The organism is Curtobacterium sp. Arg-1, from assembly GCF_025643395.1.
Classification (GTDB): domain Bacteria; phylum Actinomycetota; class Actinomycetes; order Actinomycetales; family Microbacteriaceae; genus Curtobacterium; species Curtobacterium poinsettiae.
Map to the genome: position 1 here is coordinate 680367 of NZ_CP095731.1, position 229676 is coordinate 910042.

At 71.1% G+C, this 229676-nt stretch carries 219 protein-coding genes, 2 tRNA genes, 2 pseudogenes and 2 riboswitches (2 of these 225 cut by a window edge); of the genes and pseudogenes, 133 read left to right on the plus strand and 90 right to left on the minus strand.

Features of this window, described 5'->3' with window-relative positions; all coding sequences use genetic code 11:
• The 3 genes from MXD64_RS03330 to MXD64_RS03340 all read left to right on the plus strand — a co-directional run.
• A protein-coding gene (locus MXD64_RS03330; RefSeq protein WP_259551789.1) for a S24/S26 family peptidase crosses the window boundary here: on the plus strand, positions 1–991 show its 3' portion. 206 nt of this gene lie to the left of the window's left edge; the window shows 991 of its 1197 coding nt (coding positions 207–1197); its start codon lies beyond the left edge, outside the window; its stop codon occupies positions 989–991.
• 61 nt (positions 992–1052) lie between these two features.
• A complete protein-coding gene (locus tag MXD64_RS03335; RefSeq protein WP_017886210.1) occupies positions 1053–2216 on the plus strand; it encodes a metallophosphoesterase family protein in 1164 nt (387 codons plus the stop codon).
• Positions 2216–5218, plus strand: a complete 3003-nt coding sequence (locus MXD64_RS03340; RefSeq protein ID WP_263137129.1) for an AAA family ATPase — start codon at positions 2216–2218, stop codon at positions 5216–5218. Before MXD64_RS03335 ends, MXD64_RS03340 begins: the two co-directional genes overlap by 1 nt.
• A gap of 43 nt (positions 5219–5261) precedes the next feature.
• On the opposite strand, the gene MXD64_RS03345 is transcribed toward MXD64_RS03340, so the two are convergent.
• On the minus strand, positions 5262–5444 hold the full coding sequence (locus tag MXD64_RS03345; protein ID WP_017886209.1) for a hypothetical protein: 183 nt from the start codon (positions 5442–5444) through the stop codon (positions 5262–5264).
• On the minus strand, positions 5441–6157 hold the full coding sequence (locus MXD64_RS03350) for a class E sortase (protein WP_017886208.1): 717 nt from the start codon (positions 6155–6157) through the stop codon (positions 5441–5443). Before MXD64_RS03350 ends, MXD64_RS03345 begins: the two co-directional genes overlap by 4 nt.
• A 188-nt stretch (positions 6158–6345) precedes the next feature.
• On the opposite strand from MXD64_RS03350, the gene MXD64_RS03355 reads away from it, so the two are divergent.
• Positions 6346–6801: a GNAT family acetyltransferase gene (locus MXD64_RS03355; RefSeq protein ID WP_263137130.1), complete on the plus strand. Its 456-nt coding sequence runs from the start codon at positions 6346–6348 to the stop codon at positions 6799–6801.
• 136 nt (positions 6802–6937) lie between these two features.
• Here MXD64_RS03355 and MXD64_RS03360 read toward each other — a convergent pair whose 3' ends face one another.
• Positions 6938–7879 (minus strand): EamA family transporter, encoded by a 942-nt coding sequence (locus MXD64_RS03360; RefSeq protein WP_214519072.1) that lies wholly within the window; start codon positions 7877–7879, stop codon positions 6938–6940.
• A 36-nt stretch (positions 7880–7915) separates the two neighbouring features.
• Between MXD64_RS03360 and MXD64_RS03365 the strand changes: the two genes are divergently transcribed.
• From MXD64_RS03365 to MXD64_RS03390, 6 genes are all read left to right on the plus strand, one after another.
• On the plus strand, positions 7916–9064 hold the full coding sequence (locus tag MXD64_RS03365; protein WP_156155292.1) for a CPBP family intramembrane glutamic endopeptidase: 1149 nt from the start codon (positions 7916–7918) through the stop codon (positions 9062–9064).
• A 9-nt stretch (positions 9065–9073) separates the two neighbouring features.
• Positions 9074–10942 (plus strand): DNA helicase RecQ, encoded by a 1869-nt coding sequence (recQ, locus tag MXD64_RS03370; protein WP_071251531.1) that lies wholly within the window; start codon positions 9074–9076, stop codon positions 10940–10942.
• Positions 10943–11029: 87 nt separating this feature from the next.
• Complete coding sequence (locus MXD64_RS03375; RefSeq protein ID WP_259551799.1) at positions 11030–11776, plus strand: lysophospholipid acyltransferase family protein; 747 nt, start codon at positions 11030–11032, stop codon at positions 11774–11776.
• Between the two features lie 133 nt (positions 11777–11909).
• Positions 11910–12254, plus strand: coding sequence for a hypothetical protein (locus tag MXD64_RS03380; RefSeq protein WP_259551801.1), 345 nt, complete (start codon positions 11910–11912; stop codon positions 12252–12254).
• Between the two features lie 268 nt (positions 12255–12522).
• Entirely contained in the window at positions 12523–13182 is a 660-nt protein-coding gene (locus tag MXD64_RS03385) for a M23 family metallopeptidase (RefSeq protein ID WP_259551804.1), read from the plus strand.
• Positions 13183–13255: 73 nt separating this feature from the next.
• Positions 13256–14092, plus strand: coding sequence for an NAD(P)-dependent oxidoreductase (locus MXD64_RS03390; protein WP_042537922.1), 837 nt, complete (start codon positions 13256–13258; stop codon positions 14090–14092).
• 76 nt (positions 14093–14168) lie between these two features.
• Here MXD64_RS03390 and MXD64_RS03395 read toward each other — a convergent pair whose 3' ends face one another.
• Positions 14169–14372, minus strand: a complete 204-nt coding sequence (locus MXD64_RS03395; protein ID WP_017886198.1) for a hypothetical protein — start codon at positions 14370–14372, stop codon at positions 14169–14171.
• Positions 14373–14382: 10 nt separating this feature from the next.
• A complete protein-coding gene (locus MXD64_RS03400) occupies positions 14383–14901 on the minus strand; it encodes a MarR family winged helix-turn-helix transcriptional regulator (protein ID WP_031259287.1) in 519 nt (172 codons plus the stop codon).
• A gap of 131 nt (positions 14902–15032) precedes the next feature.
• Between MXD64_RS03400 and MXD64_RS03405 the strand changes: the two genes are divergently transcribed.
• Positions 15033–15926 carry an alpha-E domain-containing protein gene (locus MXD64_RS03405; protein ID WP_052481681.1) on the plus strand — a complete coding sequence of 298 codons (894 nt, stop codon included), beginning with the start codon at positions 15033–15035 and terminating at the stop codon, positions 15924–15926.
• A gap of 176 nt (positions 15927–16102) precedes the next feature.
• On the opposite strand, the gene MXD64_RS03410 is transcribed toward MXD64_RS03405, so the two are convergent.
• From MXD64_RS03410 to MXD64_RS03430, 5 genes are all read right to left on the minus strand, one after another.
• Positions 16103–17440 (minus strand): MFS transporter, encoded by a 1338-nt coding sequence (locus MXD64_RS03410; RefSeq protein ID WP_263137131.1) that lies wholly within the window; start codon positions 17438–17440, stop codon positions 16103–16105.
• Positions 17437–17847, minus strand: coding sequence for a MarR family winged helix-turn-helix transcriptional regulator (locus tag MXD64_RS03415; protein WP_017886194.1), 411 nt, complete (start codon positions 17845–17847; stop codon positions 17437–17439). Before MXD64_RS03415 ends, MXD64_RS03410 begins: the two co-directional genes overlap by 4 nt.
• Before the next feature lie 200 nt (positions 17848–18047).
• The gene (locus tag MXD64_RS03420) at positions 18048–18989 is read right to left on the minus strand and encodes an acetamidase/formamidase family protein (protein ID WP_071251538.1); all 942 of its coding nucleotides are present in this window, start codon (positions 18987–18989) and stop codon (positions 18048–18050) included.
• Positions 18990–19145: 156 nt separating this feature from the next.
• Positions 19146–19415: a hypothetical protein gene (locus MXD64_RS03425; RefSeq protein WP_017886192.1), complete on the minus strand. Its 270-nt coding sequence runs from the start codon at positions 19413–19415 to the stop codon at positions 19146–19148.
• Between the two features lie 11 nt (positions 19416–19426).
• Positions 19427–20587, minus strand: coding sequence for an inorganic phosphate transporter (locus MXD64_RS03430; RefSeq protein WP_056069266.1), 1161 nt, complete (start codon positions 20585–20587; stop codon positions 19427–19429).
• 106 nt (positions 20588–20693) lie between these two features.
• Here MXD64_RS03430 and MXD64_RS03435 point away from each other — a divergent pair, with 106 nt between their 5' ends.
• The 3 genes from MXD64_RS03435 to MXD64_RS03445 all read left to right on the plus strand — a co-directional run bounded on the left by MXD64_RS03435 (position 20694) and on the right by MXD64_RS03445 (position 23267).
• A complete protein-coding gene (locus MXD64_RS03435) occupies positions 20694–21563 on the plus strand; it encodes an alpha/beta hydrolase (protein ID WP_263137132.1) in 870 nt (289 codons plus the stop codon).
• A 64-nt stretch (positions 21564–21627) separates the two neighbouring features.
• Positions 21628–22086, plus strand: coding sequence for a GNAT family N-acetyltransferase (locus tag MXD64_RS03440; RefSeq protein ID WP_056069263.1), 459 nt, complete (start codon positions 21628–21630; stop codon positions 22084–22086).
• Positions 22087–22217: 131 nt separating this feature from the next.
• Positions 22218–23267 carry a lipoate--protein ligase family protein gene (locus MXD64_RS03445; RefSeq protein ID WP_111024937.1) on the plus strand — a complete coding sequence of 350 codons (1050 nt, stop codon included), beginning with the start codon at positions 22218–22220 and terminating at the stop codon, positions 23265–23267.
• A 3-nt stretch (positions 23268–23270) separates the two neighbouring features.
• On the opposite strand, the gene MXD64_RS03450 is transcribed toward MXD64_RS03445, so the two are convergent.
• Entirely contained in the window at positions 23271–24860 is a 1590-nt protein-coding gene (locus tag MXD64_RS03450; protein WP_140448357.1) for an AAA family ATPase, read from the minus strand.
• A gap of 176 nt (positions 24861–25036) precedes the next feature.
• On the opposite strand from MXD64_RS03450, the gene MXD64_RS03455 reads away from it, so the two are divergent.
• Positions 25037–25366, plus strand: coding sequence for a hypothetical protein (locus MXD64_RS03455; RefSeq protein ID WP_017886186.1), 330 nt, complete (start codon positions 25037–25039; stop codon positions 25364–25366).
• 24 nt (positions 25367–25390) lie between these two features.
• Here MXD64_RS03455 and MXD64_RS03460 read toward each other — a convergent pair whose 3' ends face one another.
• On the minus strand, positions 25391–25681 hold the full coding sequence (locus tag MXD64_RS03460) for a GNAT family N-acetyltransferase (protein WP_017886185.1): 291 nt from the start codon (positions 25679–25681) through the stop codon (positions 25391–25393).
• Between the two features lie 93 nt (positions 25682–25774).
• On the opposite strand from MXD64_RS03460, the gene MXD64_RS03465 reads away from it, so the two are divergent.
• On the plus strand, positions 25775–26665 hold the full coding sequence (locus tag MXD64_RS03465) for a DNA-methyltransferase (protein ID WP_411512251.1): 891 nt from the start codon (positions 25775–25777) through the stop codon (positions 26663–26665).
• Between the two features lie 115 nt (positions 26666–26780).
• Here MXD64_RS03465 and MXD64_RS03470 read toward each other — a convergent pair whose 3' ends face one another.
• The 11 genes from MXD64_RS03470 to MXD64_RS03520 all read right to left on the minus strand — a co-directional run bounded on the left by MXD64_RS03470 (position 26781) and on the right by MXD64_RS03520 (position 38889).
• Positions 26781–29192, minus strand: a complete 2412-nt coding sequence (locus tag MXD64_RS03470) for an MDR family MFS transporter (RefSeq protein ID WP_263137133.1) — start codon at positions 29190–29192, stop codon at positions 26781–26783.
• 222 nt (positions 29193–29414) lie between these two features.
• Positions 29415–31034, minus strand: coding sequence for a phosphoglucomutase (alpha-D-glucose-1,6-bisphosphate-dependent) (pgm, locus tag MXD64_RS03475; protein ID WP_071251543.1), 1620 nt, complete (start codon positions 31032–31034; stop codon positions 29415–29417).
• A 146-nt stretch (positions 31035–31180) separates the two neighbouring features.
• Positions 31181–31426, minus strand: a complete 246-nt coding sequence (locus tag MXD64_RS03480) for a hypothetical protein (protein WP_214519087.1) — start codon at positions 31424–31426, stop codon at positions 31181–31183.
• Between the two features lie 122 nt (positions 31427–31548).
• Positions 31549–32145 (minus strand): response regulator transcription factor, encoded by a 597-nt coding sequence (locus MXD64_RS03485; protein ID WP_042537815.1) that lies wholly within the window; start codon positions 32143–32145, stop codon positions 31549–31551.
• Positions 32142–33323: a sensor histidine kinase gene (locus MXD64_RS03490; RefSeq protein ID WP_263137134.1), complete on the minus strand. Its 1182-nt coding sequence runs from the start codon at positions 33321–33323 to the stop codon at positions 32142–32144. Before MXD64_RS03490 ends, MXD64_RS03485 begins: the two co-directional genes overlap by 4 nt.
• The gene (locus tag MXD64_RS03495; protein WP_214519091.1) at positions 33320–34306 is read right to left on the minus strand and encodes an alpha/beta hydrolase; all 987 of its coding nucleotides are present in this window, start codon (positions 34304–34306) and stop codon (positions 33320–33322) included. Before MXD64_RS03495 ends, MXD64_RS03490 begins: the two co-directional genes overlap by 4 nt.
• Positions 34307–34407: 101 nt before the next feature.
• Positions 34408–35070 (minus strand): class I SAM-dependent methyltransferase, encoded by a 663-nt coding sequence (locus MXD64_RS03500; protein WP_159557408.1) that lies wholly within the window; start codon positions 35068–35070, stop codon positions 34408–34410.
• Positions 35067–35732 carry a TIGR04282 family arsenosugar biosynthesis glycosyltransferase gene (locus tag MXD64_RS03505; RefSeq protein WP_214519093.1) on the minus strand — a complete coding sequence of 222 codons (666 nt, stop codon included), beginning with the start codon at positions 35730–35732 and terminating at the stop codon, positions 35067–35069. The genes MXD64_RS03500 and MXD64_RS03505 overlap by 4 nt, the downstream gene beginning before the upstream one ends.
• The gene (locus MXD64_RS03510; RefSeq protein ID WP_017886175.1) at positions 35729–36478 is read right to left on the minus strand and encodes a glycosyltransferase family 2 protein; all 750 of its coding nucleotides are present in this window, start codon (positions 36476–36478) and stop codon (positions 35729–35731) included. The genes MXD64_RS03505 and MXD64_RS03510 overlap by 4 nt, the downstream gene beginning before the upstream one ends.
• 384 nt (positions 36479–36862) lie before the next feature.
• Positions 36863–37933 carry an NAD-dependent epimerase/dehydratase family protein gene (locus tag MXD64_RS03515; protein ID WP_214519095.1) on the minus strand — a complete coding sequence of 357 codons (1071 nt, stop codon included), beginning with the start codon at positions 37931–37933 and terminating at the stop codon, positions 36863–36865.
• A complete protein-coding gene (locus MXD64_RS03520) occupies positions 37930–38889 on the minus strand; it encodes an MTAP family purine nucleoside phosphorylase (protein WP_056069237.1) in 960 nt (319 codons plus the stop codon). The genes MXD64_RS03515 and MXD64_RS03520 overlap by 4 nt, the downstream gene beginning before the upstream one ends.
• Before the next feature lie 106 nt (positions 38890–38995).
• On the opposite strand from MXD64_RS03520, the gene MXD64_RS03525 reads away from it, so the two are divergent.
• From MXD64_RS03525 to MXD64_RS03555, 8 genes and pseudogenes are all read left to right on the plus strand, one after another.
• On the plus strand, positions 38996–40264 hold the full coding sequence (locus MXD64_RS03525; RefSeq protein WP_263137135.1) for a molybdopterin molybdotransferase MoeA: 1269 nt from the start codon (positions 38996–38998) through the stop codon (positions 40262–40264).
• Positions 40261–40788, plus strand: coding sequence for a cyclic pyranopterin monophosphate synthase MoaC (gene moaC, locus MXD64_RS03530; RefSeq protein ID WP_214562478.1), 528 nt, complete (start codon positions 40261–40263; stop codon positions 40786–40788). Before MXD64_RS03525 ends, moaC begins: the two co-directional genes overlap by 4 nt.
• Positions 40785–41297, plus strand: a complete 513-nt coding sequence (locus MXD64_RS03535) for a MogA/MoaB family molybdenum cofactor biosynthesis protein (RefSeq protein ID WP_017886170.1) — start codon at positions 40785–40787, stop codon at positions 41295–41297. The genes moaC and MXD64_RS03535 overlap by 4 nt, the downstream gene beginning before the upstream one ends.
• Positions 41294–41734, plus strand: a complete 441-nt coding sequence (locus tag MXD64_RS03540) for a molybdenum cofactor biosynthesis protein MoaE (protein ID WP_082509455.1) — start codon at positions 41294–41296, stop codon at positions 41732–41734. Before MXD64_RS03535 ends, MXD64_RS03540 begins: the two co-directional genes overlap by 4 nt.
• On the plus strand, positions 41731–42408 hold the full coding sequence (locus MXD64_RS03545) for a hypothetical protein (protein WP_263137136.1): 678 nt from the start codon (positions 41731–41733) through the stop codon (positions 42406–42408). Before MXD64_RS03540 ends, MXD64_RS03545 begins: the two co-directional genes overlap by 4 nt.
• Positions 42405–42803 (plus strand): PLD nuclease N-terminal domain-containing protein, encoded by a 399-nt coding sequence (locus MXD64_RS03550; RefSeq protein ID WP_263137137.1) that lies wholly within the window; start codon positions 42405–42407, stop codon positions 42801–42803. Before MXD64_RS03545 ends, MXD64_RS03550 begins: the two co-directional genes overlap by 4 nt.
• A 204-nt stretch (positions 42804–43007) precedes the next feature.
• Positions 43008–43476 (plus strand): annotated as a pseudogene (locus MXD64_RS17815) (ATP-binding cassette domain-containing protein); the annotation flags it as partial.
• 23 nt (positions 43477–43499) lie between these two features.
• Positions 43500–44855, plus strand: a complete 1356-nt coding sequence (locus tag MXD64_RS03555; protein WP_411512263.1) for an ABC-F family ATP-binding cassette domain-containing protein — start codon at positions 43500–43502, stop codon at positions 44853–44855.
• Between the two features lie 6 nt (positions 44856–44861).
• Here MXD64_RS03555 and MXD64_RS03560 read toward each other — a convergent pair whose 3' ends face one another.
• Together MXD64_RS03560 and MXD64_RS03565 are read right to left on the minus strand one after the other, a co-directional pair.
• Entirely contained in the window at positions 44862–45338 is a 477-nt protein-coding gene (locus MXD64_RS03560; RefSeq protein WP_156463782.1) for a VOC family protein, read from the minus strand.
• A gap of 47 nt (positions 45339–45385) precedes the next feature.
• Positions 45386–45880: a MarR family winged helix-turn-helix transcriptional regulator gene (locus MXD64_RS03565; RefSeq protein WP_017886164.1), complete on the minus strand. Its 495-nt coding sequence runs from the start codon at positions 45878–45880 to the stop codon at positions 45386–45388.
• 79 nt (positions 45881–45959) lie between these two features.
• Here MXD64_RS03565 and MXD64_RS03570 point away from each other — a divergent pair.
• The 6 genes from MXD64_RS03570 to MXD64_RS03595 all read left to right on the plus strand — a co-directional run bounded on the left by MXD64_RS03570 (position 45960) and on the right by MXD64_RS03595 (position 49585).
• Positions 45960–46031: transfer RNA gene (locus tag MXD64_RS03570), tRNA-Gln, on the plus strand.
• A gap of 206 nt (positions 46032–46237) precedes the next feature.
• Positions 46238–46549 (plus strand): hypothetical protein, encoded by a 312-nt coding sequence (locus MXD64_RS03575; protein ID WP_140448371.1) that lies wholly within the window; start codon positions 46238–46240, stop codon positions 46547–46549.
• 160 nt (positions 46550–46709) lie between these two features.
• The gene (locus MXD64_RS03580) at positions 46710–47321 is read left to right on the plus strand and encodes a nucleotidyltransferase family protein (protein ID WP_042537910.1); all 612 of its coding nucleotides are present in this window, start codon (positions 46710–46712) and stop codon (positions 47319–47321) included.
• 44 nt (positions 47322–47365) lie between these two features.
• Entirely contained in the window at positions 47366–47746 is a 381-nt protein-coding gene (locus MXD64_RS03585) for a hypothetical protein (protein ID WP_042537795.1), read from the plus strand.
• A 112-nt stretch (positions 47747–47858) separates the two neighbouring features.
• Complete coding sequence (locus MXD64_RS03590; protein ID WP_214562471.1) at positions 47859–49130, plus strand: FAD-dependent monooxygenase; 1272 nt, start codon at positions 47859–47861, stop codon at positions 49128–49130.
• Positions 49127–49585 (plus strand): MarR family winged helix-turn-helix transcriptional regulator, encoded by a 459-nt coding sequence (locus MXD64_RS03595; RefSeq protein WP_263137138.1) that lies wholly within the window; start codon positions 49127–49129, stop codon positions 49583–49585. The genes MXD64_RS03590 and MXD64_RS03595 overlap by 4 nt, the downstream gene beginning before the upstream one ends.
• A 25-nt stretch (positions 49586–49610) precedes the next feature.
• Here the strand turns inward: MXD64_RS03595 and MXD64_RS03600 are convergent, their stop codons facing one another.
• The 4 genes from MXD64_RS03600 to MXD64_RS03615 all read right to left on the minus strand — a co-directional run bounded on the left by MXD64_RS03600 (position 49611) and on the right by MXD64_RS03615 (position 53526).
• Positions 49611–51077: an SDR family oxidoreductase gene (locus tag MXD64_RS03600; RefSeq protein WP_071251556.1), complete on the minus strand. Its 1467-nt coding sequence runs from the start codon at positions 51075–51077 to the stop codon at positions 49611–49613.
• 30 nt (positions 51078–51107) lie between these two features.
• Entirely contained in the window at positions 51108–51563 is a 456-nt protein-coding gene (locus tag MXD64_RS03605) for a GNAT family N-acetyltransferase (protein ID WP_263137139.1), read from the minus strand.
• A gap of 62 nt (positions 51564–51625) precedes the next feature.
• Complete coding sequence (locus MXD64_RS03610) at positions 51626–52603, minus strand: SDR family NAD(P)-dependent oxidoreductase (RefSeq protein WP_263137140.1); 978 nt, start codon at positions 52601–52603, stop codon at positions 51626–51628.
• Positions 52600–53526, minus strand: a complete 927-nt coding sequence (locus tag MXD64_RS03615; RefSeq protein WP_263137141.1) for an alpha/beta hydrolase family protein — start codon at positions 53524–53526, stop codon at positions 52600–52602. Before MXD64_RS03615 ends, MXD64_RS03610 begins: the two co-directional genes overlap by 4 nt.
• Before the next feature lie 154 nt (positions 53527–53680).
• Here MXD64_RS03615 and MXD64_RS03620 point away from each other — a divergent pair, with 154 nt between their 5' ends.
• Positions 53681–54283: a TetR/AcrR family transcriptional regulator gene (locus MXD64_RS03620; RefSeq protein WP_017886153.1), complete on the plus strand. Its 603-nt coding sequence runs from the start codon at positions 53681–53683 to the stop codon at positions 54281–54283.
• 121 nt (positions 54284–54404) lie between these two features.
• Here MXD64_RS03620 and MXD64_RS03625 read toward each other — a convergent pair whose 3' ends face one another.
• The 5 genes from MXD64_RS03625 to MXD64_RS03645 all read right to left on the minus strand — a co-directional run bounded on the left by MXD64_RS03625 (position 54405) and on the right by MXD64_RS03645 (position 57181).
• Positions 54405–54596, minus strand: coding sequence for a hypothetical protein (locus tag MXD64_RS03625; protein WP_263137142.1), 192 nt, complete (start codon positions 54594–54596; stop codon positions 54405–54407).
• Positions 54593–54772: a hypothetical protein gene (locus MXD64_RS03630; protein ID WP_263137143.1), complete on the minus strand. Its 180-nt coding sequence runs from the start codon at positions 54770–54772 to the stop codon at positions 54593–54595. The genes MXD64_RS03625 and MXD64_RS03630 overlap by 4 nt, the downstream gene beginning before the upstream one ends.
• Positions 54772–55614: an arsenic resistance protein gene (locus tag MXD64_RS03635; protein WP_263137144.1), complete on the minus strand. Its 843-nt coding sequence runs from the start codon at positions 55612–55614 to the stop codon at positions 54772–54774. The genes MXD64_RS03630 and MXD64_RS03635 overlap by 1 nt, the downstream gene beginning before the upstream one ends.
• Positions 55614–56741 (minus strand): NAD(P)/FAD-dependent oxidoreductase, encoded by a 1128-nt coding sequence (locus tag MXD64_RS03640; RefSeq protein WP_263137145.1) that lies wholly within the window; start codon positions 56739–56741, stop codon positions 55614–55616. Before MXD64_RS03640 ends, MXD64_RS03635 begins: the two co-directional genes overlap by 1 nt.
• A gap of 107 nt (positions 56742–56848) precedes the next feature.
• Entirely contained in the window at positions 56849–57181 is a 333-nt protein-coding gene (locus MXD64_RS03645) for a hypothetical protein (protein WP_263137146.1), read from the minus strand.
• A gap of 92 nt (positions 57182–57273) precedes the next feature.
• Between MXD64_RS03645 and MXD64_RS03650 the strand changes: the two genes are divergently transcribed.
• The 3 genes from MXD64_RS03650 to MXD64_RS03660 all read left to right on the plus strand — a co-directional run bounded on the left by MXD64_RS03650 (position 57274) and on the right by MXD64_RS03660 (position 59356).
• The gene (locus MXD64_RS03650; protein WP_263137147.1) at positions 57274–58200 is read left to right on the plus strand and encodes a serine hydrolase domain-containing protein; all 927 of its coding nucleotides are present in this window, start codon (positions 57274–57276) and stop codon (positions 58198–58200) included.
• A gap of 57 nt (positions 58201–58257) precedes the next feature.
• Entirely contained in the window at positions 58258–58965 is a 708-nt protein-coding gene (gene mtnN, locus MXD64_RS03655; protein ID WP_082509451.1) for a 5'-methylthioadenosine/S-adenosylhomocysteine nucleosidase, read from the plus strand.
• Between the two features lie 235 nt (positions 58966–59200).
• Positions 59201–59356 (plus strand): hypothetical protein, encoded by a 156-nt coding sequence (locus tag MXD64_RS03660; protein ID WP_155896774.1) that lies wholly within the window; start codon positions 59201–59203, stop codon positions 59354–59356.
• Positions 59357–59410: 54 nt separating this feature from the next.
• Here MXD64_RS03660 and MXD64_RS03665 read toward each other — a convergent pair whose 3' ends face one another.
• The 3 genes from MXD64_RS03665 to MXD64_RS03675 all read right to left on the minus strand — a co-directional run bounded on the left by MXD64_RS03665 (position 59411) and on the right by MXD64_RS03675 (position 63809).
• Positions 59411–61834: an excinuclease ABC subunit UvrA gene (locus MXD64_RS03665; RefSeq protein ID WP_017886145.1), complete on the minus strand. Its 2424-nt coding sequence runs from the start codon at positions 61832–61834 to the stop codon at positions 59411–59413.
• A gap of 139 nt (positions 61835–61973) precedes the next feature.
• Positions 61974–62654 (minus strand): hypothetical protein, encoded by a 681-nt coding sequence (locus MXD64_RS03670; RefSeq protein WP_042537774.1) that lies wholly within the window; start codon positions 62652–62654, stop codon positions 61974–61976.
• 279 nt (positions 62655–62933) lie between these two features.
• A complete protein-coding gene (locus MXD64_RS03675; RefSeq protein ID WP_140448381.1) occupies positions 62934–63809 on the minus strand; it encodes a DUF808 domain-containing protein in 876 nt (291 codons plus the stop codon).
• 94 nt (positions 63810–63903) lie between these two features.
• Between MXD64_RS03675 and MXD64_RS03680 the strand changes: the two genes are divergently transcribed.
• Complete coding sequence (locus tag MXD64_RS03680) at positions 63904–64173, plus strand: hypothetical protein (RefSeq protein WP_042537772.1); 270 nt, start codon at positions 63904–63906, stop codon at positions 64171–64173.
• A gap of 31 nt (positions 64174–64204) precedes the next feature.
• Here the strand turns inward: MXD64_RS03680 and MXD64_RS03685 are convergent, their stop codons facing one another.
• From MXD64_RS03685 to MXD64_RS03695, 3 genes are all read right to left on the minus strand, one after another.
• Positions 64205–64615 carry a VOC family protein gene (locus MXD64_RS03685; RefSeq protein WP_263137148.1) on the minus strand — a complete coding sequence of 137 codons (411 nt, stop codon included), beginning with the start codon at positions 64613–64615 and terminating at the stop codon, positions 64205–64207.
• 349 nt (positions 64616–64964) lie between these two features.
• The gene (locus tag MXD64_RS03690; RefSeq protein WP_056072745.1) at positions 64965–65552 is read right to left on the minus strand and encodes a TetR/AcrR family transcriptional regulator; all 588 of its coding nucleotides are present in this window, start codon (positions 65550–65552) and stop codon (positions 64965–64967) included.
• Positions 65553–65628: 76 nt separating this feature from the next.
• Positions 65629–67818 (minus strand): MDR family MFS transporter, encoded by a 2190-nt coding sequence (locus tag MXD64_RS03695; protein WP_263137149.1) that lies wholly within the window; start codon positions 67816–67818, stop codon positions 65629–65631.
• A 96-nt stretch (positions 67819–67914) separates the two neighbouring features.
• Here MXD64_RS03695 and MXD64_RS03700 point away from each other — a divergent pair, with 96 nt between their 5' ends.
• The 3 genes from MXD64_RS03700 to MXD64_RS03710 all read left to right on the plus strand — a co-directional run bounded on the left by MXD64_RS03700 (position 67915) and on the right by MXD64_RS03710 (position 71934).
• The gene (locus tag MXD64_RS03700; protein ID WP_042537769.1) at positions 67915–68379 is read left to right on the plus strand and encodes a MarR family winged helix-turn-helix transcriptional regulator; all 465 of its coding nucleotides are present in this window, start codon (positions 67915–67917) and stop codon (positions 68377–68379) included.
• Positions 68380–68470: 91 nt separating this feature from the next.
• The gene (locus MXD64_RS03705) at positions 68471–70279 is read left to right on the plus strand and encodes a DEAD/DEAH box helicase (RefSeq protein WP_017886812.1); all 1809 of its coding nucleotides are present in this window, start codon (positions 68471–68473) and stop codon (positions 70277–70279) included.
• A 317-nt stretch (positions 70280–70596) separates the two neighbouring features.
• Positions 70597–71934 carry a fibronectin type III domain-containing protein gene (locus tag MXD64_RS03710; protein ID WP_263137150.1) on the plus strand — a complete coding sequence of 446 codons (1338 nt, stop codon included), beginning with the start codon at positions 70597–70599 and terminating at the stop codon, positions 71932–71934.
• 70 nt (positions 71935–72004) lie between these two features.
• Here MXD64_RS03710 and MXD64_RS03715 read toward each other — a convergent pair whose 3' ends face one another.
• Complete coding sequence (locus MXD64_RS03715) at positions 72005–72928, minus strand: NAD-dependent epimerase/dehydratase family protein (RefSeq protein WP_263137151.1); 924 nt, start codon at positions 72926–72928, stop codon at positions 72005–72007.
• Between the two features lie 125 nt (positions 72929–73053).
• Between MXD64_RS03715 and MXD64_RS03720 the strand changes: the two genes are divergently transcribed.
• The 4 genes from MXD64_RS03720 (at position 73054) to opgC (ending at position 79017) form a co-directional block, all read left to right on the plus strand.
• Complete coding sequence (locus MXD64_RS03720; protein ID WP_071251672.1) at positions 73054–73839, plus strand: TetR/AcrR family transcriptional regulator; 786 nt, start codon at positions 73054–73056, stop codon at positions 73837–73839.
• Between the two features lie 185 nt (positions 73840–74024).
• Entirely contained in the window at positions 74025–76097 is a 2073-nt protein-coding gene (locus tag MXD64_RS03725; RefSeq protein WP_017886808.1) for a glycosyltransferase, read from the plus strand.
• Positions 76094–76504 (plus strand): ATP-binding protein, encoded by a 411-nt coding sequence (locus tag MXD64_RS03730; RefSeq protein WP_017886807.1) that lies wholly within the window; start codon positions 76094–76096, stop codon positions 76502–76504. Before MXD64_RS03725 ends, MXD64_RS03730 begins: the two co-directional genes overlap by 4 nt.
• A complete protein-coding gene (gene opgC / locus MXD64_RS03735) occupies positions 76501–79017 on the plus strand; it encodes an OpgC domain-containing protein (protein WP_152427222.1) in 2517 nt (838 codons plus the stop codon). Before MXD64_RS03730 ends, opgC begins: the two co-directional genes overlap by 4 nt.
• A gap of 72 nt (positions 79018–79089) precedes the next feature.
• Here opgC and MXD64_RS03740 read toward each other — a convergent pair whose 3' ends face one another.
• The 5 genes from MXD64_RS03740 to MXD64_RS03760 form a co-directional block, all read right to left on the minus strand.
• A complete protein-coding gene (locus tag MXD64_RS03740; protein ID WP_214519838.1) occupies positions 79090–80184 on the minus strand; it encodes a Gfo/Idh/MocA family protein in 1095 nt (364 codons plus the stop codon).
• Between the two features lie 5 nt (positions 80185–80189).
• Positions 80190–81065 carry a ThuA domain-containing protein gene (locus tag MXD64_RS03745; protein ID WP_263137152.1) on the minus strand — a complete coding sequence of 292 codons (876 nt, stop codon included), beginning with the start codon at positions 81063–81065 and terminating at the stop codon, positions 80190–80192.
• A 49-nt stretch (positions 81066–81114) separates the two neighbouring features.
• Positions 81115–82002, minus strand: coding sequence for a carbohydrate ABC transporter permease (locus tag MXD64_RS03750; protein ID WP_017886803.1), 888 nt, complete (start codon positions 82000–82002; stop codon positions 81115–81117).
• Positions 81999–82859 (minus strand): carbohydrate ABC transporter permease, encoded by an 861-nt coding sequence (locus MXD64_RS03755; RefSeq protein ID WP_017886802.1) that lies wholly within the window; start codon positions 82857–82859, stop codon positions 81999–82001. Before MXD64_RS03755 ends, MXD64_RS03750 begins: the two co-directional genes overlap by 4 nt.
• Before the next feature lie 148 nt (positions 82860–83007).
• Positions 83008–84240: a sugar ABC transporter substrate-binding protein gene (locus MXD64_RS03760; RefSeq protein WP_259551859.1), complete on the minus strand. Its 1233-nt coding sequence runs from the start codon at positions 84238–84240 to the stop codon at positions 83008–83010.
• Between the two features lie 153 nt (positions 84241–84393).
• Here MXD64_RS03760 and MXD64_RS03765 point away from each other — a divergent pair, with 153 nt between their 5' ends.
• From MXD64_RS03765 to MXD64_RS03780, 4 genes are all read left to right on the plus strand, one after another.
• A complete protein-coding gene (locus MXD64_RS03765) occupies positions 84394–85410 on the plus strand; it encodes a LacI family DNA-binding transcriptional regulator (RefSeq protein ID WP_175470758.1) in 1017 nt (338 codons plus the stop codon).
• A 167-nt stretch (positions 85411–85577) separates the two neighbouring features.
• Positions 85578–86897 (plus strand): ABC transporter substrate-binding protein, encoded by a 1320-nt coding sequence (locus tag MXD64_RS03770; RefSeq protein WP_017886799.1) that lies wholly within the window; start codon positions 85578–85580, stop codon positions 86895–86897.
• Positions 86894–87862, plus strand: coding sequence for a carbohydrate ABC transporter permease (locus MXD64_RS03775; RefSeq protein ID WP_214562456.1), 969 nt, complete (start codon positions 86894–86896; stop codon positions 87860–87862). The genes MXD64_RS03770 and MXD64_RS03775 overlap by 4 nt, the downstream gene beginning before the upstream one ends.
• On the plus strand, positions 87862–88710 hold the full coding sequence (locus MXD64_RS03780) for a carbohydrate ABC transporter permease (protein ID WP_027464448.1): 849 nt from the start codon (positions 87862–87864) through the stop codon (positions 88708–88710). The genes MXD64_RS03775 and MXD64_RS03780 overlap by 1 nt, the downstream gene beginning before the upstream one ends.
• A 95-nt stretch (positions 88711–88805) precedes the next feature.
• On the opposite strand, the gene MXD64_RS03785 is transcribed toward MXD64_RS03780, so the two are convergent.
• Positions 88806–89252, minus strand: a complete 447-nt coding sequence (locus MXD64_RS03785; protein ID WP_017886796.1) for a MarR family winged helix-turn-helix transcriptional regulator — start codon at positions 89250–89252, stop codon at positions 88806–88808.
• Positions 89253–89373: 121 nt separating this feature from the next.
• Here MXD64_RS03785 and MXD64_RS03790 point away from each other — a divergent pair, with 121 nt between their 5' ends.
• Positions 89374–90357: an AraC family transcriptional regulator gene (locus MXD64_RS03790; RefSeq protein ID WP_159557455.1), complete on the plus strand. Its 984-nt coding sequence runs from the start codon at positions 89374–89376 to the stop codon at positions 90355–90357.
• 13 nt (positions 90358–90370) lie between these two features.
• On the opposite strand, the gene MXD64_RS03795 is transcribed toward MXD64_RS03790, so the two are convergent.
• A complete protein-coding gene (locus MXD64_RS03795; protein ID WP_042537884.1) occupies positions 90371–91414 on the minus strand; it encodes a LacI family DNA-binding transcriptional regulator in 1044 nt (347 codons plus the stop codon).
• Between the two features lie 147 nt (positions 91415–91561).
• Here MXD64_RS03795 and MXD64_RS03800 point away from each other — a divergent pair, with 147 nt between their 5' ends.
• The 4 genes from MXD64_RS03800 to MXD64_RS03815 all read left to right on the plus strand — a co-directional run bounded on the left by MXD64_RS03800 (position 91562) and on the right by MXD64_RS03815 (position 97276).
• Positions 91562–92857, plus strand: a complete 1296-nt coding sequence (locus MXD64_RS03800) for an ABC transporter substrate-binding protein (RefSeq protein WP_017886793.1) — start codon at positions 91562–91564, stop codon at positions 92855–92857.
• A gap of 2 nt (positions 92858–92859) precedes the next feature.
• Positions 92860–93882, plus strand: coding sequence for a carbohydrate ABC transporter permease (locus MXD64_RS03805; protein WP_017886792.1), 1023 nt, complete (start codon positions 92860–92862; stop codon positions 93880–93882).
• A complete protein-coding gene (locus tag MXD64_RS03810) occupies positions 93882–94763 on the plus strand; it encodes a carbohydrate ABC transporter permease (RefSeq protein WP_017886791.1) in 882 nt (293 codons plus the stop codon). The genes MXD64_RS03805 and MXD64_RS03810 overlap by 1 nt, the downstream gene beginning before the upstream one ends.
• Before the next feature lie 149 nt (positions 94764–94912).
• A complete protein-coding gene (locus tag MXD64_RS03815; protein WP_411512264.1) occupies positions 94913–97276 on the plus strand; it encodes a beta-glucosidase family protein in 2364 nt (787 codons plus the stop codon).
• Between the two features lie 97 nt (positions 97277–97373).
• Here MXD64_RS03815 and MXD64_RS03820 read toward each other — a convergent pair whose 3' ends face one another.
• Together MXD64_RS03820 and MXD64_RS03825 are read right to left on the minus strand one after the other, a co-directional pair.
• Positions 97374–98399 (minus strand): glycosyl hydrolase family 18 protein, encoded by a 1026-nt coding sequence (locus MXD64_RS03820; RefSeq protein WP_263137153.1) that lies wholly within the window; start codon positions 98397–98399, stop codon positions 97374–97376.
• Positions 98396–99151, minus strand: coding sequence for a helix-turn-helix domain-containing protein (locus tag MXD64_RS03825; RefSeq protein WP_017886788.1), 756 nt, complete (start codon positions 99149–99151; stop codon positions 98396–98398). The genes MXD64_RS03820 and MXD64_RS03825 overlap by 4 nt, the downstream gene beginning before the upstream one ends.
• Before the next feature lie 197 nt (positions 99152–99348).
• Between MXD64_RS03825 and MXD64_RS03830 the strand changes: the two genes are divergently transcribed.
• A complete protein-coding gene (locus MXD64_RS03830; protein WP_175470755.1) occupies positions 99349–99522 on the plus strand; it encodes a hypothetical protein in 174 nt (57 codons plus the stop codon).
• A 27-nt stretch (positions 99523–99549) separates the two neighbouring features.
• Here the strand turns inward: MXD64_RS03830 and MXD64_RS03835 are convergent, their stop codons facing one another.
• The 3 genes from MXD64_RS03835 to xylA all read right to left on the minus strand — a co-directional run bounded on the left by MXD64_RS03835 (position 99550) and on the right by xylA (position 103261).
• The gene (locus MXD64_RS03835) at positions 99550–100539 is read right to left on the minus strand and encodes an acetylxylan esterase (RefSeq protein WP_071251668.1); all 990 of its coding nucleotides are present in this window, start codon (positions 100537–100539) and stop codon (positions 99550–99552) included.
• A gap of 69 nt (positions 100540–100608) precedes the next feature.
• Positions 100609–102075, minus strand: a complete 1467-nt coding sequence (gene xylB, locus MXD64_RS03840; protein WP_259551864.1) for a xylulokinase — start codon at positions 102073–102075, stop codon at positions 100609–100611.
• Complete coding sequence (gene xylA, locus MXD64_RS03845) at positions 102068–103261, minus strand: xylose isomerase (protein ID WP_042537878.1); 1194 nt, start codon at positions 103259–103261, stop codon at positions 102068–102070. The genes xylB and xylA overlap by 8 nt, the downstream gene beginning before the upstream one ends.
• Positions 103262–103358: 97 nt before the next feature.
• On the opposite strand from xylA, the gene MXD64_RS03850 reads away from it, so the two are divergent.
• The 10 genes from MXD64_RS03850 (at position 103359) to MXD64_RS03895 (ending at position 115896) form a co-directional block, all read left to right on the plus strand.
• Positions 103359–104540, plus strand: a complete 1182-nt coding sequence (locus tag MXD64_RS03850) for a Gfo/Idh/MocA family protein (protein WP_017886784.1) — start codon at positions 103359–103361, stop codon at positions 104538–104540.
• On the plus strand, positions 104537–105244 hold the full coding sequence (locus MXD64_RS03855; protein ID WP_017886783.1) for a ThuA domain-containing protein: 708 nt from the start codon (positions 104537–104539) through the stop codon (positions 105242–105244). The genes MXD64_RS03850 and MXD64_RS03855 overlap by 4 nt, the downstream gene beginning before the upstream one ends.
• The gene (locus tag MXD64_RS03860; RefSeq protein WP_263137154.1) at positions 105229–106341 is read left to right on the plus strand and encodes a Gfo/Idh/MocA family protein; all 1113 of its coding nucleotides are present in this window, start codon (positions 105229–105231) and stop codon (positions 106339–106341) included. Before MXD64_RS03855 ends, MXD64_RS03860 begins: the two co-directional genes overlap by 16 nt.
• Positions 106342–106375: 34 nt before the next feature.
• A complete protein-coding gene (locus tag MXD64_RS03865) occupies positions 106376–107425 on the plus strand; it encodes a sugar phosphate isomerase/epimerase family protein (protein WP_159557469.1) in 1050 nt (349 codons plus the stop codon).
• A gap of 204 nt (positions 107426–107629) precedes the next feature.
• Positions 107630–108946, plus strand: coding sequence for an ROK family transcriptional regulator (locus tag MXD64_RS03870; RefSeq protein WP_259551870.1), 1317 nt, complete (start codon positions 107630–107632; stop codon positions 108944–108946).
• Positions 108943–109974, plus strand: coding sequence for an NAD(P)-dependent alcohol dehydrogenase (locus MXD64_RS03875; protein ID WP_259551872.1), 1032 nt, complete (start codon positions 108943–108945; stop codon positions 109972–109974). Before MXD64_RS03870 ends, MXD64_RS03875 begins: the two co-directional genes overlap by 4 nt.
• Before the next feature lie 1047 nt (positions 109975–111021).
• Positions 111022–112404, plus strand: a complete 1383-nt coding sequence (locus MXD64_RS03880) for an MFS transporter (RefSeq protein WP_263137155.1) — start codon at positions 111022–111024, stop codon at positions 112402–112404.
• A 171-nt stretch (positions 112405–112575) separates the two neighbouring features.
• Positions 112576–114003: a bifunctional UDP-N-acetylglucosamine diphosphorylase/glucosamine-1-phosphate N-acetyltransferase GlmU gene (gene glmU, locus MXD64_RS03885; protein ID WP_140448398.1), complete on the plus strand. Its 1428-nt coding sequence runs from the start codon at positions 112576–112578 to the stop codon at positions 114001–114003.
• A gap of 61 nt (positions 114004–114064) precedes the next feature.
• Positions 114065–115042 carry a ribose-phosphate diphosphokinase gene (locus tag MXD64_RS03890; RefSeq protein ID WP_017886775.1) on the plus strand — a complete coding sequence of 326 codons (978 nt, stop codon included), beginning with the start codon at positions 114065–114067 and terminating at the stop codon, positions 115040–115042.
• Positions 115043–115116: 74 nt separating this feature from the next.
• Positions 115117–115896, plus strand: a complete 780-nt coding sequence (locus tag MXD64_RS03895) for a putative protein N(5)-glutamine methyltransferase (protein WP_310809467.1) — start codon at positions 115117–115119, stop codon at positions 115894–115896.
• A gap of 427 nt (positions 115897–116323) precedes the next feature.
• Here the strand turns inward: MXD64_RS03895 and MXD64_RS03900 are convergent, their stop codons facing one another.
• Entirely contained in the window at positions 116324–117958 is a 1635-nt protein-coding gene (locus MXD64_RS03900) for a molybdopterin-dependent oxidoreductase (RefSeq protein ID WP_214518675.1), read from the minus strand.
• 107 nt (positions 117959–118065) lie between these two features.
• Between MXD64_RS03900 and MXD64_RS03905 the strand changes: the two genes are divergently transcribed.
• Positions 118066–118821, plus strand: a complete 756-nt coding sequence (locus MXD64_RS03905; RefSeq protein ID WP_194590277.1) for a hypothetical protein — start codon at positions 118066–118068, stop codon at positions 118819–118821.
• Between the two features lie 79 nt (positions 118822–118900).
• On the opposite strand, the gene gndA is transcribed toward MXD64_RS03905, so the two are convergent.
• The gene (gene gndA, locus MXD64_RS03910; protein WP_082046825.1) at positions 118901–120358 is read right to left on the minus strand and encodes an NADP-dependent phosphogluconate dehydrogenase; all 1458 of its coding nucleotides are present in this window, start codon (positions 120356–120358) and stop codon (positions 118901–118903) included.
• A gap of 112 nt (positions 120359–120470) precedes the next feature.
• On the opposite strand from gndA, the gene MXD64_RS03915 reads away from it, so the two are divergent.
• The 3 genes from MXD64_RS03915 (at position 120471) to MXD64_RS03925 (ending at position 121764) form a co-directional block, all read left to right on the plus strand.
• Positions 120471–121010: a gluconokinase gene (locus MXD64_RS03915; RefSeq protein ID WP_159557479.1), complete on the plus strand. Its 540-nt coding sequence runs from the start codon at positions 120471–120473 to the stop codon at positions 121008–121010.
• Between the two features lie 176 nt (positions 121011–121186).
• Positions 121187–121390 carry a ribbon-helix-helix protein, CopG family gene (locus MXD64_RS03920; RefSeq protein ID WP_017886769.1) on the plus strand — a complete coding sequence of 68 codons (204 nt, stop codon included), beginning with the start codon at positions 121187–121189 and terminating at the stop codon, positions 121388–121390.
• Positions 121387–121764 carry a type II toxin-antitoxin system death-on-curing family toxin gene (locus MXD64_RS03925; protein ID WP_159557481.1) on the plus strand — a complete coding sequence of 126 codons (378 nt, stop codon included), beginning with the start codon at positions 121387–121389 and terminating at the stop codon, positions 121762–121764. Before MXD64_RS03920 ends, MXD64_RS03925 begins: the two co-directional genes overlap by 4 nt.
• A 51-nt stretch (positions 121765–121815) precedes the next feature.
• Here the strand turns inward: MXD64_RS03925 and MXD64_RS03930 are convergent, their stop codons facing one another.
• The 3 genes from MXD64_RS03930 to MXD64_RS03940 all read right to left on the minus strand — a co-directional run bounded on the left by MXD64_RS03930 (position 121816) and on the right by MXD64_RS03940 (position 125300).
• Complete coding sequence (locus MXD64_RS03930; RefSeq protein ID WP_194590275.1) at positions 121816–122424, minus strand: class I SAM-dependent methyltransferase; 609 nt, start codon at positions 122422–122424, stop codon at positions 121816–121818.
• Positions 122425–122568: 144 nt separating this feature from the next.
• Positions 122569–124065, minus strand: a complete 1497-nt coding sequence (uxaC, locus tag MXD64_RS03935) for a glucuronate isomerase (RefSeq protein WP_194590274.1) — start codon at positions 124063–124065, stop codon at positions 122569–122571.
• 56 nt (positions 124066–124121) lie between these two features.
• Positions 124122–125300 (minus strand): LacI family DNA-binding transcriptional regulator, encoded by a 1179-nt coding sequence (locus tag MXD64_RS03940; RefSeq protein ID WP_197068621.1) that lies wholly within the window; start codon positions 125298–125300, stop codon positions 124122–124124.
• A gap of 120 nt (positions 125301–125420) precedes the next feature.
• Between MXD64_RS03940 and MXD64_RS03945 the strand changes: the two genes are divergently transcribed.
• From MXD64_RS03945 to mfd, 15 genes are all read left to right on the plus strand, one after another.
• Positions 125421–126776 carry an ABC transporter substrate-binding protein gene (locus MXD64_RS03945; protein ID WP_214532977.1) on the plus strand — a complete coding sequence of 452 codons (1356 nt, stop codon included), beginning with the start codon at positions 125421–125423 and terminating at the stop codon, positions 126774–126776.
• Positions 126776–127798: a carbohydrate ABC transporter permease gene (locus MXD64_RS03950; RefSeq protein ID WP_056072810.1), complete on the plus strand. Its 1023-nt coding sequence runs from the start codon at positions 126776–126778 to the stop codon at positions 127796–127798. Before MXD64_RS03945 ends, MXD64_RS03950 begins: the two co-directional genes overlap by 1 nt.
• Complete coding sequence (locus MXD64_RS03955; protein ID WP_175470752.1) at positions 127795–128754, plus strand: carbohydrate ABC transporter permease; 960 nt, start codon at positions 127795–127797, stop codon at positions 128752–128754. The genes MXD64_RS03950 and MXD64_RS03955 overlap by 4 nt, the downstream gene beginning before the upstream one ends.
• Positions 128755–128827: 73 nt before the next feature.
• Complete coding sequence (locus tag MXD64_RS03960; protein WP_263137156.1) at positions 128828–129667, plus strand: sugar phosphate isomerase/epimerase family protein; 840 nt, start codon at positions 128828–128830, stop codon at positions 129665–129667.
• The gene (locus MXD64_RS03965; RefSeq protein WP_263137157.1) at positions 129664–130923 is read left to right on the plus strand and encodes a Gfo/Idh/MocA family oxidoreductase; all 1260 of its coding nucleotides are present in this window, start codon (positions 129664–129666) and stop codon (positions 130921–130923) included. The genes MXD64_RS03960 and MXD64_RS03965 overlap by 4 nt, the downstream gene beginning before the upstream one ends.
• Positions 130920–131807 carry a sugar phosphate isomerase/epimerase family protein gene (locus MXD64_RS03970; protein WP_056072819.1) on the plus strand — a complete coding sequence of 296 codons (888 nt, stop codon included), beginning with the start codon at positions 130920–130922 and terminating at the stop codon, positions 131805–131807. Before MXD64_RS03965 ends, MXD64_RS03970 begins: the two co-directional genes overlap by 4 nt.
• Positions 131804–133087 (plus strand): mannitol dehydrogenase family protein, encoded by a 1284-nt coding sequence (locus MXD64_RS03975; RefSeq protein WP_082509791.1) that lies wholly within the window; start codon positions 131804–131806, stop codon positions 133085–133087. The genes MXD64_RS03970 and MXD64_RS03975 overlap by 4 nt, the downstream gene beginning before the upstream one ends.
• A complete protein-coding gene (manD, locus tag MXD64_RS03980; RefSeq protein WP_017886757.1) occupies positions 133084–134436 on the plus strand; it encodes a D-mannonate dehydratase ManD in 1353 nt (450 codons plus the stop codon). The genes MXD64_RS03975 and manD overlap by 4 nt, the downstream gene beginning before the upstream one ends.
• A 30-nt stretch (positions 134437–134466) precedes the next feature.
• Complete coding sequence (locus MXD64_RS03985; RefSeq protein WP_263137158.1) at positions 134467–135369, plus strand: hypothetical protein; 903 nt, start codon at positions 134467–134469, stop codon at positions 135367–135369.
• A gap of 146 nt (positions 135370–135515) precedes the next feature.
• The gene (locus MXD64_RS03990) at positions 135516–136715 is read left to right on the plus strand and encodes a sensor histidine kinase (RefSeq protein ID WP_263137159.1); all 1200 of its coding nucleotides are present in this window, start codon (positions 135516–135518) and stop codon (positions 136713–136715) included.
• A complete protein-coding gene (locus tag MXD64_RS03995; RefSeq protein WP_042537855.1) occupies positions 136712–137368 on the plus strand; it encodes a response regulator transcription factor in 657 nt (218 codons plus the stop codon). Before MXD64_RS03990 ends, MXD64_RS03995 begins: the two co-directional genes overlap by 4 nt.
• An 8-nt stretch (positions 137369–137376) precedes the next feature.
• The gene (locus tag MXD64_RS04000; protein WP_194590268.1) at positions 137377–138351 is read left to right on the plus strand and encodes a hypothetical protein; all 975 of its coding nucleotides are present in this window, start codon (positions 137377–137379) and stop codon (positions 138349–138351) included.
• 328 nt (positions 138352–138679) lie between these two features.
• Positions 138680–139303, plus strand: a complete 624-nt coding sequence (locus MXD64_RS04005) for a 50S ribosomal protein L25/general stress protein Ctc (protein WP_042537722.1) — start codon at positions 138680–138682, stop codon at positions 139301–139303.
• 30 nt (positions 139304–139333) lie between these two features.
• Positions 139334–139918 (plus strand): aminoacyl-tRNA hydrolase, encoded by a 585-nt coding sequence (gene pth / locus MXD64_RS04010; protein WP_017886754.1) that lies wholly within the window; start codon positions 139334–139336, stop codon positions 139916–139918.
• A gap of 69 nt (positions 139919–139987) precedes the next feature.
• Entirely contained in the window at positions 139988–143596 is a 3609-nt protein-coding gene (mfd, locus tag MXD64_RS04015) for a transcription-repair coupling factor (protein ID WP_017886753.1), read from the plus strand.
• 98 nt (positions 143597–143694) lie between these two features.
• On the opposite strand, the gene nhaA is transcribed toward mfd, so the two are convergent.
• Entirely contained in the window at positions 143695–144873 is a 1179-nt protein-coding gene (nhaA, locus tag MXD64_RS04020) for a Na+/H+ antiporter NhaA (protein WP_056072828.1), read from the minus strand.
• 90 nt (positions 144874–144963) lie between these two features.
• Here nhaA and MXD64_RS04025 point away from each other — a divergent pair, with 90 nt between their 5' ends.
• The 8 genes from MXD64_RS04025 (at position 144964) to MXD64_RS04060 (ending at position 153346) form a co-directional block, all read left to right on the plus strand.
• Positions 144964–145659, plus strand: coding sequence for a MazG family protein (locus MXD64_RS04025; RefSeq protein WP_159557497.1), 696 nt, complete (start codon positions 144964–144966; stop codon positions 145657–145659).
• A 285-nt stretch (positions 145660–145944) separates the two neighbouring features.
• Positions 145945–147189: a histidine--tRNA ligase gene (hisS, locus tag MXD64_RS04030; RefSeq protein ID WP_263137160.1), complete on the plus strand. Its 1245-nt coding sequence runs from the start codon at positions 145945–145947 to the stop codon at positions 147187–147189.
• Between the two features lie 123 nt (positions 147190–147312).
• Positions 147313–148596, plus strand: coding sequence for a phosphopyruvate hydratase (eno, locus tag MXD64_RS04035; RefSeq protein ID WP_027464494.1), 1284 nt, complete (start codon positions 147313–147315; stop codon positions 148594–148596).
• 478 nt (positions 148597–149074) lie between these two features.
• Positions 149075–149608 carry an FtsB family cell division protein gene (locus MXD64_RS04040; protein ID WP_263137161.1) on the plus strand — a complete coding sequence of 178 codons (534 nt, stop codon included), beginning with the start codon at positions 149075–149077 and terminating at the stop codon, positions 149606–149608.
• Between the two features lie 68 nt (positions 149609–149676).
• Positions 149677–150225 carry a DUF501 domain-containing protein gene (locus MXD64_RS04045; protein ID WP_056072833.1) on the plus strand — a complete coding sequence of 183 codons (549 nt, stop codon included), beginning with the start codon at positions 149677–149679 and terminating at the stop codon, positions 150223–150225.
• A 40-nt stretch (positions 150226–150265) separates the two neighbouring features.
• Positions 150266–151801 (plus strand): NAD(P)/FAD-dependent oxidoreductase, encoded by a 1536-nt coding sequence (locus tag MXD64_RS04050; protein WP_263137162.1) that lies wholly within the window; start codon positions 150266–150268, stop codon positions 151799–151801.
• A 13-nt stretch (positions 151802–151814) separates the two neighbouring features.
• A tRNA-Leu gene (locus MXD64_RS04055) sits at positions 151815–151888 on the plus strand.
• Positions 151889–152005: 117 nt separating this feature from the next.
• Positions 152006–153346, plus strand: a complete 1341-nt coding sequence (locus MXD64_RS04060) for a threonine/serine exporter family protein (protein ID WP_017886745.1) — start codon at positions 152006–152008, stop codon at positions 153344–153346.
• A 115-nt stretch (positions 153347–153461) separates the two neighbouring features.
• Here MXD64_RS04060 and MXD64_RS17820 read toward each other — a convergent pair whose 3' ends face one another.
• Positions 153462–154325 (minus strand): hypothetical protein, encoded by an 864-nt coding sequence (locus MXD64_RS17820; protein WP_411512252.1) that lies wholly within the window; start codon positions 154323–154325, stop codon positions 153462–153464.
• Complete coding sequence (locus MXD64_RS17825; protein ID WP_411512253.1) at positions 154322–156016, minus strand: Ig-like domain-containing protein; 1695 nt, start codon at positions 156014–156016, stop codon at positions 154322–154324. Before MXD64_RS17825 ends, MXD64_RS17820 begins: the two co-directional genes overlap by 4 nt.
• A gap of 83 nt (positions 156017–156099) precedes the next feature.
• Between MXD64_RS17825 and MXD64_RS04075 the strand changes: the two genes are divergently transcribed.
• Positions 156100–156681 (plus strand): LemA family protein, encoded by a 582-nt coding sequence (locus MXD64_RS04075; protein WP_017886744.1) that lies wholly within the window; start codon positions 156100–156102, stop codon positions 156679–156681.
• 19 nt (positions 156682–156700) lie between these two features.
• A complete protein-coding gene (locus MXD64_RS04080; protein WP_263137165.1) occupies positions 156701–157603 on the plus strand; it encodes a M48 family metalloprotease in 903 nt (300 codons plus the stop codon).
• A gap of 4 nt (positions 157604–157607) precedes the next feature.
• On the opposite strand, the gene MXD64_RS04085 is transcribed toward MXD64_RS04080, so the two are convergent.
• Entirely contained in the window at positions 157608–158903 is a 1296-nt protein-coding gene (locus MXD64_RS04085; RefSeq protein ID WP_263137166.1) for a winged helix-turn-helix domain-containing protein, read from the minus strand.
• A 92-nt stretch (positions 158904–158995) separates the two neighbouring features.
• On the opposite strand from MXD64_RS04085, the gene MXD64_RS04090 reads away from it, so the two are divergent.
• Positions 158996–160255: an AI-2E family transporter gene (locus MXD64_RS04090; protein WP_042537710.1), complete on the plus strand. Its 1260-nt coding sequence runs from the start codon at positions 158996–158998 to the stop codon at positions 160253–160255.
• A 48-nt stretch (positions 160256–160303) separates the two neighbouring features.
• Positions 160304–161563, plus strand: coding sequence for a threonine ammonia-lyase (gene ilvA, locus MXD64_RS04095; RefSeq protein ID WP_017886740.1), 1260 nt, complete (start codon positions 160304–160306; stop codon positions 161561–161563).
• Between the two features lie 148 nt (positions 161564–161711).
• On the opposite strand, the gene greA is transcribed toward ilvA, so the two are convergent.
• Entirely contained in the window at positions 161712–162200 is a 489-nt protein-coding gene (gene greA / locus MXD64_RS04100) for a transcription elongation factor GreA (protein WP_017886739.1), read from the minus strand.
• Positions 162201–162271: 71 nt separating this feature from the next.
• A complete protein-coding gene (locus MXD64_RS04105) occupies positions 162272–162763 on the minus strand; it encodes a DUF4307 domain-containing protein (protein WP_017886738.1) in 492 nt (163 codons plus the stop codon).
• A gap of 19 nt (positions 162764–162782) precedes the next feature.
• Here MXD64_RS04105 and mca point away from each other — a divergent pair, with 19 nt between their 5' ends.
• Positions 162783–163673, plus strand: coding sequence for a mycothiol conjugate amidase Mca (mca, locus tag MXD64_RS04110; protein WP_139179747.1), 891 nt, complete (start codon positions 162783–162785; stop codon positions 163671–163673).
• Positions 163670–163975, plus strand: coding sequence for a hypothetical protein (locus MXD64_RS04115; protein ID WP_017886736.1), 306 nt, complete (start codon positions 163670–163672; stop codon positions 163973–163975). Before mca ends, MXD64_RS04115 begins: the two co-directional genes overlap by 4 nt.
• Positions 163976–164086: 111 nt before the next feature.
• Here MXD64_RS04115 and trhA read toward each other — a convergent pair whose 3' ends face one another.
• The gene (gene trhA / locus MXD64_RS04120; protein ID WP_042537844.1) at positions 164087–164794 is read right to left on the minus strand and encodes a PAQR family membrane homeostasis protein TrhA; all 708 of its coding nucleotides are present in this window, start codon (positions 164792–164794) and stop codon (positions 164087–164089) included.
• Between the two features lie 97 nt (positions 164795–164891).
• Between trhA and MXD64_RS04125 the strand changes: the two genes are divergently transcribed.
• The 3 genes from MXD64_RS04125 to MXD64_RS04135 all read left to right on the plus strand — a co-directional run bounded on the left by MXD64_RS04125 (position 164892) and on the right by MXD64_RS04135 (position 168782).
• Positions 164892–165677, plus strand: coding sequence for an isoprenyl transferase (locus MXD64_RS04125; RefSeq protein WP_031259495.1), 786 nt, complete (start codon positions 164892–164894; stop codon positions 165675–165677).
• Between the two features lie 142 nt (positions 165678–165819).
• Positions 165820–166929, plus strand: coding sequence for an aminotransferase class V-fold PLP-dependent enzyme (locus tag MXD64_RS04130; RefSeq protein WP_214584890.1), 1110 nt, complete (start codon positions 165820–165822; stop codon positions 166927–166929).
• 491 nt (positions 166930–167420) lie between these two features.
• Entirely contained in the window at positions 167421–168782 is a 1362-nt protein-coding gene (locus tag MXD64_RS04135; RefSeq protein WP_175470777.1) for a PhoH family protein, read from the plus strand.
• 93 nt (positions 168783–168875) lie between these two features.
• Here the strand turns inward: MXD64_RS04135 and MXD64_RS04140 are convergent, their stop codons facing one another.
• The 5 genes from MXD64_RS04140 to xseA form a co-directional block, all read right to left on the minus strand.
• Entirely contained in the window at positions 168876–170279 is a 1404-nt protein-coding gene (locus tag MXD64_RS04140; protein ID WP_017886731.1) for a class II fumarate hydratase, read from the minus strand.
• A 113-nt stretch (positions 170280–170392) separates the two neighbouring features.
• On the minus strand, positions 170393–171007 hold the full coding sequence (locus MXD64_RS04145) for a carbonic anhydrase (RefSeq protein ID WP_017886730.1): 615 nt from the start codon (positions 171005–171007) through the stop codon (positions 170393–170395).
• A 74-nt stretch (positions 171008–171081) separates the two neighbouring features.
• Positions 171082–171717 carry a DUF4245 domain-containing protein gene (locus MXD64_RS04150; RefSeq protein WP_056072848.1) on the minus strand — a complete coding sequence of 212 codons (636 nt, stop codon included), beginning with the start codon at positions 171715–171717 and terminating at the stop codon, positions 171082–171084.
• On the minus strand, positions 171714–171959 hold the full coding sequence (locus MXD64_RS04155; RefSeq protein WP_017886728.1) for an exodeoxyribonuclease VII small subunit: 246 nt from the start codon (positions 171957–171959) through the stop codon (positions 171714–171716). The genes MXD64_RS04150 and MXD64_RS04155 overlap by 4 nt, the downstream gene beginning before the upstream one ends.
• A gap of 71 nt (positions 171960–172030) precedes the next feature.
• The gene (gene xseA, locus MXD64_RS04160; protein ID WP_263137167.1) at positions 172031–173266 is read right to left on the minus strand and encodes an exodeoxyribonuclease VII large subunit; all 1236 of its coding nucleotides are present in this window, start codon (positions 173264–173266) and stop codon (positions 172031–172033) included.
• Positions 173267–173392: 126 nt separating this feature from the next.
• Here xseA and MXD64_RS04165 point away from each other — a divergent pair, with 126 nt between their 5' ends.
• Positions 173393–174457 carry a 4-hydroxy-3-methylbut-2-enyl diphosphate reductase gene (locus MXD64_RS04165; protein ID WP_371830319.1) on the plus strand — a complete coding sequence of 355 codons (1065 nt, stop codon included), beginning with the start codon at positions 173393–173395 and terminating at the stop codon, positions 174455–174457.
• A complete protein-coding gene (locus tag MXD64_RS04170) occupies positions 174454–175194 on the plus strand; it encodes a DUF6264 family protein (protein WP_042539409.1) in 741 nt (246 codons plus the stop codon). The genes MXD64_RS04165 and MXD64_RS04170 overlap by 4 nt, the downstream gene beginning before the upstream one ends.
• Positions 175195–175732: 538 nt before the next feature.
• Here the strand turns inward: MXD64_RS04170 and MXD64_RS04175 are convergent.
• Both MXD64_RS04175 and fbaA read right to left on the minus strand, forming a co-directional pair.
• Entirely contained in the window at positions 175733–176992 is a 1260-nt protein-coding gene (locus MXD64_RS04175; RefSeq protein WP_263137168.1) for a M18 family aminopeptidase, read from the minus strand.
• 173 nt (positions 176993–177165) lie between these two features.
• A complete protein-coding gene (fbaA, locus tag MXD64_RS04180) occupies positions 177166–178194 on the minus strand; it encodes a class II fructose-bisphosphate aldolase (protein WP_263137169.1) in 1029 nt (342 codons plus the stop codon).
• Positions 178195–178353: 159 nt separating this feature from the next.
• Here fbaA and glpX point away from each other — a divergent pair, with 159 nt between their 5' ends.
• The 8 genes from glpX (at position 178354) to MXD64_RS04215 (ending at position 185065) form a co-directional block, all read left to right on the plus strand.
• Positions 178354–179343, plus strand: coding sequence for a class II fructose-bisphosphatase (glpX, locus tag MXD64_RS04185; RefSeq protein ID WP_017886722.1), 990 nt, complete (start codon positions 178354–178356; stop codon positions 179341–179343).
• Between the two features lie 83 nt (positions 179344–179426).
• Complete coding sequence (locus MXD64_RS04190; protein ID WP_263137170.1) at positions 179427–180323, plus strand: hypothetical protein; 897 nt, start codon at positions 179427–179429, stop codon at positions 180321–180323.
• A 68-nt stretch (positions 180324–180391) separates the two neighbouring features.
• Positions 180392–181981, plus strand: a complete 1590-nt coding sequence (locus MXD64_RS04195; protein WP_259551927.1) for a toxin glutamine deamidase domain-containing protein — start codon at positions 180392–180394, stop codon at positions 181979–181981.
• Positions 181982–181987: 6 nt separating this feature from the next.
• The gene (locus MXD64_RS17830) at positions 181988–182269 is read left to right on the plus strand and encodes a YrhB domain-containing protein (RefSeq protein ID WP_411512254.1); all 282 of its coding nucleotides are present in this window, start codon (positions 181988–181990) and stop codon (positions 182267–182269) included.
• Between the two features lie 115 nt (positions 182270–182384).
• A complete protein-coding gene (locus tag MXD64_RS04200; RefSeq protein ID WP_081612279.1) occupies positions 182385–183143 on the plus strand; it encodes a PoNe immunity protein domain-containing protein in 759 nt (252 codons plus the stop codon).
• 190 nt (positions 183144–183333) lie between these two features.
• Positions 183334–183750: a hypothetical protein gene (locus MXD64_RS04205; RefSeq protein WP_214518693.1), complete on the plus strand. Its 417-nt coding sequence runs from the start codon at positions 183334–183336 to the stop codon at positions 183748–183750.
• A gap of 3 nt (positions 183751–183753) precedes the next feature.
• On the plus strand, positions 183754–184305 hold the full coding sequence (locus MXD64_RS04210) for an RNA 2'-phosphotransferase (RefSeq protein ID WP_017887113.1): 552 nt from the start codon (positions 183754–183756) through the stop codon (positions 184303–184305).
• 409 nt (positions 184306–184714) lie between these two features.
• Complete coding sequence (locus MXD64_RS04215; protein ID WP_263137171.1) at positions 184715–185065, plus strand: PoNe immunity protein domain-containing protein; 351 nt, start codon at positions 184715–184717, stop codon at positions 185063–185065.
• Positions 185066–185370: 305 nt separating this feature from the next.
• On the opposite strand, the gene MXD64_RS04220 is transcribed toward MXD64_RS04215, so the two are convergent.
• Entirely contained in the window at positions 185371–186471 is a 1101-nt protein-coding gene (locus MXD64_RS04220) for a DUF1266 domain-containing protein (RefSeq protein ID WP_263137172.1), read from the minus strand.
• A 23-nt stretch (positions 186472–186494) separates the two neighbouring features.
• Entirely contained in the window at positions 186495–187757 is a 1263-nt protein-coding gene (locus tag MXD64_RS04225) for a DNA recombination protein RmuC (RefSeq protein WP_259551932.1), read from the minus strand.
• Positions 187758–187947: 190 nt separating this feature from the next.
• Between MXD64_RS04225 and iolC the strand changes: the two genes are divergently transcribed.
• From iolC to MXD64_RS04280, 11 genes are all read left to right on the plus strand, one after another.
• Positions 187948–188973, plus strand: coding sequence for a 5-dehydro-2-deoxygluconokinase (gene iolC / locus MXD64_RS04230; RefSeq protein ID WP_259551934.1), 1026 nt, complete (start codon positions 187948–187950; stop codon positions 188971–188973).
• Positions 188966–189955, plus strand: coding sequence for a class I fructose-bisphosphate aldolase (locus MXD64_RS04235; RefSeq protein ID WP_017887107.1), 990 nt, complete (start codon positions 188966–188968; stop codon positions 189953–189955). Before iolC ends, MXD64_RS04235 begins: the two co-directional genes overlap by 8 nt.
• Complete coding sequence (locus tag MXD64_RS04240; RefSeq protein ID WP_017887106.1) at positions 189952–191463, plus strand: CoA-acylating methylmalonate-semialdehyde dehydrogenase; 1512 nt, start codon at positions 189952–189954, stop codon at positions 191461–191463. The genes MXD64_RS04235 and MXD64_RS04240 overlap by 4 nt, the downstream gene beginning before the upstream one ends.
• An 8-nt stretch (positions 191464–191471) precedes the next feature.
• Complete coding sequence (gene iolB, locus MXD64_RS04245) at positions 191472–192395, plus strand: 5-deoxy-glucuronate isomerase (RefSeq protein ID WP_017887105.1); 924 nt, start codon at positions 191472–191474, stop codon at positions 192393–192395.
• 35 nt (positions 192396–192430) lie between these two features.
• Complete coding sequence (iolD, locus tag MXD64_RS04250; protein ID WP_071251930.1) at positions 192431–194320, plus strand: 3D-(3,5/4)-trihydroxycyclohexane-1,2-dione acylhydrolase (decyclizing); 1890 nt, start codon at positions 192431–192433, stop codon at positions 194318–194320.
• A gap of 33 nt (positions 194321–194353) precedes the next feature.
• Positions 194354–195307, plus strand: a complete 954-nt coding sequence (locus MXD64_RS04255; protein ID WP_071251907.1) for a sugar phosphate isomerase/epimerase family protein — start codon at positions 194354–194356, stop codon at positions 195305–195307.
• Positions 195308–195351: 44 nt separating this feature from the next.
• A complete protein-coding gene (locus MXD64_RS04260; RefSeq protein ID WP_194590252.1) occupies positions 195352–196422 on the plus strand; it encodes a Gfo/Idh/MocA family protein in 1071 nt (356 codons plus the stop codon).
• Positions 196423–196425: 3 nt separating this feature from the next.
• Entirely contained in the window at positions 196426–197295 is an 870-nt protein-coding gene (locus tag MXD64_RS04265) for a sugar phosphate isomerase/epimerase family protein (protein WP_259575753.1), read from the plus strand.
• Positions 197292–198404: a transaldolase family protein gene (locus tag MXD64_RS04270; protein ID WP_017887100.1), complete on the plus strand. Its 1113-nt coding sequence runs from the start codon at positions 197292–197294 to the stop codon at positions 198402–198404. Before MXD64_RS04265 ends, MXD64_RS04270 begins: the two co-directional genes overlap by 4 nt.
• Before the next feature lie 207 nt (positions 198405–198611).
• The gene (locus tag MXD64_RS04275) at positions 198612–199805 is read left to right on the plus strand and encodes a Gfo/Idh/MocA family protein (RefSeq protein ID WP_017887099.1); all 1194 of its coding nucleotides are present in this window, start codon (positions 198612–198614) and stop codon (positions 199803–199805) included.
• A gap of 61 nt (positions 199806–199866) precedes the next feature.
• A complete protein-coding gene (locus tag MXD64_RS04280; protein ID WP_017887098.1) occupies positions 199867–200274 on the plus strand; it encodes a tautomerase family protein in 408 nt (135 codons plus the stop codon).
• Between the two features lie 154 nt (positions 200275–200428).
• Here the strand turns inward: MXD64_RS04280 and MXD64_RS04285 are convergent, their stop codons facing one another.
• A complete protein-coding gene (locus tag MXD64_RS04285) occupies positions 200429–201187 on the minus strand; it encodes a GntR family transcriptional regulator (protein WP_017887097.1) in 759 nt (252 codons plus the stop codon).
• A 122-nt stretch (positions 201188–201309) separates the two neighbouring features.
• Entirely contained in the window at positions 201310–201975 is a 666-nt protein-coding gene (locus MXD64_RS04290; protein WP_017887096.1) for an exonuclease domain-containing protein, read from the minus strand.
• 44 nt (positions 201976–202019) lie between these two features.
• Here MXD64_RS04290 and MXD64_RS04295 point away from each other — a divergent pair, with 44 nt between their 5' ends.
• The 3 genes from MXD64_RS04295 to MXD64_RS04305 are packed head-to-tail and all read left to right on the plus strand — an operon-like array spanning position 202020 to position 204106.
• Positions 202020–202589: a hypothetical protein gene (locus tag MXD64_RS04295; protein ID WP_140448424.1), complete on the plus strand. Its 570-nt coding sequence runs from the start codon at positions 202020–202022 to the stop codon at positions 202587–202589.
• Positions 202590–202648: 59 nt separating this feature from the next.
• The gene (gene ychF, locus MXD64_RS04300) at positions 202649–203722 is read left to right on the plus strand and encodes a redox-regulated ATPase YchF (RefSeq protein WP_263137173.1); all 1074 of its coding nucleotides are present in this window, start codon (positions 202649–202651) and stop codon (positions 203720–203722) included.
• Between the two features lie 12 nt (positions 203723–203734).
• Positions 203735–204106 (plus strand): hypothetical protein, encoded by a 372-nt coding sequence (locus MXD64_RS04305; protein ID WP_017887093.1) that lies wholly within the window; start codon positions 203735–203737, stop codon positions 204104–204106.
• Here the strand turns inward: MXD64_RS04305 and MXD64_RS04310 are convergent.
• The 4 genes from MXD64_RS04310 to MXD64_RS04325 all read right to left on the minus strand — a co-directional run bounded on the left by MXD64_RS04310 (position 204078) and on the right by MXD64_RS04325 (position 206775).
• Positions 204078–204551, minus strand: coding sequence for a nucleotidyltransferase domain-containing protein (locus tag MXD64_RS04310; protein WP_194590250.1), 474 nt, complete (start codon positions 204549–204551; stop codon positions 204078–204080). The genes MXD64_RS04305 and MXD64_RS04310 overlap by 29 nt on opposite strands.
• 99 nt (positions 204552–204650) lie before the next feature.
• Entirely contained in the window at positions 204651–204938 is a 288-nt protein-coding gene (locus MXD64_RS04315) for a hypothetical protein (protein ID WP_017887091.1), read from the minus strand.
• A gap of 272 nt (positions 204939–205210) precedes the next feature.
• On the minus strand, positions 205211–205822 hold the full coding sequence (locus tag MXD64_RS04320; RefSeq protein WP_263137174.1) for an HD domain-containing protein: 612 nt from the start codon (positions 205820–205822) through the stop codon (positions 205211–205213).
• A gap of 176 nt (positions 205823–205998) precedes the next feature.
• Positions 205999–206775: an isocitrate lyase/PEP mutase family protein gene (locus tag MXD64_RS04325; RefSeq protein ID WP_259575757.1), complete on the minus strand. Its 777-nt coding sequence runs from the start codon at positions 206773–206775 to the stop codon at positions 205999–206001.
• A gap of 112 nt (positions 206776–206887) precedes the next feature.
• Here MXD64_RS04325 and MXD64_RS04330 point away from each other — a divergent pair, with 112 nt between their 5' ends.
• Complete coding sequence (locus MXD64_RS04330) at positions 206888–208075, plus strand: MalY/PatB family protein (protein WP_071251932.1); 1188 nt, start codon at positions 206888–206890, stop codon at positions 208073–208075.
• A 104-nt stretch (positions 208076–208179) separates the two neighbouring features.
• On the opposite strand, the gene MXD64_RS04335 is transcribed toward MXD64_RS04330, so the two are convergent.
• Positions 208180–208365 (minus strand): hypothetical protein, encoded by a 186-nt coding sequence (locus MXD64_RS04335; protein WP_042539381.1) that lies wholly within the window; start codon positions 208363–208365, stop codon positions 208180–208182.
• A gap of 46 nt (positions 208366–208411) precedes the next feature.
• The gene (locus MXD64_RS04340; RefSeq protein ID WP_159557561.1) at positions 208412–208900 is read right to left on the minus strand and encodes a GNAT family N-acetyltransferase; all 489 of its coding nucleotides are present in this window, start codon (positions 208898–208900) and stop codon (positions 208412–208414) included.
• 68 nt (positions 208901–208968) lie between these two features.
• Here MXD64_RS04340 and MXD64_RS04345 point away from each other — a divergent pair, with 68 nt between their 5' ends.
• Positions 208969–209853, plus strand: a complete 885-nt coding sequence (locus MXD64_RS04345; RefSeq protein WP_259551960.1) for a LysR substrate-binding domain-containing protein — start codon at positions 208969–208971, stop codon at positions 209851–209853.
• Positions 209854–209899: 46 nt separating this feature from the next.
• Here MXD64_RS04345 and MXD64_RS04350 read toward each other — a convergent pair whose 3' ends face one another.
• Genes MXD64_RS04350 through MXD64_RS04365 form a run of 4 tightly spaced genes read right to left on the minus strand, consistent with a single transcriptional unit; the run spans position 209900 to position 211796 of the window.
• Entirely contained in the window at positions 209900–210154 is a 255-nt protein-coding gene (locus tag MXD64_RS04350) for a hypothetical protein (RefSeq protein ID WP_017887084.1), read from the minus strand.
• Positions 210151–210633, minus strand: a complete 483-nt coding sequence (locus tag MXD64_RS04355; RefSeq protein ID WP_259551962.1) for an FBP domain-containing protein — start codon at positions 210631–210633, stop codon at positions 210151–210153. The genes MXD64_RS04350 and MXD64_RS04355 overlap by 4 nt, the downstream gene beginning before the upstream one ends.
• A gap of 37 nt (positions 210634–210670) precedes the next feature.
• Entirely contained in the window at positions 210671–211408 is a 738-nt protein-coding gene (locus tag MXD64_RS04360; protein ID WP_017887082.1) for a M48 family metalloprotease, read from the minus strand.
• A gap of 13 nt (positions 211409–211421) precedes the next feature.
• On the minus strand, positions 211422–211796 hold the full coding sequence (locus tag MXD64_RS04365) for a BlaI/MecI/CopY family transcriptional regulator (RefSeq protein WP_031259691.1): 375 nt from the start codon (positions 211794–211796) through the stop codon (positions 211422–211424).
• Between the two features lie 96 nt (positions 211797–211892).
• A riboswitch (glycine riboswitch) is annotated at positions 211893–212012 on the plus strand.
• Positions 212013–212114: riboswitch (glycine riboswitch) on the plus strand. It begins immediately after the preceding riboswitch.
• Positions 212115–212163: 49 nt separating this feature from the next.
• Between MXD64_RS04365 and gcvT the strand changes: the two genes are divergently transcribed.
• From gcvT to MXD64_RS04405, 8 genes and pseudogenes are all read left to right on the plus strand, one after another.
• Positions 212164–213309, plus strand: coding sequence for a glycine cleavage system aminomethyltransferase GcvT (gene gcvT / locus MXD64_RS04370; RefSeq protein ID WP_031259689.1), 1146 nt, complete (start codon positions 212164–212166; stop codon positions 213307–213309).
• A 4-nt stretch (positions 213310–213313) separates the two neighbouring features.
• On the plus strand, positions 213314–213691 hold the full coding sequence (gcvH, locus tag MXD64_RS04375) for a glycine cleavage system protein GcvH (RefSeq protein ID WP_017887079.1): 378 nt from the start codon (positions 213314–213316) through the stop codon (positions 213689–213691).
• A pseudogene (gene gcvP / locus MXD64_RS04380) lies at positions 213688–216610 on the plus strand (aminomethyl-transferring glycine dehydrogenase). Before gcvH ends, gcvP begins: the two are co-directional and overlap by 4 nt.
• Positions 216611–217250: 640 nt before the next feature.
• The gene (locus MXD64_RS04385) at positions 217251–218870 is read left to right on the plus strand and encodes a peptide ABC transporter substrate-binding protein (RefSeq protein ID WP_140448435.1); all 1620 of its coding nucleotides are present in this window, start codon (positions 217251–217253) and stop codon (positions 218868–218870) included.
• A gap of 224 nt (positions 218871–219094) precedes the next feature.
• Positions 219095–220024 carry an ABC transporter permease gene (locus MXD64_RS04390; protein WP_140448436.1) on the plus strand — a complete coding sequence of 310 codons (930 nt, stop codon included), beginning with the start codon at positions 219095–219097 and terminating at the stop codon, positions 220022–220024.
• Positions 220014–220964, plus strand: coding sequence for an ABC transporter permease (locus MXD64_RS04395; RefSeq protein WP_140448437.1), 951 nt, complete (start codon positions 220014–220016; stop codon positions 220962–220964). Before MXD64_RS04390 ends, MXD64_RS04395 begins: the two co-directional genes overlap by 11 nt.
• Positions 220961–222703, plus strand: coding sequence for a dipeptide ABC transporter ATP-binding protein (locus MXD64_RS04400; protein WP_263137175.1), 1743 nt, complete (start codon positions 220961–220963; stop codon positions 222701–222703). Before MXD64_RS04395 ends, MXD64_RS04400 begins: the two co-directional genes overlap by 4 nt.
• 62 nt (positions 222704–222765) lie before the next feature.
• Positions 222766–223272, plus strand: a complete 507-nt coding sequence (locus MXD64_RS04405; protein ID WP_262118459.1) for a PH domain-containing protein — start codon at positions 222766–222768, stop codon at positions 223270–223272.
• A gap of 104 nt (positions 223273–223376) precedes the next feature.
• Here the strand turns inward: MXD64_RS04405 and MXD64_RS04410 are convergent, their stop codons facing one another.
• The 3 genes from MXD64_RS04410 to MXD64_RS04420 are packed head-to-tail and all read right to left on the minus strand — an operon-like array spanning position 223377 to position 227436.
• Positions 223377–225521, minus strand: coding sequence for an ABC transporter ATP-binding protein (locus MXD64_RS04410; protein WP_017887072.1), 2145 nt, complete (start codon positions 225519–225521; stop codon positions 223377–223379).
• Positions 225514–226452: an ABC transporter permease gene (locus MXD64_RS04415; RefSeq protein ID WP_017887071.1), complete on the minus strand. Its 939-nt coding sequence runs from the start codon at positions 226450–226452 to the stop codon at positions 225514–225516. Before MXD64_RS04415 ends, MXD64_RS04410 begins: the two co-directional genes overlap by 8 nt.
• A gap of 3 nt (positions 226453–226455) precedes the next feature.
• Positions 226456–227436 carry an ABC transporter permease gene (locus MXD64_RS04420; RefSeq protein WP_017887070.1) on the minus strand — a complete coding sequence of 327 codons (981 nt, stop codon included), beginning with the start codon at positions 227434–227436 and terminating at the stop codon, positions 226456–226458.
• A 255-nt stretch (positions 227437–227691) separates the two neighbouring features.
• On the opposite strand from MXD64_RS04420, the gene MXD64_RS04425 reads away from it, so the two are divergent.
• Positions 227692–229410 carry an ABC transporter family substrate-binding protein gene (locus MXD64_RS04425; RefSeq protein WP_017887069.1) on the plus strand — a complete coding sequence of 573 codons (1719 nt, stop codon included), beginning with the start codon at positions 227692–227694 and terminating at the stop codon, positions 229408–229410.
• A gap of 85 nt (positions 229411–229495) precedes the next feature.
• On the opposite strand, the gene MXD64_RS04430 is transcribed toward MXD64_RS04425, so the two are convergent.
• Positions 229496–229676 carry the final stretch of a PH domain-containing protein gene (locus MXD64_RS04430; protein WP_042539359.1) on the minus strand. 371 nt of this gene lie beyond the right edge of the window, so 181 of the gene's 552 nt are visible here — the last part of the coding sequence; the start codon falls outside the window, past its right edge — the gene reads right to left on this strand; the stop codon is at positions 229496–229498.

Below are 229676 nucleotides of genomic sequence, written 5' to 3' on the forward strand. Positions count from 1 at the left end.
CGGTGACGTGGTCGTCTCACGGCCGGTCGGCTCGGGCGAGATCGCCATGGGCAAGGTCCTGCTCGCCGACGACCCGGACCAGGCGGACCACATGCGCATGCACCGGTACGTGCAGGACGGCTCCCGCGGCACCATGGTCACGAAGGGTGACGCCAACCCGCAGCAGGACTCGACGCCGATCGAGCGCTCCGCGGTGCACGGCATCGCCTTCCTGCGCATCCCGTTCATCGGCGCACCGATCCGGTGGATCAGCGCCGGCGAGTGGGGCCTGGTCGCGATGCTCGCACTCGGCCTGACCGCGGTGCTCGCGCTCTGCACCATCGACGGGTCGCTCCGGCGGCTCGTCGACGCAGACGACGCCGACGACGCGGCCGACGGCCCCGACGACGCGGCCGGTCCGGACGGCGCGACCGGGCCGGCAGACGGTACCGACGGCGGCGTGGAGGCGCCCGACGGCGCCGCCACGGGCCTCCCGTCCGCTGCGTCCACCGTCCTCACCCGTCGCGCCCTGCGTCGACGGGTCCGTCGCAGGCGGCGGCTGCGCCGCCTCGGCGGGGGCGCAGCGGTGCTCGTGCTCGCCGCGGCGGCCGGCGTGCTGCTGCCCGGGACGGCGGACGCGGCCCCGTGGTCGCGGACCACCGTCGCACCGACCGCGAACTTCACGGCGGGCACGGCGACCGGTGTGCCCACCCTGACCTGCGTGCCGGCCGGGTCGAACACGGTGACGATCGCCTGGACCTACGACAACGGTGCGACCGTGCCGGTGTCGTTCGACCTGATGAACGGCACGACGCAGGTGGCCAGCACGACGCTCGCCGGGGCCCGTTCGATGGTCTACGGGGGCGCCGGACTCCTGAACCTCGGCACGACGTACACGCTCAACCTCCGCACGAACCTCGGCAACAACTGGACGGCGACGAGCACGCCGACCGTCAAGGTGAAGGTCGTCGCGGTCCTGGGCATGGCATCCGCGAGCTGTGTGACCACCTGAGCCGTCCACAGGGCACCGCGGGGTGCCCCTGGATGTCCCCGGACGGCGTTACCGTGGCCGCATGCGCATCCTGCACACCGGCGACTGGCACCTCGGCCGCACACTGCTGGGTGCGGACCTGCTCGAGCACCAGGCCGCGTTCACCGACTGGCTCGTCGACCTCGCCCGCGAGCGCGCCGTCGACCTCGTCGTCATCGCCGGTGACGTCTACGACCGTGCGATCCCGCCCGTCGACGCCGTCCGCATGCTCTCGCGCGTGCTCGAGCGGCTCGCCGAGACCACCACGGTGGTGCTCACCCCGGGCAACCACGACTCCGCCGCTCGGCTCGGCTTCGGCGCCGGGGTGATGGGGCAGCGCGTGCGCATCCTCGCCGAGCCCGCACACGTGGCCGACCCCGTGCTCGTGGCCGACGACGACGGCCCGGTGGCCGTGTACGGCATCCCGTACCTGCACCCCGACCTCACCCGGTACGCCCTGGCCGCGGTCCCCGACGAACCCCTCGCCCGCTCGCACCACGCCGTCGTCCACGCCGCCACCGAACGGATCCGCACCGACCTCGCGACCCGTGCCGGTACCCGCAGCGTGGTCGTCGCCCACGCGTTCGTCGGGGGTGCCGACCCGAGCGACAGCGAGCAGGACATCCGCGTCGGCGGGGTCGACCGCGTGGCCGAGTCCGTGTTCGACGGCTTCGACTACGTCGCCCTCGGGCACCTGCACGGCCCGCAGCGCGTCGGCGACGACGGCCGGATCCGGTACGCCGGGTCGCCGCTGGCGTTCTCGTTCGGCGAGCGGCACCAGCGGAAGTCCGTGACCATCGCCGAGCTCGACGGGGCCGGTGCCGTCACCGTCGAACTCGTCCCGACACCGGTCCCGCGGCGACTGGTCGACGTCCGGGGCAGCATCGACGCCATCGAGTCCGGGGCCTTCCGGGCCGACGCCGACGCCTGGGTCCGCGTCGCGGTGACCGACACCGTGCACCCCGAGCGCATGTACGCCCGGGTGAAGGACCACTTCCCGCACGCCCTGGCGATCACCCACGAACCGGCGGACCGACCGGCCGCCACCGCCGCACGGGCCGTGACCGCGACATCCGACCCGGTCGAGGTCGCCGGCGACTTCGTGGCCTTCGCCACCGGCGGGGCACCCGACGACGACGAACGGGCCGTGCTGACCGAGGCGTACGAGGCCGCGGCGCTCGCCCTGCAGCGCGAGGGGGACCGCTGATGTACCTGCACCGACTCGAACTCCGCGCCATCGGCCCGTACCCCGACCTCGTGACCATCGACTTCGCGGCGCTCGCCGCGTCCGGGGTGTTCCTGCTCGAAGGGCCGACCGGCTCCGGCAAGTCGACGATCATCGACGCGGTCGTGTTCGCCCTGTACGGCGGCCTCGCCGGGTCCGACGCCAGCTCCGACCGGCTGCACAGCCAGCACGCCGACCCCGCGGTCGAGCCGTTCGTCGAGCTCGTGTTCGAGACCGGCGCCGGCACCTACCGGGTGCGACGCACGCCGCAGTACGACCGCCCGAAGCAGCGGGGGACCGGCACGGTGAAGCAGCAGGCGTCCGTGCAGCTGTTCCGGCTCGCAGCGCCGGACGACGTCGTCGGTGAACCGATGTCGTCCCGCATCCCCGAAGCCGCGGTCGAGATCGCCCGGATCGTCGGGCTCGACCGCGCGCAGTTCCTGCAGACCGTGGTGCTGCCGCAGGGCGAGTTCGCCCGGTTCCTCCGATCCCCGGGGGAAGACCGCCGGAAGCTCCTGCAGTCACTGTTCGGCACCCAGGTCTACGACCGCACCGCCGACGAACTCGCCGCCCGCCGCCGGGCCGTGCAGGCCGAGGTCGACGGGGCCGACGACCGTGTCCGCGACGCCCTGGCCCGGTTCGCCCAGGCGGCCGGTCTCGACGACGCCGACGAGACTGTCGTCCCCGGCACGGTTGTGTCCCTGCGTGCCACGGCCGACGCAGCCGGGGCAGCACGGACGGCTGCCGCTGCGGCCGCGACGGCGGCGACCGAGCACGAACGGTCGGTGACGGCGCGTGCGGCCGCCCTCGAGCGCCGATCGGCACTGCTGCGGCGACAGGCGCTCCTGGACGACGACGCTCCCGCGATCCAACGCGCACGGACCGCGGTGGCGACGGCGGAGCGCGCCGCCCGGGTCGCGGCGGTGGCCGACGGTCTCGACGCCGCGATCGCGCGTGCCGACGACACCGCAGCGGCAGCCTCCCGCCTGCGTGACGAGCACGAGCTCGACACCGTCGACGCTGAGCAGGTCGTCCGGCGCCGCGACACGCTGACCGACGCGCTGTCCGGCGTCCGGCACCTCGTCGCGGTCGAGGCCGAGGCGGACGCCCGGCGCACCGCGATCGCCGATGCCACCGCGACCGCAGCACGGCTCACCGACGACCTCGCCGCCCTCGACACCGCGCTCGAAGCCCGGCCGGCGGAACGCGCACGGATCGTCGAGGCCGCCCGGTCCGCCTCGACGACCGCTGCCGACGCGGACGCCGCGGCGCACGAGGTCGCTCGCGTGCAGTCGCTCCGCGCCGACCTGGCCGCCCGCGACCGCGCCGAGCACCGCGTGGCCCAGGCCGAGCGGGTCGTGGCCGGTGCCCGACGCCGCGCGACCGATGCGCTCGACGCTGAACGCACCCTGCGCGAGCGCCGGATCGCGGGGCTCGCCGGTGAGCTCGGCGCCGCACTCACCCCCGGTGACCCGTGTCCGGTCTGCGGATCGACCGCGCACCCGTCGGTGGCCGCGCCGCAGGACGACCACCCGACCATCGGCGCGGTGGAGTCCGCGGGCGACGCCACACGGCTGGCCGACCAGCAGCTCGCCGACGCCGCAGCCGAGCTGGCGGTCGAGCGTGCGGAGCACCTGCGGCTGACCGAGGTGGTCGGCGCCGTCGACACCGTCGCCCTCGACGCCATGTCGGTCGCCGCCGACGAGCGGGTCCGTGCGGCGCACGACGCAGCGGCACTCGTGCTCGAGCACGAGCGCGAGCGGACGGCGCACGACTCCGCGACCCGGGCGCTCGAGCGTGAGCGGAACGACCTCGACGCTCGGCGCACCGTGCTCGCATCGACCACGGCCTCGGACGCCGAGCGGCTCGAGGCCGACCTGCGATCGGTGCAGGAAGCGATCGAGCGGCTCGGTGCACTGCTCGACGGTGACGGTGACGGTGACAGCGCTGGCTCGTCGGGCTCGCTCCGCGTCGTCGTCGACGAGCTCGACGCTCGGCTGACGGTGCTCCGCGCCCTCGCCGATGCCGACGACCGCGCAGCGGCTGCCGCCCGTGCCCGTGACGAGCGGAACACCGAGGTCGCCCGGGTCCTGGACGAGCAGGAGTTCCCCGACGTCGCTGCAGCACGAGCGGGCCGGCTCGACCCCGACACCGTGGCACGCTTCCGCAGCAGCATCAGTGCCGCCGACGCCGAACGCGCCGTCGTCCGTGCGGGGCTCGAGGACCCCGCGGTGGTCGCGGCCGCCGACGACGACCCGGAGCACCTCGACCTGCAGGCGGCGCAGGCCGAGCGGATCCAGGTCACGGCCGACCTCGACGAGGCCACCCGGCTCGCGGTCACCGCGGCCCACCGTGCCGAGGCCGTCGAGCAGTGTGCGTCCGAGGTCGACCGGACCGTCCGGGCACGACAGGAGACCTCGGCCCGCAGCCGCGCGGTCGTCCGGCTCGCCGACGTCGCCAACGGTGTGGCATCGGTGAACCCGACCGGCATCACGCTCGGCACCTACGTGCTCATGCGTCGCTTCGAGGACGTCGTGGCCGCGGCGAACGACCGGTTGCGCGGCATGCTCGCCGGACGCTTCACGCTCGAGACCTCCGACGAGCGGGAGTCCGGGTCCCGCGCGCGACGGACGGGGCTCGCCCTCGCCGTGCACGACCACACGACCGACACCGTCCGTGACCCCCGCAGCCTGTCCGGCGGCGAGACGTTCACCGTGTCACTGTGCCTGGCGCTCGGGCTCGCCGACGTCGTGCAGGCCGAGGCCGGCGGGGTCTCGCTCGGCACCCTGTTCGTCGACGAGGGGTTCGGCACGCTCGACCCGGAGACCCTCGACGACGTCATCGGGCAGTTGTCCCGGTTGACCGCTGGCGGGCGACAGGTCGGGATCGTCAGCCACGTCGAGGAGCTCAAGCAGCGGATCCCCGAGCGGATCGCCGTGCGACGCACCCCGACCGGTGGGTCGAGGGTGACGACCACCGTCTGACAGATCGCGGCCCCGGCCCGGGTCCCGTCTGGTCCGACGCGGTCTACGGGGTCGGCGTCGGCGTCGACTCCACCGTGCCGTCCGGCGGCGGCAGGATGTCGGCCGCGATCCAGGGGAACACCCACTGGAACAGCACGAAGACGATGGCGACGAGGAGCACGAGCAGCTCGAGCACCTTCAGGGCGGTGGGGCCGGGCAGCAGCCGCCAGACCAGGGGGAAGATCACTTGACGGTCTCCGAGAGTTCCTTCGGGGTGCCCTCGGAAGCGGGCATCCAGTAGTCGAGCTTCGCGTGCGTCACGAACCGTTCGGCCGCGGACCACATCGGGTGGCAGGCGGTCAGCGTGAGCCAGCGGTCCTGGGCGGTCGGTTCCACACCCGGCTTGTTCGGCACCGGCGCGATCGTCTCGATCTTGTCGGGCGTGACGATCTGGCTGTCGGTGACCTTGTAGACGTACCAGACGTCGAACTTCTTCTTCGCGTCGGTGACCCGGACCACGACCGAGTCGCCCTTCTTGAGCTCCGCGATCTGGTTCAGGGGCTTGCCGTAGGTGACACGGTGTCCGGCGACGGCGAAGTTGCCGGGAGCGCCGGGCATCGCGGTGTCCTGGTAGTGCCCGAGTCCGATGGTGTTGAGGACCTTCTCACGATCGGTGCCCTCGCCGATCGGCCGGTTGTAGTCCTTGCCGAACCGGGGGATCTGCATCGTCCCGAACACGTCCGACAACGCCGGGGGTTCGGCGAGCACGGGAGCGGTGCCGCGGTGCTCGGTGCCCTCGACCTTGGGGGTCTTGACCTGGTCGAGGCCCTGCACGAGCTTCGTCTGCTCGTTCACGGCGACCACGTCGGTCCACCAGGCCGTCCACACGACGTACAGGCCGGTTCCGGCGCCCGCGATGATGAGCAACTCGGCGATGAGCGACACGATCGCGCCGCCCACCGTCTGCCGTCTGCGGGGGGATCGCCGGGACCGCGAACCGGCTGCGTCGTCCCGTGCGCTGCGGCGCGTCGGGAGGGTGTCGTTTGCGGTCACGGGGCTCCTGATCGGCTGGGTGGTCGGACAGGTCTATCAGATCACGGCGACAGGTCGGTGACGACCTTCTCCCCACCCCCGTTAACGTGGGGCCCATGGAGTACCGGATCCGCCCCTTCCGCACCGAGGACACCGACGCGGTCGTCGCCCTGTGGGAATCGTGCGGGCTCGTCCGACCCTGGAACGACCCACGCCGCGACATCGCCCGCAAGCTGACCGTCCAGCCCGAACTCTTCCTGGTCGCCGAGCCCGGCTCCGAGCCCGAGCCCGAGCCCCGCACCGACGCCAGCGTCGTCGCTGCGGGCATGGCGGGCTTCGACGGGCACCGCGGCTGGGTGAACTACCTCGCCGTGCGCCCGGACCTGCAGGGCTCCGGCCTCGGTCGCACCCTGATGGCCGAGTTCGAGCGGCTCCTGACCGACCTCGGCTGCCCGAAGCTGAACCTGCAGGTGCGTGCCGGCAACGAGCAGGTGCTCGGGTTCTACGCGTCCCTCGGCTACACGGACGACCGCACGGTCTCGCTCGGCAAGCGCCTGATCCCCGACGTCTGACGGCTCCCGCCCGTCGCACCGTGCGGGTTCGCGCATCCGGTGCGGTGCTGCAAGTCCGCACCGGGCGGTCAACCTCGCACGGTTCGAACGACTCGGCACCGTGCCCGGCCCGCCCGGCCCCGCCGCGACCCGCGCGCTACGCCAGCGCCAGCGCCACCGACGCGACGAACGCCAGCACGATGCCGATCCACTGCTGCGCGGTCAACCGCTCCCGCAGTACGACCCCGGCCAGCACCACCGTGCCGATCGGGTAGAGCGCGTTCAGCACGCTCACGACGGGCAGGGTCGCAGGGTCGTCGCTGCTGTGCAGCCCGGCTTGGATGAACACGTTCGCCATCGCGTCGAAGACGCCGCAGGCGGCCACGGTGACGAGCAGCCGTGGACCCCATGCGCGACCCGGCCGACGCCCGGGGGCCGCGGCAGCCCCGTCGGGGCGGGCCGACGTCGGAGCGGGCACAGGGCCTCCCGGCGGCGGCACGACGACCGTCCGGAGCACGACGACGAGCGCCGCCGCACCCAGCAGCACCGCCTGCAGCACCCGCGCGACCACGAGGGGTGCGACGCCCGAGTCGGACGGCGTCATGTCGTAGGCCAGCACGATCCCGCCGAAGCCGCACCCTGCGACGGCGGCGGCGACCACGCCCCGGGCGGTCAGCCGCGCGCCCGAGGCGTCCCGCACCACCGCGACCAGGACCACCGCGACGACCGCGACCACGAGCGCGCCGGTGGCCACGGGCGCCAGCACCGTGCCGCGCAGCACCGCGACGAGCACCGGCACGACGGCCGCGAAGACGGCGGTGACGGGGGAGAGCACGCTCATCGGCCCGATCGCGAGTGCCGCGTACAGCAGGAGCACGCCGACGCCGCCGGAGAGCCCCGCGACCGCACCCCAGGCCACGGCCGGCCACGAGAACACGCCTCCGACGACGACCAGCCCGACGAGCAGCGGGAGGATCCCGATCGCGGCGGCCACCGCCGTGACGACGACCGGGCGGACCCGGCGCGAGGCGAGTCCGCCCAGGAAGTCGGCGAAGCCGTAGACGACCGCGCCGGACAGACCGAACAGGACAGTGAGCACGGCTCCCATCCTGCCTGGCCCGGTAGCCTGCGGGACGTGAGTGTTCCCTACCAGCGCCTGCCCCGGATCGACGGACGGTGGAGGTGGTGGCGGCCACTCGTCGCCCTCGCGTTCCTGGTGGGGTGGTACGTCGTGTCGCAGATCGTCATCGCGGTCGCGTACTTCGTCCCGATCGGCGCGACGCAGGGGCCGCAGGCCCTGATCGACCTGCAGGACGACCTGGCCGGTGGTGCGCTCGACCCCACTGACCCGCTGATCCTGTCCCTGTCGCTCGTCTCGCTCGTGGTCCTGCTGCCGGGCATCCTGCTCGCGGTGAAGATCGCGCGGATCGGACCGGCCGGCATCCTGTCGTCGACCCGGTTCCGGGTCCGGTGGGCCTGGACGGCATGGTGCCTGCTGCCGACGCTCGTCATCGCCGCGGTCATGTTCGTCGTCCAGACCGGCCTGTTCTGGGACGGCGGGATGATCACGACCGACGGCGGCTTCGCCTGGAACCACGACGCGATCGGCCAGTCGACGGTCTCCCTCGGCACCCTCACCCTGACGATCGTCCTCGTCGTCCTGCTCGTCCCGTTCCAGGGCGCCGCCGAGGAGTACATCTTCCGCGGCTTCCTCATGCAGACGGTCGCGTCGTGGATCCCGCGTCGCGTCGGCACGATCATCGCCGTGGCGGTCTCGACGGTCGTCTTCGCGGTGCTGCACATCCCGAACGGCTACAACGTCTGGGGCATCCTCGACGTCGGCTCGTTCGGCCTGATCGCGGCGATCATCGTCCTCCGGACCGGCGGGCTCGAGGCCACGGTCCTGCAGCACGCGTTCAACAACATCATGATCTTCGTGCTGCAGGCGCCCGGCTGGTCCGGGATCGACCTCACCTCGTCGGACGCGAACGGCACCTGGCAGGGGACGCTCGTCACCCTCGTCACGTCGCTCGCCTTCTGGGGCATGGTCGAGTTCCTGGCGTGGTGGCGGGGGCTGGACCGCCGGTTCGCCGGGCACGAGGCGCCCCGGTTCCGCGGTGTGACCCCGGCCTGGGCGGGCGGCGTCCGCTGGACCCGGCCTGGAGGCACGGGCTGGGCGACCACGCCGGCCCGCGCCGACGACGTGGCCGGTACCGACCACCGTGGCGAGTCCGGCACGGACGGTGCTGTGGACAGTGCGGTGGCTGTCGCCGGTCGCCCGTAGGCTCGTGGCATGAGCACCACGCCCGCGCCCGCTGCCGTGCCTGCTCCCGCTGCCGGTTCCGCACCCCGTGCCGCCGCGCTCGACGTGCTGCACCGCGTGTGGGGCTACGACGACTTCCGCGGCGAGCAGGCCGCCATCATCGACCAGGTGGTGACCGGTGGTGACGCCCTCGTGCTCATGCCGACCGGTGGTGGCAAGTCCCTCTGCTACCAGGTGCCATCGCTCGTCCGCGACGGCGTCGGGGTCGTGGTGTCGCCGCTGATCGCCCTGATGCAGGACCAGGTCGACGCCCTGGCAGCCAACGGCGTCCGGGCCGCGTTCCTCAACTCCACGCAGGGCCCCGACGAACGGTCCCGGGTCGAGCGTGCCGTGGTGCAGGGCGAGGTCGACATGCTCTACCTGGCGCCCGAGCGGCTCCGGCTCGAGTCCACCCGTGCGCTCCTCGACCGGGCGCGCGTCTCGCTGTTCGCCATCGACGAAGCACACTGCGTCGCGCAGTGGGGGCACGACTTCCGCCCGGACTACCTCGAGCTGAGCGTCCTGCACGAGCGGTGGCCGACGGTGCCGCGCATCGCCCTGACCGCCACCGCGACGCCGCAGACCCACCGCGAGATCTCCGCACGGCTCGGCCTCGACGACGCCGCGCACTTCGTCGCCGACTTCGACCGGCCGAACATCCAGTACCGCATCGAACCGAAGACCGGCGCGCTGCAGCAGCTGCTCACCTTCATCCGCACGGAGCACAGCGGCGACGCCGGCATCGTGTACTGCCTGTCCCGCAACTCGGTGGAGCGCACCGCGACCGCCCTGGCCGAGCAGGGTATCAACGCCCTGCCCTACCACGCGGGCCTCGACGCCCGGGTGCGCGCCCGCAACCAGTCGACGTTCCTGCGCGAGGACGGCGTCGTCATGGTGGCGACGATCGCGTTCGGCATGGGCATCGACAAGCCCGACGTCCGGTTCGTGGCGCACCTCGACCTGCCGAAGTCGGTCGAGGGCTACTACCAGGAGACCGGCCGTGCGGGTCGTGACGGGCTGCCGGCCACCGCGTGGCTCGCGTACGGCCTGAACGACGTCGTGCAGCAGCGGCGGATGATCGACCAGTCCGAGGGCGACGCCGCACACCGCCGGCAGCTCAGCGCCCACCTCGACGCCATGCTCAGCCTGTGCGAGACGATCGAGTGCCGCCGGGTGCGGCTGCTCGCGTACTTCGGGCAGGAGAGCACGGCGTGCGGCAACTGCGACACGTGCATCGCGCCGCCGGAGTCGTGGGACGGCACCGTCCCCGCGCAGAAGCTGCTGTCCACCGTGGTGCGGCTCGAGCGTGAGCGCCGCCAGCGGTACGGCGTCTCGCACCTCGTCGACATCCTGATCGGCAAGCGGTCGCCCCGCGTGCAGGAACTCCAACACGACACGCTGGCGACCTTCGGCATCGGCGCCGACCTGTCCGAGGGCGAGTGGCGTGCCGTCGCACGGCAGGTGCTGGCCCAGGGCTACGCCGCGGTGTCGGGCGACGGCTTCGGCACGGTCGTCCTCAGCCCCACCAGCGCCGACGTCCTGACCGGCAAGGTGCAGGTGCGCATGCGTCGCGACCCGGTCAAGGCTCCGCGGGCCGGCCGCAGCAGCCGACGGACGGTCGTCACCGACATGCCGCAGGAAGCCGTCGGCCTGTTCGAGGCCCTGCGTGCCTGGCGTGCAGCCCAGGCACGCGAGCAGGGCGTCCCCGCGTACGTGGTGTTCAACGACGCGACGCTCCGGGGCATCTCCGCCGTTCGTCCGGCCGACATCGATCAGCTCGGCGAGATCTCCGGGGTCGGTGCGGCGAAGCTCGAACGGTACGGGCGCGCGGTCCTCGACGTCGTCGTCGCGGCCGACTGAGCCCCTTCCGCCACTGCATGCCGTTCCGGGCATGTGCCAGCCGTGCGCCTCATTACACTCGGTAGCTCGTCACCACGAGGAGGTCCGGTGTCCGGTTCGACGAAGTTCGCCACGGTGCTCAGCCGTGCGGTCGTGACCCCGCTCGCCCGGACGCTGTGGCGCCCGAAGATCATCGGTCGTCGGAACGTCCCGAAGCGCGGCGCGGTGATCCTGGCGAGCAACCACCGCTCCTTCATCGATTCGCCGGCGATCACGTTGATGGCGCCGCGCAAGGTGTCGTTCCTGGCGAAGCAGGAGTACTTCACGGGGACCGGCCTCAAGGGAGCGGTGTCCCGCGCGTTCTTCGGTGGCATCGGCGCGATCGGGGTGGAGCGCGGTGCGGGTGCGGCGGCCCAGCAGGCTCTCGACCTCGGCCTCGCCCGGCTGCAGGAGGGCGAGGCGTTCGCGATCTACCCCGAGGGCACGCGGTCGCTCGACGGCCGGATCTACAAGGGCCGCACGGGGGTCGCGTGGCTGGCGTTGACGAGCGGTGCCCCTGTGGTGCCGGTCGCGCTGCGTGGCACCGAGGACGTGCAGCCGGTCGGGTCACGGTTGCCGAAGCTCGCCCGGGTGACGATCGAGTTCGGCCGACCGATCGACCTGTCGTCCTTCGGCGAGGCATCGTCCGGTCGTGCCCGGCGTCATGCGACCGATGCGGTGATGGCGGCGATCCAGGAGCTCAGTGGCCAGGAACCGGCGAACGCCTACAACAACCCGCCCGCGACGATCGTCGAGCGGGTCCGACGAGCACTCCAGCCCGACGACCCGACCGCGGCCGCCGTCGATCCCGACTGAGCGCTTCGACTGTCCGGTCACTATTGCACATCTGAAATATCGATGGTTGAATGGGGACGTGCCGCTCGGCACGTCCCCATCGCCGGTCGCCCGAGAACGACCAGCCACGAGATCAGATCGGACCGTCCGCAGCATGTCCTCCACCCCGCTCTTCGACTCCATCGCCCAGCGTCGCGATCAGGCCGACGTCCCGTCCACCACTCCTGTACCGGCGCGCGCCGTCGTGACCCCGGTGCCGACCTCGCCGTTGTCCGCGCCCGTCCGTCCGGGTGACTCCACCATGGTCCCGGCGGCACTCGTCGCCGCGCTCGACGAGATCCCGGTGCGGGTGGCGTCGGCCCTGGTGACCGAGGTCACGATCCGCCCCGAGCACCTCGTCCTGGTCGAGACCGTCGCCGACGCGATCACCCGTGCGGTCGTCGACGCCGTCGTGTGCGAGCTGGACCGCATCGCCCGCGACGGCGTCGTCCGCGTCTGACCGGGTCGGCCCCCGCGCGATGACGACCCTCGACGACGGCCTGCCCGGTCGTCCCCGCGGTGCCGAGCGTCGCGCCGCAGCCCGACCGACGGTGTCCCCACGGCGCCGTGCACGACACGGTGCCCACCGGGGCACCCTCCGAGCCGCCGGGGTGGCGGTGTCCCCTCCCGTCACCCCGGCTTCCACCCGAAGAACCCAGAACACCCGAAGAACCCAGGACACCCAGCCCGCCCCGACCGCTGCTCCTGCCCGTCGTCTTCGCAGCCTCGTGTCCATCCGGGTCCGCGCCCGACGGACCCTGCCCGCCGGGGCGGTGACCGCCGTCACGTGCTTGTTCGTGGCGGTCGGCTCGCCGCAGATCGCCGTCGCCGTTCCGGCCCCGTCGGCAGCGACGTCGGCGGTGGTCGGCATGCAGCACTTCGTCGCGGACGGCACCGCTGGTCCGGCAGCCGACCGCGACGACTTCTCGGTCGGCCGTGCTGCCGCGGCGCTCCGGGTGCCGGGTGGACCGGACCCCACCGGCGGTGCCGTCCGTCCCACGATCGGTTCGGTCCCGGACGCGGGCGGCTTCGGCCCCCGCTGGGTCGCCGGTTGCGCGGCCTGCTCGTCGAACCACCAGGGTGTCGACTTCGCCGCGCCCATCGGTACCCCGGTCGTCGCCGCACTGCCCGGCCGGGTCGTCTCCGCGGGGGCCCTCGGCGGCTACGGCAACCAGGTCCTCCTGCAGCACGCCGACGGCACGGCGACCCGGTACGGGCACCTGTCGGCGATCGACGTCCGACCCGGCCAGGTCCTCGGCGCGGGGGACCGCCTCGGGGCCGTCGGCAACACGGGTGTCTCGACCGGCGCCCACCTGCACTTCGAGGTCATCGTGGCCGGCATCCCCATCGACCCCGCCGCCTGGCTGCAGGCTCGCGGGCTCCTCTGACGGCGTCGGGCGTAGCGTCGGGACGGTCGCGGCACGGTGTCGCGCCAGGACGGAGACGCGCGTGCGAGTGACGGTGTTGGGGACGGGTGCGATGGGTGCCGGCGTGGCGGGATCGCTGCTGCGCGAGGGCCACGAGGTCACGGTCTGGAACCGGAGCGCCGACAAGGCCGCACCCCTCGGTGCCCACGGCGCGACGGTGGCGACCGACCCGGGCAGTGCCGTCGAGCACGCCGAGGTCGTCCTGCTCACCCTGTTCGACACCGATGCCGTCGTCGACGTCCTCGAGCAGGCCGCCGGTGAGGCCCCGACCGACGCCGTGTGGGTGCAGGCCTCGACGATCGGGGTCGACGGCACCGCGACGGTCGTGCAGCTGGGGGAGAAGTACGGCATCACCCTGGTCGAGGCGATGATGCTCGGCACGAAGGCCCCCGCCGAGCAGGGCAAGCTGACGATGCTCGCGGCCGGCCCGGCGGACCTGCTCGACCGTGTCGACCCCGTGCTCGACGCGATCGGCGCGAAGACCGTCCGCGCTGGCGACCACGTCGGCGACGGCACCGCACTCAAGCTCGCCGCGAACGCCTGGATCGCCTCGATCACCGCGGCGACCGGGCAGTCCCTGGCCCTGGCGGCTGCCCTGGGCCTCGACCCTGCGCTCTTCCTGCAGGCCATCGAGGGCAGCGCGAGCGACTCCGCCTACGCCCACACCAAGGGCGCCGCGATGATCGCTCGGGAGTTCCCCGCGCAGTTCGCTCTCGACGGGCTGCGGAAGGACATCGGACTCATCACCGAAGCCGCCCGCACCGCAGGGGTGTCGACGACGCTGCTCGAGGCGCTCGGGCGCGTGTACGCCGACGCCAGTGCGGCCGGGCACGGGGGTGACGACATCGCCGCGGTCGGCACCGCGTTCTGAGGCACAGACGCGCGCAGGTGGAACGACCGATCGGTCAGCCGGCGAGGATCAACCCCGCCGGATCAACCCCGTCGGATCAACCCCGCCGGAACAACTGCCGCAGACGTTTCGTGAGCCGCCCCACGGCCTCGTCGTTCATGGTGTTGGCGAGGTCGAAGGCTTCGCGTGCCGGATCGGAGCCGGCCTGGATCCGCCGGAGTGCGGCGTCGGCACGGGCGCGCGAGTCGAGCTCGGCGAACGGCATGTCGTCCTCGGGGTGGTGCTCGCCACGAGGGTCCATGCGGGCCAGGCTACGCGCGACGGGAGTGGTCGGGCGTGACGTCGAGTTCGTCCACGACCCGGACCATCTCGTCCAGGAAGTCCACGACGACGGCCATCTCGTTGCTCGGCAGGTGCTCGGTGACCTCGAGCGCGCGGGCGTCGAGCTCCTCGATGACGCGCAGCGCGTGCCGCATCGAGGTGCCGGTGGCGGTGAGGATCACGCCACGGCGGTCGTTCGGGTCGGCGTGCCGTTCGACGTGACCGCTGCGGACGAGCCGGTCGACGAGCGCTGACGTCGACGCCGCGGTGATCTCGAGCCGCTCGGCGAGGTCCTTCGCGTTGACCGTGCGGCCGTCGTGCTCGGCGTCGATCAGGAACCGGATCGCCAGCAGTGCGTTCTCGCCGATCCCGAGTGCTTCACGCGCACGGCGCTGCGCTGCGCTCTCGGCCGTCCGGTACCGCCGCAGGGCGTTGAGGACGTCCACGGCGGAGACCGCGGAGTCCTCGTACCAGTACCCCGCGGTGCTGGTCATCACCTCGGACGTCATGCACCAATGCTAGACGCTCTAGTTAGATTGTCTAGCGAGCGCGGAGAGGGGACACCTGCAACACCCGTGACGCGGTTCCGTAACACCCCGGCAACGCCGGCTCGTTAGGTTCTCGACATGCAGGAGCAGCCGTGCTGAGCCGCCTCGCGGGGAACGTCTTCCACGTGGGGAGCGCGGTGGAGCGCACCGACGTCGTCGCACGGTTGCTCGACGTCTACGTCGCCCGCCGGGAACCAGGCACCCTCGACGACGACCGGCTCGTGTCCACCGAGCTCCGCAGCATCATCGGCACCACGGGCCCCGCGAACGACCCGGACCGCGCCGCCACCGTCGACGCCCTGGCACTCGACCGGCACGAACCCGCGTCCATCGCCGCCGCCGTCGCCGTCGCCCGCGACCACGCACGCCGTGCCCGCGAGGTCGTCTCGAGCGAGCTCTGGGACTGCCTCGACGTCACGCGGTCGCGGATGCCCCGGAAGATCGCCCCCGACCGCGCGCACGAGTTCCTGGGCTGGGTGCGGGAGCGCAGTGCCCTGGCCATCGGGGTCGTCGAGGGGGATGCCAGCCGGGATGAGGTGTGGGAGTTCTTCACCCTCGGTCGGTCACTGACCCGCTGCGCCTCCACGGCACGGCTCCTGGCGTCCCGGCTGCTCGAACCGGACTCGGTCACCTCGTGGACGGCGGCGCTCCGGGCGTGCGGTGCGGGCGAAGCGTTCCTGCGCGGCCGTGACCACGCGCCGGTGCCGTCCGACGCCGCAGCCTTCCTGCTCCTCGACGTGCACAGCCCGCGGTCGTTGCGCTTCACGGTGCACCGCGCGGCCGAGTGCCTGGCCGACGTCGCCCCGTCCTGCGTCGCGGACGAGGTCGCCGCGTTCGACGAGGTCCGCGCGCTGCTCGACGCGATCCCCGAGGAGTCCGCGCTCGCCGTGGCGGGGGACGTCGGGGAACGCCTGGCGGCGGCGGCCGACCGCGTCGCCGCGGCACTCGACGAGCGCGTGTTCGCGTCGTCCGCGCCCGTGCTCTGACCCGACCGGGCGCGCGCGACGGAACGGGGCCGGTCAGTGCGTCGCGACCGCGACCGCGGCCGTGGACGTGGGACGCGTCGGACGGGAGGCCCGTGGCGGCGCCGGCACGGGCCTCCCGTCCGACGGTCGGTGGCGTCGCGGACCGCTGGCCGACGCGCAGGTCGTCAGCCGGTCCGTCAGACGGCGCTGGAGCGGTCGGCGAGCGTCTCGTCGCGTTCCAGCTCGCGGCGGAGCGCGGCACGCGAGCCGACCACCGGCACGGCGTGCGTGATCGCCAGGTGCAGCCGCGAGTCGGCGTCGTAGCGCAACCGGACCCGCTGGTACCGGACGAGCCACACGAGTGCGATCGCGAGCGCCACGAAGCCCGATGCCGCGCCCACCACGATCGCCCAGCGGGGCCCGAAGGCGTCGGCGACGGCACCGACGAGCGGGGCGCCGACGGGGGTGCCGCCCGCGAAGATCGCCATGTACAGGGCCATCACGCGGCCGCGCATCGCGGGCTTCGTCGTGGTCTGCACCAGGGCGTTCGCGGTCGTCATGAAGGTCAGCGACGCGAGCCCGACGAACATCAGCACGATCGCGAAGGTCCAGTACGTCGGTGCGAGGGCGGCGGCGGTGCACGCGAGCCCGAACCCGCCGGCGGCGAGCACGAGGGTGCGCATCCGCGGCTTGTCCCGGCGGGCGGACAGCAGCGCGCCGAGCACCGAGCCGACCGCCATCACCGAGTTGAGCAGCCCGAACTCGCCGGCGCCCTGGTGGAACTCGACCCGCGCCATGGTCGAGGTGAAGATCGGGAAGTTCACGCCGAACGTGCCGACGACGAAGATCATGCAGAGCACCACGACGATGTCCGGCCGGGTGCGGACGTACCGGAAGCCGGCGACGATCTGTCCCTTCCCACGGCCGGCTCGGACCCGTTCGGCGAGCTGTGCGGGATCGACGAAGCGGAGTGCGACGAGGACGGCCAGGAACGACCCGGCGTTGATGACGAACACCCAGCCGGAGCCGATCGCCGCGATGAGCACACCGGCGACCGCGGGGCCGATCAGGCGTGCGGCGTTGAACGACGCCGAGTTCAGGGCGACGGCGTTCGAGACGTCCTCGCCCTGCACGACGTCGGAGACGAAGGCCTGCCGGATCGGGGCGTCGAACGCGGCGACGATGCCGAGCGCCAGTGCGAAGCCGTACAGCGCGAGCAGGGTGGCGGTGTGCGTGAGCACCATGACGCCGAGCCCCAGCCCGAGCAGCCCCATCAGGCCCTGGGTGAGCATGAGCATCTTCCGGCGGTCGAACCGGTCGGCGGCGAGGCCGGTGAGGGGCAGGAGCAGCAGCTGCGGGCCGAACTGCAGGGCCATCGTGATGCCCACCGCGACGGCGTTGTTGTCGGAGAGCTGGGTCAGCACGATCCAGTCCTGGGCGGTGCGTTGCATCCAGGTGCCGACGTTCGACACCAGGGCCCCGGCGAACCAGATGCGGTAGTTGCGTCCGGCGAGGGAGCGGAACATGGCGGTCACTGCTGGGCCAGCCTCCTCATGATCTCGGTGGCGTCGGCGAGGGTGGTCCGCTCGTCGGCGGTGAGTGCTGCGAGTCGCGGGGTGAGCCAGCCGTCGCGACGACGTCGGGTCTCCTCGACGAAGGCGGCTCCGGCGGGCGTCGCACCGAGCAGCACCTTGCGGCGGTCGTCGCCGTGCCCGTCCTTCGACACCAGCCCCCGGTCGACCAGCACCGCGATGGTCTTGGTCATCGACGGTGGGGTCACGCCGTCCTGCCGGCTGAGGTCGGCCAGGGTCATGGCGCCGTCGCGGTGCAGGCGGGCGAGGGCGGAGAACTGCGCGTCGGTGACGCTCGAGTCGGCCTTCTGGGCACGGAGGGTGCGGGACAGCCGGTTCACCGCGATGCGGAGGTCGGTGGCGTCGGTCATCGCTCGTTAGCCTAGCTCATTAGTTCAGCGAACGAACTGGTTCTCGGGTGTACCTGGTCGAAACGGGCGTCCATGGTCGGTTCTCCCGGCCAGGGACGCCCGTTCCCGCTTCCCAGCGCGGGTGCGATGGGAAGGAACGTCGGACGGGAGGCCCACCCAGCGTGCGCCGGTCGGCTCGCGCTGGGCGGGCCTCCCGGCCTTCAGCGCCGTGCGTCCGTCAGGATCGCGTCGTGCGGGAGCAGCGCGTGCACGCCCCAGGTGCGGTTCGCGACCTGCGTGATGCGCATGCTCACCGCGACGCTCGCCATCGCGAGCGCCTGGGCGCGGCCGATCCCGTGCAGCCCGGCGATCCAGTCGACCATGTGGTCGAGCGCCGTGGCGGTGGCGACGTTCAGGTCGGCGTCGAAGCCGAAGGTGATGCGTCCCGCGGGGGTGTCGGCGTGCACACCCTCGACCGGGGCAACATCGAGGAGCGTCAGGGTCATCGTCGTCGTCATGCCGCACTCGACCGCCGTTCCGGAGACCTCGCCGTCGCCCTGGGCCGCGTGCCCGTCGCCGACCTGGAGCAGAGCGTCCGGCACCGTGACGGGCAGGTACAGGGTCGAGCCGGCGATCAGCTCACGGCAGTCGACGTTGCCGCCGCCGACCGTGCGGGGCGGGATCGTCGAGTGCTCGCCGGTGGCCTCGGGCGGGACCCCGACGACGCCGAGGAACGGTGCCGTCCGGACCCCGAGGCCGAGCTGGTTCACGGCGACGCCAGCGGCGGCATCGATGTCCCAGAGCAGCGGGCCGCGCGACCCCGGGTCGGTCAGGCCGAGCGTGCGGTTGACGGGGGAGTCGACCCCGCCCGAGGCCGTGTACCCCCAGTCGTCGGGGACCAGCTCGTCGAAGCGCACCGCCAGGACCATCCCCGGACGCGCTCCTGCGACGGCGATCGGCCCGACCAGGCAGTGCCCCCGGCGCGGGTCGATCAGGGTCGGGGCGTCGAGGCCCGGGCCCGGCTGGCGTTCCGTGTAGCCCGCGGCGCTGAGGGTACGGACCGTCACCGTGTCGCCCGGTTCCACGGTCAGGACCGGCTGGCGTTCGGCGGTGAAGACGTCGACGGCGGAGTCGACCGTGGCGTCGAGGCGGTGGCTGGTCACCGCTCGATCATCCCAGGTGGTGCGGGCGCTGGGCGGGGCGGGGCGTTGCGGGGCGTTCCGGGCGTCCCTGGTCGGATCGGGCGTACCTGGTCGGGAGTTCTGACCAGGTACGCCCGGTTCCACCAGTCATCGCGGGTGTTCTGGGAAGGAACGTCCTCAGTGGAACTGGGGGATCGTGAGCCAGATGCCCGCCAGCACGGCGGCGATGCACAGCGCGAAGCACAGCACGGCACCGGCCAGTGCCGCCGGCGGGGTGTGCCCGGAGCGGGGGCTCTCGTCGGAGTACTGCGTGCGCTCGCCGCCGGCGTCGTCCGGCTGCCCGGTGCCGAGCAGCCGCAGGCCGAGCGTGTACACGAGCACCAGGCCCACGGCGGCCACGAAGCCGACGCCGGCGACCGTGCCGATCGCGGTGAAGTCGATGTCCATCGTCGTTCCCCTCAGTTCGCTGCGCCGGTCGGCTGCGGCTCGGGCTGCTCGGTCGGCCCGGCTGCGTCGGCGGTGATGTCCTCGTGCGAGACCGGCTTGCGCTTCGCCAACACGTAGAAGGTGAGCCCAGCAGCCAGGGCGAGGACCGCGACGAGCACCAGCCCGAACGCCGAGGTCGACGCGAGCCAGGTCGCGAGGGCTCCGACCACCGCGGCGGCGGGCAGCGTGATGACCCAGGCCGCGACGATGCGTCCGACGACCGACCAGTGCACGTCGGCGAGCTTCTTGCCGAGCCCCGACCCGACGACCGCGCCGCTCGTCACGTGGGTCGTCGAGAGCGCGAAGCCCAGGTGCGAGGAGATGAGGATCGTCGCGGCGGAACTCGTCTCGGCGGCGAAGCCCTGCGGCGACTGCACGTCGGAGATCTTCTTGCCGACGGTCTGCATGATGCGCCAGCCGCCCATGTAGGTTCCGAGGCCGATCGCGAGTCCGCAGGCCAGGATCACCCAGAGCGCCGGACCGGTGCCCGCGGCCTGGTAGTTCGCGGCGATGAGTGTCAGCGTGATGACGCCCATCGTCTTCTGCGCGTCGTTCGTGCCGTGCGCGAGCGACACCAGCGACGCCGAGATCGTCTGCCCGTGCCGGAAGCCGGTCGCCGCACCGTGGGTCGTCGCGTTCTTCGTGAGCACGTAGGCCAGGTAGGTCGCGACCAGCGCGATCACCGCGGCGATGAGCGGGGAGAGGAGCGCCGGCAGCACGACCTTCGACACCACCGTCGCCCAGCTGATCGAGTTGAGCCCGGCGCCGATGATCGAGGCACCGATGAGGCCGCCGAACAGCGCGTGCGTGGAGGACGACGGCAGCCCGACGTACCAGGTCGCCAGGTTCCAGAGCACCGCGCCGACCAGCCCCGCGAAGATCATCGTGGGGGAGATGTGGATGCCGTCCTGCCCCTCGCGGATGATCCCCTGCGAGACGGTCTTGGCGACCTCGGTGGACAGGAACGCGCCGACCACGTTGAGCACGGCGGAGATGATCACCGCCGTCCGGGGCTTGAGCGCGCCGGTAGCGACCGAGGTGGCCATGGCGTTCGCGGTGTCGTGGAAGCCGTTCGTGAAGTCGAACACGAGGGCCACGACGATCACGAGCGTGACGATGACGATGACGTCCATGCGCAGGACGCTAGGCCACACCTCGAACCCGCCGCGTGAACGCCGGGTGAACAGGTCCGGGACGCAGCGCGTCTGCGAGGATGGCAGTGTCTGAAAGGATGCGAGTGTGCCCACCTTCTCCGCCGCTCGCGGCGACGCCTCGTTCACCGACGCGCACGGCGTCGAGATCGTCTACTCGACCTGGCGTGCGGCGCGGCCGAAGGGGATCGTGCAGATCGCCCACGGCGTCGGCGAGCACGGGCTCCGCTACGAACCGCTCGCGCAGGACCTGGTGCGCGCCGGCTACACCGTGCACGCCAACGACCACCGCGGGCACGGTCGCACGGGCCTTGCCCAGTGGGACGGCGACCACGCCAAGCTCGGCAGGCTCGGCCCCGGCGGCCTGCGCGCGGCGATCGCCGCGGTCGAGCAGATGAGCGCGGTCGCGCGGGCCGACGAACCCAGGCTGCCGCTCGTGCTGCTCGGGCACTCGTGGGGGTCGCTGATGGCCCAGCGGATCGTGAACACCTCGTCGGACCGCTACGACGGCGTCGTCCTGTCCGCGAGCGCCTACCGGCTGCCCGGCTGGATGAACAGCGGCGACCTCAACGCCCGGCACGCGGGGTCCGGGCCCACCAAGTACGAGTGGCTGACCCGCGACCGGAAGATCATCGACGCGATGGCGGTCGACCCCCTGGCGGTCGAGGCCGACGTCATCGGGCTGTTCGGGCTCGCCGACACCCTCCGGCTGCTCGGCGTGCCGCGGCGGGGGATCCCGCACGACCTCCCGATGCTGCTGCAGGTCGGCTCCGACGACACCCTCGGGGGTCCGCGCTCGATCGAGCGTCTGGCGCAGGCGTACCGCCGACGCGGCCGGCTGTCCGACGTGACCGTGCAGGTGTACGAGGGCGCGCGCCACGAGGTCTACAACGAAACCAACCGCGCCGAGGTCATCGGCGACCTGGTCGCGTGGCTCGACCGGGTGACCGCGCGCTGACGCAGCCGAGGAATGCGCCTGACGTCGAGCAGGCAGGGGCATCGAGTCCAGAAGAGAAGGTCTCATGAGCGAAGTCGTTGTCAGACGCCTTGACGAGGCGTCGCTCGCTTCGATCGAAGCCCGCGAACCGCCGACCCGGAACTACGTCCGGAGCGCTTACACCGAACAGGTGCGGGGCGCGCTGTCGGTGCTCGTCGCCTGGGTCGACGGGGTTCCGGTCGGCTCTGGCGAGGTGACAGCGGGACCCCGACCCGAGCTCCGCAACCTGCGAGTCGATGCTCGGTACCGGGGTCAGGGTGTCGGGACAGCGATCATCGCGGCAAGCGAGGCCGCAGCGGAGGACCGAGGAGTACTCCGCATCGGAGTCGCCGTCGACAACCCCTCTGCCCGCCGGCTCTACGAGCGCTTGGGGTACGTCGCGACCGGAGAGGTCGAGGAGTACGAGTACACCTACGTTGATGATGACGATCGCGAGGTGTCCGAACGCGAATCGTCGGAGTACCTCGAGAAGCTGCTGCGCTGACGGCGCTCGCCGGGTCCTGCGACGCGGCCGGCGACGGACTGGAGGCCCGTGGCGGCGCCGCCACGCGCCTCCAGGCCGTCACCAGGCAGGCCCACTGCCGGGCCGTCGGCCGTCCGGAATAGGGTTGCGGCATGCACGGTGAGTACAAGGTCCCCGGAGGCAAGCTGGTCGTCGTCGACCTCGAGGTCGTCGACGGCACGATCCAGCAGTTCCGCCTGGCGGGTGACTTCTTCCTGGAACCCGACGACGCGCTGCCGCTCATCGACGCGGCCGTGAACGGGCTCCCCGTCACCACCGACGCCGCGGGCATCGCCGCAGCCGTGCGGGCCGCACTGCCGACCGACGCCGTGCTGCTCGGCTTCACGCCCGAGTCCGTCGGCGTCGCGGTGCGCCGTGCGCTGTCGCGGGCCTCGACCTGGCGCGACCACGACTGGCAGATCGTGCACGAGGGGCCGATCAGCCCGAACGAGCACCTCGCGCTCGACCAGGTGCTCACGGAAGAGGTCGGCGCCGGACGCCGTGGCCCGACCCTGCGCATCTGGGAGTGGGACCAGCCGGCCGTCGTGATCGGCTCGTTCCAGTCGCTGAAGAACGAGGTCGACCCGGCCGGCGCCGAGAAGTACGGCGTGCAGGTGGTCCGACGCATCTCCGGCGGCGGCGCGATGTTCATGGACGCCGGTGCGGTCATCTCGTACTCGCTCTACGTGCCGTCCGACCTGGTGCAGGGCATGACCTTCGCCGACTCGTACGCGTTCCTCGACGAATGGGTGATCGAGGCGCTCAAGTCGCTCGGCATCGAGGCGTACTACCAGCCCCTCAACGACATCACCTCGACCAAGGGCAAGATCGGCGGGGCCGCTCAGAAGCGTCTCGGCACCGGGTCGCTGCTGCACCACGCCACCATGAGCTACGACATGGACGGCGAGAAGATGGTGCAGGTGCTGCGGATCGGGCGCGAGAAGATGAGCGACAAGGGCACCACCAGTGCCGCCAAGCGCGTCGACCCGCTGCGGTCACAGACCGGGCTGTCCCGCGCCGAGATCATCGAACGGTTGATCGGCACCTTCACCCGGCTGTACGGGGCGACCGAGGGACACGTGACCGAGGCCGAGCGCGAGCGGGCGCAGGAACTGGTGCGGACGAAGTTCGCGACGAAGGAGTGGCTCGAGCGGGTGCCGTGAGCCTCAGCGCTCGTCGTCCTCGTCGTCGGACCGCAGTGTGAGGTCGACCCGGCCGTCGACCGGTCCCGGGCGGAAGCTGTGGCGGGCGAGCGGGGCGTAGGCCACCCACCGGCCGGTGTCGGCGGAGCCGTCGTCGTCGTCGTCCGGATCGCCAGCCTCGTCGTCATCCGCTTCGTCGTCCGCCTCGTCGTCGTCCGATTCGTGGTCCGCTTCGTGGTCGTCCGCTTCGCCTCGGACGCCGAGCAGCTTCCGGGTGAGTGCCGACCGTTCGGTCAGGAGCGAGTCGAGCGCGGCGACCAGGTCGCCGTCCTCCGGTTCGGCTCCGCGCAGGGCCGCGCCGAGGACGCTCCGACGCATGAGCTCCTTCGCGAACGAGCCGGTCGTCCCCTCGGCGCGCTCGGCGGCACCGGCCAGGGCTTCGTCCGAGAACGGCAGCGCGCCGGCGTACCGACGGAACAGCCGCCGGCGCTCCGGCAGACCCGGCAGGGGGATCTCCACGGCGAGGTCGACACGTCCGGGCCGGTCGGCCAGGGCACGTTCGAGGACGGACACGCGGTTCGTGGTCATGACGAAGGCGACGTCGGCATCCCCGTCCAGGCCGTCGAGCGCGTCGAGCACCTCGAACAAGAGCGGTTGCGGCGACGCGTGCCGTTCCATCGCGACCAGGTCGATGTCCTCGAGCACGACGATCGACGGTTGGAAGGTCCGCGCGATCTCCGCCGCCGCCCCGATCGCCGCGATGCTCGAACCGGTGAGCAGGACCGCCGTCACGCCCTCGGTCCGGGTGAGCAGGTGTCGGATCGTCAGGGTCTTGCCGGTACCGGGCGGGCCGTACAGCAGGACACCACGCTTGAGGTGCTGCCCGGCAGCGAGGAGCGCCTCGCGCTGGTCGCCGATCCCGACGACGTGGTCGACCACCTCGTCCAGGACGCCGTCGGCCAGCACGACGTCGGCGGCGGCGATGTCGGGGCGCCGCAGGAACGTCGCGCCGGCGTCGGCGCCGTACTCGGAGCGCACGAACGACAGGACCTGGCCGCGGAGGACGCTGCGCTCGATCATGAGTGCGCGGAGGCGCCGCAGGAACGCCGCGGCGGCGTCCTGGTCGGCCGCGATGACCTCGAGCGTCGCACGTGCCCGGCCGTACTCCGGGTTGGCCGCACGCTGGACGACCGCCACGGGTGATCCGTCGAAGACGAGCATGCGGAGGCCCAGGGACACCACTCGGCGCGTGGTGTCCGGGCCGGTGGCGCGGTCGGTGTAGCTGACCGGCCCCGGTGCCCACTGCATGTGCTGGTTCGCGAGGAACTCGCTGACGGAGCTGTGGAACCGGGAGTCGTCGCCCGCGATGCCGATCAGCGCATCCGGGCGCGCGCCGGTGAGGGCTTCGAGCGCGATGTCCGCGTCGACCAGGCGGTGGTCGGGGAGTTCCTCGGTGACCACCGGGATCGACTGCGGATCGACACCCAGGTGGTCGCGGACCCGTTCGCCGATCGGCGTCAGGACCGCACGTTGCTCAGTCCCCGCGAGTTCGTTCGCGTGGTCGATGTAACGGGCGAACGCCCGCATGAGGTCCCGGTCTGCGTCGTCGAGCACGGCGTCATCATGGCACGCCGATGTGTCCGGTGACGCGGCGGCCGGAGCTGAGGGGGGACGTCCCGGCCGCCGCTGCCTCGAGTGTGCGCCTCGATCTCATGAACCAGACGTGTGGATGATGGGAATCCCCCGCGCGGCTGATCCGCTCGTCGCCCGGCCCACGTAGCGTCGCTGCCGTGAACTGGTTGATCTTCATGGGGGCGGTGGCCGCTGTGGCCGTCGTGGTGTGGATCGCCGATCGCTTGGGGTGGATCGACCTGTCGAACAAATCTCAGCGGAGCGGCGGATCCGGAGGCATGGTCGGGATGCTGGACGAGGTGTTCGCACCGACCCGGCACGAGACGCAAGCCGAGTACGAACGGCAGGCGCGCCTGCCGAAACAGGCACCGTCACCGGCGGACGATGACCACGACCTGCTCAGCGGCAACGTGCTCATCCGGGTGCCGACGGTGCGGAGCGCCGGGCGACACGAGGCACGCGCGGGGACGCACGACCGGTCGTACTGAGCTTCTGCGCGTCGTGCTGCTCGCTCAGCGGGTCGTGAGCTCCTGGTAGTCCGGGTGCCGCTCGATCCACGCGTGCACGTAGCTGCACTGCGCGACGACACGTCGCGACGACCCGGAACGCACGTCGTCGAGCGCGTGCTGCACCAGGATCGACGCGTGCCCGCCGCCGCGGTGCTCGGGATCGACCTCGGTGTGCACGAAGCGGATCTCGTCCCCGTCGATCTCGTACGCGGCGAAGCCGATGACCTCGCCGTCCTCGACCAGGGAGTACTGCTGCTTGTCGGTGTCGTTGCGGACCTCGGGTGCTGCTGCCATGCAGTCGACCGTACGCCGCGGCCGGGGCGTGCGCTCTGTGCTGGAGGCCTGCGCCGCGCGCCGCGTGCCTGCTCGGTGCGCGACAATGGGTCCGTGCGCAGGGGAGACGACCGAGGCCCGGACCGCGTCGTCCTCGGCGACGCCCTCGATGTGGTCGCCGCGTACCCGGACGGCTCCTTCACGCTGGTGTACCTCGACCCGCCGTTCAACACCGGCCGGTACCAGCGCCGGCACGCGACGTCCGCCGTGCCGAAGGCCGACGGCCCCGTGATGGGGTTCCACGGCCGGACCTACGAACGGGTGCGCGGCGACCTGATGCGCTTCGACGACCGGTTCGAGGACTACTGGTCGTTCCTCGAACCCCGCCTCATCGAGGCCTGGCGCCTGCTCGCCGCCGACGGCACGCTGTACCTGCACCTCGACTACCGCGAGTCGCACTACGCCAAGGTGCTGCTCGACGCGCTCTTCGGCCGCGAATCGTTCCTGAACGAGATCGTCTGGGCCTACGACTTCGGCGCCAAGTCCAAGACCCGGTGGCCCACGAAGCACGACACGATCCTGGTCTACGTGAAGGACCCGGCACGGTACTGGTTCGACTCCGAGGCCGTCGACCGCGAGCCGTACATGGCACCGGGGCTCGTCACCCCTGAGAAGCGCGAGCGCGGCAAGCTGCCCACCGACGTGTGGTGGCACACGATCGTCTCGCCGACCGGCCGTGAGAAGACCGGCTACCCGACGCAGAAGCCCGAGGGGGTGCTGCGGCGGATCGTGCAGGCGTCCTCACGCGAGGGCGACTGGGTCCTCGACTTCTTCGCAGGCAGCGGGACCACGGGTGCGGTGGCACAGGCGCTCGGGCGGCGGTACGTGCTGGTGGACGACAACCCGTCGGCGATCGACGTGATGCGGAAGCGGTTGCCGGGGGCCTCGTTCGAGGTTGCCGGAGCACCGGCGGCAGCGGCGGGGGACGCGGCGCCGGCGGTCTGAGGCGACGGAGTCGCTCTCGCGGCCGCGACGGGTGCATCCGCGCAGATGCGACGAGGTCGCCGTCGTGCGACAGCGACCTCGTCGTTCGGCATCAGCGGGCGGGCGCCCGCGCCGACTACTCGGCCGAGTGCCGCCCGTGTGCGTGCACGTCGTCAGCGTCCGGCCGGGAGGCCCGGCTCGCCTCCGCCGCATCGGCTGCGGCCCCGGGGGCGCCCGGCTCCACGGCCGTCGCCGCGTGCGCAGCCCGGGTCCGGATGGCACCGGTCGTCGTCGGGGGCTCGTCGACCGGCGCAGCCGCCGAGTGGGCACCGTGCGTCGTGGCGTTCGGCAGCGGCGCGCGGGTGTCGTCCGCACCGTCGGGTGCTCCGGCTGCTCCGGGCGCCCGAGCGGACCGGGGCTGCGGTGTCACGTCCGGTGAGGTCGGCACGTCGCGCGAGGACGCACCCGGCACCGTCGGCTCCGGCCCGGCGCCCGGAGCAGCAGCCGCGGCGTCGGCGGTCCGTGCCGCGTCGGCCTGCTCCTGCAACGCCGAGGTCTTGCGGAGCGGCGGCACCCGGAAGAACCACGTCAGCACGAACGCGAGCAGGATCACCGCGAGTCCGACGTAGTACACGCGGACGGCCGAGTCGCTGAACCCGACCAGGAACGGACGGCTGAGACGGGGGTCGGCCCCGTTCAGGAACGACGTGTCGCTCGTCGCCGAGTCGGTGGAGGAGTTCGCGGCCGAGTCGCCGCTCTTGAGCTGCTTGACGAGCGTCGGCGCGACCTGGTCGACGACGTTCTCCCGCTGCGCCCGGTCGGAGTAGTCGATCTGCAGCTTCCCGTCGACGACCGAGGCGTTCGCCTTCGTGGCGGCGGTCTCGAGCGCCTGCTGCTCGGCGGCGGGCTTCGCGTCGTCGACCTGCTGGGCGATGATCGTGTCCGCGGCGGCTGCGGGGACGGTGCCCGCGGCGACCTGCCGCTGCACGGCTGCGGTCACCTGCTTCGTCACGGCGGCGTCGGCTGCCTGCTTCGCCTGCGCGGCGCCCTGGTCGAGGCCGTCCTGCACGTTCTGCTGCACCGGGTCGACGATCTTCGTCCAGATCTCGTCCATCACGCCCTGGTTCTTCGAGGCGTTCGCGACCGAGGGGGTCATCGCGGCGTTGAGCGCGCTCTTCAGGTCCGACTCGTTCTGCATGGCGGCGCTGATGTTGGTCGGCATCAGGGTGAACAGCACGGAGAGCAGGACGGCGGTGCCCATGGTGCCGCCGATCTGGCGGAAGAACGTCGCGGCGCTCGTGGCGACACCGATGTCCCGGGGGGAGACCGAGTTCTGCGCGGCGAGGGTCAGCGTCTGCATGAGCTGCCCGAGCCCGAGGCCGATCAGGAACATGCCGAGCATCAGGAACCAGAGCGGCCGGTCGGCGGTCAGGAACGTCAGGACGGTGAAGCCGACGGCCGTGAACGCGGTGCCGGTGACGGGGAACACCTGGTAGTTGCCGGTCTTCGAGATGATCTGGCCGGAGGCGATCGACGAGATCATCAGTCCGAGCACCATCGGCAGCATCGCGAACCCGGACTCCGTCGGGGTCACGCCCTTCACGATCTGCAGGTAGAGCGGGATCGTCAGCATCGCGCCGAACATGCCGAAGCCGACCAGCACGGACAGGATCGCGGACATCGAGAAGACCCGTGACCCGAACAGCTTCATCGGCAGGATCGCGTCGTCGCCCATGGCCCGCTCGACGATGATGAACGCGATCAGGCCGAGGGCTCCGATGGCGTAGCAGGCGAACGCGGCGGGGGAGTCCCAGCCCCACTCGCGGCCCTGCTCGGCGATGAGCAGCAGTGGCACGAGGGTGACGATGACGAGCGTCGCGCCCCACCAGTCGATGCGGGGCTTGCCGCGGTTGCCGAACTTCGGCAGGTGCAGGAACGTCAGCACCATGAACAGCGCGATGACGCCGATCGGCACGTTGATCAGGAAGACCCAGCGCCAGCCGGCGATGAACAGCAGCTGGTCGGCGCCGGCGAAGACACCACCGACGAGCGGCCCGATGACCGACGAGATGCCGAAGACCGCCAGGAAGTAGCCCTGGTACTTCGCCCGCTCGCGTGGGGCGAGCATGTCGCCCATGATCGCCAGCGGCAGGGACATCAGGCCACCGGCACCCAGGCCCTGCAGCGCGCGGAACCCGGCGAGCATGAGCATCGAGTCCGAGAACGACGCGGCGAACGAGCCGACGATGAAGATGCCGATCGCGGTGATGAAGAGCGGCCGGCGACCGAAGATGTCGGAGAGCTTGCCGTAGATCGGGGTCGTCACCGTCGAGGCGATGAGGTACCCGGTGGTGACCCAGGCCTGCTGGTCGAGGCCGTGCAGGTCGTCGCCGATGGTGCGGATCGCGGTGCCGACGATGGTCTGGTCGAGGGCGCCGAGGAACATGCCGGCCATCAGGCCGTAGATCACCAACAGGATCTGTCGGTGCGTCATCACGACGTTGGACGCCGTGGTGGGGGCCGCGGGTGCGGTCGCCGTCTGGGTCATGAGCAGGGTCTCCCGGGTACCGATGCGCTGGCAGAACGATTTTTGCGCTGCCTGCAAAGTTACAACTGCCGCAAGTGCTCGGTCACACCGAGACCGCTTCCTGAGTGGATCGGCAGTCACGGTACGCCCGGTTCACCCCTGCGGCGCACGGCCTGGAGGCCCGGTTCGGTTCCGGCGGTCGGGCTGCGGGAACCGAGTCCCGCAGCCCGACCGACGAGGGCGTCAGGCGCCCAGTGCCGCGTCGACGATCTCCTTGGCTTCGCGCTGCACCTGCTCGAGGTGCTCCTGCCCGACGAAGCTCTCGGCGTAGATCTTGTAGACGTCCTCGGTGCCCGACGGCCGCGCGGCGAACCAGGCCTTGTCGGTGACGACCTTCACGCCGCCGACGGCAGCGTCGTTGCCCGGGGCCTTCGACAGCTTCGCGGTGATCGGGTCCCCGGCCAGGGTGTCCGCGGTGATGGCGTCGCCGTCGAGCTTGCCGAGGCGGGCCTTCTGCTCCTTCGAGGCCGCGGCGTCGACGCGCTGGTAGACCGGGGCGCCGAAGCGTTCGGTCAGCTCGGCGTAGAGCTGCGACGGGGTCTTGCCGGTCACGGCGACGATCTCGGACGCCAGGAGCGCCAGGATGATGCCGTCCTTGTCCGTCGTCCACGCGGTGCCGTCGGTGCGCAGGAAGGACGCACCTGCGGACTCTTCGCCGCCGAAGGCCACGGAGCCGTCGATCAGGCCGGGGACGAACCACTTGAAGCCGACCGGGACCTCCCACAGGCGACGGCCCAGGGACTCGGCGACGCGGTCGATGATGCTCGACGACACCAGCGTCTTGCCGATCGCGGCGTCGTCGCGCCACTCGGGTCGGTGCGCGTAGAGGTACTCGATCGCGACCGCGAGGTAGTGGTTCGGGTTCATCAGCCCGCCGTCGGGCGTGACGATGCCGTGCCGGTCGGAGTCGGCATCGTTGCCGGTGAGCACGTCGAAGTCGTCCTTGCGGGCGAGCACCGAGGCCATCGCCGAGGGGCTCGACGGGTCCATCCGGATCTTGCCGTCCCAGTCGAGGGTCATGAACGCCCACGTGGGGTCGACCTCGGGGTTCACGACGGTCAGGTCGAGGCCGTAGTGGTCGCGGATGGCGTTCCAGTACGGCAGCGAGGCGCCACCGAGCGGGTCCGCGCCGATCTTCACGCCGGCCTGCTTGATCGCCGCGATGTCGATGATGTTCTCGAGGTCGGCCACGTACGTGTTGAGGAAGTCGTAGCGCTCGGGCTCGGCGTCCTCGGTGCGCTGCACCTCGGCGTTGCCGCCCTCGATGATCGCGTTCGCCCGGTTCGCGATCCAGCTCGTGGCGTCGCTGTCCGCGGGGCCACCGTGCGGCGGGTTGTACTTGAAGCCGCCGTCGCGGGGCGGGTTGTGGCTCGGCGTGATGACGATGCCGTCCGCCGTGTCCGGGTTGCCGGCGCGGTTGTAGCGGATGATCGCGTGGCTCAGCGCGGGCGTCGGCACGAAGCCGTCCGCGCTGTCGGCGAGCACGCGCACGCCGTTGGCGGCCAGGACCTGCAGAGCGGTCTGCTCGGCCGGGGCGGAGAGCGCGTGGGTGTCGCGGCCGATGAAGAGCGGGCCGTCGGTGCCCTGCTCGCGGCGGTACTCGACGATCGCCTGCGTGATGGCGGCGATGTGGGTGTCGTTGAAGGCGGTGTCGAGCGACGACCCGCGGTGTCCGGACGTGCCGAACACGACCTTCTGCTCGGGGATCGAGACGTCGGGCACTCGGTCGTGGTAGGCGGCGAGGAGCTCGTCCAGGTCGACGAGGTCGTCTGCGGTCGCTGGGGTGCCGGCGCGGTCGTTCATGCGTCCATCCTGGCATCGGCGACCCTGACGCGTTCGGGGGAAGTGCGCGAGACTCCGGCGAGGACGCGAGCGAGCGGCCGCCCCACCCGGGTTGAGGGGGGACCCCCGGGGTGGACGACCGCTCGCAGTCTGTGGAGGCAGGCGCCTCAGGCGGTGCGGAACGAACCCGTCGCCGTGCGGAACGAGCCGGTCACGGTGCGCGACGAGGACGTCGCGGTGCCGGGACGGCGGAACTGCGTGTCGACGAAGCGGCCGAGTGCGCGGCCGATGCCGGTGCCGGTGTAGCTGCCGACGGGGCTGCGGGTCGCGTCGCCCGTGAAGGCGCCGAGCTCGGCGCGGGGCTCGAGGCCGGTCACGTAGGCGCCGCCCAGGGGGTTCTGACGGTTCTGCATGGGTGCTCCTCGTCGTCGTGCCGAGGTCCGCGGGTCACCGAGCCGGCGACCGCGACGCCGTCGGCTGGATGACCACCACTCTACCCCGTTGTCTTGCATTATGCAAAAGAAGGGCGGATCGGTCAGATCCACCCTCGGTCCCAGGCCGCGGCTGCCGCTGCGACGCGGTTGTCGACGTGCAGCTTCGCGATCGCCGACGACAGGTGGTTGCGGACCGTGCCGTGCGCGAGCGAGAGCTCCCGGGCGATCTGCTTCGTCGCGAGTCCGTCGTGGGTGCAGCGCAGGACGTCGGCCTCGCGCGGGGTGAGCGGGCTCTCGTCCTCGCTGAGCGCAGCCGCCGCGAGACCGGCGTCGATGTACCGCTCGCCCGCCGCCACGTCGCGGATGATCTCGGCCAGCCGGGCGGCCGGCGTGGACTTCGGGACGAAGCCGCGGACCCCGGCGGACAGGGCACGTCGGAGGGTTCCCGGCCGCGCGTGGCGGGTGACGATCACCGTGGGCATCGTGTCCGACAGCGCACGAGCGGCCTCGATGCCGTCGAGGACGGGCATCTCGAGGTCGAGCAGGACGACGTCCGGCAGGTGTCTCCGGGCTGCGGCCACCGCTGCGGCACCGTCGGGGACGTCGGCGACGACCTCGAGGTCGGGTTCCAGGCCGAGCAGGGCGACGAGTGCGCCGCGGATGAGCTCCTCGTCATCGGCGATCACGATCCTGATCACGTGGACACCACCGCTCGTGCGGGGGCCGGGATGCGGACCACCAGGGTGAAGCGGTCCGCACGCCGGTCGACGTGGACCGTCCCACCGTGTGGCGTGACGCGCTGCCGGAGCCCGTCGATGCCCGTCCCGGTCCCGGTCCCGGTCCCAGTGCCCGGCCGTTCGGACGACCGCGGCGCGTCGTTCGCCACCGTGAGGGCCCAGGCGTCGCCGTCGCGCAGCAGCTCGATCGACGCGGTGCTGGCGTGGCTGTGCCGGATGGTGTTCGTCGCGGCCTCGCGGATCGCGACGGCGAACAGGGCGCCGACCGCGTCGGGCATGCCGGCGGTCTCGAGCCGCACGCGGCAGTCGACCCCCGCCGACCGCAGGACAGCTGCGGCGTTCCGGGCCTCGACCGCCACCGTCACGGTGCGGTAACCGCCGACGAGCGCCCGGGTGTCCTCGAGCGCTTCCCGCGCCACGGTCCGGATGTCGGACAGCTCACCCCGGGCACGCTCGGGGTCGGCGTCGAGCAGCCGTTCGGCGAGCTCGCTCTTCAGCGCGATGACCTGCAGGTGGTGGCCCTGGATGTCGTGCAGGTCGGTGGCGAAGCGGAGTCGTTCCTCGGCGACGGCGAGGTCGGAGGCGGTGCGACGTGCGGCTTCGAGCCGGAGCACGACACGGTGGATCCAGACGACGCTGAGCGGCATCAAGGCGAAGAGCGCGAGGGTCCCGACCAGGACGAGTTCGGCGGGCTCGGCGCGGGCGTCGGCTGCCCCGACCAGCAGGACGACGGTGCCGGCGAGCACGGTGACCCGGGCCCACCCCCGCAGCAGGCAGCCGACCGTGCCGCCCGCGATCGCCAGGGTGAACGACCACGCGGAGCCGGTCGCCGACGGGACGAGCGAGACCACCCACGTGGCGACCGCGAGCACCAGCAGGGCGAGCACGGCCGGGTGGCGCGCCGACGCCGCACCGGCGGGACGGAGCAGCAGCGGGATCGATGCGAGCGCCGCCACCGTCGCGGCGACGGTGAGCACGACGAGCACGGGGGTCCGCGCTGTCGGCGGACTGTCTGTGCCGATCAGGACCTGCGCGCCGCAGCCCACCAGCACCACGAGCCACAGCGACGCGACCGAGGACCAGTGGACGACCCGGACGTCGGCGTCGGCGCGGGGCGGCTCCTGCCCGGGTTGCGTCACGCGCCCAGGGTAGCGAGGGTCGCGTCGGTGTCCCTGGCGATCCGTTCCGACAACGTGTGGTGCAGGTAGTGGTCGCCGACCAGTCCGATGACCCGGCCGTGTTCCACGCTCGCGGCCTGACGTTCGTGCAGCCGGACCCAGTTCGGCACGTCGTCGTCGTTGGTCCGCACGAACAACAGCACCGGCAGGTCGGTGGGGAACCGCGAGTCCTCGACGGACCGGAAGTTCTCCGGCGCGTGCCGCATCTCGTCGATGATCGTCGGGGCGGCACCGTTCTTCGCCGAGAGCAGCTGCATCTGGCGCTTCGTCCCGTCGTCGTAGGCGTCGCCGTACGTGTCCGACGACGCTCCGCCGAGTGCGCGCAGCAGGCCGAGCCGATCGAGGGCGACGATCGTGCCGGTCGGGATCGGCTCGTCCCAGCTCGACTGCCGCGGCACACTGCTGTCGATGCCGACGAAGGCGGTCACCTCGTCGCGGTACCGCTCCGTGTAGGGCAGCGCGTAGATGCCCGCGACCGAGTGGCCCATCAGCACGTACCGGTCGACGTGCAGGTGCTGCAGGGCCTCGTGGACCTCGCGGGTGATGTTCGCCGCGGTCCGCGGGACGTCGGTCTGGTCGCTCAGCCCGGTACCGAAGGGTTCGACGGCGACGACCCGGTGCGAGCGGGCGAGCTGGTCGATGAGCGGCCCGAAGTCGAGCCCGGGGGCGGCGGTGCCGAGCCCCGGCAGGAGCACGATCGTCCCCGTGTCGGACGTGGTGCCGGCGCCGCGGACGACGACGTTCATCCGCTTGCCGTCGACGGGCACGCGCTCGCCGTAGTCGTCGATCTCGGATGCCTCGACGTGGGTCGCGACGACGTTGACGACCGTCGTCGTCGCCAGGGCGAGGACCGGGACCGCCACCAGTGCGCCGAGGGTGATCAGGGTGATGCGCAGGGACTTCCGCACGGAGCTCGTCTCGATCGGGCCGCGCGGGGTCAGCACGGCGGGTCCGATCAGTCAAACGGCGCGGGGCGCGGAGCGGATGTGCCCCGGTGTCACGATCGACCGTGACGGATGTCACGGTCGATCGTGCCACGGTCCGGTCAGGCGAGCAGCTCGCAGAAGTTCCGGCCCTCGGCCGTCCAGCTCTGCCGCGCGACCAGTCCGGCTTCGGCTGCGTGCCGGTGCAGGGCGTCGAGCCCGACCTCGGCCCACGGGAACCCGGCGCTCTCGTTGCCGTCGGCGTCGACCACCCGGGCGGTGTACACGCGGTCGGCCGCGACCTCGGGGTTCGTCTCGACGATGACCCGGCCGCCGGCGCGCACGATCGCACGGCAACGGGCGAGCAGGGCCGTGGGGTCGCCCCCGATGCCGATGTTGCCGTCGATCACGAGCGCGGTGTCCCAGTGGCCCTCGTCGGGTACGGCATCGAACACGGAGCCCTGCAGGGCGGTGCCGCCGGAGCGCTGCGCGATGGCGACGGCCTCGGCGGAGACGTCCACGCCGAGCGCTGGGATGCCCCGGGACCGTGCTGCGACGAGCATCCGGCCCGGCCCGCAGCCGATGTCGATGACCCCGCCGTCGACGTCGTCGAGCAGCGAGCGGTCGACGCGGTCGGCGGCGGCGCTCCAGCGGCCGACGTCCATCGTGGTGACGGCGTCGGGACGGTCGGCGTCGGTGAGGCGCAGGTGGCCGTCGGTGCGCAGGGCACGGGCGTACGGTTCGCCGCCGCCGGCACCGAACGAGACGGGTGCGTGCATGGTCATCGGGTGCTCCCCACGGTCTCGGCACGGAGTGCTCGGGTGAAGTCGGAGTCGGGTGCGAGGTCGGCGACCCGCTCGGCGTCCGGCATGGTGTCGACGTCGAGCAGCTCGCCGAGCACGCCCACGTCGAGGCCGGCGTCGGTCAGTCGTGCCAGCTGCACGGCTCCGGTGTCGTCGCGCGACATCGGCACGCCGCGCAGCAGGTCGCCGGTGGGCTGTCGCAGGTACAGCGACCAGAAGCCGCCGTCCTCGGCCGGGCCGAACCAGGCATCGCGGACAGCATCGTCGAACACGGGCGCGAGGTCCGCGGTGGACACCTGCGGGGTGTCCATGCCGACGAGCAGCAGCGGGCCGTCGACGGCGTCGAACAGGAACCCGAGGCGCTCGTCCAGACCGCCACCGGGCTGGTGCAGCACCTCGAAGCCGTCGGCCGACGCCGGCACGACGTCGCCGTCGAAGAACAGGACACGACGCGCCGCGGGCAGGGCCCGGACGGTCGCCAGCGTGTCGCCGAGGCTCGCGGACGCGACACGTGCGGCGCCCTCGGGGGAGAGCGCCGGGGTCAGCCGGGTCTTCACCTTGCCGGGCAGGCACTCCTTCGCCACGACGGCGATGGTCACGCCGGCGCGCGCAGCGTCGGTGCCGTGGGCGTCGGCGGCGGTCACGAGCGGGCCTCCTCGGCCACGGGGGCGGACTCGGCCGCCTGCCGGAGCGGTCCCGGTGCGACGACCCGGACACGGGCCTCCCGGCGGTACGCACGGAGCAGGCGGGACATGTCCCGCACCGCGTTGACGGTGCCGCGGAGCGTGCCGGTCACCTTGCTGTCGCCGATGCGCTGCGCGTACCCGATGTCGGACTCGTCGACGCGCCAACCGGCCGCGTGGGCGGCCAGGACCATCTCGAGCGGGTAGCCGCTGCGACGGTCGCGCAGGTCGAGGGAGACGAGGTCCTCGCGGCGCATCACGCGCATCGGGCCGAGGTCGCGCAGGCGGTAACCGGTCGCGCGGTGCATGAGGACGGCGAGGACGCGGTTCGCGAAGCGTGCGTGCGGAGCCCACGCACCGCGGCCCGTCGGGACGCGGCGGCCGAGTGCCAGGTCGACGCGGCCGCTGGCCACGCGGTCGACCAGGGGCGGGAGTTCGGCGGGGTCCATCGAGGCGTCGGCGTCGCAGAACGCGACGAAGTCGGCGGTCGCCGCGGCGACGCCGGCGGCGCAGGCCGAGCCGAAGCCCTTGACGGGTTCGGTCACGACGAGGGCGCCGTGGGCGCGGGCGACGTCGGCCGATCCGTCGGTCGATCCGTTGTCGACGACGATGGCCCGGTAGCCCGTGGGGAGCCGTGCGATGACCTTCGGCAGGGCGTCCGCCTCGTCGAGGCAGGGCAGGATCACGTCGACAGTCATGTCCGTCATTCGGTGCGGTCGGTCGGATCGACGGGTCTGTCCTGGCATGTCCTCGACACAACACGACGATGCGCCGCGGGGTACAGGAAACTGCCGGGTCCTGGTCGTTCCGCGCGTTCGGTGCCGGCCGGGTCCCCAGTACGGGGGACAGGGTGCGTTCGTGTCGCGTGTGCGGGTGCCAGAAGACGCCGTCGTGTCGTCGAGACGCCGCCGAATGCGGCGGCGTCTCGCGCGCCAGGGGGCGTGTTGCCGACACGACGGCGTCCTGCGTGGCCGTGGTGGTGGGGACTGCGGACGGGAGGCGCGGGGCGGGGCCGCCACGGGCCTCCCGTCCGACGGCTGGTCGCGCTCTCAGGCGCCGCTCGCGGCGCGCGACCCGCTCGCGTGTTCCGGCTAGCGGACGGCGCTGCGGAGCGGAGCCGTCGCGAAGTCGCGCATGCCTGCTTCGAAGTCGACCCCGGCGTGCCAGCCGAGCTCGGCGGCGATGCGTGCCGAACTCGCCGTGACGTGGCGGACGTCGCCCAGTCGGTACTCGCCGGTGACGACCGGCTGCGGGCCGTCGGGTCCGGCGATCGCCGCGGCCATGTCGCCGATGGTGTGCACGGTGCCCGAGCCGACGTTGTACGCGCGGAAGGTGTCCGACGGCAGGTCGGCGGTCGCCGCGATCGAGGCGGCGTTCGCGCCGGCGACGTCGTCGACGTGCACGAAGTCGCGTCGCTGGGCGCCGTCCTCGAAGACCCGGGGGGCCTCGCCGCGGGCCAGCGCCGAGCGGAACAGGGACGCGACACCGGCGTAGGGGGTGTTCGCTGGCATGCCCGGTCCGTAGACGTTGTGGTAGCGGAGCGCGATCGCGCGGCCGCCCGTGGCACGCGCCCAGCTCGAGGCCAGGTGCTCCTGCGCGACCTTCGTCTGCGCGTACACGTTGCGGGGGTCGAGCGCGGCGGACTCGTCGATCAGGCCGGGCAGCAGGGGCTGACCGTCGGGCCCGATCGGGTCGAAGCGGCCGGCGTCGAGGTCCTCGCGGCGGCGGGCCGGCGGACGGGTGGGTTCGCCGGACGCGGTGGTGTACGCACCCTCGCCGTAGACGACCATCGAGCTGGCGACGACGAGCCGGCCGATGTCGTGCCGGTCCATGCCGGCGAGGACGTGGGCGGTGCCGGCGTCGTTCGACGAGACGTAGTCGGGGGCGTCCTGGAAGTCCACGCCCAGGCCCACCTTGGCGGCCTGGTGGCACACGACGTCGATGCCGTCGAGGGAGGCGTCGAGGGCGACCCGGTCACGGACGTCGCCGTGCACGAACGCGATGCCCTGCTGCTGGTGGGCGCGGATGACCTCGGCGGGGTCGCCGTGCACGTCGTCGCGCAGGGAGTCGAGGACGCGGACCTCGTGGCCGTCGGCCAGGGCACGACGGACGATCGCGGAGCCGATGAAGCCCGCGCCGCCGGTGACGAGGAGGCGGCTCATGCGGTCGCGCCCGTGGTGGCGGTGGCAGCGGGCTGGGCCTGCGTGGGTGTCGCACCCGTGGGCTGGGTCTGCATGATGCTGGCGCTCGCGCTGGTGGGGACGAGTTCGCGCGGGGTGAAGTCGTCGGGGATCGCGGCGACGATCTGGCCGATGGCGCGGACGATGACCTCGTTGGCGCGAGCGAGGCGTTCCATGACGAGGGCGTGGGTGACGACGGCGCCGGCGTCGTCGACGCCGGGGCCGCTGGCTGCGGCTGCGGCGTCGGCTGCAGCTGCCGCGTCGGCTGCGGCTTCGTCCTCGGTCGGGGCCAGGCCGGCGTCGGCGTCGGTCACGAACGACAGGTTCACGGTCGCGATGCCCAGTTCCGCGGCGAGCGGCACCTCGGGCGTCATCGTCATGTTGATGGTGTGGCCGCCGGCCTGGCGGAGCCAGACGGACTCGGCGCGGGTGGAGAACCGGGGACCCTGGATGACGACGCACGTGCCGGTCGGGCGGAACGGCACGTCGAGTCCGGCGACGGCGTCGATCGCCGCACGGCGGAGCGTCGGGTCGAACGGGTCCGCGAAGGACAGGTGCTGCACGTCGTCCTCGAAGAACGTGTCGGCGCGGCCCCAGGTGCGGTCGATGAGCTGGTCGGTCACGACGAAGGTGCCCGGGGCGTAGTCGGGGTGCAGGCCGCCGACGGCGCTCGAGGACACGATCGCGCGGACGCCGAGCGAGCGGAGCGCCCAGACGTTCGCACGGTGGTTGATGCGGTGCGGGGCGACGGAGTGCTCACGGCCGTGGCGGGTCAGGAACGCGACCCGTCGTCCGGACATCGTGCCGATGCTGATCGGGCTCGAGGTCGGGCCGAACGGGGTCGGGACGTCGAGCTCGTCGGCGGTGCCCTCCTCGAACAGCTGGTAGAGGCCGGAGCCTCCGATGACACCGATCGTCACGGCTTCGTCGTTCTCCACAGGTCCTCCGGTTGGTCGTCGGCGCGGGCTGCGCGCTGGATACGCTACTGACGGCGCCACCGGGCGAACCGGGAGCGGCGCCACCTACCCCTGTTCGGAGGCACCTGTGCGAACGATCGGTCAGCACCGCGACGACCTGGCGGCGTTGCTCGCGCCGGTGGTGGCGGGCCTCGGAGCAGAAGAACTGCCGCTCGACGAACTCGCCGGCCCGGGCGAGGGCGCCGGTGCGGGTGCTGGGTTCGCACACCGCGTGCTCGCGGCGGCCGTCCAGTCGCCCGTTCCGCTGCCGCCGTTCGACAACAGTCAGATGGACGGGTTCGCCGTGCGGGTCGCCGACGCCGGGCAGCAGGTCCGGGTCGTCGCCCCGATCCCGGCCGGCGTGGTGCCCGAGCCGCTCGAACCCGGCACGGCCGCGCCGATCATGACCGGAGCGCGGATCCCGACCGGTGCCGACGCGGTGTTCCCGGTCGAGGCGATCGAGCCCGGCGCGTTCCCGGCGGCGCTCGAGCTGCCCCGGGTGACGGTGCCCGCCGACCTGACCGCCGGCACCTTCGTGCGGGGCACCGGCAGCGACCTGCTCGCCGGTGCCGAGCTCGCTCCGGCCGGTTCCGCGGTGACGCCGGCGCTGCTCGGGGCACTGGCCTCGGCCGGGGTGACGACCGTCTCGGTTCGCCGAGCGCTGCGGGTCCTCGTCGTGTCGACCGGGTCCGAGCTGCAGGGAGCCGATGCCGACGCGGCGACCATCGGCGACGCGAACGGCATCGCGCTGCGGGCCGCCCTGGCCCAGGTCGGAGCGTACTCCCGGGCCGTCCGGGTGCCCGACCACGTCGCTGCCTTCGACCAGGCACTCGATGCGGCCGTGGGGGACTGGGCCGACCTCGTGCTGACCACCGGGGGCATCAGCGCCGGGGCGTACGAGGTCGTGCGACAGGCGCTCGAACCCCGCGGGCTCGCGGTGACGCCGGTCGCGATGCAACCCGGTGGGCCGCAGGCGTTCGGCAGCGTCGTGTTCGGTGCGGGCGGGGGCGTCGACGCTCTTGCTGGTCGTGCCGTTCCGGTCGTGTCCTTCCCCGGCAACCCGGTGTCGGCGCTCGTCTCGTTCGAGGTGTTCCTGCGCCCCCTGCTCGCCGCGGCCGTCGGGCTCACGGCGGACCGGCCCACGCAGGTCCTGCCCGCAGCGTCCGCTGCCGGTTCACCCGCCGGCAAGCACCAGGTCCGTCGCGGCCGGGTGCAGGACGGTGCCGTGCACTTCGTCGGTGGGCCGAGTTCACACCTGCTCGTCCACTACGCCGCCGCCACCCACCTGGTGCACGTCCCCGTCGGCGTCGACACCGTCGAGGTCGGCGACCCCCTGACCGTCTGGAGCCTCCGATGACCGAGCAGTCCCCGTCCGACCCCGGCTCGTCCCGAGCCCAGGCCGACGCCGAGTCCGACGACCTGTCGCACGTCCGCGCTGACGGCAGTGCGCACATGGTCGACGTCTCCGCGAAGGACGTCACCGACCGGTCGGCCACCGCCACCGCCACCGTCGTCACCCGCCCCGACGTCGTCGCACGCATCCTCGACGGCTCGCTGCCCAAGGGCGAGGTCGTCGGCACCGCCCGCATCGCGGCGATCATGGCGGTGAAGAAGACCTCCGACCTCATCCCGCTGTGCCACCCGCTGCCCATCGCCGGCGTGCAGGTCGACATCACCGGCTCCGACGACCGCGTGCTGATCGAGGTGTCGGTCCGAACGACCTCCCGCACCGGCGTCGAGATGGAAGCCCTGACCGGGGCGAGCGTCGCCGCGCTGACGGTGTACGACATGGTGAAGGCCGTCGACCGAGCGGCCGTGATCACGGACGTGCGCGTGCTCGAGAAGCACGGCGGACGCTCCGGGGACTGGAGCAACCGATGACCGCCGAGCCGACCAGGGGCCGGGCCGCCGTCGTCGTGGTGTCCACGCAGGCCGCCGCCGACCCCGAACTCGACCGCACCGGACCCGTCATCGCCGACTGGCTGCGCGAGCACGGGTTCACCACGAGCGAACCGATCATCGTCCCCGACGGCGGCGCGATCACCGAGACCGTCACCGCCGAACTCCTGGCCGACGCCCGGGTCGTCATCACCACCGGCGGCACCGGGGTCACCCCCACCGACCGGACCCCCGAGGCCGTGGCGAGCCTGATCGACCTCGAACTGCCCGGCATCACCGAGGAGATCCGTCGGCGCGGCCTCGCGGGTGCCGGCCCGACCGCGCTGCTCACCCGCGGGGTCGCCGGGGTCACGAACGCCGGCTGCCTGCTCGTCACCCTGCCCGGATCGCGCGGTGGGGTGTCCGACGGGCTCGCCGTGCTCGACGGTGTGCTCGACCACGTCGTCGCCCAGGTGCACGGCGAGGGCCACGCCCCGCGGAGCGCCTCGTGAGCAGCACCGAGGCCGCCGCACGGGTCGTGCTCGCCGACGTCGTCGACCGCGACATCAGCGTCGACGAGGTCGCAGCCGTGGTGGCCACCGAGCAGGACGGCGCCGTGGTGACCTTCGCCGGCATCGTCCGAGACCACGACGGTGGCAAGGGCGTCACCGCACTCGACTACGAGCGGCACCCCAGTGCCGACGACGTCATCACCGCGGTCGCCCGGACCATCGCCGAGGACCACCCCGACGTCCGGATCGCCGTGCTGCACCGGGTCGGGGCACTCGGCATCGGGGACGTCGCGCTCGCCGCAGCGGTGTCGTCGTCGCACCGGGCGCAGGCGTTCGCGGCGTGCGGTGCCCTGGTCGACCTGGTGAAGGAGCGCGTGCCGATCTGGAAGCACCAGCGGTTCACCGACGGGACGGACGAGTGGGTCGCGGCGCTGTGACATCTGCCGAACGGCCGAACGCCGGACTGACAGCGGTGGAACGCCGGTGGGTCGAGTCCGAGGAACGCGCTCGCGCCGTCTCGGCGAAGTCCCCGGGAGCTGTCCTGCAGGTCCGTTGGTTCGTCCTGGCGACCGTGCTGGTGTTGGTGGTGCTCGGCGTCGGGGCGATCGTCCTGCCCACCGGCTCCGACGCGCGCTTCGCCCTCTCGGCGGCGGTCGCCGCACTGGGCTTCGTGGCCGGTATCAGTGAGGCCGTGCAGGTCGGCATCCGCCGGAGACGGAACGGGGTGGCAGCTCGTCCTGCGCCGGTGCTCGCGCCGTTGCAGCAACGCGAACAGCGCGCGGTGACCGCGGCTGCGACCGGGCGGCGCGCTGCCCCCGCCGATCGGTTGATGATCGTGCGGGCTCGAGCCGTCGAACTGGCCGACGGCACCGGCCTCCAGCTGACCGTGGGACTCGTCGCCGTGTGGGCGGCGTTCGCGTTCTCCGGCGTCACGTTCTGGCCCGTCTACCTGGCGGGTGGCATCCCCGCCGCGGGGCAGTTCGCATGGACGGCACGGTCCGCGGTGCTCGCACGCCGGTACCTCGACGCTGACCCTGTGCACCTTCGCAACCACGACGCTCGTTCGGGGAATGGTGAGACTCCAAGCGGATCCATAGAATCGCGAACATGAGCGTCTTGCTGCCCGGGATCACCGTCATCCTGCTGGTCTTCGCCCTGATCGACATCCTGACGAAGACGGATGACCAGATCCGCGGCCTTCCGAAGATCGCGTGGGTGATCCTCGTGATCCTGGTCCCCGTCATCGGCAGCATCGTCTGGTTCGCCATCGGCCACGACTGGGCTCCGGGCGAACGGAACCACGGTCGCTACATCGAGCCGACCCGCCACGAGGACCGCTACGCCACCCTCGGCGACGCCCGCAGTGCCCACGGCACGAAGCGCGTGACCGGCACCGAGCAGGAGCTCGCCGAGCTCGAGCGCGAGATCGAGTACTGGGAAGCGCAGGCCCGCTTGAAGCGCGCGAAGGAAGCCGCGGGCGAGGGCGACACCGCTCCCGCGAGCTGAGCCGGGCCTCCAGGCCGACGCACCGTGCGCCCTCTGTCGACTGGTGCGAGGTTGCGCGCTCCGTGTGCCGCTACAAGCTCGCACCAAGCGGGCAACCTCGCACCACTTGAACAAGCGCGCACCGTGCGACCAGAGCCGGTCGGCCAACCGCTCCAACCACCCGCCCCGCACCCACCACCCCGCCGCGCCACCTACCCTTGACGCGTGGCACATCTCCTCGGCGCCGAGAACCTGCATCTCGAGTTCCCCACCAAGGTCGTCTTCGACAACGTCACCCTCGGCATCGACGAGGGTGACCGGATCGGCGTCGTCGGCCGGAACGGCGACGGCAAGTCGACCCTCCTCGCACTGCTGTCCCAGCGACTCGAGCCGGACGGCGGCCGCGTCACGCACCGCCGCGGGCTGACCATCGGCTACCTGGACCAGCGCGACATCCTGCCCGAGGGCGCGACCGTCGGCAGCACCGTCGTCGGCGACCTCGAGGAGCACGAGTGGGCCGGTGACCCGAAGATCCGCGACATCATCGGCGGTCTGGTCTCCGACATCCCGTGGGACGTCAGCGTCGACGAGCTGTCCGGCGGGCAGCGTCGCCGGGTGGCACTCGCGCGGCTGCTGGTCGGCGACTGGGACGTGTTGTTCCTGGACGAGCCGACGAACCACCTGGACGTCGAGGGCATCGAGTGGCTCGCCGGGCACATCAACCGCCGCTGGTCGTCCAACCAGGGCGGCATGGTCGTCGTGACGCACGACCGGTGGTTCCTGGACGCCGTGTCAACCGACACGTGGGAGGTCCACGACGGCGTCGTCGACCCCTTCGAAGGTGGCTACGCCGCGTACATCCTGCAGCGCGTCGAGCGTGACCGGCAGGCGGCCACGATCGAGCAGCGCCGCCAGAACCTGGCCCGCAAGGAGCTCGCGTGGCTCCGCCGCGGCGCCCCGGCCCGTACAAGCAAGCCGAAGTTCCGCATCGATGCGGCGAACGCCCTGATCGACGACGTCCCGCCGATCCGCGACACCGTCGCCCTGTCCCGCACCGCGACCGCGCGCCTCGGCAAGGACGTCGTCGACCTGCTCGACGTGAGCGTCTCGTTCGACGGCACGCAGATCCTCGATCGCATCGAGTGGCGCATCGCTCCGGGGGAGCGGACCGGCATCCTCGGCCCGAACGGCGCCGGCAAGTCGACGCTGCTCAACCTGGTCTCCGGTCGGCTGCAGCCGACGAGCGGGCGGGTGAAGACCGGCAAGACGGTGCAGGTCGCGGTGCTCGACCAGCAGCTCGCCGACCTGCAGCAGTTCGCCGACGACCGCGTGCGCGAGGTCGTGGCCCGCAAGAAGACGAGCTACGTCGCCGACGGCAAGGAGATGACGCCGTCGCAGCTGCTCGAGCGGCTCGGCTTCACCTCGGAGCAGCTCTCCACGCCCGTCAAGGACCTGTCCGGTGGGCAGAAGCGTCGTCTGCAGCTCATGCTCATCCTGCTCGACGAGCCGAACGTGCTCATCCTCGACGAGCCCACCAACGACCTCGACACCGACATGCTCGCCGCCATGGAGGACCTGCTCGACACCTGGCCCGGCACCCTGCTGGTCGTCAGCCACGACCGGTACCTGCTCGAGCGCGTCACCGACCAGCAGTACGCCGTGCTCGGCGGGCACCTGCGCCACCTGCCCGGCGGCGTCGACGAGTACATGCGTCTGCGCGAGGCCGGCACCGGTGGCGGGACCGCCTCTGCGGCTGCCGCCGCGTCTGCCGGGAGGCCCGACACCGTCGGCGGGACCGGTTCGGCCGGTGCCGTGGCCGGGTCCACTGCCGCTGGTGCGTCCGCCCTGTCGGGCGCGGACCGGCGAACGGCCGAGAAGGAGATGTCGGCACTCGACCGGAAGATCGCGAAGGTCGGCGCGGACCGCAAGAAGCTGCTCGACCAGTTCGCGACGCACGACCAGTCCGACTACGCCGGGCTCGGCGAACTGCAGTCGAAGCTCGGTGCGCTCGAGGCCGAGGTCGAGCAGCTCGAGGAGCGCTGGCTCGAGGTCGCGGAGCTGCTCGGGGTCTGAGCCGGGCTACTCGACGGACGCGGGGTCGACCGCGTCCTGGCTTGCGTCCGTCGGTGTCGCGTCCTCGGGCGCCCCACCGCCGGGGTTCGCCACGACCTCCCACAGGTGCCCGTCCGGGTCCTGGAAGAAGCCAGACCACATGCCCCACGGGCGCGTGTACGGCGGCTCGAGCATCGTGGCGCCGGCTGCCTGCGCCCGCTCGAGGAACGCCTCGGCCTCGGCCTGACTGCTCGTGAAGTGGCCGATCGTGCTGCTCGGTGCCGTGGCCAGCTGGACACCGGAGTCCTTCGTCATGTCGTCTCGGCCGTAGACGCTGACGATCAGCCCGTCGTCGAGGGTGAACATCGCCGTGGTGCCGCCGGCCTGCGTCTCGGTGGCGGGGTACTCGGTACCGATGACGCCACTGCCCTCGATGCCGAGCAGCGCGCGGTAGAACTCGGCCGATCGTGCAACGTCGGCGACGGCGAGGGTGATGGCGTGCATGCGCCGCACGCTACGCCGGGGCAGCTCGGCCCGTGTGACGCTGTCGGTCAGTCCCCGAGACCCAGGATGAGTCGGCGGAGCAGCCCGGCCAACTGGCCCTGCTCGTCGGCGGAGACCCCGGACAGGATGTCCCGCTCGGCGGCCAGCAGGTCCGCGATCGCCGCGTCCACCGCCACCCGGCCCTGGCTCGTCAGCGAGACGAGGATGCCGCGGCCGTCCTTCGGGTCGGTCCGTCGCCCCACGAAGCCGCGTGCCGCCAGACGGTCCACCCGGTTCGTCATCGTGCCGCTCGACACCAGGGTCTGCTGCAGCAGGGTCTTCGGGCTCAGTTCGTACGGCTCACCCGCCCGCCGCAGGGCCGACAGGACGTCGAACTCCCACGGCTCCATGTCGCTCGCGTCGAACGCGGTCCGCCGGGCGCGGTCCAGGTGCCGGGCGAGCCGGTCCACGCGGGACAGCACCTCGAGCGGGCCGAAGTCGAGGTCGGCACGCTCACGACCCCACGCCGCGACGATGCGATCGACCTCGTCCTCATGCGGCATCCCACCATCTTGGCCGAACCCGGAGCGGACAGCCAGCCTCGTGGGTCGTGGGAAGATGGAGGAGCACCTTCGGGTGCGTTCCGCCTTGGTGTAATGGCAGCACGACGGCCTTTGGTGCCGTTAGGTCCGGGTTCGAATCCTGGAGGCGGAGCGGGGTCTGCAGGCGCGCAGGGTCTTGGAATGGGAATCCGAAACCAGCGGGACGCCTCTCTGCACGCTTTGCGTTCATCCGAGAGTTTCGTTGATGCCGTTACCCCGCACCGGCAGACTCGATGGATCGCCGCCTGTCACCGGTCGTCGTTAGCCTCGAGTCACTGCCCGCCAGCGAGCGCGGGCTCCTGAAGGAAGAGTCGGACCTTGACAGCGCAGAACGTCACTCTGAACATCGTCCTCAATGACGAGCTTGCAGCCGCCCTGGTTTCTCGACACGGGGACACCGAGTACGCAGAGCACCCTGAGCGGTTCAGTGCGACGGGGTCGACTTCGGGCCTGGAGCTCACTGACCCAGCGCTCGAGCAGGGTTCCTTGTTGTACGTCACTGGCATCGCCGATGCGATGCTGCTCGCCTCGTACGAGGAAGCGCGCGGGTACAAGACCGTTCATCTCATGCACGTCACGGACGGACGAGCCGTCCTGTCATCGCGTCCAGCTGCTGCGCCTCCACGCTGATCGGTGGCGTTCTCGCTGCTCACCGTGAGCTGACCGACCGCAGGGGGGCGCTGCAGCCGTCCAAGGATTGCGCGGGATTGCCTTTCTCGGTTGTGGTCGTCACTATAGTGATGCATGCGTCACGATAGTGACAGTGGTGCTTCGAGGTCAGGAGGGCGTCGTGCAGCTGCAGAGCCCATTCGCGGCGTTGTCGAGCGGACTCGATGGTGACGTTCTGATGGTGCTGAGTGGCCTGTCGGACCGACCCTTCACGGTGTCCGCTGTCCAGCGGCTCGTCCCCGGAGGCCGTTCTCGAAACGGCGTGAAGAAGGTGCTTGACCGTCTGACGGAGCAGGGCATCGTTGTGTTCGACGACATCGGCGGCGTGAGCACGTACGCGCTCAACCGAGACCATCTCCTCGCGTCGGCGGTCCTCGAGGTGGCCGGAGCTCGTACCCGCTTCCTCGACAGGGTCCGCGGGGAGATCGCATCGATTCCGGTCCGCTACGCAGCGTTGTTCGGCTCGGCCGCGCGAGGTGCGATGCGACCGGACAGCGACATCGATCTGTTCTTCGCCGTGGATGCCGTTTCGCGGACGGAAGCTGAGGACCGCATCTACGACCTCACCGTTGCCGTTCATCGGTGGACCGGCAACCAGGTGAACCCCATCGTGTACGACGTCTCGGGGGTCACCTTCGATGACCCGCTCATCGGTTCCATCGCGAGTGAGGGCATTCCCCTCGTGGAAGACCGCCGATGGCTCCAAGCCCACCTCAGGAAGGCCGCACGTTGACTCCACCGAAACTGCCGTCGACCACTGACGGCGACGGCGCTTTCATGCGCGGTCGGCTCGAGAAGGCCAAGGGCTTCCTCGAGTCAGCCGAGACACTGTTCGAGTTCGGTGCCGAGGACGGGATCCTGAGTCCGACGTCCCCTCATGCCAACTCCTTCGTCGACCTGTGCGTCGACGCAGGGATCGCCGCGGCAGATGCCATCTGCATCGGCAAGACCGGAAGGTACAGCAGTGGGGCGAGCCACAACGACGGCGTCTCGATCCTGCGGGATGCGACGGACCGGCCGATCGCGAAGCACCTCGAGACGCTCGTTCGGGTCAAGAACAAAGCGGCCTACAGTGCGAGGTCAGTAGACGCATCGGACATCCACAATGCCGGTGCGGCCGCCCGCGCACTCGTTGCCGTCGCGGAGGATCTGGTCTGACAGCTCACCGTTCGATGCGGAACCAAATGCATCTTCCCTGTGGAGTGATATCGCTGTGAAGGTATAGTACTCGTGGGACGGCACTCGTCGCCCCACGAGCAGAGGACCACCCATGGCGACCACGCCGCACCACCGCCCACGCGTCCTGATCACCGGCGCGAGCATCGCTGGCCCCGCGCTGGCGTGGGGACTCGACCGATCCGGCTTCGACGTCACGCTGCTCGAGCGGTCACCGGAGCAGCGGACCACCGGCCAGAACATCGACGTCCGGGGGCTCGGGCGCGAGGTCCTCGAGCGCATGGGTCTCCGCGACACCGTGATGCACCACCTCACCGGCGAAGCGGGCACCCGGTACGTGGACGAGCACGGCACCCCGTACGCCACGTTCCCGAAGACCGAGGGCCAGGACGGTCCGACTGCCGAGATCGAGATCCTGCGGGGCACGTTCGCCGGGATCCTCGTCGATGCGCTGCCGGACACGGTCGACCGCCGCTACGGGGACTTCATCGCGGGCGCCGAGCAGGACGGCACCGGGGTGAACGTCCGCTACGACAGCGGCGCTCAGGAGCGGTTCGACCTGGTCGTCGTCGCCGAGGGCCGCAGCTCGCGCACCCGTCGGATCCTGTTCGCCGACGAGACGGAGTACCGCGACCACGGCGTCAGCATCGCCTACGGCACGCTCGACCGGATCGGCAGCGACACCGACCACTGGGACTGGTACACGGCGCCGCGTGGACGTGTCGCGTCGATCCGACCCGACAACGAGGGGACGATCCGGGCGAGTGTGTCGTTCGAGTCGGAGTCGATGGGCTTCGAGCAGCTCCCCGTCGACGTGCAGCTGCGGATCCTGCGCGAGCGCTTCCGGGGCGCAGGGTGGCAGACGGGGCGGATCCTCGACGGGTTCAGCGAGCGGTCCGACGAGTTCTACACGCAGCGGATGGAGCAGGTCGTGGTGTCGCGATGGAGCAAAGGTCGGATCGCCCTGCTCGGTGACGCGGCCTGGGGCTCCGGGCCGACCGGCATGGGCACGACGCTGTCCCTGGTCGGCGCGCACATCCTGGCCGGGGAACTCGCTCGGACGGTCGAGCCGGCCGTCGGCGCTGATCACGGGTACTCGATCCCGGACGCCTTCGCGCGCTACGAGGAGATGCTCCGCGGGTACGCCGACAGCGCGCAGGGGCTTCCCCCGGGCGGTGCGCGCCTGCTGCACCCGTCGTCGAAGGCGGGCGTCCGCGCGGTGCGGGCGGCGCTCCGGGTGGCGTCTCTCGGTCCGGTCCGCGGCTTCGCCCAGAAGTACCTGCTGACGAGCGAGAAGCACGTCCCCGTCCTGCCGCACTACCCGACACTGCAAGGGGCCCGGAAGGCGGCAGAATCGATCGCATGACCGACTTGCGCTCCCAGACCCTCGAGGCGCTCCGCCGCTACGCCGTCCGGTACCAGGAGTCGGCGCTCCGCTTCGCAGCATGGATGGAGCTGCCGACCTCGGACGGCGTCGCGCTGGGGGAGATCCTCTGGGCGGAGACCGAGGGCGAGCCGATGACGGGCACGCGGCTCGCCCGGCGGATCGGGATGACCTCGGGTGCGGCGAACGCGTTGGTCAACCGACTGGAGGAGCGTGGGTTGATCATGCGGAGCCGCGAGAGCGCGGACCGTCGGGTCGTCACTCTCCGCGTCACCGAGCTCACCCGGGAACGCAGCAGTGGGTTCCTCGGGTCACGTGCCGCGGAGCTCGACGAGGCGATCGGTTCGTACGACGACGACACGTTGACGGTGGTGCGCGACTTCCTGCTCCGCTTCGCCGCGGTCCTGCCGCAGGAGAACGCCCCGTCGAAGCACTGACGGAACCGACCCGGTCAGCGGATCGTCACCACGAACTCGGCGCGTAGTCCTTCAGGAAGACACCGAACACGTCCTCGCCCGCTTCGCCCCGGACGATCGGGTCGTAGACGCGGGCAGCCCCGTCGACCAGGTCGAGCGGCGCGTGGAAGCCCTCTTCGGCGAGCCGGACCTTCGTGGGGTGCGGCCGTTCGTCGGTGATCCACCCGGTGTCGACGCTCGTCATCAGGATGTTGTCCGTCTCGAACATCTCCTGCGCGCTCGTGCGGGTGAGCATGTTCACGGCGGCCTTCGCCATGTTCGTGTGCGGGTGACCCGGCCCCTTGTAGGCGCGGCCGAACACCCCTTCCATGGCGCTGACGTTCACCACGTAGGTGCGGCGTCCCGTGCTCGCGGCCATCGCGGGGCGGAGCTTCGAGATCAGGATGAACGGCGCGGTGGTGTTGGCCAGCTGGACCTCGAGCATCTCGAGCGGGTCGACCTCGTCGACCTGCTGGGTCCACGAGTTCTCGTCGTGCAGGTCGGGGACCAGGCCACCGGCGTCGATGGCGGTGCCCAGGGCGAGCCGTTCGAGCGAGCTCGATCCGGGCGCCATCGCCTGTTCGGTCAGCTCGTCGGCTCGGGCTGCGGCGGCCGCGAGGATCGGGTGCGCGGCCACCGAGCGGGCGAGCGCCAGCGGGTGCTGGTCATTGGTGTGCCCGAAGGTCACGAGTTCGGGCAGCGGTCCGTCGGGCAGCGGCGCGAGTTCCGCGTCGACCAGCGGCTGGTAGGCCCCGGTCGACCGGCGCACGGTCTGCGTGGCGTTGTTGATCAGGATGTCGAGGGGGCCGGAGGCGGCGACGTCCTCGGCGAGCCCGATCACCTGGGCGGGGTCGCGCAGGTCGATGCCGACGACCTTCAGGCGGTCCATCCAGTCGGCGGAGTCGGGCAGGCTCGCGAACCGGCGCACCGCGTCGCGGGGGAACCGCGTGGTGATGGTGGTGTGGGCCCCGTCGCGCAGCAGCCGGAGGGCGATGTACATGCCGATCTTCGCGCGACCGCCGGTGAGCAGCGCCCGCTTGCCGGTCAGGTCCGTCCGAGCCTCGCGCTTCGCGTGGCTCATGCGAGCGCACGCCGGGCAGAGCTGGTGGTAGAACGCGTCGACGACCGTGTAGTGCTGCTTGCACATGTAGCAGGGCCGTGACTTCAGCAGCGTGCCCGCGGTGGTCGACGCGGTCGAGGCGCTGATCGGGACGCCGCGGGTCTCGTCGTCGATCCGGTCGGCGGCCCCGGTGGCGGTGGCGGCGATCACCCGGCGGTCGGCCTCGGCGATGACGCCGCGCTTCTCGAGCCGGTGCGCACGCTTGACGGCCTTGAACATCTTCGCGGTGGCCTGACGGACCCGGATGAAGTCCGGGTGCGTCTCGTCGATCGACGGCAGCTGCTCGAGCACCCGGAGCGCGACGGTCAGGTCGTCAGGGTCGATGCCGCTGGGTTCGGGGTGCTCGGAGCTCACACGCGATCCTACGTCGGGACCGAGCGCCGATCAGACGAGCTGCCGCTCCATGCACACGCTCGTCGGGTCGTCGACGTACGGGCCGAACCGGGGGATGTCCGCGTACCCGGCCTTCCGGTACAGCGCGATGGCCGCGGCCTGCGGCAGGCCGGTCTCGAGCCGGACGGTCCCGATGCCGACCGCGCGGGCCCGGTCGTGCAGGGCGTCGAGCAGCCGCATCCCCACGCCGAGCCCACGCGCGGCATCGCTCACGAACATGCGCTTGACCTCGCCGGTCCCGTCGCCGGCGTCGACGAGCGCCACCGTGCCGAGGGCGGTGCCGTCCTCACGCGCCACCAGGAACGTGACGTCGGGCTGGTCCAGGTCGTCGACGTCGAGGGCGTGGTAGTTCTCGGCCGGGTAGAGGCTCAGCCCGTAGTCGTCGCCCTGCTGCAGCAGGTGCAGGACGTCGTCCTGTCGGGGGCTCTCGATCCGCACGGTCAGCACCGTCACACAGTAGCGAGGACGACGCGGACAGCGAGCAGACGGGAGCCCCCGGCCGACGGCGATCAGGCCAGGAGCCCTTCGCTGACCTCCCACAGCCGCCGGGCGTCGTCGACGTCGAGCATCGCGGAGTTCGCGTCCGACGGGATCCGGTCCGCGGTGAGGGGCAGGACCCGGTCGTCGATCACGGCGACGTCGCTGTCCTTCAGGTAGACCCCGCCGACGCCGTCGAGCAGCGGGCTCGCGGCACCGAACACGAGCGTCGCTGCGCCCTGCTCGACGGTCTTCTTGCCGACCTCGGGATCGATGACGGTCACCCCGTGGTCGTCGACCAGTCCCTGCTCGCGGTACGACGCGAGCACCGTCGGGTCGTGCGGGCCGGGTCCGATGATGACGCCAGGGTGCGCCGCGAAGGCGCGGATGCCCTGGTCGGCGTACCGCCGGTCGAGTTCCACCGTGAACAGGACGTTGGCGCGCTTCGACTGCCCGTACGCGGTGACCGGGTCGTACCCGTGGGCGAACGTCAGGTCGTCCCACCGGATCTGCCCGAACCGCGCCGCGCCGGAGGTGACGGTCAAGACCCGCGCACCACGGGCCTCCAGGAGGGCGGGGAGGAGCGCCCGCGTGAGCTGGAAGTGCCCGAGGTGCGTCGTCGAGAACGCCAGTTCGTTGCCGCGGCCGTCGAGCCGGCGGTCCGGGGTGAAGAGCATCGCGGCACTGTTCACGAGCATGTGCAGCGGGCGGCCGGAGGTCGACCAGCGCGCGGCGAAGGCATCGACCGACGACGGGTCCGTGAGGTCGAGGGCCTCGACGTGGATGCCCGGGATGTCGGCGACGGCTGCGGATGCCCGGTCGACGTCACGGGAGGCGACGGTGACGTCGGCGCCGGCCGCCGCGAGGGCGCGGCTGGTCTCGCGGCCGAGGCGGCTGTGGCCGCCGGTCACGACGACGTTCCGGCCGGTCAGGTCGACGCCGTGCAGGACGTCGGCGGCGGTGGACGCGGCGGTGAAGCCGCTGGGCAGGGGGTGCTGGTCGGTGATCACGAGTGGTGCTCCTTCGATTCGATGTGGCCGACGGCGGTGGCAGGGCCGACGGCGTCGGCGATCGCCGACCACGCGTCGGGGTCGAGGCCGAGCGCGGTCCGGAGGAACGCCGTCGTGGTGTGGCGGACGAGGTCCACACGCTCGGGGCTCTCGTCCGTGGTGGCGGTCGACTCGTAGTCCTGGATCCCGCCGAGCAGGTGCTCGCCGCCGTGGAGTGTCACCAGGTGCCGCGCGCCGGGGCTCAGGTGGTAGACGTCGGTGAACCAGTCCGGGCCTCGCGTCGAGAGCTGGGACTGGTCGTGGTCGCCGGCGACGACGAGTGACGGGGTGCGCAGCTGGCTGAAGTCGGGGCTCATGAACGCGAAGTGCTCCTGCGCGAACGGCACGAGGTCGCCGCGCGCGATCCCGGTGGTGGACAGCAGGACCCCGGCGCGCACGCGGTGGTCGGTGCGGTCCTCGCCCGGCTGTCCGTCGGCGTCCAGGACGCGGGCCCCGAGCAGCATGCCCACGGACTGTCCGCCCCACGAGTGTCCGACCGCGGCGATGCGTGCGGTGTCGACGCGCCCGCTCAGGCCGGGGACCGCGTCGATGATCTGGTCGAGGTCGTCGAGCACGCGCTCGAGGTCGTCGACGCGCGTCCGCCAGATGGTCGGGTAGCGCGGGTCGTCGAGCGTCAGCCCGTAGGACTTCGCGTCGAGGAACGTCGGTTGGACGACGACGAAGCCGTTCGCGGTCCAGTGGTCGACCAGGGGGTCGCCGCCGGTCATGGACTGGCCGAAGCCGTGGGCGAAGACGATGACGGGCAGGTCCGTGCCGGGTGTCGGTGCGGTGATCCGGACCTCGAGGTCCTGACCGCGCGCGGGTGCGGGAAGCGCGACGGGGCGCACGCTGATGACCTGTGGTCGGGGTGCTGTGGGTGCCATGTGGGCCTTTCCGGGATGCCGTGTCGCCCGCGGACGGAGCGACTGTCGTCCGAAACGGAGCGACGTTCCGGAACGATACGGAACAACGATCCGGATTACAAGGCGAAGTGGAGCACTGTTCCGCATCGCGTCGGTGTCGTGCGATGATCGAGGCATGAGCACCCCGTCGACCGACCCCGCGCCGCGTCGCCGTCGCGACGTGGAGCGCAACGAGCGCACGATCCTCGACGCCGCTGCCGGGGTCTTCGCCGCCTCGGGCGTCGGTGCACCGGTGCGCGAGGTCGCCACCGCCGCGGGGGTCGGGGTGGGCACGCTCTACCGGCACTTCCCGACCCGTTCGGACCTGGTCGTCGCCGTCTACCGGCACCAGATCGAGGCCCTGGTCGACGCGGGGCCGGCGCTGCTCGGCTCGGAGCCGACACCGTTCGCCGCCCTGCTGCGCTGGGTGCACCAGTTCGTCGACTTCCTCGGCACCAAGCACGGTCTGGCGCGCGTCTGGGAGGGCGACGCCGACGGCTTCACGGCGCTGCACACCCTGTTCGTCGACGAGCTCGTGCCCGTGCTCGGCCGACTGCTCGACGCCGCGCGGGCGTCCGGCGAGGTGGCCGCGCCGACCCCGCCGTACCAGCTGCTCCGGGCCGTCGGTGACCTGGTGGCGTGGAGTCCCCAGGACCCCGACTACGACGTCCGGACGATCGTGACCCTCCTGGTCACCGGGCTGCGGCAGGCGCAGCCGACGGTGACCGACAGCGCGTAGCCGGCCACGTGCACCAGTCGCGACCGGCACCGGACTGGAGGCGCGGTGCGGGCCCGTCACGGGCCTCCCGTCCGGCATCGTGACCGTCTCGGGCCGCACCAGCGCCGTCGGAGCGCCCCGTTCAGACCGCGTCCGGCTCCGCCGGGCAGCCATCTGTGTCCTCGTGTTCCGGCAGCACGTCGACGTCGGTGACCGTGTACCCGAGTGGCACCTGGCCCAGCGCGAGCAGGAGTGCCGTCCGTCGGTCGTCGTGCTCGGTCTCGATCACCCGCTGCTCGGTCGGCACGACGACGAGCCGGACCCGGTGCGTCACGGGTGCCCCCAAGCTGCGGTGCCGCGCAGGCGTCGCCCGGTGTGCTGACCACGTCGCCGACGCAGCAGCAGGTGCCGCACCGCGAGCAGGTGCGGGAACTCGACGAGCATCCCGACCACGATCGCCGTGGTGACCAGGGGCTGGTGGGGGAGCGCGGCGCTCGTCAGCCCGATCATCAGGGGGCGTTGCGGGCCGCCGTCGTCATCGCGAGCAGTGCTGTCCTCGGGTACGACAGGGCGGCGAGGCGTGACGCGGACTCGGCGGCGACGTACATGACGGCGAAGAACACCACTGCGCACCCCAGCACGGCGACGAACACCGGCAGGTTCGCCAGCAGCAGCCGGATGTGCGAGGCGAAGAGGCCGGCGACCATCGCCCCGACGATCCACGGGATCGCCCGGCCGGGCAGCGCCGCGGCGCGGGCTCGAGTGCCGGTCGGCAGCAGTGCGATGCCGAGGCGGATCGCCACGGCGATCGCGACGGGCAGGACGAACCACTGCAGCAGGGTGCCGACGGTTCCCACGGCATCGATGCCGGCGTTGCCGCCGAGGACCGTGATCCACACCGGGAACAGGAGCAGCTGGGTGACCATGTTGATCGGCAGCAGGGTCGCGCCCACGGCGGTGTCGCCGTCGCTCAGGCGGGTGAACGCCAGGAACCAGTCGGTGCAGGGCGCCAGGAAGTACAGCATCACGCCGAGTTGGACGGCCGGGTGGCCGGGCAGGGCCACGCGGGTCAGCAGGAAGGCGACGAGCGGGGCGAGCAGGAAGTTCATGCTCCAGGCGATGCCGATGACCTTCCACGCGCCCGGCGTCTGGGGGAGGCGGTGGAGCGGGACGTCGACGAACAGGGCGACGACCAGGGTGATCACCAGCAGGTCCACCACGGAGCCCATGACGTCACCGCTCGAGGGCGAGACGCCGCCGATCACCGACCCGAGCAGGATGGCACCGCCGACGATCGCGGGGGTGGCCCAGAGTCGTGCACCGGCGGGGCGGGCGGGCCGTCGTGCCGGCATCAGCACGCGCATTCGACACCGCAGCAGCTCAGGTCGTCGGTGAGCATCCCGGCGTCGTCCCACTCCTGCAGCGCACCGCAGTCACGTCCGGCCCGTTCGCCGATGACGCGGGCGACGTGGGCGAACCGCTGCCGGAACTTGTACACGAAGCAGAACTGCAGCCCACCGTGCCGGAGCGCTGTGCCGGCCAGGAAGAGCCCGGGTGTGGTGGTCGACTCGTCGTCCTCGGTGAGCAGCGGCCACCCGTCCGCGCGGGTGTCGAACAGGCTCGCGGCCGGCCCGAGCCCCGGGCCGTACCCGGTGGCGAGGATCGGTGGTGCGTCCGCCACCAGGGCGCTTCGTCCGGCGACCCCGACGGAGAAACCGTCGCCGGACCGCTTGATGCCGGTGACCTGGCCGTCGTCGACCAGGGTGAGGCGTCCGCTGGCCCGCGCGACGGCGAGCCGCTGGCGGGTCCGCGGGGCGAGTCGGAACGAGGGGTCCGATCCGCTGCCGGCGTCCCAGGGGTGGGACGGGTCGACGACCGTCACCGTCGCCCCCTGCTCGACGTGGTGGCACGCCAGGTCGATGCCGGACTCGAACCCGCCCACGACCACCACGTGCCCGGGCCGTGCCACCCAGGCTGCCTCGGCGGAGGCGTGCACCCCGAGCGACGTACCGGCGCAGCGGGGCAGGGTCGGGTCCGAGAACTCGCCGCCGGCCCAGACCACGTTCCGGGCGACGACGGGGCCGCGGCTGGTGGCCACGCGGAAGCCGTCGTCGTCCGGCTCGATGTGCTCGACCTCGGTGTCCGGCAGGGTCGGCAGGTGGAAGGCGGCGACGACGCCACGCAGGTACCGGGCGTACTCCGGCCCCGACGGGTAGTCCGTCGCCAGGCTGTAGGCGGGTGAGGTGCGCGGGTGGACCGCGTTGAGGTCGGTGGCCCCGAACCCGTTGCCGGTGAAGGACGGTGTCAGGAACCGCTGGTGCTCCGGCCATCGCTGGAACGTGTCCCCGACGACGCCGCGTTCGACGACGCCGAACAGCAGGCCGTCGACGGCGTGGAGCGCCAGGCCGGTGCCGATGCCGGCCGGTCCGGCTCCGACCACGAGGGCATCGAGGGTCTCGGTGGGGTGTGGTGCTGGCATGGGGTCGGTCTTCCCAGCAGCTGTGGCTGCGTCGGTGGAACGGCCACCGTGCTGTGACCGATGCGCACCATCTTAGTGAGAACCGTTATCAACATGCCATCGTGGCATCAGCCGACCGGCGACGAGTACAGCACCGCCAGGGCCGCCACCAGCCCGACGACCACGATGCCGAGGTCGAGGACGGCCAGGGTGACGAGTCGGGCCCGTTTCGCCCGGACGGCGGCTCGCACCACGACCATCGTCACGAACAACAGGGCCACGAGCACCAGGGCGGGCCAGCCGATCGCCGGCGCCCGGATCGCCATGAGCACCATCACGGCGGCGACGATCACGGCCGTGACGGCGCCCCACACGAGCCAGTTCGAGCCCGAGGCCGTGCGGAGCGCGGGCTGGTCGCCGACGCGGGTGGGATCGGGGCGGCGGGGCTGTTCGTCGGACACGAGCCGGACGGTACGCGGCGGACCCTGCCCGTGCCCGCAGCCGCTCGGACACGACCGGCGGTGCATACCACTCGGCCACGAGAGGATGGGGTGTGCACACCGCCGCGACCATCCTCGACGCCGTCGTCGCCCACGTCGACGCGACGGGGTTCGCCGCACACGGCATCCACGTGCGCACGCGGACCGGGGCGACGGACACCGACGACGTCGCCGAGCACCGCTGGACCCCCGACGTCCGACGCGAGGTCCACTCCGTCGCCAAGGGCGTCTGCGTCCTGGCCGCCGGCATCGCCGCCGACGACGGCCTGGTCGACGTCGACGAACCGATCGCCGGGTACCTGACCGGCACCGGCCTCGCCCTCGGCGACGGCGTCGACCGGGTCACCCTCCGCCACCTGCTCACCATGACCAGCGGGATCGACATGCCCTGGTCGGCGACCGAGCTGACGGACTGGCCGGACCTGGCGGCCGAGTTCCTGCGGCGACCGTCCCGCGGCCGGGTGTTCCAGTACGCGAACGCCAGCACCTACACGGCGATGCGCGTGCTCGAGACCCGGGTCGGCGACGTCGGTGCGTTCGTCTCCGAGCGGCTGTTCGCGCCGCTCGGCATCCAGGACGTCGATTGGCAACGCTGCCCGAACGGGTTCGTCGCCGGCGGTGAGGGGCTGGCGCTCCGCACCGAGGAACTCGCCCGCATCGGACACCTGATCCGCGACGGCGGGATCATCGACGGACAGCGGATCGTCAGCGCGCGGTGGTGCGACGCGATGCACACCGACTGGGTCGAGCGCGAGGGCACCGGCCCCGGCTACGAGCGGTACGCCATGGCCGGGTGGGGTGGCCCCGGGCGGCTCTGGCGGCTGCACGGTGCGTACGGCCAGATGCTCCTGTTCGACCAGACCGAGGGCGACACCGGCACCGGCACCGTCGTCACCGTCACCGCCGACGACCACCCCGGCGCCGACGCGCTCGCCGCCTTCGTCGCCGACGAGCTGTCCCGGCAGGTCCCCCGCCCCTAGCGGTTCCGACGACCCGACCTGCACGTCCGAGCTCGCCCGGCGTGGGAGGATCGGTCAGTGCAGCAGCAACCCGTCGCGATCATCATCGCGGCCATGAGCGAAGAGGTCTCGGCCTTCGCCGACCTCTTCGGCGGTGTCCCCGTGCTCGACGGCCCCGTCGGTGGCCACGACCCGCACCAGCTGCTCGACATCGGCGGCGCCACGGTCGTCGTGCGCCGCAGCGGCATCGGCTTCACGAACGCCACGGCCGCGGTCGCCCACGGCTTCCACGACTTCGGTCCGGGCATCCCGGTGATCAGCGTCGGGACCGCCGGCGGGCTCATGCACGGTGTCGCCATCGGTGACGTCCTGGTCGGCGACCGGTACGTCAACCTCAACGCCGACGCCACGGCGTTCGGCTACGCCCTGGGCCAGGTCCCCGGCATGCCGACCGGCTACGCGCCGGACGCCCGGCTCGTCGAGCTCGCCATGGGGGCCGACATCGCGTGGCCACTGCGGTCGGCGACGATCGGGTCCAGCGAGGTCTTCGTCACCGAGGGCCGCGCCCGCACTCTCCGGGTCGCGTTCCCCGAGGTGGCCGCGGTCGACATGGAGTCGGCGGCGATCGCGCAGTTCGCCCACGTGCACGACATGCCGTTCGTGTCGGTCCGGTGCATCAGCGACCTCTGCGCGCCGGACGGTGCCGAGTTCCGTGAGCACCTGGACGACGCCGCGGCGCGCGCAGCGCGCGTGGTCCACGATCTGGTGCTCGGCCTGCGTTCCTGAGCCGACCCGGGCACCGGTCTGGAGGCGCGACTCGCCCCCGCCGGTCTGCCGGCGGTGATCCGGGCCTCCCGTCCGTCCCCGTGGGTCGCGTGAGCCGCGTTCCGCGGCCATCCCGCGGGCGGAACTGCGTTCGACGGACGTTCCGGGACGGATCGCGAACCCGGGTGGAAACCGCTCGTTAGCCTCCATCTCGGGGGGCCGGGGAACCACGGTTAATCACACAGGGAGATCAGCCATGAGCGCCTACACGAGCGACGAGAACGTCGAACCTGCACGCATCACCACCTTCAAGCGCGTCCGCAAGCAGTGGCGTCGGACGGGTGAGGTCGGCTACACGCACAGCGGCAGCGACTTCTTCCGCGACGACGCGCCGGAAGCGGTCCAGCGGTAACCAGCGGCAGCGACGAAGTGCCCGTCAGGAGCGATCCTGGCGGGCACTTCTGCGTCAGCGACCGAGCTGGTCCCGCAGGTACGGCGCGGTCCGGCTGGTGGTCGAAGCGGCGACCTCGGCCGGCGTGCCGGAGGCGACCACCTGGCCACCCTCGACACCGCCGGACGGGCCCATGTCGATGACGTGGTCGGCACTCGCGACGACGTCCATGGCGTGCTCCACCACGACGACGGTGTTGCCCGTGTCGGTCAGGCGGGCGAGCTGGGCGGTCAGCAGCTCGACGTCGGCCGGGTGCAGACCGGTGGTGGGCTCGTCGAGCAGGTACAGGGTGTGCCCGGTCCGCGCGCGCTGCAGTTCGGTCGCGAGCTTGATGCGCTGCGCCTCGCCGCCGGACAGCTCCGGGGCGGGCTGACCGAGGCGCAGGTAGCCGAGCCCGACCTCGCGCAGGGTCTCGAGTCCGCGCCCGGCCGCCGGCAGCGGCGCCAGGAACGGCGCCGCTTCGTCGACGGTCATGCCGAGGACGTCGGCGATGGACGCCCCGTTCCACCGGACCTCGAGCGTCTCGGCGGTGTACCGGGAGCCGTGGCACTCGGGGCACGGGGCCCAGCTGCCGGGCAGGAAGAGCAGTTCGACGGACACCGACCCTTCGCCCTGGCAGACCTCGCACCGGCCGCCGGCGACGTTGAACGAGAACCGTCCGGCGCCCCAGCCGCGGGCCTTGGCTTCGTCGGTCTGGGCGAAGGCGGCCCGGACCGCGTCGAACAGGCCCGTGTAGGTGGCCAGGTTCGAGCGGGGTGTGCGGCCGATCGGCTTCTGGTCGACCTGCACGACCCGGTCGACGATCGGGTGCGACGTGGCGACCCCGGGCAGGACACCACCCACGAGCGACGACTTGCCCGAGCCACTCACCCCGGTGACCGCGGTCATGACACCGAGCGGCAGGTCGACGTCGAGCCCCCGCAGGTTGTGCAGGGTGAGGTCACGGAGCTCGAGCGTGCCGATCGGGGCGCGGACGGCGCGGTCGACGGTCGGCTGCCGGGGTTCCAGGAAGCGCCGGGTGACCGAAGCCTCGACCTCGGCCAGGCCGGCGACCGGTCCGCTGTACAGGACCGTGCCACCGCCGCTGCCCGCCCGGGGGCCGACGTCGACGATCCAGTCGGCTCGGCGCACGATGCTCATGTCGTGCTCGACGACGAAGACACTGTTGCCGCCGGCGCGCAGGTCGTCGAGGACGTCGACGAGCGACTCGGCGTCGGCGGGGTGCAGTCCGGCACTCGGTTCGTCGAGCACGTAGACGACGCCGAACAGGCCGGAGCGGAGCTGCGTCGCGATCCGCAGTCGCTGGCTCTCACCGGGGGAGAGCGTCGGCGTGGCGCGGTCGAGCGCGAGGTAGCCGAGCCCCAGGCCGACCAGGACGTCGACGCGGGTCAGCAGGTCGCGGGAGATCGCCACGGCGACCTCGGTGTGCTCGCCGGACGACGCCCGTGACGTCGCCGCTGCCGCGTCGGTGATGCTGGCGATCGGGCGCAGGACGTCAGCCAGGCCGGTCAGCGGCAGGGCGTTCAGCTCGGCGATCGAGTGGCCGCCGATCGTGACCGCGAGGGCCGCACGGGTCAGACCCGTTCCGCCGCACAGCCCGCACGGGCCGGACTCGACGAACTGCAGCACCTTCTTGCGCTGGGTCTCGCTCTGCGAGTCGGCGAGGGTGTGCAGCACGAACTGGCGAGCGCTCCAGAACCGGCCCTTGTATGGCTTGGCCACGCGGTCGCGCTTCGGCTGCACCTGCACGACGGGCTGTTCCTCGGTGAAGAGCAGCCAGTCACGGTCCTCGCGCGACAGCTCACGCCACGGGCGCTCGATGTCGTAGCCGAGCACCGCGGTGACGTCCCGCAGGTTCTTGCCCTGCCACGCACCGGGCCAGGCGGTGATCGCGCCGTCGCGGATGCTCAGCGACGGATCGTGCACGGCCGAGGCCTCGGTGACCTCGTGCGCGGTCCCGATGCCGTGGCACCGCGGGCAGGCGCCGGCGACGGTGTTCGGCGAGAAGGAGTCCGACTCGAGCCGGTCGGCGCCGGACGGGTACGTGCCGGCACGCGAGTAGAGCATGCGCATCGAGTTCGACAGCGTGGTCATGGTGCCGACGGTGGAGCGGGAGCTCGGGGCGCCGCGACGCTGCTGCAGGGCGACGGCGGGCGGCAGTCCGGTGATCGAGTCGACGTGCGGGGTGGACCCCTGCGCGATCAGGCGCCGCGCGTACGGGGCGACGGACTCGAGGAACCGGCGCTGGGCCTCGGCGAAGACGGTGCCGAAGGCGAGCGAGGACTTGCCGGACCCGGAGACGCCGGTGAACGCGACGATCCGGTCGCGGGGGATGTCCACGTCGACGTCGCGCAGGTTGTTCTCGCGGGCACCACGGACGCGGATGAAGTCGTCCGGCCCGGGTCGGTCGTCGGTCTTGGTCGAGCGAGGAGCGGGCATTCGCTCGATCGTAGGCTCGGCCACTGGGAGAAGCAGTGCCGCCGGCGGAACCGGGAACGACGAAGAGCCGCTCCGCCCTGATCGGCGGAGCGACTCTCCGTGTCGTGCGTGGTGCTGGTGTTGCGGTGGTGCGGGGGTGTTACTTGATCTGTGCGGTGATGGTGGCGGTGCCGACGAGGAGGCCGCGCTTGACGGCGTCGGTGCCGAAGGTCTTGTTCAGCAGGCCGGCGGCGTCTTCGCTGATGTGGACGGTGGTGCCGGTCAGGATGGCGTTGTCGCCCTCGAGCTGGAGGGGCTTGAGGGAGCCGCCGTGCAGCTCGAACAGGAACGCGTTGTTCACGGCGACCTTGCCGTTGACCAGGACGTCGCCGTAGAGCTTGGACGAGCCGGGGTTGACGACGAAGTTCTCGAGGGTGACGGTGGTGTCGCCGCCCTTGAGGGTCAGGCCGGAGTCGTCGTGGTTGAGCAGGCCCTGGACGTAGGGGCGGTAGTTGCCGTCGGGGGACCAGTAGGTGACCGATCCGGCGGTGATCGGGAACGACACGGATCCGTCGGCGAGCTTGGCGGTGCCGGAGACGCCGGGGGTGAGCTTGAGGGAGGTGAGGGCGTCGGTGAAGCCGGAGTCGAGCTTCACGGCGGTGGAGCCACCGAGGACCTCGGGCACCGAGGCGACCGGTGCGGGGATCTTCGACGACGACGAGGACACCGTGTGGATGGCGGGGGTGGCGGCCTGGGCGGAGGAGATGCCGAACGCGGCACCGCCCAGCACGAGGGCGCCGGTGGTGGCGAGGGTGATGGAGGTCTTGAGGCTCTTGCGCATCGTGATCAGTCCTTTGCTGTTGTCGCGCTCGGCGCGGCTGCTGTGTGCGCGCCGAACACACCCTGGTGCAGGGTGGAGAACCAGCGGTGTGCGGCTGGTGAGCGCTCCGGGTGGTTCCCGGTCGTTGCAGGTGATTCGGCACCCTCTGGCGAAGGGTTTGGACGGATCTGACGTCGTTACCGCTCTGTGACCTTTCGGCTGCTGCAGGTCAGGACGCCTTACCGGACGGGAGGCGCGGTGCCAGGCCGCCACGGGCCTCCCGTCCGTCGCGCAGTCGCGTCAGTGCTGCCCGCCGCGCAGGCGGCCGATGCCGAGCACGATGCCGACGACGACCATGCCGAGCACGAGGCCGGCCACGGCCGACACGGCCGTGTCGGCGATCCAGACGACGACGGGGCCTGCGGCCTCGAGCGCGTGCTCGATCACGTGCAGCAGGTCGTACGGTCCGTGCCAGATCGTCTCGGCCAGGTTCGCGATGACCAGGTGTCCGCCGACCCAGAGCATCGCGACGGTGCCGATGACGCTGATGACGCGGAAGACCATCGGCATCGCGCGGACGATGCGGGCACCGATCCGGCGGGTGCGGCGCACCGGGTTCTTCATCATCTGCAGGCCGATGTCGTCGACCTTGACGAGCAGCGCCACGGCGCCGTAGACGACCGCCGTCATGACCAGGCCGATCACGATCAGGGCGCCGAGCGTCGGCCAGAGCCCCAGGTCGGGGTCGAGGCCCGCCAGCGCGATGAGCATGATCTCGGTGCTCAGGATGAGGTCGGTGCGGATGGCGCCGAAGACGAGCTTCGGTTCGGTGACGGCCTCGTCGGACCCGCCCTCGTGGTGGACACCGAACCACTCGGTCACCTTCTCGGCCCCCTCGAAGCACAGGTAGGTGCCGCCGAGCAGCAGCAGCCAGGGCAGCACCCCGGGGGCGAACGCCGTCAGCAGCAGGGCCAGCGGGATGATGATGACGAACTTGTTGAACAGGCTGCCGAGGGCGATGCGCCCGACGACCGGCAGTTCGCGGGCGGGCTCCAGGCCCTGCACGTACTGGGGTGTGACGGCGGCGTCGTCGATGACGACCCCCGCGGTCTTCGCGCTGGCCTTGAGGGCTGCGGAGAGGATGTCGTCCACCACGGCGAGCAATCCGACTGACAATGCGTTCTCCACTCGTCTGACCTGTGACCGTGCACAGCGTAGTGGCCGCGGAGCATCCTGAACGCCAGCCGCGGGGCGTCCGTAGGCTCGCGACATGGCTGACTTCACCGCATCCCAGGCCGCCGTCGTCCGGATCGAGCGTTCCGAGCAGGGCCGCTGGGACCTCTCCGTGATCAGCGACGCCGGTGTCGCGATGGGCCACGGCGTCTACTTGTTCGACGCAGCGCACGACGACGCCGAGGACGAGCGGGCCGCGGCACTCGACTTCGTGCGCGAGTACGGCTTCCGGTTCGAGCCGGACGCCGTGCAGGCCGATGGCCCCGACGCCTTCTGGGCGCCGCTGCTGCCGTCCGACCAGCAGTAGGCGCTGCTGCGCGCGGGACTCAGCGCGGGACTCAGCGCGCCGAGTCCTCGAACCCGATCAGCCAGGCGACCCCGAAGGCGTCACGGACGGTGCCGTCCCAGTCGCCCCACGGTCGCTGCTGCAGTGGGTCGACGACCGTGCCGCCCTCGGCGAGCTGGTCGAACCACCGGCGCAGGACGTCCGGTTCCGCGGCGCCGAGCAGTGAGAAGAGCAGCCCCGTCGCCGAGAACGGGGTGTCGCCCTCGCTCGCGTCCGCGGCGAACAGCTGCAGCTCGCCGGTGAGCTGGCCGTGCGCGACGGCGTCGGCCGGGCCGTCCGTGCGGGAGAAGTCCGCGTAGGTCGCGATCTGCACCTGGCCACCGAACACTCGCTGCCAGTGCTCGAGGGCCTGCCTGGCGGTGCCGTCGAACTGGAAGTACGGCGCGGGTCCGGTCGTGTGCATGCCCGGCAAGGTACTCCGGAGTGCGGACTGGGCGTTCGTCAGCCGAGCAGTGCCAGTGCGCGACGGCTCGGAGACGCCGTCGTCACGCCGAGACGCCTCCGGAAACGGTGGCGTCTCGACGACTTCCCGGCGTCGGGCGGACACGACGGCGTGTCAGCCACCCGGCCACGATGCGGACGGGAGGCCCGTCGGGATGCCGCCACGGGCCTCCCGTCCGGCACCGGGGCACGCGCACGGCGCGACGCTCCTTCCCACCGCGCCTGCGCTGGAAAGCGGAAACGGGTGTACCTGGCGGGAAGTTCCTGCCAGGTACGCCCGATTCGACCAGGTACGCCCCGCGCCCCGCGCCTCAGGACGCGAGCGCGGCCATCTCGCGCACGACCGCACGGAGCCGGTCGGCGAGCTCGTCGTTGCTCCGCACGGTCTCGCGGTGCGCGACCTCGCTGAGTGCCGACATCACCAGGGTCACGGCGGTGCGGGCGGTCTGGGCGTCCGTGCGGGTGCCGACGACGCTGAGCAGGGACTGGCGCGACTCGGCCATCCACTGCATCACCATCGACGACATCTCCGGCCGGAGCACGAGCAGCTCCTTCATGCGCCTGCGGTCCTGCGAGAGCGGCACGGTCGCCGCGACCAGGGTGCACAGGTCGGCGACCAGGGCCCCGTCGGCCTCGGCGAACCAGGCCGCTGCGCGCTCCGGCACCTCGACCGAGTCGAGCCCGAGTGCCGCGTGCGCCTTCGACGAGAAGTAGTTGAAGAAGGTGCGGGGCGAGACGTCGGCGTCGGCGCAGATCTGCTCGACCGTCACGCCGTCGAGCCCGTGCGCGGACACGAGCGTCAGCGCCGCGTCGTGCAGCGCCTGCCGGGTCTGCTGCTTCTTCCGTTCACGCAGCGTGCACGGCTCCGTTGCCGCAGCCGCTGCCGGGGTGGTGATCACGTGGACTCCTGGTGGATCGATGTGGGTGGGAGGGGCGCCCGCCCGGAAAGGGGGCACGGGCGGACGCCCCGGTCGGTCACCGACGGTGCGTCGGCGCGGATCCGGTCGAACCCGAACCGGTCGGAACGGACCCGGTCATCGGGCCCGTGAACGAGCCGGCCTCGGCCGCTGCGGCGCCCGCCTCGGCCTCGAGCTGCGCCTCGGCGGACATGTCGGCCTGCTCCTGCAGCGCGGAACGCTGGCGCAGCGGCGGCACCCGGAAGAACCAGGTCAGCACGAACGCGAGCAGGATGACGCCGAGACCGACCCAGTAGATCGTCACGGACGAGGCGTTGAAGCCCGCCATGAACGGCCGGGTCAGGCGGCTGTCGGCACCGGTCAGGAACGAGGTGTCGTTCGTGCTGGTGGCGCTGTCGCTCGTGGTGTTGCCGTCGTCGATCTTCTTCGCGAGCTCCGGGGTGAGCTCGTCGACCCAGTAGGAGCGCTGCGCGGCGTCCGACCAGTCGACGGACACGGTGCCGTCCTGCACGCTGGCGTGCGCCTGGTCGGCGACCTGCTCGAGTGCGGACTGCTCGGCGGCCGGCGTGGCCGCGGCGACCTGCTGGTCGATCACGGTCTGCGCTGCCGCTGCGGGCACGGCACCCGCGGCGACCTGCTGCTGCACGGCCGCGGTGACCTGCTCGGTGACCGCGGCGTCGGCGGCCTGCTTCGCCTTGGCCGAGGCGGCGTCGAGCTGTGACTGCACGGTCTTCGTCAGCGGGGTGACGACGGGCGTCCAGATCTTGTCCATGGCGCCCTGGTTCGCCTTCGCGCTGGCGACGGTCGGGTTGAGCGCGGCGTCGAGTGCCGGACCGAGGTCCTTCTGGTTCGCGGTCGCGGTCAGGATGTTCGCCGGCATCACCGAGAACAGGATGGACAGCAGCACGGCGGTGCCGAGCGTGCCGCCGATCTGGCGGAAGAACGTGGCGGACGACGTGGCGACGCCCATGTCACGGGCCTCCACCGAGCCCTGCGACGCCAGGGTCAGCGACTGCATGACCGATCCGAGGCCGAGACCGATGAGGAACATGCCGATCATCAGGAACCAGAGCGGCTTGTCGATCGACATGAAGGTCAGGACGACGTAGCCGGCGGACACGAGCGCGGTGCCGATGACCGGGAAGATCCGGTAACGGCCGACGCGGGCGACGATCTGACCCGAGGTGATCGAGGCGATCATGAGACCGCCGACCAGGGGCAGCGTGGCGAAGCCGGACTCGGTCGGGGTGAGCCCGACGACGATCTGCAGGTACAGCGGGATCGTGAGCATCGCGCCGAACATCGCGAAGCCGACCAGGAACCCGATGACGGTCGCCATCGAGAACGTGCCCGAGCGGAACAGCTTGAGCGGGATGATCGCCGCGTCGCCCATCTTCGACTCGATGAGCAGCAGACCGATCAGCCCGACGACACCGACGACGTAGCAGGCGACGGCGGCGGGGGAGCCCCAGCCCCAGATGCGGCCCTGTTCGGCGACGAGCAGGAGCGGCACGAGGGTGACGATGACGGCGGTCGCGCCCCACCAGTCGACCTTCGGCTTCGCGTCGCCGGCGCCGTGCACCTTCGGCAGGTGCAGGAACACGATGACCATGAGCAGCGCCGCGACACCGATCGGCACGTTGATCAGCAGGACCCAGCGCCAGCCGGTGATCCACAGGATCTCGGAGGAACCGGCGAGCAGACCACCGATGAGCGGGCCGATGACGGACGAGATGCCGAAGACGGCGAGGAAGTACCCCTGGTACTTGGCGCGCTCACGCGGGGCGAGGATGTCGCCCATGATCGCCAGCGGCAGCGACATCAGCGCACCGGCACCGATGCCCTGCACCGCGCGGAAGGCGGCGAGCATGAGCATCGAGGTGGACATCGACGACAGGACGGCGCCGAGGATGAAGACGACGATGCCGAAGATGTAGAGGGGACGGCGGCCGAAGATGTCGGAGAGCTTGCCGTAGATCGGCGTCGCGATCGTCGAGGTGATGAGGTACGCGGTGGTCACCCAGGCCTGCTGGTCGAGCCCGTGCAGGTCGTCGCCGATCGTGCGGATCGCCGTGCCGAACACCGTCTGGCCGAGCGAGGACAGGAACATGCCCGCCATCAGGCCGTAGATCACCAGGAGGATCTGACGGTGGGTCATCAGCGGCTGCTGGCCGGCGCCTCCGGAGGCCGCGGGGGCCTCGGCGGTGTGCCGACCGTGCTGCACCGAGACGGGTGCGGTGGCGGTCATCGAACTCCTTTTTCTGGCTGTGAAACTTTGCAGACCGCGCAACGATACATCTGTTGCTTCCGGCAAGCAACTAAATGTGCCCGCTACGCTTGGCGCGTGACCGACGACCGGCGTGCCGCAGAGCGACTCCTGCGATCCCAGCTCGACCGGCTGTGGGTCCGGCAGACCCTGCGCTCCTCGCTCATCGAGTCGCGCGGCGGGCTCGACCCGACCGCCCGCGTGATCCTGCGTGCCGTCGCCGGCCACGGCCCCGTCCGAGCGACCGCGATCGCCGACGCGACGGGGTTGTCCCGCCCGGTGATCAGCCGGCGGGTGGCCTCACTGATCGAGGCCGAGCACCTGATCGGGTCGCCCGATCCCGCGGACGGCCGCGCCACGCTCGTCACGCTCGCCCCCGCCGGCCGGCGGCTGCTCGACGAGCTGGACGCCGCCGGCGCCGAGGTCTTCGACGACCTGACGGGGGAGTTCGCCTCGGACGAGCTGCGCGCGCTCGCCGAGATGCTGACGCGGCTGAACGACCGTGCCGACACGGTCCTGGGGATCGGCACCACGCGCTCCTGACGTGACCGAGGGGACGGACAGGAGGCTCGTGGCGGCGCCGCCACGGGCCTCCCGTCCCTGCGGAGCGCGCATTCGAGATACCGTTGGTGGTATGAGCACGGACACCACCCCCACCACTGAGACCCTCGACGACGGGCCCGTGGTGACGTTCGCCGATCTCGGCCTGAGCGACGCTGTGCTCAAGGCCGTCAAGGACATCGGCTACGAGACCCCTTCCGCCATCCAGGAAGCCACCATCCCCACCCTCCTCGCCGGGCGCGACGTCGTCGGCCTGGCGCAGACCGGAACCGGCAAGACCGCCGCCTTCGCGCTGCCGATCCTGTCCCGCATGGAGTCCGGCAGCAAGAAGCCCCAGGCGCTCGTGCTGTCCCCGACGCGCGAGCTCGCCCTGCAGGTGTGCGAAGCGTTCGAGCAGTTCGCGTCCCACATGAAGAACGTCCACGTCCTGCCCGTCTACGGCGGCCAGGCGTACGGCGTGCAGCTCTCCGCCCTGCGCCGTGGCGTCGACGTCATCGTCGGTACCCCCGGCCGCATCATGGACCACCTGGCGAAGGGCACGCTCGACCTGTCCGAGCTGAAGTACCTGGTCCTCGACGAGGCCGACGAGATGCTCAAGATGGGCTTCGCCGAGGACGTCGAGACGATCCTCGCCGACACCCCGGACGACAAGCAGGTCGCCCTCTTCTCGGCGACGATGCCCGCGCAGATCCGCCGCATCTCGCAGCAGTACCTGACCGACCCGGCCGAGATCACCGTCAAGACCAAGACGAAGACCGCCGCGAACATCACGCAGCGCTACCTGATGGTCTCGTACCCGCAGAAGGTCGATGCGCTCACCCGCATCCTCGAGGTCGAGGACTTCGAGGGCATGATCATCTTCGTCCGCACCAAGAGCGAGACCGAGACCCTGGCCGAGAAGCTCCGCGCCCGCGGGTACGCCGCCGCCGCGATCAGCGGTGACGTCGCCCAGGCCCAGCGCGAGCGCACGGTCAACCAGCTGAAGTCGGGCAAGCTCGACATCCTTGTCGCCACCGACGTCGCCGCCCGTGGTCTCGACGTCGACCGCATCACGCACGTCGTGAACTTCGACATCCCCGTCGACATCGAGTCCTACGTGCACCGCATCGGTCGTACCGGTCGTGCCGGCCGCTCGGGTGACTCGATCAGCTTCGTCACCCCGCGTGAGCGTCGCCTGCTCGCCGCGATCGAGCGCCACACCAAGCAGCCGCTCACGCAGATGCAGCTGCCGACCATCGACGACGTCAACGAGACGCGCCTGACCCGCTTCGACGACGCCATCACCGCGGCGCTCGAGGACCAGGGCCGGATCGCGGCGTTCCGCGACGTCATCGCGCACTACGTCGAGCACCACGACGTCCCGTCGGACGACGTCGCTGCCGCCCTGGCGGTCGTGGCGCAGGGTGACTCGCCGCTGCTGCTCACCGCAGCCGACGACGCGCTCCGCTCGCAGATGGAGCGTGACGCCCGCCGCAGCGAGCGCGACGACCGTGGTGCCCGCGACGACCGCGGCGGCCGCAACGACCGTGGTGCCCGCGACGACCGTGGCGGCGACCGCGACCGTGGCGACCGCGCCCCGCGTCGTTCGCAGCCGATGTCCCCGTACCGCATCGAGGTCGGCCGTCGTCACCGCGTCGAGCCGCGCCAGATCGTCGGTGCGCTGGCCAACGAAGGTGGCCTGCGCCGCGACGACTTCGGTGCGATCCAGATCCGTCCGGACTTCTCGATCGTCGAGCTGCCGGCCGACATGGACCCCGGTGTGCTCGACCGCCTGACCGACACCCGGATCAGCGGCAAGCTCATCGAGATCCGTGCGGATCGCCGTGGTGGCGGACGCCGTGACGACCGCGACGAGCGTCCGGAGCGCAAGCCGCGCTACTGAGACGTGCCGCGTTCGAGACGCGACCCCCTTCGGACGGGAGGCACGGTGCCAGCTGGCACCGTGCCTCCCGTCCGTCGTCGGTGCGCGTTCCGGGCCCGCGAGACGCCGTCGTGTCGCTTCCACGCCGCCGAGTCGGCGAGACGCCGCCGGATACCGCGGCGTCTCGGGAACGCGACGGCGTGTGCGGGGGTACCAGGCGGCATCTTGCGGTGCGGGGAACCGCACATCCCGCCCGCAACCGTTCCCCTGCGGTCGGCACGGTGCTGTGATACCCGGAGCCGTGACGCAGGGAGCCGCGGAGAAGGCAGGGGAACATCGTGTACCGAGCACTCATCACCGCGGTCGCCGCCGCGGCGCTCGTCTTCGGAGGTGTGGCGCCTGCGACGGCGCACACCTCCTGGTCGTCGGTGCCGGGAGCGCCGACCGCCGTCCGCGTCACCGGCGACGCGGACAGCGCCACGCTGACGTGGCGTGGCCCGAAGCACGGCGCGAAGGTGACGGGCTGGAAGGTCGCGGTCGCCGCCGTCGCGAACCGGCACGACCGTCAGGCCGACCGACTCCACCCGCGTGCCCGCTCCGACCGCTTCGACGAGCTCTCGCCCGCGACCACGTACCGGTTCTCGCTCCGTGCCCTCGGACACCGGGGGACCGGCCGCACGATCACGCTGCGCTGGACGGCACCACCCGCACCCGAGCCGGAGACGACGCAGTCGCTGTTCGGGCTCGACGGCAACGGTGACGTCGTGCGGTTCGCGGACTCCGGCAGCGGTGCGAAGACCGTCGTCGCGAGGGAAGTCGAGGGCTTCGCCGCGAATGCCGACGGTGACGTGTTCACCCCGACGGCGGACGGCACTTCGATCCTGCTGCACCCGGCCGACGGCGGCGGGATCTCGATCATCGCGTCCGGCTTGCACCTGACCCCGGACCTGCGCTCCGATGCCGAGGGCAACCTGTACTGGGTGGACTCGGTGACCGGTGCGGTGCAGCAGTTGCCGGTCGGCACCTCGACCCAGAAGACCGTGCTCGACCTGGGTGGCAAAGCCGTCGGGAGTGATCAGCGTTTCTGGACGGTCACCCCGGACGGCAAGGTCGTCGTGCTCGGCGGAACGGTCAGCCAGCCGTACGTCAAGGGCACCGGCATCGCACCCCGCACGTTCACCGGGCCGAGCGGCATGATCGTCGGCTACCCCGCCGGTGTGCTCGCGGACTCGCAGGGCAATGTCTACGTCGACATCCGATCGACCGGTGCCGCCGGGTCGTGGATCTGGTACCAGCTCAAGCCCGGTGCGACCGAACTGACGAAGATCGAACCGCGGTACGCGTTCGACTACGCCGCCGCGAACGCGGATGGCTTCTCGCTCCTGCAGTCGGCGCAGTTCTGCCCCGCCCCGTCGGAGTACCGGCCGGGCGGGTGCACGATCGACCGCGGCATCCCGGACAAGCTCGTGGTCGGCAGCGGCGGGACGTCGACCGTGCCGGTGACCGGGCTGACCGCCGGGTCGCGTGGCGAGCACCTGGGTGCCGCCTCCGCCGACGGGGACGTGTTCGTCTCGATCGAGAGCGGCCCCTCGGTCGGGCTGTGGAAGGTCCCCGCCGCGGGTGGAGCTGCGCAGCAGCTCGACGTGGCGCAGTACTCGAGGCTGCTGGTGATCTGACCGGCGGTGCGAGGCGGAAGGGGGTGGGGCGCAATGGTGCGTCCTACCCCCTTCCGTGTGTGGCTCGCGGTCAGGCCACGCCGGCGGCCGTGCGGCGGCACACCTCGTCCCACGGGGTCGGCTCGATGCCGAAGCGGGTGCGGCTCTCGGCGTCGTCGACCACGTACGGCGCGGTCCACTGGTAGGTCAGGTCGGCCAGCTCGCGCATCATCGGCGACACGAGCCCGCCGACGCGGAACAGGGCCGCGGGCATCCGGCGTACCGGCACCGCGGGCTTCCCCGTCGCCGCGAGGACGTCGGTGAGGGCCTGGCGCTGCGTTCGCGCGGGGTTGCTCGGCACCATCCACGTGCGGCCGTGGGCGCTCTCGTCCTCGGCGGCGGCCACGAGGGTCCGGGCGACGTCGAGCACGTCGGTGAAGGTGTGCGGCAGGTCTGTGCGGCCGACCATCCACACCGCCCGGCCCCGCAGTGCCGCCGGCAGCACGCGCGTGACGTGCCCGTTCGCGCCGATCCCGGGCCCCAGGTAGTCCGAGGCGCGGACCTCGACGGCGCGGATCCGGCCCGCGTCGTGCGCGGCGAGGGCGTCGGCCCACATCCGCGCCCGGAGCACGCCCTTGCGGTCCGTGGCGGCGTCCGGCAGTCCCTCGTGCATCGGCCCGTCGACCGGGCCGTACGGGTACAGGTTCCCGGTGATGGCGTACGTCGCACCGGTCCGTTCGGCCGCGGTGAGCAGTGCTGCGGCGAGCGGGGGCCAGGTGCGTTCCCACTGCGTGTAGTCGCCGGGGTTCGCGCAGTTGTACAGGACGGCCGCTCCCTCGGCGGCGCGGGTGAGCGCGTCGGCGTCGGAGGCGTCGAGCGCGAGGTGCTCGACCCCGGCGACGCCGGTGCTGCGCCCGGAGCGGGAGACGACGGTGACGCGGTCGCCCCGGGCGTTCACGAGTCCGGCGACGTGGCGGCCGACCGGGCCGGCGCCGATCACGATGTGGTGGGACATGGTCTCCTGCTTCCTGGTCGATGCGAGAGCAGTGCTCTCGGAAGCGAGCATGACCGCTCCTGCGCGGAAAAGCAAGAGCACTGCTCTCCTTTGTGTGCGCTGCTCTCTCGTGCCAGGATCGACGGATGGCACCCACCGCCCGAGCGCTCGCACGGCAGACGGTCACCGCCGACATCCTGGCCGCGGCACGCACCCGTCTGACCGACGAAGGTCCGGCGGCCCTGAGCCTGCGTGCCGTCGCCCGTGACGTCGGGATGGTCTCGTCGGCCGTGTACCGGTACTTCCCGAGCCGCGACGACCTGCTGACCGCCCTGCTCATCACCGACTACGGCGAGCTCGGTGCCGCGGTCGAGGCCGCCGGTGCGGCAGCCGGACCCGATGCCGGGGCGCGCTGGGTCGCGATGTGCCGGGCGATCCGTGACTGGTCGATCGCGCACCCGGGGGACTTCGCGTTGCTCTTCGGCTCGCCGGTACCGGGCTACGCCGCGCCGCGCGAGACGGTCGCACCCGCGACACGGACGACGCTCGCCCTGGTGCGCGTGGTCGCGGACGCCGTCGGCTCCGGTGCGCCCGGTGCGTCGGGTGCGTCGGGCGGATCGGGTACGTCGGGCTCGCCCGTCACGTCGACGCCGGGGACGGCCGGGAGGCCCGGATCACCCACCGCGCCCACGGCGGCTCCCGGGGTGGCCGGTCCCGCCGTCGCGGACGGGGTCGCCACCCTGCGCTCGTTCGGCATCTCCCTGCCCGACGAGGTCCTGGTCCGGACGCTGATGGCCTGGACGACGGTGTTCGGGACGATCTCGTTCGAGCTCTTCGGGCACTTCGTGGGGTCCGTGTCCGACGGTGCGGCGTACTTCGACCAGGTCATCGCACGCCTGGCCGACGACCTGGGGTTCACCGCCGTCTTCTGAGACGCCGTGTCCCCAGATCGGGTGAGCAACCTGACAGACTCCCCACCCGTGCGGTAGACAGGTCGTCACGCCCAGGTCGTGCCCGACGACCGAAGCGGACGACCGGCACGGTGGCCCCCGGGTCAGCTGCCGGACGGAACCACTCTCGGGCGTGCGCTGCGGCCGGGGCCCGCGGATCAGGAGGCATGCTTGCGACGCAGCACGTGCGACGGCACCACGGTCGGGGCGACCCGGTGACCGCGCTCGACGTCAGCCGACAGGACCGCCGCCGACTCACCACCGGAACGGCCCGCCGGCGCCTGGTCACCGTGCGGACCGTGGCGCTCCTGGCGTCCCTCGCCGGGGTGAACTACATCGTGTGGCGCTGGGCGGCCTCGGTGAACTGGCACTCGTGGTGGATCGCGGTGCCGCTGATCCTCGCCGAGACCTACAGCGTCATCGACTCGCTGCTCTTCGCGCTCGGGGCCTGGCGGCTCCGGGAGCGCGGCGAACCGCCGGCGAAGCCGTCCACCGACGTCACCGTCGACGTCTTCATCACGACCTACAACGAGCCGGTCGACCTGGTGGAGCGCACCGCCCGCGCGGCGAAGGCGATCACGCACCCGCACACCACCTGGATCCTCGACGACGGCAACCGCCCCGAGATGCGCGCGGCGGCCGAAGCGCTCGGCATCGGCGTCATCACGCGCGGCGCCGACTGGGTGGACCGGCCACGGCACGCGAAGGCCGGCAACCTCAACAACGCCCTGCTCGCGACCCAGGGCGAGTTCCTGCTCATCCTCGACGCCGACCAGGTGCCGGACCCGGCGATTCTCGACCGCACCCTCGGCTACTTCAAGGACCCGCAGATGGCGCTCGTGCAGACGCCGCAGTGGTTCGAGAACGTCCCCGCTGCCGACCCCCTCGGTAGCCAGGCGCCGCTCTTCTACGGCCCGATCCAGCAGTCGAAGGACGGCTGGAACGCCGCGTTCTTCTGCGGGTCGAACGCGATCCTGCGGCGTGAGGCACTCATGCAGCTCGGCATCTCGCGCTACGTGGCCGAGGTCGAGGCGTCCGTGCAGCGCACCCTCGCCACCTCGCGCAAGCTCCTCGCCCGTTCCCGCGAGACCGAGACCGACCCGCGCGTGCTCGATGCCCTCGACGACGCCGAGGGCGTGGTCGACCGCGCACGCGAGCAGGTCCGGTCCGGCGAACCCCTGGGCGACGTGACCTACGCGTTCCAGCGGGGGATCGACGCCATCGCGTTCCGGTTCGCCGCCGCCGACCTCGAATCGGTGCGGAACGACCTGCAGGAGCTCGCGGCGATGTCCACCGACGCGAACACCTTCGCCGGACTCGACGACGCCGCCCTCGACGTGCTCGGGCGGCGTGAGGCCTCGCCGGTCGCCGCCATCGAGTCGATCGCCGTGCTCGCCCGTGCCCTCGACGTCAACCGTGACGACGAGGCCCAGCCGATCATGCCGCTGGCGACGATCTCGGTGACCGAGGACATGGCCACCGCGATGCGCCTGCACGGCCTCGGCTGGAAGTCGGCGTACCACGACGAGATCCTGGCGACGGGCCTGGCCCCCGAGGACCTGCCGACGATGCTCGTGCAGCGACTGCGCTGGGCGCAGGGCACCATGCAGGTGTTCTTCCGTGAGAACCCCCTGGTGCAGAAGGGGCTGTCGTGGGGGCAGCGGCTCATGTACTTCTCGACGATGTGGAGCTACCTGTCGGGGTTCGCCGCGATCGTCTACATCGCGGCGCCGGTGCTCTGCCTGTCGTTCGGGGTCGTGCCCGTGCAGGCCTACAGCGTCGACTTCTTCGCCCGGCTCATCCCGTTCCTGGTGTGCAACCAGCTGCTGTTCTGGGTGGTGGCCGCCGGCAGACCGACCTGGCGCGGGCAGCAGTACTCGCTCGCCCTGTTCCCGATCTGGATCGAGTCGGTGACCAGCGCGTTCCAGAACGTCTTCCGGGGCAAGCCGCTCGGGTTCCGCGTCACCCCGAAGGTGCGCGACGAGACCGAGCAGAAGCCGCGGTGGGACCTGGTCAAGCCGCAGCTCTGGGCGATGGGTGCCCTGGTCGCCGCCCTGGTGATGATCGTCATCCGGTACCTGACCGGTCAGGCCGAGGGGATCGCGCCGCTCGTCAACACCGCGTGGGTCGTCTTCGACCTGTTCATCTTCAGCATCGTCATCCGCGCGGTCCGGTACCGCGGCCCGGCCACCCCCGCACAGTCCGAACACGAGTCGAGCACCGCCGGAGGGCCCCTGTGAGCACCGAGACCACGTTCGAGGTCGCCGCGACGCCCGACTCCCTCAACGAGGTGCAGGACCGCTTCGCCGCGTGGTGGGACGGGCTCGGCATCGACGACGTGCGGCTCCGCTTCGCACTCGAGACCGCCCTGGCCGAGGTCGCCGCGAACATCGTCGAGCACACCGTCCGCGCCGACCGGGGGACCGGGCGCCGGTACTCCGTGCGCCTCCAGGCCACCGACCAGGCCCTGACCGCGGTGCTGACCGACAACGGGATGCCCGTCGACATCGACCTGAGCGCCGTCACCATGGCCGACGTCGAGCAGGAGAGCGGGCGTGGGCTGGCGCTCGCGATCGCCGCGCTCGACCGGCTCGAGCACCGGCACGAGTCCGGCCACAACGTCTGGATCCTCGCGTGCGACCGGTGAAGCAGCAGGTGGCCCGCGCTCTCGCCCTCCTCGTCACGATCGCCACGCTCCTGCTCGGTGGTGCGCTGCCCGCGTCCGCGGCGTCCGCGGCGTCCGCGGCGTCGGCGTCACCCGTGCAGCGGGCCGCCGCCGTCGAGCCGGCGGGGGGCTCGACGTGGTTCGGCCCCGACCTCGACTGGGCGAGTGACTCGCCCGAGGGCTACGAGGGACGGCTCGGCGCGACGCCGTCGATGTACGGCGTCTCCGTCGACTACCCGCTCGACGGCCCGGCCAAGCAGGAACTCCTCCGGTCGGCGCGCGCGGCGGCGACCCAGGGTGCGGTGCTCGTCGTGAGCCTCGAACCCGACCGCAGGCTGCGGTCGCTCGACGCCGGGGACGCACGCGCCGTCAACTCCGTGTTCGAGGACCTGCACGACCAGTACGACACCCAGGTGCTCGTCCGGTTCGCACCGCAGATGAACGGCACGTGGGTCCGGTGGGGGCAGCAGCCGACCGAGTTCGTCCGGGCGTTCCGGGCGCTCGCCACGACCGTGCACGCGGGCGCGTCGGACGCGCTCATGGTGTGGTCCCCGGGGTACGGTGCCGGCTACCCGTTCGGCGAGTCCGCCGGGCGGCTGCGGGACCTGTCGGTGATCGACGTCGCGAAGGCGGACACCAACGGCGACGGACAGCTCACCGGTGCCGACGACCCGTACGGCCCCTACTGGCCGGGGGCCGAGGCCGTCGACTGGGTCGGGCTGTCGATGTTCTCGTACGGCAAGGGCGACCCGACCGAGGCCGCCGGTCGTGCCGTGCCACTCACCCGCAGCGGTGAGGTCGAGTCGCGGTTCGACGAGGACTGGGGCTACGACCAACCCCAGTCGGAGACGTTCTACGACCGGTTCGCGGTGGCCGACGACCGCCCGATGCTGCTCGACACCGGAGCCCTGTACAACCGGGAGCTGCAGGGCGACGCCGAGCTCCAGGTCAAGCGGAGCTGGTGGCGGCAGGTGCTCGCCGCCGTGCAGGAGCGTCCGCTGATCCGGGGCATGACCGTGCTCGAGGCGGAGCGCCGCGAGCCCGAAGCCGGCAACCGCGTGGCCGACTGGCGACTCACCGCGGACCCGGACGTCGCGAAGGCCTTCCGCGCCGACCTCGAGCGGTCCGGGGACTTCGCCTTCGGACCGGTCACCGACCGCGTCACCGTGCAGCAGGGCAACGCCGCGATCTCGCAGGAGTACGAGACCGGCGGCGACCAGATGGCGTGGATCGTCTGGCTGGCCGCGGGCCTGGCGATCGTCTTCCTGCTGAGCGGGGTCTTCGGGCGGCTGCTGCCGAGCTGGCGCTACCCCGACGACGGCAAGCCAGGCCGTGACCTGCGCCTCGACCTGTTCCGCGGGTTCATCATCCTCGCCGTGGTGATCACCCACATCGAGATCGGCGGACCGTACTCGTACCTGACGCTGCACGCCGTCGGGGCGATCACCGGCGCCGAGATGTTCGTGTTCCTGTCCGGCATGGTGCTCGGCATGACGTACCCGTTCGCCGTGAAGAAGTTCGGCGAGTGGGCTGCGGCGATCGGGGCGTGGAAGCGCGCACGCAAGCAGTACGTCGTCACGCTCGTGGTGATCGCCGTCGTGTTCGTGCTGAGCTTCGTGCCGTTCCTGAACACCGACGCCATCACGACCTTCACCGACCGGGGCACCGGCCTCGGCGGGGTCGACGCCGAGGGACGCGTCTACGACCTGTACCCGAACGTCATGCAGCTGCTCGCGTACCCGCCGCCCTGGTACGCGATCCGGCAGTTCCTGCTGCTCGAGATGGGGCCGTGGCCGTTCAACATCATGGGGCTGTTCGTGGTGCTGAGCCTGTTCATCCCGGCATTCATCTGGGTGATCCGCCGCGGGTTCTGGTGGGCGCTCCTCGCCGCCAGCTGGGCGCTCTACGTGTTCCAGGCGCTCAACCCGGACTTCCGCCCGCTGAACTCGCAGTTCGAGGCGGTGTTCCCCCTGTTCACCTGGCAGGTCGTGTTCACCCACGGGCTCGTGCTCGGGTACTACCGGCGGCAGATCGTCGGCGCGCTCACCGGGCGTCTCGGCAAGGTCCTGGTCGGCATCGCGGTCGGCGGGTACGCGGCGTTCCTGGTCTACGTCTGGGCCGGTGACCACTTCGGGTTCACCCCGGTGCCGTTCCCGGCCGAGATGTACCAGTCGCTGTACAACACGGCGTACCAGCGGGTGGACCTGCAGTGGGGCCGCCTGGCGGACATCGCGTTCTTCGCGGTCGTGTCCTACGCGATCCTCACGGTGTTCTGGAAGCCCATCGCCGCCGCCATCGGCTGGCTCTGGATCCCGCTCGGGCAGGCGAGCCTGTACGTGTTCGTCTGGCAGGTGTTCTTCGCCCTGGCGATCGCGTCGATCCCCGGTGTGCCGTGGGGCGACTTCTGGATCGGGTTCGTGGTGCACACGGCGCTGATCCTGCTGGCCTGGTACATGGTCCGCAAGAAGTTCCTGTTCTCCGTCATCCCGCGCTGATCGCGCGCTCCGACGGACGGGAGGCCCGTGGCGGTGTCGCCACGGGCCTCCCGTCCGTCCTGCGGTCGCGTCTCAGGACGCGGGCAGGCGCGCACGGAGCGCGCCACGGACCGACTCCCACGCCGCCAGGCGGTCGCGGACCGCGTCGTCCTGCTCGGTGTCCAGGGCGTCCCGGTGTGCCTGCTCGAGCACCTCGTCGATGACGACCCGGCGCCCGCTGCGCGCCGACGTGATCGCGGCGTCGACCATCGTGAGGCTCATGACGTTGCCGTGCACCTCGCCGTCCGGCACCTCGCCGGAGCGGACGGCCCGGACGAAGGACGCCAGCGACCCGGCGATCTCGTGTCCCACCGACGGTGCCGTGACCGGGGACCCCGGTGTGCCGTCGAGGTCGCTCGACGGGTCGTGGTCGCCGTCCCAGAGTGCCGTGCCGGCGGCTCCGGAGGCGCGCCAGTCGCCGTTCCACGAGGTCTCCGCACCCGGCGCGCACCAGGAGCCGTCGTAGACGTAGCGGACGTCGTCCTCGAACGTGAAGACGGCGGCGGCGGCCGCGTCGCCCCGGTACCAGGACCACGACGGGTTCCACGACTCGCAGTACACCGACACCGGATCGCGCTCGAGCACGTACCGCGCCGAGTCGAAGGCGTGGATGGCCATGTCGAGCAGCAGGACGTCGTCCATCTCCTCGCGGAAGCCACCGAAGTGCGGTGCCTTCGCGAACCGGGTGCTCAGCCCGCCCACGACACCGAGGTCGCGGACGTGCTGCCGGAACGCGACGAGCTGGTCGTTGTAGCGGCGGGACTGCGACACCATGAACAGCTTGCCGGTGGCCTCGGCGGCTGCCGCGAGCGACAGCGCCTCGGCGACGGTCTGCGCGGCGGGCTTCTCGCCGAGCACGGGGAGCCCGGCACGGAGCGCCTGCATGGTGACCGGGTGGTGCGCGACCGGCACGGTGATGTCGAGCACGGCCTCGGCCCCGGTCTCGGCGGCCAGCGTGGTCAGGTCCGTGCCGACCGGGATCGACGGGTCGCCGGCGTGTGCGGCGCCGGCACGCGCGGCGTCGAGGTCGAGGTCGACGATGCCGACCAGCTCGACCTCTGGGTCGGCGGCGACGGTGGCGAGCCAGGCCCGCCCCATCCCGCCGGCGCCGATCTGCAGGACGCGCAAGGGGCTCACGCCTGCGCCCCGTCGCGCTCGGCAGCGGGCGCACTGGCTGCCGGCTCGGTGACCGCGGGCTCGGCGGCCGCCGGGGCGGCCGCCGGGGCGGCCGTCTCCGGCTCGGCGTCGTCGAACGGGCCGCGGTAGTGCTGCCCGTCGAAGTACTCGCCCAGGTCGTAGCGGCGGAGCGTCGGCATCTCGCGCTCGCGCTCCGGCCGTGCCCACTCGGCGCCGTTCGCGATCACCCGGCGGACGTCCGGGTGGTGGTAGACGGGGAAGTCCTGGTCACCGGGGGAGAAGTAGAAGATCTTCCCCAGGCCGCGGCGGTACGTCATGCCGCTCCGGAACACCTCGCCGCCCGTGAAGCCCGAGATGAACACGAGCTCGTCGGGCGTCGGGACGTCGAAATGCTCGCCGTACATCTCCTGCTCGGGGATGACGATCGGGTTCGGCACCCCGCGGGTGATCGGGTGCTGGGGGTTGACGGTCCAGACGAGCTCCTGGTCGTGCTCGCTGCGCCACCGCAGGGTGCAGGTGGTGCCCATGAGCTTGCCGAAGATCTTCGACCAGTGGCCGGAGTGCAGCACGAGCAGCCCCATGCCGGAGAGCACGTGCCGGTGCACCCGGTCGACCACGGCGTCGTCGACGTCCTGGTGTGCGGCGTGCCCCCACCAGGTGAGCACGTCGGTGTCCGCCAGGACCTCGTCGGTGAGGCCGTGCTCCGGTTCCTGCATGGTGGCGGTCCGGACGACGGCCTCGGGCAGGTGCTCGCGGATGCCGTCCGCGATCGCGCCGTGCATGCCGTCGGGGTACCGCTCGGCGACGTGCTGCTCGACCTGCTCGTGGACGTTCTCGCCCCAGACGGTGATGCGGAGCGGGGTGGTGGTCATGGTGTGTGCCTTTCTGGCTGGGATGCGTGGCGGCTTCGGTCCGGTGCCGTCACTTGACGGCACCGCCGAGGGCACCGGCGGAGATGTACTTCTGCGCGAAGATCAGCAGGACGGCGGCGGGCAGGGACGCCAGCACCGAGGTCGCCATGACGGGACCCCAGTCGGTGACGTTCGAGCCGATGTAGTTGTAGATGCCGAGCGTGATCGGTCGGACCGCGGTCGTCGACGTCAGGGTCAGTGCGATGAGGAAGTCGCCCCACGCGCCGAGGAACGTGAAGAGCGCCGCGGTGACGATGGCGTTCCGGCTGATCGGCACGACGATCGACACGAACGCCCGGAAGTCGCTGGCGCCGTCGACGAGTGCCGCCTCGACCAGGCTCGGTGGGATCGACTCCATGAACGCCCGCATGAGCAGGATGGCGAAGGGCACCTGGACCGCGCTGTCGGCCAGGATCAGCCCGACGTAGCTGTTGAGCAGCCCGATGTTGTTGAACAGCGTGTACAGCGCGTTCGCGATGACGATCGCCGGGATCATCTGCGTGATCAGCAGCACGAGCAGGAACACCCGGCCGCCGCGCATCCGGAACCGTGCGAGCCCGTACGCGGCCGGTGTCGCGATGGCGAGCGTCAGCAGGACGGTGCCGAGTCCGATGATCATGCTCGAGACGAAGTTCTGCCCCTGCTGGGCGAACGCGGCCTGGTAGCCGGCGAAGGTGGGGGAGAACGGGAACCACGTGGCCGTGGCGGCCCCGGACGTCGCCTGCAGGCTGGTGTTCACCATCCAGTAGACGGGGAACACCATGATCGCGAGGAACACGCAGCCGAGGATCGTGAACGGGATCCCCTTCGCCGAACCGCGTGGCCGGGGGGCACGGGCGCTCTTGGTGGTGATCGCGCGGGTGGCGGTGACGGTCTGGTTCGCGAGTCCGACGCTCATTCGTCGACCGCCTTCCGTGAGATCGCGATGTAGACCATCGCGAAGACGAACGAGACGACGATGAGCACGTTGCTGACCGCGGCTCCGATGCCGAACTGGAAGTTGATGAACGACTGGTGGTAGGCGTTCGTGGCCAGGGTCTGGGTCGAGTTGGCCGGGCCGCCGCCGGTCAGGCCGAGGATGATGTCCACGACCTTCAACGTGTAGACGACCCCGAGCACGATCACGACGCTGACCACCGACCGGATGCTCGGCCAGGTGATGTACCAGAACGCCTTGAACCCGGTGGCGCCGTCGAGCGAGCCGGCCTCGTAGAGTTCCGGCGGCACGGACTGCAGACCGCTGTACAGGATCGTCGTGTTGAACGGGATGCCGAGCCAGACGTTGACGCCGATCACGGCGATGAGCGCCAGGCTCGGGCTGACCAGCCACGGCACGGGGGCGATGCCGACCACACCGAGGAGCTGGTTGAGCGCGCCGCTGTCCTGGTCGAGCAGCCACTTCCACACCGCGCTGGACGCGATGAGCGGCAGCAGCCACGGCAGGAGCAGCAGTCCCCGCAGGAAGCCCGACAGCGGGAAGTGCCGGCGGAAGAACAGCGCCAGGCTCAGCCCGATGACGAACTGCAGGATGATCGAGCCCGCCGTGAACAGCGCGGTGTTCACGAGGCTCGTCGTGAACACCGAGCTCTGGAACACCGAGATGTAGTTGGCGAGTCCCACCCAGGGGGCCTCGCCGGTGAAGAATGTCGCCGTCGTGTAGTCCTGGAAGGACATGACGATGTTCTTCACCACCGGGTAGCCGAAGAAGACGGCCACGAAGACCGCCGCTGGCACCACGAAGAGCCATCGGGTCACGCCGGATCGGAACCGGGCTCGTCGTTGCCCGGGTCGGGGTGTCGTCACGGGCGGGATCGTCCGTGGTCGTGTCTGTGTCGAGGCGCTCACGCCGGGGTCCTTTCCTCGTCGCCGGAGGGAGCCGACCGGTCGGCCGGCTCCCCGTGGACTACTGCTCTTGGGACTGCGCCTGCTTGAGCGCTGCCTCGGGGCTGGCCTTGCCGGTGAGGGCGAGCTGGACGGCGGTGTAGATCTTCGTGGCGGCCTTGGGCCAGTCGGGTCCGAGCTCACCGGTGCGAGCGCGAGCGGTCTGCACCGTGGTCACGAAGGACGCGACCTGCGGGTGGTCCTTCGCCCACGCGGCGCCGGCCTCGAGGTTCGTCGGCACGTTGCCGCTCACCTCGGACAGGGCCTTCTGCATCTTCTGCTTGTGCAGGCAGCCGACGAACTTGCCGGCGAGCTGCATCTTGTCCTTGTCACCGGTCTGCGGGACGGTGAACGCCTCGCCGCCGAGCGGTGCGACCGTGGCCTCGCCGGTGCGTGTCGGGATCGGGACGCTGTCGAACTCGAGGCTCTTCTTCTCGTTGAGCGCCGGGAGCTGCCAGGGGCCGTTGATCATCATCGCGGCCTTGCCGGCCAGGAACTGGTTGTTGACGTCCGCCTGGGCCCAGTTGATCGAGCTCTTGGACATCGAGCCGTCGTCCTGCAGGTCCTCGACGAGCTGCAGGGCCTGGGCGGCGTCCGCGGTGGCGATGTCCTTCTCGTCACCACCGTTCGACCAGAAGAACGGCAGGAACTGCCAGGTGCCCTCGTACGTGTTGATGTTGCTCATCGCGAAGCCGTAGGTCGAACCCTTGGTGAGCTGCTTCGCGGCGGCCTTGAGCTCGTCCCACGTCTTGGGCGGCTGGACACCGGCGTCCGCCAGCAGCTTCTTGTTGTAGTAGAGCGCGATGGAGTTCGTGTTCGACTGCAGGCCGTAGAGCTTGCCCTTGTAGGTGCTCGCCGCCTTCACGCCGGGGACGTCGCCGTCGGCGTCGAGCCCGTAGGCCGACAGGTCGGACAGCGCACCGGACGACGCGATCTGCTGCACGTCGGGGTTGTCGAGCATGAGGACGTCGGGCAGCGTCTTCGACGACGCCTGCTGCAGCACCTTCGAGATCAGGCCGGCGCCGGCGACGTGGTTGATCGTGACCGTCGCGCCGACTTCCTTGGCGCACTGCTTGTAGACCGGGTTGTAGTTCGCGTCGTAGTAGTCCTCGATCGTCAGGGCCTTGCTGCCGCCCGACGAGGCCGATCCGGAGCCGGAGCACCCGGACAGGACCAGGGGGACCGTGGCGAGCACGGCGACGGCGCCGACGAGGGCGCGGGTCCGGCGCGACTGGGAGGGGAATCTTTGCTTCATTGCAGAGCTCTTCTCTTGACGGATGCTGGGACAGGCACGCATCGACGAGGCCGCTGACGTCATCGTCGCTGTGCTCCTGGGGCGAGAAGCTAACAGATAAGCGCTTCACCTGTAAAGCGCTTTTCTGACACGGCGAGCGCTAGGATCAGCGGCATGGCCACGATGCAGCAGGTCGCCGATCGGGCGGGGGTCTCGATCGCCACCGTGTCCTTCGTGGTGAACGGGACGAAGTACGTGACCCCCGGCACCACGGCGCGGGTGCGGACTGCGATGCGCGAGCTGAAGTTCCGTGGCAACGTCGTCGCCCGTGCGCTCGCGAGCCGACGCACCCGGATCATCGCGCTGCTGTTCCCGACCACCGGCAACCGCTTCAGCCCGACCACCTCGCAGTTCTTCATGAGCGCGGCGGAGCGTGCGTCCGAGCGGGGGTACCACCTCGTGCTCTGGCCCGTGGACCCCGCCGGCGACGACCTGGACGACCTCGTGTCGGGCGGACTCGTGGACGGCGTCATCCTGATGGAGGTGCGGATGGACGACCCCCGCGTCGCCGTCCTCACCGACCTCGACGTGCCGTTCACCCTGATCGGCCGGACCCGCGACAGCAGCGGGCTGCCCTTCGTCGACATCGACTTCGAGACGACGATCGAGGACAGCCTCGACCACCTCCAGGCCCTCGGGCACCGGCGGTTCGGGCTCGTCCTCGAGGACCTCGAGGGCACCCCGATGGCCGGCTACGCACCGCACCTGCGCGTCGAGTCGACGTTCCGGCAGGCGATGGTCGAGCGCGGACTGACCGGGACGATCGTCACGGCGGGGCCCGGCAGTGACGGCGGCCGGCAGGCCGCGAGTGACCTGCTCGCGGCGGACCCCGACGTCACCGCCGTGCTCGTGATGAAGGACGACTCGTCCGCCGGCGTCCTGGTCGGGCTGTACACCGCCGGGCGGCGGGTCCCCGAGGACGTCTCGGTGCTCAGCATCGCGTCGTCCGAGGCGAACGCGGACCAGCACTACCCGCGGCTGTCGACGATGGTCGCCCCCGGCCCGGAGCTCGGCGTGCGGGCCGCCGACGCCCTCATCGAGCAGCTCGACGGCACCTCGGAGGACCTGCCGCACTTCCTGCTGCCGTGCACGCTGCGGATCGCCGAGTCCACGGCCCCCGCCCCGGCCTGACCACCCGCCGGTCCGGAGGCGCGGGTCGTCCCTGCCACGCGCCTCCAGGCCGTCGGCCCCGGCCCCACGGAGCCACCAGCGAAAGCGACAGATCCCTGCGGACAGCCCAGGCTCCGCCTGGTTGTGTGGATGCACAGGTTCGCAGCACCACACGTCGAGGAGGACGGATGGCCATCGACCGGAGGACGTTCATGCTCGGGGGAGCGGGGGTGCTGCTGCTCGCCGGCTGCTCCACCCGACCCGAGCGCACGCGGGTCGAGGACTGGCCCACCGAACCGCCCGAGGGCGAGGCGACGATCAGCTGGTGGGCCGGCCAGGTCGCCTCGAAGGACGGGGGTGACCTGCGTCGTCGGCTCATCGCGGAGTTCCAGAAGGAGCACCCGAACATCCGGGTCCGGATCGTCAGTGCCCCGAGCGACACCGACACGAACCGGACCAGCCTGACGACCCAGATCGCGGCGGGCAGCAGCACGCCGGACGTCTACCTGGGTGACGTCGCGTGGCCCGGGCAGTTCGCGAAGAACAAGCTCGCGACCCCGGTGAACCAGCTCGTCGGTGAGGACTTCTTCGACCAGTTCCCCGAGGGGCTCCGGCTCGCGGCGAGCGTCGACGGCACGTACTACATGTTCCCGCTGTACATCGACGAGTCGTTCTTCCTGTACCGGAAGGACCTGCTCGCGAAGCACTCCCTGCAGGTGCCGGCGTCGTGGGAGGAAGTGCGCGAGACCGCCGCGAAGCTCGTCGACACCGGTGACGTCAGCTACGGGTTCGCGTTCCAGGGCGACGTGTACGAGGGGCTGACCTGCAACGTCACCGAGTTCGTCGCGGACGCGGGCGGGTCGTTGCTCAACGACGACCTGACCAAGCCCGAGACGACGAGCTCCGAGACCAAGCGCGCCTTCGAGTTCATGCGCTCGCTGATCACCGAGGGGGCGTCGCCGCGGGCCACCCTGACGTACCAGGAGCAGGACACCAACGACGCGTTCTCCGGCGGCCGTGCGGCGTTCCTCCGCAACTGGTCGTACGCGTGGGGGATCGCGAACGGTCCGGACAGCCGGGTCGCCGGCAAGGTGGGTCTGGCCGCCCGGCCGACGTTCGACGGCATGGACGAGCACCACTCGACGATCGGCGGGTGGGGGAACTACATCAACCCGCACACGCAGGAGCCCGCGGCGGCACTGACCTTCGCGCGCTGGATGTCGAGCGAGACCGCGCAGCAGTTCCTGACCCGCGAGGGCGGCGTCCTGCCGGCGCGGAGCGCCTCACTCGTCAGCGAGGACGCGAAGCGCCAGGAGCGTCCCACCTACGACACGGCGGCGGGCATCACGCTCGTGCCCCGCCCGACCTCGACCGCCTACTACCCGAAGGTGTCGCAGGGCATCTACCAGAACGGCAACAGCATCCTCGGTGGGCAGGCGTCCGTCGACGGCGGCACCAGCGCGATGGCCTCCGCCATCTCGCTGGCACTGCAGGGAGCAGCGCTGTGAGCGCCGGCACCGCGACACGGCCGGCACGGCCTGGAGGCGCGGGTCGCGTCGATCCGCCGCCCCGGCCGACGGGGCGGTCGCGTCTCGACCGCATCCGCTCGCGGGGTGCGTGGGGCTTCGCGGCCCCGGCGCTCCTGGTGGTCGCCGCGGTCACGATCTTCCCGGTCGTGTACTCGGTCGTCCTGAGCTTCGCGGACGTCGAGGTCGGCTACGAGGGCTTCACCATCCAGTCGTTCGGGTTCGACAACTACGCGGCCCTGCTGCAGAGTGCCGACTGGTACCGGGCGCTCGGGTTCACGGTGCTCTACACGGTGGTGACGGTCTCGGTCGAGCTCGTGCTCGGCATGCTCGTCGCGCTGGTGCTCGAGCGGCTCGGGGCCACCCGCGGCTGGATGCTCGCGCTCATGCTCATCCCGTGGTCGCTCGTCACCATCGTCAACGCGCAGCTGTGGAAGTACATCTACGACAGCACCTACGGCGTCGCGACGTGGTTCTTCGGTCTGTTCGGGGACGCTCCGGTGATCCTCGGTGAACCGGTGCCCGCGATCACCGGGCTGATGGTCGCGGACATCTGGAAGACGACGCCGTTCGTCGCGATCATCCTGCTCGCCGGGTTGGTGCAGATCTCCGAGGACCACTACGAGGCCGCCGAGCTCGACGGCGCGAGCACCTGGCAGACGTTCTGGCGCGTGGTGCTGCCGCAGCTCACCCCGACCCTGACGATCGCGGTGCTGTTCCGCATCCTGCAGGCGTTCGGCGTCTTCGACCTGCCGTTCGTGCTGACGAACGGCGGACCGGGCACCGCCACCCAGTCGCTCGCGATCATGGGCTACAAGGTGCTCTTCCAGGACATCAACATCGGTCCGGGCGCCGCGATCGCGACCTCGACCGCGATCATCGTCGCGGCCGGGTGTCTGCTGTTCCTCCGGGCGTTCCGGAACCAGGCGAAGGGAGGGGACGACTGATGCCCCGTCAACGTGTGCGCAAGGGCTGGCGGAAGTGGGTCAACACCGTGAACGTCAGCGGTGTCGTCATCGCGGTGCTCACGGCGCTGCCGCTGTACTGGCTCGTCACGACGTCGCTCAAGCCGGCGTCCGAGATCGGGCAGTCGCCGCCCACCGTGTGGCCGCAGTCGTTCACCTTCGACAACTTCGTGGTGGCCTTCCGTGACAACGCGCTCGGCCAGTACATGGTGAACAGCGTCATCGTGTCGGTGTCGACCACGGTGATCGTGCTCGCGCTGGCGTTCCTGGCCGGGTACGCGCTGGCCGGCCGGTTCATCCGGGGCCGAACGGCGATCATGACCTCGTTGCTCATGCTGTCGGTGTTCCCGGCGATCGCGGTGCTGACGCCGCTGTACCTGCTCGAGCGCAACCTCGGGCTGCTCAACTCGTACCCGGGCCTGATCGTGCCGTACGTCGCGTTCAACCTGCCGTTCGCCATCTGGATCATGCGGAACTACCTGCAGGGGATCCCGTCGACGATCGAGGAGGCGTCCGAGATCGACGGGGCCGGGGCGTGGCGCACCGTGCTGAGCGTGATCCTGCCGATGGCCAAGCCGGGCCTGTTCACGGTCGGCGTCTTCACCTTCACGGCATCGTGGAGCGAGTTCCTGATGGCGCTGACCTTCAACAGCGAGAACTCGTTCCGGACGATCCCGGTCGGCATCGCGCTCTTCGGGACGCAGTTCACGGTGCCGTTCGCGCAGATCTTCGCCGCGAGCGTGGCCGCCACGGTGCCGATCGTGATCCTGGTGCTCGTGTTCCGCCGCTCGATCGTGTCCGGTCTGACCTCCGGCGCCGTCAAGGGGTGACGGGTGTCCGGCATGCGGAGATAGGTAGAGAACTTACCTAGCTGCGCATGCTGGACATTCGTCCGAGCGTCGCGCTGACCGCCCGTACCCTGCCGTCAGGGGCTCGGTGCGCCGAGATCGACGGCTGCGACGATGCGGTCGATGATCCGCACGAACCTGGCCCGCTCCCGTTCCGAGAAGGAGGCCATCAGGTCGTGCAGGTGCTTGTTCGTGCCGTCCATCGCGCGCGTGTAGTCGCGGCGGGCGGCATCGGTCAGCTCGATGTACCGGCTCCGGCCGTCGTCGGGGTTCGGGACGCGACTGAGGTGTCCGCTGTGCTCGAGTCGGTCCACCATGCCGGTGACCGCCGGGCCGGTGAGTCCCAGGTGCTTCGACAGGTCCTTCACGCGCACGGTCCGGCCCGCTGCTTCGGCGCGGGACACGAACTGCAGCAGCGTCAGGTCGCCGCCGGAGACGCCGAGTTCGTCGCGCAGCCGCCCGCGGAGTTCGGAGACCGCGGCCTCGAGCCGGGTCAGCGCTGCGTCGAGGTCGACATCGCTCACGACAGCGCCCCCTCTGCACGGGTCTCGTCCGGGTCACGATACGCCGCAGTCACCACCCCAGCGTATCCACATAGCGCGGTTCGTGGAATGGTCCGGGTGGCGGCGTCGGGAGCAGGGCGCCGTGGCTGACCCCGTCCCGGACCCGCAGGGTGCCGACCGGGCCGGCGAACCGGTGCGGTTCGAGGTCGCCGGCGGGGACCCCTACGCCGCCGAGCGCGACCTCGCCGCCGTCCACGGTGCCGATCGGTGGTCCGTCCGGCGCATCGACGACGACTTCTCGTACCGGTACACGGCCGTCGGCGACTCCGAGGTGAGCATCCGGCGTTCGCGGCTCCGCGGTGCCGTGCGTGGCTCGGTGCCCGTCGGGGCGGACTACGTCGTGACGTGGATCACGAGCGGCACCGCGTCGCTCGACTCCGGGCGTGCGCGGATGCAGCTGCGCCGCGACGTCCCCGTGCTCCTGCCGCCCGAGGACGACTTCGTGTTCACGGCCGAGGACCACGACCAGCGGCTCGTGCACTTCGGGCGTGACTACGTGCACCGCGTCGCGTACGAGCACCTGGAGGTCGAGACGGCGCCGCTGCGGTTCGACCCGACCCGGGTACCGGAGCCCGACACCGCGGAGCGCTGGCAGGAGGCGCTCGTGGCGTTGTCGCGTGCCCTGCGAGCCGAGGGGCCCGACTCCGACGCGTGGCACGAGGCCAAGCGGTCGGCCGCCACCGCGTTCCTGGACACGTTCCCGCCGCAGGCCGACGACCTGCCCGCGGTGCTCGGTCTCCCCCGGAACGCCCGGCTGCGGGCCGCGGTGGAGTACATCCACGCCCATGCCGCCGAGCCGGTCACCGTCCAGGAGCTGTCCGAGGTCGCCGGCCTGAGCGTGCGGTCGGTGCAGGAGTCGTTCCGCCGGGTCTTCGACGTGTCGCCGCTGACCTACCTGCGCGAGGTCCGGCTCGACCGGGTCCGCGGCGAACTGCTCGAGCTCGACCCGCAGGCCGGGGTCGTCGGTGACGTCGCCCGGCGGTGGGGGTTCGCCCACCTCGGCCGCTTCTCGGCGGCCTACGCGGCCCGGTTCGGCGAGTACCCGAAGCAGACCCTGCGCCGCTGACGACGACGGGTGCTCAGCGGCCTGCCGTGGGTCGCGGCGCCGGGCCGGTGCTCGCCCGCACCCGCAGGGTCGTGGGGAGCCGGACGTGGTCCGTGGTCGGCTCGCCACGGAGCATGGTCAGGAGCATCTGCACGGCGTGCGACCCGAGCTCGTCGAGCGGCTGCGACACCGTGGTGAGCGGCGGGGTCGTGGTGGAGGCCTGCGGCACGTCGTCGAAGCCCACGACGGACAGGTCCTGGGGAACGCGGAGCCCGACCTCGGCCGCGGCGCGGAGCACACCGATCGCCGACGAGTCGTTCGCCGCGAACACCGCGGTGGGGCGGTCGTCGAGGGCCAGGAGTTCCCGGGTGACGGCCGCGGACTGGTCCTCCTGGTAGCCGCCGTCGCGCAGCAGGCACTCGTCGACGGTGATGCCGGCGGCGGTCAGGGCGGAACGGTAGCCGGCGGCACGGAGCTGGGCGGACGCCAGGTCGGCGCGACCCTGCAGGTGCGCGATGCGGGTGTGCCCGAGCGCGAGCAGGTGCTCGACGGCCTGGACGGCTCCGGCTTCGTTGTCGGCGTCGACGGTGGCGTGGCCCTCGGGCCCGGTGTGCGGGTCGATCGCCACGACGGGGATCGAGGAGCTCGACAGGGCCGTGGTCGGGGTGACCACGATCGCGCCGTCGATCAGGGTGCCGGACAGTCGGGACAACGACCGGCGTTCCCAGCCGGGTCGGTCGGCGCCGGTCATCAGGCCGGCATAGGCGAGCAGTTCGTAGCCGGTGCCGGTTGCCGCCCGCGAGATGCCTCGGAGCAGCTCGGTCGAGAACGGCTCGAACTCGGGCACCAGGATGCCGACGACCCCGGTCCGCGAACTGCGCAGGCTCCGGGCGACCAGTGAGGTCTCGTACCCCAGGTCCTCGACCACCTGCTGCACGCGGAGCATGGTGGCGGCGGCGACACCGTCGCGCTGGTTGATCACCTTGGAGACCGTCGGGATCGAGACCCCGGCCGCTCGTGCCACGTCGCCGATCGTCACCCGGCCGGCACCGGGACGCGCGCCGAGTGCCGAGTCCATGTGCACACCGTACCGCTGCGACACCCTGCGATCGGTTAAGAAAACGTTATCGATATCGATTGACACCGCCCCCGAGCAGCAGGCATGCTCTCCGCAGCGGCAGTCGATGTCGCGCCATGTCAACGACGACACTTCAGGAGTTCCACGATGACGAGGAAGATCCGTGCCGCGGCAGCCATCGCGCTGATCGGGGCGACCGCACTGGTGGCCAGCGGGTGCTCGGCGGGCAGCGATGCCTCCGAGGACGGCGGGAAGGTCACGATGACCTTCTGGCACAACTCGACGACCGGACCGGGCAAGGCCTACTGGGCCTCGACGGTCAAGGCGTTCGAGGAGAAGTACCCGAACGTCACCATCAAGACCCAGGCGATCCAGAACGAGGACCTGGACGGCAAGCTCCAGACCGCCCTCAACTCCGGTGACGCCCCCGACGTGTTCCTGCAGCGTGGCGGCGGCAAGATGGACGCGATGATCGCCGCCGGGCAGCTCATGGACATCTCCGACTCCATCAGCGCCGACGCCAAGAAGTCCATCAGCGCGGGCACGTTCGCCGGCTACGAGAAGGACGGCAAGACCTACGCCATGCCCGGCGCGGTGCTCCCCGAGGGCATCTGGTACTCGAAGGACCTGTTCAAGGAAGCCGGCATCGAGGGCACGCCCACGACCATGGACGAGCTGAACGACGCGATCACGAAGCTCAAGGCCAAGGACATCGACCCGGTCGCCGTCGGCGCGAAGGACGCCTGGCCGGCCGCCCACTGGTACTACAACTTCGCACTCCGCGAGTGCAGCCAGAAGACGCTCGAGGACGCGGCGAAGTCGCTGAAGTTCGACAACGCCTGCTGGACGAAGGCCGGCGAGCAGCTCGAGGACTTCAACGCCACCAAGCCCTTCAACAACGGCTTCCTGACCACGGCGGCACAGCAGGGTGCCGGCAGCTCCGCCGGTCTCCTCGCCAACCACAAGGCGGCCATGGAGCTCATGGGTGCGTGGGACCCGGGCGTGATCGCATCGCTGACGCCGGACGCCAAGCCGCTGCCCGACCTCGGCTGGTTCCCGTTCCCCGCGACCGACGGTGGCAAGGGTGACCCGAAGTCGATGATGGGTGGTGTCGACGGCAACTCCTGCTCCGCACAGGCCCCGAAGAAGGCGTGCACCGACTTCCTGAACTTCATCGTGCAGAAGGACAACCAGGAGGCGTACTACAAGGCCTTCAACGCCATCCCGGTGAACAAGGACGCCCAGTCGGTCGTCGACTCGGACTACCTGAAGTCGGCCCTGGCCGCCTACCAGGACGCCCCGTTCGTCTCGCAGTACCTGGACACCCTGTACGGCCAGAACGTCGGCAACGCGCTGAACACCAGCGTCGTCGACCTGCTGGCCGGCAAGGGTGACGCGAAGGACATCGTCGAGACCACCAACCAGGCTGCGGCCAAGGGCTGAGCATGGCCCTCGACACCTCGCTCGGTACGACTCCGGCCACCGGGTCGGACACGGCCGCGGGGACGTCCCCGGCGGGGAGCGGTTCGCCGCTCCCCGCCGGTCGGCGGACCACGCGCCGCATCGCGGACTGGCGGAAGCGCGTCGAGATCGCGGTCCTCGCCGGACCCGCGGTCATCGTCTTCGTCACGTTCGTGATCCTGCCCGTGGGCCTCGCCGCCTACTACGGGTTCTTCAAGTGGCAGGGCTACGGCCCGCCCACCGACTTCGTCGGGCTGCAGAACTACCTGATCATCTTCCAGGACAAGGCGTTCCACGCGGTCCTGATGCACAACGGCTTCATCGTCGTGCTCTCGCTGGTGCTGCAGGGGCCGATCGCGATCGTGCTCGCCCTGCTGCTCAACCAGAAGATGCACGGCCGCGGGCTCGTCCGCGTGCTCGTCTTCGTGCCGTACGTCATCTCCGAGGTGATCGTCGGCACCGGGTGGAGCCTCATGCTCCAGTCGAACGGCGCCGTGAACGACCTGTTCCAGAGCATCGGCCTGGGCGGACTCCGTGCGGACTGGCTGTCGAACCCCGACATCGCCATCTGGACGCTGCTCGTGATCATCTCGTGGAAGTACATCGGCTTCGCGGTGATCCTGTTCCTCGCCGGCCTGCAGAGCATCCCCGAGGAACTGTTCGAGGCCGCCGCCATCGACGGTGCCGGCTACTGGCAGATCCAGCGGCGCATCACCCTGCCGCTCCTCGGACCGACCATCCGCATCTGGGCGTTCCTGTCGATCATCGGCTCGCTGCAGCTGTTCGACCTCGTCTACATCATCTGGGGCCAGTACATCGCCTCGACCGCGGGTACCTCGACGATGGCGACGTACATGGTCGCCAACGGCCGGACCTCGGGCAACTTCGGCTTCGGCAGCGCCGTCGCGGTCGTGATGTTCGTGATCTCGCTCGTGGTCGCCCTGATCTACCAGCGCTTCGTGCTCCGCCGTGACACCGCGGGTGCACTCACCGAGAGGAAGAACTGATGGCCACCACGAGCATCGTCGCCCCCGGGCGCCGGGCCGTGCGGGAGCGCCGGTCCAGTGCCGCGATCGGACGCGCCAACCCGCTGACCTACGTCGTCGCGATCCTGTTCGTCGCCGCCAACCTGGCACCCGTGCTCTACATCGTGCTGGGCGGCTTCCGGACCAACTCGCAGATCACCACGAGCCCCGCCGGGCTGCCGGCACCGTTCGAGTTCGGCAACTACGGCTCCGTGCTGTCGAGCGGCATCTTCTGGCAGCAGCTCGGCAACTCGACGATCAGCGCCGTCACGACCACCCTCGGGGTCGTCGTGCTCGGGCTGATGGTGAGCTTCGTGCTCGCCCGCTACCGGTTCGCCGGCCGCGGGGCGCTGTACGCCCTGTTCGCCGCGGGGCTGATGTTCCCGATCACCGTCGCGATCACCCCGCTGTACCTGCTCGTCAAGGACCTCGGTCTGACGAACAGCCTGGCCGGCGTGATCCTGCCGCAGATCGCGTTCGCGCTGCCGACCACCGTGATCATCCTGGTGCCGTTCCTGCGCGCCATCCCCGATGAGCTCGAGGAGGCCGCGTCGATCGACGGGGCGAGCCGTCTCGGGTTCTTCTTCCGGATGGTCGTGCCGCTGTCGCTGCCCGGCGTCGTCACGGTCGGCATCCTGGCGTTCATCGCCAGCTGGAACAGCTACATCCTGCCGCTGTTCATCCTGAACAACGAGGCCGCCTACACGCTGCCGCTCGGGGTCCAGTCGTTCTCGTCGCAGTACTCCGTCGACACCGCCAAGGTGCTCGCGTTCACCTCGATGTCGATGATCCCGGCGCTGGTGTTCTTCACGATCTTCCAGCGCCGCATCGTCGGCGGCCTGACCGGGGCGGTGAAGGGGTGACCGCGACCGACGCGACGCGGACCGCCGGACGCGACCCGCGCCTCCAGGCCGACAGCGCGACGGACGCGACCGCGACGACCGCGACCGCGACCGCGACGGACGCGACCGCGACCCCCTCCGGCCCCCGCGCCGACGCCCTGCTCGCCGAGATGACCCTCGACGAGAAGGTCGCCCAGCTCGTCGGCTACTGGCTCGACCAGAACGGCGTCGTCGCCCCCATGCAGGGCGAGATGGCGGCCGTGCAGCAGGGCGGCACCCTGGCGGACATCACCCGCGACGGCATCGGGCAGTTCACCCGCGTCTACGGCACCCGCCCCGTCGAACCCGACGAGCGTGCCGCCTGGCTCTGGGCGGAACAGCGCCGCCTGCAGTGCGAGACCCGGCTCGGGATCCCGGCGCTCGTCCACGAGGAGTGCCTGACCGGCCTCGCCGCGTGGAAGGCCGCGACGTTCCCGACGCCGCTGGCGTGGGGCGCGTCGTTCGACCCGGAGCTCGTCGAGCAGGTCGGCGCCGCGATCGGTGCGTCGATGCGGCAGCTCGGCGTCCACCAGGGCCTCGCGCCGGTCCTCGACGTCATCCGCGACCCGCGTTGGGGGCGGGTCGACGAGTGCATCGCCGAGGACCCCTACCTGGTCGGCACGGTCGGTACCGCGTACGTGCGCGGGTTGCAGTCGGCGGGGGTCGACGCGACCCTGAAGCACTTCCTCGGGTACTCGGCGTCGCAGGCGGGGCGGAACCACGCCCCCGTGCACGCCGGGGCCCGTGAGGTCGCGGACGTGTACCTGCCGCCGTTCGAGATGGCGCTGCGCGACGGGGGCGCCCGGAGCGTCATGAACTCGTACGCCGAGATCGACGGCGTGCCCGTCGCGGCGAACGGCGAGCTGCTGACCGGCCTGCTCCGCGACCGGCTCGGTTTCGACGGCACGGTCGTCGCGGACTACTTCTCGGTGGCGTTCCTCGAGGTCATGCACGGCATCGCCGCCGACCGTGGCGAGGCCGCGGCGCTGGCGCTCGAGGCCGGCATCGACGTCGAGCTCCCGACCGGTGACGCGTACCTCGCACCGCTCGTCGAGCGGGTCCGCAGCGGGCAGGTGGACGAGGCTCTCGTCGACCGTGCCGTGCTCCGGGTGCTCCGGCAGAAGGAGCGGCTCGGCCTGCTCGAACCGGACGCCTTCGCCGAGGACGCCCCCACCGGGATCGACCTCGACACCCCGCTGCACCAGGCGCTCGCGAAGCGGCTGGCAGCCGAGTCGCTCGTGCTGCTGTCGAACGAGGGCGGCAGCGTCAGCGTCGACAGCGGCACCGCCGACGGCACCACCCCCGTCCTCCCGCTCGCACCGGGAGCCTCGGTCGCCGTCATCGGCCCGAACGCCGACCGCGCCGAGGCGCTGCAGGGCTGCTACTCGTTCGCCAACCACGTGCTCGCCTCGCACCCCGACCTGCCGCTCGGCTTCGCGATCCCGACCGTCCGCGAAGCCGTCGCCCAGGCGCTCGGTGCGGCAGCGGTCCGCTTCGCCACGGGCTGCGCCGTGACGGGGAACGACCGGGCCGGCTTCGCCGACGCCGTTGCGGTCGCATCCGCCTCGGACGTCGCGGTGGTCGTCGTCGGCGACCAGGCGGGCCTGTTCGGCCGGGGCACGGTCGGCGAGGGCAACGACACCGAGTCGCTCGACCTGCCCGGCGTGCAGCGCGAGCTGGTCGAGGCCGTCGTCGCGACCGGCACCCCAACCGTGATGGTGCTGCTCACCGGCCGGCCGTACGCGATCGGCTGGGCGCTCGACGGCGACCAGCCGCGTCCGGCCGCGGTCGTGCAGGCGTTCTTCCCGGGCGAGGGCGGCGGGCTGGCGATCGCCGATCTGCTGACCGGCGCGGCCTCGCCCTCGGGCCGGCTGCCGCTGTCCCTGCCCCGGTCCGCCGGCGCGCAGCCGTTCACGTACCTGCACCCGCGGCTCGGCGGTCCGTCCGACGTCACCGCCGCGGACTCGACGCCGGTGCGACCGTTCGGCTTCGGCCTGGGCTACACCGACTTCGCGTACGACGAGCTCGTCGTCGACCCGGACGTCCGGTCCGACGGCATCTTCACCGCGTCGGTGACGGTCCGGAACACCGGGGTGCGTGACGGCGAGGACGTCGTGCAGCTCTACGGGCACGACGTGCACGGCAGCGTCACCCGGCCCGAGGTGCAGCTCCTCGGGTACGCGCGCGTCGCGGTCGCCGCGGGGGAGTCCGCGCGGGTCCGCTTCCGCGTCCCGGTGCAGCGCTTCGCGTTCACCGACCGTCGGATGCGCAGGGTGGTCGAGCCCGGCGACGTGCAGGTCTGGGTCGCGTCGCACGCGGCGGCGTCGCTGCCGTCAGGCTCGGTGGCAGCGGGCGGGATCGTCGCCTCGGGCGACGGTCCGGTCCGACACCCCGTCCCCGGCACCGCCACCCAGCGCGTCACCGTCGCGGTGACGGGCGCGGTGCACGAGGTCACCCCGGGCGACTCCCGCCTGGTGGCGTGGTCGCTCGTCTGACCCGGTGACGGACCACGTGCCCTGGGCGTGACCGGGTGACGGACAGGAGGCGCGGTGCGGGCTCGCACCGCGCCTCCCGTCCGTCAGCGGGTCCTGATCACCCGACCGGGTCGAGCCGGTCGGACAGGTCCAGTGACCAGACGGCGACGCCCGTCAGGCCGAGCCGCTCCGCCAGCGCGACCCGCGCACGCAGTGAGCGTGCGTCGGACCACCAGAGCACCTCGCCGCTCGGCAGGGTCGCGGTCCACTCGCCGACCGTCGCGTCCCAGCGGGCGGTCGCGCCCGCCTTCCGGACCCGCAGTCGTGCCTGGGCGTCGGAGAGCTGACCGGCCGGACGCTTCCCCTTCCAGTGGTAGCCGTACCCGGCGACACCGAGCACGATCTGGTCGCGGGGAGCGAGGCTCACGAGTGCACGGGCGGCCTTCGACGACCACGCGAGCGAACCGACCGGACCGGGTGCGTCCGGCTCCCAGGGGCCGTGCTGGTCGTAGGCCATGAGCGTCAGGTGGTCGAGCGGGGCACGGAGGGCGCGCACGTCGTAGCCGAGGCGGGCGTACCCGGCCGCGGTGGTCGACGCGGACAGGGCGATGTCGAGCCGGACGTCGTCGCCGACGGCGGCCCGGAGCTCGCGGGCGAAGGCCGTGAGGCCGGGCTTCTCGGCCGGGGTCAGCGCCTCGAGGTCGATCATGACCGAGTCCCAGCCGCCCGTGGCCACGTCGGCGGCGAGTGATCGGACGACCCGGGCGCGGTTCGCGGGCGAGGTGAGCAGCCTGCGGGCGATCGGCTCGCTGAAGTCCCCGTCGGCCTCGGAGTAGTTGCTGACGAGCAGCTGCGCGGTGAGCCCGTTGGCGTGTGCCCGGTTGCGCTGGGCCTTGGCGGCGCGCGACGGTGCGGTGACCTTCGACCCCGTGCGGTTCAGCAGCAACCCGTCGACGCCGACCACGTCCATCGCGGCGGCGTTCGCGTCCACCAGGGCGGTGTCGGCGTTCTCGGGCTGGAAGCCGGTCACGTCGAACCCATCAGCGTGGGCGGCGGTCGGGGCCGTGTAGCCGGCGAGTGCGAGTCCTGCGGTGAGCGCGGCGGCGAGCAGTGCGGAGCGGCGTCGACGCGGGGTGCCGGTCATGCGGTGGGTCCGTCCGGTCGTCCGGGGTGGCCGGGTGCCGACCACGGCGGGAGCTCGGCCGACGGGTACCCGCCGTGCTGGTCGGGCGCCCGCAGCATCGGGTTGACGGCACGCAACCGGATGCCGGAGGTGTCACCGGCGACCCCGCGGACGGCGCTCGCCAGCAGGAACGCGACGACGTCAGCGGTGCTGCCGTCCGGGTCGTAGCCGTGCCAGGGGTGGTCGTCGCCCTGGGCGCGGCGCAGGGCGCTGGCGAACGTCGCGTCGGCGTCCTCGATCTCCACCTCGCAGTCGAGCACGACGCGGAAGCGCGAGCCCTCGCCCGGGGGGACACCGAGGTCCGTCGTGGCGCGGGGGTCCGGGTCCGCCGGGTCGAACGACCGGAGCGCCGCCGACGGTGCGGTGCCGAACGCGGCGCGGTACTCGGCCGCCATCCGCCCGGCGTTGCTGAAGTGCCAGTGCTTCGCGACGTCCGCGATGGTGCGACGGTCCGCCGGTGTCATGGAGAGCAGGTCGCGGCGGACGCCCTCGAGCCGGACCCCGCGCAGGTACGACGCTGGCGAGGTCTGCAGCTCCCGCCGGAACGCGCTCTGCAGGCCGCGGGTCGACAGGTTCGCGGCGGCGGCGATGTCCGGTACCGAGATCGCTTCGCGGGCGTGTGCGTGCACGAACCGCAGCGCCTCGTGCACGGTGCGGGACAGCCGTGCTCCGCCGTGCTCGGGACCACTCGCCGTGGTCGGTGCCTGGTCCATACGTGGGAGCGTACGAGGCGCTCGTGTGGATCGGCCTCCGACGCCACGACGCCGTCGGTATCCGAGGTGCGCGGATGTGACCCGCACCCGTTCGGGGGGCATTGTGGACGCCGCGCGAGGCGTTTACCGTCCAAGAGGTACTCAAACTGTCCTCCTCCGAACAGGGTCGGAGGCTCGGGGACAGATCGGAGGATCTGATGAGTGGTTACGAGCGTGCACCGAGGGTCGCCCCGGTCCACATCACCTCCTACCGGGCGCGGGCGCGGGCACGGGCTGCCAGACGCGGCTGGATCGTGCAGTCCGAGGACGACGTCGACCGCGAGCGCTTCACCTTCGGGGACCTCCGCGCGCAGCGTGGACCGAACCCGTGAGCAGCGACCGGTGACGCGCGACGTCCGTCAGCGCAGGCGGTCCGCCAGGAACGCCGCCTGACGCTCCCAGTGCCGGAAGCCGCCGCCCTCGTGCCCGTTGTACGGGTACACGGCGATCTCGCGGTCGGTGGAGCCCAGGGCGTTGAACGCGGCGAAGGTCGTGCGCGGCGGGACGACGTCGTCCATCAGCGCGACCGAGAACAGCGCCGGTGCGGTGATGCCGGCGGCGTGGTTCACCCCGTCGAAGTACGCGGCGGTCTCCCACACGCCCTCGGCCGCGTCGCGGTGCACGGCGAGGTACTGCGCGAGCTCCAGGTACGGACCGCCCACCGCGACGTCGGTGCCGTTCCGCCAGTCGGCCAGGAACGCCACGTCGGGCAGCACCGCGGTGATCGGTCCGACGTGTGCCTCGACCAGGGCCGCTGCGGCGATGGCGATCCCGCCGCCCTGGCTCCCGCCGGTCAGCGCGATGCGATCGGGGTCGACGCCGGGCAGCGTGCGGACGGCGTCGACCAGGCGGACCGCGTCGGTGTACACGCGGCGGTAGTAGTGGTCGGCAGGGGAGCCGATGCCGTTCGTCATCCACCCGCTGGCGTGCGGTGCGGAGCCGTGCGGGTCCGGGGTGTCGCCGCCGGCCCACCCGGAGCCCTGGCCGCGGGTGTCCATCACCACGTGCACGTACCCGGCGAGGGCCCAGTGCACGCGCTCACCCGGGCGACCGCGGCCACCGCCGTAGCCGAGGAACTCGACGACGACCGGCAGTGCGCCCGGGTCGTCGGTCACGGGACGGTTGACCCACGCCCGCACCGGGTCACCGGCGAACCCGGGGAACGTCAGGTCTTCGACGACGAGACCGGTGACCGGGGTCTCGGCGGGCACGAGGGCCGGCTCGACCCCCTCGCCCGCGGTCCGGGCGAGGGCGATCGTGTCCGCCCAGAAGGCGTCGAAGTCATCTGGGCGCCGGACGTCGGAGCGGTGGGCGCGGAGCGCGTCGAGGGGCAGGTCGGTCAGTGGCATGGTGTGTCCTCCGGGACGATCGTGCCCCCGGCACCGTCGAGGACGGCGCCGGGGGCACGGAGTGTCGGTTCAGCGCGCCGCCGCGCGGTACTGCTCGAGCACCTCCGGGTGCGGGTCGGACGGCACGGTGGTCGTCGCGGTGTCCCACGTCGGCAGGGCTCCGGTGAGCGCCCACGCGGCCTGCTTCGCAGCCCCCGCGGCGACGTACTCGCCGGGCTCCGGCACCAGGACGTCACGGCCGAACACCTGCGCGGCGACGGCGCGGACCGCCGGGTTCCGCGCAGCGCCCCCGATGAGCAGCAGCCGCTCGACGGTCACGCCGGTGTCCTGCACCGCGGCCAGTCCGTCGGCGAGGGCGCAGAGCATCCCCTCGAAGGCCGCCCGGGCCAGGTGCGCCCGGTCGGTGGTCGCCGGCGTCATGCCGAGCAGCGAGGCGGTCGCGTCCGGCCGGTTCGGCGTGCGCTCGCCGACGAAGTACGGCACCAGGACGAGGCCGTCGGCCCCGGCCGGCGCCTGCAGCGCCAGCTCGCCGAGCGCGTCGTGGTCGACGCCGAGCAGGCCGCCGATCACCTCGAGCACGCGGGCCGCGTTGAGCGTCGTGACGATCGGGAGGCGCGACCCGGTCCCGTCGGCGAAGCCCGCCACGGTCCCGCTCGGGTCACGCACCTCGGCGTCGCTGACCCCGAAGACCGTGCCGCTCGTGCCGAGGGACACCGCGACGTCGCCCGGGCCGAGACCCAGGCCGAGCGCTGCCCCGGCGTTGTCACCGAGTCCGGCGCCGACGACGAGGCCGGAGGGCGCGACCGCGCCGCCGGGCAGCTCGACGTCGGTGGACAGGGTGCCCATCGCCTCGTCGGGAGCAACCACGCGGGGCACGACCACGGCGTCGTCGTCACCCATCGACGCCGGCCGCATCGGCCGCCCGAGTGCGAGCTCGAACAGTTCCGGGTCGTACTCGCGGCGCACCGGGTCCCAGTACGCCGTGCCGCTGGCGTCGGACGCGTCCGTCGCCAGGGCCTCCAGGTCGGGGCCGAGCGGACTCTCGTCCGCCGGACCGTACCCGCGGAGCCGCCATGACAGCCAGTCGTGGGGGAGCGCCACGGCCGCGACGCGGGCCGCGTTCTCGGGCTCGGCGTCGCGGAGCCACCGCAGCTTGGTCCCGGTGAACGACGCGACCGGCACCAGCCCCGTCCGGGCGACCCACGCCTCCTGGCCGAGCTCGTCGACCATCTGCGCGGCCGCGTCCGCACTGCGGACGTCGTTCCAGAGCAGGGCGTCGCGGACGACGCGGCCCTCGGAGTCGAGCGCGACCATGCCGTGCTGCTGCCCGGCGACGGCGACGGCACCGACGTCGTCGAGGCCGCCGGCGTCCGCGACGGCGGCACCGAGGGCGTCCCACCAGTGGCAGGGGTCGACGGAGGTGCCGTCCGGGTGGGACGCGCGGCCCTCGCGGACGACCGCACCGGTCGCGGCGTCACGGATGGTGACCTTGCAGGACTGGGTCGAGGAGTCGACCCCCGCGACCAGGTCAGCCACGAGCGCCCATGAGGTGCTCCATCGCGAGCTGCTGCAGGCGGACGAAGCCGAAGCCCTTGCCGCCGAAGTAGGCGTCGGTGTCGAAGTCCTCGTAGGCGGAGCGGTCGGCGAGGAACGTGTCGTACGACTCGCCGTCGTTCAGCGTCGGCGTCGACAGCTCGCCGACCTTCGACGCCTCGAGTGCCGCCTGCACCTCGGGGTCGGCGCGGAACGCCTGCGCACGCTCCTTGAGGAGCAGGTACATGCGCATGTTGGCCGACGCGGAGTCCCAGACACCGCTGATGTCCTCGGTGCGGCTCGGCTTGTAGTCGAAGTGGCGCGGGCCGTCGTACGCCGGGCCGCCCTGCGGGGCACCGTGCTCGAGCAGGTCGACGAGCGAGAACGCGTTCTGCAGGTCGCCGTGGCCGAACACCAGGTCCTGGTCGTACTTGATGCCGCGCTGACCGTTGAGGTCGATGTGGAAGAGCTTGCCCTGGTAGAGCGCCTGGGCGATGCCGGCGGTGAAGTTCAGGCCCGCCATCTGCTCGTGGCCGACCTCGGGGTTGATGCCGAACAGCTCCGGGCGCTCGAGCGTCTCGGTGAAGGCGATCGCGTGGCCGAGGGTCGGCAGGAGGATGTCGCCGCGGGGCTCGTTCGGCTTCGGCTCGATGGCGAACCGGATGCCGTAGCCCTTGTCGGTGACGTACTGGGCGAGCAGGTTGACGGCCTCGCGGTACCGCTCGAGCGCGGCCTGCACGTCCTTGGCGCTGTCGTACTCGGAGCCTTCGCGGCCACCCCACATCACGAACGTCGACGCACCGAGCTCGGCGGCGAGGTCGATGTTGCGCAGGACCTTGCGGAGCGCGAAGCGGCGGACCTGCCGGTCGTTCGAGGTGAAGCCGCCGTCCTTGAAGACCGGGGCGGAGAACAGGTTCGTCGTGACCATCGGCACGACGATCCCCGTCGACTCGAGGGCGCCCTTGAGGCGGTCGATCTGGGTCTGGCGCTCGGCGTCGGTGGAACCGAACGCGAACAGGTCGTCGTCGTGGAAGGTCAGGCCGTAGGCCCCGAGCTCGTCGAGCTTCTCGACCGCCTCGACCACGTCGAGGGCGGGACGGGTCGGCCCGCCGAAGGGGTCCGAGCCGTTGTAGCCGATGGTCCAGAGACCGAAGGAGAACTTGTCTGCACGGGTGGGCGTCGTTGCCATGGTGGTCACCGTTCGTCGTCGAAACAAAATGTTGCCGCGCCCAACATAAGCGGTAGTGTTGGCTGTGGCAAGCACGTGATCGCAAAGGAGCGAGCGGATGGCACAGGAACGACTGCGGGTCGCGATGGTGGGGCACGGCTTCATGGGAGCCGCACACTCACAGGCGTGGCGGACCGCTCCCCGGTTCTTCGACCTCGGGGCCGACCCGGAGATGGCGGTGATCGTCGGGCGTGATCCCGAACGCACCGAGGCAGCCCGGCAGCGGTACGGCTGGCAGGCGGCGTCCACCGACTGGCGTGCCGTCGTCGCCGATCCGGACATCGACGTGGTCGACGTGGTGTCCCCGGGGTCCTCGCACGTCGAGATCGCGATCGCCGCGCTCCAGGCCGGCAAGCACGTCCTGTGCGAGAAGCCGCTCGCCAACACCGTTGCCGAGGCCGAGGCGATGACCGCCGCTGCCGCTGCAGCCCGGGCGCACGGGGTCCGCGCCATGGTCGGGTTCAGCTACCGCCGCGTGCCTGCGATCGCGTTCGCCCGGCAGCTGGTGCAGGACGGCCGGATCGGCACCGTGCGCCAGGTCCGCGCGCTCTACCTGCAGGACTGGTTGTCGGACGAGGACGGCCCGATGACCTGGCGGCTCGACAAGTCGCTCGCGGGCTCCGGTGCGCTCGGCGACATCGGCGCGCACGCCATCGACCTGGTCGAGCACGTCACCGGTTCGTCGCTCGCCACCGTGTCGGGCACGCTCGAGACCTTCGTGACCGAGCGTCCGTTGATGGCCGAGGGGGTCGGGCTCTCCGGCACCGCGTCGAGCGAACGCGGGCAGGTCACCGTCGACGACGCCGCGTTCTTCACGGCACGGCTCAGCGGCGGCGCGGCCGACCGTGCGATCGGCACCTTCGAGGCGACGCGCTACGCGACCGGGCGGAAGAACGGCCTGACGCTCGAGATCAGCGGTTCCGACGGCGCGATCCAGTTCGACCTCGAGGCGATGAACGAGCTGCGGTTGTACGAGTCGAACGCCCCTGCGGGGGAGCAGGGCTTCCGGCGCATCCTGGTCACCGAGCCCGAGCACCCCTACATGGCCGCGTGGTGGCCGACCGGACACCTCATCGGGTACGAGCACACCTTCAGCCACCAGGTGAAGGACTTCATCGACGCCGTCGCCACCGGCACCGACCCGTCACCGTCGTTCGCCGACGGCCTGCACGTGCAGCGGGTCCTCGACGCCGTCGAACGCAGCGCGGCCGCCGGCAGCACCTGGACGGCGACCTCGTGAGCGCCGCCGAGCAGACCCGCCGGGCGCTCGTCGTCCGCGGCGGGTGGGACGGCCACCAGCCCGTCGAGACCACCGACCTGTTCATCCCGTTCCTGCAGGAGAACGGGTTCGAGGTTCGGGTGTCGGACTCGACGGCCGTCTACGCCGACGCCGCCGTCATGGACGAGGTCGACCTGATCGTGCAGGTCGTCACGATGTCGACCATCGCCGACGACGAGTTCGCCGGGCTGCAGCGCGCGGTCCTGGGCGGCGCCGGACTGGCCGGCTGGCACGGCGGCATCGCGGACGCGTTCCGGAACACCGCCGACTACCTGCACATGGTCGGCGGCCAGTTCGCCCACCACGCGGGCAAGCACCCCGACGAGCGCGTCGGGGAACAGTCGGACAACTACATCCCGTACACGGTGCACATCACCGACCTCGGGCACGAGCACCCGATCACGCAGGGCATCGAGGACTTCGACCTCGTCACCGAGCAGTACTGGGTGCTGTCCGACGAGTACAACGACGTCCTCGCGACCACCACCCAGGACGCGCGCGACTTCGACGCCTGGAACCGACCGGTCACCGCACCGGCGATCTGGACACGGCAGTGGGGCGAGGGCCGCGTGTTCGTCTCCGCACCAGGGCACCGCCTCGAGGTCGTCGAGTCGCAGCCACTCCGCACCATCATCGAACGGGGACTCCTGTGGGCAGCACGCTGAACGAGGGGGTGCTCCGCGTCGGTGTCGTCGGCGTCGGGGTCATCAGCCAGCAGTACTTCGAGCACTTCCCGGCCCTGCCCGGACTCGAGCTCGCCGCGGTCGCCGACCTCGACGTCGCCCGTGCCCAGCAGGTCGGTGCGGCACAGGGCGTGCGCGGCACCACCGTGGACGACCTGCTCGCCGCCGACGACGTCGACGTGGTGCTCAACCTGACGATCCCGGCCGCACACGCCGAGATCGCCACCCGGGCACTCGCCGCCGGCAAGCACGTCTACGGCGAGAAGCCGCTCGCGATGTCCACCGCCGAGGCCGCACCGGTGCTCGAGGCCGCCCGCACCGCCGGCCTGCGCGTCGGCAGCGCACCGGACACCGTCCTCGGCACCGGCATCCAGACCGCGCGCGCCGCGCTCGACGACGGCGCGATCGGCACCCCGGTCGCCGCAGCCGTCGCCTGGAGCGCCCCCGGGCACGAACGTTGGCACCCCGCGCCGGCCTTCTACTACCAGCCCGGCGGCGGACCGCTGCTCGACATGGGGCCGTACTACCTGACCAGCCTCGTCACGTTCTTCGGGCCCGTCGTCCGGGTCAGCGGCAGCGCGACCCGCTCCACCCGCGAGCGCACCGTCGCCACGGGGCCGAACGCCGGCACCCCGATCCCGGTCGACATCGACACGCACGTCGTCGCGATCCTCGAGCACGAGGGCGGCGTGGTCTCCACCGTGACCGTCTCGTTCGAGGTCTGGGCCACCCGCGCCCCGCTGTTCGAGGTGTACGGCACCGCGGGCACCCTGGGCGTCCCCGACCCGAACCGGTTCTCGGACACCGTGTCGATCGCCACCGCCGACGACCGTTCGTGGCGCGACCTGCCGGTCGCCGCCGGGTACGCCGACGCCGGTCGCGGCTACGGCCTCGCCGACATGGCCCACGCGATCGCGACGGACCGGCCGCACCGGGCCTCCGGCGACCTCGCGTTCCACGTGCTCGAGGTCATGGAGGCGGTCTCCGCCGCCGCCCGAGACCACTCGGTCGTCGATGTGCACTCGCGCGTCGAGCGACCCGCCACCGTCCCGGCCGGGTCCGCGCCCGGATCCTGGTGACGGAACCCGACCACCGCGAAGAAGGACGACGACGATGACGACGACGGACGCGAGCGACACGACGGACACGACCCGGGCCTCCCGGCCGGTCACCCTGTTCACCGGACAGTGGGCCGACCTGCCCTTCGAAGAGGTGGCCCGACTCGCCGGCGAGTGGGGCTACGACGGGCTGGAGATCGCCTGCTGGGGTGACCACCTGGACGTCCGGCGCGCCGCGACGGACCCGGAGTACGTCGCCGGGCGCAAGGCGATCCTGGAACGCAACGGGCTGCAGGTCTGGACGATCGCCAACCACCTGGTCGGCCAGGCCGTGTGCGACGACCCGATCGACCAGCGGCACGAGGACATCGTGCCGCCGCACGTGTGGGGCGACGGCGATCCCGAGGGCGTGCGGCAGCGTGCGGCCGAGGAACTGCAGTGGACCGCCCGTGCCGCCGCCGCGCTCGGGGTGGACACCGTCACCGGGTTCTCCGGCTCGTCGATCTGGAAGACCGTCGCCGGGTTCCCGCCCGTGCCGCCGGCGATGATCGACGCCGGGTACCAGGACTTCCACGACCGCTGGTCACCGATCCTCGACGTCTTCGAGGAGGTCGGGGTCCGGTTCGCGCTCGAGGTGCACCCGTCCGAGATCGCCTACGACTACTGGACCGCGAAGCGCACGCTCCAGGTGTTCCAGGACCGCCCGGCGTTCGGGTTCAACTTCGACCCGTCCCACTTCGTCTGGCAGGACCTGGACCCCGCCGCGTTCCTGCTCGACTTCGCCGACCGGGTGTACCACGTGCACTGCAAGGAGTCGGTGAAGCAGCTCGACGGGCGCAACGGCCGGCTCGGGTCGCACCTGCCGTGGGGTGACCCCCGGCGCGGGTGGGACTTCGTCACCGCCGGCCACGGGGACGTGCCGTGGGAGCGGGTGTTCCGCGTGCTGAACCACATCGGGTACGCCGGCCCGACCAGCGTCGAGTGGGAGGACGCCGGCATGGACCGCCTCGTCGGCGGGCCCGAGGCGCTGGCGTTCGTGCGGCGGCTCGGCACCATCGCGCCGCCGGACGCGTCGTTCGACGCCGCGTTCTCGCAGTCGCGCTGACCGGGCCGCCTGCGTTCGAACGCCCCACCGCTTCCGGGCGTACCTGCTGAATCCGGGCGTACCTGGTCGTTCGTTTCGACCAGGTACGCCCGATCCCGCTCTCCATCGCAGGCGTTCTGGGAAGGACCGAGCACGCGAGGATGGGCAAGCAAGCAAGCAAGCAAGCAAGCAAGCAAGCAAGCAAGGACCGACCGAGAGGACCCGATGGCACGCACAGCTGCAGCACCCGGTGTCGCGCAGACCCCGGTGCTGCGCAACGCCGCACGTGTCCTCCGCCTGGCGCACGAGGACGGTCCGATCACCCGCGCCGAGCTCACCCGCCGCACCGGACTCAACCGCTCAACCACGCTCACGCTCGTCGGCGAACTGGTCGAACTCGGGCTGGTGCACGAGGACGTGCCCGGGACCGGCAGCACGAGTGCTGGCGTCGGCCGCCCGAGCCCGGTGGTCCGTGCCTCGGCCGAGGTGGTCGCGGTCGCCGTCACGGTCGAGGTTGACGCCGTGACCGTCGCACTCGTCGGACTCGACGGCAGCGTGCGCACCCGCGCGGTGGCGGCGAGCGAGAGCGCCCCGACCGCTGCCGAGGCGGTCGAGACCATCGCCGGACTCCTGGACGAGTTGATCGCCGGGGAAGGCCCGCCCACGCGGATCGCCGGAATCGGTGTCGCGGTCCCCGGGACCGTGCGGGTCGAGGACGGCGTGGTCCGCTACGCGCCGCACCTCGGCTGGCACGACGAACCGATCGCCCGTCCCCTCGCCGAGCGCACCGGTCTGCCGGTCCGGGCCGCGAACGACGCGAACTCCGGCGCCTGGGCGGAGCGGCTGTACGGCAGTGGCCGCGGAGTCGACGACCTGATCTACCTCAACGGTGGCGCGAGCGGTATCGGCGGCGGCGTCATCAGTGCCGCTCGGCCCCTCAGCGGTGCGGACGGGTACGCCGGCGAGCTCGGTCACACCTTCGTCGCAGCGAACGGTGTCCGTTGTCACTGCGGTGCTGTCGGGTGTCTCGAGACCGAGGCGTCGCGTGATGCCCTGGTCGCTGCCGCCGGCGTCGCCTCGGGCGACCCGTCAGCGCTCGCCGCGGCGCTCGCGCAGCGCCGTCCCGAGGTCGAGCGGGTGGTCGACCGCCAGGTCACGGCCCTCGCGACCGCACTCCGCAATGCCATCCACACCGTCAACCCCGAGGTGGTCGTCCTCGGTGGGTTCCTCGGAGTGCTCCTCGGCCACGTCGGGAACCGCATCGAGGCCGAGGTCCGGGCCCAGTCGATGGCTGCCGTGACCGAGCGGCTGCGCATCGCACCGGCGGCGCTCGGTGCCGATGTCCTGCTCCGAGGCGCTGCTGAACTCGGGTTCCGTGATCTGCTGCGCGACCCGACGGCAGCGCGGCTCAGACCGGCCACCGCGGCGCCCGCGGCGACCGCGGCGACCACGGCCACCACGCCCGCGGCATCCGCCGCCGCCCCCTCCACCACCCTCACGTCCGGCCGCGACGACGCGGCCGAGGAAGCGAGAACCGCATGACCTCCACCCAGCGCACCAGTGTCCTGCTCGGCACCCAGGACCTCACCGTCGAGGACCGCCCCGTCCCCGCCGTCGACGCCGGCGACGTGCTCGTCCGGGTCGCCGCCGTGGGCGTCTGCGGCTCCGACGTGCACTACTACCGCCACGGCCGCATCGGCGACTTCGTCGTCGAGGAACCCCTCGTCCTCGGCCACGAACTCTCCGGCACGATCGAGGCGGTCGGCGAGGGCGTCGACCCGTCCCGTGTGGGGGAGCGCGTGGCCATAGAGCCGCAGCGCCCCTGCCACCGCTGCGCGCAGTGCCTGGCCGGTCGCTACAACCTCTGCCCGCACATGCGCTTCTACGCGACGCCGCCGGTCGACGGCGCCTTCACCGAGTTGGTCACGATCGAGTCCGAGTTCGCGCACGTCCTGCCCGACTCCGTGTCGTTCGAGGCCGGTGCGCTCCTCGAGCCCCTGTCGGTCGGCATCGCCGCCGTCCGCAAGGCCGGCATCGTGCCCGGTTCGTCGGTGCTCATCGCCGGTGCCGGTCCGATCGGCATCATCTGCGCGCAGGTCGCGAAGGCATTCGGTGCATCGCGCATCGTCGTCAGCGACCTGGTCCCGGAGCGCCGTGCGCGGGCCCTGGAGTACGGCGCCACCGAAGTCGTCGACCCCACCGCCGTGTCCGTCGCGTCCGACATCGTCCCCGTCGACGCGTTCATCGACGCCAGCGGGGCGCCCCGTGCGGTCTCGGACGGCATCAAGGCGGTCGGTCCGGCGGGTGCCGCGGTGCTGGTCGGGCTCGGCAACTCCGAGATGACCCTGCCGGTCGAGCACATCCAGAACCTCGAGGTCATGGTCACCGGGATCTTCCGGTACACGAACACGTGGCCGGTGGCGATCCAGCTGGTCGCGTCCGGGCAGGTCGACCTCGACTCGCTCGTCACCGGCCGGTTCGGGCTCGACGACGTCCGCGAGGCTCTCGAGAGCGACACCGACCCGGAGTCGCTCAAGTCCGTCGTCTACCCCGGCGGCGTCCCGGCCTGAGCCGGCACGGTGCAGGCTTCGCCGGCCCGGGCCGCGTTGCGTGCCCGGTGCGGCGTTGCGGCGGGGCACGGCGCGTGGAAGCGCGCACCGGGTGACGACGTGGGCACGGTGCGGACGGGAGGCGCGGGGCCGGGCCGCGACGTGCCTCCCGTCCGGCACGGTGCAGGCTTCGCCGGCCCGGCCCGGCCCGGCCCGGCCCGGGCCGCGTTGCGTGCCCGGTGCGGTGTTGCGGCGGGGCACGGTGCGTGGAAGTGCGCACCGGGTGACGACGTGCGCACGGTGCGGACGGGAGGCGCGGCGCCGGGCTGCCCCGTGCCTCCCGTCCGGCACGGTGCGGGCTTCGCTGGCTCGGGCCGCGTTGCGTGCCTGGTGCGGTGTTGCGGCCGGGCACGGCGCAGGCTTCGCCAGCCCGGGCCGCGTTGCGTGCCCGGTGCGGCGTTGCAGCCGGGCACGGTGCGTGGAAGCCCGCACCGGGTGACGACGCGGGCACGGTGCGGGCGGGAGGCGCGGCGCCGGGCCGCCCCGTGCCTCCTGTCCGGCACGGTGCGGGCTTCGCTGGCTCGGGCCGCGTTGCGTGCCTGGTGCGGTGTTGCGGCGGGGCACGGTGCGTGGAAGCCCGCACCGGGTGACGACGCGGGCACGGTGCGGGCGGGAGGCGCGGCGCCGGGCCGCCCCGTGCCTCCTGTCCGGCACGGTGCGGGCTTCGCTGGCTCGGGCCGCGTTGCGTGCCTGGTGCGGTGTTGCGGCGGGGCACGGTGCGTGGAAGCTCGCACCGGGTGACGGCGCGCGCACGGCGCGGACGGGAGGTGCGGGGCCGGGCCGCCCCGCGCCTCCCGTCCGGCACGGTGCCGGCTTCGCCGGCCCGGCCGCGTTGCGTGCCTGGTGCGGCGTTGCGGCGGGGCACGGTGCGTGGAAGCGCGCACCGGGTGACGGCGCGCGCACGGTGCGGACGGGCGGCGCGGGGCCGGGCTGCCCCGTGCCTCCCGTCCCGCACGTGACCCGGAACGGGGCCACCGCCGCGTCACCGGGACGCGCTACGGTTCGCGCATGACCGCTTCACCGGCCGCCGTCGTGCCGCAGCGCACCGACCGGCGCGCGCTCGTCTCCTGGGCGCTCTGGGACTGGGGGTCGGCCGCGTTCAACGCGGTCGTCACCACCTTCGTGTTCAGCACGTACCTGGCGAGCCGGGCGTTCGTGGACCCGGCGCTCGTCGGCGACACGTCGGCGGCGGGCAAGGCGATCGTGGAGCGGGAGCTCGCGCACAACGCCGCCGTCGTGTCGACCGCACTGACCATCGCGGGGATCGTCGTCGCGCTCGTGGCGCCGGCCATGGGGCGGCTCGCGGACTCGTCCGGACACCGCCGTCGCTCCGTCCTCATCGCCACGATCGGTGTCGCGCTGTCGATCGGCGGCATGGTCTTCGTCGCGCCGAGCCAGCCGTACCTGTTCCTCGGCGCAGCCCTGCTCGGCATCGGCACCGTGGCCTACGAGATCGCGACCGTCGGGTACAACGCCATGCTCGGGCAGGTCGCCTCCGGGGAACGCACCGGCCGGGTGTCCGCCATCGGGTGGGCGGCCGGGTACTTCGGCGGGATCGTGCTGCTCGTGCTGCTGCTCGTGCTCTGCATCCAGGACTTCCGGGGCGACGGGGTCGTCGGCGGGCTCCTGCAGCTGCCGGCGACCGTCGCCACCGGGCAGTGGGACGTCCGCGTCGCGATCGGCATCGCCGCCGTCTGGCTGGCCGTCAGCTCGATCCCGCTGTTCCTCACCGTGCCCGAGGCAGTGCCGGACCGCACCCGCGGCGGTGGCGTGTTCGGCGCCTACGCGGACCTCGGTCGCGACATCGCCCGGCTCTGGCGCGAGCGGCGCAACGTCCTGGCGTTCCTGCTCGCCAGCGCGGTGTTCCGCGACGGCGTCGGTGCCGTCTTCACGTTCGGCGGGATCGTCGCCGCCCAGGTGTTCGGGTTCACGCCGTCCCAGGTCATCCTGTTCGCCATCGCCGCGAACGTCGTGGCCGGCATCGCGACGTTCGTCTCCGGACGCCTCGACGACCGGTTCGGGTCGCGTGCGCTCATCATGGTCTCGCTCGTCGGACTCGCCGTCTGCGGGGTCGGAGTCTTCGCCGCCGGCAACGAGACGCAGTGGTTCTGGGTGCTCGGGCTGACCCTCGCGGTGTTCGTCGGCCCGGTGCAGTCGTCGTCGCGTGCCCACCTGACGCGGTTGACGACCCCCGGCCGCGAAGGCGAGCTCTTCGGCCTCTACGCCACCACCGGCCGCGCCGCGTCGTTCCTCGCGCCGGCGCTGTTCGGCGTCGCGGTGACCGTCGGTGGGTCCACCCGGTTCGGGATCCTCGGCGTGGTCGTCGTGCTCATCGCCGGGCTGGTGCTTATGGCCTTCGTCAAGCGGGAGCCGCAGGTGGTGCAGGGCTGACAGCCGGCCTGGGCCTCGTCCGCGGCGTGCGGGGCTGAGGCACGGCGTGCCGTCGGCCCGGGCCTGGAGGCACGGTGCCGGTCCGTCCACAGGCTGCGGTTGTGCGCACGGTTGGGCACAGGACCGTGCTCGCGTCGGACGCCACGGGCTCGGGTGCGCCAGGATGGGTCCATGACCGACCAGCGCATCGCCGTCGTCGTCCTCGCCGCCGGGCAGGGCACGCGCATGAAGTCGTCCACGCCCAAGGTGCTGCACCGGCTCGCCGGGCTGCCGCTCATCGGGCACGTGCTGCGCACGGCGTCGTCGCTCAGCCCCGAGCACGTCGCCGTGGTCGTGCGGCACGAGCGTGATCGTGTCGCGGCCGAGGTCGTCGAGCGCGCCCCTGACGCGATCATCGTCGATCAGGACGCCGTCCCCGGCACCGGCCGTGCGGTCGAGGTGGCGGTCGACGCCCTGCCCGCCGACTTCGACGGTGCCGTCGTCGTGCTCTCCGGCGACGTGCCGCTGCTCGACGCGGCGTCGCTCCGCCTGCTCGTCGATGCCCACGTCGGTGCCGCCAACGGGGCGACCTTCGTCAGCGCGATCGCCCCCGACCCGACGGGCCTCGGACGGATCGTGCGTGATGACGCCGGCGCCTTCGTCAGCGTCGTCGAGCACAAGGACGCGACGGCCGAACAGCTGGCCATCACCGAGGCGAACGCGGGCATCTACGCGTTCGACGTCGCGCGGTTGCGGGCGGTCCTGCCGTCGCTCACCACGGCGAACGCGCAGGGCGAGAAGTACATCACCGACGCCCCCGCGCTGATCAGTGAGCGCGGCGGGCGCATCGACGTCGTCACCCTGACCGACCCGTGGCTCGTCGCCGGCATCAACGACCGTGCGCAGCTCTCCGACGCCGCGCGCGAGCTCAACGCCCGCATCGTCCGCGGCCACCAGCTCGCCGGTGTCACCGTGCAGGACCCGGCGACCACCTGGATCGACCTCGACGTCACCATCGAGCCCGACGCCGAAGTCCTGCCCGGCACCCAGCTCATCGGCGCCACCGCGATCGCCGCCGGTGCCGTCGTCGGTCCGGACACCACGCTGCGCGACACCGAGGTCGGTGCCCGCGCCACGGTCAACCGCGTCGACGCCACCCTCGCGGTGATCGGGGACGGCGCCTCGGTCGGCCCGTTCGCCTACCTGCGGCCCGGCACGATCCTCGGCGACGACGGCAAGATCGGCACCTTCGTCGAGACGAAGAACGCCCGGATCGGTCGCGGCAGCAAGGTCCCGCACCTGTCCTACATCGGCGACGCCGAGGTGGGCGAGGACTCGAACATCGGCGCGAACACCATCACCGCGAACTACGACGGCGTGCACAAGCACCGAACCGAGGTCGGCTCGAACGTCCGTACAGGCTCGCACAACGTGTTCGTCGCCCCCGTTAGGATTGGTGACGGTGCGTACACCGGCGCCGGGACCACCGTCCGCAAGGACGTTCCGGCAGGATCGCTCGCGATCAGCTACGCCCCACAGCGCAACACCGACGGATGGGTCGAGGAACACCGACCCGGCACACCGGCGGCCGAGGCTGCTCGGCTCGCGAACGGCGAATAGATCCTGGCGACCACCCGTCGCCGACATCGACCCCTCGTGGGTCAGGGAGTGAGCACCGCACTTGTCCGGAATCAAGACAACCGGCCAGAAACGACTCGTCCTCGTCTCGGGGCGAGCACACCCGGCGCTCTCTGCCGAGATCGCGGAGGAGCTCGGGGTCGACCTCGTGCCGACCGATGCACGGACGTTCGCGAACGGTGAGCTGTACGCCCGCTTCGACGAGTCGGTCCGTGGCTGCGACGCCTTCGTCATCCAGTCGCACACCGCGCCGATCAACGAGTGGCTCATGGAGCAGCTCATCATGGTCGATGCCCTGAAGCGTGCCTCGGCGAAGCGCATCACCGTCGTGGCGCCGTTCTACCCCTACGCCCGCCAGGACAAGAAGGGCCGCGGCCGCGAGCCGATCTCGGCCCGCCTCGTGGCCGACCTGTTCAAGGCTGCCGGCGCGCACCGCATCATGAGCGTCGACCTGCACGCTGCGCAGATCCAGGGCTTCTTCGACGGCCCCGTCGACCACCTGTTCGCGATGCCGGTGCTGCTCGAGCGCTTCCGCCAGATCCTCGACCCGAAGACGCTCACCGTCGTGTCGCCGGACATGGGCCGCGTCCGTGTCGCCGACATCTGGTCCGAGAAGCTCGGTGCGCCGCTCGCCATCATCCACAAGCGTCGCGACCCGCTCGTGCCGAACCAGGTCTCGGTGCACGAGATCGTCGGTGACGTCAGCGGTCGCGTCTGCCTGCTCGTCGACGACCTGATCGACACCGGCCGCACGATCGCGAAGGCTGCCGAGGCGCTCAAGGACGCCGGCGCCACGGGTGTCGTCGTCGCCGCGACCCACGCCGTGTTCTCCGACCCCGCCACCGAGTTGCTGCAGAGCGAGTTCATCGACCGCGTGGTCGTGACGGACACCCTGCCCCTGCCGATGGACAAGCGCTGGGACCGCCTCGAGGTGCTGCCGATCGCGCCGCTCATCGCCCGTGCCATCCACGAGGTCTTCGACGACGGTTCCGTGACGTCGATGTTCGACGGCGCAGCGTAGCGGAGCCGTCGACCCATGGGCACAGCCGACGGCGCAGGACCATCTCCGCGACGTGACGTGTCCCGTTGCCCGTGGTGACCCATCCCGCGCGTGACGCCCTCGCGGCCCGGCTCCGGGCCGCGGGGAGCGTCTTCGCCGAGGACGAAGCCGACCTGCTGCTCGAGGCCGGTGACGGTGAGCCGGTGCGACTCCGCGCCCTGGTGCAGCGTCGGCTGGCCGGTGAGCCGCTCGAGTACGTGCTCGGCTGGGCCGCCTTCGACGGGCACCGCATCCGGGTGACCCCCGGGGTCTTCGTGCCGCGATCCCGCACCACCGTCGTCGTCGAGCAGGCTGCGCTTCGGCTGCAGCGCTACGACCGCGTGGTCGACCTGTGCTGCGGCGCGGGTGCGATCTCGGTCGCCCTGTTCGGTCGAGTCGGTGCGCTCGACCTCCTCGCCACCGACATCGACCCGGACGCCGTCGACGTCGCGGCCGAGAACATCGGCGACCGCGGCATCGTCGTCGCAGGCGATCTGTTCGCGCCGTTGCCCGAGCGGTTCCGCGGGGCCGTGGCGGTCATCGCGGTGAACGCCCCGTACGTGCCGACGGCGTCGATCGCGTTGATGCCGACCGAGGCCCGGGAACACGAGCACCGCATCGCCCTCGACGGTGGTGCGGACGGTCTCGACCTGCACCGTCGGATCGCCGCGAGCGCGGGGGAGTGGCTCCGGCCCGGTGGCGCGGTCGTCATCGAGGTGTCCGAAGCCCAGGCCGAGGCGTCCGCCGCTGCGTTCGCGGCCGCCGGCTTCACCACCGCCGTCGAGCGGGACGCCGAGGTCGACGGCACCTGCATCGTCGCGACCCTGCCCGCCTGACCGCACCCTGCCCGCCGGTGCTCGGTGCTCGGTGCCCGGCGCCCGGCCCCTGCCGCCGAGTGGTCACGACATGCCGCTCAGGTTCGCCGAGGCGGCACGAAGTGTCGCCTGCGCGTCCGCGAACGGACGCTTCCTGCACCCTCGGCGCGACGCATGTGGCGTGTCACGCGACCGGGGTGAGGGGCGGAGCGGGCCGGCACCGGTCCTCCAGGCCGTCGCGTACCGCAGCGACCCCGCCGCCGAGTGGTCACGACATGCCGCTCAGGTTCGCCGGGGCGGCACGAAGTGTCGCCTGCGCGTCCGCGAACCGACCTTTCCTGCTCCCTCGGCGGACCTCAGCGGGCGTGTCCCGCGACCCTGCGACTCCGCGACTCCGAGACTCCGAGACTCCGAGACTCCGAGACTCCGAGACTCCGCTGCCGGAGCGTCAGCGCGCGTCGACCGTCACCGTGTGCCAGCCCGTCGCCCCGTTCGGCGCCGGCGGCCGGTCCACGCTCGTCTGCACCTCGCCGTCCGCACTGGTCGCGCGCACCTCGATGCGGTGCGAGCCGGAGGTCGGCGTCCACCGCACCACCCACTGCCGCCAGGTGTCCGCGGAGACCGAGTCGGCGAGTTCGGCGCGCTGCCAGTCGCCGCCTCCGACGCGGACCTCGACGGCCTTCACGCCCTTGTGCGGCTGCCATGCGACCCCGGCGATCGCCACCGGCTTGCCCGCGGTCACGGTCGACCCGTTCCGCGGGGTGTCGATGCGCGACTCGAGCTTGACCGGGCCACGCTCCGACCAGCCGCGCGGGGTCCAGTAGCCCTGCGCGTCGGCGAAGCGGGTGACCTCGAGCTCGGTGACCCACTTCGTCGCCGAGACGTACCCGAACAGCCCCGGCACGACCATCCGCACGGGGAACCCGTGCTCGGTCGGCAGGGGTTCGCCGTTCATCCCGACCGCGAGGAGCGCCGCGGTGCCGTCGTCCTGCAGCACGTCGAGCGGGGTGCCGGCGGAGAACCCGTCGATGCTCCGTGAGAGCACCATGTCGGCGTCGCCCGTCGGACGCGCCCGGGCGAGGAGTTCGCGGATCGGGTAGCCCAGCCAGCGGGCCGTCCCGATGAGGTCACCGCCGACCTCGTTCGACACGCAGCTCAGCGTGGCGACGTGCTCCTCGAGCGGCAGGGCGAGCAGCTCGTCCCACGTCAGCGTGATCTCGTTCTCCACCGCTCCGTGGATCCGGAGCGACCAGTCGGCGGGGTCGACCATGGGCACGCGCAGGGCCGTGTCGATCCGGTAGAAGTCAGCGTTCGGCGTGATGTACGGGGTGATGCCGTCGACGTCGAGCGACGCACCGGCGGGGACCGCCGGTGCCGCGGTCGCCGCCGCGGGCAGCCGGATGGCCCGCCGGGCAGCAGCGGCCGCCTGCATCGCGGACGACCCGAGCCGGGAGGCGGTGCCCACCACGACCGCGAGGCTCGCCGTCGCGACGCCCCAGATCAAGAACGTCCGGCGCTCCGCCGAGGCGGGTCGCGGGGACGCTGACGGCACGGCAGCCGCTGCTTCCCACCGTCGCAGCCGCTGGAGCAGCAGGCGCAGGACGACCACGGCCGCGGCGATCCCGAGGACCGTCGGGGCGCCGTCCAGGCTCCCGCTGCCCGAGCGGGTGCTGACGGCCAACAGCGCCAGCACACCACCGGCGGCGAACACGAGCGCACCGAAGGGCGGGCGTGCGCGCTCGAGGACTCCGGCACCGGCACTGATCGCGATGACGATCACCGTCATGAGCCCGAACAGGGCGACCTTGTCCCCGGTGCCGAACACGGCGACCATGAAGTCCTTCGCACCCGGGGGAGCGAGGTCGATGACCGCTGAACCGACGGCGACCAGGGGGCTGCCCGCCCCGCCGAGCAGCAGTGCGCCGAACTCGGCGACACCGAGGAACGCGGCGGCGGCCACGACGCCGACGATCGCGGCGATCAGCGTACAACGTCGGTTCGAAGGTGCATCGGGCCCGCGCGTCCCGGAGGACGGATCCGCCGTCGGTCGGCCGATCGGTTCGTCCGTCGTCTCGGTGGTCACCGCCCGAGCGTAGGTCGTCAGGCCGCTCGTGGGCTGTGTGCGGGCTTCCCCGCGCGTTCACCGGGTCCGGCCAGCAGGTGGCGCGCGCCTCGTGGGAGGATCAGACCGTGCTGCAGCGTCCGGATGGTGTCCCGCGGTCCGGTCGTGCCCGCGGCGCCGGGCGGACACCGATGTCGCCGGCACGTCGACTCGCCACCCTGCGCTGGGTCATCGTCGCCGTTTGGATGGCACTCCTGATCACCCGGATCGTCGTCGTCTCGACGGCACCCAGCGTGGACCTGTCCTGGTACGGCATCGTCGAGTTCGGTGCGATCGGACTCGGTGTCGTGGTCATCGTGATCGCGGTGGTGCGGACCGCGACGGCACGGCGGCGGCAGGCGGACGAGGCGCTCGCGCTCGCCATCCGTCGGATCGACCCGACGGTGTGGCTGGTGCCGGCGGCGCCGACGCCCGAACTCCGCGGCGTCATCGACGAAGTCCGTCCGGACACCCACCTCGGTTCGCGCGTGACGTGGGCCTTCGGCGCCACCGAGGCCTCCCTGTGGGAACTCGACGAACGGCGGGCGACCCGGCTGCTCGTGATCCGGTGGAGTCGGGTCGTGCACGTCGGGCTCGAGGACGTGCCGGAACGGACGGACGGCTCGGGTGCCTCGCGCCGCTCGGGTGGCTCGGGTCGCGCTGGCGGCTCGGACGGTGCTCGCCGAGCCTGTGCGGTGGCGATCCACCACGTGCGGCCGGACGACACCCCGGCCGTCGCGACCTTCTTCGTCCGGACTGCACCGGGTTCGCGGCGGCTGCTCGGGCGTGGTCCGCGGCTGGACCGGCTCGTCGCCGACCTGGCACGGGAGCGCATCGTCGCCTGATGCGACGAAGGGCCCCGCGTTCGGCGAGGCCCTCCGTGCTGCGCACGCACCGACGTCGGTCGTCGGCGGGCGCGGTTCGTCAGTGCGTCGACGGCTCCTGCTCGACCTCGCGGCGGTCGTCGTCGGACCACAGCGTGTGGAAGGTGCCGTCCTTGTCGATGCGCTGGTAGGTGTGCGCTCCGAAGAAGTCGCGCTGGCCCTGGATCAGCGCTGCGGGCAGCCGGTCGGACGCGAGCGAGTCGAAGTACGACAGCGCGGACGAGAAGCCCGGCGCGGGGACACCGGATGCGGCGGCGATCCCGACGATGCGCCGCCAGGCTGCTTCGCCCTCGGCGACGGCGTTCGCGAAGTACGGGTCGACCAGCAGCGACTCGAGCTTCGGGTTCTCGTCGTACGCCTCGACGATGCGGTTCAGGAACTGCGCCCGGATGATGCAACCGCCTCGCCAGATCTTCGCGACGTTGCCGAGGTCGATGTCCCAGCCGTACTCCTTCGCCCCGGCGATGATGAGGTCGAACCCCTGCGCGTACGCGACGACCTTCGAGGCGTAGAGCGCCGCACGGACGTCGTCGGCGAAGGTGTCCGGCACCTCGGCGATCTGCGGACGGTTCTTGACCGACTGCTGCACGGCGGCACGCTGCGTCGGCTTGGACGACACCGCACGGGCGAACACGGCTTCGCCGATGCCCGACACCGGGATGCCCAGACCCACCGCGTTCTGCACGGTCCAGACGCCGGTGCCCTTCGAGCCGGCCGCGTCACGGATGACGTCGACGAGCGGCTTGCCGGTGTCGGCGTCGCGCTGCTTGAGGACCTCGCCGGTGATCTCGATCAGGTAGGACTCGAGGTCGCCCTTGTTCCACTCGTCGAAGACCTGCACCAGGTCCTCCACCGAGAGCCCGCCGACGCGACGGAGCAGGTCGTACGACTCGGCGATGAGCTGCATGTCGGCGTACTCGATGCCGTTGTGCACCATCTTGACGAAGTGCCCGGCGCCGTCGGTGCCGATGTGGGTCACGCACGGTTCACCTTCGGCCACCGCGGCGATCGACTTGAGGATCGGCCCGAGCGTCTCCCAGGCCTCCTTCGAGCCACCGGGCATGATCGACGGGCCCTTCAGCGCGCCCTCTTCACCACCGGAGATGCCGGTGCCGACGAAGTTCAGCCCCTGCTCGCGCAGATCGTGCTCACGGCGGATGGTGTCGTGGAAGTTCGCGTTGCCCCCGTCGACGATGATGTCGCCCGGCTCGAATCGTTCGGCGAGCTGCCCGATCACGGCGTCGGTGCCCTTGCCGGCCTGCACCATGATGATCGCGGTGCGGGGCTTCGACAGCGACGCGACGAACCCGTCGATGTCCTCGGACGCGATGAACCCTGCGTCGCCGTGCTCCTGGAGCAGTTCCTCGGTGCGGGCGTACGTGCGGTTGTAGACCGCCACCGTGTTGCCTTCGCGCGATGCGAGGTTGCGGGCGAGGTTCGAGCCCATCACTGCGAGTCCGACGACTCCGATGTTCGCCTGACCGTTGTTGTCTGCCACGAGGGTCTCCTTTGTCCTGACGTTGGCGCCCAACCTACGACCGGTGGTCTGGGACCGCACAGGAGTTCCGGGAACTGGGGACCAGAGTTCACCGGATCAATACTGTGGAGGGATGAGCGAGTTCGCTGTCCACCCGCCCGTCCTCGTCATGGGAGTCTCGGGCTCCGGCAAGTCCACCATCGGCCAGACCCTCACCGACGCACTGGTCGCGCAGGGCGAACCCTGTGTCTTCGTCGATGCCGACGACCTGCACCCGGCCGCCAACAAGGAGAAGATGCGGCAGGGCACGCCGCTCACCGACGAGGACCGCTGGCCGTGGCTCGACGCCTGCGCCGAGCGGATCGCCGCGGTCGAGGCCGACGGGTCCCGGTGCGTGATGGCGAACTCAGCGCTCAAGCGCGTCTACCGGGACCGTCTGCGCGCATCCGCACCGGGGCTCGTCATCGCCTTCCTCGACGGGTCCCGCGACCTCATCGCCGAGCGGCAGTCCCACCGTCACCACGAGTACATGCCGACGACCCTGCTCGACTCGCAGTTCGCGACCCTCGAGCGGCCGCAGCCCGACGAGGCGGCGGTCGCGGTGTCGATCGACGGATCGGTCGACGACACCGTGCGGGAGATCCTCGCCGCGCTCGCGGTCACCACCGACTGACGAACGTCGACGACCTGCGACGGATCCTGGCAGTTCCTCCACAGGGCGCAGCGCGGCCGTCGTCATCCCCATCCGACCCCTGGTCTCGTCTGCGTCGACGGGGACGCTCGTACCGTCGTTCCATGACCACGATCACTGGGGCCCGTTCAGGTACCACCGTTGATACCATCGACTCCATGGCCATGACCCTCCGACTCGACGATGCCGAGGCAGCGGCGTTGCGCAAGCGTGCTGACCTCGAGGAGCGCTCGATGCAGGACGTCGCCCGCGCCGCCATCCGCGAGTACGTCGAGCAGCACAGCCGCAGCGACCTGATCGACGGCATCCTCGACCGAGAACTCCCGCGCTACGCCGAGGCGCTCGAACGACTCGGCAAGTGATCCACCTCACGACCGACGAGGCGTTGCACATCGCTCGTCGGACCCTGGGGGCTGACTCCGTGATCCGCGACGTCGGACTGCTCGAGGCGGCGGTCGCGCGACCCGCCGCGTCGGTGGGCGGGAACGACGCCTACCCGGCACTGGTCGAGAAAGCGGCGGCGCTCGTCCACTCCGCCATCCGGAACCACGCCTTGGTCGACGGCAACAAGCGCCTCGGGCTGATGCTGCTCGTGGTCTTCCTCGGCGTGAACGGTGTCCGGCTCCACGCCTCGAACGATCAGGCGTACGACTTCATCGTCGCGATCGCGGAAGGGGAACTCGATGCCGTGACGGAGATCGCCGCTGCTCTGAGCGCGATGGTCTCGGACGCCTGACCGGCCGCTCGGACGGACGGCGGTCAGCGGTCAGCGGTCAGCGATCAGCGATCAGCGGCGCACCGCACTGATCGCCCCGTGCGGCCGGTGCTCCGGAGCCGTGCGGGTGTGGACGTCCGCGACGTCGAACCCCGCTTCGTCCAGCAGCGCCGCCAGGGACGCGACCGGCCAGCGGTACGCGGTGACGACCGCGTGGTCGAAGGCCTCGACCGCGGCGCCCTCGAAGAACCCGAGCAACAGCCCACCGCCGGGGGCGAGCACCCGACAGAACTCGGCGAGTGCCCCACCGATCTGCGATGGGTCGTGGTGGATCACCGAGTACCACGCGAGGACCCCGTCGACGCTGCCGTCCGCCAGCGGCAGCGCGTCGAGCGACCCGACCCGGAAGTCGAGGTCCGCGTCCACAGCGCCGTGCGTCCGTCGTGCGTGCTCGACGAACTGCGGCACCGCGTCGATGCCGGTGACGCGGTGCCCCTGCCGTGCGAGGTGCGCCGTCCAGTGACCGGGACCGCACCCGGCGTCGACCAGGGGACCGCTGCGACCGGCTGCCCAGGCGTCGACGAGTCCGCGGTCGTCCGGGTGGACGGCGCTCATCGACCCGAGCAGTGCCGCGTACTCATCGGCCCGAGCGCCGTACGCCGCCGTCACCCGCTCCGTCATGTGCCCGACGGTACCGGCGCATCACTGAACCGTGCGAGGTTCCGTGTTCCGTGCGACCCGGCAACCTCGCACCAGGCACGGAACCTCGCACCACGCGGCCACCAGCGCGCCGCACCTCGCACCACGCGGCCACCAGCGCGCCGCTCAGAGCTTGAACGTCGCCTTCGGGATGTCGGACACGATGCGCCGGGCCGTGTGCACGGCGTCCTCCTCCGAGATCTGGTGCGTGACCACGAGTGACGCCAGGTACGCCGCGTCCGCCCGCCGAGCCATGTCGTGCCGCGCCGGGATCGAGCAGTACGCGCGGGTGTCGTCGATGAACCCGGAGGTCTTGGTGAACGACGCCGAGTCGGTGACGGCCGAGCGGTAGCGCCCGATGGCCGCCGGGGTGTCGATGAACCACCACGGCGCGCCCGCGTACACGGCGGGGTAGAAGCCCGCGAGCGGCCCGATCTCGCGCGAGAAGACGGTCTCGTCGACGGTGAAGAGCACGAGGTGGAACCCGGGAGCGGTGCCGAAGGACTCGAGCAGCGGCCGGAGCGGCTCGGTGAACGACCCGACGGCCGGCAGGTCGTGGCCGGTGTCCGGCCCGAAGCGCTCGAGCGTCGGGGTGTGGTGGTTCCGGATCACCCCGGGGTGCAGCTGCATGACGAGGCCGTCCTCGACGCTCATCTCGGCCCAGCGGTAGAGCATGTCGTGGCGGTACGCCGTCGCCTCGGCATCGGTGACCGAGGACGCATCCCGCAGCGCCGCCGCGTGGATGCGTTCCCGCTCGCTCGACGACAGTGGGGCGGAGCCCGCGTCGAGCACCCCGGTGTCCGTGGCGGTCGCGCCGTGCTCGATGAAGTGGTGGCGACGTGCGCGGAGCGCCGCCAACAACCCTGCGTGGGTACCCGTGTCGATGCCGGCGGCCTCGCCGATCGACGCGACCACTGGCCTCCAGTCCGACCGCGTCGGGTCGAACACGGCGTCCGCGCGGAACGTCGGGAGGACCCGGCCGGTGAAGCCGGGGTCCGCCGCGAGCTGCGCGTGCGCAGCGAGGTCGTCCGCCGGGCCGTCCGTGGTGGCGAGGACCTCGATCCCGAAGGTGTCGAAGAGCGCGCGTGGCCGGAAGGCGGGGGATGCCAGCAGGCCGGCGATGTGGTCGTACTGGTCGTCCGCGTTCGCCGCGGACGGTGCCTGGTCGAGCCCGAACACGTCGTGGAGCTCCGTCTCGAACCAGTAGCGCACGGGGGTCCCGAGGAAGTCGTCCCAGTGCTCCGCCAGCTGCCGCCAGACGGCACGGCCTGGCGGCGTCGGCTCAGCGGCATCGCGCCAGCGATGCGCCGACGCCGCCGGGCGAGCCTGCGAGCCCGGGCGGGGCCCCGACAGGTCCGCGCGTCCCAGCGCGGCCAGGTCCACCCCGTTCGCGTGCAGCAGGCGGAGCACGTAGTGGTCGGGCGTGATGAGCAGCGACGCGGGGTCGCTGAACGGCTGGTCCGCGGCGATCAGTGCTGCATCGACGTGCCCGTGCGGCGAGATGATCGGGGCGTCCTTGACCGCCTCGTACACGGTGCGTGCCACGGCTCGGGCCCCGGGGTCGGCGGGGAACAGCCGGTCGGGGTGCGGCGCGAGCCGGGTGGGGGTGCTGGTGCGGGTCATCATCGACTCCTTCGGGGCGGCGAGTTCGGGGCGGTGAGTTCTGGGGGCGTGCGGGATCAGGCGGTGCCGGCCCGGGGCGCCGGCCCGGTCGACTCGCGCACGGTCAGGTGGGTGGGCAGGGCGACGGCGCCGGACATGTGCTCCCCCGGCAGCTCGTCGGCGGGCAGGGCGCCGAGGCGGCCGAGCAGCATCCGGATCGCGACCCGGCCGGCCCGTTCGATCGGCGAGGTCATCGTGGTGAGCGGCGGGTTGCAGAAGTCGGCGCCGAAGATGTCGTCGCAGCCGACGATGCTCATGTCCCGGGGGACGCGGACCCCGCGCTCCCGTAGTCGGGCGAGCATCCCGATGGCGATCAGGTCGTTGAAGGCGATGCACGCGGTCGCCCCGGCGTGCACGGCGGCGTCGGCAGCGGCGGCACCGGAGTCCACGAAGGGCGCGTGCGGGCCGACCCGGGCGACGCGGACGCCCAGGCGCTTGGCGACCTGCACGAGTGCTCGCCACCGTCGCTCGTTCGACCACGAGCTGTCTGGCCCGGCGACGTACAGGATCTCCCGGTGTCCCAGCGACACCAGGTGCTGGACCGCCTGCTCGACGCCGCCGGGGGTGTCGATGAGCACCGAGGGCACGCCTGCGGGCCTGCGGTTCACGACGACCAGGGGGATCCGCTCGGCGAACCGGGCGATCTGCGCGTCGGACAGGCGTGACGCGGTGAGCACGACCCCGTCGGCCTTCGCCCCGACGGCGGTGAGCGCGGCCATCTCGGCGTCTGCGGACTCCTCGGTGTCGACGAGCAACTGGGTCCAGCCGGCCCCGGCGAGCTGGTGCTGCGTGCCGCGGATGACGTCGAAGTAGAACGGGTTCGTGATGTCGGACACGAGCACGGCGACGGCGCGGGTGCGGCCCGAGGTCAGTGCCCGGGCCTGCGAGTTGGCGACGTACCCGAGTTCGCGGGCCGCCTGCTGGATGCGCTCCTGGGTGACGGCGTTGACCCGGTCGGGCAGGGACAGGGCGCGGGAGACGGTGGAGGCGGCGACCCCGGTCGCGTCGGCGATGTCGCGGATGGTGACGCGACGCGCGGCACCAGCGGCGGCACCGGCACCGGCACCGGCAGCGCGAGCACCAGCGGCGCGAGTACCGGCAACGCGAGCACCAGCGTCGCCCGCGCCAGCGGCGCTACCAGCAGCGCCAGCGGCACCGCCCGTGCGCCCGCCGCCGTCCGTCGAGAGGTCCTTCACGAGGCCGAACGTATTCGCGTCTGGCAACAAGTGGCAACCGGTTGCCGCATGTTGCCAACGGCGGAACAGTGGTGCCACCGAGCAGCGCCGCTCGGAGGAGGTCTCGAGGAGGAAACCCCCGTGAAGACGCGAAGACTGCAAGTCCGCACCCTCGTCGGTGCCGTCGCCGTGGTCGCCCTCGCCGCACTGTCCCTGCAGGGATGCGCCGTGGTGAACGGCAGCGGCGACGACCCGAACACCCTCCGCGTGATGATGGGCGCGGACACCACCTACCCCAAGGAACGCAAGCAGTGGCAGCGGGACACCGCCGCCGAGTTCAAGCGCACCACCGGTGCGGACATCCAGTGGGAGACCTACTCGTCCGCGCAGGAGGAACTGACCGCGATCCAGACGAGCGTCATCTCCGGCCAGGGCCCTGACGTCTACGCGATCGGCACCACGTTCACCCCGACCGCCTACGCCACCGGCGCCTTCGTCGAGATGGGCACGAAGGAGTGGGACGCGATCGGCGGCAAGGACCAGTTCGACCCCGCGTCGTTCGGCATCTCCGGTCCGAGTGCGTCGAAGCAGATCGGGATCCCGTTCGCCAGCCGGCCGTTCGTGATGGCCGTGAACAAGGACCTGCTCGCGAAGGCCGGGATCACCGACATGCCCACCACCTGGGACGAGCTGACCGCCGACGCGAAGGCCACCACGGGTGACGGACGGTACGGCATGGCGATCGCCTACGCCGACGGCTTCGACCCGTGGAAGTTCGTGTGGGGGATGGCCCAGAACGCCGGCAACACGATCGTCGACGGCTCGAAGGCCGAGATCGACAGCAAGGCCGTCGAGAACGCCTACCGCACCTACTTCGACTGGGTCACCAAGGACGGTGTCGTCGACCCGGCCGCGATCGGCTGGAACAACGCCCAGGCCCTGGCACAGTTCACCGAGGGCAAGGCCGCGTTCTTCCCGATGACCACCACCACCGCGATCAACTCGTTCAAGGGCACCAAGGTCGACGGCGACTACGAGTTCGCCCTGCTGCCCACCGTCCCCCCGGGTGCGACCGAGCGGCCGTCCGACGGCATCGAGGCCGCCAGCATCCTGTCCGGCGACAACTGGGTCGTCGCCGACTACGGCACCAAGCAGAAGCTGTCGTTCGCATTCATCAAGCAGCTCAGCGCCCCGAAGGCGCAGCTCGAGTACTACGACCTGTTCGGCAACCTGCCGACCAACGCATCGGCCGCCGCCGACCTGGCCGCCGACAACCCGCAGCTCAAGCCGATCATCGACGCCGGCCGCCTTTCCAAGCCGACCGCGTTCACCGGCGCCTGGTCCGACATCCAGCTCGCCCTGGTCGACGTGGTCGTGCAGTCGATCCCGTCGCTGAAGTCCGGCGAGGTCACCGACGACCAGCTCCGCAAGCGCCTGCAGGACGCCCAGAAGGACGCCCAGGCCACCCTCGACCGTCAGAAGAACGGAGGTCTGTGATGACCAGCACGCAGACCAGGCCCCGCACCGATTCGGCGCCGCCCCGCCCGGTCCGTCCGGCCGGCAAGACGCCCCTGTACAAACGCGAGCGCCCGCTGTGGATGCTCCTGCCCGGCGGGCTCCTCATGCTCGCCGTCATCGTGGTGCCGCTGGTGGTGGGCTTCTGGATCGCGATGCTCGACCTCGACCAGTACACGCTCCGCCAGTGGTTCAGCGCCCCGTTCGTCGGGTTCGCCAACTTCACCGAGGCGTTCACGAACTCGCCGCTGCTGCACTCGATCTGGATCTCGGTGTCGCTGTCGGTGCTCGTCACCGCGGTGACCGTGCCGATCGGCGTCGCCGCCGCGATCTCGACGCAGAACCGGTTCCCCGGTCGCGGGCTCGTCCGCTCGATCTACCTGATCCCGTACGTGCTCCCGGCATTCGTCGTCGGCACGTTCTTCCGCACGATGCTCCAGCCGCAGGGGGTCGTGAACTCGATCCTGCACACCGACGTGCTGTGGCTGAACGGCTCGGCGTCGTACTGGGCGCTCGCCGGCGTGATGATCTGGACGAGCTGGCCCTTCGTCTACCTGCTGTCCCTGGCCGGGCTGCAGGCCGTGGACAACGAGGTGCACGAGGCCGCCGCACTCGACGGGGTGACCTGGTGGGCGAAGCTGCGGTACATCATCTTCCCGTACCTGCGCGGCCCGCTGAGCCTCGCGGTGATCATCTCGATCCTGCACAACATCAACAACTTCACGCTGCCGTTCGTGCTGTTCGGCATCCCGCTGCCGTCCAGCGTCGAGGTGATGCCCGTCCTGACGTACATCGCGAGCTTCCAGTCGTTCCGCTTCGGCCTGTCCGCGGCGATGGCGATCTGCTCACTCGTGATCGTCGCGATCCCGCTGTTCGTCTACCTGCGGGCGGTCAAGCTCGACACCGGCGACGACGCCGGCCCCAACCGGAAGCAGCGTCGCGCCGACCGCGCCACGCTCGCCGCCGCCCCGACCGCCGCCGACATCGACGGAGCACGCGCATGACCACCCCGAGCACGTCCTTCAGCACCCGCACCCGCCCCACCGCGACGCTCACCGAGAGCATCACGACCGGCAGCGGCGGACGACGGACCAAACGTCCCTACGACACCGACGTCACCCGGCTGCTGCCGCGCTGGCTGCTCGTCACCGTCATCGCGGTGATCATCGCGTTCATCGCCGTCCCGGTGCTGTACATCCTGTTCGGCTCGGTCAACTCCGACGTCGCGGTCGCCCGCGGCGAGTACTTCCCGTCCGAGTTCACCCTGTCGAACTACGTCGAGATCTGGTCCACCGTCGCCCTCGGCGAGGGACTGGTGAACTCGATGCTCACCGCCGGAGCCGTCGCCGTCGCGAGTGCCGCGCTCGCCGTGTCCACGGCCTACGTGCTGGTGCGGTTCCGGTTCCTCGGCCGCCTGACGATCCTCCGCGGGCTCCTCGCCCTGCAGTCGATCCCCGGCACGCTCCTGCTCCTGCCGGTCTTCGTGGTGTTCTCGAACATCGCCAGTGCCACCGGCGTGCAGATCATCGGCACCCGCTGGGGCCTGTTCGTCACCTACCTGACCTTCGCCCTGCCGTTCTCGACGTGGGTGATGGTCACGTACCTGCGCGGCCTGCCGAAGGAACTCGAGGAAGCGGCGCGCATCGACGGCGCCAGCTCGACGAAGATCCTGACGAAGATCGTGCTCCCGCTGTCGTGGCCCGGCATCGTCGTGTCCGCGATCTTCGCCTTCCTGCTCGGCTGGAACGACGTCCTGTTCTCCACGATCATGACGACCCCGAACACCCGGACGGTCGCCGTGGTCCTGCAGGTGCTCGGCACCACGCAAGAGGGCGGTGCCGTCCCGATCTACGGCCAGATGATGGCCGCCTCGATCGTGTGCGCCGTCCCCGTCGTCGCCCTGTACCTGATCTTCCAGCGCTACCTGGTCGGCGGTCTGACCGCCGGCTCCGTCAAGTAGGCCGCAACCCAGAACCGGACTGGAGGCCCGTGGCGGCCCCGCCACGCGCCTCCCGTCCGAACGAAAGGACACCATGACCGACCAGCCCACGTGGGAACTCTCCGGTTTCGGCGACGAGATCGACGCCGACCCGGTCGTCCAGGTCGCGGTCCTGCAGGCGCTCGGCGCGAGCGCCATCGAGGTCCGCAGCGCCTGGGGCGTCAACGTCGTCGACCTCGACGACGACCAGCTCGCCGGACTCCACCGGCTGCTCGACGAGCGTGGGCAGACCGTGTCCGCGATCGCCTCGCCGATCGGCAAGGTGCCCGTCGACGAACCCGTCGAGCACGAGGTCGCACGCCTCGCCCGCGCGATCCGTGCCGCGCACGCCCTCGGCACCACGAACATCCGGATCTTCTCGTTCTACTTCGAAGGTCGGCAGCCGGACGACGTCCGTGACGACGTCCTCGTCCGGATGCGGGCGCTCGCCGACCTCGCCGAGCGCGAAGGGGTGACCCTGCTGCACGAGAACGAGAAGGACATCTACGGCGACGTCCCCGCGCGCGTGCTCGACATCGTCGAGAGCGTCGGTTCGTCCGCGCTCCGACTGGCCTGGGACAACGCGAACTACGTGCAGTGCGGCGTCCGGCCCTTCGCCGACGGCTGGGAGCAGCTCGCCCCGTACGTCGACTACCTGCAGGTCAAGGACGCCCTCGCCGCCGACTCGTCGGTGGTGCCGGCGGGCGAGGGCGACGGCGAACTGCTCCAGACCCTCACCGCGCTCCGCGACGCCGGCTACTCCGGGTACGCCTCGCTCGAGCCGCACCTCAGCGACTTCACCTCCCTCGGCGGGTTCTCCGGCCCCGCGGCCTTCGGTCGTGCCGGCCGGGCCTTCCGCACCCTCACCGACCAGATCGGAGTCACCCTGCGATGACCACCCCACTGAAGTTGGCAGTCGTCGGCGCCGGCGTCATCGGCCGCCACCACGCCACCGTCGCCGTGCACCACCCCGACCTGCAGGTCGTCGCCCTCGTCGACGCCGTACCCGAAGCCGCCACGAGCGCGGCCGACGCGATCGAGGCGATGGGCGTCGCCCGTCCGATCACGACGTCCACCATCGAAGAGGCGATCGACCAGACCGACATCGACGTCGTCGCGATCTGCTCGCCCTCGGGCATGCACGTGCAGCTGGCCGAGGCCGCCCTGGCCGCCGGCAAGCACGTCGTCATCGAGAAGCCGCTCGACACCACGATGCCCCGGGCGCGGCAGATCGCCGCGCTCGCCGGAGCCGCTCGCGACCGCGGGCTCGTCACGAGCGTCATCAGCCAGCACCGTTTCGACCCGGCCTCGGCGGCCGTCGCCCGGGCGGCGCACGACGGCGGGTTCGGCACCGTGACCTCGGGCCTGGCGAGCGTGGCCTGGTACCGGTCGCAGGGGTACTACGACTCCGGTGACTGGCGCGGCACCTGGGCGCTCGACGGCGGCGGCGCGGTGATGAACCAGGGCGTGCACACCGTCGACCTGCTCGTCTGGGCGCTCGGCCGTCCGGTCGAGATCTCGGCCCACACCGGGCTCCTCGCCCACGACCGCATCGAGGTCGAGGACACCGCGGTCGCCACCGTCCGGTTCGCCGGCGGGGCGCTCGGCGTCGTCCACTGCACGACCGCCGCGTACCCGGGTCTCTCCGCCCGGTACGCCGTGTACGGCACGCACGGGTCCGCGATCGTCGACGACGACCGGCTCGCCTACTTCCACATCGCCCCGGACACCGCGACGCTCGAGTCCGCCGCGACCACGCCGAACGCCAGCGCGGTCGCCGGAGCCGTCGACCAGAAGGACGACGTCGTCCCGCCCGAGCACGTCGTCGGCGGCCCGGCCGAACCCGACCACTTCGCCGCCGGGCACGCTCGGCAGTACACCGACATCGTCGACGCGATCCGGCAGGGCCGCGAACCGGGCGTCACCGTCGACGCAGCCCTGGTCTCGCTCGCCACCGTCCGCGGGCTCTACGTCAGTGCGACGCTCGGACACCCCGTGCGCATCGACGACGTGATCGAGGGGACGTACGACGACGTGGTGCCGGTCGTCGGCGGGGCTGATCGAGGGCAAGGCAGCGCCAGCCCAGCCGACGTGGTGCCGGTCGTCGGCACCCCCGCAACCGCCGCCGCGACCGAAGGAGCCACCCGATGAAGTTCTCCGTGTTCACCGCCTCGACCCCCGACTGGACCCCCGCCGAAGCCGCCGAGACCCTGGCGGCGCAGGGCTGGGACGGCATCGAGTGGCGCGTGGTCGACGACCGCCCGGCCGCCGGCGAAGCCATCCCCGCCGAGCGGTCGTTCTGGGCGGGCAACAACTCGACGTGGCAGTACACCGGCATCCGCGACCGGGTGGGCGACATCGCCCGGATCACCGACGGTGCCGGACTCGAGTACTCGGGCATCGGCGGCTACCAGCCGGCCGCGGACCACGACGGTGTCGAGACGATGCTCCGCGTGACGAGCGAACTCGGGGCCCGCCAGGTGCGGGTCACGATGCCGCACTACCGTGCCGAGAAGGAGCGCACGGGGGAGACGTACGGTCAGCTGTTCGACCGCACCCGCGCCGACCTCGAGTGGGTCGCGGCGCGTGCGTCGGAGCTCGGCGTGAAGGCACTCGTCGAGCTGCACCACATGACGATCACGCCGTCGGCATCCGCGGCACTGCGGCTGATCGACGGTCTCGACCCCGCGCACGTCGGCGTCATCCACGACCTCGGCAACCTCGTGATCGAGGGGTACGAGGACCACCTCGCCGCCTTCGAACTGCTCGGGCCGTACCTGGCCCACGCCCACGTGAAGAACGCCCGCTGGGTCGACACCGGCGACACCCGTGCCGACGGCAGCTCGATCTGGCAGCACGAGTGGGCACCCCTGCGCACCGGCCAGGCGTCGGTGTCCGAGTACCTCGACGCGCTCCGCCAGGTGGGCTACGACGGCTGGGTCACCATCGAGGACTTCTCCACCGACCTGCCGCTCGAGGCCCGCACCGCCGACAACCTCGCCTACCTCCGCTCGCTCGTCCCGGTGACCGCATGACCGATCGCCGACCGGGCATCGTCCACGTGGGGGTGGGCGCGTTCGCGCGCGCCCACCTCGCCTGGTACACCACCCACACCGACGGCGAACCGTGGGGGGTCACCGCCTTCACCGGGCGCTCGCCCGACGTCGCCGACGCCCTGACTGCCCAGGGCTGCCGGTACACGCTGGTCACCCGCGCCGCGTCCGGCGACAGCGCCGAGGTGGTCGACACGATCACGGCCGCCCACCCGGGCAGCGACGACACCGCCTGGAGGCACGTGGTCGCGTCCCCGGAGACGACCATCGTCACGCTGACGGTCACCGAGCAGGGCTACCGGCCCGGTTCCGACGTGCCGGCCCGGTTGGTCGCAGGGCTCGATGCCCGCCGCACCGCCGGCTCCGGGCGCATCGCGCTGGTCAGCCTCGACAACCTGACGCACAACGGGGCGGTCCTGCGCGACGCCGTGCTCGACGCCGTCACCGACGACGCCCTGCGCGACTGGATCGAGGCGAACGTCACGTTCCCGAGCTCGATGGTGGACCGGATCACCCCGGCCACCACCGACGACGACGTCGCGCACCTGCCGGAACTGCCGGGTGCGCTCGCCGGCGACCGGGTCCCCGTCGTCACCGAGCCGTTCGCGGAGTGGGTGCTCGAGGACGCCTTCGACGGGATCGACCGCCCGGCGTGGCAGACGGCGGGCGTCCGGATCGTCGACGACGTCACCCCGTACGAACAGCGGAAGCTCTGGCTGCTGAACGGCTCGCACTCGCTCCTGGCCTACCTGGGGCTGCAACTCGGCCACGACACCGTGGCCGAGGCGATGGACGACCCCGTCTGCCGCACCGCCGTCGAGCAGCTCTGGGACGAAGCCGCGCTCGAGCTGCCCCTGCCCGAGGCCGAGGTCACCGACGCCCGCGAGGCCCTGGTCGAGCGGTTCGCCAACCCGCGCATCCGGCACACCCTGCGGCAGATCGCGTCCGGCGGCTCGCAGAAGCTGCCCGTGCGCATCGTCGACGTCGTGCGGCACCGGCTCAGCCGCGACCCCTCGGCCGGCATCGGTGCCGGGGCGGCCACCGCCCTCGCCGCGTGGTGGCTGCACGTCACGGGGCGGCCCGACCTGGTGGACGACCCCGGCGCCCCCGGGCCAGACTCGGACGTGCACGACGTCCTGGCCGTCGTCGCCCCCGAACTCGACACCACCCCCGTGGTCGCTGCCGTGACGGCGGCGGCCGAGGGCATCCGCACCGCCGCGGCAGCAGCCCGCCAGAGCTCCAACGGAGGAGTCCACGCATGACCGACACGAACACCACGAACCCCGCGGCCCCGGTCCCCGGCGCCACCGACAGCGGGCCGGCCGAGACCACCGCCGGACGTCCGGACACCTGGGCCTCGGCGGACCGCGGGCAGCTGATCGAGCGGGCCGAGGTCATCGTGACGAGCCCGAACCGGAACTTCGTGACGCTCAAGCTCACGACCGCCGACGGCGTCACCGGACTCGGCGACGCCACCCTGAACGGCCGGGAACTCGCCGTCTCCGCGTACCTGTCCGAGCACGTCGTCCCGCTGCTCGTCGGCCGTGATGCCAGCCGCATCGAGGACGCCTGGCAGTTCCTGTACCGGTCGTCGTACTGGCGCCGCGGACCGGTCACGATGGCCGCGATCGCCGCCGTCGACATGGCCCTCTGGGACATCAAGGCGAAGGTCGCCGGGATGCCGCTGTACCAGCTGCTCGGCGGGGCGTCGCGCACCGGGCTGATGGCGTACGGCCACGCCTCGGGCAAGGAACTGCCCGAGCTGTTCGACTCCATCCGAGAGCACCAGGAGGAGGGCTACCGCTCGATCCGCGTGCAGACCGGCGTCCCCGGCCTCGAGAGCATCTACGGCATCGCGTCGAACACGACCACCGAGGGCAACGCCGGCGTCCGGTACGACTTCGAACCCGCCCAGCGCGGTGCGTACCCGGCGATGGAGGACTGGGACACCCGTGCCTACCTGCGCCACGTGCCCACCGTGTTCGAGGCCGTCCGCAACGAGTTCGGCCCGGAGCTGCCCCTGCTGCACGACGGTCACCACCGGATGACCCCGCTGCAGGCCGCGAAGCTCGGCAAGTCGCTCGAGCCGTACGACCTGTTCTGGCTCGAGGACTGCACCCCCGCCGAGAACCAGGAGGCCCTGCAGCTCGTCCGGCAGCACACCACGACGCCGCTGGCGATCGGCGAGGTGTTCAACACCATCTGGGACTTCAAGGACATCATCCGCGACCAGCTCATCGACTACGTGCGCGGTGCCGTCACGCACATGGGCGGCGTCACCCCGCTCAAGAAGACGATGGAGTACGCCGCGCTCTACCAGGTCAAGTCCGGGTTCCACGGGCCGACCGACATCTCCCCGGTGGGCCTCGCCGCACAGATGCACCTCGGGCTCGCGATCCACAACTTCGGCATCCAGGAGTACATGCAGCACGGGCCGCAGACCAACCAGGTGTTCCACCAGACGTTCACGTTCACCGACGGTTACCTGCACCCGGGTGACGAGCCGGGTCTCGGGGTCAGCCTCGACGTCGACGAGGCCGGCAAGTACCCGTACGAGCAGGCGTACCTGCCGTTCAACCGCCTGGCCGACGGCACCGTCCACGACTGGTAGTACCCGGCATCCTGCTGGCACAGTGGTCGCATGGAGTTCGCCGACGTCGCCAGGGAGCTGCTGCTCGTCGCGCCGCAGGACTTCGTCGCCGAGCGCACCGCACGGCAGCGCGCGGTGCGCAAGGACGACCGTGCCCTCGCGACGGCGATCGGGAAGCTCCGGAAGCCCGCCCCGGCGGCCTGGGTGATCGACCTGCTCGCCCACGACGGTGCCCTCGACGACGCCGTCGACCTCGGACCGGCGCTCCGCAAGGCCCAAGCCGACGCCGACCCCGACGCGATCCGGACCCTCCGTCGGCAGCGCGCCGAGGTCGTCGACGCCCTCGCGCAGGCCGGTGCGGACCTGGCGTCCGACGCCGGACATCCCGTCACCCCGGCGGTGCTCGAGCAGGTCCGGTCGACGATCGAGGCGGCGATGGCGGATCCGCACGCCGGCGCGACCGTCCGGTCGGGGCTGCTCGTGACGGCGCTCGAGAGCGTGGGGTTCGACGCGGTCGACCTCGACGGGGCGCTCGCGGATCCGGACGCGGTGCCCGATGCCTGGTCCGGCAGCGATGCCCCACCCATCCCCATCTCCCAGGCGAGGGGTGCGCGGAAGGCGAGCCGTGCCTCCAGGCCCGCGCAGCGCGACGCCGCGGAACCGGACGCCGAACCCGAACCGAAGCGCGACCCGGCCGCCGACCGGAAGGCCGCGCGCCAGGCCGAGACCGCAGCGCGCACGGAGTCCCGCGACGCCGACGCAGCACTCGACACCGCCGAGGCCGATCTCGAACAGGCGGAGGAGCGGCGCGCGGAGCTCCAGCGTGCCCTCGAGCAGGCCGAGGCCGAGATCACCCGGCGCGAGGCAGCCCGCGACGAGGCCGAGGCGGCGAGCGACCGCGCGCGGGACGTCCTCCACGCCGCGCAGGAGCACCGTCGGCAGGTCCGTCGCTGAGCGAACCGACGCGTCCTCATCACCTCGGATGAAAAGCGGTCGCGCGGCTCGGTCCCCGTGCAGCGCGGCCCATACGCTCGCGTCATGACCTCCTTCCTCCGCCGGTACCGGCACCTGCTGGCCCCGCCGCCGGCGCCGTGTACCTCGTGCTCTGGATCGTCGCCGAAGCCGGACGTGCGGGACTCGCCGACCACGTCGTCGTGGTGTCGGCCTTCGCCGTCGCCATCGGCCTCGCCGCGTGGATGCCCGCGACCGCGCTCGGACTGGTCGTCGGCATCCCGCTCCTGCAGGCTGCCCGGCTGCTCACCCGGCCGACCGACACGACCTGGCCGGAGTACCTGGCGATCGCGATCGTCGTCGGCGTCGTCGGCGCCGGTCGGTCCGACCTGCTCCGCTACCTCGCGGTCCCCGTGCTCCTGCTCGCGAGCGCGGCGGCCGCCTGGGCGATGGCGGTCCCGACCGCTGCCGACCAGGACGTCTGGGGCAGCTGGGTGGGGAACGCGGGCGGGACCCGGTCGGACCTCGTCACGATCACGTTCGCGTTCGTCGGGGTCAGCGGTGTCGCCTGGGCCGTCGGCGTGGCCATCGGTGCCGCGTGGCGGATCGGCCTCGCCCGGGTCCGTGTGGTCGAGGCGCAGCGCCGCACCGAGGTGACCACGACCGAGCTCCGCGCCGAGCAGGACCGTGCCCGCATCGCCCGCGACGTGCACGACTCGCTGGCCCACTCACTGGCGGTCGTCGTGTCCCAGGCCCAGGGGGCCGCAGCCATCGCCGTGCGGGACGAACACGCTGCCCGGGCGCTGGAGGACATCGCTGACGTGAGCCGCTCGGCACTGGGCGACGTCCGGGCCCTGGTCGAACGCATCCAGGCGAGCGACGACGCCGACCGTCACGGCTTGCTCGATGTCCCCGACCTGGTCGAGGACATGCGGGAGCTCGGGATGACCGCGACGTTCGAGGAGCACGGCGCAGCCGGTCAGGTCCCCGCGGGCAGCGCCAGCGCGGTGCACCGGATCGTCCAGGAGAGCCTGACGAACGTGCTGAAGCACCAGGGGCGGACAGCGACGGCCCGGGTGGCGCTCGACTGGCGCGGGCCGGGGCTCGGCGTCGTCGTGACGTCACGGGGCAGCGAACCGCTCGTGGCGCTCGACGGTGCCGGTTCCGGTGTCGCCGGGATGCAGGAGCGTGCACGACTGGCCGGCGGCTGGCTGCGTGCCGGTGTGGGCGACACCACGGACGAGTGGGTGGTCACCGCGTGGCTGCCGACGACCGCCGCCGTGCCGACCACGGCGACGCACGACACCGACACCGACACCGCGGCCGTCCGGCCGGAGCGCGTCCGATGAGCGCCGTCCGCGTCGCCGTCGTCGACGACCAACGACTGTTCGCCACCGGGATGCAGATGCTCGTGGACGCCCAGGACGACATGACCTGTGTCGGGACCGCCGGCGACGGTGCCGCCGCCCTCGAGCTCTGCGCCGCCGAACACCCCGACGTGCTGCTGCTCGACCTGCGGATGCCGGTCATGAACGGCATCGAGACCCTGACCCGGCTCGCCGCGTCGACCCAGGACCGCCCGCGGGTCGTCGCGCTCACGACCATCCGCCGCGACGACGCCGTGCTCGCCGCACTCCGCGCCGGCGCCGCAGCGTTCCTGACGAAGGACGCCCTGCCCGACGTCGTCACCGCGACCATCCGCGACGTGCACGCGGGCCGACCGGCACCGACGGAAGCGGAGGCGCTCGACCTGCTGCGCGCGCAGGGCACCCCGGCCGTCACCGATCGGCGCGACGAGGTGCTCGACTCGCTGACGGCTCGCGAGCGCGAGGTCTTCATGCTCGTCGCGAAGGGGCTCAGCAACGCCGAGATCGCCGAGTCGGTCTTCCTGAGCGACGCCACCGTGAAGACCCACGTCCGCGCCGTCCTGACGAAGCTCGGCCTCCGGAACCGGATCCAGGTCGTCATCACCGCACACGAACGCGGCCTCGTCCGCGCCTAGGGGGAACCATGCAGATCACGAACCGCGTCGCGAAGACCGGCACCCTCGTCGTCGTCCTCGCCGGACTGGCCACCGCGGTCGTCCACGGGCTGCCCGAACGCGCCGACGTCGCGGTCGCACCCACCGTCGAACAGGACAGCACCGCGTGGGCGATGCCGCTCGACGCCTTCGTCGCACCGGCCTCGTCGAAGACCACGTACGCAGAGGACCTCGTGGCCGAGCCCTGCCTGCGGAAGGCCGGCATCGACGATCCGGCGCCCTGGGCGACCGCGGCCGGGCTGCAGGCCGACGACGACGCGGCAGACACCGCCGCCCGGGCGAACCCGTCACCCGCACTCGCGACCACCCGGCCCCTCACCGCGGCGCTCGCCGAGACCCGCGGCTACCACGGGTCGTCCGTGGCCGGTGCGAACCAGGCGGGCATGCGGAAGTGGGGGGACGACCCCGACCGCCAGGCGGCGTTCGCGGCACTCCCGGACGACGTGGCCGCCCGCTGCTGGAAGGCCGCCCGGAAGACCCTCGGTACCACGCTGCGCGGCACCGAGCAGGCGGCGTCCGAGCTCGCCCAGCGCCTGACGTACCTGGCTGCGCTGGACGCACGTCAGGACGACACGGTCCGGACGGCGGCGGCCGAGTGGCGCACCTGCATGGCGCCGTCCGGTGTGCCGGACCTGCCGGAGGGGCCGGAGGGCATGCCGACCCCCTCGATGCACGTCAGCGTCCGTGACGGCGACCAGGTCGTCCTGTTCTCGGACGACCCGGGGAAGGCCGAGGTCGCCGTCGCCGAACGGGACGTCGCGTGCCAGGAGTCCTCCGGCTACCGCAGCGCGCTGTACGCGGCGGAGTGGGAACGGCTCCTGCACGTCACCGCGACCGACGCCGCCGTGCTCCGGAAGGGGTCGACCCGGCAACCGCAGGTGGATGCCCGCCTCGACCGGGTGATCGCGCGGCTCGCGCCGGCGGCGCCGGCCGGGATCGACTGACGCGGCGGTCGCGGGGAGCGGTCCTGGGGGGAGCGCCCCGCGCCCGTCGCATGGGGACGACGGACAGGAGGCCCGTGGCGGGACAGCCACGGGCCTCCTGTCCGTCGCGGTTGGCGTCCGGACCGTGCCGCGCGACACGCCCGGACGGTACTGCTAGACTCGGTCCCTGACTTCGGCGAGGGCTGCGTACGCGCGGCCGTGATCGACGCGGTGGGATACCCGGCAAGACCCTGGGATCGTTCCTCACGCGTGCACGCGTTCGAGTTGCAACACCACAGACCCCCACGATGCCGGCACCCCGGCGTCGTCCCCGACACCAGGAGGCACCATGGCCGACTACACCAAGCTCGCAGCGGAAGTCCGCACCAAGTTCGGCAAGGGCGCTGCTCGCAAGCTCCGCGCGGCCGACAAGATCCCCGCCGTCGTCTACGGCCACGGGACCGAGCCGAAGCACATCTCGCTGCCCGGTCACGAGACCATGCTGCTCGTCCGTACCGCCAACGCGGTCGTCGACCTCGACATCGAGGGTGCTGCCCAGCTCGCCCTCGTCAAGGACGTCCAGCGTGACCCGGTGCGTCAGATCATCGAGCACATCGACCTCGTGGTCCTCCGCCGCGGCGAGAAGGTCACGGTCGACGTGCCCGTCGTCATCGAGGGCGAGTCCTTCTCCGGCACCATCCACGTGCAGGACCTCAACACGATCTCGCTGCTCGTGCTCGCCACCGACATCCCGGAGCACGTCTCCGTGAACGTCGAGGGCCTCGAGGACGGCGTGCAGATCCACGCCTCGCAGCTCGAGCTCCCCGAGGGCGCCGAGCTCGAGACCGACCCCGAGGCGCTCGTCGTCGCGATCGTCACCCCGCGTGGCACCGCTGACGACGACGCTGCGGACGAAGCCTCGGCCGAGGCCGGCGCCGAGTCGGGTGCCGAGGGCGCCGCGGACTCCGAGTAACACCCCCTTCGAAGACATCTGGTCGACGCTGTGACGGACAACATCCTCGTGGTGGTCGGGCTCGGGAACCCCGGGCCCGACTACGCGGGCAACCGCCACAACGTCGGCCAGATGGTCCTCGACGAACTCGCGTCCCGCATGGGTGCGACGTTCAAGAAGCACAAGACGCCGAACCAGGTCGCCGAGGGGCGCCTGGTGCCCGGCGGCACACGACTCGTGCTGGCGAAGCCCGGGTCGTTCATGAACACCTCGGGCGGACCGGTCTCCTCGGTGCTCGGGTTCTACAGCGCCACCCCGGCCGACCTCGTCGTCGTGCACGATGAGCTCGACCTGCCGTTCGACACCGTCCGCCTGAAGGGCAGTGGCGGGCACGGCGGGCACAACGGGCTGCGCGACATCATCAAGGCCACCGGGACGAACGAGTTCATGCGCGTCCGGGTCGGCATCGGGCGTCCGCCCGGTCGGCAGGACCCGGCTGACTACGTGCTGCGTGACTTCTCCGCAGCCGAGAAGAAGACGCTCCCGATCCTGCTGGCCGACGCCGCCGACGCGGTCGAGGCGATCGCCGAGGTCGGCCTGCTCGCCGCACAGCAGCGCGTGCACGCTCCGTCCTGAGTGTTCCGCGCTGTTCGCCCGTCGCGCACGGCGCGGTCGGCGTCGGTGGTGGCCGGTACCATCTCCTGAGTGACGATCTCGGGCATCATCCCTGCGCTCTCGCGCGCCTCCGCCTTCGATCGCGTGCTGCGCGCCGCACCGCGCGACGCCGACTTCTCCGTCGTGGACGGCCTGCGCGTGCCGCTGCTCGGTGCGCTGCTCGCCGAGCGCAACGGTCCGCAGTGCGTCCTCGTCATCACGGCGACCGGGCGTGAAGCCGAAGCGGTCCGCGAAGCGTTCGGCAGCTACGTCCCCGACGCCGAGGTGCTCGAGTTCCCCGCGTGGGAGACCCTGCCGCACGAGCGTCTCAGCCCGAGCCCCCAGACCGTCGGCACACGCATCGCGACGCTCCGCAAGCTCGCTGCCTGGCAGGCGACGGACCCGACCGAGCGGCGCCAGACCGTCGTCGTCGCGAGCGTTCGAGCCGCGCTGCAGCCGATCGCGAGCAACCTGACGTCCCTGGCGCCGGTGGTGCTGCGGACCGACTCGCGTGGCAACGACCTGGCGGCGATCTCGGCGCAGCTGGTGGACCTCGCCTACTCGCGCGTCGACCTCGTCACCCGCCGTGGTGAGTTCGCGGTGCGCGGTGGCATCCTCGACGTCTTCCCGCCGGCGGCCGACCACCCGGCACGTGTCGACTTCTTCGGCGACGAGATCGAGGCGATCAAGGCGTTCTCCGTCGCCGACCAGCGCACCACCGAGGACGACCTCGGTTCGGTCGAGCTGACCGCCTCGCGCGAGCTCCTGCTCAGCGACGAAGTCCGGCAGCGGGCCCGCGAGATGCTGCACGAGTTCCCGAACCTGTCGCAGATGCTCGCGAAGATCGCCGAGGGCATCCCGGTCGAGGGCATGGAGTCGCTCGCTCCGGCGCTCGTGCAGGACCTCGTTCCGATGACCTCCTACCTGCCGGACGACGCCACCATCGCGGTGTTCTCGCCCGAGCGGGTGAACGGCCGCGCGAACAGCCTGGCCGAGACGAACACCGAGTTCCTGCAGGCGGCCTGGAGCGCAGCGGTCGCCGGGGCACAGGCCCCGATCGACCTCGACGCGGGCAACTTCCTGACCGTGCAGCAGCTCAAGAACACCCGCGGGCAGCGCACCTGGTGGACGGTGTCGCCGTTCGACTCCGGCCTCGACGAAGGGGACACCGAGCGCGTCCTCACCGACGCCGAGGCCGCTGCCGAAGCCGGCGAGTACATCCGCGTCCGGGCGGAGGCGGTGCCGAGCTTCGCGGGCAGCGCCGACGGGGCGATCGCGCACGTCAAGTCGCTGACCGACGACGGGTGGGCGGTCGTGGTGACCGCGCAGGGGCAGGGCCTGGTCGAACGTGCGGTGCAGGTGCTGGCCGACGCCGGGGTCGCCGCCCGTGCCGCAGCGGTCGACGCGCCGCCCGAGCCGGGGTTCGCCGTCGTGACGACCGCGACCGTCGAGCACGGTTTCGCCATCCCCGACCCCCGCATCGCGGTCCTGAGCGAGGCCGAGTTCTACGGCCGCAGCGTCCAGCAGGGGGCCCGCACCGTCAAGAAGCTCGCGAGCCGGCGCAAGAACGTCGTCGACCCGCTGCAGCTCAAGCCGGGCGACGTCGTCGTGCACGCGACCCACGGCATCGGCAAGTTCGTCGAGCTCGTCAGCCGCGAAGTGAGCTCGGGTGGACGCAACGCGGTGAAGACGCAGCGCGAGTACCTCGTGCTCGAGTACGCGCCGTCGAAGCGCAACTACCCGGGCGACAAGCTCTTCGTGCCGACCGACCAGCTCGACCAGCTGTCCCGCTACGTCGGTGGTGAGTCCCCGACCCTGTCGAAGATGGGCGGCTCGGACTGGTCCGCCGCCAAGTCGAAGGCGCGCAAGGCCGTCCGCGACATCGCCGTCGACCTGGTCAAGCTGTACTCGGCGCGGATGGCGTCGAAGGGGCACGCGTTCGGTCCCGACACCCCGTGGCAGCGCGAGCTGGAAGAGGCGTTCCCGTTCGCCGAGACCGCCGACCAGCTCACCACGATCGACGAGATCAAGCGCGACATGGAACGGCCGATCCCGATGGACCGCCTGCTCTCCGGCGACGTCGGCTACGGCAAGACCGAGGTCGCGATCCGCGCCGCGTTCAAGGCCGTGCAGGACGGCAAGCAGGTCGTCATGCTCGTCCCGACGACCCTGCTCGTCCGCCAGCACATGGAGACCTTCCAGGAGCGCTTCGCCGGGTTCCCGGTGCACCTGCGCGCCCTGAGCCGGTTCCAGACCGAGAAGGAGTCGAAGGAGACCATCGCCGGGCTCGCCGACGGCACGGTCGACATCGTCATCGCGACCCACCGGATCCTGTCGCAGGGCATCACGTTCAAGGACGTCGGTCTCGTCATCATCGACGAGGAACAGCGGTTCGGCGTCGAGCACAAGGACCAGCTCAAGAAGTTCAAGACGAACGTCGACGTGCTGGCGATGTCGGCGACCCCGATCCCGCGCTCGCTCGAGATGGCGGTCACGGGCATCCGCGAGATGTCGACCCTGGCCACCCCGCCAGAGGACCGGCACCCCATCCTGACCTTCGTCGGGCCGCAGTCCGACCTGCAGGTCGCCGCCGCAATCCGCCGCGAGCTCCTGCGTGAGGGCCAGGTGTTCTACGTGCACAACCGGGTGAAGGACATCCAGTCGGTCGCCGCACACCTGGCCGAGATCGTGCCGGACGCCCGCATCGCCGTGGCGCACGGGCAGATGTCGGAGACCACCCTCGAGCAGGTCATGGTCGACTTCTGGGAGCGTCGCTTCGACGTCCTCGTCTCGACGACGATCATCGAGACCGGTCTCGACATCGCGAACGCCAACACGCTCATCATCGACAAGGCCGACAAGTACGGGCTGTCGCAGCTGCACCAGCTGCGCGGTCGGGTCGGCCGTGGCCGCGAGCGCGGGTACGCGTACTTCCTCTACGACTCCGACAAGCCGCTGTCCGAGACCGCGCAGGACCGCCTCGAGACCATCGCCGCGAACAACGAGCTCGGTGCGGGCATGCAGGTCGCCATGAAGGACCTCGAGATCCGCGGGGCGGGCAACCTGCTCGGTGGTGAGCAGTCCGGCCACATCGCGGGTGTCGGGTTCGACCTGTACCTCCGGATGATCGGCGAGGCGGTGTCGCAGTTCCGTGGCGACGTCGCCGAGGGGCAGACCGAGCTCCGCCTCGAGATCCCCGTCGACGCGCACATCCCCGAGGACTACGTCGAGTCCGAGCGGCTCCGGCTCGAGGCGTACCAGAAGCTGTCGGCGGCCTCGGCTCCGACGGCGCAGCCGAACGCGATCGACATGGTGCTCGACGAGCTCACCGACCGCTACGGGCAGCCGCCGCAGGCCGTGCAGACCCTGGTCGAGGTCTCCCGCCTGCGTCGGATGGCGCAGCAGGTCGGCTTGTCCGACGTCGTCGTGATGGGTTCCAACCTGCGGGTTGCCGGCAAGGAACTCGCCGACTCGTCACAGGTGCGCCTGAAGCGCATGTTCCCGGGGGCCCGCTGGTTCCCGCAGCAGAACGCGTCGAGCATCCCCGTGCCGCGCCCGCACGACCAGGCGCTGCCGGACGACGCCCTCATCCAGTGGGTGGAGAGCATCCTCACCGCCGTGTACGGGGCGACGACCCCGGCGGAGGCGCCGGCCGCGTAGACGCGGCCCGTGACGGACTGGTCCACGGCGCGCACGCCGCTCGCGACGATCCACGCGTCGAACGACGCGTGCCGTGTCGCGGAACGGGTGCGAAGCCGCTACTCGGTGTCCTCGGCCTCGGACAGTTCGCGGCGCGCGCGGTACGCCCGCGCACGCAGGGTGACGACGACCGCCGACGCGACGATGGCGATGCCCGATCCGACGAGCACGGCGAGGACGCCCTCGTCGAGGATCTCCTCGTTGCGGGCGAACGCCAGCTCGTTCATGAGCAGCGACACCGTGAACCCGATGCCGCCGAGCACGCCGACGGTGATGATGGAGAAGAACGACAGCGACGAGCGGCCGGGGGAGCGGAAGATCCGCGTGGCGATCGTGCCGAACAGGGTGATGCCGATGACCTTGCCGACCGGTAGCGCGAGGACGACCGCCCAGAACGTGGGCGAGAGCTCGCTGATGCCGACCGCGGGGATGATGACGGCGGCCGACGCGAACGCGAACACCGGCAGCACGATCGCGTTCGACCACGGCTCGACGTTCTCGTGCAGGGTGTGGCCCGGACGGCGGGGCAGCACGAGCCCGAGCGCTACGCCGGCGATGGTGGCGTGCACACCGGAGTGGTAGACGAGCCACCAGGTCAGGAGCCCGACGACGACCATCGCCACGATGATCAGCGTCTGTCCGGAGCGCCCCGGACGGAGCATCCGGCCGAGCAGCCAGAACGCCACGAGCGTGACGACGGCACCGGCGAGGGCCAGGAAGTCGGTGTCGTGGGCGAACACCACGGCGATGATGATGATCGCGATGAGGTCGTCGAGGACGGCCAGCGCGAGCAGGAACACCCGGATGCCGCTCGGCAGCCCGCGACCGAACATGGCGAGCACCCCGAGCGCGAACGCGATGTCCGTCGCCGTCGGGATCGGCCACCCGTGCGTGTACTGCGTGCCCGCGGTGACGAGCAGGAAGATGCCGGCCGGGACGAGCACACCGCCGACCGCGGCGATGGCGGGGATGATCGCGGTCTTGGGGTTCGACAGCTCACCGTCGACGAGTTCCTGCTTCAGCTCGATCGCGACGAGCAGGAAGAAGACCGCGAGCAGGCCGTCGCTGATCCAGTGCGCGATCGACAGGTCGAGGCCCAGCGCACCGAGCGGCAGGTGCGCGTCGAGGAGCCGTTCGAGGCCGGGGCCGATCGGGGAGTTCGCCACGACCAGGCCGAGCACGGCGGCGGTGAGGAGCGCGATGGCGCTGAAGCGGGGGGAGCGGACGAGGGACGACATGGATCTCCGTCTCGAGGGGTCGGGTGAGTGTCCGTCGACCAGACTTCCCGACACACCACCGCCAGTCTACGGGAGTGGGACCATGGCCGGATGACCGCCGTACCGGACCTCGTGACCGTCGTCGACCGCCTGCTCGCCGAGGACGGCGGGTGCGTCTGGAACCGGGCGCAGACCCACGCCTCACTCGCCCGGTACGCCGTCGAGGAGTCGTACGAACTCGTCGACGCCATCGACGACGGCGACCCGGCCGATGTCCGCGAGGAGCTCGGCGACCTGCTCTACCAGGTGGTCCTGCACGCGGGGATCGCCGCCCGGGCGGGGGACTTCACGCTCGAGGACGTCGCCGCCGGGGTGCGGGACAAGATGACCAGGCGGCACCCGCACGTGTTCGGTGACGAGACGGCGGACACCGTCGAGGACGTCGTGCGGGTCTGGCGTGCGGCCAAGGCGTCCGAGAAGGCGAGCCGGCGGAGTGCGTTCGACGGGGTGCCGCGGGCGATGCCGCCGCTGGAGCGTGCGGTGAAGCTGTTGGAACGGCTGCAGGAGCGTGGGGACGCCGACGCGGTCGTCGCCTCCGTCGTCGGGGCCGGTTCCGGCGTCGGCCTGGAGGCCCGTGGTGCGTCCGCCGCGCTGGCGGCGGACGACGGGGTGGGCACGGCCGACCCCGTGTGGGGGCGAGCGGTGCTCGGGGAGATCGCGGCTGCAGCGGGGCGCGGGGTGGACCCGGTAGCGAGTCTGCGGGCCGCGGTGACGGAGCTCGAGGAGGCCGGTCGCGCTGCAGAGTGATCCCCGGTGCGCGAGGTCGCTCCGGGCTCGGAGGATTCGGGCGGGAGAGAACGGGCGCCCTCCCAACCCGAAAAAGAGAGGGCGCCCGTGAGCGGGCGTCGGCTCCACCAGGGAGAGGGGCCGACAGGGAATCCCGCTCGAACCGCGGGACGCACTGCAGCACGTCGCCCCGCGAACGATCCGGAACGTGGATCAGGCACGATCCGGACCGAGGTTCTGCATGCAGTATGCCAGTGGATCGGAAGGCGCGCAAGCCGGGGACGGCCGTCTGCCAGAATTGGCCGCATGGCAACGACCGTGACGGCACCCCGTGGCATGCGTGACTTCCTCCCGGCGGACAAGGCCCGGCGCGAGCACGTGCTCGGTGTCGTGCGGGACGTCTACTCGCGGCACGGTTTCGACGAGATCGAGACCCCGGTGGTGGAGGACGCCGCGCGGCTGCACTCCGGGCTGGGTGGCGACAACGAGAAGCTGGCGTTCGCGGTGATGAAGCGCGGGCTGACCACCGAGGACCTGCAGGGCGCCGTGGCCCCGCTGGACCTCGCCGACCTCGGTCTGCGGTTCGACCTGACCGTTCCCCTCGCACGCTTCTACGCCTCGCACCGTGCGGAGCTGCCGTCGGTCTTCCGTTCCGTGCAGATCGCCCCGGTCTGGCGCGCTGAGCGCCCGCAGAAGGGCCGCTACCGCCAGTTCGTGCAGTGCGACATCGACATCCTGGGGGACCCCGGGCAGCTCGCCGAGATCGAGCTCATCCGCGCGACGACGGCGGCCCTCGACGCCCTCGGTGTCAGTGGCACGACGATCCGGATCAACGACCGCCGGATCCTCCTGGCACTCCTCGCGTCGTGGGGGATCACCGAGCCCGCTGCTGCCGACCGCGCGCTCATCACGATCGACAAGCTCGACAAGATCGGCGCGGACGGCGTCGCGGCAGAGCTCCGCAGCACCGTGGGCGCCGACCTGCCCGGGCTCGAGGACACCATCCGCGCGCTCGAGGCCGCGGACTGGACGTCGGTCGAGGGCGCGCCGTGGCTGGACGCCGAGGCCTTCGCCGACCTGCTCCGCCTGCGCGAGGCGCTGCCCGGGGTGGACCTGCGGTTCGACCCGACGCTCGTGCGCGGCATGGGCTACTACACGGGCACGATCTTCGAGGTCGCGCACCCCGACTTCGGCTACAGCCTCGGTGGCGGTGGCCGGTACGACGGCATGATCGGCCGGTTCCTCGGGCAGGACGTCCCCGCCGTCGGGTTCTCGCTCGGCTTCGAACGGCTCGTCGACCTGGTGACCCTGCCGGAGTCCGCCGAGGCCGACGCCGTCGTGCTCGTGTACGACAAGGACGTCGACCCGGTCCGGCTCGCCGCGCTGAAGACCGAGGCGCTGGCGTCCCACCGGCGCGTCCGGCTCGAGCGCCGCACGAAGAACACGAAGAACCTGCTCGCCGGCCTCGCCGCGCAGGGCTTCACGGCGTTCGCGACCGTCTCGGCCGACACCGCGTCGCTCGAGGGCGTCGCGTTCCGCCCGCTCGACTGAGCACCCTGTCCCCGTTCCAGCACGGACTCGTCCACAGGTCGGCGTCACGGCCGACGTCGTGTTCACCTCCGCTCGCTAGGATCGACACCGCAATCACCACAACCAATGTGTAGGGAGTACCCCGTGGCCCTGATCGATGCCGTAGGCGCACGCGAAGTCCTCGATTCCCGAGGCAACCCGACGGTCGAGGTCGAGGTCCTCCTCGACGACGGCGTCGTGTCCCGCGCGCTCGTCCCGTCCGGTGCATCCACCGGCGCGTTCGAGGCGTACGAGCTGCGCGACGGCGACGCCTCGCGCTACGGCGGCAAGGGCGTGCTCAAGGCCGTCGACGCCGTCCTCGACGAGATCGGCCCGGCGCTCGAGGGCTTCGACGCCACCGACCAGCGCCTCGTCGACGCCGCGCTCATCGAGCTCGACGGCACCGAGAACAAGTCCCGCCTCGGCGCGAACGCGATCCTCGGTGCCTCGCTCGCCGTCGCCCGTGCCGCAGCCGACTCGGTCGACCTGCCGCTGTTCCGCTACCTCGGCGGCCCGAACGCGCACACGCTGCCCGTCCCGCTGATGAACGTCGTCAACGGCGGTGCCCACGCGGACACCAACGTCGACATCCAGGAGTTCTTCCTGGTGCCGTACGGCGCCGAGTCCTTCTCCGAGGCACTCCGCTGGGGCGTCGAGACCTACCACGCCCTCAAGGGCGAGCTGAAGAAGCAGGGCCTGGCCACCGGCCTCGGCGACGAGGGTGGCTTCGCGCCGGAGCTCGCGTCGAACCGCGCCGCGCTCGACTTCCTGCTCACCGCGATCGAGAAGGCCGGCTACACGCCCGGCAAGGACATCGCCGTCGGCCTCGACGTCGCGTCCACCGAGTTCTTCTCGGACGGCAAGTACCAGTTCGAGGGCAAGCAGCTCTCGAGCCAGGAGTTCACCTCCTACTTCGCCGAGCTCGTCGCGAACTACCCCCTCGTCACCATCGAGGACCCGCTGGCCGAGGACGACTGGGAAGGCTGGTCGCACCTGACCGCCGAGCTCGGCGACAAGGTCCAGATCGTCGGCGACGACCTGTTCGTCACGAACCCGAAGCGTCTGCAGCGGGGCATCGACGAGAAGGCCGCGAACTCGATCCTCGTCAAGGTCAACCAGATCGGCACGCTCACCGAGACCCTCGACGCGGTCTCGCTCGCGCACCGTCACGGCCTGACCTCGATCCTGTCGCACCGCTCCGGCGAGACCGAGGACACCACGATCGCGGACATCGCGGTCGCGGTCGACGGTGGTCAGATCAAGACCGGCGCCCCGGCCCGCTCGGACCGCGTCGCGAAGTACAACCAGCTGCTCCGCATCGAGGAAGAGCTCGGCGACGCCGCGGTGTACGCCGGCCGCTCGGCCTTCCCGCGCGCCGCGTCGCTGTAACCAGCCGGGCCAGCAGCACCCGCACCACCGAGACGCCGTCCTCCTCCACGAGGACGGCGTCTCGTCGTGTGTGCGGCCCCGGAGTGCCGAGCGGTCAGCACGCGCCGTGCGGTCAGGACGTGCCGAGCGCGCTGCGTCGAGTGGTCACGAGTCGTCGGCTGGCCCGGGCCCGGACGACAGGACGTGACCACCGGACGTGCGTCGGGAGGTGTGTGGTGACCACTCCGAGTGCGGGGCGGACGGACGGGCCGGAGCCGTGCCTCCCGGCTGCCTCGATCGGACCGGACCCCCCGCGGCGTCACGCCGTCGTGTCAGCCTGACGCCGCGAAGTCCGTGAGACGCCGCCGGATCCGGAGGCGTCTCGACGAGACGACGGCGTCTTCTGGTGGGCAGCACCGTGGGACGCGAGACGCTGAGAGGGCGCCGAACGGCCGCGTGCCGGGCTGCCCGACCGACCAGCGCGGGTTATCGTCGGACCGTGCCCAGCCAGAAGCCCCGCGTCCGCCGCGTCCCCGTGGCGATGCCCGACGGCAGCACGCCCGCGCACCCCTGGTACCGCTCGATCCACTTCTCCGGGTTCAGCCTGCTCATGCTCGCGATCATCGTGCTGTTCGTGGTGGTGCTCGCGCCGTCGCTCCGGACGCTCATCCAGCAGCAGGAGCAGATCGCCCAGCAGCAGCAGGAGGTCGCCAGCCAGAAGGCCGACGTCACGCAGAAGAAGCAGGACGTCGCGCGCTGGGACGACCCGGCCTACATCGAGGCGCAGGCCCGCGACCGGCTGCTCTACGTGTACCCGGGCGAGGAGAGCTACCTCGTGATGGGCACCGAGGACAAGCGGGCCGCGAAGACCCCGACCACCGAATCCGGCACCCCCGTGAGCGCCAAGGTGCAGACCCCCAAGGTCGACTGGGTGCAGGCGATGCTCTCGTCGGTGCTGCAGTCCGGACTGACGGACGAGCGTGCTGCCGACCTCGTCGCCCCCGACGTCTCCGGTACCGGCGACAGCAAGTAGTCCGAGGCGCGGAGCCGTCCGGGCCGACGGTGCGCGGGGTTCCGCTTCTCCGGTAGGCTCACGTTCCCGTGACGACCCCTCCCTTCGACCCGCCCTCCGAACGCGACGTCCAGGTCGTGTCGGCGCAGCTCGGCCGACCGGCACGTGACGTCATCGGGATCGCGGCACGCTGCGTCTGTGGCAACCCCACCGTCGTCTCCACGAAGCCCCGGCTGTCGAACGGCACCCCGTTCCCGACGTTCTACTACCTGTGCCACCCCGCGGCCACCGCTGCGGTCAGCACCCTCGAGGCCAACCAGGTCATGCCCGAGCTGGCAGCCCTGCTCGAGGACCCGGCAGTCGCCGCGCAGTACCGCGCGGCCCACCAGGCCTACCTGGCCGACCGCGAGTCGATCGAACACGTCGACGAGATCGACGGCATCAGCGCCGGTGGCATGCCCACCCGCGTGAAGTGCCTGCACGCCCTCGTCGGACACGCCCTCGCCGCCGGACCCGGCGTCAACCCCATCGGCGACCTCGCGCTGGAGCGCGCGGACTGGTCGCCCTCCCGGTGTGTGTGCCGGGCGTATGATGACGGTGCAGACGCTGGAGTCGGGGCGGGTGGCGGCGAAGTCTGACCCGACTCCCGCACACCCCCATCCAAGGAGATCATCCCCCGTGCCCAAGATCCTCGTCGTCGGCGGCGGTTACGCCGGTTTCTACACCGCATGGAAGCTCGAGAAGCACCTTCGCCAGGGCGAAGCCGAGGTCGTCATGGTGGACCCGCTGCCGTACATGACGTACCAGCCGTTCCTGCCCGAGGTCGCCGCCGGTTCGATCGAGCCGCGTCACGCGGTCGTCGCGCACCGCCGTCACCTCAAGAAGACGCGCGTCGTCACGGCGAAGGTCACCAAGGTCGACCACGCCACCAAGACGGCGACGATCACCCCCACCGAGGGCGAGGCGTGGGAGGAGTCCTACGACCAGATCGTCATGACCGCCGGCGCGGTGTCCCGCACGTTCCCGATCCCGGGCGTCGCGGACGAGGCCATCGGCCTGAAGACCATCGAGGAAGCCGCGTCCATCCGTGACCGCATCCTCAGCAACTTCCACAAGGCGGCGAACCTGCCGGCCGGTCCCGAGCGCGACCGCCTGCTCACCGTCGTCGTCGTCGGTGGTGGCTTCGCCGGCATCGAGGTGTTCGCCGAGCTCCGCTCCTTCGTCACCGACCTGCTGAAGAGCCACCCGCAGCTGTCCTTCGACGACACGCACTTCCACCTGGTCGAGGCGATGGGCCGCATCATGCCCGAGGTCTCGCTCGAGACCTCGCACTGGGTGCTCAAGAACCTCGCCGAGCGCGGCGCGACCGTGCACCTCGAGACGCAGCTGGCCTCGGCCGTCGGCGGCGTCTGCGAGCTCAAGACGAGCGACGGCGCGATCGAGACGATCCCGTCCGACCTCATCATCTGGACCGCCGGCGTCATGGCGAACCCGATGGTCAAGGGCACCGACTTCCCGCTCGAGCAGCGCGGTCGCATCCGCGTGCAGCCCGACCTGCGCGTGGTCGACGACAACGGCGTGATCGCCGACGCATGGGCCTGCGGCGACGTCGCAGCCGTGCCGGACCTGACCGGGGGCGGTGTCGGCGGGTTCTGCGTGCCGAACGCCCAGCACGCCGTGCGCCAGGCCAAGCAGCTCGCGAAGAACGTCGTCGCGACCATCCGTGGCGAGGCGACGACCGACTACAAGCACGAGAACCTCGGTGCCGTCGCGGGCCTCGGCCTGGGCACCGGTGTGTTCCAGTCCGGCAAGTTCGCCATGAAGGGCTTCCTGGCCTGGGGTGCACACCGCGGCTACCACGGCCTGGCCATGCCGTCGTGGGAGCGCAAGTGGCGCGTCATCGGCGACTGGGTCGGTGGCTTCTTCCTGGGCCGCGACATCGTGTCGCTCGACGACCGCGAGACCCCGCGTGCCGCGTTCGAGGCGTTCGCGTCCCGTCCGAAGCCCGCTGCCGAGGCCCCGGCTGCGCCCGCCGCAGCCCCCGCTCCGGAAGAGGGCAAGGTCGCCGGTGCCGCCGGCCCCGTCTACGGCGAGCCCGCGAAGGACGTCTCCAACGCCCCCCGAGCCGGTGACGGCCCCGGCCGACGCCAAGTAGCACCGCTCGCCACGAAGGCGGTCACCCCGTGCGGGGTGACCGCCTTCGTGCATCGGTAGGCTGTTGCGGCCCGCCCCCGTGGCCCAATCGGTAGAGGCACGCGACTTAAAATCGCTGAGTTGTGGGTTCGAGTCCCACCGGGGGTACCGACTTCGAGAACCGACACACGACGTACAATCGCTGAGTTGTGGGTTCGAGTCCCACCGGGGGTACCCAAGACCGCGCACCCCGCGGAACCCGCACGACCAGTAGCATCGACGATCGTGGTCGGACTCGGAAGCGCACTCGCCAACCTGCAGAACGCCCTCCGCCGACCGGAGGCCCACGTCGAGGTCGTCGACGGCGAGAGCGTCCCGGTCGGCATGCTCCTCGGCACCCTCGGTGCGCTGCTCCTGGACGCCGGCAGCTCCGTCACCGACGTCCGGTCGGCGCTCGAGAAGGCCCGGGACGCCGCCGGGGTCGGACCGACGCTCGCGATCGGCGTCCTGCCCGCCCTGGTGATGGTGAGCGAGGTCTCCACCGGCGCCGCCACCATCGTCAACGCCGAGGGCATCGAACTGTCCTCCCGCCAGGCGGCTCGTGCGAACCGCGTGGTGCTCGGGCTCGAGAGCGGCTCCATCGCCCTCGCCGAGATCCCCGCCCGCGTCCGGGCCATCCGCGCCGGCACCGTCCCGCCGCCCGCCCTGCCGTGGATCCTCGGCAACGCCCTGACCTCGGCCGGCCTGGCCGTCGTGTTCCGCTGCCCGTGGTGGGCGATCGTCCTGGCGCTCGTCGTCGGTGGGCTGGTCGGGGTGATCGGCCTGGTCCTCCGGCGCTTCCGCGAGGCCGTTGCGATCATCCCGTTCCTGGCCGCGTTCGTGTCGACGGCCATCGTCGGCCTCGTCGCCGCGGGTGCCGGGTTCGAGCAGGTCCCGCTCTTCGCCGTGTGCGCTCCGGTGGCGGTGTTCGTCCCCGGCGCCCTCATCACCAATGCCCTGCTCGAACTCACCGCCGCGGACATCGTCACCGGGTCGTCGCGACTGGTGCAGGGCCTCATCATGCTCGGCTTCATGGCCGCCGGCATCGCGTCGGGCAGTGCCCTGACCGGGCTGCACGTGGACCCGTCGTCGGCAGCGCTCGTGGGCGAGGTCGCGGGCGTCGGCACGGACCTGGCCGGCTGGGAGGCCGTGCCGGTCTACTGGGTCTCGTGGGTGGCGGTCGTGGTGCTCGCGGTCGGACTCGGCCTGGTGTTCCGGTCCGGGTGGCGCCTGACGCTCGTGTCGGTGGCGGTCATGGTCACCGCCTACGCCGTGGTGAGCGGGACGACGCCGCTCTGGGGCAGTGTCGTCGCGACCGGCGCCGCAGCGGCGCTGCTCTTCGTCGCGACACGGTTGCTCGAGCGGCTGGTGCCGGCGATCCCGGCGACGGTGTCGTTCTTCCCGGCGTTCCTGCTGCTCGTGCCGGGGACGGTCGGTCTGGTGGCGGTGGCCACCTTCGACCCCGAGGCGCTCGCCACTCCGCTCGCGACCTTCGTCAGCCTGTGCATCGGGACGAAGATCGGCGGGCTCCTGCCCGGCCTCTTCGCCCGCAACGCGCCCCGGCGCGCGGTGGACGCGACCGGCTGACGGACGGCAGGCGCGGGGCGGCGTCACCACGGGCCTCCAGGCCGTCGCCGTCCGAGCGCCGTCCGAGCACCGTCGTGACGCGACCAGTGGACCCGGTCGGGAGGCCCGGCTCGTTTCAGACGCGCGCCGCGCGCCGCTCGGTGCGCAGCCAGACCAGGGCCGCGATCGCGGCCGCCACGCACGCTGCGGCGATCCCGACGAGCAGTACCGGGGCAGCGTGCGTCCCGGTGGTCCCCGAGTAGACGGCCGTGGTCAGCGCCACGGCGACCACCGCGAGCGCGACGTACCGACCGCGCGAAGCGGCGAGCAGCGCGCTGCCGGCGGACCCGGTGACGGGCAGCAGGGTCGCGACCACGGCACCCAGGCCGCCGACGCACAGCGTGATGGCGAACTCCGACCCGAGCGACACCCAGAAGCCCCCGCCGGCGAGCAGGCTGTGCAGCACCCAGCCGACCGCCGCGAGACCGAGCAGGGCCAGCACCCGCCAGGTCGCTCCCCGGGCGCTCGCGGCGATCCCGGTGCCGAGGCGGAGCGGGCCGGTGCCCAGACCGGGCCTGCCCGACGGGACGAGGACGACGCCGACGATGAGGGCGGGGGAGAGGTCGGCCACACGCGTGATGCCGCAGGCCACGAGCGCCGCGAGCACCAGCCACGGCGACACCCGGAAGCCGATGGTCCGGTGGTCGGTGCCCGCTGCCCACCGTGTGGCGAACACGACCGCGGCGGTCAGGACCGCGGTACCGGCGAGGACCGCGATCGCCAGACGGGCGTACCGGGCCTCGAGCTCGACACCGACGCCGAGCAGGGTGCAGAGGGCCGCGATGGACACCGCGATGGTGATGGATGCCCAGGTCGGCAGGACGTCGTCGCCCCGGGCACGGTCGGACCGGGAGCGGTTGCGGCCGAGGAGCCCGGCGAACGGCGACCGGAGACGGCCGCGGGCGACGGCGGCCACCAGCGCCAGCGGCGCGGCGATCAACAGGAGGAACCCGGCTGCGACGGCGGTGGCGACCAGGACGGTCCGCCACGAGAACGCGGCCTGGATGGTCGGGACGGTGCCGTCGTAGGAGGTCGCCGCGGTCCAGTCGCCGGCGGGGCCGGACCAGTCGGGGTGTCCTCCGGCGCTGCCGACGCCGGCCGGACTGCCGGTGCCGGAGCCACTGCCGCTGCCTGAGCCACCGCCGGCCGTGGGGCCGTTGCCACCGTTGCCGTGGTTGCCGCTGTTCGTTCCGGTTCCGGTGCCGCTGCCGGTGCCGGGCGTGCCAGCGCCGGGCGTGCCGTCGACGCCGGTGCCCGCCGTGCCGGGGGTGCCCGCCGTCGCGTCGGAGCCCGGCGTCGGCCCTCCGGGGCCCCCGGGGTGTCCGTCGCGCCCGGGGTCGGTGTGCCGGTCGGCGCCGTCGTCGCGGATCCCGCCGTGACCCGCACGGCGGCCGAGGACCGGGAGTAGTTGCCCGCAGCGTCGTGCTGCGTCGCGGTGAGCCGGTGCTCGCCGGCGCGCAGGGTCGATCCCGCGGTGGAGCACGACCACGAGGCGTCCGTCCCCACCACCACGCCGCACACCGGAGCACGATCGACGTACACCGTCACGCGAGCGCCGGGCTCGCCGGTGCCGGTCACCGTCGTCGACCGGGTGCCGATCCGCTGGCCGTCGTCCGGCGTCGTGATGCGCGGGGCAGCCGGTGCGGTGCGGTCGACCGTGACCGTCACGGGCGCCGATGCCGCGCTCCGCAGGTCGGACCGGTAGCCGCGCGCGGTACTGGCCGTCTGCGAGGCGGTCACGGTGAACCGGCCGTCCGCTCGGGTGCCGAGTGCTGCGACCCACCGACCGTCCGGGCCGACCGGGGCGGTCTGCTCGGTCGTGGACCCGGACACCGACAGCGTCACCGTCGATCCGGGGAACCCGGTGCCGGACACGGTGCCGCCGGTGGGGCCGGCAGCCTGCAGGGTCGGCGGGACGATGACGTCCGAGGCCGGAGCGTTCGCGACGGGGAGTCCGGTGGCGACGAGGTCACGCACCGTGAAGACCTGCTGCGGGCCGGACCGGACGGTGCCGAGGCATGCCCAGGATCCGTCGGACCCCACCCGGGCCGTGCACCCGGACGAACCGGTCGCGGTCGGACCGGACACCCGGACGCTGTGCCCCGGCGTGCCGGTGCCGTGGAAGCGGGTGGTGCCCGTCGTGACGTCACCGGGATCCGCGATCGTGGGCCGCACGGCCGGACGCGTGGGGGTCTGCAACGGAGCGCCCGGTCGGCCCGTGCTCGGCGGCGCGATCTCGCTCGGATCGGGACTCGCCGTCGGCTCGGCCGTGGGCGGGGACGCGTCGGTGGGAGCCACGGCGGCTCGGGGTTCCGCAGCCGCGGCGGCCTGGGGCTCCGCAGTCACGGCGACCGCGACGGCCGGTGCTGCCGCGGCACCGAGGAGGGCCGCGACGAGGACCGTCGTCGCCGCTGCGAGCAGGGCGAAGCGGGGTCGACGACGAGGGCCGTCGCCCCCGACGGCCCCTTCGTCCACGTTGTCCCCGCGCGTGTTCACCGGACCCATCCCACGGGATCGAGCGCCTCTGGTCAATACACCTCGCGGATGAGGTTGCGGATCGGGCAGCAGTCCGAATGCGCGGTGTGCGTGACTCGGGAATCGGCCGTGAACACTGCTCAGCGAACGGAGCATGCAGACTGCATCGATAGACTTCACGACGGCCGTTCAGGCCATCGCAGCACCGCGGATCCCGACGCGCAAAGGAGTACGCCCGCATGGACACCGGACTCGTCACGACGCTCATCGTCGTCGGAGTGGTGGTGGTCATCCTGGTGATCATCGGGATCTACCTCTGGGTGACGTACAACGCCCTCGTCACGCTCAAGGTCCGGGTCGACGAAGCCTGGAGCGACATCTCGGTGCAGCTGAAGCGCCGCGCCGACCTCATCCCCACGATCGTCGACACCGTCAAGGGGTACGCCACGCACGAGAAGGCGGTCTTCGACGACGTGACGAAGGCCCGCGCCGAGACCCTGTCGGCCGGTGACGCCGACACGGCCTCCGCTGCCGAGGGACACATGCAGAAGGCACTGAAGAGCGTCTTCGCGGTGGCCGAGGGGTACCCGCAGTTGCAGTCGAGCCAGAACTTCCTGCAGCTGCAGTCCGAGCTCGTCGACACCGAGGACAAGATCCAGGCCGCTCGACGGTTCTACAACGGTGGCGTGCGCGAGCTGAACACGAAGATCCGGGTGTTCCCGAACTCCACGTTCGCGAAGAACCGCGGCTTCACCGAGGCCACGTTCTTCGAGACGAACGAGCCGGCGGCCATCGCCGAGCCGCCGCGCGTCCAGTTCTGACCCCAGCGTCGGAGCCGACGTGTACAGCGCCATCGCGCGGAACAAGCGGAACACCGTCGTCATCGTCCTGGTGTTCCTGCTGATCATCGGTGCGCTCGGGTTCCTCGGCGGGTACCTCGCCGGGAACGTCTCGATCGGGTTCATCGTCCTGGTGGTCGCACTGGGCTACGCCGTGCTGCAGTACTTCCTGGCGGCACGACAGGCCACCGCCATCGCGGGTGGGATCGAGATCGACCGGGCCGCCGAGCCGCGACTCTGGCGCACCGTCGAGAGCCTGGCCATCTCGACCGGCATGCCGATGCCCCGGGTGTTCGTCATCCCCGACCCCGCCCCGAACGCCTTCGCCACCGGGCGGGACCCCGAGCACGCGGTCGTCGCGGCGACGACCGGGCTGCTCGAGCTCATGGACGACCAGGAGCTGCAGGGCGTGATGGCGCACGAGCTCGGGCACGTCCGCAACTACGACATCCGGGTGTCCACGATGGTCTTCGGTCTCGTCGTGGCCGTCGGATTCATCGCCGACATCCTGCTCCGCATCTCGGTCTTCAGCGGTCTGTCCGGCGGGCGGAACCGCAACTCGGACAACGGCGGCAGCGCCAACCCGGTCCTGTTGATCGCCGGCATCGCCGCCGTCGTCGTGGCCCCGATCGCCGCGGCGGGCGTGCAAGCCGCGGTGTCCCGGCAGCGCGAGTACCTGGCGGACGCGACGGGCGTGATGACCACGCGGTACCCCGAGGGCCTGGCGCGGGCGCTCGAGAAGCTCGGGGCGTACGGCCGTCCGGTGCAGACGCAGAACTCCTCGATGGCGCACCTGTGGATCGCCGACCCGATGCGCCCCGGGGTGATGGACCGGCTGTTCTCGACGCACCCGCCGCTGCCCGACCGCATCGCTCGTCTGCGCGCGAACGCCGAGCGGTTCTGACGGGTCAGCGAGCGTCACCAGCGTCGTCGACTGCCGCGTCCTGCTCGGCACGCGCGACCGGCTGAGCCGCATCCGTGTCGTCCGCGGACACGTGCGGCACCAGGGGGAGACCGAGCGCTCCGGCAACGGCAGGTGCTGCGGTGCCACGATCGGTCACCTCGATCGCCCCCAGGCCCTGCCAGCTCGCGGTCCGCCGCAGGGTCTCGGCGAGTCGCTCGGGGTCCAGGTGCTCGCCGGGTTCCTGCCACGCGGTCCGGACCCGGAGCACGCCCCGCTGCCGGTCGCTCTTCAGGTCGATCCGACCGACGAGCCGGTCGTCCTGCAGCACCGGGAGCACGTAGTAGCCGAACACCCGCTTCGGCGCCGGCGTGTAGATCTCGATCCGGTAGTGGAAGCCGTACATCCGCTCGGCCCGCCGTCGGAACCAGACGACCGGGTCGAAGGGGCTCAGCACCGCGTCCGCCGTCAGCTGCCGGGGTACCCGCGCATCGGCGTGGAGCCAGGCCCGCTCGCCCCAGCCCTCGACCCGCACCGGGACGAGTTCCCCGGCGGCGGCGAGTGCGGCGATCGCGGCGGCGGTGTCGTCGGAGCGCAGTCGGTAGTAGTCCGCGATGTCCGCTCGGGTGCCGACACCGAGCGCGCGCGATGCCCGACGCACGAGTTCGAGCACGGCGTCGGCGCGTGCCGGAGCGGTCTCGAGGAAGCCGTCGGGCAGCACCTGCTCGGGCAGGGCGTAGACGCGCTCGAACCCGGCGCGTCCGGCGCTGACCGTCTCGCCCCACCGGAACATCTGCTCGAGCCCGAGCTTCACGTCGCTCCACCCCCACCAGGGCCCACGTCGCACGTTCGACTCGTGCTCCACCGCGCTGGCGGGTATCGGCCCCTCGGCCCGCAGCAGGGCGTGCAGCTCGCGGCGGACGGCAGCGGTCCGGGTGACCCCGTCGATCCGGGTCGGTCCGGCGTCGCGCTCCCGCAGGGCGTCCATCCGCCACCGGAACAGCCGCAGGTCGTCGCGGGGGATGAACGCGGCCTCGTGCGCCCAGTACTCGGTGTACGGGCCGGACCGCCCGAGCGTCAGCCGGTCGAGCGTCGAGCGGTCGTAGGTACCGAGCCGGGCGAAGAGCGGCAGGTAGTGGCTGCGTTCGAACACGTTGACGGAGTCGATCTGCAGCAGGCCGAGCCGCCCGAACGCGGCGTTCACCGCACGTGTCGACACCGCGTCGGCGGGTGGTCGTCCGAACCCCTGTGCGGCGAGTGCGACCCGACGGGCCTCGGCGGCGGAGAGCGTCGACCTGGGCATGCGGCGACGCTACCGAAGGCCGCCGACACGAGGATCCATGCACGTATGCCGCATCTGGCACCTGACCGGAAGCGCGTCGGTACAATCAGGCCATGGCATGGGGAAGCAAGCAGACTCATCCCGACCCCGTGGTCGAGGAATCGGTCCCGATCGGCGTCCGCATCGCCGGTGCGTGGTCGTGGCGAGCGCTCGTCGTCGTCGGTGTGATCGCCGTCTTCATCTGGCTGGTCACGGTCTTCAGCGAGATCCTCATCCCCTTCCTGGTCGGGATCGTCGTCTCGGCGCTCCTGGTGCCGATCTCGAACTGGCTGCAGCGGCACCACGTGCCGAAGTGGCTCGCGGTCGTCATGAGCCTGCTCGGCGGCGTCGCGGCCCTGGGTGCCCTGGTCTGGCTCGTCGTCGACCAGGTGATCGCGTCGTACCCGTCCCTGCGTGACCGGACGATCGACCAGTACGCCAACATCAAGGACTTCGTCCTGAACTCCGGGTTCGGCATCAGCCAGACCGACGTCAACGGCTGGCTCGACGACGGCACGAAGTGGCTGCAGGACAACTCCGCGTCGATCCTGTCCGGTGTCGCCAGTGCCGGGTCGGGTGCAACCCATGCATTCGCAGCGCTCTTCATCACCCTGTTCACCACGATCTTCCTGCTGATCGACGGCAAGAACGTCTGGCGCTGGTCCGTCCGGCTGTTCCCGAAGAAGGCGCGCGCAGCGGTCGACGGCGCCGGTGTCGCCGGCTGGATCACCCTGACGAGCTTCATCCGGGTGCAGATCTTCGTCGCCTTCGTCGACGCGGTCGGCATCGGCCTTGGGTCCTTCATCGTCGGGCTCTTCTTCGGTGGCATGCCGCTCGTGATCCCGATCGCGGCCTTCGTCTTCCTCGGCGCCTTCATCCCGGTCGTCGGCGCCATCGTCACGGGCTTCTTGGCGGTGTTCGTCGCACTGATCTTCAACGGCCCCCTCGCCGCCGTCCTGGTGCTCGGCGTCGTGCTCCTCGTGCAGCAGATCGAGGGGCACATCCTGCAGCCCCTCGTCATGGGCAACGCGGTCAAGGTCCACCCGCTCGCGGTCGTCCTCGGCGTCACCGCAGCGTCGGGGCTCGCCGGCATCGCCGGAGCCTTCTTCGCCGTGCCGCTGATCGCGACGCTGAACGCCATGGTCACCACCATCGCGAGCGGCCGCTGGCGCCGGCTCGACTCCGACCACGTGCTCGAAGCGACGCCGAAGCGCGGGCAGCACGGCCAGATCCAGTTGCTCCGGCGGCGCCGGCACAAGGTCGGCGACGACGTCCCGGCCCCGGGCGTCGACGCTGGTCCCTCGGCCGAAGAAGGCACCGCCAGCACCAACTGAGCGTCACACGAGTTCGCCGCCGCGGCTCGGAACGACGATGATGGGGGAGTGACCGACACCAGCGCATCCCCGCACACGCTCACCGCGATCCCGACCCTCGCGGACATCGAGGCGGCGCGCGAGACCATCAAGGGCGTCGCGCGAGTCACCCCGATGGAGACGTCGCAGTTCCTCGCCGAACTGCTCGGGTCCCCGGTGCACCTGAAGTGCGAGAACCTGCAGCGCACCGGTGCGTACAAGGTGCGCGGTGCCTACAACCGGCTCTCCACCCTGTCCGCCGAACAGCGCGCCAAGGGCGTCGTCGCCGCCAGTGCCGGCAACCACGCGCAGGGCGTCGCGCTCGCTGCGCGCGAGCTCGGGATCCCCGCGACGATCTTCACGCCGGTCGGGGTCGCCCTGCCGAAGCTGCAGGCCACCCGCCACTACGGCGCCGACGTCGTGCTGCGGGGCCACTCCGTGGAAGAAGCGTTGAGCGCCGCGAAGGACTTCGCCGCCCACACCGGTGCCGTGTTCATCCCGCCGTTCGACCATCCGGCCGTCATCGCGGGGCAGGGCACGCTCGGCCTCGAGATCATCGATCAGGTGCCGGACGTCGACACCGTGGTGGTGCCGATCGGTGGCGGCGGTGTCATCTCCGGCATCGCACTCGCGGTCAAGGGCATGGCCGAACGGCTCGGTCGGCCGATCCGGGTGATCGGCGTGCAGGCCGAGAACGCCGCTGCCTACCCGTCGTCGATCCGCGCCGGTGAACCCGTCACGATCACCACGAAGCCGACCATCTCCGACGGCATCGCGGTGGCGCGGCCCGGCGACCTGAACTTCCCGATCATCCGCGACCTGGTCGACGACATCGTCACCGTCTCGGACGACGACACCGCCCGCGCCCTGCTCGTCCTGCTCGAGCGCGCCAAGCTCGTGGTCGAGGCCGCGGGGGCCGTCGGCGTCGCCGCGATCATGTCCGGCGCCGTCCGCGACACCGGCCGCACCGTGGTGCTGCTGAGCGGCGGCAACATCGACCCGCTGATGATGGAGCGCGTGATCACCCGCGGTCTCGTGGCAGCGTCCCGGTACATCGGGATCCGCATCATGCTGCCGGACCGCCCGGGCCAGCTGTCCCGCGTCGCCCAGGTCATCTCGGACGCCGGCGCGAACGTGGTCGAGGTGCTGCACACCCGCCACGGGCAGGGCCTGGTCATCAACGAGGTCGCGCTCGACCTGTCGATCGAGGCCCGCGGCCCCGAGCACGCGCAAGAGGTCATCCAGCGTCTGCACGAGGTCGGGTTCCGCCCCGAGCTCCTGGAGCACTAGTCCGCGACGGGCTGACGCGACGATGTCGCTGTCGTGCGACAGCGTTCATGTCGTTCCGCGTCCGCCCCGCGCCCTGGGCGCGACCAGCGGACAGACAGGAGGCCCGTGGCGGTGTCGCCACGGGCCTCCTGTCTGCAGTGGGCCGGGTCTACGGCTCGTAGCGCTCGATCTTGACGACCTCGACGGCGATCTCCTTGCCGTTCGGCGCCGTGTAGGTGGCCTTGTCGCCGGCCTTGAGGCCGACGATGGCCGCGCCGACGGGGCTGACCGGGCTGTAGACCGTCAGGTCCGAGCCCTCGGCCACGATCTCGCGGCTGCCGACCAGGAAGGTGGACTCGTCGCCGGCGATGACCGCCGTGACGACGGTGCCCGGCTCGACGGTGCCGTCGAACTCGGCTTCGCTGACGGTGGCGTGCTTGAGGAGCTCGGTGAGGACGCGGATGCGGGCCTCGATCTTGCCCTGCTCGTCCTTGGCGGCGTGGTAGCCGCCGTTCTCCTTGAGGTCGCCCTCTTCGCGAGCGGCCTCGATGCGGCGCGCGATCTCGGCACGGCCCTCGCCGCTCAGCTCGTCGAGCTCCGCCTTGAGACGGTCGTGCGCCTCCTGGGTCAGCCAGGTGACCTGCGTGTCGTTGCTCATGTTCTGTCCCTTCGACCATGAAAAAACGAGACCGGCCGAGTGGTCGGTCTCGAGAGGCGAATCAGGACAGTCTAGGGAATCCAGCAGTCGTGGATCAACCCGGTCACGCCCCGCGTCGTCGTGGTGACCTGCGTGGAGATGCTCCGACTGCGCTGTTCGGACGCCGGCACGGTGATCTCCTTCCAGCCCACGATCGAGTAGCTCTTGTCGAGCACCTGGACGGCGCACTTCGCCTCGACGCCCGGATCGACGGACACCTGCGAGTGGACGACGGTGCTGTGCTCGGACAGGACCTCGTACCCGATGACGTCCTGGTCGAGGCCACGATCGGACTGGTCGAGCCCCGCCCAGATCACCCACGCCCCGAAGACCACGACGACCGCGATGGCCGCGACGATCGCGAAGAGGCGGCTGCGGCGCTTGCGGGCCGGGGTGCGGCCGTAGCGCTCGTCGAGCGTGGCGGTCTGGTGCTGTTCGGACAGTTCGGGGCTCCCGGGGTGGATATCCTGATCCCAGGGTAGTTCACGCGATGCTGTGCGCTGCCCGCGTCCGACGCCGCTCACCCGCAGTGAGGAACCCCACGTGCCCTACCGCCTGCTGGCAGTCCACGCCCACCCCGACGACGAGTCGAGCAAGGGTGCCGCGACCGCCGCGAAGTACGTGGCCGACGGGCACCAGGTGCTCGTCGTGTCCTGCACCGGCGGCGAGGCCGGCGACATCCTGAACGACCAGCTCGGCGAGCCGGCGACGAGCCGTGCGCACCGCGACATGGCCGGGTACCGCCGCACCGAGATGGCCGCGGCGCAGCAGGCACTCGGCATCGACCACCTGTGGCTCGGGTACCACGACTCGGGGTTGCCCGACGCCGAGAAGGGCGAGACGGTGCGGCCGGGCACGTTCTCGACGGTCCCGCTCGAGTACAGCACCGAGGCGCTGGTCCGCGTGATCCGCCGGTTCCGCCCCCACGTGCTCGTCACCTACGACGAGAACGGCGGCTACCCGCACCCCGACCACATCCGCACGCACGAGGTGTCGATGGCCGCGTGGTCCGCCGCCGCAGACCCGTCGGCGTACCCGACCGCCGGTGCACCCTGGTCGATCGCGAAGCTCTACTACGAGCGCACGATGAACCCCCGCCGCTTCAGCACGATCTTCGAAGCCCTGCAGGAGCGCGACCCGGACAGCCCCGCGGTCGAGCAGCTGCGCGAGTGGGTCGAGCGGTTCGCCGACCGGCCCGACCTCGCCACCACCCACGTGGACGTGCACGAGTACTTCGACCAGCGCGACGCCGCACTCCGCGCGCACGCCAGCCAGGTCGCCCCGGACAGCGCCTTCTTCTACTGGCCGAACGACCTCCTCGCGACGGTGTGGCCGACCGAGGACTACCAGCTCGTGGAGGCACGCGTGCCGACCGAGCTCCCGGAGACCGACCTGTTCGCCGGGATCCCAGCCGACAAGGAACCGACCTCGTGAGCACCATCGCGGCGGCACTCGCCGCCACCCCCAGTCCCAGCCCCTCGGTCGTCCCCGACGTCGACGTCACCCCGGGTGTCGTCGGGTTCATCGCGATCGCGCTCGTCGCCATCGTGACGATCCTGCTCGTCGTCGACATGACCCGGCGCATCCGCCGGACCCGCTACCGCGCCGAGGTGCGGGAGCGGCTCGAGGCCGAGGCGAACGGCACCGCGGGTGACGGCACCGCGACGGACGAGCCGGAGCGGCGTGCGGCCGAGGACGGCCGGGCCGACGTCGGCGACGACACCGAGCGCGGCTGACGCGGCCGGGTAGGGACTGGAGGCCCGTGGCGGCATCGCCACGGGCCTCCCGTCCGCCTTGTGCGCGCGCCGACCGGAACCGGGCGCGGGCGCACCAGGAACGTGCGACGGTCAGCGCACCGGGTCCAGCGCCACGATGAGCACGCCGACCCACTGCGCACCGAAGGCCACGACGGTCAGGGCGTGGAACACCTCGTGGAACCCGAACTGCGTCGGCACCGGGTTCGGCCGCTTGAAGCCGTAGACCAGCGCCCCGATGATGTACGCGACGCCGCCGGACAGGATGAGCACGGTCATCGGGACGCTCGCGGCGAAGAACTGCGGCAGCAGCGCCAGGGCAGCGCACCCGAGCACCAGGTAGATCGGCACGTACAGCCAGCGGGGCGCGTTGATCCAGAGCACGCGGAACGCGATGCCGAGCGCTGCGCCCGACCACATCACCCACAGCACGACGACCATCAGCGTGTGCGGCAGGGCGCAGATCGCGATGGGCGTGTAGGTGCCGGCGATGAGCAGCAGGATGTTCGTGTGGTCGATGCGCTTCAGCACGGCCTTCACCTTCGGCCCCCACGGGAACCGGTGGTAGGTCGCCGAGACGCCGAACATCGCCAGCGACGTCGCCATGAACACGGCACTGCCGACCTTCGCCGCGGTGCTGTCGGCGAGGGTGATCAGGACGACCCCCATCGCGATCGCGAACGGGAACGCGCCGAGGTGGATCCAGCCGCGCCAGGCGGGACGGGGCTCCGACGTGGGGGCCGTCGCCTCTTCCGTGAACGGGACGTGGGGGAGGGTGCCGGTCTCGTGCTCGTCCTGCATGGACCCGACCATAGGGCCTGATCCCGAACGACCGCCACGTGTCCGCAGAGCGGGCACCCCCAGGGCTCTCGTCCAGGTGGTGCACTACGCTCGGTGCGTGACCGGGACGGCGGGATGGACAGGGCGGGGGATCCTCTACCGCGCCTACCAGCGCCGGATCCGCCGCCAGCTCGAAGGGGCCGCGAAGCCCAAGCACGTCGCCATGATCGTGGACGGCAACCGCCGCTGGGCGAAGCAGCTCGGGCTCGAGTCCGCCGCACACGGCCACCGCGCCGGCGCCGCGAAGATCCCGGAGTTCCTGACCTGGTGCGACGACCTCGGCATCGAGGTCGTGACGCTCTACCTGCTGTCCGCCGACAACCTGACGGGTCGTGGCGGCGAAGAGCTCGAGGAACTCGTCGGGATCATCGCCGACCTCGCCGGGGTGCTGGCCGACAACCGTGACTGGCGCGTGCAGCACGTCGGCTCGAACGAGGGGCTGCCGGACAACCTGGTGACCGCGCTCGAACGGGCCGAGCAGCGCACCGCCGGACGCACGGGGCTGCACGTCAACCTGGCCGTCGGGTACGGGGGCCGTCGCGAGATCGCGGACGCCATGCGCAGCATCGTGCAGTCGCACGGCGCGGGTGGCGGCACCATCGACACCCTGGCCGAGGTGCTGACGCCGGAGCTCATCGGCGACCACCTGTACACGCAGGGCCAGCCGGACCCCGACCTGGTGATCCGGACCTCGGGCGAGCAGCGGCTGTCCGACTTCATGCTGTGGCAGAGCGCGCACAGCGAGTTCTACTTCGTCGAGGCGTTCTACCCGGACCTGCGCGAGGTCGACTTCCTCCGTGCGGTCCGCGACTTCGGGCTCCGCTCGCGTCGCTTCGGCGGCTGAGCGTCGCTTCGGCGGCTGAGTGCGGTCGGGTGCGGCTGGTCGCCCAGCCACCAGCCACCAGCCACCTGCCGCACCGGGTTCGTCGGCGGAGTCACGTCCCAGTAGGCTCTCAGGGTTCAACCCTGTGAAAGGTGCACCACCTGTGAACATCGACGAGTACGCCGCCGGCTTCTCCGAAGACCCCGGTTACCTCGACCACGCTGCGTTCGGCCCCGTGCAGACCGCCGTGCTCGAGGAGCAGCGTGTGCTCGGCACGATCCAGGCTCACATGCGGTTCGGCGCGATGGAGACCCTCGACGAGCAGGACGCCCGCGTCCGCGCCGTCGCCGCGCGGCTGGTCGGCCGCCGCGAGGACCAGGTCGTCTCGCAGGCCGCCACGACCCCCGGCCTGCTGCACACCGCCTTCGGCCTGACCGGGGGTGTGCTCGTGTCCGCCGACGAGTACCCGTCGCTGCCGCTCGCACTGGCCAGCGCCGCGTCGGCCACCGGCGGCCGCGTGCAGCCCGTCGTCATCGAGTCGGGTGCCGGCTGGGTGACGCCGGAGCTGATCCGTGAGCGCCTGACCGACGAGGTGACCGCCGTCGCGGTGTCGCTGGTCGACTGGCGCACCGGCTACCTGACCGACCTCGCCGCCATCCGCGAGGTCATCGGCGAGCGCCTGCTCATCGTCGACGCCATCCAGGGTTTCGGTGTCGTCGACGCCCCGTACGAGGTCGCCGACGTGGTCGCCACCGGCGGGCAGAAGTGGCTGCACGCCGGGTGGGGCACCGGGTTCGTGGCCTTCAGTGACCGCGCCCTGAACCGGATCCGTCCGGCGCTGTCCGGTCCGCACGGCACGTCCGGCTGGCCGACCGAGGTCCCCGCCGTCCGTCCAGCAGCCGCAGGCTTCCAGATGTCCCGCATCGACCCGGTCGCGCAGGCCCGGCTCGCGGTGTCGCTCGAGCGCCTCACCGCCGTCGGTGTCGCCGCCGTGCAGGAGCGAGTCGCCGACCGCGTCGAGCGCGTCTTCGCGATCGCCGACGAGTTCGGGCTCGAGGTCGAGTCCAGCCGCGACCCGGCAGAGCGCGCCGGCATCGTGGTGCTCCGGCCGACGCAGGGGCGCGTGACCGCCCTGTCCGCGGCGATGCACAACCACGGCGTCACCGCGACCACGCGGCTCGGGGTCGCGCGCGTGTCGGTGTTCCCGTCGACCACCGACGAGACCCTCGACATGTTCCGCGACGCCTGCGTCTCGTACGCCACCATGCAGTAGCAGCGCGGCGCCGCGCTGCGGGTTCGCGGCCCACGGGCGGTCACGACACCCCGCTCACGTCCGCCGGGTGGTCACCACCTGTCGGCTGGCGCCGCAGCGCCCGACAGTTCGCGACCAGTCGACGCGGCGCGCGTGACGAGTCGCGACCAACGGACGGCCTGGAGGCGCGGTGCCAGGCCGCCACGGGCCTCCCGTCCGTTGCCTGCGCGCGGTCACGACACCCCGCTCACGTCCGCCGGGTGGTCACCACCTGTCGGCTGGAGCGGTCGCAACAGACAATTTGTGACCAGCCGCGTCACGAGCTGCGCTCGCGTTGTTCACGCGACCGTAACTCCAGAAACCGCGTGTCGCTGGCGGGGTGTCGGGGGCCGGACGTACGTTGTCCCCATCGGGCACCGCGCCCGATCGAAGCGGCCACAGTCGGTGCTTCGGGACCCGCTCCGTGGCCGCGTTCGAGGACAGGACCGGGCCCGTCGCGGCCCGGGGATGGAGTGGTCGTGACCTCTCAGAACGTCTCTCGCGGAACACAGGAACAGCACACCGCGGACTCGTCCACATCGGTCGCCCAGCGCACGTACGTGCTCGACACATCGGTGCTCCTCAGTGATCCGCGGGCCTTGTTCCGCTTCGCCGAGCACGCCGTGGTCCTGCCCGTGGTGGTCGTCAGCGAACTCGAAGCGAAGCGCAACGACCCGGAGATCGGGTACTTCGCCCGGCAGGCCCTCCGGCTGCTCGACGAACTGCGCATCGAACACGAGCGGCTCGACTTCCCGATCGCGATCGGCGACGGCGGCTCGTTCCGCGTCGAACTGAACCACTCCAACCAGTCCGTCCTGCCGTCGGGCCTGCAGCTCGGCGACAACGACTCCCGCATCCTCGCCGTCGCGTCGAACCTGAAGAACGACGGGCTCGACGTCGTCGTCGTGTCGAAGGACCTGCCGCTCCGGGTCAAGGCGTCGTCGATCGGCATGGCGGCCGAGGAGTACCGCGCCGAACTCGCGGTCGACTCTGGCTACACCGGCATCGCCGACCTGCAGGTGTCCGGCGAGCAGATGTCCGACCTGTACGAGAAAGAGGAGATCCGCTCCGCGAAGCTCGACGGCGTCCCCGTGAACACCGGGGTCGTGATCCACTCCGAGCGTGGATCGGCGCTCGGCCGTGTGCACGTCGCCGGAGCAGTCGCCCTGGTGCGCGGCGACCGTGAGGTCTTCGGCCTCCGCGGGCGCTCGGCCGAGCAGCGGCTCGCGATCGACGCGCTGCTCGACTCCGAGATCGGCATCGTCTCGCTCGGCGGCAGTGCCGGCACCGGCAAGTCGGCGCTCGCCCTGTGCGCCGGACTCGAAGCGGTGCTCGAACGGCAGCAGCACAAGAAGATCATGGTGTTCCGGCCGCTGTACGCCGTGGGCGGGCAGGACCTCGGCTTCCTGCCGGGTGACGCCGGCGAGAAGATGAACCCGTGGGCGCAGGCCGTCTACGACACCCTCGGTTCGGTGGTCTCGGACAACGTGCTCGACGAGGTGATCGAGCGCGGCCTGATCGAGGTGCTGCCCCTGACGCACATCCGTGGCCGCTCCCTGCACGACGCCTTCGTGATCGTCGACGAGGCGCAGTCGCTCGAACGGAACGTGCTCCTCACCATGCTCTCGCGCATCGGCCAGAACTCGCGGGTGGTGCTCACCCACGACGTCGCGCAACGCGACAACCTGCGGGTCGGCCGGCACGACGGGATCGCGTCGGTCATCGAGCGGCTCAAGGGGCACCCGCTCTTCGCGCACGTGACGCTGACGCGTTCCGAGCGCTCCGCGATCGCCGCTCTGGTCACGGACCTGCTGGACTCGCCCGATCTGGTGTAGCGCGCGTCGGGCCGCCACGTGACGGACGGGAGGCCCGGTGCCAGCTGGCACCGGGCCTCCCGTCCATCCTGGGGATGTGTCAGGAGCGTCGCGTCAGTTCGGGTGGGTCATGCTGAGGACGTCGAGCGCCTCGTCGAGCTGCGCCTCGGTGACCTCGCCGCGCTCCACGTGGCCGAGGGCCACGACGGCCTCGCGCACGGTGATGCCCTCGGCGACGGCGTACTTCGCGACCTTCGCCGCCGCCTCGTAGCCGATGACCCGGTTGAGCGGGGTGACGATCGACGGCGAGGACTCCGCGAAGGCGCGGGCACGCTCGAGGTTCGCCTGCAGCCCGTCGATGGTCTTGTCCGCGAGCACGCGCGAGCTGTTCGCCAGCAGGCGGATCGACTCGAGCAGCGCCGTGCCCATCACCGGGATGGCGACGTTCAGCTCGAACGCACCCGATGCGCCCGCCCAGGCGATGGTGGCGTCGTTGCCGATGACCCGGGCGCCGACCATCAGGGTGGCCTCGGGGATCACCGGGTTCACCTTGCCGGGCATGATCGAGGAACCGGGCTGCAGGTCGGGGATGTGCAGCTCGCCCAGCCCGGTGTTCGGACCGGAGCCCATCCAGCGCAGGTCGTTGTTGATCTTCGTCAGGCTGACGGCGAGCACCTTGAGGGCACCGGACGCCTCGACCAGGGCATCACGTGCGCCCTGTGCCTCGAAGTGGTCGACGGCCTCGGTGATCGGCAGGTCGGTGTCGCTCGCGAGCTGGGCGATGACCCGCTGCGGGAAGCCCTTGGGAGTGTTGATGCCGGTGCCGACCGCGGTGCCGCCGAGCGGGACCTCGGCGACGCGGGGGAGCGTCGCCTGCACCCGCTCGATGCCCAGGCGGATCTGGCGGGCGTAGCCGCCGAACTCCTGCCCGAGGGTGACGGGCGTGGCGTCCATCAGGTGCGTCCGGCCGGACTTGACGGCGTCGGCCCACAGGGTGGCCTTCGCCTCGAGCGATTCGGCGAGGTGCTCGAGCGCGGGCACGAGGGTGCGGATGAGCGCTTCCGTCACGGCGACGTGCACGGAGGTGGGGAAGACGTCGTTCGACGACTGCGAGGCGTTGACGTGATCGTTCGGGTGCACGGCGGAACCCGCGATGTCGGACGCCAGTGTCGCGAGCACCTCGTTCATGTTCATGTTCGACGACGTGCCGCTGCCGGTCTGGTAGACGTCGACCGGGAACTGGTCGTGGTGCTGCCCACCGATGATCAGGTCGGCCGCACCCGCGATGGCGTCGGCGACGGCGGGCTCGACGATGCCGAGCTCACCGTTCACGATGGCCGCGGCGCGCTTGATCCGCGCGAGCGCCACGATCTGCGCCGACTCGAGCCCGGTGCCCGAGATGGGGAAGTTCTCGACGGCGCGCTGGGTCTGGGCACGGTAGAGCGCCGACTTCGGCACCCGTACCTCGCCCATGGTGTCGTGCTCGATGCGGAACTCGGTCGGGGTGGTGTCGGTCACGTCGTCGTGGTCCTTCCTGGGGTGCTCGCCGGTCGCGGTCGCGCCGGCCCGTGCCTGCGCCCCGGGGTCGCCGGGGCGGTCGTCGTCGGGGTCGGTGTCGGGGTCGGCGTCGGTCAGACCTGGCCGACGACGGTGTCGATGGTGACCTCTCCGGTGGCGAGGTCGTAGGTCGCCCCGACGACGGCCAATCTACCCTCGGCCACTGCGTCGGAGACCGCGCCGGAGCGCTCGATCACCTGGCGGAGGGTCGCTTCGAGGTGTGCGGCGCCGACGGCTTCCTGCGGCAGCTCGGCGTCGGTGCGCCGGACCTTCTCGACGCTCGGGGCGATCGCGTCGACGAGGGCCTGCAGGTGCGGGGCGGGGACGGGCTCACCGGAGCGCGCGGCCGCGACGGCACCGCACCGGGTGTGCCGGAGCACGACGACCAGGGGGGTGCCCAGCGCGACCACCGCGAACTCGATCGAGCCGAGGACGACGTCGTCGACGATCTGGCCCGCGTTGCGGATGGCGAACAGGTCACCGATGCCGGCGTCGAAGACGTGCTCGAACGGCACCCGCGAGTCCGAGCAGCCGAGGACGGTCGCGAACGGCGACTGCGATCCTTCGAGTTCGGTGCGGCGGTCCGGGTCCACGCGGCCCATCCGGCGCTTGTCGGCGGCGAAGCGGGCGTTGCCGTCGACGAGCAGGCGCAGGGCGTCGGACGGGGTGGAGGCGGCGCGGTCGGGCATGGGACTCCTCGGTTCGGATGGGACGCAGCGGGGCGGGTGCGGTGGTGACGGGCGGCGGTCGTGCCGGTCGTTGGCTACTCGGTCAGTTGTCGGGAGACGGCGGTGGCCACGGTCCGGAAGGCCTTGTCGTCGGCGGTACCGGAGAGCACGATCGTGTCCTTGCCGAACGTCGAGACGAGCGAGTACGCGTGGTTGCCGGCGTCGGTGCCCTCGGCGCGGCGGTCGTAGACGGTCCACTCCGTGTCGCCGATGGTGCGGTCACCGGTGGACGGACGCTGGTCGAGCTGGTTCGACACCCACGAGGCGTTGGCGTCGATGCCCTGCTGCAGACCGAGGTACTGCTTGTCCGGGGTCACGAAGCCGACGGTCCAGACGTCCACACCGTCGGTGGTCTTGTTCGCGAAGTCCGCTCGGTTGGCGCTGTAGCCGTCGGGCAGCGGGGGCGCCACCAGGGTGACGTCGTCGACCTGGGCCTTGGCCGCGATCTGCTGGTAGTCGACGGTGCGGTCCACGGTGGTGTCGGGCCGGACGACGACGGCGACCAGGAACAGCACGATGCCGAGCGAGGCGATGAGCGCGATGACCAGGTTGAACGCGGTCTGGTGCTGCCGGCGGGCGGTCCGGGCGGCGTCCTTCCGCGCCCAGGTCTCCTCTGCCGTCTCGGGGCGACCGAGCTCGGCGACGATCGGACGGCCGTTCGGGTCGGTCATCGGCCGGAGCCGTCCTGGGCATCGCTGGCGGCACGGGCCGCGTCGAGTCGCGCGCGGGCACCGACGAGCCACTCTTCGCACCGGGCGGCGAGGGCTTCGCCCCGCTCCCACAGCGCCAGTGAACGTTCGAGGGTCGCGGAGCCCTGTTCGAGCTCGCTCACGACGCGCACGAGTTCGTCGCGGGCCGCTTCGTAGCTCAGCGACTGGACGTCGGTCTGCTCGGGTTCCTGCTGGGATGGCACGGGACGATCCTACCGAGCGTCCACCGACGATCCGCCGCCCGGACCCAGGCTGTGGAGAACACCCGTCGTGCTCAGGAGCCGTCCGGGCCGGGGCCGTCCGGTTCGAGCGTGCCCGTGGCCGTGCCGGCACCGAGCGTGACGTGCACCGGCGTCGCTCCGGACAGGTCGTCGGTGCCCCGGACGACAGCCCCGTCGGCGCGCTGCACGATGGCGTACCCGCGGCGCAGGGTGTCGCGCGGCGAGAGCGCCCGGAGGCGAGCGGTCAGGTGCCCGACCTCGGAGTGTCCGCGCTCGAGTCGGCGGTCGAGCAGCTCGCGGGCGCGGGACAGGTCGCGCGCGACCTCTTCCGCACGGGTGTCGACGAGCCACGCGGTCGACGCCAGGGCCGGCCGCGACCGCAGCGCGGCGAGCCGGTCGGCTTCGACCGACAGCGTGTGCGAGAGCCGCAGCCCGAGCCGGGCGCGGGCGGCCCGCACGTTGGCGAGCTCCTCGGCGACGTCGGGCACGACCCGCTTGGCGGCGTCCGTGGGGGTGGAGGCGCGCAGGTCGGCGACCTCGTCGAGGATCGGGCGGTCGGCCTCGTGCCCGATCGCCGAGACGATCGGGGTCGACGCCGCCGCCGCCGCACGGACGAGTCCTTCGTCGCTGAAGCCGAGCAGGTTCTGGAAGTCGCCGCCGCCACGGGCGATGATGATGACGTCGACCTCGGGGTCGGCGTCGAGCTCGAGGATCGCCGCGGTGACCTCGGCGACGGTCCGTTCGCCCTGCACCGCGGTGTGCACGGTGCGGAACTCCACCTGGGGCCACCGCAGCTGCGCGTTCCGCTTGACGTCCTTCTCGGCGTCGGAGTCCTTGCCGGTGACCAGGCCGATGCGGTGCGGCAGGAACGGCAGACGTTGCTTGCGAGCCGGGTCGAACAGGCCTTCCTCGGCGAGGGTGCGGCGGAGGCGCTCGAGGCGTTCGAGCAGGTCACCGAGCCCGACGTGCTTCATCTCGACGACCTGCATGGTCAGCGAGCCGCCCTTGACCCAGTAGTTCGGCTTGAGTGCCGCGACGACCCGGTCGCCCTGCTTGATGTCCGCCGGCACCCGGGAGCGCACGCTCGACCAGATGGAGAACGACACGGTGGCGTCGACCTCGACGTCCTTGAGCTTGCCGTACACGTTGCCGCCGGCGACGTTCCACTGCGTGATCTCGCCCTCGACCCAGGCGGTGCCGAGCCGGTCGATCCAGTCCCGGAGCTTCGCGCCGAGGAGCGCCACCGGCCACGGGTTGTCGGCCGTCGGCGGGCCCTGTTCGATCGCCATGTCGCTCCTCGTCCTGCTGGGACGTCCATCGTGCCCGAGACCGGTGACAGGGGACGGACGTCGTGTTGTCCACAGGCGCCCCGCGCGCCCAGGTCGCGTGCGTGCCGCTCACCTATCATCGGGGACGTGACGATCACCAACGGCCACACGGTCCCGCTCGCCCCGCCGCGTGTGCACGCGGCACGGGGCCGACTGCGTGACGAGCCGGTCGCCGGCCCCAAGAAGGTGCTGCTCGCCGCGCCCCGTGGCTACTGCGCCGGGGTCGACCGCGCGGTCGTCGCCGTCGAGAAGGCGTTGCAGCAGTACGGCGAGCCCGTCTACGTCCGCAAGCAGATCGTCCACAACGTGCACGTGGTCTCGACGCTCGAGCAGCGCGGCGCCGTCTTCGTCGACGACGTCGCCGAGGTCCCCCGCGGCTCGCACGTGGTCTTCAGCGCGCACGGTGTGTCGCCGGCCGTCGTCGCGGGTGCCGCAGACCGCGACCTGCACGCCATCGACGCCACCTGCCCCCTGGTCACCAAGGTCCACCGCGAGGCCACCCGGTTCGCCAAGGCCGAGCGCACCATCATCCTGATCGGGCACGCCGGCCACGAAGAGGTCGAGGGCACCATGGGACACGCCCCGGACCGCACGATCCTGGTGAGCGGCCCCGCCGACGTCGCGGCGCTCTCGGTGCCGGACCCGGACAACCTCGTCTGGCTGTCGCAGACCACGCTCAGCGTCGACGAGACGATGGAGACCGTGCGGCTGCTGCGCGAGAAGTTCCCGGCCATCCAGGACCCCCCGTCGGACGACATCTGCTACGCCACGCAGAACCGCCAGGTCGCGATCAAGAAGGTCGCGCCCGGTGCCGATCTGGTGATCGTGGTCGGCTCGGCGAACTCGTCGAACAGCGTCCGCCTGGTCGAGGTCGCGCTCGAGCACGGTGCCCGCGCCGCCCACCGCGTCGACTACGCGGAAGAGATCCAGCAGGCGTGGCTCGACGGCGTCGAGACGGTCGGCGTGACGAGCGGTGCGTCCGTGCCGGAAGAACTCGTGGCCGAGGTGCTCGAACAGCTCGCCGACGCTGGCTACGCCGCCGTCGAAGAAGTCGTCACCGCACACGAAGACCTGATGTTCTCGCTCCCCAAGGAACTCCGCACCGACGCCTCGGGCAACCCGACGCGCGCGCTCGGCGGGCGTCGGGCATGAGCGGCGCGGACGGCTGGTCCTCGGTGCCGCGCCGCCACCCGGCGGACCACGGCGACGCCGGCGTCGGTTCCGGCCAGGAGGCCCGGGGAACGTCCCCGACGTCGCCTGCCGGTCCCGCGAACGGTCGGCCCCAGGGCCGTCCCGCCCCGGGCTACGGCGAGTACGCGCCCGAAGGCTGGGTGAACCCGGTCCTCGTCGAGCAGGAGCGGCAGGAGCGGCAGGACCGCGAGCGACAGGACCAGGCCAAGGCCGTCGGCGGGCGCGACGCTGCTCCGCGCGACAGCGTCCGCACCGACCACGCTCGTCCGGACGCTCGCTCCGGTGCGGCCCCTGCCGGGGTGCAGCGGACGATGCCACGGAGCCGGTTCGGTCGCACGCCGGCCGATTTCGTGCTCACCGTCGGGCTCCTGGCATTCGGACTCGTCTCCGTGGTGCAGTCCCTGTCGGTCGGTGACGTCGCCTCCACCGTGCGGCGCACCCTCGAGACCCAGTACACGGCGCTGAACGACCCGAGTGCCCTGAGCACGGCCGCCGTCATCGCCGCGATCACCAACGTCGTCGTCTTCGCTCTGGTCGCCTGGTGGTCCATCCGCCGGCTCCGGGCACGGAAGCGGACGTTCTGGGTGCCGCTGGTCGGCGCGGTCGTCGCCACGGCGATCAGCACGATCGCGTTCGTCGTCGTGGTCCTGCAGGACCAGGCCTTCGTCGACTTCATGCTGCGACAGTCCGGCGCCTGACCGCCTGACCGCCTGACCGCCTGACCGCCTGACCGCCTGACCGCTCGCCGCGCCCGCCCTCGGCCGTCGAGTGGTCGCAACGTGCCGCGTTCCCGCCGTCGAGTGGTCGCAAAGTGTCGTCCGGCGCCGTCGCGCCCGACACTTCGTGACCACTCGGCCTTGCGCGCGCGGGGAGTCGTGACCACTCGGCAGCTGGTCCGTCGGCCAGTCGGCCAGCCGCGGTGCCGGTGCCCTTACGGCGATCGTCGTCAGCCTCGCGGACACGCGCAGCACCCGCCGTCAACCGGTCGCAACACGCCGCGGGCCCGCCGTCGAGTGGCCAGGAAGTGTCGTCCGGCATCAGCGCAACCGACACTTCGTGACCCCTCGGCCTTGCGCGCGCGGGGAGTCGTGACCACTCGACCGCGGGCGCGGTCCCGCCGTCGAATGGCCAGGAAGTGTCGTCCGGCATCAGCGCAACCGACACTTCGTGACCGCTCGGCCCTGCGCGCACAGGGAGTCTTGACCACCCCGGCCCGCCGACGCCGCCGCCCGGAGGTCAGCCGGCCAGGAAGGCCTCGACCGCGCCGTGCAGGGCGGCCAGGTCGTCGACGTGCACGAGCTCCCGGATCGAGTGCATCGACAGCAGTCCGACGCCGATGTCGATCGTCGGGATCCCGAGTCGGGTCGCCGCGATCGGGCCGATCGTCGAGCCGCCGGGGATCGTGTTCACGTTGACGAACGGCTGCCACGGCACACCGGCGGTCTCGCAGGCGGCGGCCCAGACGGCCTCGCCCTTCGCCTCGGTCATGTAGCGCTGGTTCGCGCTGATCTTCAGCAGCGGACCGGCTCCGGGACGCGGACGGTTCGTCGGGTCGTGCTTCTCCGGCTGGTTCGGGTGCACCAGGTGCCCGGCGTCGCTCGACAGCAGCCAGGACGCACGGAACGCCCGGGCTGCTTCGGATCGGGTGGCGCCGAGGCCCTCCTGCACACGGCCGAGGACGTCCTCGAGGAACGGACCCCCGGCACCGGACGGCGTCGACGAGCCGATCTCCTCGTGGTCGAACGCCGCGAACACCGGGATGTGGTCACCGTCGGTGGGAGCGTCGACGATGCCCCGGAGTCCGGCGTGCACGCTCGTCAGGTTGTCCATCCGGCCGGACGCCAGGAACTCCCGCTCGATGCCGATCCGGGCCGGCGCCTGGGTGTCGGCGAGGAACAGGTCCCACGACACGGCACCCTCGCCGAGCCGGGCGAGCAGCCACTCCACGACAGAGGTCCCACCGGCGTCGCCGTCGACCCCGACGATCGGCAGGGTGTGGCGCTGGCGGTCGATCTCCTTGCCGTCGTTCACCCCGCGGTCCAGGTGGATCGCCAGGTTGGGGATCCGGGCGACGGCATCGGTGCTGACGAGCCGCACGCTGCCGTCGGCGTCGACGACCCGGCCGGCGATCCGGAGGTCGCGGTCGAACCAGGTGGACAGGAGTGCGCCGCCGTAGACCTCCACGCCCAGCTGCTCCCAGCCCCCGGTGCGGACGCCGGGGTTCGGCTTGATGCGGAAGCCGGGGGAGTCGGTGTGGGCGCCGAGGATCCGGAACGGCGTCGTCGGTCCGGCACCGTCGGGCAGACGCCACGCGATGACGGCGCCGTCGCGGACCACCACGTACGCACCGGGTTCGGTCGGCCAGGCGTCGAGCTCGGACAGCTCGGTGAACCCGGCAGCGACGAGACGGTCACGGGTCGCCGCAGCCGCGTGGAACGCGGTCGGCGACTCGGTGACGAACTGGGCGAACTCGGAGGCGATGGCGTCGACGGTCACCCGACCATCGTGGCACGTGACGAGCGTGGCGGAGGCGAGCCGTGCCTCCAGGCCGTCCGTCGAGACGCCGGCGTCATCGCAAGACGCCCCCGGAAACGCGAGACGCCGCCGGAATCCGCGGTGTTTCGCGGACACGACGGCGTCTCGCGACGGGTCGGACGGGACGGACCTGCTCAGCCCTTGGCGTGACCGGCCGAGCCGAGGACCTTCGCGGCCTCGACGACGCGAGCCGCCATGGCGGTCTCGGCGACCTTGCCCCAGGCGCGGGGGTCGTACTGCTTCTTGTTCCCGACCTCGCCGTCGATCTTCAGCACGCCCTCGTAGTTGCGGAACATCGAGTCCGCGATCGAGCGGGTGAACGCGTACTGCGTGTCCGTGTCGATGTTCATCTTGATGACACCGTTGCGGACGGCCTCGTGGATCTCGTCGTCGGTCGAGCCGGAGCCGCCGTGGAAGACGAGATCGAGGGGGTTCTCGCCGGTGCCGTGCTTCGCCGCGACGGACGCCTGGATCTCGCCGAGGAGCTCGGGACGGAGCTTGACGTTGCCCGGCTTGTAGACGCCGTGCACGTTGCCGAAGGTGAGCGCCGCGATCCAGCGGCCCTTGTCGCCCAGGCCGAGCGCGTCGACGACCTTCTCGACGTCGTTCGGCGTGGTGTAGAGCGCGTCGTTGGTGCCCTCGTGCTGGACGCCGTCCTCTTCGCCGCCGACGACGCCGATCTCGACCTCGAGGATCGCGTTGATGTTCCGCGTCTTCTCGATCATCGTCTTCGCGATCTCGATGTTCTCGTCGAGCGGCACGGCCGAACCGTCCCACATGTGCGACTGGAAGATCGGGTTGCGTCCGTGCCGGACCTCTTCCTCGCTCGCGGCGATGAGCGGCAGGACGAAGCCGTCGAGGGCGTCCTTCGGGCAGTGGTCGGTGTGCAGCGCGACCGTGATGTCGTAGTTCTTCGCGACCTCGTGGGCGAACTTCGCCATCGCGAGGGCACCCGCTGCGCGGTTCTTGATGGTGTGGCCGGCGAAGTAGTCGGCACCGCCCGTCGTGACCTGGAGGATGCCGTCGGAACCGGCTTCCTGCAGGCCCTGGAGGACCGCGTTGATGGTCTGCGAGGAGGAGACGTTGACCGCGGGGTACGCGAACTTGCCCGCCTTCGCGCGTTCGATCATCTCGGCGTACTGTTCCGGCGTTGCGATGGGCACGTGGATCTCCTTCGACTTCGGTGATGTCCCCGCCGATCGTAGTCAGCCGGACTGGAGGCGCGGTCCGGGTTACGCGGTCGGCTCACGTCCGGCGTGCACATGCGTGCACGGGCCCGGTGTCCGGACCGTGGGTCGGCCGGCGGTCGGTAGGCTCGGGTCGTGACTCCCACGACTGAGACCGGCTCCCTGTTCCTCCAGCCCGACCGCAACCTCGCGCTCGAGCTCGTGCGTGCGACGGAGGCCGCCGCGATCCGTGCGCAGCCGTGGGTGGGGCGTGGTGAGAAGAACCTCGCCGACGGCGCCGCGGTCGACGCGATGCGCAAGTTCCTCGGCACGGTGAACTTCGACGGCGTCGTCGTCATCGGTGAGGGCGAGAAGGACAACGCCCCGATGCTCTACAACGGCGAGCACGTCGGCAACGGTCACGGCCCGGCCTGCGACATCGCGGTCGACCCGATCGACGGCACCTCGCTCACCGCCGCCGGCCGCCAGAACGCCATCTCCGTCATGGCCGTCTCGGACCGTGGCTCGATGTACGACCCCTCCGCCGTCTTCTACATGGACAAGATCGCCGCCGGCCCCGAGGGTCGCGGCGTCCTGGACCTCGAGAAGCCGATCGGTGACAACATCCGCGCACTTGCGAAGGCCAAGGGCAAGGACCTCGAGGACATGGTCGTCGCCGTGCTCGACCGCCCGCGCCACGACGAGCTGATCCGCGCCATCCGCGCGACCGGTGCCGGCACGCGACTGCTGCTCGACGGTGACGTCGCCGGCGGCATCGCCGCCGCACTGCCCGGCTCGACGATCGACATGTGCGTCGGTGTCGGCGGCACCCCCGAGGGCATCATCACGGCGTGCGCGATCAAGGCGCTCGGCGGCGTGATCCTCGGCAAGCTCCAGCCGAAGGACGACGAGGAGCGCGAGCGCGCCATCGCCGCCGGCCACGACCTGGACAAGGTCCTCGACCAGGACGACCTGGTCACGGGGGACAACACGTTCTTCGTCGCCACCGGCGTCACCGACGGCGTCCTGGTCGACGGCGTGCGTCGTTCGCGCGGCGTCATCCACACCGACTCGCTCGTGCTCCGCTCGCGCTCGAACACGATCCGCCGCATCCAGGCGGACCACCGTGCGGAGAAGTGGTTCTAGGCCGGACGATCGTCCGCCGCTTCGGGGCGTCGCCGGTCTTCCGGCGGCGCCCCGTTGTACGGGCCCTTGCGTAGGCTCGACGCATGACTGCGACAACGGCACGGATCGTCGGACTGGACACCGCGGGCATCCGCACGCTGCACGCGGAGGCGGACGGCACGGCCGACCGGCTGCCGCACGTCGTGCCGGTGGCGCCCGACCTCGGCGTGATCCTGGCGGACGAGGACGGTGCGATCCTCACCGCGCCGGCGCTCGCCGAGATGGGCTGGGCGGACGACGACGTCCTGCGTGCAGCCGTCGCCGCCGCGCAGGAGCAGGCCGGAGGCGACGTGGCGGTGATCCAGCCGGGCACGATCGTCATCCAGGACCCCGACCTCGCCGTGGTGCTCGTACTCGCACCGCAGGCGTTCCAGGGCATCGAGTTCCGCGGCAGCGCAGTGGTCTTCCCGGTCGCGCCGACGACGTTCATCGTCACCGGCGACCAGGACGAGGACGGGCGCCAGGTCGCGGCCGGTGTCGCCCAGCAGATCCTGGCCGACGACGAGGGCGAGGTCCTGAGCGGACCGCCCATGGTGCTGCGCGGTGACGGGTGGGTCCGGTTCGAGCACCCGTCGCTCGACGGCGAGCTCCGGACGATCCGCGCGCTCTGGACGGCGACCGCCGCCAACCTGCAGCAGGACGCCCTGCAGGAGTCGTTCGACCGTCGGGGCGAGGACGTCCAGGTCGGGACGGTCTCGGTCGCCCGACTCGCCGAGGACGACCCGGCCTTCTCGTACTCGTCGTGGACCGAGGACGTCGAGACCGTCGTCGCCGAAGTCGACACGATCGTGCTCGTGACCCTCGACGGGCAGACGCAGCCCGTGCCGTTCGGTCGGCTGCGGGAGCTGGCGTCCGGATTGATCGAGGAACTCGAGGTCCGGCCGACGCGCTACCGGCTCCGTGGGTTCCCGGATCTCGAGACGGTCCGCGCGGCCCTCTGACCACTCGACCCCGGTCGGTGGCACTCGTCCCCGTCGCTGCCCCCTGATATGGTCACACTCGCGCGCTTGTGGACAACGGCGCGAGAGACCGGACCTGGGGAGGAATGATGGGACGACCGTCGGGGTGGGACGTTGTCGATCAGGGTGATGATCCGGTCAAGGGTGATCCGTCGACGTTGCGGATGATGGCGCGGGAGTACCAGCGCATCTCCGACGCAGCCGATGACGCCTCGACCCGACTGAAGTCGGTGAAGGGCTCGGGGTGGCTGACCGACTGGGAGGGTGAAGCCGCGGACGTGTTCGTCGACGCGATCGAGGACACCCCGTCGGACCTGACCAAGCTCGTCGATTCCTACGAACTCGCCGCGACGGCGTTGTCGGGGTGGGCTGACACGGTCGATGACGCCCAGTACCGGGCTGACGGTGCGTTGGCGGACGCGAAGGACGCCTCCGGGGACCTCGCCGCGGCGCAGGACCGGTTGGCAGATGCGCAGTCGAACCTGTCGCACTACCAGTCGGCGTCGAAGGACCTGTCGAAGGTCGCGGACAAGTACCCGGCCGGTTCCGAGGTGCCGGACGGGGTGGATGTTCCGTCGCCGGCGCAGTTGCGGGCAGCGTCCGACAACGCTTCCGTCGCGCAGGGGTCGGTGTCGTCGGCGCAGGGGGACATCTCGGCGGCGCAGTCGCGGATCGATGCGGCGAAGCGGCTCGTGGCGGATGCGAAGGGTGACTGGCAGGACGCGGAGCAGCGGACCGCGACGAAGATCGGTGAAGCTGCTGACGCGGGCCTCGGGAAGCAGTCCACGTGGGACAAGATCTTCGGGTCCGAGGCGTGGGAGACCATCGTGTCGGTGGCGAAGGTCGTCGTGGCGGTGGGTGGGATCATCGCGATGATCATCCCGGGGCCGTGGACGTTGGTCATCGCGGCGATCGCGCTCGTGGTGTTGGCGGACACGTTGTACAAGATGAGCAAGGGCGAAGCCGACGGGTGGGACCTCGCGTTCGCACTCGTTGATTGCGTGCCGGCCGCTGGTGCCTTGTCGGCAGGAGCCCGCACGGCAAAGTTCACGGGGATGCTGACCGCGGCCGGGGATGTCACGTCCGGCACCAGGGCAGTCCGTTCTCTGAATGCCGGTGTGCCGATGGTCCGCGACCTCGCAACCAGCGTTCCTCGCGGTCTCCGTCGGGCGATTCATGCTGACTCCGCAGACCCGCAAGTTCTCCGCTCAGTCTTCGAGCGGGAGTACGGACCACTGAAGATGGTCAACGCGGAGCGGCTCGCCCGGGGTGTGGACGGGTTCAGCATGAACTGCACGAGGTGTGTCATCGCGACGGAGCATGTGCTCGATGGGAAAGCCGTCTCGGCAATGCCCGTCTTCACGCGAGGCGCGAGCGTCGCCGACGTCGCTGAGCACTTCGGCAAGTCCATCCGAGACTTCCAACCGGTGCGGTCGTACGATTCGATCGTCGCTAGGCTCGAGTCCGCTGGTGAGGGGGCTCGTGGCGTTGTATTCGGGACCAGGGCGGGTACCAATCCAGTCGGCCACGTGTTCAACGTTGTTCACGATCGGAATGGTGTTGTGTTCCTCGACGGACAGTCAGGAACGTTTGCCAAGTTGGAGAACTTCGATCAACTCTTCCTACTCAAGACACGGTGATGGTGCATGCGAACTCTCAAAGATGCTCAGGATGAATTTGCGAAGGAAGTGCGCGCTGACGAAGACCTTATTTGGGATAGGGGATGGATCGAGACCGACGATTGGTGGATCGTTCTTTACAACAGCCGAGAGTATTACGAGACACAAAACCCGTTGTTTAGCCTAGCTGGAAATGGCCCCTTTGTTGCACCAAAAGACGGCAGTGCCTGTTTCACTCTTCAAACAAACACATCGGTTGAATCGCAAATAGAGGAACGGGGCCAGCGGGTCATCAGTCGGTCTCGGTGAAGCCAGTTCCGGCTCGAGCGGATGAGACGCTCGAGCGCGCAGTCATCAAGATCAGTCCGGACGGCTCGTGCCTGCCGCAACTGCTCGATGCGGCGGCACGTCTACGCTAAAAGACATGACTCCACGCGACAGCCGAGTGAGTGCGGCCTACTGGACCGATGCGATAGAAGTCTTGACGCGCGGCGTCGAGGGGTTCCGCCCGTTCAGTCATGTGTTCCGGGCCGACGACGTGCGAGCTGGGATTATTCGAACGACCGCGAACTTCGACAACGCGCTCTTTCTGCTGGGCGCGCGGTACTCGGCGGGCTTTCCGACGTCACTCCTCGCGGATGATCTCGAGTCGGTCGTCACTATCTGGGAGAACTGGAACCGCTACGCTGCCGTGTCCGACGGTGGCTTCCCGCTAGAAGCGCTGACGTTCAACGACAAGCAGCCGTACTACTACGCACTGTGGTTGGCGTCGGTAGCGCGGTGCATCGGCGTCAATTCGGCGTTGACGGATCGGTTGATCGAGATCGTTGCTGCTGCTGGAGGCGCTGACCCAGTGCTCGGGACGCTGTTGGGGGTCGAACCGGTGCGGGACACCGTGTGGCACAAGCGGCCGTTCCAGAACCTCGATACGGCCGCGACCGGGACGCCGGATCGCGCCATTTCTGCGCTGAACAGGTACGTGCAAGCCTGGCAGAAGAACATCTCGTTCATTTGGTGGGCCCCAGCGCTGAAGGCAGTGCAGGGGGATAACTTTGAAACGTACTTCGGGTACTGGGCTTGGGAGGCGGCTGGGCTCGTCGTGGCGCGCGGGCTCGACGACTCCGTGTTGCGGTCGTCGCCGTACTATCCAGTCGACCTCGTCGACGGCCAGCAGGACGGATGAGCCGCCCGGCTGCCCGAACGAGGACCTCTGGGAGGGGCCATGAGTGATTCGAAGGTGTACTGGGCGGCCATCGTGGAACCCGGGGCCGTTCGGTTCTCGCAGAAGTCCGTCTCCTGCAAACAACACCGACCGACTTACCGGCGAACCCTACAACTACGACGACACATTCCGTCTCGCAAGGGGGTGCAGGATGAGAGCTCTTCGTCACCTCACCGTCGACGAACGCCTGGTCGTTATCCGGCTGATCCAGCCAGAGTTCTTCCTCTTCCCGAATCGCTTCCTGCACCTGGTCGCCGCTGATGATCTGCCGGCGGTCGAACCATGGTCGTGGCTTGTTAAGTATGAAGACGACTTGTACTTTTGGGCTGAAATCGTCGCGAAGCAGTATCCGACCCGTTCCCTCGTACCCTTCGCAAAGCACCAGGACACAGACGATGTGTTCTGTTTTGACGGTGGCGACCATTCGGGCGACCCTCCCATGCTGATCATCCATACGTTTGCTTCACCTGGGACGGATGACCGGGGGCAGTGGACGTCCTTCGACGTCTGGTGGGAGGAGATGGAGGAGCATCGAGCAGCGTGGCTCGCGGAGCAGGAAGAGGACTGAGACATGCCTCGTAGGGACACGTCGATCAGCAAGGCGATGTCGCACGCGTTGCGGCACGAACCGGGTGCGTACGGGCTGGAACTCGGCGCTGACGGGAGCGCCCCGCTCGCAGATCTTGCCGACGCTTTGGATCGGTCGGGCATTCAGGCATCGTTGGAAGATCTGCGCCGCGTGGTCGCCGAGTCCGACAAGCAGCGCTTCGTCGTCGAAAGCGACCGGATCCGTGCTCAGTACGGGCACTCGACGGACGAGCGCATCGTGAAGCCGGCGATCGTTCCGCAGCCGGTGCTCTGGCATGCAACTTCCCCCGCTGCGGCTGAGTCGATCCTGCGCGACGGGCTCTTGCCGATGGGGCGCCAGTACGCGCATCTGACGACCGATCGCGAGCTGGCTATGCAGGCTGGGCGGCGCAAGTCCACCGCTCCCGTCCTGTTGCGAATCGATGCAGCTCACGCCCACCTGGAGGGCGTGGAGTTCTCGGAGGGGCACGACCGGGTGACCCTGGCCTTGTTCGTTCCCGCGCAGTACATCTCGGCGGAAACCTCCCGATCCTGATGCCGCTGTTCCGACAGAATGCTGGGCTGCGCCAACGGGCGAGTGAGTTCAACGGTCGCTACTGGCGGAGTGCCATCCAAGTCACCTCAACCAACTGGGAGGGGCGCAGGGCAGCGGTGCACCGAGCAACGGATGCGGAGAAGCGACTGAGGGCGTTGCGCGGCGAATGGCACATGGGCCTCAAGCATCTGGTCGTGCAGCATCCGCAGGTGTCAGCGTCGATGAGATCGGCGATGTAGCCGAGTCCGTCGCGGCCTCGTACCGTGCTTGGGTCACTTCCGCGCTCTCCCATGCCGGTCCTTCGCCCCGCCTCAGCGACGGGAACGAGTACTACATCAGCATCTTGCAACTTCTCGGGATCACGACGGGCTGTGGTCGGGACGACAGCGCGCGGACGATAGTCGAGTCCGTGATCAGGCAGGGCGCGGATCCGTTGTTCTCGGCTCTTGCTTCTGCACACCGGCTGGCCCTTCCCAGCGGATCCCCTGCGGCTTCGACGCCCAGGGTTGCGCGGCCTCTGCTGGCGGTTCTTCAACGGCCCGAAGAAGCGGACCGCACGATCCAGACCTATCTAACGGACTGGCCAACGCGTATGAAGTCGATGAGCTGGATGGGGTCCCTGGAACGGGTCAGACCCGGTGACTCGTACGGTCAAGGCTTCATCGGGTACTGGGCGATGGAACTGCCTGCGGTGGCCAGTGCCATCGATGCGCACCTCGATGACGTTGTGTCGCCCTTCCTCCCGGCGGATCTCTTGTGAAGTTCGACAGATCTTTGGTCGGGCAGCCCAGGCGAGGCAACGAGACGAACGAGTGTCGACGGGGCAATCGCGTGCACTCCTCCCAGCGAGACTCTCGGTGAAGGCGGTCAACTGGCGGTCGAGCAGCGCCCTGTCGCTGCGAAGGCTCCTGGTCGCTACACGTACGAAGGTGGTTCAAGGTGATCGACGTCGAAGTGCTCCGCAGGCGGATCGCAACGGAGTGGGACCGCAACGCCGAGGCCGTCCGCGCGCTCCCCGGGTACTCCGACGCATGAGCCGTCGCCCCGAGGGTGATCCTGTCGTGGTCAGGAGACCGACGCGTCGTCTTCGTCCGCCCACAGCGGGTCGCTGACGGTCCGGGGCAGCAGCACCCCCGGCGACGCCGGCCACGGCAGCCGCGTGATCGGCCAGTTCGAGGCGAAGAGCTCACGCCGCCCAGCATCGAACTCCTGCACCGTCTTGAGCTCGTCGTAGACCAGGGCGTACGCGGCCCGCAGGTTGTCGAAGTAGTCGTCCCACGAGTCGAACAGGGTGAAGGCGACATCGGAGACCAGGTCGATCGACGACCAGGCATCGTCCTCGTTCAGGAGCCCGGCGGCGTACGCACCTCTGACGGCGGTGACCGCGTTCTTGACGTCCATCGACCAGAGCAGCTTCGGCGGGCGGTCCGCTCGGCGTTCGAGCAGGCTCGACCCTGCCCACGGGTCGGTGCCGAGCAGTGAGGACAGCCGGGTGAGCCGGGTCTCACCCTCGGCGGATCGGCTCAGCGCGAGGAACTGCCACGACACGCTCTTCGGACCGAGCAGGTCGACGGCGAAGGCCTGTGCGTCCCGCCCGCTGGCGATCTTGTAGGTCCCGTCGAGTTCGCGGCGCAGGAACGTCAGCGGGGGCAGGGGGATGGTCACGAAGGGCGACGACGTGGTGTCCTGCAGGTACTCGCCGCCGAGCTCCACCCGCGAACCGTACGGGGCGAGCGACGCCGGCCACCATCCGTCGTGGAAGTCGCCGAACGAGGCGAGGGCCAGCTGCTGCAGTCGGCGGACGGGCAGCTCGCGGGCGCCGGTGCGCTCCCGGTACCGCCGCTGTTCTCGCACCGGCAGCCCGACGTCACGGAGCGAGGTGATGAAGGTCAGCACGAACCACACGACGACGGCGATCAGGAAGCAGCGCCACACCGCCTGGATGCCGTACCCGAAGTGCTGCCGGACGTCGTACGGGGCGAGGATCGAGATCAGGAGCACGACGAAGAACGCCACGATCGCGGTCGCCATGATGATCCACGCTGCGGCGCGGTCCCGTCGTCGCCCCGTCTGCTTCCGCGCCTTGGCGACCATCGCCCGGTGCCGCCAGCGTGGACGGACCGGGAACTCACGGTCGCCGGGAGGGTTCTGCAGTGCTTCCCCCATGACGATCGATCGTAGCGAGCAGCTCAGTCCTCGTCGACGGCGCCGACGAGCTCCGGCGCCGTGAGCAGCCGAGGCTCGTCCTCGATCGGGGACGGGTCGGCGATGACCTTCGACTCGTCGAGCAACGACAGCCGACGAGCGCTCGGCAGCACCTGGCGCTCGAGGGACCCGACGAACCGGTTGTAGTCGACGACGGAGCCCCGGATCGAGCGGCCGAGCTTGTCGACGTGCCCGGCCATCGTGGACAGCCGGCCGTAGAGCTCGCGGGAGACCTTGAAGAGCTCGTGCGCCTCTTGCGAGACGACGTCCTGCTGCCACGAGAACGCCACGGTCTTGAGCACGGACCACAGGGTCACGGGTGAAGCGAGCGCGATGCGCTTGCGGAAGGCGTGGTCGAGCAGGCCGGGGTCGGCGGCGAGGGCGCTCGAGATGAGCGACTCGGACGGGATGAAGGCGACGGTGAGCTCGGGGGAGGCGTCGTAGCCGGTCCAGTACTCCCGTGCGGCAAGGGCGTCGACGTGGGCTCGGAGCGCCTTGACGTGCTGGGCGATGAGCTGGTCGCGTCGGGCTGCCTCGGCACCGGTGGCGGTCGCCGGGATCTCGGCGGCCTGCAGGTAGGCGCTGAACGGCACCTTGGCGTCGACGGCGATGGTCTTGCCGCCGGGCAGGTGCACGACCATGTCCGGGCGGGCGGAGCCGACGGCGGTGGTGACGGAGGACTGCACGTCGAAGTCGACGCGTTCGAGCAGCCCGGCGGCCTCGACCACGTTGCGCAGCTGCGTCTCGCCCCAGACGCCGCGCGTGCTGTTCGACGACAGGGCGCTGGCCAGGGTGTCGGCGGTGGCGCGCAGGCGCTCTTCCGACTCGGCGGCCGACCGGAGCTGCGCCGACAGTGCGCCGTACTGCTCGCTCCGCGACTGCTCGAGCTCGGCGATCTTCGTGCGCATCACGTCGAGCGTCTGTGCCACGGGGCTGAGCGCGGAGAGCACCTTGGACTCGTTCTGGTTCCGTGCCGCGTCGACGCCGTGCATGCGCTGCACCAGGTGCTCGAGTTCGGCGGAGCGCCGTTCGAGCGAGTCGACCTGGCGGCGGTACTGCGTGTCCTGGGCATCGAGGCGTTCCTCGGCGTCGCGTCGGGCCGCCTCGAGCTGGCCGCGGAGCGCCTCGGCCGTCGCGCGGGCCGACGCGGCGTCGATGCCCGCGCGCGAGCGGGCGAGCGACCAGGCGACGACCGCACCGACGGCGATGCCGATCACGAGACCGATGACCAGGGCGAGGATCTGCATGTCGCGACCCTGGCAGAACCCACCGACACCGCGCCTCCCGGCACACCGACGCGCCTCGCAGACCCGGCCTGACTGCCGCCACGGGACCAGCGTGGCGGACAGTGGAATCCATGTCATGACATTAGGGCAAACAAGGTGTACAGTCGTGATCGTCCGCCGATGAAGCCGCACGGAAGGTCCACCGCGTCGCATGACGAACCAAGCTCCCCACGCCTACGACGTGATCACGATGGGACGCGTCAGCGTCGACATCTACCCGCAGCAGACCGGCCCGCTCGAGGACGTCTCGACCTTCTCGAAGTCCGTCGGCGGCAGCGCCACGAACGTCGCCATCGCCGCTGCTCGCCACGGCGCGGACGCCGCGGTCATCACCCGGACGGGCAACGACCCCTTCGGCCGGTACATCGCCCGCACGTTGCCCGAGTTCGGCGTCGCGAACGCCTTCGTCGAGACGGTGGAGGGGCTGAACACCCCCGTCGCCTTCTGCGAGATCTTCCCGCCCGACGACTTCCCGCTCTACTTCTACCGGGCCCCGAAGGCGCCGGACCTGATGATCACGGCGAAGTCCCTGCCGCTGCACGAGATCGAGCGCGCGAAGATCTTCTGGACCACGGTGACCGGCCTCAGCGAGGAGCCGAGCCGACAGGCGCACCACGTGGCGTACGAAGCCCGGTCCGCCGCGCAGAACAGCACGAAGACCCACACCGTCTTGGACCTGGACTACCGGTCGATGTTCTGGTCGAGCCCCGAGGCCGCGACGCGCGAGGTCGCGATCGCCCTCGAGCACGCCACCGTCGCCGTCGGCAACCGCGAGGAGTGCGAGGTCGCGGTCGGCGAGACCGACCCGGTCCGTGCCGCCGACGCCCTGCTCGACCGCGGTGTCGAGATCGCGATCGTCAAGCAGGGACCGAAGGGCGTGCTGGCGAAGACCCGCGACGAGTTCGTCGAGTTCCGTCCGCACCACATCGACGTCGTGAACGGGCTCGGCTCGGGCGACGGTTTCGGCGGCGCGCTGACCCACGGCCTGCTGCAGGGCTGGAGCCTCGAACGGATCCTGGCGTTCTGCAACGCAGCCGGCGCGATCGTCGCGACGCGGTTCGAGTGCTCGACGGCGATGCCGACGAGCGACGAGATCGAGCAGTTCCTGACCGACAACCCGGCCGAGGGCACGAACCACACGGGTGAGACGCACATCGAGGAGAAGACCCATGCCTGAGCTCAGCCCCGCTGACTTCCAGCGCCTCCGCGACATCCGTGCCGGCCAGCCGGACCTGGTGCGTGCCACGCTCGATGCCCGCCGCAAGCGCTCCCTGCTCGCCGACGACGGCAAGCTCTTCATCGTCGCCGCCGACCACCCCGCCCGCGGTGCGCTGGCGGTGCGCGACGACGAGTCCGCGATGGCGGACCGCTACGACCTGCTCGAGCGGCTCGTCACGGCCCTCGGTCGTCCTGGGGTCGACGGCGTGCTCGGCACCCCCGACATCCTCGAGGACCTCGCACTGCTCGGCGCCCTCGACGGCAAGGTCGTCGTCGGGTCGATGAACCGCGGCGGACTCCGCGGCGCGACGTTCGAGATGGACGACCGGTACACCGCGTACTCGGCGCAGGCGATCAAGGACTCCGGGCTCGACTTCGCCAAGCTCCTGGTGCGCATCGCGCTGGAGGACTCGGGCACCGCGCCGACGCTCGAGGCCACGGCCCGCGCCGTCAGCGAGGCCGCGGCACTCCAGCTGCCGATCATGCTCGAGCCGTTCATGTCCGAGTGGCGGGACGGCCGGGTCGTCAACGACCTGTCGGCCGATGCCGTGATCACCTCGATGGCGATCGCTGCCGGCCTCGGCGAGTCCAGCGCCTACAGCTGGCTCAAGATCCCCGTCGTCGACGACATGGAGCGCGTGATGGCCGCGACGACGCTGCCGACGCTGCTGCTCGGCGGTGACCCGGCTTCGCGCCCGCTGGAGACGTACGCCAAGTGGGCTGACGCCCTGGCCCTGCCCGGCGTCCGCGGCCTGGTCGTCGGGCGCACCCTGCTCTACCCCTCGGACGGCGACGTCGCCGCCGCCGTGGACGTGGCCGCCGGTCTCGTCCACAGCCAGGAGGCCCGGGCCGGGTTCTCCACAGATGCCCACGACCCAGCCGCTCGGCTCGCGGGCGCCACCACCATGGACTCGTCCATCTCGGAAGGAACCAACGCATGACGCTCACCGACACGACCACCACCACCGTCGGGCACTGGATCGACGGGGCTCGCGTCCCGTCCTCGTCGGGGCGGACGGCTCCGGTGTACGACCCGGCGCTGGGCGTCGCGACCAAGCAGGTCGCGCTGGCCGACGAGTCCGAGATCCAGGCGGCCATCGGCAGCGCCAAGGCGGCGTTCCCCGGCTGGAGCAACCTGTCGCTGGCCAAGCGCCAGGCGATCCTGTTCTCGTTCCGCGAGATCCTGAACCGCGACAAGGCCGAGCTGGCCGAGATCATCACGAGCGAGCACGGCAAGGTCATCGACGACGCCATGGGGGAGATCGCCCGTGGGCAAGAGGTCGTGGAGCTCGCCACCAACATCCCGAGCCTGATGAAGGGCGAGTTCTCCGACCAGGTCTCGACCGGCATCGACGTCTACTCGATCCGCCAGCCGCTCGGCGTCGTGGGCATCATCAGCCCCTTCAACTTCCCCGCGATGGTGCCGCTCTGGTTCCTGCCGATCGCGATCGCCGCTGGCAACACCGTCGTGCTGAAGCCGAGCGAGAAGGACCCGTCGGCCGCCATCTGGCTCGCCGAGAAGTTCAAGGAGGCCGGGCTGCCCGACGGCGTCTTCAACGTGCTCAACGGCGACAAGCTGTCCGTCGACGGTCTGCTCACCAGCGACGACGTCGAGTCGATCTCGTTCGTCGGCTCCACGCCCATCGCGCAGTACGTCTACGAGACCGGCACGAAGCACGGCAAGCGCGTGCAGGCCCTCGGCGGCGCGAAGAACCACATGCTCGTCCTGCCCGACGCCGACCTCGACCTGGTCGCCGACAACGCGATCAACGCGGGCTTCGGTTCGGCCGGTGAACGCTGCATGGCGATCTCGGTCGTCGTTGCCGTCGAGCCGGTGGCCGACGAGCTCATCCAGAAGATCAAGGACCGCGCGGCCACCCTGCGCATCGGCGACGGTCGTCGCGGGTGCGACATGGGGCCGCTCGTCACGAAGCAGCACCGTGACAAGGTCGCCTCGTACATCGAGGTCGCAGAGCAGGACGGTGCGGTGGTTGTGGTGGACGGCCGCACCGTCCGACCCGACGGCGACGAGAACGGCTTCTGGCTGGGCCCGACGCTGATCGACCAGGTGCCCACCACCAGCCGCGTCTACACCGAGGAGATCTTCGGGCCGGTGCTGAGCGTCGTGCGCGTCGCCACCTACGAAGAGGGCCTCGAGCTCATCAACTCCGGCGCGTACGGGAACGGCACCGCCATCTTCACGAACGACGGCGGCGCGGCCCGACGGTTCCAGCGCGACGTGCAGGTCGGCATGATCGGCATCAACGTCCCGATCCCGGTGCCCGTCGCCTACTACTCGTTCGGTGGCTGGAAGAACTCGCTGTTCGGTGACCACAAGGCGTACGGGGCCGACGGCGTGAGCTTCTTCACCCGCCAGAAGGCGATCACGAGCCGGTGGCTCGACCCGTCGCACGGCGGCATCAACCTCGGCTTCCCGTCGAACGACTGAGCCGCAGCATGGCGAACGAACAGCACCAGCACGACCAGTGGTTCATCCCGGCCGGCTCCCGGCCCGAAGCGGGCTGGACCGACGTCGTCGACGGACGCATCGAGGGATGGGCGCACACCGGGCTCCGGACCGGCGCGGTGGCCGACGGGGGCGAGCTGCGCCTCCCCGCCGACGCCGTGGAGCGCATCATCGTGCCGCTCGCCGGGTCGTTCCACGTGACCCACTCGGGCGCCGCCGGTGACGGCGAGCAGGACCTGCAGGGGCGGGGGAGCGTCTTCGACGGTCCCAGCGACGTCCTGTACCTGGGCTCCGGTTCCGCGGCCACCATCACCGGCGACGGTCGGTTCGCCGTCGCGGAAGCCCCCACGGACATCGTCAAGCCGACCACGTACGTGGCCCGGCCGGACGTGCCGGTGGAGCTCCGCGGCGCCGGGCAGTCGAGCCGCCAGGTGCACAACTTCGGCACCCCGGCCGCGCTCGACGCCGTCAAGTTCATCGTGTGCGAAGTGATCACGCCGGCCGGCAACTGGTCGTCGTACCCGCCGCACAAGCACGACACGAACGTGCCCGGGTCGGAGTCCAACCTGGAAGAGATCTACTACTACGAGGCAGCGGTGTCCCGCGGGCTCGAGTCGATCACTCCCGAGGCCGCAGACCCGTTCGCCCTGCACCGCACCTACGCCTCGGACGACCGCGCCATCGACGAGTTCCGGCAGGTCCGCACCGGTGACGTCGCTCTGGTGCCCTACGGCTGGCACGGTCCCGCTGTCGCCGCTCCCGGCTACGACATGTACTACCTGAACGTGATGGCCGGGCCCGACCCGGAGCGCGTCTGGAACATCACCGACGACCCGGCCCACGGCTGGGTCCGCCGGGCGTGGGAGAGCGAGCAGCTCGACCCGCGCCTGCCCTACCAGAAGGAGGACGCGTGACCACCACCACGCGCCAGGCCGGCGCGACGCGTCGGATGACCGTCGGACAGGCACTCGTCGAGTTCCTGGCCAACCAGTGGACCGTCGACGGTGACGTCCGCGAACGCACCATCCCGGGGATCTTCGGCATCTTCGGGCACGGCAACGTCGCCGGGGTCGGTCAGGCGATCAAGCAGCTCCACGTCGAGCAGCCCGGGTTGCTGCCGTACCACCAGGCCCGCAACGAGCAGGCGATGGTGCACGAGGCCGTCGGCTTCGCCCGCATGCACCGCCGCCGTGCGACGTTCGCGTCGACCGCGTCTGTGGGCCCGGGTGCCGCCAACATGCTGACCGCCGCAGCACTCGCCACGACGAACCGGTTGCCGGCACTGCTCCTGCCGTCGGACACCTTCGCCACGCGCACCACCGACCCGGTGCTCCAGCAGATCGAGCTGCCGCACGACACGTCGTTGCAGGTCACCGACGCCTTCCGTCCGCTGTCGCGCTACTTCGACCGCGTGGAGCGTCCGGAGCAGCTGTTCTCGATCGCGCTCGCCGCGATGCGGGTCCTGACCGACCCGGCCGAGACCGGTGCGGTGACGATCGCCCTGCCCGAGGACGTCCAGGCCGAGGAGTTCGACGTGCCCGTCGCGTTCCTGCAGCCGCGTGAGTGGCACATCCGCCGTCCGCTGCCCGAGCGTGGCCCGCTCGAGCGTGCCGTGGCCGCGATCCGTGCCGGCCGGCGTCCGGTCATCGTGGCCGGCGGCGGGGTCCTGTACTCCGACGCCGCCGACGAGCTCCGTGCCTTCGTCGAGGCCACGGGGATCCCGGTCGGCACGTCGCAGGCCGGCGGCGGGTCCCTGGTCTGGGACCACCCGCAGTACCTCGGCGGGATCGGCGCGACCGGCACCGCCGCCGCCAACGCGATCGCCGCCCAGGCCGACGTCGTCATCGGGATCGGCACCCGCTACAGCGACTTCACCACGGCGTCGCGCACGGCGTTCCAGAACCCCGACGTCACGTTCGTCAACGTCAACGTGGCCGCGTTCGACGCCTACAAGCACGGATCGCAGCTGCCGCTGATCGCGGACGCCCGGGAGGCCCTGGTCGCCCTGACCGAGTCGCTCACCTCGGACACGGCGTACGTCGTCGAGCCCGGCTACGCGTCCGAGATCGCCTCGCTGAAGGCGGCGTGGGACGCTGCCGTCGACGGCGCGTTCGCGCCGTCCGGCGCGGACCTGCCCGGCCAGCCGGAGATCATCGGAGCCGTGCAGTCGGTCTCCGACCCGCGCGACGTCGTGATCCAGGCCGCGGGCTCGCTGCCCGGCGACCTGCACAAGCTCTGGCGGGTGCGCGACGAGCTCGGATACCACGTCGAGTACGCGTTCTCGTGCATGGGCTACGAGATCGCCGGCGGCATCGGGGTCCGGCGCGGGGCGCCGGACCGCGACGCGATCGTGATGGTCGGTGACGGCAGCTACCTCATGCTGCACACCGAGCTCGTCACCGCCGTGGCCGAGGGCATCAAGATCATCGTCGTGCTCATCCAGAACCACGGGTACGCGTCGATCGGGCACCTGTCCGAGACCGTCGGCTCCGAGCGCTTCGGCACGAAGTACCGCTACCTCGACGAGACCGAGTCGTTCGAGAACGGCGAGCCCCTGCCCGTCGACCTCGCCGCCAACGCCCGCTCGTACGGCGTCGACGTCATCGAGGTGCAGCCCGGTCCGGACAGCATCGAGGACCTGAAGGCCGCGCTGCGTCAGGCGAAGGCGAACGACCACACCACCCTGGTGCACATCAACTCCGACCCGCTGGTCTACGCCCCCGAGGGCGACGGCTGGTGGGACGTGCCGGTCGCGCAGACCTCCACCCTCCCCAGCACCCAGGCCGCCCGCGCCGAGTACGAGCAGCAGGTCGCCACGCAGCGTCCGCTGCTCGGCTGAACCGTTCACGAGACAGAAAGCGACAGCGACGTCATGACCGACACCGTCACCCCCATCGGCAGCCCCGCGACCGACGCGGCGCCCGCCTCGATCCGCATCGGCACCGCACCTGACTCGTGGGGCGTCTGGTTCCCGGACGACCCGAAGCAGGTGCCGTGGCAGCGCTTCCTCGACGAGGCCTCCGCTGCCGGGTACGAGTGGATCGAGCTCGGCCCGTACGGGTACCTGCCGACCGACCCGTCCCAGCTGTCCGACGAGCTCGAGTCCCGCGGGCTCAAGCTGTCGGCGGGCACGGTCTTCACCGGGTTCCACAAGGGCGAGGACCAGTTCCAGCGGGCGTGGGACCAGGCCGTCGCCGTCGCCGGCCTGGCCGCGAAGCTCGGTGCCGAGCACCTGGTGACGATCCCCGACCTGTGGCGCTCGGACGCCACCGAAGAGGTGCTCGAGGCGCGCACGCTCACCGACGAGCAGTGGGAGCGACTCGGCAAGGGACACGACCAGCTCGGCAAGGCGCTGCTCGAGGAGTACGGCGTCCACCAGCAGTTCCACACCCACGCGGACAGCCACGTCGGCACCTACAAGGAGACCGTGCGGTTCCTCGAGGTCACGAACCCCGAGTACACGAACCTCTGCCTCGACACCGGCCACTTCGCCTACTACGGCGGCGACAACCTCAAGCTCATCGCCGCCCACCCGGAGCGCATCGGCTACCTGCACCTGAAGCAGGTCGACACCGACCTGCTGTTCGACGTGCTCAAGAACGACGTGCCGTTCGCCACCGCCGTGTCGCAGGGCATCATGACCGAGCCGCCGCACGGCACCCCCGAGCTCGCCCCGATCATCGAGGCCGTCGCCGCGATCAACCCGGACGTCTTCGGCATCGTCGAGCAGGACATGTACGGCTGCTCCGTCGACGCCCCCGGCCCGATCGCCGAACGCACCTTCCAGCACATCTTCGGCTCGACCTCGGCCGCCCGCGCCTCCTGACGCGCCGTCCACGCAGCGTCAACAACCACCAGGAGAACACCACCATGACCACCACACAGAACCTCCGCGTCGCCGTCGTCGGTGCCGGCATGATGGGCGCCGACCACGTCCGCCGCATCACCGCCAAGATCTCGAACGCCGACGTCGTCGCCGTCGTCGAGCCCGACCAGGCCCGTGCCGCTGCGGCAGCCACCCTGGCGCCCGGTGCGATCACCGCCGCGTCCTTCGACGAGGCGCTCGAGCAGACCGAGATCGACGCCGTCATCATCGCGACGCCGGGTTTCCTGCACGAGCCGATCCTGGTGACCGCGCTCGAGCGCGGCCTCACCGTCCTGTGCGAGAAGCCGCTGACGACCAGCGCCGAGGACTCGCTGCGCATCGTCGAGCTCGAGCAGCAGCACGCCGCCCGGCCCGTCATCCAGGTCGGCTTCATGCGCCGGTTCGACGCCGGGTACCAGGAGCTCAAGGCCCTGCGCGAGTCGGGGGCGAACGGTGCCCTGCTCGCCCTGCACCACGCGCACCGCAACCCGACGACGCCGCCGAACTTCAGCGAGTCGATGCTCATCCACGACTCGGTGATCCACGAGATCGACATCATCCCGTTCCTGACCGGCGAAGCCATCACGAGCGTCGAGGTGAAGAAGCCGCGCAAGAACTCCCTCGCGCCGGCCGACCTGCCCGAGCCGCAGTTCGTCCTGTTCACCACCGAGTCCGGCACGATGGCGATCGTCGAGATCAACGTCAACGCCCAGTTCGGCTACCAGGTCACCACCGACGCCGTGTTCGAGTCCGGTGTCGCGTACATCGGCCGCGACACGTCGCTCTCGCTCGTCGCAGCCGGAGCGACCTCGCAGGGCGTCACGCCGTCCTTCAAGGAGCGCTTCGGTGCCGCCTACGACGAAGAGGTCCAGCGCTGGGTCGACGCGGCCCGGACCGGCGGCATCGACGGGCCGAGCGCCTGGGACGGCTACACCGCCTCCGTCGTCGCCGAGGTCGCGGTCCGGGCCCAGCAGTCCGGCGCGCACGAAGTGGTGGAGTACGCGGTCACGAAGCCGGCGTTCTACGACGAGACCAGCGACGCGACGAGCGACACCGCCGCGCTCGCCGGGGCCTGATCGATGCCGAAGATCGCGCTCGACCCCACCCCGTTCCACCACGACCTGTCGCTGCTCGAGTTCCCGCGCAAGGTCGCGGAGCTCGGGTACGAGTACCTGCAGCTCACCCCGCACAAGGACTTCATCCCCTTCTACCGACACCCCAAGGCCGACGACGACCTGGTCGACGCGTTCGCCGCGGCCTGCCGTGACGCCGGGGTCCAGGTGGCGAGCGTGCTGCCGGTGCTGCGCTGGTCGGGCCCGGACGAGGACGCCCGACAGGCTGCGGTGCAGAAGTGGAAGCGGGTCATCGAGATCACGAAGCGCCTCGGCGTGGACACCATCAACACGGAGTTCTCCGGCCGCCCCGAGCGCGCCGAGGAGTCCGAGGACCAGTTCTACCGGTCGATGGAGGAACTGCTGCCGATCATCGAGGACGCCGGCATCCGGGTGCTCATCGACCCGCACCCCGACGACTTCGTCGAGGACGGGCTCGAGGCGCTCCGGGTGATCCGCGGCCTGAACTCGAAGCACGTCGGCTTCGTGTACGTCGCCTGCCACACGTTCCACTACGGCGGCAACATGGACGAGATCATCGACGCCGCCGGTGACTCGCTGCAGCTGGTCCACGTCGCCGACGCGTACGACCACCGTCGCTCGCACGGCCTGCGCTACATCACGAACCCGCCCGGCAACCCGGTCCGCGTGCACCAGCACCTGCCGGTCGGCCAGGCGGACGTCGACTTCGACGCTTTCTGGGCGGCACTCGACCGGGTCGGTTTCTCGGCGCGCGCGGACACCGTCGCGGTCTCGAGCGTCTTCGCCGAGGACGAGGACGCCGACGCGGTGTCGCGGTTCCAGCTCGACACGATCACGAAGGGACTCCACCGATGACCACCACCCTCGAGACGCAGGCGTCCACCGACGCCGACTCCCGTCCCGTCACCCTGCAGGCCGCGGAACAGACCCCGACCGCCCTGTGGAACGACTCCGCCGACCCGCGGGAGCTGTCGACCGCCATCCACGAGTACGGTGCCGTCGGGGCGACATGCAACCCGGTGATCGCGTACACCTGCATCCAGCAGGACCCGGAGACCTGGGTCCCCCGCATCCGTGCGATCGCTGCCGAGCACCCGACGGCGGGGGAGTCCTGGATCGGCTGGAAGGCCGTCGAGGAGCTCTCCATCGCCGCCGCGGCGCAGCTGCTGCCCGCGTTCGAGGCGTCCGGCGGCCGCAACGGTCGACTGTCGATGCAGACCGATCCCCGGTTCCACCGCGACCAGGACGCGCTCGTCGAGCAGGCCGTGCGGTTCTCGCAGCTCGCGCCGAACATCATCGTGAAGATCCCCGCCACGAAGGTCGGCATCGCCGCGATCGAGGAAGCCGCCTACCGCGGGGTCTCGATCAACGCCACGGTGTCCTTCACCGTGCCGCAGGTCGTCGCCGTGGGCGAAGCCATCGAGCGTGCCCTCGACCGCCGTGCTGCCGAGGGCAAGCCGGAGCAGGAGTTCGGCCACGTCGTCACTCTGATGGCCGGCCGCTTCGACGACTGGCTGAAGACCGTCGTGAAGCGTGACCACGTGATGGTGGACCCGGGCATCCTCGAGTGGGCCGGTGTCGCGGCGGTGAAGAACGCCTACCGCGTCTTCCAGGAGCGGGGGTTCCGCTCGCGCGTGCTGGTCGCCGCGTTCCGCAACGCGCTGCAGTGGTCCGAGTTCCAGGGCGGTGACCTCGTCGTCTCGCCGCCGTTCCAGTGGACGAAGGACATCAACGACAACGCGTTCCCGTTCCGCCCGCACGCCATCGACGACGAGGTCCCCGTGCACGTCATCGAGGCGCTCCGGGCGGCGACGCCGGAGTTCGCCCGCGGCTACGACGTGGACGGCATGACCATCGACGAGTTCGACCGCTTCGGTGCGACCGTGACGACGCTCCGGCAGTTCCTGGACGCCGACGCGAAGCTCGATGCCCTGGTCCGCGACATCATCGTCCCCGCGAACTGAGACGTGACCAGCTGCGCAGCGCGATCCCCGGTCGGAACCGCGGGGTCGCGCCCCGGGCGCTGCCGTACCAGCCTGGAGGCCCGGTGCCGGTCCCTGAGACCGGCACCGGGCCTCCAGGCGGTTGCGGCATGTGCTGACAAAGTCCGCAGCATCGGCTAGGGTCATTGTCGCGCTCCAACGCGCGTCACCTGAACGAAGGAGTTCTCCATGGACAGCATCGGCGTCGGGCTGATCTCGGTCGGCTGGATGGGGCGGTTGCACTCGCGCGCCTACCGGGCGTTGCCGGACCACTTCCCGGAGCTCGGCGTCCAGCCGCGGCTCGTCGTCGCGGCCGACCCGGTCGAGGCGGCGCGCGACCAGGCGGTGACGCGGCTCGGGTACGAACGTGCCGTCGCCGACTACCAGGAGGTCCTCGCCGACCCGGCCGTCGACGTCGTGTCGATCTGTTCGCCGAACTTCCTGCACCGCGAGATGGCCGTCGCCGCGGCCGAGGCGGGCAAGCCGTTCTGGATCGAGAAGCCGATGGGGCGGTACGCCAGCGACTCCCGCGCCATCCACCAGGCGGTGCAACAGGCGGGCGTCATCACGAGCGTCGGGTTCAACTACCGGCACGCCCCGGCGATCGAGCGTGCCCGTGAACTCGTCCGCAGCGGGCGGCTCGGCCGGATCACGAACGTGCGCGGATCGTTGCTCGCCGACTACTCGTCCGACCCGGCGGCCCCGCTGACCTGGCGCTTCGAGCGTGAGCGCGCAGGATCGGGCGTGCTCGGCGACCTGCTGTCGCACGGGCTCGACCTGGCGCAGTACGTGGTCGGTCGGATCGCTTCGGTCAGTGCGCTCGCGGAGACGTTCATCGAGTCGCGGCCCCGGCCTGCTGCCGGCATCGTCGACCGCAGTGCGGCGGCGACCGGTGAACTGGGCGCCGTCGAGAACGAGGACTACGCCGCGCTGCTGTTCCGGTTCGAGGACGGTGCGGTCGGCACGATGGACTCGAGTCGGGTCATGCGTGGGCCGCACGCCGAGTACACGCTCGAGATCTACGGCACCCGCGGTTCGGTCCGGTGGGACTTCCAGCGCCTCAACGAGCTCGAGGTGTACCTCGACGGACAAGAGGTCGACGGGTACGCCACCCACTACGTCGCCTCGGGTGACGGCGAGTTCGCGCGCTTCCAGCCGGGCGCCGGCACCGCGATGGGCTACGACGACCTGAAGACGATCGAGGCGGCGCAGTTCATCGCGAGTGTCCGGCGTGGAGAGCAGCTGGCGCCGTCGGTCGCGGACGGGCTCGCTGCCGCGTCGATCGTCGAGGCGGCGGAGGCCTCGCTGGTCGATGGTGCGTGGCACGATGTCGCCCTGGTCGACGGGCCGCTGACGTACGGGGCGCCGACACCCAGGATCTAGACACGCGGTGCCGCTCCCTTGTTAGTATGTAAGGACAAAGTCCGAGCAACCAGGAGGCACCATGCCGCTCGTCCGAATCGACCTCACCACCGGCCGCACGCCCGAGGCCGTCCGTGGCATCGCCGACGCCATCCACCAGGCCATCGTCGACGTGTACGGGATCCCGGTGCGAGACCGGTTCCAGGTGATCACCGAGCACCCGGCGCAGCAGATCATCGCCGAGGACGCCGGTCTGGGGTTCGAGCGCACCGAGGGTGTCGTGATGATCCAGGTGTTCACGCAGCGCGGACGGACCGACGAGGCAAAGGCGTCACTGTACCGGGCGATCCACGACGCCCTCGCGGCGATCGGCGTCGCGTCCGAGGACGTCTTCATCGGCTACGTCGAGAACGGGCCGCAGGACTGGTCGTTCGGCTTCGGACGGGCCCAGTACGTGACGGGCGAGCTCGGGGTGCCCGCGCTCGGTTGAGGCCGTGCGGGGGCGGGGCGGGGGCGGCGCGGTCACGACACCCCGCTCAGTTCCGTCGGGTGGTCAAGAAGTGTCGGTTGCCGGGCGTCCGGGCGACAGTTCGTGACCACTCGGCGCACTGCCGACAGCGAGTCGTGACCGCTCGACGAGCGACCTACTTGTCGACGAGCGTGACCTCGAACGAGTACCGGTCGGGGCGGTAGCAGTGCACGCCGTACTCGACCGCCCGGCCCGAGGCGTCGTACGCGGTACGGCTCATCGTGAGCACCGGATCGCCGTCCTCGATCTCGAGCAGACCGGCCTCTTCGTCGGTGACCGCCCGGGCGCCGATCCGCTGCTTGGCCACCCGCATCGTGACGCCCCGGCCGCGGAGCAGCTGGTACAGCCCGTGCGCCTGCAGGTCATCGTCCGTCAGGTCGAGGAACTCCGGCGGCAGGTAGTTCTCGAGGATCGCCATCGGGACGTCCTCGGCGAACCGCACCCGTCGGATGTGCGCGACGATCGTGCCCGGCTCGACGCTCAGCGCTGCGGCCACGTCGTCGGGAGCGGGGACGTCGTCGCGCTGCAGCAGCTTCGTCGCCGGAGCCTGCGCACCCTGGGCCAGGTCGTCGTACAGGCTGGTCAGCTCGACCTTGCGCGTGACCGGGCCGTGCACGACCTGGGTCCCGATGCCGCGGCGGCGCACCAGCAGACCCTTGTCGACGAGGTCCTGGATCGCACGACGGATCGTCGGCCGCGACAGGCCAAGACGCTCACCGAGGGCGATCTCGTTCTCGAGTCGGGCCCCTGGCGGCATCGCGCCGGAGCGGATCGACTCCTCGATGCGCGAGGCGACCTGGAAGTAGAGGGGCATGGGACCCGACCGGTCCAGGTCCATGAACAGGTCGGACGGCAGCTGGCCTTCGTTGGTCATCGCGGTCCTTCACACGTGCGGAGATGCCGGCGACGGTGCCGACGGCATTGTCGTGACAATACCACCGGGGATGTGGCACCCCGGCCGAGCGCAGCGGGCGTTGCGCCAGTCGGCGAACCCCGTCAGTCGGCGAAGACCATCGGTCGGTTCGACAGCCGCGGCTGGTTCGCGGCCTTCGGCTTCTCGGCACGAGCACGGACCGGGGCGATCGTCACCCGGGTGACCGCGCCGAGTGCCTCGACCGTCTCGACACCGTGGTGCCCGGCGGCGTGCACCACGATCGCAGCGCAGGCCTCGGCGTCGGCAGCGGCGTCGTGGTGCTGGAACCCCTCGAACCCGGCGGCCATCGCGGCGACCGGCAGGCGGTAGGAGTCGAGCGTGTAGGTCTTGCGGGCGACCGCCAGGGAGCACAGCGAGTGGTGCTCGGCCAGGTCGATCCCCGTCGCGGAGCACCCACCGGCGATGACGCCCATGTCGAAGCGGGCGTTGTGCGCCACCAGGACGTCGCCCTCGGCGAAGGCCACCAGGTCGGGGTACTGCTGCTCCCACGTCTTGGCGCGCGCGACGTCCTCGGCGACGATGCCGTGGATGCGGGTGTTCCACTCGAGGAACGCGTCGTGCCCGAACGGCGGGCGGATGAACCACGACGCCCGATCGACGACCCGGCCGGCGCGGACCTTCACCAGCCCGACGGAGCAGGCGCTGGCGGGCGAGCTGTTGGCGGTCTCGAAGTCGATCGCGGTGAAGTTCAACGGCACGGTCCCGATCGTCGCACGGGGTTCCGACATCGCCGTCCGTTCCCCTCGGCGTTGCGTGTGGCTACTCTCAGCGCATGGGGAACGACGCCGACCGACGTCCGCTCGTCCTGGTGCTCGCCGGGACCGGCTACGGGCAGCAGGCGCCGCTGCTCTGGTGGACGAGCGAGATCGCGCTCGCTGCGGGGTGCGAGGTCATCGCGCCACGATGGCAGGTCGACGACGCCGCCGGAGCCGATCCGGTCGGCTTCGTCGAGGCCGCTGTCGCCGCGGCGCTGGGGGACCGGCTGCCCGACCTCGTCGTCGCGAAGTCGTTCGGCTGCTTCGCCCTGCCCTGGGCGATCCGCAACGACGTGCCCGGGGTCTGGCTCACCCCGGTGCTCACGCACGACGATGTGGCCACGGCGCTCGCCGCCGCGACTGACGCGCACGACGCGATCGGGGGTGGAGCCGACACCATGTGGCGGCCCGACCGTGTCTCGGGGACGGCTGCGCGCCTCCAGACCGTCGACCGTGCCGGCCACTCGCTGCAGGTGCCTGGCGACTGGCGGCTCTCGCAGCGGCTGCAGGCCGACGTCTTCGACGTCGTCGAGCGCCGCATCACGGCCCTGCGGCCCCGTATGGCTGGGTCACGTCTGCTGGCCTGACGAACGGACTGGAGGCCCGGGTCGGCTCCGACAGGCCGCCGCCGGTAGGCTGTTCTCCCGTGGCTCTCACCATCGGAATCGTCGGTCTCCCGAACGTCGGCAAGTCGACCCTGTTCAACGCCCTGACCAAGAACCAGGTCCTCGCCGCGAACTACCCGTTCGCGACGATCGAGCCGAACGTCGGGGTGGTGAACCTGCCCGACTCGCGGCTCGACCAGCTCGCTGAGCTCTTCCACTCGGAGAAGACCGTGCCGGCGCCGGTGTCGTTCGTCGACATCGCGGGCATCGTCAAGGGCGCGAGCGAGGGCGAAGGCCTGGGCAACAAGTTCCTCGCCAACATCCGCGAGGCCGACGCCATCGCGCAGGTCGTCCGTGGCTTCACCGACGACGACGTCGTGCACGTCGCGAACAAGGTCTCCCCGAAGGACGACCTCGAGGTCATCAACACCGAGCTGATCCTCGCCGACATGGAGACCATCGACAAGGCGCTCCCGCGGTACGAGAAGATGCTCAAGCTCAAGCAGGCCGAGCCGGTCGTGCTCGAGACCGCTCGCGAGGCCCGTGCCGCGCTCGAGCAGGGCACCCTGCTCTCCGCCACGAAGATCGACCTGTCCCCGATCTCCGAGCTCGGGCTGCTCAGCGCCAAGCCCTTCATCTTCGTCTTCAACGTCGACGAGGCGATCCTGACGGACGAGTCCCGCAAAGCCGAACTGGCCGCGCTGGTCGCCCCCGCCCAGGCTGTCTTCCTCGACGCCCAGGTCGAGTCGGAGCTCATCGACCTCGACCCTGCCGACGCCGCCGAACTGCTCGAGTCGACCGGGCAGGCCGAGTCGGGCCTCGACCAGCTCGCCCGCATCGGGTTCGACACCCTCGGGCTGCAGACCTACCTGACGGCCGGTCCGAAGGAAGCCCGTGCGTGGACGATCGGCAAGGGGTGGAAGGCTCCCCAGGCTGCCGGCGTCATCCACACCGACTTCGAGAAGGGCTTCATCAAGGCCGAGGTCATCTCGTTCGACGACCTGGTCGCGACCGGCTCGATCGCCGAGGCCCGCGCTGCCGGCAAGGCCCGCATCGAGGGCAAGGACTACGTCATGCAGGACGGCGACGTGGTGGAGTTCCGCTTCAACAACTAGACCGAGGGGCACATGAGCCAACAGTTCGCCTTCTGGCGCACGAGCGAGCGACTCGATTCCGCGCAGGTGTACGAGCGCCTGGTGGACGGTGAGCACGTCTCCGGACTGGAGGCCCTCGACCACGAGGCTGTCGAGGCCGCCCTCATCGCCGCCTTTCCGCACTGGGCCGTCGAGAAGACCCGCGCGGACGGTGCCGACCAGACGATGCTCGCCGGGCCGGGGAACCGCGGTGCGATCGATGTGAGCTACAGCCCGCAGATGGTGACCACGACCTGTTACGGCATGGACTCGGAGCAGTGGAACGTCGTCATCTCTGCGGTGGTCGACCTGGGCTTGCCGCTGTACGACCCGCAGATCAGCTACCGCTTCGACGGGTACGAGTGAAGCCGACGGACGGCCCCGGCATCCGACCGGGTAGGTCGTCGGTGAGGACGTCGACCTCGAAACCGGTGATGCGCTCGACCTCGTGCGCGAACCCACCGAGATCGAACAGCGATGCTGTGGGGGTCAGGTGGACCAGCAGGTCGATGTCACTGTGTTCCGTGTCCTGCCCGCGCACCGCGGAGCCGAAGACGCGGACGTCGTCGAGGTGGAAGCGCTTCGCCTCGTCGAGGATCGCGTCGGCGTAGACGGCGAGCGGGATGCTCGGGCGGGTGTGCGCCGCTTCGAGGATCCGCCGGAGCGACCCCTCGCGCGGCCGCTTCCGTCCGCTCTCGTACGCCGAGATGGTGGGCTGCTGCATGCAGGCGGCGGCAGCGAGACCGGTCCGCGAGAGGCCGAGGTCTTCGCGGGCAGCGCGGATCAACTCCGCAGCACGTTCGATCCGCATGGCGACCTCCCATACAGCTCTCGACTCTAGACGAGCACCGGGAACGACGAAGCGCCGCCGAGCAGACTCGGCGGCGCTTCGTGGTGGTGCTGGTCGGACCTAGGCTGCGAGGGCCATCTCGCCTGCCTGCACGGACTGTGCCTGCAGCAGGGTGCGGCTGGCCTCGCCCGCCCAGGAGCGGCCCGGGACGGTCCAGCCGGCCTCGCCGACGGCGTCGAGCCGGGTACCCCGGGTGACGAAGGTCCCCAGGTCATCGGCTGCGATGCGGACGAGGTACTCGCGCTGCGAGCGGTCGTCGCGCACCGGGAACTCGGCGATGCGGTCGGGGGTGATCGTCGGGGCCGCGAGTGCGGTCCCGAACACGGTGATTCGTTCGTTGCTGGTCATGGTGCTGTACTTCCTGGTCATTCGGCGCCAGGGCGACTCGGTGTCGGCGGACGTCTCAGTCCAGCGCGACGCATCGAGTGCGGGGCGCGCACGTCGAGTTTCAACGTGCAGCTCGTCCGTTCGGATCGAGCGGTGTCTCGAGTGGAATGCGACTCGGGTGAGTCGGTGTCGAGAGGGTGGTGTGCGCGAGTCAGATGGGTTCGCTGCAGTGCACCAACAAGATACTATACGCCCACCCTGCCGAGAAGTCCAGCGAGTGACCGGACCGAGCGTCAGGACGCCAGGAACGTGGCCCAGCGGTCTCCGCCGGCGGCCACGTTGCCCGAGCCGTCCAGTCGGGCCGCGGCCGAGGACGGCTTGCGCGAGGCCTGCTCGTGGATCAGCCCGTCGAACGTCGCCGAGAAGTCCAGACGGGGCAGCGCGGCCGTGACGTCCCGCAGGTCGTCCGACGACCACCTGTCGAAGCCCACGCCGGAGACGTCGAGCGAGGTCGCGACCTCGAGCAGGTGTCCCTCGGCGTCGAGCTCCGGGTCGACGGACCGCCACATGTGCCGCTCGATGATCTCCCCGACCCGACGGGCTCGCACGGCGTCCCACCCGGCGCCGAGCGCGAAGACCGATCCGACCGCGCCGCCGGCGTCCTCGAAGGGCACCCGGTGGGCGTCGAACAACGGATCCACGCCGAGGTCGTGGAGCATCGTCGCGACGAAGAGCAGCTCGGGGTCCGGTTCGAGGTCGACCGTCGGGGCGAGCAGGACAGCCCATGCCCACGACCGCAGGCAGTGGTTGACGAGAGCCGGTTCGGACCATGCCCGCACGACGTCCAGTGCGCGCGCAGCGACGGGGGATGGCGGGGTGAGCAGGGCTTCGACGTCGACCGGCATGGCACGACAGTAGCGGCAGGAGCATGCCCCGCCAGCCCGGGTTCGCATGCCCTGGATCGGCACACGTGCCCCGGATCGCAACGACGTGCGCATGGGTGCGGGGGGCGTGACGCGACCACGGGACGGACGGGAGGCCCGTGGCGACACCGCCACGGGCCTCCCGTCCGTCTGCTCCGTCAGTTCAGGGTCGGGGTGTCCTCCGGCACGACGCCGTCGGCGTACAGGTCGGTCGCCAGGTCGCGGAGCGCGCGCAGCGCGACCCGCTGCGTGAGCGGGCCGTAGGAGATGCGGGCGACGCCGAGCGCCTCGTACTCGGCGGCGGGCAGGGCGCCGGGCAAGCCGATCACCGAGAGCTTGCCGCGACCGAGACCGGCGACGAGCCGCTCGACCACGGAACGATCGATCGCGCCGGGCACGAAGACCAGCGCGGCGCCGTTGTCCAGGAACGCCCTGCCTCGGGCGATCGCGTCCTCGATGCTCTCGTCGATCGGGCGCTCGCCGCCGCGGGCGATCGCGTCGGTGCGGGCGTTCAGCTGGAAGTCGACGCCCTCGGCCTGCGCCGCTGCGGTGATCGCGGCGACGCGGGCGACCGCCTCGTCGAAGGGACGCAGCCGGTCCTCGACGTTGGCGCCCACGATGCCCGAGCCGATGGCCCGGCGGATGGTCTCGGCGGGGTCCTGGTACCCGTCGTCCAGGTCGGCGGTGACCGGCAGGTCTGTCGCGGCGGACACGATCGCGGCACCCGACAGGGCGAGGTCGAGGGGCATGCCGCCGTCCTCGTACCCGTACGACGCGGCGATCGAGTGACCGGCGGTCGCGATGGCCTTCGTGCCGGGCAGGTCGCTGACGACCTTCGCGGTGATCGCGTCCCACACGTTCACGACGCGCAGGATCTCGGGGGCTTCGTGCAGCTGCTTGAGGGTGACGGCCTTGTCGGCGGTGCTCGTGCTCATGTCGCCGAGCGTAGGCCGACGGGGCGGCCCCCGGCCGTGACCCCACCCGAAGACGACGTGGGATGACGTCGGGAGTCGCGCCGGGCCTCCCGGCAGGGGCATGCTGGGACGCATGGCGAGCGACGAGCAGGACCCGGTCGGCACGCTCCGCGGGGTCCGGACGAGCATCAAGTGGACGCGGTACGCGCCCGACGTGCTGCCCCTGTTCGTCGCCGAGATGGACCACGACGTCGCGCCGGCGATCCGCCAGGCCCTGATCGAACGGGTCTCGCAGTCCGACCTCGGGTACCTCGACGGCCCCGGCCCGCTCGCACCGGCCTTCGCGCAGTTCGCGCTGGACCGCTGGGGCTGGCAGATCGACCCGTCGCGGATCCACCTGGCCACCGACGTCAGTGTCGGGATCGTCGAGTCGCTCCGGCTCGCGCTGCCCGACGGCGGCCGCGTCGCGATCACCCCGCCGGTGTACCCGCCGTTCTTCGAGCTCGTCGAAGAAGCTCGATGTCAGGTCGAGGAGGTCCCGCTGCTCGAGCAGTGGGGGCAGTACCGGCTCGACCTCGAGGGCCTCGAGCGGACGTTCGCCGACGGGGTCGGCGTGTTCCTGCTCTGCAACCCGCACAACCCCGTCGGGCTCGTGCACGACCGGGCCGACCTCGTCGCGATCGCCGAACTGGCCGCGAAGTACGACGTCCTCGTCATCAGCGACGAGATCCACGCACCCCTGACCCACCCCGGCGTGCAGTTCACCCCGTTCGCCGCCGTCGCCGAGCCCGTCGGAGCCCGGAGCGTGTGCGTGACCTCGGCGAGCAAGGGCTGGAACCTCGCCGGCGTGAAGTGTTCGGTCATCGTCGCCGGCGATCCCCGGACCGCCGCGCTCCTCGACACCCTGTGGGAGGAGGTCGCCTGCCGCACGAGCATCCTCGGGCTGCACGCGAACCTGGCGGCGTTCACCCTGGCGACGGACTGGCTCGACGACGTCGTGGCGCGCATCGTGGCGAACGACCGACTGCTCGCCAAGCTCCTCGCCGAACACCTGCCCGGTGTGGTCTACACGCGGCCGCGCGCCGGGTACCTGGCGTGGCTCGACTTCCGGGGCATCGGCCTCGGCGACGACCCCGCGGTGCCGCTGCGCGAGAACGCGTACGTCGCGCTGAACTCCGGGCTGGGGTTCGGGTCCGAAGGGCGGGGGTTCGTCCGGCTCAACCTGGCCTGTTCTCCGGAGACCCTGCGCGAGGCCGTGTTCCGGATCGCGTCGGCGTACCCGTCGAGCGCACAGGAGGGGCTGGTCTGGCACGTCGCGTGACCGGTGGAACGGCGTCGTTGCCGGCTACACAGCACCGAGTGAACGCAAGACGTCGGGTCGGCGCCACGCACTCGATGTCTTCTGCTCACTCGAGCCCGCCGGGGTCAGGCCACGTACTGGTTGCGGCCGACGACGCGGATGCGCAGGTCGTCGTCGCGGTCCATCGCGAGGAGTTCGCGGGCGACGAACCCGACGGACGGCCACCGGGAGACCTCGGTCACCATGAAGCCGTCGATGAACACCTGCCACGCGCCGGCCTCGCGGACCGCCTGCACCTCGTACATCGCCATGCCGTGAGCGTACCGGGACGGGGCCGCCGTCGGCGCAGGTCGAACGTCAGCGCAGGTCGAGCGTCATGTGCACGTCGGCCCGCACGTACGGGCTCGGGGCGATCTCATCCTCGTGCAGGTGCCGGAAGCCGAACGCCTCGTACAGGTGCACGGCGCTGGTGAGCTGCGCGTTGCTCTCCAGGTCGATGCGGTGTGCTCCGAGCTCGCGGGCCCGGTCGAGTGCCGCGGTGATGAGCTTCCGCCCGGTGCCGTGCCCCTGGTGGTCGGGGGAGACGGCCATCTTCACGAGTTCGAACACGCCGGGGGTGGTGGGCACGACCCCGATGCACCCGACGACCTGGTCGTCGAGCCGGGCGACCAGGACGGCACCGCCCTGCTCGACGACGCGGCCGACGGGGTCGGAGAGGAACACACGGTCCTCGTCCTCGAGGGTGAAGTACCGGGTGATCCAGGCCTCGTTGAGCGTGCGGAACGCCTCGGCGTCGGCGGGGGTGGCGAGGTCGGCGATGGTGACGGTGGAGGTTGCTTCGGGCATGCCTCCATCCTCGAGCGGCGATGCAGTCGCGTCCAATACTCGTTCGCGCTGATCGATACGCTGTGTGCATGGATCGAGAACCCGACGTCGACCTCCGTCACCTGCGGGCCTTCCTGGCCGTCGCCGACGAACTGCACTTCGGCCGAGCAGCCGGACAGCTGCGGATGGCCCAGCCCGCACTGTCCCAGCAGATCCGGCGGACCGAGCGCGCGCTCGGGGTCGACCTGTTCGTCCGGACCAGCCGCAGCGTCGCCCTGACCGCCGCCGGCCGGGCGCTGCAGGGCCGTGTGCGGTCGTTGCTCGGGCAGGTGCGGCGCGACCTCGACGAGACGGTCCGGGTCGGTCGGGGCGAGGTCGGTCGGCTCGACGTCGGGTTCGTGGTCTCCGCGCTGCCCCTCGGGCCGATCGAACGGGTGCAGTCGTTCCGGGAGCGCTACCCCCTGGTCCGGGTGGAACTGACCGAGGGGTACTCGTCGACGCTGCTGGCGCGGATCGTCCGCGGCGAGCTCGACCTCGCCGTCGTCCGCGATGCCGACCCGGACCCCGCCGTGCGCCTGCTGCCGTTCCGGTCCGAGGCGTTCGTCGCCGCCGTCCCGCGCGGGCACCGACTGGCAGGCCGCGAGCGCATCCGCGGCACCGAGCTGGTCGACGAACCGTTCGTGTTCTTCCCGGCGGTCGCCGGAGCACTGGCGACCGAGCGCAACCTGGCACCGGTCACCGCCGGTGGGCGCCGACCCGTCGTCGTGCAGGAGGCCACCACCTGGGCGACCGTGCTGCACCTGGTCGGGGTGGGCCTCGGCGTGACGGTGGTGCCGGAGAGCGCCGCGCTCGCCGCACCCGACACGGTGACGCTCCTGCCGCTCGAGGGCAGCGACCACCGCAGCGAGCTCGCGTGGGCGATGCGCGCTGACGACGACCGCGAGATCCTGCGCAACTTCGTCGCCGCGGACTGACCGAGCGGCCTCGGTGCACGGACGTGAGCCGGTCGGGCGTCCTCGTTCAGCCGAGCGACAGGACGGGCGCCCGGTGGTCACCGAGCTCGTCGATGCGCCACGGCCGAGCCCCGCGCAGCGTCAGGCCGAGCTGCACGAGCACGAACCCGACGTGCGGTTCGACATCGGGGTCCCACGGGCCCTCGACCCCCAGGCCGAACGCGCCGAGTTCATCGTCGGCTTCGTCCCGCAGGGTGAGTCGCCACCGTCCGTCGCCGAGTTCCTCGACCACGGCCCAGCGGGCGGTGCCGAACCGGCTCACGCCGTCTTCATGATGTCCGCGGTGAAGTTCTGCACGCGCTGGAGCAGGGACGCACCCCGCATCGCGATGGTCGCCGGCGGGTTCAGGTGCGGCGGTGCGGTACGGATGAGCATCGGGCAGCCGAGGTCTTCGCAGATGTACGTGCCGATGGTGTTGCCGTTGCGGCCGGACTCGCCAGCACGTGCGGCGGAGAACAGCCGGACCTGGGTCGCGGGCTGCGGGGAGTGGCAGAACGAGCACATCGCGGCGATGCCGGAGCGCAGCGACCCACCGGCGGACCGGACGACGATGCCCACGGGGCGCTCGTCGATCCAGGACACGATGTACCCGCGGCGGGCGGCCTGTGGGTCGCGCCACCCCAGGAACTCGCGCTCGTCCCAGAGGGTCTCGTGCAGGCCGGGGATGGGCAGCTGTGCGAGTTCGTCGGCTGTGGCGTTCACGAACGACGATCGGATGTCGGCTTCGGTCAGTGGCTTCACGGTGCTGACACCCTATTCCTCGCCTCCGACAGGGGCGCTACGACAGCCTGGAGGCGCGGATCGCGCCGAGCGCGCTGCTCCCGTCCGCCACCAGCACCGCCCGGCGCAGGGCGTCGCGTCCGACGCGACGGGCCGCCGCGTCGTCCGCGGCGAACTCCACGAGCACGCGCGTCGACCGCGCCATGGCGCGCGCACCGGGCACCCACGGGACCGCACGCTCGATCGATTCCGCGACCGCGACCGCAGCCGCGTGGTGCTGGGTCAGGTGGGCGCGTTCGTGGGCGACCACGGCCTCCAGTTCGTCGGTGCGCAACCGGTCTGCCAGGCCGGTGCTGACCAGGACCCCACCGCTCCGGCCCGGCACGGCGCACGCCAGTGCGTGGTCGGCCTCGACGACGGCGACGGGGGTGCCGTCGATCTCGCGGTGCGGGGCGACCCCGGAACGCATCGCCTGCCGGACGGCCTCGTGTTCGGGGCCGGGGCGGACCCGGACCGCGACGACGAACGCCACGACCGCGAGCACCGCGACGCCCACGTTGAAGCCGTGCGTGGGGGAGCCGTCCCCGCCGAAGAGCTCGGTGACCGGACGGTCGGCGAGCACGACCAGGGCGATGCCGGCCACGAAGCCGACGACGCCGAGCAGGACCGCGATCGACCAGCAGACCAGCGCGGTGCGCGGCAGGTCGATCGTCCAGGCGGAACGGGTCAGGACCCGGGGCGCGAACACCACCACCGCGAGTGCGAGGACGATGAGCGCGATGCCGGCGACGACCACGGTGTGCGGCCGGTCAGGAGCGGGCGCGGGCGTCGAGGGCGCGGCGCAGGGCCTCGAGGTCGTCCGAGGCGAGCGACCCGGTGAACTGCAGCAGTGCGGCCTCGCGGTCGGTCGAGGCGGCCAGCGCACTCGACATCAGTGAGGCGGTCTGCTCGTCGCGACTGTGCACGGCGCGGAAGGTCAGGGGAGCGTCGTCGTGCTGCTCCCGTTCCACCTGGCCCTTGCGGCCGAGTCGGTCGAGCACGGTGAGCACGGTCGTCAGCGCGGGGCGGGGCTCGGGGAACGCGTCGAGGACCTGGCGTGCGGTGAGCCCGGCGTCGGCGGAGCGGAGCGCGTCGAGCACCGCCTGCTCCAGCTGCCCGCGGGGGCGCGATCGTTGTCCGGCCATCCCCGCATTCTACGAGATGTCGAAGGTTCGCTCGCGACACACGCCCGAAACGCGGCCTCGGTATGCTCGACGCGGACAACTGAACACACCGGCCGTTCATCCGTCGCGGGAGACGCCGTGCAGTACCTCTGGGTACATCGTGCCCTCGGGCGCGCGCACGGCACCGAAGGAGCAATCCCCCCGTCAATCTCTCAGGTCCCACACCGCAGCGGACAGGCCACTCTGAAAAGCAGACGCTCGGTCGTCTCGCCCACGGTGAAAGCCGCCGGACCTCACGGGCCGCGGTGAAACTCTCAGGCCCATGACAGAGGGGGAGTTCCACCCGGCGATCGTCGCCGGGCCCTGCCGATGCCAGGAGAACTCCGCCATGAGTCCGTCCCCACAGCCCACTCCGGGGCAGCGTTCGTCGCCGCTCGAAGCCGTGCACGAGGCCGCCGGTGCGACCTTCACCGACTTCGCCGGGTACCGCATGCCCGTGCGCTACTCGTCGGACCTCGCCGAGCACCACGCCGTGCGCCAGGCCGCCGGGGTCTTCGACCTGTCCCACATGGCCGAGATCGGGGTGACCGGCACCGACGCCGTCGCCTTCCTCGACCACGCGCTCGCCGGGTCCTTCGGGAAGATGCCGGTCGGTCGCGCCAAGTACTCGCTGCTGCTCGCCGAGAACGGCGGGATCCTCGACGACCTGGTCGTGTACCGGACCGACGACGACGTCTTCCTCGTCGTCGCGAACGCCTCCAACCGTGACGTCGCCGTCGCCGCGCTGACCGCCCGGGCCGACGGCTTCGACGTCGAGGTCTCCGACGACTCCGACACCACGGCCCTCGTCGCCATCCAGGGCCCCGCGGCGGCCGGCACGCTCGACGCCCTCGTCGTCGCCGACCGCCTGCAGCCCGAGACCCCGCTCGACGAGCTCGGCTACTACCGGGTGCTGCACGCGCTGTTCGACGGCGCCGACGTGCTCGTCGCGCGCACCGGCTACACCGGCGAGGACGGCTTCGAGGTCTACACCGACCCGGACACCGCCCCGGTGCTCTGGGACACGCTGCTCGAGGCCGGTGCCGACCGCGGGGTCGTCCCCGCCGGGCTCGCCGCACGCGACACCCTGCGGCTCGAGGCGGGCATGCCCCTGTACGGGCACGAGCTCGGCACCGACGTCCGTCCGGCCCAGGCAGGCCTGGGCCGCGTCGTCGCGAAGGACGGCGAGTTCGTCGGTGCTGCCGGCGTCACCCCGTCCGCGGACGCCCGCGTGCTCGTCGGCCTGGTGACCGAGGGCCGTCGTGCTCCCCGGGCCGGCTACGACGTCGTGCTCGACGGAGCGGTCGTCGGCACCGTGACCTCGGGCGCGCTCTCGCCGACGCTCGGTCACCCCGTCGCGATGGCCTTCGTCGACCCGGCTGCGCTCGCCGCCGCGTCGGACGGGGCACAGGTCCTCCACATCGACGTCCGCGGGACTGCCGTCCCCAGCACGGTCTCCGCGTTCCCCTTCTACCGCCGCGCCTCGAAAGGCTGACCCCATGACCGACCAGACCGCACTCCAGTACACGGCCGACCACGAGTGGCTGCTCGTCGAGGGCGACACCGTCACCGTCGGCATCACCGACCACGCCGCCGAGCAGCTCGGTGACGTCGTCTACGTCGAACTCCCCGCTGTCGGCACCGCCACCACCGCCGGCGACCAGATCGGCGAGATCGAGTCGACCAAGAGCGTCGGCGAGCTCTTCGCCCCGATCGAGGGCGAGGTCGTCGAGGTCAACGACGCCGTCGTCGACACCCCAGACACCGTCAACCAGGACCCCTTCGGTGCCGGCTGGCTCGTGAAGATCAAGGTCGACGGCACTTCGTTCCCCGAAGACCTGATGGACCACGACGCCTACCGGGCCTCCATCGCATGACCGCGTTCGAGAACCTCCAGACGTCCTTCGCCGACCGCCACATCGGCACCACCCCGGCCGACCAGCAGGCCATGCTCGACGTCGTCGGGCAGCCGTCGCTCGACGCCCTGGTCCGTGCCGCGATCCCGGAGTCCATCCACGTCGGCCCCGTCGCCGACTCGGTGATCCCGGCCGCCGTCGGCGAGACCGAGGCGCTCGCCGAACTCCGCGCGAAGGCCGGTCGCAACACCGTCCGACGCGCCATGATCGGTCTCGGCTACCACGGCACCCACACGCCCGCGGTGATCCAGCGGAACGTGCTCGAGAACCCGAGCTGGTACACGGCGTACACGCCCTACCAGCCCGAGATCTCGCAGGGCCGCCTCGAAGCGCTCATCAACTTCCAGACCATGGTGTCCGACCTGACCGGCATGGCCACCGCCGGCGCCTCGATGCTCGACGAGGGCACCGCCGTGGTCGAGGGCATGCTCCTCGCCCGCCGCGCCTCGAAGGTCAAGGGCGACGCGTTCCTCGTCGACGCCGACCTGCTGCCGCAGACCCGTGCGTTGCTCGACCACCGTGCCGATGCCGTGGGCATCACGCTGCGCGCGTTCGACGCCGTCGACGGCCCCAGCGACGAGCAGCTCGACGGTGCGTTCGGCGTCATCCTGCAGTACCCGGGCGCCTCGGGCCGCATCGTCGACCCGTCGTCCGTCATCGAGCGCGTCCACGCCGGTGGTGGCATCGCCGTCGTCGCCGCCGACCTGCTCGCGATGACCCTGCTCGCCAGCCCCGGCGACCTGGGGGCCGACGTCGCCGTCGGCACCAGCCAGCGTTTCGGCGTCCCGCTCGGCTTCGGCGGCCCGCACGCCGGCTACCTCGCCGTGCGCGCCGGCCTGGAGCGCCAGCTGCCCGGTCGCCTGGTCGGGGTGTCCTTCGACGCCGACGGCCAGATGGCCTACCGCCTCAGCCTGCAGACCCGCGAGCAGCACATCCGCCGCGAGAAGGCGACGAGCAACATCTGCACCGCGCAGGTCCTGCTCGCCGTGATGGCGTCGATGTACGCGGTCTACCACGGGCCCGAAGGCCTGCGGTTCATCGCCGGTCGGGTCGCACGGACCACCGGTGCGCTCGCCGCCGTGGCACGCGACGCCGGGGTGGAGGTCGTGCACGACGCGTACTTCGACACGCTCACCCTGCGGGCCGTCGGTCGCGCCGAGACGATCGTCGCGGCAGCGCAGGACGCCGGCTACCTGCTGCACACGGTGGACGCCGACACCTTCCAGCTCTCCGTCGACGAGACGACCACGCCCGACGACGTCGTGGCGCTGGCGGGCGTGCTCGGCGCGGTGGACGTGACGGTCCCCGCGACCGAAGCAGCCGTGCGCGACGCGGCCACGGGCCTCCCGTCCGCCCTGCAGCGCGAGAGCGACTACCTGACGCACCCCGTCTTCAGCGCACACCGCAGCGAGACCCGCATGATGCGGTACCTCAAGCACCTGTCCGACAAGGACTACGCGCTCGACCGCGGCATGATCCCGCTCGGCAGCTGCACGATGAAGCTCAACGCGGCGACCGAGATGGCCGCGGTGACCTGGCCGGAGTTCGCGAACATCCACCCGTTCGCACCGCGTGAGGACGTCGAGGGGTACCTCGACATGATCGGCGACCTCGAGTCGTGGCTCGCCGAGGTCACCGGGTACGACACCGTGTCCCTGCAGCCGAACGCCGGCAGCCAGGGCGAACTCGCCGGGCTGCTGGCCATCCGCGGGTACCACCAGGCTCGTGGCGACGAGGACCGGACGGTCTGCCTGATCCCGTCGAGCGCGCACGGCACGAACGCCGCATCCGCGGTGCTCGCCGGGATGAAGGTCGTCGTGGTGGCCTGCGACGAGAACGGCAACGTCGACCTCGAGGACCTCCGGGCCCGCGTCGCCGCCAACGCCGACACCCTCGCAGCGCTGATGATCACGTACCCGTCCACCCACGGCGTCTACGAGCACGACATCCGCGAGATCTGCGACGCCGTGCACGACGCCGGCGGCCAGGTCTACGTCGACGGCGCGAACCTCAACGCGCTGCTCGGGCACGCCCGCTTCGGCGACTTCGGCGGCGACGTGTCGCACCTCAACCTGCACAAGACCTTCTGCATCCCGCACGGTGGTGGCGGCCCCGGCGTGGGTCCCGTCGCCGCGAAGGCACACCTGGCGCCGTTCCTGCCCGGGCACCCGTTCGCGCAGCAGGCCGACCGGCGCTCCGGTGCGACGACGGCCGACGCCGACGACCGCCTGGCGCACGCCGGCGGGCCGGTCAGCGCGGCGCCGTACGGCAGCCCGAGCATCCTGCCCATCACGTGGACCTACGTCCGGATGATGGGGCTCGAGGGCCTCACCCGTGCGACCGAGGCCGCCGTGCTCGGGGCGAACTACATCGCGTCCCGCCTGCGCGAGGCGTTCCCGGTGCTGTACACGGGCGACGACGGGCTCGTCGCACACGAGTGCATCCTCGACCTCCGACCGCTGCGGGACACCACGGGGATCACGGTCGACGACGTCGCGAAGCGCCTGGTCGACTACGGGTTCCACGCGCCGACGATGTCGTTCCCGGTCGCGGGCACGCTCATGGTCGAACCGACCGAGAGCGAGGACCTCGCCGAGCTCGACCGCTTCGTCGACGCCATGCTCGCGATCCGGGCCGAGGCCGCAGCGGTCGAGCGCGGAGAGTGGCCGGCGGACGACAACCCGCTCGTGCACGCGCCGCACACCGCCTCGTCGGTGATCTCGGGGGAGTGGGCGCACGCCTACACCCGCGAGCAGGCCGTCTACCCGCTGCCGGGCATCAGCGGCCGGAAGCTACTGGCCGCCGGTGCGCCGCATCGACCAGGCGTACGGCGACCGCAACCTGGTGTGCGCCTGCCCGCCGATCGAGGCGTTCGCCTGATCCGGTCGGGCGCCGACACCCTGTGGTGATCGTCGCCGAGTGATTCGTGCCCCGTGCCTCGTGCCCTGCCTCGTGCCCCGTCCGGTTCTTCCGGGCGGGGCACGGTCACATCCGGACGGAAGGTGCCGGTCTGTGTCCCGGTCCCGGTCCCGGTCTCGATCTGGGGGCCGGCCTTGCCCGGTCTGGCCCGGCCTTGCCCGGTCCGGGTGCGACTCGCCCCGGCCCGCTGCGTCGGGTGGCCACGACACCCCGCTCAGTTCCGCCGAGTGGTCACGAATCGTCGTCCGGGCCTCCGCCGAGCGACGATTCGTGACCACTCGGCGGTGCACTCGCGGCATGTCGTGACCGCGGACCAGTGCCCCGGAGCCGTACCCCTGAGCGATGCTTGGCCGTCCCCCGACTTGCACAGAACTGTGCCGGAGTGCAACAGATTTCATGCGGATGCAACAAAAACGCACCCTTCACCTGAGTGCGCGCGAATCTTGCATCGTCTCGCAAGGATCGTGCAAGTTGGTTACCGGCGTGTAACCGTTCGCTCCAGGGTTTGGACGCCACTGTTCACCTTGCCTACGCTGCAAAGGTCAAACGCGCCCGGGTGACACAGCTGTGCCCGAACGCGTCCCATGCACCAGGAGGAACCTTGATCAAGAAGCGCGCCGGGCTCACCGCCCTCGCCGTGCTCGGGGCCACAGCACTCGCCCTGACCGCCTGCTCCAGCAACAGCTCCAACGGGGGTGGCTCGGCGAACGCGTCCGGGATCGTCACCACGAACGGCACCGAGCCGCAGAACCCGCTGATCCCGTCGAACACCACCGAGACCGGTGGCGGCAAGATCATCGACTCGCTGTTCGAGGGCCTCGTCTCGTACGACGCCGACGGCAAGCCCGTCAACGAGGTCGCGAAGAGCATCGACACCGATGACTCGAAGACCTTCGACATCAAGCTGAACACGAACTACACGTTCACGAACGGCGAGAAGGTCACGGCCGAGTCGTTCACGAAGGCGTGGAACTGGGCTGCCCAGAAGTCCAACATCCAGGGCGCCAGCTACTTCTTCGAGAACATCGAGGGGTACAACGCCGACAAGGACTCCGAGCTCACCGGCCTCAAGGTCGTGAGCGACGACGAGTTCACCGTGACGCTGAAGTCGGCCCAGTCGGACTTCCCGCTCTCGCTCGGCTACTCGGCCTTCGTGCCGCTGCCGTCCGCGTTCTACAAGGACACCAAGGCGTTCGGTGAGAACCCGATCGGCAACGGTCCCTACAAGCTCGACGGCAAGAAGGCCTGGACGCACAACTCCTCCATCAAGCTCGTCACCAACAAGGACTACGAGGGCAAGCGCAAGCCGAAGAACGGTGGTCTGACGATCACGTTCTACTCCTCGCCGGCCACCGCGTACTCCGATGCCCAGGGCGGCAACCTCGACGTCCTGGACCAGGTTCCGGACAGCTCGTTCGAGACGTACAAGTCCGACTTCCCGGACTCGAACGTCAACAAGCCGGCTGCCATCTTCCAGGCGATCTACCTTCCGTACTACCTCGACCACTGGAAGGGTGAAGAGGGCGCCCTGCGTCGCGAGGCCGTCTCGATGGCCATCAACCGCAAGCAGATCACCGACAAGATCTTCGACGGCACGCGCACCCCGGCCAAGGACTTCACCTCGCCGGTGATCGCCGGCTGGAACGACGACCTCGAGGGCTCCGACGTCCTGGACTACAACGAGTCCGAGGCCAAGAAGCTCTGGGCCGAGGCCGACAAGATCTCGAAGTACAACGACACGCTCACCATCACGTACAACGCCGATGGTGGCCACGAGGCCTGGGTGACCGCGGTCACGAACTCGATCTCGAACACGCTCGGCATCAAGGCCGAGGGCAACGCGATCCCGACGTTCCAGGAAGCCCTGGACCTGCAGACGAACGACAAGCTCACGGGCGGCAGCCGCACCGGTTGGCAGGCCGACTACCCGTCGCTGTACAACTTCCTCGGCCCGACCATGGGCAAGGGTTCGTCGAACAACTACTCGCGGTACGACTCCAAGGAGTACAACGCGCTGCTCGCCAAGGGCCGCTCGGCTGCCACCGTCGAAGAGGGCAACAAGTCCTTCGATGAGGCACAGGAACTGCTGTTCAAGGACCTGCCCGAGATCCCGCTCTGGTACCAGAACGTCACCGGCGTCTGGAACGCCGACAACGTGTCGAACGTCAAGTTCGGCTGGAACTCGGTGCCGCTGTTCTACGACATCGAGGTCAAGAACTGACCCTGGTCTCGTAGAGACCACCACGCGAGCAGGTATCCTGCCTCGCGGCCACCGGACGGGGGTTCGGGGACCACACGGTTCCCGAACCCCCGTACCGCGGCGGCAAGACCTTCCCCCACACCGCGGGCGCCCTCCCGCACCGGACTTCCGTGCCGACCCTCGGACCGTCCACCCCTCACCACAATGAACCTGATCGACATCGCTCCGGACCGGGCAGTGATCTGATGCTCTGGTACCTCGGCAAGCGCCTCCTGCAACTCATCCCCGTGTTCTTCGGGGCCACGTTCCTCATCTACTTCATGGTCTTCTCGCTGCCCGGTGACCCGATCGCCGCGCTGTTCGGCGACCGGCAGCCGTCGCCGCAGGTGATCGAGCAGCTCCGGCAGCAGTACAACCTCGACAAGCCGTTCATCGTCCAGTACCTGCTCTGGATCGGCGGCGTGTTCCGTGGTGACCTCGGCCTGACGTACTCGGGGCTGCCAGTCAGTCAGCAGCTCGCCTCCGCCTTCCCGATCACCGCTCGCCTGGCGATCCTGGCGCTGCTGTTCGAGTCGGTCGCCGGCATCGTCGTCGGTGTCATCGCTGGCCTGCGCAAGGGCAAGCTGTTCGACGCCACCGCGCTCGTCGTGTCGCTGCTGCTCATCTCGGTCCCGACCTTCGTCGTCGGGTTCCTGCTGCAGTACGTCTTCGGCATCAACCTCGGCCTGTTCCGCGTGACGGTGTCGAGCGACGCACCCTGGGACGAGCTGGTCCTGCCGGCCATCGTCCTCGCGACCGTCTCGTTCGCCTACATCGTGCGTCTGACCCGCGCGAGCGTCGCCGAGAACATGAGCGCGGACTTCGTCCGCACCGCGACGGCCAAGGGTCTCCCGCGTCGTCGTGTGATCGGTGTGCACATCTTCCGCAACTCGCTCATCCCCGTGGTGACCTACCTGGGTGTGGACATCGGCAACCTGATGGTCGGTGCCATCGTCACCGAGGGCATCTTCAACATCCACGGTGTGGGCGGCACGGTCTTCCAGGCCGTCAAGCTCGGCGAAGGACCGACCGTCGTGTCGTTCGTCGCCGTGATGGTCATCATCTTCATGCTCGCCAACCTCCTGGTCGACCTGCTCTACGCCGTCCTGGACCCGAGGATCCGCTATGCCAAGTAACGCCGCACCCCGTTCGGCGACGCACTACGTCGCCCCGATCGAGGAAACCCCGCTCCAGGCGGTCGACCAGGTCAACGAGGACGAGAAGACCCGTTCACTCTGGACCGACGCGTGGGACTCCATGCGCACGCGTCCGACCTTCTGGATCTCCTCGGTCCTGATCCTGCTGATCATCGTCGTGGCGATCTTCCCGGGGCTCTTCGCCCACGTGGACCCGTCGAAGGCGAACCTGAACAACAGCAACGAAGGACCCCGAGCCGGGCACATCCTCGGGTTCAACCGTCAGGGCTACGACGTCTACGCGCGCGTGATCTGGGGCGCCCAGAACTCGCTCATCGTCGGTCTCGTCGCGACGATCCTGGTCTCGATCGTCGGCATCGTCATCGGGTCGCTGGCCGGATTCTACGGCGGCTGGCTCGACACGATCGTGTCCCGCATCGGCGACATCTTCTTCTCGATCCCCACCGTGCTCGGTGCGATCGTGATCATGTCGGTGATCCCTGCTCGGAACGCCGTCACGGTGTCCCTGGTCCTCGCCGCGTTCGCGTGGCCACAGATCGCTCGCATCATGCGCGGGGCTGTGCTCAGCGCGAAGCAGTCGGACTACGTCATGGCCTCGGCCGCGCTCGGCGTCAGCCGCTTCAAGACGTTGGTCCGGCACGTCATCCCCAACTCGCTGGCTCCGGTCATCGTCGTCGCAACCGTGTCGCTCGGCACGTTCATCGTGGCGGAGGCGACCCTGTCCTTCCTCGGTATCGGGTTGCCGCCTTCGGCGCTCAGCTGGGGCCTCGACATCGGGACGGCGCAGACGTCGATCCGCACGAACCCGTCGACGATCTTCTGGCCGTCGGCAGCCCTGTCCATCACCGTGCTCGCGTTCCTGCTCCTCGGCGACGTGGTGCGCGATGCGCTCGACCCGAAGGCGAGGGCCCGCCGATGAGCGAGACACTGACCCAGCCGAACAGCCGCCGTACCGGCGGTTCCGGCGCCCCGCTGCTCGAGATCACCGACCTGCAGGTCGGCTTCAAGACCCAGAGCGGCCTCGTGCAGGCCGTCCGCGGCGTGAGCCTCACCCTCGAACAGGGCGAGCGTCTGGCCATCGTCGGCGAGTCCGGTTCCGGCAAGTCGACCAGCGCCCAGGCGATCATCAAGCTGCTGGCTGGCACCGGTGAGGTCACCGGCGGCTCGATCAAGTTCAACGGGCGCGAGCTCGTCGGGCTGAGCGACAAGGAGATGTCGGAGATCCGCGGGAAGGAGATCGGCTACGTCCCCCAGGATCCGATGTCGAACCTCAACCCGCTGTGGTCGATCGGCTTCCAGGTCGAAGAGGCCATCCGTGCGAACGGCATGGCGACCGGCAAGGCCGCCGTCCGCGCCCGCGCGGTCGAGGTCCTGCAGGAAGCCGGCCTCGGCGACGCGTCGACCCGCCTGAAGCAGTACCCGCACGAGTTCTCCGGCGGGATGCGGCAGCGCGTGCTCATCGGCATCGGTCTGTCGAGCCGCCCGCAGCTGCTCATCGCCGACGAGCCGACGAGTGCGCTCGACGTCACGGTCCAGCGCGTCATCCTCGACCACCTCGAGACCCTGACCCGCGACTTCGGCACCTCGGTGCTGTTCATCACGCACGACCTCGGCCTCGCTGCCGAGCGGGCCGAGAAGCTCGTCGTGATGTACAAGGGACAGGTCGTCGAGGCCGGCCCCTCCAAGGAGATCCTGGCCAACCCGCAGCACCCGTACACGCAGCGCCTCGTCGCGGCGGCCCCCTCGCTGGCCAGCCGTCGCATCCAGTCGAAGGTGCAGCACCAGCGGATCGACATCGCCGACACCGGCAGTGACGACGCCGAGCTCATCGCCCGCGCCCAGGAGCGCGAGCACCGTCCAGCCGAGGACCTCATCGTGGTGAAGAACCTCGAGAAGGTCTACAAGCTGCGCGGCAAGAGCCTCGCCACGCGGGAGCTCAAGGCCGTCGACGACGTGTCGTTCTCGATCCAGAAGGGCACCACCACGGCGCTCGTCGGCGAGTCCGGTTCGGGCAAGTCGACCGTCGCGAAGCTCGTCCTGCAGCTCGAGAGCATCACGAGCGGCACCGTGCAGTTCAACGGCATCGACATCGGCGCGCTGAAGGGCAAGGACCTCTTCGACTTCCGCCGCCGTGTGCAGCCGGTGTTCCAGGACCCGTACGGCTCCCTGGACCCGATGTACAACGTCGGGAACACGATCGCCGAGCCGCTCGCCACGCACAAGGTGGGCGACAAGGCCTCGCGCCGTGCCCGGGTGCTCGAGCTCCTCGACCAGGTCGCGCTCCCGAAGTCGATGGTGAACCGCTACCCGAACGAGCTGTCCGGTGGTCAGCGACAGCGCATCGCCGTCGCTCGCGCGCTGGCGCTCAAGCCGGAGGTCATCGTCCTCGACGAGGCCGTCTCCGCGCTCGACGTGCTCGTGCAGGGCCAGATCCTCGACCTGCTCACCGAGCTGCAGACCGAGCTCGGCCTGACGTACCTGTTCATCACGCACGACCTCGCGGTCGTCCGCCTCGTCGCGGACAACGTGTGCGTCATGCGTCGTGGGCAGATCGTCGAGAAGGCGACGACCGACGAGGTCTTCGCCGCCCCGAAGGAGCAGTACACGAAGGACCTCCTGGCCGCCATCCCCGGCGCCGGGTTCGAGTTCGGACGCTGATCCCCCTGGACACGAACGAGGCCGGACGCCCCCTCGTCCTCCGCGCTGGTCGCGGGGGCGCGGTGGCGGCCGGCCTCGTCGCCGTCCTGGGCGTCTTCCTGCTGGGCGACGCCGCGTTCCGGGGGAGCTGGGACGTCGTGCTCCGCGCCGCCGGCCCGATCGCCGTGCTCGTCTGGGCGCTCTGGGTCCTGACCTTCCGCCCGTGCATCGTCATCGACGACCGTGCGGTCACGGTGCTCAACCCGCTCCGCCGCACCGTGGTGCCGTGGCACGCGGTCGCCGACGTCCGGCTCCGCTGGCAGATCGTGATCGAGACGGTCGCCGGACGCAAGGTCCAGTGCTGGGGCGGCCCGTCGCTGCCGCGGCCGAAACCCGCCCGACGCGGCGAGCGTGCCGTGCTGCGCCAGCCCGACGAGATGACGGTCCTGCTCGACCGATGGTCTGAGCGCCGCGCGGCGACCGGCACCGGTGATGCCGTGCGCGGCTGGGACGCGCCGGCACTGGCGGTCGGCGCTGCTGCGCTGACGCTGCTCGCCGCCTCGCTGCTCAGCCTGTGGCTGGGAGCCTGACGCGGCTCGCGATCGCGACCACACGACGGACGGGAGGCCCGGTACCAGCTGGTACCGGGCCTCCCGTCCGTCTGCTGGTCACGTCCACGACGTGACCAGCGTCGTCAGACGACCGCGCCGACCCGCTCGGTGAGCAGGTGCTCCTGGTCGGTCTGGATGCAGGCGACGCCACGGCCGTGCACGGGCTCGAGGCCCGGGTCGATGGTGCGGCACTGCTCCTGCCGGCCCTCGTCGAGGAGCTGGTAGAGCGGGCAGCGCGTGCGGAACCGGCAGCCGTCGATGCGCTCCGTGGGGGAGGGCAGGTCGCCCTCGAGCAGGATGCGCCCGCGGGCGGCCTCGGCCATCGGGTCCGGCACCGGGACAGCCGACAGCAGGGCCCGCGTGTACGGGTGCTGCGGGTCCGAGAAGACCGCGTCCCCGTCGCCGTACTCGACGATGCGGCCGAGGTACATGACGGCGACGTCGTCGGCGATGTGCCGGACGACGGACAGGTCGTGCGCCACGAACAGGTAGGACAGGCCGAGACGGTGCTTGAGGTCCTCGAGCAGGTTGATCACACCTGCCTGCACCGAGACGTCGAGTGCGGACACCGGCTCGTCGAGCACCAGGATCTTCGGCTCCACGATCAGCGCGCGGGCGATGCCGATGCGCTGCCGCTGGCCACCCGAGAACTCGTGCGGGTACCGGTCGATGTAGGTCGGCTCGAGGCCGACCAGCTCGAGCACCTCGCGCACGCGCCGACGGATCTCGTCCTTCGCGACGCCGTGCACCGTGAGGGGTTCGCCGATCACCGAACCGATGTCGAGGCGCGGGTCGATCGACGCCATCGGGTCCTGGAAGACCACCTGGATGTCGCGGCGCAGGGCCAGACGGTCCTTCTTGGAGAGCGAGGCGGTGTCGACGCCGTTCACCCGGATGGTGCCGTGCTGGGCGCCGGCGAGTTCGAGGATCTCCATGATCGTCGTCGTCTTGCCGCAGCCGGACTCGCCGACCAGGCCGAGCACCTGCCCGCGCTTGAGCGTCAGGGAGATGCCGTCCACCGCGTGCACCTCGCCGATCTGCCGGCGGAACAGTGCGCCCTTGGTGAGCGGGAACGTCTTGACCACGTCGTCCAGTTCGAGCACGACGTCGTCGCCGTGGTCGACGCTGGCCTCGGGGACGTCCTCGGGGCGGGGGAAGATCTCCGAGCGCTCGAGGGTGCCCGCGGCGATCTCGTCGCGGCGGATGCACGCGGCGGTGTGCTCGTCGAGCAGGGTGCCGTTGCCGATCGTCTGCACGGCGCCGGTCATGACCGGGTTGTCGGCGCTCTGCGGCACCGTCGTCGCGACGAGGGCGGGTTCGCCGTCGCGGCAGGCGTCGAGGACGGCGGGGCAGCGGTCGGCGAACGGGCAGCCCGTCGGCTTCTGCGTCAGCAGGGGCGGGCGGCCGTCGAGCGGGACGAGCCGCTCGGTGCGGGCGGAGGTCATGTTCGGCATCGAGCGGAGCAGCCCGATCGTGTACGGCATCACCGGCTCGCGGAACAGCGGCAGGACCGGTGCCGTCTCGACGATCCGGCCGGCGTACATCACGGCGACGCGGTCGGCGTTGCCGGCGACGACGCCCAGGTCGTGCGTGATGAGCACGACGGCCGCACCGGTCATGTCCTTCGCGGTCTGCAGCACGTCGAGGATCTGCGCCTGGATCGTCACGTCGAGGGCGGTGGTCGGCTCGTCGGCGATGATCAGCTTCGGGTCGTTCGCGATGGCGATCGCGATCATCGCGCGCTGCCGCATGCCGCCGGAGAACTCGTGCGGGAACGCGTCGAGCCGTCGCGCCGGGTTCGGGATGCCGACGATGCGCAGCAGTTCCTCGGCGCGGGTGCGCGCGGCGTGCGCGGTCAGCGACCGGTCGTGCAGGCGCAGGCCCTCGACGATCTGCTGCCCGATCGTGTACACCGGCGTCAGGGCGGACAGCGGGTCCTGGAACACCATCGCGATGTCACGACCGCGCAGCGCCGACATCTCACGGTCGTTCTTGCCGACGAGCTCCTGCCCGTCGAAGCGGATGCTGCCCTGCACCTGGGCGGACGACGGCAGCAGGCCCATCACGGCCATCGAGGACACCGACTTGCCGGACCCCGATTCACCGACGATGCCGAGGAACTCGCCGGGGGCCACCGAGTAGTCGACACCCCGGACCGCGTAGACGGGCTTGGTCTTCGGGTTGAACGTGACCGACAGGTCGGACACGGTGAGCAGCGGCTCAGTCACGGTTGGCTCCGGAGGTGGGGTCGATGGCGTCGCGCAGGGCGTCGCCGAGCAGGCTGGTCGAGAGCACGGTCGCGACGAGGGTCGCTGCGGGCAGGACGAAGAGCCACGGGCGGGTGACGGCCGACTGGCTGCCGGCGGCGAGCAGGGTGCCGAGCGAGACGTCGGGGATCTGGATGCCGAAGCCGAAGTAGCTGAGGGCGCTCTCGGAGAGGATCATCGCCCCGACACCCAGCGTCGCGTCGATGATGAGCAGCGATGCCACGTTGGGCAGGATGTGCCGTCGGATGATGGTGAACGAGGGCACACCCATGAACCGGGCGGCCTTGACGTAGTCGCGCTCGCGCAGGGACATCGTCTGCCCCCGGATCACCCGGGCCATGATCATCCAGCCGAAGATCGCCAGCCCCACGATGAGTGCGAGCCAGCTGAGGTTCTTGAACAGCGGGCTGAGGAGCACGAGCGCGTAGAACGACGGGATCACCAGGAGCAGGTCGATGCCCCAGACGAGCGCCCGGTCGACGAACCCACCGAAGTACCCGGCGACGGCGCCGACGATGCCGGCGATGAGGGTCGCGGCCGGTCCGGCGATGAGTCCGATGAGCAGCGACTTCTGTAGGCCGACCAGAGTCTGCGCGTAGATGTCCTGGCCGATGTCGTTCGTGCCGAACCAGTGCGCGGCGCTCGGCGGCATGCCGAAGGCCAGCCCGTCGGAGTCGGAGGCGTTCCAGTGGTACAGGTGCGGGCCGACGAACGCCCAGAGGATGATGAGCAGCAGCGCACCGCCGCCGATGCGCGCGCGCCAGGTGCCGAACACCTTGCGCCAGAGCGGGGTGCGGCCGCCCTTCACCTCGATGACGTGCGCCGGCGTCCCGGCGTTGCCGTCACCGGGGTCACCGGCGGTGGTCGTGGTCGTGGGGTCGAGAACAGACACGGGTCACACCCTCACTCGCGGGTCGAGCGCGGCGTACAGCAGGTCCGCGAGGGTCCCTGCGATGAGCACGAGGATCGCCGTGAAGAGGATCGTGCCCGCTGCCGCGTTGATGTCGTTGTTCGTGATGCTCTGGATGAAGTACTCACCCATGCCGTGCCAGCTGAAGACCAGCTCGGTGATGCTCGCACCCGTCAGGATCAACCCGAACGAGTAGGCGAAGAAGGTCGACATCGGGATGAGGGCGACCCGCACGCCGTGGCGCATGATCGCCGATCCGCGCGTGCGGCCCTTCGACCGGGCGGTCCGGATGAAGTCGTTCGACAGCACGTCGAGCATCGCGGAGCGCTGGTAGCGCGAGTACGACGCGACGGCGCCGACCGTCAGCGAGATCGTGGGTAACAACAGGTGCACGAGTCGGTCGCCGAGCACCGGGAAGAACCCGCTCACCCCCGGCGTGTACTCACCGGTGAAGCTGATCACCTGTGCGCCGACGCCCTGGTTGAGGGAGGTCGCCAGGATCATCAGCACGACCGCGATCACGAACGGCGGGGTCGCGAGCACCGTGAACGACGCGTAGGTCGAGACCTGGTCGGACACCTTGTACTGCCGGACTGCGTTCCAGACGCCGAGCAGCACGCCGAAGAGCGCACCGAGCAGGGTGCCGATCACGAGCAGCCGCAGGCTCGTCCCGGACCGGGCGATGATGTCGGCCGTCACCTCGGTGCCGCGCGAACTCATGCCGAGCGACCCGTGCGTGACCAGGCCGACCCACCAGTCCCAGGTGCGGACGAGGATGGGGGTGTTCGGATCGGCGCCGAGCTTGCGGAGCGACGCGTCGATGGTGCCCTGCGGCACGGCCGGGTTGCGCCCGAGGAACCGGGCGGCCGGGTTGAGCGTCGTGCTGGCGAGGATGTACCCGAGCGTGGTCGCCACGATCGTCAGGACGATGTAGTTGACGATCCGCTTTGCGATGAAGGCGAGCATGTGGTTGGTGACCTCTGGGTGCGGCCGTCCGTCCGGACGGCGTTGTCGGTGGCGACAGGCTAGCCGGTCCGGACGGCGGGGTGGGACAACGGAAGTGACGTTATGCAACATTCGTTACGAGCGTGTTTCGATTCCTCGCAGAGACCCTTGTGCAGCCTTCGGATGTGGCTAGGGTTCTCAACCAACAGACGCGACGGCGGGGCCGCCGCGGTCCAGCGCGAACTGCGCGAACCACAACGAAAGGGAATCCTCGCCATGCGAAAGAGGATCAAGGGCATCGCGGTCCTGGCCACCGCTGCGGCAGCTGCCGTCGTGCTGGCGGGCTGCTCCGGCGGCGGAGAAGCGGGCGGCGACAACTCCGCGGTCGCCGAGTCGTCACTGAAGTCGACCGGCTGGACCGTCGCGGACCGCGCCGACGTCAAGGACGGCGGGTCGATCACCCTGCCGATCGACACAGCTCCGGCGAACTGGCAGCTGGCCAACCTTGACTCGGGGACGGTCGACGACACGACGATCTCGCAGACCTACCTGCCGGGGTTCATCCAGTTCAAGGAGAACGGCGAGTGGGAGGCGAACAAGGACTACGCGACCTCCGTCGAGCTGACCAAGGACTCGCCCCAGACCGTCGAGATCAAGATCAACCCGAAGGCCGTCTGGTCGGACGGCACCCCGATCAGCGCGAAGGACGTCATCGCGAACTGGAAGGCGCTGAACGGCACGAACAAGGCCTTCGCGCCCCTCGCCACCAACGTGTGGGAGGACGTCGACTCGGTCAAGCAGGGCTCCGACGAGCGTGACGTCATCATGACGTTCTCGAAGACCAACGCCGACTGGGCGAGCGTCCTCGGCGCGATCTACCCGTACTGGGCCGTCGACACCCCGGACCACTTCAACAAGGCCTGGGCCAAGGGTCCGTACGCCGCCGACGGCAAGACCTACGTCTCCGGTGGTCCCTACATCCTGAAGTCCTTCGACGCCAACGGTGGCGTCGTGACCTTCGAGAAGAACTCCAAGTGGTGGGGCGACCCGGGCAAGCTCGACACGATCGTCTTCAAGACGGTCTCGCGTGACGGCGTCGCCCAGGCGTACGGCAACAAGGAGCTCGACGCGTTCAACCTGAACGGCAGCGCCGACAACCTCAAGACGGCGAACTCGCGGTCCGACTCGAAGATCGAGCGCTCGCTCGGCACCACGCAGCGTCAGATCACGCTGAACGGCACCTCGGACGTCTTCAAGGACCAGGACGTGCGCCAGGCGTTCGCACAGGCCATCAACCGCAAGGTCGTGGCCCAGGCGATCCTGTCGCCGGTGAAGAGCCCGGGCGACGTGCTCAACAACCTCGTCTACCTGCCCGGTCAGCAGGGCTACGAGGACGACGCGTCGAGCGTCTACGGCTACAGCACCGACAAGGCGAAGTCGAAGCTCGAGGACGCCGGCTGGAAGATCGGTTCGGACGGCTACGCGACCAAGGGCGGCAAGGAACTCGACGTCCGCTTCGTGATCCCCTCGGACAACCCGAACTCGGCGAACGTCGCGCAGCTCGTGCAGCAGCAGACGAAGCTCGCCGGCTTCAAGGTCACCATCGACACCGTCCCGACCGACGACTTCTTCACGAAGTACGTCACCACGTCGACGCGTGACTTCGACGCCACGTACTTCGCGTGGCAGGGCACCCCGTTCCCGATCTCGTCGCTGAAGTCGATCTACTACCCCGCCGACGCCGGCCAGAACTACAGCGGCGTGACGGACGACTCGCTCGGCGCCGCCTGGGACAAGGCGAACGGCGAACTCGACGCGGATGCCCGCATCAAGGACGCGCAGGCCATCGGCAAGAAGATCGTCGCGGTCGCCGGCACCATCCCGCTGTTCGCCGAGCCGTACGCCTGGGGCGTTCGCAAGGACCTGGTGAACTACGGTCCTGCGCAGTTCCAGCAGTCGTCGGTCAAGTGGCAGGACGTCGGCTACAAGAAGTAGCCACACCGCACGAGAACGACACCGCACACGAACGACACCCCCGACGTCGCACGACGTCGGGGGTGTCGTTCTGCGTCGGGGCGAGTCAGAACTGTGCCGCCGCGAGCGACGCGGCGAACCCGAGGACCACGAGCGCCAGGATCGTCCAGCCGTGGGTGCGGTGCGTGATCGGCGCAGCCGTCACGGACGACGGGGGCGGGCCGTCCTGCGTCACCGGAGCGGGCACGTGGGTCAGCATCAGCGCGGCCGCAGCGTCGACGTCCAGG

Coding starts and splice junctions, on each gene's coding strand:
- MXD64_RS03335 (WP_017886210.1), top strand. CDS start 1,053: ATGCGCATCCTGCACACCGGCGACTGGCACCTCGGCCGCACACTGCTG.
- MXD64_RS03340 (WP_263137129.1), top strand. CDS start 2,216: ATGTACCTGCACCGACTCGAACTCCGCGCCATCGGCCCGTACCCCGAC.
- MXD64_RS03355 (WP_263137130.1), top strand. CDS start 6,346: ATGGAGTACCGGATCCGCCCCTTCCGCACCGAGGACACCGACGCGGTC.
- recQ (WP_071251531.1), top strand. CDS start 9,074: ATGAGCACCACGCCCGCGCCCGCTGCCGTGCCTGCTCCCGCTGCCGGT.
- MXD64_RS03380 (WP_259551801.1), top strand. CDS start 11,910: ATGTCCTCCACCCCGCTCTTCGACTCCATCGCCCAGCGTCGCGATCAG.
- MXD64_RS03395 (WP_017886198.1), bottom strand. CDS start 14,372: ATGGACCCTCGTGGCGAGCACCACCCCGAGGACGACATGCCGTTCGCC.
- MXD64_RS03400 (WP_031259287.1), bottom strand. CDS start 14,901: ATGACGTCCGAGGTGATGACCAGCACCGCGGGGTACTGGTACGAGGAC.
- MXD64_RS03415 (WP_017886194.1), bottom strand. CDS start 17,847: ATGACCGACGCCACCGACCTCCGCATCGCGGTGAACCGGCTGTCCCGC.
- MXD64_RS03425 (WP_017886192.1), bottom strand. CDS start 19,415: ATGGACATCGACTTCACCGCGATCGGCACGGTCGCCGGCGTCGGCTTC.
- MXD64_RS03430 (WP_056069266.1), bottom strand. CDS start 20,587: ATGGACGTCATCGTCATCGTCACGCTCGTGATCGTCGTGGCCCTCGTG.
- MXD64_RS03440 (WP_056069263.1), top strand. CDS start 21,628: ATGAGCGAAGTCGTTGTCAGACGCCTTGACGAGGCGTCGCTCGCTTCG.
- MXD64_RS03445 (WP_111024937.1), top strand. CDS start 22,218: ATGCACGGTGAGTACAAGGTCCCCGGAGGCAAGCTGGTCGTCGTCGAC.
- MXD64_RS03460 (WP_017886185.1), bottom strand. CDS start 25,681: ATGGCAGCAGCACCCGAGGTCCGCAACGACACCGACAAGCAGCAGTAC.
- MXD64_RS03470 (WP_263137133.1), bottom strand. CDS start 29,192: ATGACCCAGACGGCGACCGCACCCGCGGCCCCCACCACGGCGTCCAAC.
- pgm (WP_071251543.1), bottom strand. CDS start 31,034: ATGAACGACCGCGCCGGCACCCCAGCGACCGCAGACGACCTCGTCGAC.
- MXD64_RS03480 (WP_214519087.1), bottom strand. CDS start 31,426: ATGCAGAACCGTCAGAACCCCCTGGGCGGCGCCTACGTGACCGGCCTC.
- MXD64_RS03500 (WP_159557408.1), bottom strand. CDS start 35,070: ATGACCATGCACGCACCCGTCTCGTTCGGTGCCGGCGGCGGCGAACCG.
- MXD64_RS03510 (WP_017886175.1), bottom strand. CDS start 36,478: ATGACGGACATGACTGTCGACGTGATCCTGCCCTGCCTCGACGAGGCG.
- MXD64_RS03515 (WP_214519095.1), bottom strand. CDS start 37,933: ATGAGCCGCCTCCTCGTCACCGGCGGCGCGGGCTTCATCGGCTCCGCG.
- moaC (WP_214562478.1), top strand. CDS start 40,261: ATGACCGAGCAGTCCCCGTCCGACCCCGGCTCGTCCCGAGCCCAGGCC.
- MXD64_RS03535 (WP_017886170.1), top strand. CDS start 40,785: ATGACCGCCGAGCCGACCAGGGGCCGGGCCGCCGTCGTCGTGGTGTCC.
- MXD64_RS03550 (WP_263137137.1), top strand. CDS start 42,405: ATGAGCGTCTTGCTGCCCGGGATCACCGTCATCCTGCTGGTCTTCGCC.
- MXD64_RS03560 (WP_156463782.1), bottom strand. CDS start 45,338: ATGCACGCCATCACCCTCGCCGTCGCCGACGTTGCACGATCGGCCGAG.
- MXD64_RS03565 (WP_017886164.1), bottom strand. CDS start 45,880: ATGCCGCATGAGGACGAGGTCGATCGCATCGTCGCGGCGTGGGGTCGT.
- MXD64_RS03585 (WP_042537795.1), top strand. CDS start 47,366: ATGCGCGGTCGGCTCGAGAAGGCCAAGGGCTTCCTCGAGTCAGCCGAG.
- MXD64_RS03590 (WP_214562471.1), top strand. CDS start 47,859: ATGGCGACCACGCCGCACCACCGCCCACGCGTCCTGATCACCGGCGCG.
- MXD64_RS03595 (WP_263137138.1), top strand. CDS start 49,127: ATGACCGACTTGCGCTCCCAGACCCTCGAGGCGCTCCGCCGCTACGCC.
- MXD64_RS03615 (WP_263137141.1), bottom strand. CDS start 53,526: ATGGCACCCACAGCACCCCGACCACAGGTCATCAGCGTGCGCCCCGTC.
- MXD64_RS03620 (WP_017886153.1), top strand. CDS start 53,681: ATGAGCACCCCGTCGACCGACCCCGCGCCGCGTCGCCGTCGCGACGTG.
- MXD64_RS03630 (WP_263137143.1), bottom strand. CDS start 54,772: ATGATCGGGCTGACGAGCGCCGCGCTCCCCCACCAGCCCCTGGTCACC.
- MXD64_RS03635 (WP_263137144.1), bottom strand. CDS start 55,614: ATGCCGGCACGACGGCCCGCCCGCCCCGCCGGTGCACGACTCTGGGCC.
- MXD64_RS03640 (WP_263137145.1), bottom strand. CDS start 56,741: ATGCCAGCACCACACCCCACCGAGACCCTCGATGCCCTCGTGGTCGGA.
- MXD64_RS03660 (WP_155896774.1), top strand. CDS start 59,201: ATGAGCGCCTACACGAGCGACGAGAACGTCGAACCTGCACGCATCACC.
- MXD64_RS03665 (WP_017886145.1), bottom strand. CDS start 61,834: ATGCCCGCTCCTCGCTCGACCAAGACCGACGACCGACCCGGGCCGGAC.
- MXD64_RS03670 (WP_042537774.1), bottom strand. CDS start 62,654: ATGCGCAAGAGCCTCAAGACCTCCATCACCCTCGCCACCACCGGCGCC.
- MXD64_RS03680 (WP_042537772.1), top strand. CDS start 63,904: ATGGCTGACTTCACCGCATCCCAGGCCGCCGTCGTCCGGATCGAGCGT.
- MXD64_RS03685 (WP_263137148.1), bottom strand. CDS start 64,615: ATGCACACGACCGGACCCGCGCCGTACTTCCAGTTCGACGGCACCGCC.
- MXD64_RS03695 (WP_263137149.1), bottom strand. CDS start 67,818: ATGACCGCCACCGCACCCGTCTCGGTGCAGCACGGTCGGCACACCGCC.
- MXD64_RS03705 (WP_017886812.1), top strand. CDS start 68,471: ATGAGCACGGACACCACCCCCACCACTGAGACCCTCGACGACGGGCCC.
- MXD64_RS03715 (WP_263137151.1), bottom strand. CDS start 72,928: ATGTCCCACCACATCGTGATCGGCGCCGGCCCGGTCGGCCGCCACGTC.
- MXD64_RS03720 (WP_071251672.1), top strand. CDS start 73,054: ATGGCACCCACCGCCCGAGCGCTCGCACGGCAGACGGTCACCGCCGAC.
- MXD64_RS03725 (WP_017886808.1), top strand. CDS start 74,025: ATGCTTGCGACGCAGCACGTGCGACGGCACCACGGTCGGGGCGACCCG.
- MXD64_RS03745 (WP_263137152.1), bottom strand. CDS start 81,065: ATGACCACCACCCCGCTCCGCATCACCGTCTGGGGCGAGAACGTCCAC.
- MXD64_RS03750 (WP_017886803.1), bottom strand. CDS start 82,002: ATGAGCGTCGGACTCGCGAACCAGACCGTCACCGCCACCCGCGCGATC.
- MXD64_RS03760 (WP_259551859.1), bottom strand. CDS start 84,240: ATGAAGCAAAGATTCCCCTCCCAGTCGCGCCGGACCCGCGCCCTCGTC.
- MXD64_RS03765 (WP_175470758.1), top strand. CDS start 84,394: ATGGCCACGATGCAGCAGGTCGCCGATCGGGCGGGGGTCTCGATCGCC.
- MXD64_RS03770 (WP_017886799.1), top strand. CDS start 85,578: ATGGCCATCGACCGGAGGACGTTCATGCTCGGGGGAGCGGGGGTGCTG.
- MXD64_RS03780 (WP_027464448.1), top strand. CDS start 87,862: ATGCCCCGTCAACGTGTGCGCAAGGGCTGGCGGAAGTGGGTCAACACC.
- MXD64_RS03795 (WP_042537884.1), bottom strand. CDS start 91,414: ATGGACTCGGCACTCGGCGCGCGTCCCGGTGCCGGCCGGGTGACGATC.
- MXD64_RS03800 (WP_017886793.1), top strand. CDS start 91,562: ATGACGAGGAAGATCCGTGCCGCGGCAGCCATCGCGCTGATCGGGGCG.
- MXD64_RS03805 (WP_017886792.1), top strand. CDS start 92,860: ATGGCCCTCGACACCTCGCTCGGTACGACTCCGGCCACCGGGTCGGAC.
- MXD64_RS03810 (WP_017886791.1), top strand. CDS start 93,882: ATGGCCACCACGAGCATCGTCGCCCCCGGGCGCCGGGCCGTGCGGGAG.
- MXD64_RS03815 (WP_411512264.1), top strand. CDS start 94,913: ATGACCCTCGACGAGAAGGTCGCCCAGCTCGTCGGCTACTGGCTCGAC.
- MXD64_RS03820 (WP_263137153.1), bottom strand. CDS start 98,399: ATGACCGGCACCCCGCGTCGACGCCGCTCCGCACTGCTCGCCGCCGCG.
- MXD64_RS03825 (WP_017886788.1), bottom strand. CDS start 99,151: ATGGACCAGGCACCGACCACGGCGAGTGGTCCCGAGCACGGCGGAGCA.
- MXD64_RS03830 (WP_175470755.1), top strand. CDS start 99,349: ATGAGTGGTTACGAGCGTGCACCGAGGGTCGCCCCGGTCCACATCACC.
- MXD64_RS03835 (WP_071251668.1), bottom strand. CDS start 100,539: ATGCCACTGACCGACCTGCCCCTCGACGCGCTCCGCGCCCACCGCTCC.
- xylA (WP_042537878.1), bottom strand. CDS start 103,261: ATGGCAACGACGCCCACCCGTGCAGACAAGTTCTCCTTCGGTCTCTGG.
- MXD64_RS03850 (WP_017886784.1), top strand. CDS start 103,359: ATGGCACAGGAACGACTGCGGGTCGCGATGGTGGGGCACGGCTTCATG.
- MXD64_RS03865 (WP_159557469.1), top strand. CDS start 106,376: ATGACGACGACGGACGCGAGCGACACGACGGACACGACCCGGGCCTCC.
- MXD64_RS03870 (WP_259551870.1), top strand. CDS start 107,630: ATGGCACGCACAGCTGCAGCACCCGGTGTCGCGCAGACCCCGGTGCTG.
- MXD64_RS03875 (WP_259551872.1), top strand. CDS start 108,943: ATGACCTCCACCCAGCGCACCAGTGTCCTGCTCGGCACCCAGGACCTC.
- MXD64_RS03880 (WP_263137155.1), top strand. CDS start 111,022: ATGACCGCTTCACCGGCCGCCGTCGTGCCGCAGCGCACCGACCGGCGC.
- glmU (WP_140448398.1), top strand. CDS start 112,576: ATGACCGACCAGCGCATCGCCGTCGTCGTCCTCGCCGCCGGGCAGGGC.
- MXD64_RS03915 (WP_159557479.1), top strand. CDS start 120,471: ATGAGCGAGTTCGCTGTCCACCCGCCCGTCCTCGTCATGGGAGTCTCG.
- MXD64_RS03920 (WP_017886769.1), top strand. CDS start 121,187: ATGGCCATGACCCTCCGACTCGACGATGCCGAGGCAGCGGCGTTGCGC.
- MXD64_RS03930 (WP_194590275.1), bottom strand. CDS start 122,424: ATGACGGAGCGGGTGACGGCGGCGTACGGCGCTCGGGCCGATGAGTAC.
- uxaC (WP_194590274.1), bottom strand. CDS start 124,065: ATGACCCGCACCAGCACCCCCACCCGGCTCGCGCCGCACCCCGACCGG.
- MXD64_RS03950 (WP_056072810.1), top strand. CDS start 126,776: ATGACCAGCACGCAGACCAGGCCCCGCACCGATTCGGCGCCGCCCCGC.
- MXD64_RS03955 (WP_175470752.1), top strand. CDS start 127,795: ATGACCACCCCGAGCACGTCCTTCAGCACCCGCACCCGCCCCACCGCG.
- MXD64_RS03960 (WP_263137156.1), top strand. CDS start 128,828: ATGACCGACCAGCCCACGTGGGAACTCTCCGGTTTCGGCGACGAGATC.
- MXD64_RS03965 (WP_263137157.1), top strand. CDS start 129,664: ATGACCACCCCACTGAAGTTGGCAGTCGTCGGCGCCGGCGTCATCGGC.
- MXD64_RS03970 (WP_056072819.1), top strand. CDS start 130,920: ATGAAGTTCTCCGTGTTCACCGCCTCGACCCCCGACTGGACCCCCGCC.
- MXD64_RS03975 (WP_082509791.1), top strand. CDS start 131,804: ATGACCGATCGCCGACCGGGCATCGTCCACGTGGGGGTGGGCGCGTTC.
- manD (WP_017886757.1), top strand. CDS start 133,084: ATGACCGACACGAACACCACGAACCCCGCGGCCCCGGTCCCCGGCGCC.
- MXD64_RS03985 (WP_263137158.1), top strand. CDS start 134,467: ATGGAGTTCGCCGACGTCGCCAGGGAGCTGCTGCTCGTCGCGCCGCAG.
- MXD64_RS03995 (WP_042537855.1), top strand. CDS start 136,712: ATGAGCGCCGTCCGCGTCGCCGTCGTCGACGACCAACGACTGTTCGCC.
- MXD64_RS04000 (WP_194590268.1), top strand. CDS start 137,377: ATGCAGATCACGAACCGCGTCGCGAAGACCGGCACCCTCGTCGTCGTC.
- MXD64_RS04005 (WP_042537722.1), top strand. CDS start 138,680: ATGGCCGACTACACCAAGCTCGCAGCGGAAGTCCGCACCAAGTTCGGC.
- nhaA (WP_056072828.1), bottom strand. CDS start 144,873: ATGTCGTCCCTCGTCCGCTCCCCCCGCTTCAGCGCCATCGCGCTCCTC.
- MXD64_RS04025 (WP_159557497.1), top strand. CDS start 144,964: ATGACCGCCGTACCGGACCTCGTGACCGTCGTCGACCGCCTGCTCGCC.
- hisS (WP_263137160.1), top strand. CDS start 145,945: ATGGCAACGACCGTGACGGCACCCCGTGGCATGCGTGACTTCCTCCCG.
- MXD64_RS17825 (WP_411512253.1), bottom strand. CDS start 156,016: ATGCTCCGTTCGCTGAGCAGTGTTCACGGCCGATTCCCGAGTCACGCA.
- MXD64_RS04075 (WP_017886744.1), top strand. CDS start 156,100: ATGGACACCGGACTCGTCACGACGCTCATCGTCGTCGGAGTGGTGGTG.
- MXD64_RS04085 (WP_263137166.1), bottom strand. CDS start 158,903: ATGCCCAGGTCGACGCTCTCCGCCGCCGAGGCCCGTCGGGTCGCACTC.
- MXD64_RS04090 (WP_042537710.1), top strand. CDS start 158,996: ATGGCATGGGGAAGCAAGCAGACTCATCCCGACCCCGTGGTCGAGGAA.
- greA (WP_017886739.1), bottom strand. CDS start 162,200: ATGAGCAACGACACGCAGGTCACCTGGCTGACCCAGGAGGCGCACGAC.
- trhA (WP_042537844.1), bottom strand. CDS start 164,794: ATGCAGGACGAGCACGAGACCGGCACCCTCCCCCACGTCCCGTTCACG.
- MXD64_RS04145 (WP_017886730.1), bottom strand. CDS start 171,007: ATGCCCGACCGCGCCGCCTCCACCCCGTCCGACGCCCTGCGCCTGCTC.
- MXD64_RS04150 (WP_056072848.1), bottom strand. CDS start 171,717: ATGACCGACCCGAACGGCCGTCCGATCGTCGCCGAGCTCGGTCGCCCC.
- xseA (WP_263137167.1), bottom strand. CDS start 173,266: ATGGCGATCGAACAGGGCCCGCCGACGGCCGACAACCCGTGGCCGGTG.
- MXD64_RS04170 (WP_042539409.1), top strand. CDS start 174,454: ATGAGCGGCGCGGACGGCTGGTCCTCGGTGCCGCGCCGCCACCCGGCG.
- MXD64_RS04190 (WP_263137170.1), top strand. CDS start 179,427: ATGACTGCGACAACGGCACGGATCGTCGGACTGGACACCGCGGGCATC.
- MXD64_RS17830 (WP_411512254.1), top strand. CDS start 181,988: ATGCGAACTCTCAAAGATGCTCAGGATGAATTTGCGAAGGAAGTGCGC.
- MXD64_RS04200 (WP_081612279.1), top strand. CDS start 182,385: ATGACTCCACGCGACAGCCGAGTGAGTGCGGCCTACTGGACCGATGCG.
- MXD64_RS04205 (WP_214518693.1), top strand. CDS start 183,334: ATGAGAGCTCTTCGTCACCTCACCGTCGACGAACGCCTGGTCGTTATC.
- MXD64_RS04210 (WP_017887113.1), top strand. CDS start 183,754: ATGCCTCGTAGGGACACGTCGATCAGCAAGGCGATGTCGCACGCGTTG.
- MXD64_RS04220 (WP_263137172.1), bottom strand. CDS start 186,471: ATGGGGGAAGCACTGCAGAACCCTCCCGGCGACCGTGAGTTCCCGGTC.
- MXD64_RS04225 (WP_259551932.1), bottom strand. CDS start 187,757: ATGCAGATCCTCGCCCTGGTCATCGGTCTCGTGATCGGCATCGCCGTC.
- iolC (WP_259551934.1), top strand. CDS start 187,948: ATGACGAACCAAGCTCCCCACGCCTACGACGTGATCACGATGGGACGC.
- MXD64_RS04235 (WP_017887107.1), top strand. CDS start 188,966: ATGCCTGAGCTCAGCCCCGCTGACTTCCAGCGCCTCCGCGACATCCGT.
- MXD64_RS04240 (WP_017887106.1), top strand. CDS start 189,952: ATGACGCTCACCGACACGACCACCACCACCGTCGGGCACTGGATCGAC.
- iolB (WP_017887105.1), top strand. CDS start 191,472: ATGGCGAACGAACAGCACCAGCACGACCAGTGGTTCATCCCGGCCGGC.
- iolD (WP_071251930.1), top strand. CDS start 192,431: ATGACCGTCGGACAGGCACTCGTCGAGTTCCTGGCCAACCAGTGGACC.
- MXD64_RS04255 (WP_071251907.1), top strand. CDS start 194,354: ATGACCGACACCGTCACCCCCATCGGCAGCCCCGCGACCGACGCGGCG.
- MXD64_RS04260 (WP_194590252.1), top strand. CDS start 195,352: ATGACCACCACACAGAACCTCCGCGTCGCCGTCGTCGGTGCCGGCATG.
- MXD64_RS04265 (WP_259575753.1), top strand. CDS start 196,426: ATGCCGAAGATCGCGCTCGACCCCACCCCGTTCCACCACGACCTGTCG.
- MXD64_RS04270 (WP_017887100.1), top strand. CDS start 197,292: ATGACCACCACCCTCGAGACGCAGGCGTCCACCGACGCCGACTCCCGT.
- MXD64_RS04275 (WP_017887099.1), top strand. CDS start 198,612: ATGGACAGCATCGGCGTCGGGCTGATCTCGGTCGGCTGGATGGGGCGG.
- MXD64_RS04280 (WP_017887098.1), top strand. CDS start 199,867: ATGCCGCTCGTCCGAATCGACCTCACCACCGGCCGCACGCCCGAGGCC.
- MXD64_RS04285 (WP_017887097.1), bottom strand. CDS start 201,187: ATGACCAACGAAGGCCAGCTGCCGTCCGACCTGTTCATGGACCTGGAC.
- MXD64_RS04290 (WP_017887096.1), bottom strand. CDS start 201,975: ATGTCGGAACCCCGTGCGACGATCGGGACCGTGCCGTTGAACTTCACC.
- MXD64_RS04295 (WP_140448424.1), top strand. CDS start 202,020: ATGGGGAACGACGCCGACCGACGTCCGCTCGTCCTGGTGCTCGCCGGG.
- MXD64_RS04305 (WP_017887093.1), top strand. CDS start 203,735: ATGAGCCAACAGTTCGCCTTCTGGCGCACGAGCGAGCGACTCGATTCC.
- MXD64_RS04310 (WP_194590250.1), bottom strand. CDS start 204,551: ATGCGGATCGAACGTGCTGCGGAGTTGATCCGCGCTGCCCGCGAAGAC.
- MXD64_RS04315 (WP_017887091.1), bottom strand. CDS start 204,938: ATGACCAGCAACGAACGAATCACCGTGTTCGGGACCGCACTCGCGGCC.
- MXD64_RS04320 (WP_263137174.1), bottom strand. CDS start 205,822: ATGCCGGTCGACGTCGAAGCCCTGCTCACCCCGCCATCCCCCGTCGCT.
- MXD64_RS04325 (WP_259575757.1), bottom strand. CDS start 206,775: ATGAGCACGAGCACCGCCGACAAGGCCGTCACCCTCAAGCAGCTGCAC.
- MXD64_RS04330 (WP_071251932.1), top strand. CDS start 206,888: ATGGCGAGCGACGAGCAGGACCCGGTCGGCACGCTCCGCGGGGTCCGG.
- MXD64_RS04335 (WP_042539381.1), bottom strand. CDS start 208,365: ATGGCGATGTACGAGGTGCAGGCGGTCCGCGAGGCCGGCGCGTGGCAG.
- MXD64_RS04340 (WP_159557561.1), bottom strand. CDS start 208,900: ATGCCCGAAGCAACCTCCACCGTCACCATCGCCGACCTCGCCACCCCC.
- MXD64_RS04345 (WP_259551960.1), top strand. CDS start 208,969: ATGGATCGAGAACCCGACGTCGACCTCCGTCACCTGCGGGCCTTCCTG.
- MXD64_RS04365 (WP_031259691.1), bottom strand. CDS start 211,796: ATGGCCGGACAACGATCGCGCCCCCGCGGGCAGCTGGAGCAGGCGGTG.
- gcvT (WP_031259689.1), top strand. CDS start 212,164: ATGAGTCCGTCCCCACAGCCCACTCCGGGGCAGCGTTCGTCGCCGCTC.
- gcvH (WP_017887079.1), top strand. CDS start 213,314: ATGACCGACCAGACCGCACTCCAGTACACGGCCGACCACGAGTGGCTG.
- MXD64_RS04390 (WP_140448436.1), top strand. CDS start 219,095: ATGCTCTGGTACCTCGGCAAGCGCCTCCTGCAACTCATCCCCGTGTTC.
- MXD64_RS04395 (WP_140448437.1), top strand. CDS start 220,014: ATGCCAAGTAACGCCGCACCCCGTTCGGCGACGCACTACGTCGCCCCG.
- MXD64_RS04400 (WP_263137175.1), top strand. CDS start 220,961: ATGAGCGAGACACTGACCCAGCCGAACAGCCGCCGTACCGGCGGTTCC.
- MXD64_RS04420 (WP_017887070.1), bottom strand. CDS start 227,436: ATGCTCGCCTTCATCGCAAAGCGGATCGTCAACTACATCGTCCTGACG.
- MXD64_RS04425 (WP_017887069.1), top strand. CDS start 227,692: ATGCGAAAGAGGATCAAGGGCATCGCGGTCCTGGCCACCGCTGCGGCA.